Genomic DNA, 230,686 nt, shown 5'->3' with positions numbered 1-230,686 from the left:
GATACCTACTACTTCAGGTACCGGTTCTGAGGTAACATCATTTTCAGTGGTTACCGACAAGGAAAAGGGAAATATTAAATACCCGTTGGCAGACTACGAACTTACTCCGGATGTTGCCATAATAGACCCGCAGTTTGTAATGACAATGCCAAAAAACATAACTGCAGATACAGGTATGGACGTACTAACCCATGCAATTGAAGCATATGTTTCAATACTTGCCTCAGATTATACAAATGCATTGGCTATGAAGGCAATTGAACTTGTATTTAAATATTTGCCCCGCTCCTATAATGACCCTTCAGACAGGGTTGCCAGGGAGAAAATGCATAATGCTTCCTGTATAGCAGGTATGGCTTTTACAAATGCTTTTCTTGGCATAAATCACTCATTGGCTCACAAGCTGGGAGGAGAGTTTAACATTCCTCACGGAAGGGCAAATGCAGTACTTTTACCCCATGTAATCAGGTACAATGCCCAAAAGCCTACTAAGTTTGCAATATTCCCTAAGTATGAAAAATACGTAGCGGATTACCGTTATGCCCAGATTTCCCGCTTCTTGAATTTTGGCGGGGAAACCCAGGAAGAGCAAATAGAAAACTTAATTAAAGCAATAAAGGAACTTATGAGAAAGCTTAATATGCCTATGACCATTGCAGAATGCGGGGTAAATGAAGCTGAGTTCTTATCAAAACTCCAGGATTTGGCAGAAAGGGCTTTTGAAGACCAGTGTACAACTACAAACCCAAGATATCCTCTTGTAGAGGAGTTAGTAGAAATATACAAAAAAGCATATTATGGGGAATAATTAAATTCTATACATTCTACCGAAATCCGGCTCCGTCTTTTAATAAAGGCGGGGCTGTTTTTTTATGTTTATTAAAAAAATTTATATAAATTACATAATTTTAGAGGATTTTTTACTATTGATGTAGAATTATTTTTTTAATACATTATCTGATAATATTTAATATAATGTCATCATTACTTTTTCTATCAACACAATGCTTTTTAAATCATTAACACCATAATGCTTACAAGCCCAATGAATGAGCACTTCTGTATACAATAAAGGAGGAAATATGCAGACATGAAAAAAATAACCCCTAAATTGCCGGAACTTTTCAAACAAATTAAGAAAAAAGCAGAGGCTACAGTAAAGAGGACAGTAAAAAGAATAGCAAAGAAAGCAGCTAAGACAACAGCAAAGACAACAGCAAAGACAACAGCAAAGACAAAAGACTTAAAAAGCCTGTCTACAACACTCTCAATTGCTTTTATAACGGTAAGTGGTATTATTCTTCTGGGTAATACAGCAATTAACACTTATATTAACTATAGCGGCAATTGCAAGCTTGTAGAAAATCAGCAGCATATCATTGCAGATGAAGCTGTAAAGCAAGTAAAAAACTACATTCATAAAAAAATGGACATGATGTCATCAATGGTGCTTGTTAGTGATTTGACAGAAGTAGAGACAGAAGAACAAAAGCGGATAATGAGCAGGCTCCTCAATGTGGATAGTTCCTTTAGACAGTTAGCACTTCTAAACAGCAGCGGAGAAGAACTGAGCAGGATTTCCCGCCTGGCTTCATCTCTAGATGGCCAGCTTACAGAAGAAAATATAAAAGATTTGTTTTCTAACATGGGCTATAAAGATTTTTATATAAGCTCTGTATTTATAGATGAAATGTCTTTTGAGCCCATTATTCTTTTGGCAACGCCTATAAAAGATGTCTTTGGGGATTTAAAGGGTGCATTGATTGCAGAAATAAATTTAAAGTTTATGTGGGATGTAGTATCTTCAATGGAAATAGGCAAAGAAGGGACAGCATATGTGGTGGACAGAAAGGGCAATCTTATTGCTTTTCACGATATTAGCCGGGTAATAAGAGGAGAAAACCTTTTAAATATAAATTTAATTTCAAAGTTTGCAAATGGTGAAAATGCTGAAAACGATGGTGAAAACAATGTAATAAACAGCGAAAGATCAAAGGGTATCTTAGGTAAAAAATCGGTAATTACATATGTACCTTTAGGAGAGCCGGACTGGGCAATTGTGGTTGAAATACCTGTTTCAGAAGCAGATGCAACTATAATAAGAAGCATTTGGATATCAATATTTATAATATTTTTTGGGTTTGTATTTGCGGTATTTACAGGAATTTTTATATCAAAGCGGATTACCAGACCGGTTATAAAGCTTAGAAACGCAACAAGGATAATTAGTGAAGGTGACTTGGATGCACAAATTGATGTAGATTGTAATAATGAAATAGGGGAACTGGCTTTAAACTTTAATTACATGGTTTCAAACATCAATAATATTATAATAGAAATAAAAGATGCTTTAAAAATAATAATGGACAAAAGTTTAGAATTAAAAAAGAGTTCAAATGAGTCAGCAGAAGCTGCAAAGTCAGTTACAATTGCCATGGAACAGATTAGTGCAGGTACAGAAGAACAAGCTCACGAGGCAGAGAAGACGTCAGAACAAATATACAATCTTGGAAGCCAGATAGACTATGCTGTATCTAAGGCAATGGAAGTAGAAGAAATTACAGAGTCTACAAAAAAGCTAAGTATTAAATCTAAAGATACAATTAAATTGTTAACTGAAAAGTCCAAAGAAACAGACAGAATAACAAAAGAATTTACAGAAGACACGAGAAAACTTAATGAAAGTATGGAAAAGATACAAAAAATTACAGATGCTATAAGTGCAATCACTAAAAAAACCAGTTTGTTATCATTAAATGCAACCATTGAAGCAGCTAAAGCAGGTGATGCAGGTCAGGGGTTTTCTGTAATAGCAAAAGAAATAAACAGTCTTTCAACTCAATCTAAAGAGTCAGCAAAAATGATAAAACCTCTTTTAAAAGAAATAAAACTTCAAACAGAAGCCTCCATAAATACCTCCAAAAGGGTTCATAAAATTATGGAAGAGCAAATGCAGGCAGTGGTTTCAACACAATATGCATTTGATGAAATAATTACTTCTATGGACAATGTGATAGAAAAAATTATAGAATTAAATAATGTAATAGGCAAAATAGAGGATGTTAAAACAAGTACAATTAACTCAGTGGTAGCCATTAGAAGTATTCTAGAAGAAACTGCTGCATCCACTGAGAAAGTTACCGCTGCTTCTGAAAATCAAAGTTTAATTGCAGAGCAGGTAAATAAATTTGCCCAAAGCCTGTATCATATGGGAGAAAGGCTTGTAGCAACTACCAACATATTTAAGACAAAAAAGAGTAATTAAGTTAAGTAAATTAAGAAGTGAAAAATTAGTATAAAAAATTGAGAAAATATAAAAAACACCGTAAAACTATAAAGAAAGTAAAGTATAAAAAGTATAAAAAAGAGAGCTGGTTATAAAACAAGTTACCAGCTCTTTTAAATTATATGGAGGTTTTTTAAGGTACAATTTACCCTGAAATGTCACCTGTAAATTAAATTTATCTTATAATTTCATCAGCTTGGTTTAACACCGATTCAGGTATGTCAAATCCCTGTTTTTTAAGTTCCCTGTAGTTAATCTGAATAAAGTCCTCATCTGTTACAACAGGTATTTTGGATACATCTTCGCCTTTTAAAATTTTATCTGCCAATCCTGCAGCTAATTGACCTGTAACATATTCATTGATATTAATACCAAAAAGTGATGAATATCCGTCATATTGCATAAGAGCGCCGCCCATAGGAATATTATGTTTATTTGCAAATTTAATCATGGTAAGGAAAGTGACAGGTTCTACCGCAAAGGCTTCAGCTATTGATACTATTGCATCAAATCCAATTTCCTCCTGGCTGTCGTATTCATTAAATATTGCTTCCAGTTCTTCGGGGGTTTTTGCACCTGCATATATCAGTTCCACACCAAGTCTTTCTGCAGCTTCAGGAAGTACTTCCAATTGGGGACCGCAAACAGGAAGTTCTGAGCTGTACGGCAATAATATCCGTTTTGCATCAGGTACAATTTCAAGCATAAATTCCAGACGTTTAATTGCCAGGTCAGGACCGGGATAGCGTACACCGGTTATATTGCCTCCAGGTTCACGAACACTTTTTACAAGGTCAGTACCTTCAATATTTGTTACACCAAATACAACAGGTATATCAGTACCTTCAGTGGCTTCTTTTAATGCTAGGGCAGCTTCTGTCGGATAACAAAAAACCAAATCAACCCCGTCTTCTACAAACTTTTTTGAAAAAATTTTATACTCTTCTAAATCAGATTCTGTACTAAGAATAGTGTAGCGAATGTTTTCTCCCTCGATATATCCGCGCTTTGTCATTTCTTCCTTAAAACCGTCTATTGCTGCAGCAAGATAGCTAATTCCTGACAAAATGCCAACATGATATTCTTTAACTTTTGCTTTCCCGCTGCCGCATCCTGTGAACGATAAAAGAACTATGAGAGCCATAAATAGTGCTAAGAATTGTTTTGTGAGTTTGGAAAATTTTTTAAAACACATAGGATAACCATCCTTTCACTGATTTTAATATTGTTGAATTGTTTTTTTAAAATGCCAAAGTCAGGTAGTTTATATTTTATATATCGGAAATGAAAAAATAAAAATTATACAAATCATAAGAATATTTTTTATACCTTTTTTTTTATTGAAAACTATTATATAATATTGATTAGATTACATAATTTTGTGGCAGTATAATAATAAAAAAAGGAGGATGTTTTAAAGATGAGGCAATTGCAAGATTTGTTAAACTACTTCGAAGATCTGCTTCCTTCTCTGGTGACAGCAATTATTTTACTGGTGGTAGCTTACTTAGCAGCATTGATTGCAAAGGCAATAGTGGTAAAAGGTTTAAAACTGCTTAAATTGGAAAAGTACACTGACAAATTAGGTGTAGTGGACGAAGTAACAGGAAGTTCTCTAGAATTTATAGGAAAGTTAGTATTTTTGATTGTCTTTTTAATGTTCCTGCCTGCAGTTTTAGACAGACTTGGTATGCAAAACGTTTCAAACACCATTTCGGGATTGGTTTCCCAGTTTATAAATTTCATACCTAATATTATAGCTGCCATACTTATATTAGTGTTTGGAGTGTTTATAGCCAGGATAATCCGTCAGCTTATTACACCTATGTTAAAGAGACTTAATATTGACAAACTCCAGGAAAAAGCAGGTGTTGGAGGAGACGAGAGTGTTACACTTTCTTCAATGATTTCCTATGTTATTTATGTAATAATTTTAATTCCCATAATCATTGCAGCATTGCAAACATTAAATATAACCGCTATATCGCAACCGGCTACAGTGGTGCTGGATCAGATATTTACCATAATTCCTCAGATTATAGTTGCTATCATATTAATTGTAATAGGAACATATGTGGCGAGAATAACAGGAAAACTTCTGACAAATCTCCTTTCCGGTATCGGAGCAGATGCAGTTACTAAAAAAATCATCAGCACAGACAGCTCAAAAATGAAGGATTTTTCCCTTTCTAAAGTAATAGGTGAAGTTGTAAAGTACATTATAATACTGCTGTTTGTTGTACAGGCCCTTAATGTCATTAAACTGGATGTACTCCAGTCAGTGGGAGAAGCAATAATAGCATACCTTCCATTCGTTATCAGTGCTATTATTATAATGGGTGTGGCTCTTTTCTTTGCTACATGGCTTGAAAGTATCATGAGGAAAAAATATCCTAATGCTACTTTGACAACTTTAATTGTGAAGTATGCTATTATCATTATTGCAGTATTTATGACACTTATACAGCTTGACATTGCATCATCCATTGTAAACGCTGCATTTATAATTATACTAGGAGCTATAGCTATAGCCTTTGCCATTGCCTTTGGAATGGGAGGACGTGAATTTGCAGCTAAGACAATGGAAAAATTAAGTCAGCAAAATAATTCTAATGAAAAATAATATTTATTAAGAAAGTATATTTAAGAAAGTAATAGTTTATTGAGAAAGTAAGAGACAGGAAAGAAAAATACGTTTGAAAAGTGGCTGTCTGATTTAAAAATTAGCGGACAGCCACTTTTTCTACTTTTCTGACATGCTTTCACTTAGAATATAATCTAAAACTATATGGGCGTTTTTTACCCTCAATACATCATCTTTATCTTTTTCATTTGGAAGTCTTATGGCAAGGTAAAAATCCTCAGGCAGTCCCATATCCAAAAGAAGCTGCATGTCTTTTACAGGCAAAGCATAAACCTTAGGCTCATTTGTACCTAAAGGGTCAGCTATTACCTCCGGATAATTGCTGATGTCAATATTATATTTTTCAGCATAGCTGTCAAGAGGTTCAAAAAAATAATTGTTAATAAATGTGGTAAGAGTCTGTTTGTCCAGTAAAAGAATATGGCAAATACCTAGTCCAAACTCCAATTCAATACGCTGGCCTATCAGCGGTACAAATAAAACATCTTTTTCTTCCTTCTCGGTTTTCTCCCCGTCCACATCATGAATTATAGATTCAAAAGCGGCTTTTACTTCTTCAACCTTTTTCCCTTCTAAAATGAAATTATGATTTTCTATGACATATCCGATTTCTAAATCAGACAAGCCGCCTTTATCAAATTTCCACCCTAAAAATATAAATACTACTGCGAATATACCGACAATGACTTTTACTTTGTGGTAGTACCAAAAGTTCTCTATTTTTTTCTTAAGCATAATGTTAACTACTTCCTCCTGTTTTAGTATAAAAATTATGTCTATTATTTATTCTACATTAATTTATTTAAAATTCCTATAGGTATTTTTAAATTTTAATCATTGATTTTAAGAAATTATTAATTTTCAACTTGACATGCGGAAATAAAGTGTTATAATTAAATTACACCCCACCCTAGGAGGGGGGGTATAAATACTATATATGTTACAGGGCATTATATATAGGGTATTTTATATAAAAAATATACAAAAATTAAATGAAGGTTAAATAAAAATTAAATAGAGATAAATACAGAAAGGAGTATTAATATGGCTGTGTCTGAAAATATTAAAAAAGCTTCTTTGATAGATAAAGAGAAGAATTTAGAAAAAGTTACATTGAAAGTTAAAGGAATGCACTGTGTTTCTTGTGCCAACAACATAGAAAGAACTTTAAAGAAAACCGGCGGGGTTGAATCAGCAAGTGTAAACTTTGCTGTAGAAAAGGTAACAATTGAGTATGACCCTGAAAAGACAGGGCTTAAAGATATACAGAAAAAAGTTTCTGATATAGGTTTTGAGTTGGTCATAGAAGAAGATAAAGATGTGGAAAGAGATGAAAAAATAGATGAAGATGAAATTGAAGTTAATAAAGCAAAGAAAAAAATGCTTGCATCTCTTGCTATATCAGCTGCCATGATGACAATTATGATGATAAATATGTTTGTTGCACCTGTCCCGGGGTATCTTTTAATTGCGGCACTCCTTGGTTTTCCCGTTGTATTTTTAGCCGGGTGGCATGTTCATGTGGGAAGCTTTAAAGCCCTTAAAAACAAAAGTCCCAATATGGATGTTTTGGTGTCCCTTGGTTCTTTACCCCCTTACTTAATTGGATTACTGGGATTTTTTATTCCTATACAGACTTTTGTTGAGATGGCTACATCTATTATGACTTTTCATTTACTTGGAAAGTACTTAGAAGTGCGTGCAAAGGGAAAAGCCTCACAGGCAATTAAAAAGCTCCTCGAAATGGGGGCAAAAAGTGCAAGGATTATAGTTGACGGAAGGGAAACGGAGGTACCGATAAATGATTTACAGATAGGGGATATTATGTTGGTGCGTCCCGGGGAGAAAATCCCTACAGACGGTGTTGTAGTTGAAGGAAGCAGTCTGGTGGATGAATCCATGGCTACCGGGGAATCCATGCCTGTAAAAAGGGAAAAGGGGGATGAAGTCATTGGTGCAACCATTAATAAGCATGGCCTTTTAAAAGTAAAAGTCACCAAAGTAGGAAAGGACACATTTTTATCACAGGTTATAAAAATGGTTGAAGAATGCCAGGGTTCTAAAGTGCCAATCCAGGAATTTGCCGACAGGGTCACAGGATACTTTGTTCCTGCAATAATAATTATTACAATAGCCACATTTATATCATACAATGTGTTTTCTGAATTTCATTTGGGCATTATAAAGTGGGCTTCTGCTTTTCTTCCATGGGTAAATCCTGATACACCCCCCCTTATACTGGCCTTTATCACAGCAACTGCCGTCCTTGTAATCTCCTGTCCTTGTGCACTTGGGCTGGGGACACCTACAGCTTTAATGGTGGGCAGCGGCATGGGAGCAGAACGGGGAATTCTTATAAGAAATGGTGAAGCCATACAAACCCTAAAGGATGTAAATGCAATTGCCTTTGACAAAACCGGAACCATTACTAAGGGTAAGCCGGAAGTTACTGATGTAATCCCGCTAAACGGTGCAAATGAAAAAGATGTTTTTTACTATGCAGCTACAATAGAAAATGCATCTGAGCATCCTTTAGCCCATGCCATCCTGGAAAAAGCAAATGATGAGAAAATTAATTTAGGGGAAGTTTCGGGATTTAATGCAATTGTTGGCATGGGAGTAGAAGGATATACAGACGGAGAAAGGGTGCTTGTGGGAAATAGAAAATTAATGAGGGAAAACAAAATTTCCTATGAACACCATGAAAAAGAATTGATTAAATTAGAAGAAGAGGCAAAGACCGCTATGCTGATTTCTAAAGGAGACAAACTTATAGGAATTATAGCGGTGGCAGACCCTGTAAAAGAGGATGCTAAAAAGGCAATAGAAGAATTGGAAAGAATGGGAATTAAGACAGCCATGATTACAGGGGATAATAAAAGAACTGCTGATGCTATAGGAAAAAAAGTAGGAATCAGCCATGTTATTTCAGAAGTTTTGCCGGATGGTAAAGTGGAAGAGATAAAAAATTTACAGAGAGAATATGATGTAGTAGCCATGGTGGGGGACGGCATCAATGACGCACCTGCCCTGAAACAGTCCAATGTTGGTATTGCAATAGGCACAGGTACCGATATTGCTATAGAAGCTGCAGACATTACCCTGGTAAGAGGGGATCTAGGCGACGTTATATCTTCCATAAAGCTTTCTAAAGCCACTTTTAGAAAGATTAAAGAAAATTATTTCTGGGCATGGTTTTACAACGCTGTGGCAATACCTGTGGCAGTTTTAGGATTGCTGCACCCCATGATTGGTGCCGGGGCTATGGCTATGAGTTCACTGAATGTGGTTTACAACTCACTAAGGCTTAAAAAAGCAAATATTGAACCAGGCTTTAAAGGAGTTTTTAAGGAAACACCGCAAAAAATTTTAAAAAACCCTGATATTATATAAGAATATTGGTTAAACTACAAATGAAATACCTGATTATATAATACATTGATTGCACAAGGCGGGATTATCATGAGCAAAAAGAAAAAAACAGACGAAAATTTGCCTAAAAACAAAGAATATATTGAAAAATTCTACAAAAAATCCGAAGCTGAAATAAAAAAGCAGCGTGGTGAAGGCAAGGTAAAGTAAAACAGCTTATAAATAATAATGAACGAAATATTGAAATTGAACGTAATATTGAACGCACAATAAATGAAATTGTGCGTTCAATATTTAAAAAGGGGAAGATGATAAAATGTTGTCAGAAAACCTGGAAGAAAATATAAAATTTTTAAAACTTAAGTTTATGGATTGTTTTGATGTGATATTTAGAGAGTTTACACTAGGAAAAAATGAGACTAAGTGTCTTTTGGTATATATCCAGGAAATTGTTAATACAGAGACTATAAATAAAAACTTTTTTCATTCCCTTATGGAGGACTTCAACGTCTATAATGTTAATTTGGATAAAAAAGAGGCTTTGGAAGCAATTAAAAATAAATTTATTGAAATAGGCAACGTAGAAAAAATTACTTTGTTAGAGGAAGCTGTAGAAGATATATTAGACGGGAAATGTGTTTTTTTAATTTCAGGGATTTCTGCCGGGCTTTCTTTAAATACATCAAAATGGCAGCACCGGTCAATTGGAGAACCCATTAGTGAAGCGGTAGTAAGGGGACCATCAGAAAGTTTTACAGAAGCTATATCTATAAACATTTCTCTGATTAGAAAGAGGCTTAAGACACATAATCTTAAGATGGAAAAACTTGAAATAGGGCATCTTAGCAGGACAAGGGTGGTAATGTCATACATAAAGGGGGTTGCCTGTGAAAAAGTAGTAAATGAAGCGAGAAAAAGGCTTGAGAAAATAGATATTGATTCTATTAATGACAGTGGGGAAATTGAACAGTTTATTGAAGACAACCCCTACTCTCCTTTTCCTCAGATTTCTTATACTGAAAGACCGGATATTGTATCCGCATGTCTGTCTGATGGGAAGGTGGCGGTTTTAGTGGACGGTTCACCCTTAGTACTTGTATTCCCTGCAGTTTTTGTGGATTTTTTAAGTTCCCCTGAAGACTATTATGTAAGGTTTTATTTTGGCACTTTCATAAGAATGCTCCGCTATATTGCCTTTGTTATAGCCCTTTTTTTGCCTTCTATATATGTTGCTATGACAACTTACCACCAGGAAATGATCCCAATGTCCCTTCTTACAACACTTATTGCCGTAAGGGCTGCTGTACCTTTTCCTGCTGTGATAGAAGCCCTTTTAATGGAGTTTACTTTTGAAGTACTAAAGAAAGCGGGAATAAGGCTACCAAAGCCTATAGGCGAAGCTGTAAGTATAGTTGGAGCCCTTATATTAGGAGAATTAGCGGTAAGTATAGGAATTGTATCAAATGTAATGGTTATAATTGTTGCCTTTACTGGAATTGCCTCCTTTGTAATTCCAAAATACAACCAATCCATATCCATAAGGCTTTTGAGATTTCCGCTAATGATTTTAGCAGGGTCTACCGGGCTTTTTGGGATAATTACAGGTTTTTTATTTCTTCTTATACATTTGGTGTCTTTAAGATCATTTGGAGTTCCTTATTTTTCTCCGTTTTCTCCCCTTTCCCTGCCTGATTGGAAAGACAGCATGGTAAGATTTCCAATCTGGACTTTAAGAAAAAAGCCTGAATTTATGAAAAAGAGAAGTTCCAAAATTAGATAACGGACAGAAAACAACTATATACGTCAAATAATCAAAAAAATAGCAGATAACCGGCAGGTGGTTGGATATGAGAAAAAAATATTTTATGCTGTTAATAATAATTATACTAATTTAATTATAAATACAGGGTGCTGGGGAAGAACAGAGCTTAGCGATTTAGGCTTGGTAACTGCAACAGGCATCGATTTAGAGCCAGACGGGAACATCAGGATAACAGTTATATCAATTACGCCAACAGGATTTGGGGCAAAGGGGGAACCTGAAAAGTCAAACTCCTGGATTGGTACTGCAACCGGCAAAACCCTTGCAGATGCTAAAAATAATTTAAATGAAACAGCCACAAAAAATCTGGCATGGTTTCATAACAGATTTATAATAATAGGTGAAAACTTTGCAAAGCACGGCATTGGGGATATAATAGACCATTTATCCAGAGGAAGGCAATTCAGATATGAAAATAAAGTGCTTATAACACCCACCACTGCTTATGATATGCTTACAATTCCAGCCGATGTGGAAAAAAACCTGGTTCTTGAAATAGAAGGGATTGTTAACAGCATGAAAGAAGAATGGTCTAAAGTTTATGTAGAAAATTTTAAAAATATTTTGGTAAATTATTGTGAAAAAAAGAGTGGATTTATTACAGGGAGGATTCACTATTTTAAAAATGAAAACACCACTATATCCACCAGTAGAGGGGATTTTAATGAGGCAGGATCCGGAGAAAGGCAGCAGTACGTAGCTGCTATCAAAGGAAGCGGTGTTTTTATGGATGAAAAACTTATTGGATGGATAGACGGTGATGAAACTCAGGCATATATGCTTATAAAGGGTAAAGCCCGGAACGGGGTTATCACTTCCAGGTATAATGATGGAAAAGATAGTTTGTCCTATGTATTTAAAAGAAGCAAAAGCAAGATGAAAGCTGAATTTGATGGGAATAAGATATCATTTAATATTGATATTAAAATGACGGGAAGGATAGAAGTCCTGTACACAGAACAAAATATACTAAAAGAGGAAGAAATAAATAAGATGGAAGAGGCTGTTTCTGAAACTGTAAAACACAATCTTGAAAAACTTATAAAAAAAGCTCAGGAAGAGTTTGAGGTGGATTTTTTAGGTTTTGGAGAATATATATTCAGGAGGCATCCAAAGCGTTGGAAAGAAATAGGTGACAGGTGGGATGAAATATTTCCATATATTGAAGTAAAATACAATGCACAGGCAAAAATAGATAATTCAGGGATAATTTCTAAACTAGTTATTAATTAGGAGGAAGGACTGATGGTGTTTATTGTAATTCTAATACATGTATTAATTTCTGTATTTTTACTGTGGAAAGATGTGAATAAAAAAGATAAAAAGCTTATACTGGTATCCCAGTTTATAATAATTATATCTCTCTTTTATGCATTAAACTATGTATTAGAATGGGATTTAATAAATCCAAAAAAAATTCTAACTTTCATATATGAGCCTTTAGCCAAACTTGTTTTTAACGTTGAATACTCATACAGGTAAAAAATACTTATAAAAAAAGGTACTTATGAAAAAAACCTTTCTTAAGGGGAGGATTTAACGGTTCTTTATGCTATTGTACATTCTGGCTATAAAACTAAAATTTTTTCCCTTTATAAGGGGATTGTTGTATATAAGCTGTTTTACAACAGGCAGCCCCAAAAAAGTAATAAGCCTGTTAAGGTCTTTATTATCAAAGCTGTTTAATGCCTTGCGGAATTCATGGAGTTTGGTTACATGTTTTTTCATAGGCTTTATAAGCTCATTGTAGTCAAGTCCTTTTACAATTGACTTAGCTGCCAAAATCCCGCTTTCAATGGCATTGACAGCGCCAAAACCCAAAAAGTCATCAATAAGCCCTGCACAGTTTCCTACAAGGTATATATTGCCTGCTTTAGCAGAGGAGGTGGTACCTATGCTGTACTCAATGTCTTTGGTTTCAATTATATCATATGATAAATTTTCTTCATTGAAAAATTTGTCCCAATAATAATCCATCTCATAGGGAGTTATATTGTCCACTGTCAAAAGCAGTCTTGCTTCCTTTGTGCTGTATGGTGAAATATATCCGTAGCAGGATTTGGAATAATCAGTATTTACCCACATTTTTACACAATCAGTTTTAAAATCCCCCAATACCACAGCAGCCCTTAAACATACATTAAATGTCGGAGTCCATACCCCCAGGGTTTTTGGTATAGCTTCATTCCCGGTGGCAGCTATTATATAATCAAAATGATTTTTTACATCATTTATATCTACAAAATTATCAAACAGTATATTTGCATTTAAACCTCGTGCAATCTGGTTTTCTAGAGAATTTTCCTCCTCCCCCCGCATGTATATATATCCTAATTTTCCCCTTACAACTGTCTGTCTTTGCGGGGCAATCATTGTAATTTCCCTTAAAGGTGAAAAGGGCTTTAATTTTAAATTATACCTTTGATTCAAATATTTTACAGATGTTCTGTAACTTCTGTCTAAAATCCTTAAAGTTGTTGTGGAAAGCAAATAGTCTTTACCTATACATGATTTTTTTTCAAATATAGTCGGATAAATCCCGTTTTTAATAAGCTCTCTAGCACAAGCCAGACCTGCCAGACCAGCCCCTATTATAGCAATTTTCACGTTGATTCCCCTTTTCCTTCAGAATTTAATATTTGTAAGAATAATATTTGCAATTTGAACAGAAAATATTTTATGTAGTTTAAATTTTTCGGTGTTGGGAGGTAGTACATGGATAAGCTATCGCAGGAGTACATGCTTAATATTATGTTTAATGAATCCATAGACAGGGAGCAACTTCTTCTTAAAAAATATGATGATATATTTGACAAAATAAAGGATAAAGAGATAAAGAATATGCTTAAGGAGTTTAGTAAAAACTCCAGGGAACATATAGATATTTTAAAAGATAAAATGATTGCCCTTAATATAAAAAAGACTTAAAGAAAAAACATAAAGTAAAAACTTAAAGGAAATTTTAGGCAAACACAGATAAAAGTACTTTTCACACGCAAAAGTAACATAAAAATTTGCATAAAAATGCTTGTAAAAAAATATAGCAGAATTATTAATAAATATAACAAATGAATATAGCAGAATTTTAATAACAGAAATATACAAATACTATAGTAGGTGGTTTAAATTGGAAGTAGTAGATATTTTAAAGGATATTTTGCAAAGCAGGATTTCCAATCAGATTTTCTATAACAGCAATTTAATAACGATAAGAAACCCTGAAGTAAGGCAGATATTAACACAGCTTAGGGACAACGAAATGAGAGCAATTGTAAAGCTACAGCAAAAAATAGACCGGCTTCAGGATTCATCAGGAATTATATCCAAAATATTTCCGGCAAAATCCAGGCGTTAATTTCATGCTTTAAGCAGGGAAGGGGGAAGTTTTAAAAATGAATTTAATTGTATATACTATTTTATCACTGTTAGATGGTGTACTTGTATTTCTTTGGATAAAAGTATTAAAAAAATACGGAGGCTAAAAATGAAGGTTGCTATAATAGGGGGGGGACTATCAGGTCTTTCCTGCGCCCACCAGCTTGAAAAACACGGTATACAGCCGGTTATTTTTGAGAGGAACAGCTTTATAGGGGATCAATATGGGCATATCAGTGCCCTTTTAGGAATCCAGCATCGTCCCATAAAAGATGCAATAGAATATTTTAAAAAAAATTTTGATATAAATATTACCCCTGTAAATACAATAAATAATCTTACTCACTATTCTCCAAACAAAAAAAAAGTACTGAAAGGCAATTTCGGATATTTTCTAAAAAGGGGCAGGGAAAAAGATTCGCTTTTTTCCCAGATTTATTCCCAATTAAAAAATCCTGTGGTAAAATTTAACACATTAGCGGATTATGAACCCCTTTCAAAGGAGTTTAACTTTGTTGTTGTGGCAAATGGTACTGCAGCTTTAACAAAAGAACTTGGGTGCTGGCATGAAACCATACAAACCTATATAAAAGGGGCTACTGTATTGGGAAATTTTGATACAAATACATTGATAATGTGGATAAATAAAAAATACTGCAAAAACGGATACGCATACCTTACTCCTTACAATGAAAAGAAAGCATCCCTTATACTGGTTGTAAACGATGTAAATTCCAATGAAATAGACCACTTTTGGGAGCTTTTCTGGTATTATGAAAACTTAAACTACACCATAGTGGAGGAATTTAAACAAAAGCATGAAACAGGATATGCATATCCCCTTAAAGTGGGCAATATATACTTGACAGGCAATGCCGGGGGTTCAATAGACCCTTTTTTTGGATTTGGTCAGTTAAGTTCCATCACAATGGGGGTTATGGCTGCAAGATCTATGGTATTTGGGAAGGATTATGAGAAGCTGATAGAGAAAGTTGTTTTAAGACATAACAGATGGATCCGTGAAATGAGAAAAGCATACAACAAAGCGGATAACAAAATGTATGATATGATTGTGACAGGAATAGGGCTTCCCGGCATAAAGCATCTTTTATACCATACAAATTTTAATGTAATAAGGTTTGGTTACTACTATCTGAGACTAATGTCAATATTAAGAAAGGGAAGGTAGTCTAATATGATTCCTGAAAATACTTTTTTCTTTCCATAAACTTATACAAAGTGTAAACCCATAAATAAGTACCTATATAAGTGATTAAAGACCAAGGCATAGGTTTCCAACCTGTAAAAACAATTGTTTTAGTCAAAAGGCTTACATATTCAAAAATAATCATTGTTGCCATCCAAAAAACTGTATAAACAAAGGCTTTTTTTATTTCCTTAGGTAGGAAAAGTACATATATGACATTTAATGCAGGGTACAGGAGTATACCTGATAAAACAATATATATAATGGAGTCTTTTTCATTAATATAATAATATAGTCCGTAATATTCACCTAAAATTGTTTCATAAACCAATGAACAGGCTGTTGTGGTAATAGCTATTACAAAGCATCTAAAGTCAAGAGGTTTGTAAATGGAAACTATTCCAAGCACAATAAGTATTGCTGCTATTGATAAATAGAAAAATACAAATTGCATTTTCATCACCTGTTTACATTAATTTTTTCTTTAGAGTTGATATAAAAAGAAGCAAAAGTGGCATCAAAAAAACCACACATAAGGAATAAAAGGGCTTTATAAAACTTATAAAATACATTTCTTCCATAATATTTCTCGAAAATACCATTGAATAAGTGATAAGCAAAACTCCACCGGGTATTATCAGATCTTTATATGATTTTATGTTTAAAAACCTGGCTAAACCCAATATAAATATAAAGAAAAAAACTGAAATTTTTACAAAAGCACCGCCTATCCATACACTCATTATAGTTATGTCAATTCCTCTAAAATTTTCCCCAAAGTTTGCATATCTTACAAACTCAAGGGCAGGGAGTATAAAAGATTTGGTTGCTGAACCAAATAAGGCAATTATAAGTACACCCATTTGTAGACCTGCTCCAATTATTACAAGTGAAGCTGTTACAGAACTTCTTATTTTTTTCTTATCATTTACAAAGGGTATCAGTTGAAGTATCACTATAGTTTCAATTATCCATGCCTGTATTAAAATACTTCCTCTTAAAGGCGGTACAATCCCGTCATATAGTATGGGAAGGAAGTAATTAAAATTCAATTCTTTAAAATTTAATACCGTTATGCTAATTAAAATTAAAAGCCCCAAGGGCAGAAGTATTTCATTCATCCTGGAGATGGTCTCCACTCCCTTTCCAACTGCATAGGCAACCAGTAATATAACGGTTACTATAAATATTGCTATGGGGGTTTTAGGATTGAATGCAATAAGAAAAATTTCACCTAAGCTCCTTGTTGCAATACAGGTTATTATAAATATGTAGTACAAAAAAACACCTCCTGCAAGTTTCCCCAGAGGTTTTCCTAAAATATCGCAGGAATAGTCTACAAACATTTTATCAGGGTATTTTAATGCCAGGTTTAAAAAAACATTGACAATAATTATGGATATAATGGTTCCTATTATTACTGAAATCCATGAATCCCTCCCTGCCTCCCGGGTAACAAAAGCAGGCAAAAACACATCGGCAGTTGCCAAAACTATTGTCATGAGCAAAAAGGAAAACTGCAGGACGGATATCTTTTCCCCGCCTACAGGTGTAATTTTATTTTTGGTCAAAAATACACCTCCTAAAATTTTTACTAATATGACTTATTGACTTCTATTTTCTCCAAAAAATTCTCCTTAAAATAAGTTAGGGAACTAAAGGTCAGTATATTAATAAGCAAGCTTGCAAGTATATGCCAGCTAAAGTATTCTGCCACACCGGTGCTTATTATAAGGGCTTCTAAAAACAAATACAGCAGGGAAAAAATCAGGATATTTAAAGCCTGTATCCAGGGTTTTTTAGGAACGCTTTGGAAAAACAAAGTTCCCATGACAAAAATAGGTCCAAATTTATAAAAGGCAGAGCATCCTGCCCAAGGGATTATAACATCATAAAAGTGATAAATACCCAGCTTCTGTCCGCCCCAGTCCACTATACTGCCAAGTATTAAGGCTGCTATTCCGCCAAAAATATTTCTTTTTAGTTGTTTATAGTCAATTAAAGTAAAAAACAAAATCCAGGATATAATAAATGAAATTACCCAAGGCATAGTTTTTCCTCTCAATTAATTATTTTTAGTTAGTATTAAACTATTTAAAATGAAATATACAAAAATTTTTGTTACATTAGCTAAAATAGAATATAAATATTATAGAGGTGGTCAAAATGAAGAGTTTTGAAGAACTCTGCAAGGAAAATTACGGAAGAATTTTTAAATATATATTTTCAATAACAAAAAATAAAGAAGCCACAGAGGATCTGATACAGGAAGTTTTCACAATTGCATATGAAAAAGGCAGGATTTTTTTTAAATCATGAAAAACCCGCTGGATTTTTGTATAAAACAGCCAGGAATATAACCCTTACATATATAAAGGGTTTAAAGCGCCAGGAGACTTTGGCAAAGGAATACTTGTATGAAAATGCCACTAAAGAAGGGGAGCCGTATCAAAAACTTTTAAGGGAGCAGGATCAGAAAATTGATGAGACCAGGTATACCGGACAAGTTATAGAAAGTTTAAACCCAAAGGAATACCACCTGTACAAACAGTGCTATGTAGAGGGCAAGTCCATTAAAGAAATTGCATCGGAAAAAGGTATAAGTGAAGCTGCAGTACGTATGCGTCTGGTAAGGCTTAGAAGGGAAGTACAAAATATCGTTAAGAAATTAAAATTTGATGAAAAGTAAGTTACACCAAAGAAAGTTACATTAATGTAATTTAGATATATATTAGTAAAGGCCTTTACAAGAAAGATGGAGGTGGTTTTATATGGATTATATTTCTAAATTAAAAAAAGAACTGGAAAGGGCCATCCTTATTGGTGATATTGAAAAGGCAGATGAAATATCAGACAAATTATTTAAAACACAGGGAGGCAGGGATGCTGACACTGTAATGCCCCATCAGTTTATTGAAAAAATCAAAGAAAGAATCAAAGAAAGAAGCAAAGAAAAAACAGGAGGTCAAAAAACCATGAATGTCAAGAAAATTGTAAGTATAGCTGCTGCTGCAGCTGTTGTAGCCACTATTGGCATTAGTACGTTAGCTGTCCGCTGGAATGGTGTGAAGGATTTGGTTTTCAAAAATTCTGGCATAAAAACTGCTTATACAGAAGATGATTTTGAAAGCCAGGAAGATTCAGAAAATAAAGATGTGCTGGAATCAACTGTTGAGGGGGAAGCTGACTTTATTGCACTGCAGGGGTACCCTGACAGCAATGAGTATAAAGCCAGTGTGGAATGGAATTTATTTTGCAGTGAGTACGATGCTGACGGCAGTATTTTAGCTAAAATAGGCAACAGCTCCAATGAATTTATAGAAAAATACCCTATGTATTTAGTTTACACGCAGGAAATGGCGGATAAACTGGAGGAAATTATTAACAAATACGAACTTAAACTCCATGAATCCAGGACATTTATTAGCAGCGGGGAGGAATTAATAAAAGAAGCAGGTACTGGCGACTTTATCAAGAATAACAACATAGTTCTAGGCGGCTATGTTTACAACGACAGCACTTTTCACTTTGACGGGGAAGCGGTGTTAAAAGATGGTACACAAATGGGCTATCAGTTTGGAAACTATGTAAAGGGCACTTTTTCAGACACTTATCTTAATATAGGCGATGCAAATTCGTACAGGGAGTGGGAGTATACAACAAAAAGCGGTGTAAAAGTTTCACTGGCACTTAGTGAAAATAAAGCATTGGTTATTGCGGATTTGCCGGATTCATATGTTACCATAAACCTTCTTTCAGGAACACAAAAGGGCATTACGGATAAGATGTTGGAGGAATTTGCGGATTTATTTGATTTTTCAAAAATATAATTATAGAATTTTAAACCCTATGTGCTGATATTTTCTAAAACCCCTTTTTAGGGGTTTTTGCTTTTTGTGATTAAGGGGCATATTTTTTGGGTAATTATACTTTGGATTTAACAGAAATATAAAAAGGGGTTATGAATATGGGAAAAAAGGTATTGATAGTAGGCGGGGTTGCAGGAGGAGCTAGCACCGCAGCAAGACTCAGAAGAATGGATGAAGATGCGGAGATTATTATATTTGAACGGGGAGAGTACATTTCATTTGCCAATTGCGGTCTCCCTTATTATATAGGCGGTACAATTACCGAAAGAAGAATGCTTCTTGTGCAAACTCCTGAAAGAATGAAATCCATGTTTAATATTGATGTTAGGACGCAAAATGAAGTTATAAAAATAAAAAGAGAAGAAAAACGCATTGTTGTAAAGGATTTAAAAAGTGGCAAAATATACGAAGAAAATTATGATGTTTTGGTTTTATCCCCGGGGGCAGAACCTATAAAGCCAGATATTAAAGGCATTGATGCCAAAAACATTTTTACACTCCGGAATATGAACAATGTGGATGCCATAAAAGAGTATATAGAAAACAACTCACCTAAAAGAGCCGCCGTGGTGGGGGCAGGTTATATAGGACTTGAGATGGTAGAAAATCTCTATAATTTAGGGATGGAAGTATCAATTATTGAAAAATCAAATCAGGTTTTAAACACAATTGATTATGATATGGCAGCAATAGTCCATGAATATTTAATTTCTAAAAAAATTCCTCTGTATTTAGGAGACGGGGTAAAAGAATTTAACCACAGTGAAAATGAAACGGAAATTTTACTTGAAAGCGGCAGGAAGCTCAAAGCGGATATTGTTATTATAGCTATTGGTGTAAGGCCTGATATTGCTTTTATCAAAGACAGCGGAATTGAGCTTGGCAGCAGGGGCGGCATAAAGGTTGATTCATACTTAAGGACCTCAGATCCTGATATTTATGCCGTTGGGGATGCAATAGAAGTGGAAGATTTCATAACAAAAGATGCAGCCATTATACCCCTTGCAGGTCCAGCCAACAAGCAGGGCAGGATTGCTGCAGATAATATTGTTGGGAAGAAAGTAAAATATAAAGGTACCCAAGGGACAGCAATAGCCAAAATATTTGATTTGACGGTTGGTTGCACGGGAAATAATGAGAAAGTTTTAGAAGCTAAAGGTATAAAGCACCTTTCCACTGTAACCATAACAAACTCCCATGCAGGATATTATCCGGGGGCTTTGCCTATGACTGTAAAACTTATATACTCTCCGGAAGGGGATATTTACGGCTGTCAGATTGTAGGCTTTAAAGGGGTTGACAAGCGCATAGATGTTGTAGCAGCATCCATCAGGTTTAATAAAAAGGTGTTTGATTTGACAGAACTGGAACTGGCATATGCCCCGCCTTATTCTTCTGCAAAAGATCCTGTGAACATGGCAGGTTATGTGGCAAGCAATGTATTAGAGGGGAATATGGATGTTGCCCATTGGTATGATATTGAACAGGCAGACTTGGATAAAACCATAATTTTAGACGTAACGGAGCCTTATGAAAGAAGCTTTGGGTTTATTCAAGGTTCTGTAAATATACCCTTGGGTGAAATAAGGGAAAGATTTGAGGAGCTTCCACGTGATAAGGAAATTATAATTAGCTGTCAGGTTGGGCTCAGGGCTTATATTGCATCAAAAATATTAAAGCAGAAAGGTTTTAAAAATGTCAGGGTGCTGACAGGAGGCTTCAGGCATTACAGAACGGTTATGAAATCTAAAAATACTTTGCCTATTTGGTATTCATAAAAGATATCTTATAAAGATATATCTATTTGCTGATATATAATGAATCTTTTATATATCATACCTAAAAAGGTGTATTTATAAATAAAATACCCACAATCAATTTACCCATAAATAATATACCCATCAAAAATAGCGTTGCACCCGAATGTATATATAAACATAAAGCAAACACATAACAACAAGTAAAAAAAGATTATTAAAAAATGTAGGGGGTTGTTTTTGATGGGTATTAAAAAAATCAAAATTTTTCTCTTGTTAATTGTTTTTGCAAGCATTTCCCTTTTTACACCTGCTTATCCTGTGGAAGGAGTCAGCAGTGTGCCGTACAAGTGGGATAATGTTGTAATTGGCGGCGGTGGAGGATTTGTTTGCGGTATTATTTACAATCCTACAGAAGAAGGTCTTGTGTATGCCCGTACCGACATAGGCGGTGCGTATATAAGGAACAAAGAGACGTTAGAATGGGAGCCTCTTATGGACTGGGTACATCCGGATGAGTGGAATTTATTGGGTGTTGAAAGTTTGGCTACAGACCCTGTTGAGCCAAACAGGGTTTATGTTGCAGCCGGTACATATACAAATGAGTGGACAAACATGAACGGGTATATACTCCGCTCAGAGGACTACGGTAAGACATGGGAAAGGACAGAACTGCCCTTTAAATTCGGAGGCAATATGCCGGGGCGTTCAGTTGGCGAGCGTTTAGCCATTGACCCTAATTGCAATAATATATTGTACTTTGCGGCAAGAAGCGGCAACGGTTTGTGGAAAAGTGAAGACTATGGGAAAACATGGTCAAAGGTTGAGAACTTTCCAAATGTGGGGAACTACGTAGAAGACCCCAATTATTCATATACATCTGACAATTTAGGGCTATGCTTTGTGGTTTTTGACGGATGGAAAGGTACTAAAGGAAAGCCAACCCAGGATATTTATGTGGGTGTTGCTGACAAGGAAAACCCGCTATATGTGAGCCGTGACGGAGGCAAGACGTGGAAGCCTGTAGAAGGCCAGCCTACGGAAGATACTTTTACAAGGCATAATCCGGATGCACTGACAATCGGAATACCTCATCATGCAGTTATAAACAGCAAGGGGATTTTATACATTACATATGGTGACAGGGGTGGTCCTTATCAATGTGAAGACGGTGCAGTTTATAAATATGACACAAATACAGGGGAGTGGACGGACATAACACCTCCTTCAGGTTATAATTGGGATGGTTCGCCAAAGTATGAAAACTGGTATGGGTTTGCAGGTTTAAGTGTGGATGCCCAAAATCCTGATACCATTGTGGTATCAACCCTTGAATCCTGGTGGCCTGACGATAACATTTACCGCTCCACCGACGGAGGTGAAACCTGGGATTCAATTTGGGAGTTTGGCGAATCATGGCCGTCCAGAAATTTAAAATACACTATGGACATTTCAAAGGCACCCTGGCTGTCATGGGGAAAGGAGATAAATGCTGCCAAAGGCGGTCTTATAACAGGAATGGATATAATGGACAATCCTTCACCAAAACTGGGCTGGATGATAGGGGACATTGAGATAAATCCTTTCAATTCCGATGAAATGATGTATGTAACAGGTGCTACCATTTACGGTACACGGAATTTGACTGACTGGGACAAAGGTAAATTTGTAAATATTGAAGTTATGGGAACGGGAATTGAGGAGACAGCGGTACTGAGCCTCATTTGCCCGCCTGTTGACGGCGTGGAACTTATAAGCGGCGTAGGTGACATCTGTGGTTTTGTACACAAGGACATAACAAAACTTCCGGGTATTATGATGACAAATCCTACTTTTATAAACACCACTGGTTTGGACTATGCGGAGCTTAACCCTGAAATTATCGTAAGGGTGGGTACTGCCGATAAAGAACGGTATGAAGATATTAAAAAGACTGTGGGTATTTCTAAAGACGGAGGCAAAACATGGTCGGAAGTACAGCCAAATGTCAGTTATACATTCCCTGCAAACAATCCTGATGATATTGTTCAGGGAGGAGTTGTGGCAGTATCGGCAGACGGTTCCACATTTGTATGGTCACCGGATACCAGCCAGGGGGTTATATGCTATGTAAACGGTGGCTGGAAAGCCGTTGATACACTTCCAAAAGGTGCATATGTTGCTTCAGACAGGGTTAACCCAAAAGTGTTTTATGCATATGCGGAGCATACTTTCTATGTAAGTAAAGACGGAGGTCAGACTTTTGAAGTTGTCAGTGAAAATTTAGAAGCTTATTCTGCAAAAATAAAAGCAGTTCCCGGAAAAGAAGGGCATGTGTGGATTCCCGGACCTTATACAGGACTTTCATACACAACAGACGGCGGTAAAACAATAAAGAAAGTAGATGGTGTTACAAGATGTGATGTGGTGGGCTTTGGTAAAGCTAAAGACGGGGAAGATTACCTGGCTGTTTATATTACCGGTGAAGTGGACGGGTTTTATGCAGTTTACCGTTCAGACAACATGGGCAAGAACTGGGTGAGAATTAATGACGACCAGCACCAGTATGGTTCAATAAACTATGCCATCACAGGAGACTTAAGGGTTTATGGCAGGGTTTTTGTGGCGACCAACGGAAGGGGAATTGTATACGGTGAACCTTCTTCTGACTCTCCGGTGCCGACACCGACCCAGCCTCCGAAAGATGTGGGGGATGTTAATAAGGATGGGGAAATTAATACCCTTGACTATTCATTACTAGGAAGGCATATACTTGAAATTGAAAAACTTACCGGTGAAAAGAAGGAAAGGGCAGATGTTAACTTTGACGGGGTAATTGATACAATGGACTGTGTAATTTTACAAAGGTATATACTAGAGATTATTGATTCATTTTAAATTATAAAGGGCAGTAAATTCCCCCCTGTCTCTAATTTTAAAAAACTACTTAGTCACACAAAGGCTAAGTAGTTTTTTAGTAATTTAAAAGCATTTTTTAGAAAGTTTAAAAGCATTCAAAAGGGAATTTTTATGTTATAATAACCTTGTATAAAAGGATGGTTTTTATGTAAATTATGCGGTACGGGAGGCAGAATAAAGCATGTTTAATAAGTACATGGAGAAGTTTGCAAATAAGTTTACAGGCAAAGGGAGACATATTCTAAATAAGGGAAAAAATACAATAAACAAAAGAAAAGATGTTATTACCATAGCCGGGTTTTTAATATTTTTTGTTATTATAGCCTCTGCTCTGAGAGCATGGGAAAATTCCTCTGCAAATAAAACGGAAAAAGAGACAGCGGGCTATAATAAAACCGGGACTTCAATTTTAGGAGATAATGGCAGAAAGGCTGCAGACTCAGGGGATGCAAAGGCAGGAAGCGGTTTTGCATACCTTCCCCAGGAAGAAATCCCAAAACAGCCGCCTGCAACGGGGAATTTTAATTACGGGGAAGCACTGCAGAAAGCTATTTTCTTTTATGAAGCCCAAAGGTCCGGGAAGCTCGATCCATCCACACTCCGCTTAAACTGGAGGGGGGATTCGGGACTTGATGACGGAAAGGATGCAGGACTGGATTTAACCGGTGGCTGGTACGATGCCGGCGACCATGTAAAATTCAACCTGCCCATGTCCTATACAGCAGCTATGCTTGGCTGGGCGGTTTATGAATATGAAGATGCATTCAAACAGAGCGGTCAGTACAACCATATATTAAACAACATCAGGTGGGCTACAGATTATTTTATTAAATGCCATCCGGAACCTGATGTATATTACTACCAGGTAGGAGACGGTCATTTGGATCATGCATGGTGGGGACCTGCTGAAGCTATGACAATGGAAAGGCCTTCCTATAAAGTTGATAAAAATAATCCGGGTTCCACTGTTGCAGCTGAAACTTCAGCGGCATTGGCGGTGGCGTCAATAGTGTTTAAAGATGTGGACAGCAGCTATTCCAGGGAGTGCCTGAAGCATGCAAAGGAATTATTTGAATTTGCAGATTCTACAAAAAGCGATGAAGGATATACAAAAGCCAACGGGTTTTATGACTCCTGGAGCGGTTTTTATGATGAGCTTTCCTGGGCTGCTACATGGCTGTACCTTGCCACCAATGATTCTTCGTACCTTGCCAAAGCAGAAAGTTATTCTAAAGAATGGGGGTACGAGCCCCAGACTACAACCCCAAAATATAAGTGGGCACATTGCTGGGATGATGTAACATATGGGACATACCTTCTTTTAGCCAGAATTAAGGGAGGGGAATCAGAATACAAGGAGTCCATTGAACGGCATTTGGACTGGTGGACAACAGGATATAATGGTGAAAGAATTACATACACCCCAAAAGGTCTTGCATGGCTTGACCAGTGGGGAGCATTAAGGTATTCAACTACAACGGCATTTTTGGCGTGTGTATACTCAGACTGGGAAGGCTGTGATAAGGAAAAAGCAAAAACTTATTTGGAGTTTGCCCAAAGCCAGGCAGATTATGCCCTTGGAAGCACGGGAAGAAGTTTTGTTGTGGGATTTGGTGAAAACCCGCCCCAGAGCCCTCACCACAGGACGGCGCACGGTTCCTGGGCGGACAGTCAAAGCATACCGGAAAAGCACAGGCATGTCCTTTACGGAGCACTTGTGGGAGGACCTGATTCATCGGACAACTACACAGATGATATCAGCGACTATGTATGCAATGAGGTGGCTTGTGACTACAATGCAGGCTTTGTAGGGCTTATGGCCAAGATGTACAAGATGTACGGGGGAAGTCCTGATCCAAATTTTAGTGGTATAGAGGAAGTTACAGAGGACGAGATATATGTGGAAGCAGGTATAAATGCTTCAGGGGATAATTTTATAGAAATAAAGGCAATATTGAATAACAAAACCGGCTGGCCGGCAAGGATATGTGAAAACTTATCTTTTAAATACTTTATGGATTTAGGGGATTTTATAAAAGCAGGTGGCAGCGCCGGGGACTTAACTGTAAGTTCAAGCTACAATCAGGGGGCAAAAGTTTCAGAAGTTAAGCACTACAGCGGGGATATCTACTATGTGGTTGTAGACTTTACGGGAACAAAAATTTACCCTGGCGGGCAGTCAGCCTATAAAAAAGAAGTACAGTTTAGAATTGCGGCTCCGGACGGTGTAGAGAGAAGCCCTGAGAAGGACTACTCCTATAATGGGATTACTCCAGGTTCGGTTGTAAAAACCCGGTACATGCCTGTGTATGACAATGGAGTGCTTGTATTTGGAAGTGAACCAGGGGGAGCAAGTGCCAATGCTTCGTCAAAGGCATCTACTTCCCAAAGTACTGAGCATTCAACCACTCCAAAATCTACAGCTGCACCTAAAGCTACGGTAAGTCCAAAGGCTGCTTCAACAACAACTGCAACAGCGGCTGCAACTACCCCGGCAGCTACTTCAAAAGGAGGTTCAACAGCAGCTCCGGCAGCCACCCCAAAAGGGACATCATCAACTGGTCCAAAAGGGGATTCAACAGCAACACCAAAGGCGGTTTCAACACCGGGGGGGCAAAGTGGCAGTGCCGCAGCTAGTAGGGGTGTTGTAATGGTGGAATATTCAAATTTAAACAGGGAGTCTGCATCAAATAGCATAATCCCAAGGTTCAGGATAACAAATAAAGATAACAAGGCGCTAAATCTTTCAGATGTAAAGATCAGGTATTACTATATAAATGACGGAGGGAAGTCCCAAAACTTCTGGTGCGACTGGAGCAGTGCGGGGAGTTCAAATGTTATAGGGAATTTTGTCAAACTACCTTCAGCTAAAAACGGTGCGGACACTTATCTTGAAATATCATTTGCCAGCGGGGCAGGAACACTTGCACCAAATGAAAGTGTGGAGGTGCAGGTAAGATTTGCAAAGGAGGACTGGTCAAATTACAACCAGTCAAACCATTATTCCTTTAATGCAAATGCATCAGATTATACAGATTGGAACAAAATAACGGTGTATGTTTCAGGGAAGCTTGTTTATGGTGTGGAACCCTGATTGGATGTAGGAAAAAAATACATTAATAATAAAAATACATTAAATATAAGTGGGAAAAGGTGAAGAGAACTTTGATACCGATAAAGAAAAATGAAATTCATACTGTAAAAATAAACGGGATAACTCATGACGGTCTGGGTGTTGGGAGAATATATAATTTTACTGTATTTGTAGACGGGGCAATTGAGAATGAAGAAGTGGAAATTAAAATTATAAAGCTGTATAAAAGTTATGGGATAGGGAAGCTGATGAAAATAATAACCCCTTCACCTGACAGGGTTGTGCCTTTTTGTGAAGTGTATAAAAGATGCGGCGGATGCGGTCTACAGCACATGAGTAGTGAAGCAGGACTAAGATTTAAGGAAAATCTTGTAAGGGAAAATTTAAAGAGGATAGGGAAGCTTGAAGACGTAGAAGTATACGATATAATTTCTATGGAGGAGCCTTTTAGATATAGAAACAAAGCCCAGTACCCGGTGGGAATGAAAAAGGGTGAAGTACAGATAGGCTTTTATGCCAAGAGGTCCCATGATATCATTGAGGGGCAGGCATGTGGAATCCAGCATAAGTTAGCAGATAAAGTAAAGACAATTGTTAAAAAGTATATTATAGAAAATAATGTGAGTGTGTATGATGAAACCACGGGTAAAGGCCTGGTACGCCACGTTATGACCAGGGTAGGATTTAAAACCGGGGAAGTGATGGTGGTTTTGGTTTTAAACGGGGAGAACTTGCCTAAAAAAGACGTACTGATTGATGCTTTAATAAGTGAAGTTCCAGAAATAAAGAGCATTGTTGTAAATGTAAACAGGGAAAAGACAAATGTTATTTTAGGGAATAAAAATATTGTTATTTACGGGAAAGGCAGCATTACAGATTATATAGGAAAGTATAAATTTAATATATCCCCCAACTCTTTTTTCCAGGTAAACCCTGTTCAAACGGAAGTTTTGTACAATAAAGTCCTTGAATATGCAGGGCTGACCCAAAATGAAGTTGTTTTTGACCTTTACTGCGGCATTGGCACGATATCACTGTTTTTATCCCGAAAGGCAAAGAAGGTTTACGGGATTGAAGTTGTGGAAGAGGCAATAGAGGATGCAAAGGAAAATGCCCGTATCAACGGCATTGGCAATGTGGAATTTATTTTAGGTGAGGTGGAGAAGGTTTTGCCGGGGATGGGTATAAAGGCAGATGTGGTTGTAGTGGACCCTCCAAGAAAGGGATGTGATGAAAATCTTCTTGAGACGCTGGTAAAAATGAAGCCCTCTAGGATTGTATATGTGTCGTGCAATCCGTCAACCCTTGCAAGGGATTTGAGATACTTAAGTGAAGGGGGATTTAAGGTAGAAAAAGTGCAGCCGGTGGACATGTTTCCCTGGACACAGCATGTGGAGTGTGTAGTATTGATGTCAAGGCTGTAAGCCTTTATTTTACTAGCTTTCCGGAATTACATCCAAGTTGTCTACTCGACCTAAAGGGCAAAAATGCGTACACGGGAATATATCGAGAGAGTATTTTTGAGGTGAATTTTGAGCTCAAAAATTGGTAGGGTTGAGTTGACAGGATAGATAAATCACAATTTCTGTAAGAGTTGAGGAGACAGGATTTATTTATACAAAAATAAAGATCGAATAATAGGAATAGATTACAAAGTTACACACAACTGGAATGAGAGAGGGTTTATCATACTAGAAAAATATGGTTTTATTGAATCGTTTTGTATGGTACTATATATATAAGACCCAGTATGGTAAGCAAGATAAATTCTATTTTGCCAAATATTTGTGAAGAGGTATTAAAGTACATTAAAATTACTATTTGTGTTATTGGAAATAAAAATTTTCATAAAAAGGTGATATATATGCAAATTATACAGATTTCTGACATGCATATAACTGAAGACTCAAATTTAGATTTAATAAAAGATAAAATTAGGAAATTATATATTGCTTTAAAAGAAACACTTACCAACGTTGATCAAACTGTTTTATGTATTCTTGGTGATATTGTAGATAAAGGCAATGCGAAACTATACAAGAAAGCTTCTGATATACTTTATTACATGAAAGAAATTTTCGAAGAGTTTAACCCTACTTTTGAGTTTACTCCTGGCAATCATGATTTATGTAATTGTCCATACTCACATCCTATTCCAGAGAAATGCCCAGACACAAAATGCACTTTAGAGCACTATAATAACTTTGTTAAAAATTTTGATAGTAGCTATGATCACACCTATACCTTATTACGAAAAGAATATGACGATGTCGATTTGCTTTTGGCAAATTCTGTACATCACGGAAATTGTAAATACGGTTTACTAGATTTTGAGGCGCTCAGGATGATAGAACTTCAAAAACCCACACTGCTTGTTACTCATCATACTTTTCTAAGTGAAAGTGATACGGATATAGCACCCATAAGAAATGCATACAAACTGTTTGATGAAATAGAAAAAAAAGAGATAATTGGTGTGTTACATGGGCATACACATGGCTATAAAGATATAACAATTGGTAATAAATGCCGTGTAATTGGGGTAGGCCCCTTTTTAAAAGATATACCTAATATAAATAATCAAGCTAATTTAGTTACTGTTACTCCTTCAGGAATACAAAAAGTATTAAATTATTTCTATAGAAGTGATCTGGATCAATATGTCTCACGTAGTGTGTATACTCGGGATAATTCCTTATATAAAGGTTCAAACATAGAAAAACTATATTATGAAATTGTATCAGATGCTAAAAACACTGGGGTTATTCCTAATTTTCACCTAAATATAAATATGTCGTTTAAGGAATTTAATGATGAAATAGAACGGATTTTTCATGAGGATATTAATACAGCAAAGATGTGGCAAGATACAGAGCAAGTTCCAGAAAGTCTCTATTACAATCATGGGCAATATATGAAATATAATAATATAACTGCAATAGATTTTATAATTAAAGAACTTAAAAGCAAAGCTACAAGCAGCAGAGCAATTATTCCATTAATCAATTTTGAGATGGTTGTAAAAAGTGGAGATGGATTCTTACCATCTTTCGATTTGGTTCAGTTTGGTTTTTTAGCTGAAGATAGAACCCATCTTTTAGCCACTCTATACTTAAGAGCTCTGGAGGTCAGACATTTTTTAAAAATTAACTTATGTGAAATATATCTTATGTGCAAGCAAATTGCGGATGAGATTCGTTCTATTGAAAGGATTAATATAAATATATTTGCTTTTAAAGCACAGTATAAAGAAACTTTTGGTTGCTTTAAACGTGCCGAAATTGATAGAATTGATGAGTCTGAAATAGTATTACTCTTAAAGGAAGATCTCAAGAGTATAGTACATTTACTTGAGGAGAAAAGGGATCTTAATGAGACTGTTATAGAAAACAAAGGAATGACCAGCTTTTTTAAAGCATTACAAGCGATAAATAAGCGACGCACTATTAAGACAGAAATACTTCAGCAAGCTAAGTCAATTCTTGACATAATGGAAAAGTTGAAGTCAGAACGAGAAAAAACCTCGAACTATACTTTAATACATCAAATAGAAAGTCAAGTAAATGAGCAATTTAATAAAATAATTGAAATGTTAAGAGAAGGTGATATTTATGAATATTAATCAGTTAATTGATATACAAAAGCAGTTTGATTCTAAGCATAGAGGAAAGTTTGATTGGGCACAAAAAATAGATGATGAGAATATAGCAACTCTAGAGTATTTACTTCTTTGCCTTGTAGGAGAGTTTGGTGAAGCTACTAACCTAGTTAAAAAAGTTCTAAGGGGTGATTACAGTCTTAATGATATAAAGCCTCAGCTAAGTGAAGAGATAGCAGATATATTTATTTATGTATTAAAACTTGCTTATCAACTTGATATAGACATTGAAAAGCAATTCCTTGAAAAGGTAGATAAAAACAAACGTAGATTTTTAAACTTCGAGATGAAAGAAAAGGATATGTAACATGGAAAAAGAATATGAAATTCAAATCGAAATAGAGAACAAGTGTTATTTAGATTGCCTTCATTGCTCCTCACTATCAATGCGTCATTCAGCATCAAATCCGTTTTCGGAAGAAGAATTGATGAACTTCTTTCAGCTATTTAATGTCCCTTTACATATATACTTCACTGGTGGTGAGCCGTTAGCAAACCCTAATCTTACAACATTAATAAAACTTGTAAAGAGTATTTCTACCGATGTTAATGTGGGAGTTTATACCTGTGGAATTCTAAAAGACACGACATCAATTGATGAAGAGTTCGCAGAAAAGCTAAAAATGGTGGGGCTTGATGATTGTTATGTTTCCTTATACCATTGTGACTCTGAGAAGCACGATCTGATAACAAATAGGAGTGGTTCCTATTGGGCTACTATACAGTCCATTCATAATCTTATTGATAAAAAAATAGATGTTAAAGTACATTTAGTTATAAATCGTTACAACTATCTAGAATTGGATAAAATAATAACAAATACTCTTAATCTAGGAGTAAAACAAGTGCGCTTATTGCGTATAGTTAAGGCTGGCGCTGCAGTAATAAATTGGGAAACAGTTGGCTTGCCCTTTGATGAGCAAAATGCTGTTATCAAAAGGATAATTGACAACATTGATAAATACTCTGGTTGTGTTACGATCTCTGGATTTCCAGAGGAAATTGCTTGCCGCCCGGCACCACAAGCGATAAAATGTCAAGCGGGGACGCATCTATTATATGTAACTAATACTAAAAAGATATACCCATGTGCGTGTACTAAGAGTGACTTAACTTTTTTAATAGGTTCCATAAACGATTTGGATAAGATAAAGCAATATCTTGAGATACAACAGGACTGTTTATATAACGAATATTGTCTTCATCCGCTACTCTGAACTGGACTATAAACGACTAGCTTTATATGTGTTATGGTAACTACAGGTTTGATGAACTTAATTCTGTTTTAACAAACTGGAAATTCTAGCAAGATTAATTGTTATGCAATAAACGTTGACATGTTCCCGCGAACGGTGGTTTTTCAAAAATGTACCGAAAACTCATTGACATGTTCCCACGTACAAATGCTATAAAAAATGGCCCGCAGACATCAATTCCATCAACTCGACCCATGTGGAGTGCGTAGTATTGATGTCGCGGCTGTAAGCCTTGATTTTACTGGGTTTTCGGAAGCACATCCAAGTTGTCTACTCAACCTAAAGGTTCAAAATACGTACATGGGAACATATCGACGATTATTTTTGAGGTAAAATTTGAACTCCAAAATTAGCAGGGTTGAGTTGACAGAATAGATAACGGCCTTTTTTCATAGGGGTTGAGGAGACAGGATGGATGTACATTTAATGCAGGTATACTCATTTTCTGAAAAGACTTTATTTATTATGTATATAGTTGTAATATGTTGAAATTGTTCGTTTTTTCGCATATAATAAAAATTGGAATTTTGTGTTCTGCGAGGTATTCATAATGGATTACTTAACGACAAAACAAGCAGCTGAAAAATGGAATATATCCCCACGCAGAGTTCAAGTTTTATGCGAACAGGGGCGTATTAAGGGCGCTGTTCGTTTGGGTTGGGCGTGGGCTATACCAAAGGATGCGGAAAAGCCTGAAGATGCGAGGCGTAGAAGGAAATTAAAGGAAAAACTGAGGTGAGAAAACGATAATGTTTTATAAGATGATTCAGAGAAAAAGAGATATGTGGTACTCTTCTTCAGAGTGTACCATTGATGAATTGATATCCTACATAGTTAATAAAGGTGAAATGCGCGACGTACAAATTGATGCAATTAAAACTTATTTGTATTTAAAGATAGCTTGCGAAAATAAACCACTGTGGGAATTATTCTCCAGAGGCTATTTTAACAATTTAAATGTTGATGATTTAGAAGTTAAAGCTTCATTAAGAGAGAAATTGCAAAACAATCCGGCAGCGCTAGCTTTGTATGAGTATTCTACCTTGAAAAATGAGAAAGATGAACAAGTTTCAGAAAAGTTGGAAAAGGCAATAATAAATGAAATTGATAATATAGATTTTGTGGATATATTTAAAAAAATCTTTTACAATGTGTCATACACAGATTACCTTTTTAGTCTGCCTATGGGAGCTGGCAAAACTTATTTAATGGCAGCTTTTATATATTTGGATTTGTATTTTGCTGTAAACGAGCCCGATAATAATGCATTTGCTCACAATTTTATTATATTTGCACCATCAGGCCTAAAAAGTTCTGTAGTGCCCAGCTTAAAAACTATTAAAAAATTCGATCCTCTATGGATTCTTCCCGATCCTGCTGCCAGTGACATTAAGAGAATCATTAAATTTGAGATTCTTGATCAAAATAAAGCGGAAAAAAGAAGTAATAAAACAAGAAATCCAAATGTACAGAAAATTGCCGCCTATCAGCCTTTTGATCAATTAATAGGTTTGGTTGCCATAACCAACGCTGAGAAAGTAATCTTAGACCGCGTTGAAGTCAGGGATGGACAATTAAGTTTATTTGAGGATAGCGAGGATGAAAAGGACAGGCAGGCTAATGAACTTAGAAATCTGATTGGGAAAATTCCAAATATGGCGATTTTTATTGATGAGGTGCATCACGCTTCAACAGATGAGATTAAGTTGAGAGCAGTAGTAAACGATTGGATGGAAAAGAACAATACGATCAATTCTGTTATTGGATTTTCGGGTACACCGTATTTAGATAAGGCATATCCTGTTGAAATAACGAAAACTTTGAATATAAAAAGTATAGAAATTGCCAATACGGTATATTATTACCCGCTAATTCAAGGGATTGATAATTTCTTAAAGCGTCCTGTGGTTAAAATTTCAAATCAAGAAGATAGTCTTCAAATTATTGAAGATGGAGTAAGGGATTTTTTGAACACTTATAAGGATAAGACTTACGCGGGAGATTTGACATCCAAATTAGCGATATACTGCGGTAAAGGAAAGCACAAAAGTGCAATTGATTATCTGGAAGAAGAAGTTTACCCTTGTGTAGCAAAGATTGTGGAAGAATACGGGATGGATCCCAAAGAGACTATATTAAAGTATCATAAGGGGAATAAGAAGCATCCCATATCTGCCGAAAGCAAGCTTGAATTTGAAGCGTTGGATATGCCATTTTCAAAAAAACGCATAATACTTCTTGTGCACATAGGAAAGGAAGGCTGGGACTGCCGTAGCTTAACTGGGGTTATCTTGTCGCAAAAAGGCGATTGTCCCACTAACATGGTGTTGCAGACTTCCTGCAGATGTTTGCGTCAGGTTGAAAAAGGCAAACATGAATCGGCACTGATTTGGCTTAATCAATACAATGCCGAAAAACTTAACATGCAGCTTGAGAAGAAGCATAATATCTCGATTAGAGAATTTGAAAAAGGTGCAAATAAAGCTGATAAAGAGATTAAGCGTTACAGCCGGATGGATTATTTAAAACTCCCGAAAATAGACTATTATCAGCTCAGAGTACATTATGATTGCATTATTAAGGGAAAACCCCAAATTTTGAACCCGAAATTATCGGATGTTATTACTCCAGAAAGTAAACAAGCCTCCATAGTAAAAATTCAGGATTTTGAACAAAGACTTCTGGGAATGGATGTAAAAAAAGCAATGGAGACTGAACCTGTAAATTATAACCGATGGTTATATGATATTAGCAAGGAAAGTTTTGGTATGCTGCCAGTTTCGATATTGAGGCAACATGATGAGTTTTTGCGCCAGATTTTTAATGAGATCACATTGTTGAAAAATGGTGTTAGATATTTCAGTTCAGTTTTTAACATTAAGATAATTAATCAAAATATACGCAAGCTATTTTATGAAAAGCGTGATTTGCGAACCACAGAGGAGGTTATCCCACAGGATGCCCGCCTTCTAAAAATTGAAAGCCTGACATCACCAGTGAATAATTCTGAACCGGAAAGCTATTATCCACCGCAGGATATAACGGAGAAAATTATTCTAGAAGACAAAGGGCAGCTAAAACCTGATAAAAAGGCTATGGAAATGATGAAGCTTGCTGAGGAAACCGAAAATTGGGATATTCTTAAACAACTAAAATCGAAATATATGTCTCACCCTGAAAAAGACCGCTCTTTCCACTATCTTCCTTATAGGCTGGATAGTAATTTTGAAAGGCTTTTATTAAAGCAGGTACTTGCATTAGCTGCAGCAAAAAAACGAAATCTCGAAATATATTATAACGGGGACAACTCGCTGACTGAATTCAAAATTCGCTGTTATAAAGGAAGCAGTGGGCGTAAACGATATATTGGTACGTATACACCTGATTTTCTAATTATCAAACGTAAGAATGGGAAAATTTATAAAGCAATAATTGTTGAAACCAAAGGAAGTTTATATGCTAAAGACGAGATCTTTCAGTTAAAGAGAACCTTTGTTGAAAAAGAGTTTATAGAAATCAATCAAAATAAAGCCGGGTATCCGAAGTTTAAGTACCTGTATTTAGAAGATAGTTTGACTGAATCCGAGCTCATAATAAAAACAGTAAGCGCAATTGAAGATTTTTTCGAGGAGGAAATGTAAATGGCAATTAAATATGTTCCATATTATCCTGATCCTGTCGAAGGACAAGCTATATTGGATAATTTTAAAAGAATGCTAAAATATAAAGGCGCAGGAGATGTTAAGAGAAGACTTGAACGAGGAATGCCTTTGTATGAACTGAAAAAAGTTGAAACTGTCGGTAAAAACCCGAACGGTAATATGTTAATTCGCGGGGAATGTATATCAGCTTGTGCATATCTGAAGGAACAAGGAATTGAAGTAGACCTTATATACATAGACCCTCCTTTTGCAAGTGGAGCTGATTATGCTAAAAAGGTATATATACGTCGTAATCCTAAAGTTGCGGAAGTGATAGCCCAAGCAGGAAAGGAACTGGACATAGAAGAGCTTAAAACTTTTGAAGAAAAAATGTACGGTGATATATGGCGTAAAGAAGATTATCTCAATTGGATGTATGAAAACCTCATGGCAATTAAAAGCGTTATGAGCGAAACGGCATCAATATTTGTACATTTAGATTGGCATATAGGGCATTATGTGAAAATATTGATGGATGAGATTTTTGGAGAAGATAAGCTGATTAACGAAATAATATGGTATTATCCGGATAATTTCCAAGGTAATGTAAAAGGTTTTGCAACAAACCATAATAACATATTTTGGTATAGTAAAAACGAAACATATATTTCTAATAAAGTTATAATTCCACTTGATAAGCCAGTTAAGAGAGATAAACGAATATGGTCAAAAGAGTTGGGAAAATTGGTTTCTGCACGTAACGATGATGGGACTTTGATATATGAAGAGTTTACAGAAAAAAAGGCAGATGATGTTTGGACTATAGGACAAACATCAGTAACTAAGTCTACTAGTAATGAATATATGGATTATCCGACTCAGAAACCAGAAGAATTATTAAGAAGAATAATAGAAGCTTCTACTAATGAAGGTATGCTTGTTGCTGACTTTTTTGGTGGCAGCGGAGTTACTGCAGCGGTTGCAAATAAGCTTGGTCGTCGCTTTATTCATTGCGATATCGGCATTAATTCTATCCAGACAACCCGTGACAGGCTTATAGCAGACAAAGCTGAGTTTGATATTTATGAAATTAAGGACGGAGTATCTTTATATAGAAACCCAACCCAAACAATGGAGAAGATAAAAAAATTAATACCCGGACTTAAGAATGAAAAAAGTCTAGGTGACTTCTGGGCAGGAGCTATATCTGACAGTAAGCTGGGTCTGGTACCCGTATATATACCAAACTTAATGGACAGCAGTTCTAAATTGCTTGACAAAGCAATGATGTTCCGCATTATGCATGAGGCTATTCCTGACCTTCCATCTAATGTAAAGAAAGCAATTATTTATTATGTTGATGTCGATAATTTAGAGGAAATTCAAAAATTTATTGATGATGAAGAAGATGTCATTATTGAAATTGAATTGCGAGATTTGAAGGACATACTTGACGATGCGGTATTTGAAGATTATGCTGAGTTTAAAGTTTCAAAAGTACAGGAGTCGCTCATTCCGGAGTATATAGTTGAAATTACTAATTTTCAAAGTGACAGGGTTAGCCGAAAAATCGATGAGTATAACCAGAAAGGATATGCAAATACATTAATTACATCCGATGATGAAGACATAGAAGATGATGATTACGAAGATTACAATGAAGACGGTGAAAATGTTGTGCCTAGCAAGAAAAAGTTTACCCCTATTTTGATTAGCGAAACTGGACTTGAATTAATTGAGTATATTTCTCTTGACTGTACTAATCAGGACGGAGTTTGGCACAGTGACAGCGAGATTAAAATTGACAAGCTTGGATATGTTATTGTAAATGGAACCAAGACTAAAAATTTTTGGGATGGGACCATCAAATGTGAGAAAAAACCTTTGAGGCTAAAGATCCGTAATATTTGTGGCGACGAAACGATATGGAATTTATCAGTTTAACCTAGCAAATCTGTGGAAGACATATTGTATTTTATGAAATTACAATAATGAAGAATATAATTTGCCTTTTTCTAAAAACACCCATACGGGTGTTTTTATATATGGTAAATTTGATTTATCAATCCGGAAAAGGAGTTGATGCCTATGATTGCACTGCTAAAGGCATAGATTTTATAACAAAACCAAAGGAGGAAATCAAAATGATCGGCATTGAACAATACCGAAAAATCCAGGAGTACAAAGCACTTGGACTTGCTCAGACAAAAACCGCAAAAGCACTGGGGATAACCTATTCTTCTGTCAGTAAATACTGGATTATGAGCGAAGAAGATTATGTAAGGGAAGCTGAAAATGAAAGGTACCACATGGATAACTATCGTCAGTACATACTGGAACATTTGAAAATTTGTCCACAAATGAGGGATACAAACATCTATCTCAAATTGGTGGAGGCCTTCCCTGATCTACAAGTTAAACGAGCTACATTCTACCGCTATATGAAAGCCTTAAGGGAACAGCACGGTTATCCGCATGCCAGTAAACGTAAAACCTCACCCCGTGAAATTTCTCCACCGGGATATGAAGCGCAGGCGGATTTTGGTCAATACAAACTTAAGGACATGTACGGGCGAATTGTACGAATATATTTCTTTTGCATGGTTCTGAGTTATAGCAGAATGAAATTTGTTTATTTTTCACCGGATCCCTTTACAACCAAAACTGCCATTAAAGCTCATAACTATGCATTCCAATATTTTGGAGGAAGTACACAGACTATTCTTTATGACCTTGACCGTGTCTATGTAGTCAGTGAAAATCTGGGGAATATCATATTCGTACCCACATTTGAAGAATATGTTAGGCGTATAGGTTACAGTGTTTCGCTATGTAGACCAAGAGATCCTCAAAGTAAAGGCAAGGTTGAAGAGGTGATTGGATACATAAAGCAAAGTTTTCTTGAGGGCAGGATATACACCGGAATTGATAGCCTTAACAGTGCTGCCCTTGCATGGTTAGATAGGGAAGGCAACGGGCGAATACATACTGTGACCAGAAAAGTGCCGCGTGAAATGTTCATGGAAGAGCAAAAATACCTGCTCCATGTCAAACCTTATTCCGAAGTATCAAGCACTGTTGCCTCCTTTGATAAGGATGGAGTTGTAAATTATAAAGGCAACCGTTATCTGATTAATACAGGTATGATGGATGCTCATAAACGCATTCGCATTGAAGATGATGGTGAAATGCTTTTGTTCTATGACGCTGAAACAAATGATTTATTGGCTAAATATCCAGTCACAGAAGATACCGGGCAATTGTTCAAACCAGAAGAAAATTACAGCAGAGACAGGGTTTCTTTAACCATCATAAAACAATATTTTGCAGAATACGAAATAGCTCAGGAATTCATTCGGCTTATGGAGTTACAGCAACCAAAATATTTTAATTCCCATTGTATTCGAATAAACCGGATGACGAAGTTTTATACAATTGGACAATTGCTTGATGGAATAGAATACTGCATTGATACTGAACGCTGCAGTGCCTATGAGCTTTTGGCTTATCTCATGTATCAGTACGGAGAGCATATAGCTAAGAAGTTTTTGCCGAATCAGCAGTATTTTAATCATTTGGCGAGGAGTAAAGAAATAAGGAGGGAAATCGATGGCTGATATAACAGAAATCCGTGAATTGGCCCAAAAGCTCAACCTTTGGAATATCGCAAGGGGATACATTGATTTGAATGATGAGAAACTATCAAACCTTGACTATCTTAAGATGGTGTTAGAAAAAGAATTGGAGATTAGGGCCAGACAAAAACACACCAAGCTGAGGAAGGCAAGTAAGCTTCCAAACAAAGCATTTGACGCATCGAATTCAAACAAGGGCTTAAAATGGCAGATTAAACAGTTATCCAACCTGACATGGCTTAAGGAAGAGCAAAACTTAATCCTGCTGGGAAAATGCGGGACGGGTAAGAGTGGTCTTGCAGCGCAGCTTGGAGAAACTGCAATCAGCAATGGATATAAAACCTATTATGCGCCTTTTGATAATTTTATCGCAGTGGCAGAAAAGAAAGCCACAAATCCAAAAGCAGAAGCGATCTTTTCTTATATGCAGGAATGTGACTTAATTATTATTGATGATGTCTTTTATGTGGAACCAACCAGGGCAGAACTGCAGGTTTTCTACCGGGCAGTTACCTTTCTTAATGAAACCAGAAGCATTATTTTTATAACCAATCGTGAACTGTCAGCATGGATAGATGCAGTTGAAGACAAGCACCTTTGCCAGACTTTATTGGACAGAATGACGGTCAATTGTCAGATTGTTCGCTTGACTGACAAGTAAATAAAAACACTCACTTCTTTTTTAATAGGGGCAAATACCTCGTTTGAAAACAATGCCGAAAAACGGCTTAAAATAGATGCAAAAAATCTCATAAAATTCAAAGAACTGCTTAACTTTTGAGATTTTCTGCAGTTTATAGGGTAGGGGGGTCTAAATCTCTACCGCTTTTTACCCCGGAAACGGGCGGGGGGTCACGCGCGAAAAATCGCAGTTTCAAACGGTGTCATGAGATATTCCGCAGGGTTCATTGGAATAACCGAGGAAAGAAATCAATCGTATGGAGATGCGTCAGCAGATTGGAAAACACCGGTTTGTTTTGTACCGCTTCCACTATACTTGAAGATACGCTTAAAGAGAAAATTGTAGAGGCCATCAATGTAGCGGTCAGCGGAAAAAACTCTTTTCTGGCTATACTGAAAAAGAATATTGAAACCGTATTAAGCGAGGATTTGGATGAGAGCACAGCAGATATTGATAAAAGGCTGGAAGAACTCCAAACCGAGTTGATCCAAAAGGCAAATTTAAAGGAAGAATACAATAATATTGTCAATGAGATTTACCGACTACGGGATTTAAAGCAAGAAACCCTTTCAAGAAACGCTCTCCGTCAAGATAAGCGGGATCGGATAGCTGAGATGACGGACTTTCTTAACACGCAAAACGGTGATATTACGGAGTTCGATGATAAACTGGTTAGAAAACTAGTTGAAAAAGCAACGGTATATGATGACAGGTTAGTGGTGGAGTTCAAGTCTGGGTTAGAAATTAATGTGCATCCATAGTTGTAAACTATGACTAAGAATAAATATTAGATATTACTTATGACTACGATTTTTGTGATAGTATTTTTTAAGTAGACTAAGATGAAAGGAAGAGAGTTATGAAAACATCTGTTATAGGTTACCCAAGAATTGGAACTTTAAGAGAGTTAAAATTTGCGGTAGAGAAATATTTAAAAAAAGAACTGACGAAAGAAGAACTGCAGGCTATAGCCTCTAAGTTGAGAGAAGAAAATTGGAAAGTTCAAAAAAACAACGGAATTGATTTTATAACTTCAAATGATTTCTCATTTTATGATAATCTATTGGATACTGCTGTTTTATTGAATATCGTCCCAAATCGATACAGACAACTCAAATTGGATGCCTTAGACGAGTATTTTGCTATGGCGAGAGGCTATCAGGGAGATAAGGGTGATGTAAAGGCTTTGCCCATGAAAAAATGGTTTAATACAAATTACCATTATATAGTGCCTGAAATTGATGACGATACCGAAGTTTTACTTGTAGGGTCAAAGCCATTTGATGAGTATGTGGAAGCAAAAAATTGCGGAATTGAAACAAAGAGTGCTATTATTGGAGCTTTCACCTTTTTAAAGCTTGTTAAATTTACAGGTAAAAGAACGGTTGAGGATTCTATAGCTGATATTGCTCGTGCATATTCAGATATTCTGAATAAATTTAGTGTTTTGGGTGCCGGGTGGGTTCAGTTTGACGAGCCAGCTCTTTGTATGGATTTATCTGAAGAGGATATAGTTCTTTTTAGCAAAATTTACGAGAGAATTCTTTCAGAAAAGAAAAATACGAAGGTGCTTTTGCAAACTTATTTTGGTGATATAAGAGATTGTTATAATAAAGTTGTTACTATGCCGTTTGACGGAATCGGTCTTGATTTTGTCGAAGGAAAAAAGACATTGGAACTTGTGAAGAGTTTCGGATTTTCGGAGAATAAAACGCTTTTTGCAGGCGTTGTCAATGGAAAGAACATTTGGAGAAACAACTATTCTAATACTGTGAATTTGATCAGAGAATTGGGTGAATACTGCAATGAGATTGTATTAAGTACATCTTGTTCTCTTATTCATGTCCCATATACTCTAAAAAATGAGAGCAGCCTTTTTCAGGAGTATAAAAAACATCTTGCTTTTGCTGAGGAAAAGTTAACGGAATTGTCAGAACTGAAAAAAATACTATCATGCAGCGATCCTGCTTCAACGGAGGAATATGTTGATAATCAAAAGCTTTTTAATTTACCAAGGAATTGTGAAGAAAATACAGCTGTTCAGTCAGCTGTTTCCGGGCTATCAAAAGATGATTTTATCCGGTATCCTGATTCTGGAGAACGCGAAAAAATCCAAAAAGCAGTATTCAGTTTACCACTACTTCCCACAACTACAATTGGTTCGCTTCCACAGACAGCAGAAGTGAAAGAGAACCGTTCCAATTATAAAAAAGGGAAGATTACATTTGAACAATATGTAACGTTTATCAAAGGAAAAATTGCTGAATGGATTGCCTTGCAAGAAAAAATAGGTCTTGACGTGCTGGTTCATGGGGAATTTGAACGAAACGACATGGTTGAGTATTTTGGTGAAAACCTTGATGGGTTTTTGATCACGGAAAAGGGGTGGGTACAGTCTTATGGTACAAGATGTGTGAAACCTCCCATAATATGGGGCGATATTTCCCGCTCAAAACCAATAACTGTTGATTATTCTTTGTATGCACAGTCACTTACATCAAAATGCGTAAAAGGGATGCTAACCGGTCCGGTAACAATTTTAAACTGGTCCTTTCCCCGGGAAGACATTTCATTGAAGGATTGTGCATTCCAGATTGCTCTTGCTATTAAGGATGAAGTTCTTGAGCTTGAAGCAAACGGGATAAAAATTATTCAAATTGACGAAGCTGCTCTTAGGGAAAAACTGCCTCTGAGAAAAAGCGATTGGCACAGCGAATATCTTGATTGGGCAATCCCTGCTTTCAGGCTTGTTCATAGCGGCGTAAAACCTGAAACACAAATACACACTCATATGTGTTACAGTGAATTCGCGGATATTATAAAGGATATCGAGAATATGGACGCAGATGTAATTACTTTTGAAGCAGCACGTTCAGATTTGAGTATCGTTGACACACTAAGTGAATGTGGATTTAAGACGCAAGTAGGACCTGGTGTTTATGATATCCATTCACCAAGAATTCCTGGCATTCAGGAAATTAAGAAAGCACTGATTAAAATGCTTGAAAAAATACCTAAGGAGAAGCTGTGGGTTAATCCTGACTGCGGGCTTAAAACAAGGGGAAAAACAGAAACTGTTGCCAGTCTTGAAAATTTGGTTATTGCAGCAAAAGAAATTAGAAGGAGTTTGTCAGTATGAAAATATGTGAATTATTTCGAATGAAAAAGGTTTTTTCATTTGAAGTATTTCCTCCTAGAAGAATAGACTCTGTCAGTATAATTTATGATACGATTGAAAAGTTGAAAGGCCTTAACCCAGATTTTATTAGCGTGACATATAGTGCAGGAGGAAGCGAGAGCAACACCGATACATTTAAAATAGCCTCTGCCATTAAAAATAATTATGGTATCGAAAGTGTTGCCCATCTTCCTTCCATAAACCATACAAAAGGTGAAGTGCTAAAAATGCTGGAAGACTTAAGAACTGCTGGAATTGAAAATATTCTCGCACTGAGAGGGGATGTTAATCCTAGTTTTAGTCCGAAGAATGATTTTAAATTTGCTAGCGACTTGATTTCATTTATAAAAGAACATGGAGATTTTAATATAATAGCAGCTTGTTATCCGGAAGGCCATTTTGAAAGTCCTTCAATAATTGATGATATCCGCAATCTAAAACGCAAAGTGGATGCAGGCGCAAATCAACTGATAACACAGTTGTTCTTTGATAATAATTATTTCTATTCATTCATGGAACGGGCTGCTATTGCAGGTATCAACATTCCTATTGAGGCGGGTATTATGCCCGTTGTGAACAAGAAGCAGATTGAAAGAATAGTTGCCCTTTGCAGAGTAAACCTCCCTAAAAAATTCCTCGCTATTATGAATAGATATGAGAACAATCCGGAAGCCTTAAGAGATGCTGGAATTGCCTATGCTGTTGACCAGATAATTGATTTGATAGCACAGGGAGTCGATGGAATACACCTATACACAATGAACAATCCATACATTGCTCATAGAATATATGAAGCAATAAATACGTTGCTTGTTGCATGAATGATGCCTCTGCTTAATTGGAAGCAGAGGCATTTATATTGACTCTATACTATATCCATATTCGCAAATCCACTTTTTTAATTTTGAAATATACTCAATGGCCAATGGACTGAGATGAGTCTTTTCGTTTGCAATCCAGCCAATACGCATTCGTTCATCTGTTATAAGTGGCACGGAAATAATATTATTCCCGTTGAGATCCCTGCTCAAAACACCTGAGCAGATGGTGTATCCGTTTAACCCTATCAGTAAGTTGAAAAGAGTGGCACGGTCGCTGACATAAATTGTTTTCTTTCTGGGAATAGTACTAAGGAGTTCTTCTGAAAAATAAAAAGAATTATAGGTTCCTTGTTCGAAAGCAAGAAACGGGTAATTATTTAAGTCTTCCAGAGTAACTGTTTCATTCTTGGCGAGAGGATGCTTCGAGCTGATAAAAACGTGAGGATCAGCTTCAAAAAGAAGATTAAATACCAAATGGTTCTCCTTTAGTATTTTATTAAGGACTTTCTCATTAAAATTACTTAAATATATAATTCCGAGCTCACTTCGTAGATTTTTCACATCTTCAATAATTTCGTACGTTCTTGTCTCACGAAGGGTAAATTCATATTCATCAATATCCAATTCCAAAAGCAATTCAACAAATGCGTTGACAGCAAAAGCATAATGTTGGGTAGATATTGAGCAAAGTTTTTTCGAAGGTTTTTTTCCCATATATCGCTGTTCCATAAGTTCCGTTTGTTCTATGATCTGTCGTGCATAAGAGAGAAATTCAGCGCCATCATCTGACAAAGAAATCCCTTTTACTGTGCGGTAAAATATTTCTATCCCAAGTTCTTTTTCAAGATCTTTAACAGCCGCTGAAAGACTAGGCTGTGTAATAAATAGTTGTTTGGCGGCTTCGGTAATTGAACCACATTCGACGATTTTAATAATATATTTTAGTTGTTGGAGTGTCATAGCATCACCTTGCCATAGTTTTTTTCTATAATTATATGCTATAATTGTATTATAGTCAATGGCACTTGATAGTTTAGTATCTTTGGATAAGATATGCCTAATGGTAAAACAGAGCATAATTTGCAGTGTTATAGTACGGGAGGGGAAAAGGATTATCTATGAATAAAACTGTTTTAATTACAGGAGCTTCAAGAGGAATTGGAAGGGAAATAGCAAAGCTCTTTGCCGCTAATGATTATAATGTTGCAATTAATTATTTCAAAAGTGAAGAAGAGGCAGAAAAATTGTATCTTCATCTGCGTGATGAAGGATATAGTGTTATTAAAGTACAGGGGGATGTAAGTAACAGAATTCAGGTCGATAGTATGATGAATATAATATATAATCGTTTCGGCGATATTGATGTTCTAGTAAATAATGCCGGAGTTGCACAACAAAAACTATTTACTGATATATCTGAGGATGATTGGGATTGGATGTTTAATGTTAATATTAAAGGGATGTTTAATTGCTGCCAAGCTGTATTACCAAAGATGATAAATAATAAGCGGGGAAAAATAATAAATATTTCGTCAATATGGGGATTAACAGGTTCCTCGTGTGAAGTACACTATTCTGCGTCCAAGGCCGTTGTTATCGAATTTACCAAAGCATTAGCAAAAGAAGTGGGTCCCTCAAATATTCAGGTAAATTGTGTTGCTCCAGGTATTATTAAAACGGATATGATTACACATTTAAACACATCGATAATAGAAAAATTAAAAAGCGACACACCATTAGGGATATTAGGTACACCTAGAGATATAGCCGAAGTGGTTTTGTTTCTTGCATCAAGCAAGGCAGATTTTATTACGGGACAAATAATTAGCCCTAATGGTGGATTTGTGATTTAGATATTTTATCTGATTCACATTTTAATTATTGATATGTTCCCACGAACAGTGCTTTCTCAAAAATGACCGAAAAACCATTGACATGTTCCCACGTACAGATGCTATAAAAAATGCCCCACAGACATCAATTCCATCAACTCGAGCCACGTTGAGTGCGTGGTATTGATGACGCGGCTGTAAGCCTTGATTTTACTGGATTTTCGGAAGCACATCCAAGTTGTCTACTCGACCTAAAGGTCCAAAATTCGTACGCGGAAACATATCGACGGGTGATTTTACAGGCAAAAATTTAGCTTAAAATTGGTAGGGTTGAGTTGACAGATTAGATAAAGGGCATTTTTCATAAGGTTGAGGAGACAGGATGGATGTACATTTAGTTATAGTCTCAAGTAGTGGTGTAAATTTCGTGGAGGCTAATTGACAAAAGTAACCACGATATGATTTCTACTTTATTAGGGAAACAAAACAAAACAAATAAAGTAGAGGAGGTCATACCGTGGCTACTAATAATAGAATGGCACTTTTAGAACAACTTAGCAAGTATGTTGTTGAAAAAGATAAAGATTTTTTAAAAGAAGCATTAACATTACTCATTAATGCCCTAATGGATGCGGAAGTTACATCAATAATAGGTGCTGAAAAGTATGAAAGAAATAATAATAGAAACAACTATCGCAATGGATATCGTCTAAGAGAATGGGATACTCGAGTAGGAACATTACAGTTAAGCATTCCCAAGTTACGTCACGGAAGTTATTTTCCAAGTCTTTTAGAACCGAGGAAAATGTCAGAGAAAGCATTATTGAATGTAGTTCAGGAAGCCTATGTTCATGGAGTAAGTACCAGGAAGGTGGATGAACTTGTAGAAGCTCTTGGAATGAAAGGGATTGATAAAAGCGAAGTATCAAGAATCAGTAAGCAACTGGATGAATTTGTAGAAGAATTTAAAAACCGTAGACTGGAAGGAGAATATCCTTACCTTTGGCTTGATGCCACTTTCCCCAAGGTTCGGGAAGGAGGCAGGGTATGCAGTATGGCACTAGTTATAGCAGTAGGAGTTAATCAACAAGGTGAACGGGAAATATTAGGTTTTGATGTAGGGATGAGTGAAGACGGGGCTTTTTGGGAGGAGTTTTTAAGAAGGCTGGTAGCAAGGGGTCTAAAAGGTGTAAGGCTTGTAATCAGTGATGCACATGAAGGGCTGAAGGCTGCAATAAAGAAGATTTTAACGGGAAGTGCATGGCAAAGATGCCGTGTACATTTTATGAGAAACGTATTAAGCCAGGTACCAAAGCATTATCAGGGAATGGTATCATCGATAATACGGACAATATTTGCCCAGAATGATCAGGAATCTGCGAGGGAACAGTTAAGGCATGTAGTAGATGAGCTTAAAAATCGTTTTCCAAAAGCAATGAAAATTCTTGAAGAAGCAGAAGAAGAAATCCTGGCATATATGGCTTTTCCCCGTGAGCATTGGGCACAGATACACTCCACCAATCCTCTTGAGAGACTTAACCGGGAAATTCGCCGTCGAACGGATGTTGTTTGCATATTTCCAAATCGTGAGGCGGTAACCCGATTGGTAGGAGCAATGCTCATGGAACAAAATGATGAATGGAAAGTAGGGCGGCGCTATTTCAGTCTGGAATCAATGTCAAAGATTACATCGATAAATGAATTTACATTGACACCAGTAGCTTTATTACATAAATGAGGTGAAAAAATGATAAAGTAGAAATCATTTTACACCACTTGACAAGACACTATCAAAATTGGTATTATTTTATTTAAATAAATAATATATAAAAGGAGAGAAATGAGATGAGTTTTTTTAGGGGGAGGCTAATATCTTTAGCGCTTGTACTTGCAATTATAATGCAATTATTTGCAAACTTTGCTTTTGCAGAGCCGACCGAAAAGAACACTATATTTTTCAGAGACATATCAGGACACTGGGCGGAAGAATCAATCAAGTACCTGGCAGAACGTGGCTTGGTAAAAGGCTATTTGACTGACAACGGATACATAATTAAACCTGATACGTACATAACAAGAGCTGAATATCTTACCGTTCTTTTAAATACAAAACCGAATCTCAAGGTTGTAAGTGATAAAGTAAAATTATTTGTTGACGTAAAAGATAATGATTGGTACAAAGAAGTGGTTGATAAAGCATCAAGTAATGGAATTCTCGAAGGATATCCCGATGGAAGTTTCAAGCCTAATAATCCGATTACCAGGGCAGAAATTTCTGCGTTAATGGTAAAAATCAACAATTGGAACGAAAAGGATATTACTGAGGATGCTGATGTGTTTTCTGATGTTCAAAAGAATTCATGGTACTATGCAGCTGTTTTAACGTGTAAGTTAAAGAAGATAATAAATGGATATCCGGATGGCACTTTCAAACCGGGAAACTATGCATCAAGAGCGGAAGCTTTTGCTTTGCTTGCAAATTATGTCAGGAATTTTATTGACAAGGATTTGGATGAAGAGCCTGAAAAAACTCCCGGTACAACTCATGACGTGGTTTCACCGACTCCAAACCCTGGCACACCGTCTTTACCATCTTCCGGTTCCGGTTCAACAATTGAAAAAGGGCCGTTTAAAGGTAAAACAGTTGATGACTTTTTATACGTATCCGGCGGAGACTTTAAAATTTTGAATGAAGAACAGAAAAAGATCACCTTTGAAGGTTTGGTTGACAAGGAAAATGTAAAAAAGATGTACTACAATGTGGAATACTATGGATTCGACACGGATACGCCCAAAATGGAAAAAAACAATATTACAGACGGATTAATTATAGCAGGGCCTGATGAAGAAAACAAAGGAACATTTAATGAAAATCAAATCCCGTACAGTTGGGTACTTAAAGATTTTGAAGTTAATAAGAGCTATTTTAAGATTTACATTAAACTGGTGATAGAAGACGAATACGGAAATAAACTTACTAAAATTTTGGCAATTATAAATGATAAGGATTCTGACGGGGATGGATTGTCAGACTATGAAGAGGTGTACATATATAATACAAATCCGTTGAATTACGATACAGATGGGGATAAACTTTCAGACTATGAAGAAATTAATATTTATGGAACAGATCCGTTAAATTCAGATACAGATGAAGATGGTTTGACGGATTATGAGGAAATGAAAGCATGGGTTATTTTAGAATTAGGTACAATAGTATCAATTTTTTATAATGCTCCCGAATACGAAGATATGGGAACTGAAGGCGTGGAGCTGGCAGCTGAAAAATTCGGCTATAAAGAAGAGCAGATAATTTTGGGATTGGATCCATTAAATCCTGATACGGACGGAGACGGACTTCCTGATGGCTATGAATTCAGGATATTGGGAACTGATCCGACACGCAAAGTAACTTATGGTGCGAATGTGCCGGATGTTGATCTTGACATGGATAAAGACGGGCTTTCAAACTGGGATGAATTTTTATATGGAACGGATCCATGGTTAAAAGATACAGATGGGGACGGCATTAGTGATTACGATGAGATTCGTACTTATAAAACAGATCCATTAAATCCTGATACAGACGGAGACGGGCTTGAAGATGGATTGGAACTGGAGCAGGGTTTTGATCCTCTAAAGTCTGATACCGGTAACAGTGGTGTTTTGGATTCAGAAAAATTTGTCAGCATGAATTTGTCCGAAGAAACTCTAAGTGACGTTTTGACTCCTGAAAACAGAGCAATTTCTTCAATAAAAAGTGTTCGGCGTACCTGATTTTGATATTAATACTACTGTGGAAAATGCGTCTGAGCATGAGAGTGTTAAAAACATTGTTGGCGTGGTGGGATTTCCTATAGACATAAAAACTGATGAGGATTTTGAAAGTGCGCAGATAAGTTTTAAAATAAGTGAAGAAGTTTTAAAAACTACTACATAGTTTACAAGGCGTTCTACTTTTCCCTTCGTCTGAGGCTTCCTCACCCGGCATACCTTCGGTACAAACCCCATTTCTGATGCAAAGTCCTCAAACCTGCTGTTCCATATCGGCTTTCCGGCTTCGCTGCCTGTTATTACGGTCTTCATCCTGTCAGTAAGAACTGTCTCCGGAACACCGCCATAATACTCGAATGCATTTGTCATGCACCTTAAGAGACTGTAGATATCACATCGCTTTGTAAATTCTACATACTTGCACCTTGAATTGCCCAGTATCATTACGAAAACGGGCGTTTTATGTATTTCCCCTTTCTCATCTATGTAATGGGTAATACCCCAATCCATTTGCGCCTGTTTGCCAGGCAATGTTTCGTATCTTCGTACTGCCGGAGCGCTTCTGGCAGGCCTGAACGGCTTCACATAGTCTTTGATAATAGTGATACCTCCGGTATATCCCATATCTTGCAGCCGTTCTAAAATTACAACACAGTTGAATATCCCGTTCTCCATCATTTCATTTATTTGAGGCTTGAAAGGATCAAGTTTTGTTGGCCTTGTCCTTCCCTTTAGCCCATGTTCTGTTTTTGGCTGATGCATATACTTCTTTGCTGTGTTCTTTGATATGCCCAATTCCTTGCCTACGGCATATGCACTCTTTCCTTTTCGCACATTTTCGCGTATCATGTTAATTAGCCCACTCCTTATCATACGGTCATCTCCCATAAAAGTATTTGTCACACTTTATGGTAAACCGTTGGTTTGGTGTGGGTCAATTCTTGTCCGGCGCTATGGGTCAATTATATCCCGGCGGTGACACTGGGATCCTGGGCTGGGGAAAGGCAACAATAACAAGATATGAAAACCACCAGGTTCAAACTCGCGCACATGATAACATTTTAAGAAAAATAGACTCAGATCCCCAGTGGTTCCTGGAAATGCTCAACAGGGTCAAAGGAAAGATATCTGAAAAATTATTTATAAGATATTTTAAGGCTGCATACGAGCAATACAGAAATAGTTTAAATAAATCAATAAATAGTTTATATAAATCAATCGAAATAAACACTGTTGTGGACATTTTGGAAATTTTGCCAGGAGACACTTACACTGAAATTTGCAGCAGAAATTCCTTTAAGAACAGATGCCGTATTTCTTCTTTATGGGAATACCCGGCAGACAAAAGCTATAAAGCAGAACCATTATTATCTGAATAGTCTCGAAAAGTAACTGGAAAACCTGCTGAATGTTAATTAATGGGATAAAGTAACATTGAGAGACTGACAAAAGTAAATGCATATTGACGAAATGAACCTTGATAAACGAATATGCTGTATAACTTTCTGAAAATGGGCATAGCAAAGCAAAGCCTATGAGAAGGCCATTGGTTCATCACAATAAAGACTCGGTAGCTATCAGGCTGCTTTGCCAGAAAGTTCTTCAAGCAAAGGAATTATACTAAAGCCTGTATGCTTGACCCAAGCGTCCAAGTGGACATTCACTGCAGCAAAAGTAGCCAATGCAAACCGCTGCCTGGAGCTTCTGGCCTTGTACTCTTCAATGTCGTAATCTTCAAAGAGCCTTTTGTGGCTTCTTTCGACAGAGGTGCGTGTTTTAAATTTTTCATTAAAAGCTTCAGAGCCGCGGGGTACGGGAGTAATCAGCCGGAAATCGTCTTTGGGCTTTAAATAGACAGTCCTTCCATAAGGTGAATCGGTACATTGACAAGGTTTTTCAATGTCATGGCAGTCGAAATAGCACCTGTACTTGATACCTTTGGGGTAGGAGTAGCCGCAGTCTTCGTAAGGGATACCGCCTTTGCAGATAGGCCTGCCTTGATCATCAAGGCAGATAATTCCCGGAGGCAGCTTGGTAAGAGTTTGTTTGGTTTTTGCATCAAGGGGGATGAATGGGATGATGTTCCAATGATACATGAGTTCATAGGTGGGATAGTTGTCCATGGCCCCATCGGCAATAAAATTACGGATGCAAAGGTCAGGATAAAGTTTTCTTACCTCAGACATGGCAAAAACGGCAAGGATGCTGTCATGTCTTGAAGCCTGTGCTTTACGCAGGTAAATGGGAAGGTCATAGGGACTGTCGGAAGCAGTGATGTTAAAGAGGGTATCGCCATAGAACCACTGTTCCCTGTAGCTGTCCCAACCCCATCTTGCATCAGGGTCGGAATAACGTCTGGGGCACTTGCAATCGTAGACACCGTGTTTTTTACAATCACAGACCTTTGTACCGTAATGGGAAGCACCGGAATAGAATGGGGTGCCATCACCGGCGACAGAAAGTTTTTGCACATCGCCCAAGATACCCATTTTGGCGGAAACATCAACGACACAGCGGGCAAGGAATTCCTGGAAGATCTGTTCGGGACGATACTCAGGGAGTGCGTCTCTCATGGCGATTCTGGCAAACTTTTTAACGATGCCGTTGTGCTTGGGTTTCAGTTTCTGGCCGGCCTTGAGTTTCTTACGGGGTTTAGGCTTGAAAGGCCTCAGTTTCTTTTTCCTGGCGACATGGATTTTATGAGAAGCTTTCCATAGACGTTTAATGAAGTCATAGTAGGAACCGACGGAAGGGGCTTTTCCATATTGGAATCCGCAAATAGCACAAAGGAGGGGGTCGTTGGCCACTTTTTTGGCCTAGTTTGTAATGCCGTGGTGTTTTTGGTCGAGCATAAGGATAAGAGAGCGAATAATACCCAGCTGGTTCTTGGCGGGACAGCCGGTATTAGAATAAAGGGGTTTAATGATAGGGAGCAGGGGATCCAAATTGAGAAGGTATAGCTTGGATATGGATTTTTCCATATCCGTGACCCTGCCCCTATCGGTCTCCCAAAAAAGCAGGAGATGAAGCTTCAGGTTTTCCTGATAAGAAGTGTGAGACTCAAAGTTACGCAGCATAAATAAAACCTCCACAATCAAAGTAATGGTAAATATTACCACCCACTTCGATTTTGGGGGCGCTGTGAAAAAGTCAAGGTAGATTGGTGCCATATATGGCTAAAATTAGGATAATTTTATTGGAAAATTTTAAGGAAAATATTGGTGGATTTTAGGGGTGAGCTAAATTAGCTTGCTCCTGAAATAGAGACCTCGAAAGCAATACGAGTTTTCGAGAGCATTATTATCTGTGTAGAGAGGAATATAACCATGAGGGAGAGCAACTTTCAGTTAATTGGAAAACCCCAGGTTACAAGTATACGATTTGATGTTAATAAAGACTATATTTTTGATAAAGAAGTAACACTTGAGATCAATAGCAATATTCGCGTACTTCGGAACAGCAGGGAGCAAAAAAAAGAAGCCATAGTTATTTTAAGTATTGGCATATTCTCTTCAAAAGAACTGCCTGATGTACCGTTTAAACTGGATATCGAAATACAGGGCTGTTTTGCCTGGGATGGGGTTCTGGATAACGATACAGCACAACTGGAATCCATGTTGAGGCAAAATGCCCCGGCTGCACTGTTCAGTTACCTGCGACCCATTGTTACACTAATTACTGTTGAGGCGAATATGCCTCCACTTGTTCTGCCGCTTATGAATTTTATTGAAAAAGAGTAAACGGTAAATTCGCTATCCCGTCACCATCCGGCTTTCCAGCCTGATTGCCGGTCTCACCTAAAAATCAAATAACCGTAGTTGTCGGGCCATTTCTTCATTTACTTCAAATAACCGGTTTCGCTGGACAGGATATATCTCGGCTTGTTCCCACATGTCCTTTTTTACGCTTGTGGCTATTCCAATGCCGACTCCTCTTGCAGCAAGCTCGTTTACCAATTCAGCGGCATCAAACAGGTAAACATGCTTTATGCACCATGGCAGCGTCTTGCCTTTTGATGATACTGCCGATCCCTTTCCGCCGGTCATAACCAGGAAATAGTCAGGCAGGCAGTCCGGATTTATATCCAGCAAACCCGTCTTTTTCGTATACCACTTGATGTTGACAGATCTGCCCTGCAAAGAGCCATCAGTGAAATAGCCGTCGATACCTTTATGGCTTGCCGATTCCGCGAGTCTTATGCCAAAAATCCTTGATGCGATGTACTCACCGGTATGGCCTATGATTGCAGGCCGGTTTATAATGACGGATATCAGGCTGTCGATCTGGTTCCTTTGCTTGATTAATGAAGCAAGTTCCTGTAATTCATTCATATTATTCTCCTTTATAGAATTTAATTAGTAAACATTTAACTGAGTAATCAGTTTTGTGAATGATAAAATATAATTGACAGTTTTCGGTCAATTATATTTTACGGTTTCTACAAGTATCTGTCAATAACAACGTTGGGAGGATTGATTTAAAAGCATCTGTTCGCGGGAATATGCGATAGAATCTTAGATCCTATACCCTTATTCTGATAATCTGATGAAACACATTATCTATGAATTATATGACATATTTTGGCATAAGATAAAAGATAAGGATTTACAGCCTTTTTAAATCCTACTATTTCTTAACCCTTGATAGAGTAGAGCAGTAGAGTTGCCACCGCTCCTTTGTCATATAGTTTGTATGGCCTATTCTGGTCTCTCCCATAAGTGGTATCGGTACTTCTTTGCATGTATGATGGTAAACAAATCCGACTTTCTCTTGTACTCTTTTTTATCTTGTATTGCCTTCATAATATCCACACCATATTACATTCATGTTTAAATCTTCAAACCCATGACGAATGAGCTCTCTTGCTGCTTCAGGAATAAGTCCCTGTCCCCAAAACTCTTTTCCTATCCAGTAACCCAATTCACATTCATCATCTCTTTTGGTCATATCTGTACTTCCATTAAGTTTCAGTTCAATACAGCCAATCGCTATATTATCAGTTTTTAAACATACAGCATAGCACTCTGGCCCACAAAAAACGTTTTTTATAACATCACGGCTTTCATCAATACTCTTATGAGGAGGACAGCCAGCAATAGGTCCAACATCAGGGTCTTTTGCATATTTAAATAAACTCTCTGCATCCGTTTCTTTCCACGGACGTAATATTAGTCTTTCAGTTATGAATTCCATAATCACAATGCCTCCTGTCATATTCTAATAAAATTACAATTTATATTTTCTTCTTTGAACTATATTTCCTACTGCTGCGATGCTTACCTTCATCATGTGAATGATAAACCACCGGCAACCAGTGCTTTAGTATATCATTTATTTGTAGTCTAAGTAAATCCTGCTAATCCTTTTTCTTTTATGTAGCTTTCAACTGTATTCAAAAGAGCAGTTCCACATCCATACCCTTGTTGTTCAGGTGATACAAACAATTCTTCAACTTTAATAAATTGATATCTGCGAGCAAATTTTCAACATCTGTACATGGGAATAAGCATTAAAGCCACGCTCCTTGATTTTTTCAGCAAGATAATTGCTAGTCTCCCTAAGCCTTTTACTTACTGCATTGTACTCGTCATAATACTCTTTTGATGGATCACTTGTTGTGCTGGGAAACACCTGTAAGGCAATAGCATTTCCATATATTATAAAATCCTGTTTCAATATAATTTATACTCCTTCTTTCGACATTAATACCACTGTTTCCACATGCAACGAGCGGGGTGGATTGATGTCTTTTACACTATCGGTAGGCGGAAACATATCGACATATATAATTATAACACCAACTGCTAGATTTGTAATTGGCGTTATAATTATTATGACTTTAGTTTTGCTTTTAACTCTTTTATTTTTGTTTCTGTTGTTGATATTACTTTTTTAAATTCCTCATCACTTTTACCTGGCTGTCTTTACTAATATCAACATATTTTCAAAGTAATCGAGTCCTCGCTTTTTTGTGATGTAATTACGGGTAATTATACCACCAGCCAGCGGGATAACAACAAACAATACTACTGATAAGACAAGAGTGTCCCAGGGTATGGTTACACCACTTTCTTGTCACTTTTTAAGATTTTACCTGTATTGTATATGAAAAGGATACTTAACTAGGAAGTTCCCTCAATCAAAAATATTTCTGTAATTAATAGTCTTTTTTCTTTACCGGAATCCAGATTTCGCTTCGATACTTTGGATTTCCAGTATCAGGACTCTCGTTCCACAAAATTTCAGGACCTGGGGCTGCCTCATACCCTGAAGACGGAAACCACTCTGAGTATATTCTTCCCCACACATTTTGAAGTGTTTCCGGAAATGGTCCAATCGATTCAAATATAGCCCAGGTACTACCATCAATTTCTAATACGTCAAAATCTGCAGTTTCATTACTTGTTGTTGCTACCCCGATGTAATGGTCTAATTCTCCTTTCTCTTCCATTCTACCTTCCGGAAAATTAGCTGAAGCACTAATAATACCTGTTGGTTCTACATTTGAAATTGCTTTTAACTGTTTAATAACCTCTGGTGTTAAAAGTTCGGTCATTTTTGCAATCTCCGGATTTACACCATTAAAAATAATTGGAACTCTCTTCTTAAATCCTACGATCTTAAAATGTCCTTTCTCAACAATACGATAGTTCATTTCGCATCCTCCTTTAATTGATAATTGAAAGGTCATTCGAGGATAGGCTTTTAACTGTGTGTTCTCACTTCTTGCTTCAGAAGGAAGAATGCCATGCAGGGAATGAAAAGCACGAGAGAATGCATCAGCTGAATCATAACCATATTTAACAGCAACATCGATTATTCTCAAATTTGTACCTTTCAAATCAAGGGCAGCCAGCGTTAATTTCCTTCTTCGAATATATTCTGACAAACCAATTCCTGATAAGAAAGAAAACATCCTTTTAAAATGATACTCTGAGCAGCAAGCAATTTTTGATACTTCACTATAATCAATATCATCAGTTAAGTGCTCCTCAATGTATGCCATTGCATTATTCATTCTAGTTAACGAATCCATCAAACAACCTCCTTTCATCATCAATATTATCAAAGGATGCGCTTACCCATCCGACAATCTGTGCACAGTATAGTCGACTATTTACTATGTTTAAGTTTTCAATTACCTTCTTTCTCTCGATATAATTAGATCTATTTTCTATTTTGTGCCGTGACAGAAATGCCTCATATAGTAATCATATAGTATTGCCTTTATCTACCAGATTTAGCTCATTCGTATAATTCCAGTTCCTATAGAATGTTTTTTGATTAATTTGTTGAAATCTAATTTTGCATCTTTAATGCTTTTAATATCGCCTTCTTCTTTATCTGAGAATATAGGTCCAAGAATAATGAAATCTATCAGTTCCTCACTAATTTTAATTTCGATATAATCCTCAACAGGCTTTTTCGATTTATGTAAGCTAAATGCAGCCCTATATTCATTTTCTTCTTCCCAAAACCGATGTTTCAAAAATGGCGCTAATTTCTCAACAGATTCAATATATGGAAGTGCGGTTATTACTAAAGATTTTTTTAATTTCAACTCAAAAAAATGTGGTATTCCAATGTAGTCCCCAATTTGAATTGCATAAGCTGTTCGTATTGGAGGAATTATTTCTTGTGTCTGATCCTTGTCATCTTTCACCTTCTCGAAAGCATCTAATGCATTACTACACAGAAAATTAAGTGCAGTCACCTGTTGGTTAGGAGTATAATAAACTGGTGCCAAAAAACCTGTATCGCAGAAATCAGGTTTCTCTGTTTGCAATAACTCAATTAATTTGTCTCTATTCACACCTATACATACACCATTATAATTACTTTCTTCCTTTTCGCTTATAGCAGGTCTATTTATTGTATAAGCATCCCAAAGCAATCTGGAATCCGCTTTACCTGTAAAAGAACTTATCGCCCTATCGGGCGGACTTTTTTAATCCACACATTCATATGTTAAGCATGAACAAATGGGACATTCAAGTACGGGCATTAACCCCCTTGAACATTTTGTCCTTTTCTTAGTCCAACCGAAAGCCACATCTACATTGGCCTCATTCATTGTGTTCTCAAAGTGACAATGAGAACATCGATATTTGTAATATTCTGGTGCACCCCCGAAGGGTACATCCTCCTCTATCTCTTGGTTTAGAATATTTTTCATACTTTCCCTGTCTGATATTTTTCTCTTCGTCATATATTACTCCATATATCGGATGCCATATTTTCCATACTTTCATTTCACTCCCGCAAAAAGGACACTTTAACGGGTCCTTCCCACTACTTTCTTTATATCTTTGTCTATAATTCCTAGATTCAATTACTTCATAAACTCCTTGTACTGCTTTACAAAAGTTCTTAAGACCTTCTTTTATCACTTGACTCCATTTTTCATATGTTTTTGTTGCCTGCAAACCATAATATCTTATACGTTGAAATCCCTTCGGAAGTATATGCTGTACCATCCGACCTATAAAGGTCAACACATCCAAACTCTCTTCTTTTCTAGCTTTTGTTTCATGATCATTATACCAATATGTTACTGTTTCACCGTCATATCTGATGATTCTCCTTACACTGATTGGTGGTGATGCCATGTACTTTGCCAAATATTTTGCAAGACCTTTTGCTTTCTCAGGTGCTTCCCCCTTACTTACATTTGCAACAAATCCCTTTGTATATAACTTATACAAATTGTCTACCATTTTATTCATCTCTTTGGTGGGTACTTGTTCTCTTATCATGTTCAATAAATGATACTGCCATTTCGTATGGATAATCTCAAAAGGCAGGTACCCCAATTCCTTCCACTCTTTCCTCTCTTCATTTATTCCTCCACTTGTCAAAAGTATATGCAAGTGGGGATTATAGTGTCCTGATCTTCCATGGGTTTGCAGCACCATTATCATGCCTATTTTCACTTTCCTTTTTACTGCTGTTCCTACTACTTCTTCCACACATCTGTAGCCTGTACGCATTAATTCAGACAATATTTTCCCGTTATGTCTATACTTATAAAATACTTCTCTTAATTGCTCTGGAATTGTCAGCACCACATGTCGGTACTTCATTCCAGACCTTAGCATCTTACTAACTTGGCTTACTACTTCATCTGTATAAACTTTTGAACACGAAAGACAAAAACAACTTTTACAGGTAAATGGTATACGCCTCATCCCCTGTCCGCATTCCATACATCTATACTCCGTATATCCTCCCTGCTCTGACCCACATAGCAATGTCTTTTTTATAACTTCTTCATAATACGGTTTGTTATACGATGGGTACTTCTTTTTGAAGTCTTCCCAGTTCTCTTCTATTATCTGCTTAAATATATTCTTGTCTTTCTTTTCTTCTTCTGTTATCACTTTTATTCTTAAAAACTATAACCCACCTTTTATACATATATTCCACTTTATTTTATACAAATTTTGCAATCCAATCAACAATTTTATTTCTCTGACATGTATTTTTTACCTACTAAGACCAAAGGCTAAAATGCAAATTCCTATACTATCCAGTTATCCGGATGGACTCAACATTAACTCAAACGATGTTCATGCGTGGGGAAGTTCAACTCGGTAAGGGCTTGCAGCTGCTTTGCAGGAAGGTGATTTCAATTCCCGTACTGCGTGGGGAAGTTCAACCATAAGGGAAATAGTAATTCCCCATTGGCAGAAGATTTCAATTCCCGTACTGCGTGGGGAAGTTCAACCATAAGGGAAATAGTAATTCCCCATTGGCAGAAGATTTCAATTCCCGTACTGCGTGGGGAAGTTCAACCTCGGGTATTGCAGCGGGCTAATGGAGGTATGCAATTTCAATTCCCGTACTGCGTGGGGAAGTTCAACTTGTCCAATTCCTGCCATCCCAGTAGTCCAAGCAGATTTCAATTCCCGTACTGCGTGGGGAAGTTCAACAGCATCCATATGTAATGCCCGATTCATCTATCTTTCAGAACACGTTTTCGCGGATCGACTATAATCCGATTATGCACTCCGTCCATTTTCTATATAAAATTTCAAAAACACTGATTTTATGCCTGGTGCGGGTCTCCCATACTTTTCATGTTTGCTTGTAATCCGCACTCATTATTTGATTATCAAGGTTCATAGTTTAGTTAATCCATAACATGAGTATTATAACATATTCTGACCGATTTTTTCTATCGTATATTAGCATATCTTGTAATATTGAACAAATATTGAAGATAACATAAAATAAATGTAGTTGATCATAGATCGAAAGGGCTGATTTTATATGAAAAATTTGTTCATATTCAACATCGGCAACAGCGATGTTCAGGAAAAGTTAAGTCGTATACCAGACAGTATGCAAAAACGCGGTGTGAAAGAACACCCTGCTGCCAGAACTAAAGGAAGAGAATTGTGGGAAACAGAATATAACCAGTTTAGGGACGACGCATCAATAAAGAAGGCATCCGACAAACTAGAGCTTTCTATTATTTCAAAAATTTTAAAATTTAAGGAGTTTTCCTCCTCAGATAGCAAGGTTATCCTTTTTGTCACTGATCAAGAACCAGAACATCCACAAGATACTATATATTATGGAAAGATAGTCGAAAAACTTCTTGTGTTTAATTGCAATATTCCTGCATCCAGTATAGAAATTAAGAAAATTAATCAAAATCCATCAAATATTGATTCAATGATGAGTTATTATAGTAATGCCCTCAGAAAAATAGCTGTAGAAAACAAATCAGTTGATGTTGTCTTTGCCTCCCTGACAGGAGGAACTCCGGCACAGAACACTGCGCTGCTTCTTTGCGGACTTGATATTTTTACAGACAAGTTCCGTACAGTATATAGCCCTGAAAATGCCTCTAAAGTACAAGAGTTGACTATCACAAAAAATCTTATTAAGAGTGAAGTTAAAAAGCAAATTGCATTGTTAGTCAGACAAGGTGATTATCACGCCGCTTTAGAAATTTTATATCAGAATAGCCAGTTGTTTGAAACCAGTTCACAAGACACGGAAAAAAGAACATTACCCGAATCCTACCAGGTATTACAGCATACCTTCATATACGCGCACAGCAGACAAGTGTTCGACTTTAAAAAAGCGTTGAAGAGTATCGATCTATGCTTAAAATACTCTATTGCCGATAAAGACTATTTCAATGAACTGAAGGATCAAGTGCAGAAACTTAGGGGTAATGACTTACTGTGCATTGCAGAACTAAAAGAAAATGCGAAGTATTTATATAATGCAGGACATTATGTGGATTTCTTAGGAAGAGTCTTCAGATTTTTTGAAGCTGTCTGTGATTATGTATTGCTAAAATCAGATTATAGTTGTAAAGAATTTATTAGTGATAAAAACGGTCAAGTCACAGTCAATATAAGATATACAGATAAAGGCAAAGGTATCATAGATTTCATAAAGAATAACTTTGAAAACACAGATAGCGTAATCAATGAAAAAAATGAAATTGATAATAAGATCCTGAATAATGTTTTGAGGCTATATCTTATAACATATATCGACAATTCCACGGCAAAAATCCGATTAAGCGATTATCTGTCTGTTTTGACTGTTCTGAGCAGCCTCCGGAACAGAACTATTATGTCTCATGGGTTTAAAGGAGTATCCTCTGAAGAAATCGAAAAGCAAATCAAGCGTAGTTATGAAAAAATAAAAAAAGATTTGCAGAGTTGTTCTAATAATACAGACTTGCTGAAAAAAAGATACGAGGTTTTTGAAAAAGCACTCATGAAAGATGTTTCCGGGGTAAAAGAGCCGGATATTTGCAGATTCCTTGATATAGTATGGGACAAATTCATTGAGTATATCGACATTAAGGAAAAACCGGATTTTATGCCGGAATTGTTCTATCGTGACCTTCCCGCCAAACTTGACGAAATATTGAAAAGTCTATGACACACTCAATAATCAGGCTGATCAATATTTGAGTAGAAATAAAAAGCTTATCAATATCAGAGAGCCAAAACGGCTCTTTTTTTCTGCAATTCCCGTGGTGCGTGGGGGAGTTCAACCTTCTTAAATACATGGATAGATACTTACTGTACCATTTCAATTCCCGTGGTGCGTGGGGGAGTTCAACGGCAAGCATTTATATTACCTGATTTATCTGGCTTCCAGAGTTTGATTTCGCGGATCGCCAACAAACCTAAAACAAATACAACCCAATAAATATAAAAAACCCGCAAAATCACCGATCTATGCGGAGTGCGGATACCACACACTTACCATGTTTACTTATAATCCGCACTAGACATCATATATTAAATTATCAAAGATCACAGATTCCATTCATCAATAAACTAATTTCATCAATACTATAATACCTTTACTGTTATAGATCCTGTTTTGCCTTGTTACCCTAATCCTTTTCCTCAATTATTGTACATTTCGCCTGCCCCATCCCCATTGTAGTCTTGTAACCGAGTCCTGCATATCGGACCATACCTAACAGGCTCAGCAATACTGATTTTTCTTTGTGACCCAGGCATTTATCCGCTTCATATATGCAGTAGCCAGTAAACCCGCTTAAGAGGTATTTCCCCATATCAAGCATTCCCGTATGCATATCATACCTCGCGGGAAAAACATTTTCCACGATCTTCCTAAGTGTCTCACTTGAAACATTATATCCACCGGCAGCTTCCCAGGAACGGTACAGGCTTGATATGACAAGGCGGGGCTCCGGGAAAAGCAGGCTTCTCCCTTCTGACCGGAAGCATGTAAGTGTCTGAAAATCGATCCTGAAAGTGCGCAACCTGTCTGCCGATTTGGCAGCTCTTTGCTCCAGATCCGCTATATCTTCAGTGTCAAGCAGCTTTATTGCTTTTATGCTCATCGATATATCAGCAATAGATATAGGTCTAGTAATCATCGCCTTATTCATGGCAAGTGATACGGCTGAGATAAGTTCATCATTGAACAACCCTGTGCGGAAACAGACCCGTTTTCCTTTCTCGACCGCGGATGTCATGATCCCTGGATGAGCTCCGCACTTATACAATGTTGACAGTGTGAATGGCAAAGTACAGTTCATGCTGTGTAGAACCTTGCAAAGTTCAGGATTTGTTTGCTTAAGTATGTTAAAAAACAAACCATGGACCATATGCCCGTGAGTTTGTGGTATTCCTCCGTCATTCAATACCTCAAGCTCTATTTCAAATAATGCAAGCAATTATCATGCACCCCATTCCGGCGGTTCAATTTTGCAGGGCAGGATGATTGACAATCCACACTGTAAAGCATCGCTGTACTCATCAGATAGTTCCCCTGCCATCGTGCCGCACCAGCCACATTCAGGCGGCTTCCCCCAGAATATAGCTCCCGGCTCCAGCATAAGCACCGGTTTTTTTAACGGGTAACCGACCCTTCCGCGATCCTGTCCGAAACGGCCATATTTCACATCTAGCCTGTATTGGCAGGGCACAGGCATTTCCGGTGTTGGAATGCATCTGGAAAGAGTCATATAAGCATTCGGATCTTCAGGTGTTTTAAACCCGGCCTCACATATCTCCTCTATTTCAAAAGCCCCTCTTCCGCGGGATGCTCCCCCGCCGTATCCCCAAAAGCTTATAAGCTCAAGGCAACGCACTAGCAAAGGCTGCCACTCCTCTTCCGCCATAACATATACATCCAGATCCCCATCCCAACGGTACAATTCCCGAAACAGGCCACCTTCCAGGGATGTCCCTGTTTTTCTGTCAATAGTATTGTGGGTTGTCCAGTGAATACTGGCTTCTTCCGGCTGTTCGCAACTATACAGGGGAATCTTCTCCCCGAGTATGATCTTCTGTATATCATCCAATGGAATATAGCTTATCTTCTTTATTTTCTTTGCTGTTTTCATGTAATCCATTATTTCTGATTTTGAACTGGTTTCAGAAAATCCTGTGGTGTAATTCCCGCCGGCAGGACGCGGAAGAAATCCTCGTGGAAAGCCGTTCGAAAATATAAACGCAGGCTTATTCTCTTTGCAATTCTGCAACAGGAGTTTGAGCCTGTCCTCTCCCTCCAGGTAAAGAACAGCCCAGCAGATGCTCCCGAACAATGTATCAGAATGCATCGGCGTTCTGCTGCCGGACAGCATCTTGATTCCGATACGATATAGTTTCATTGTTCCCCTCCAGGCTTCAGAAGCTGACCGATTCAAGTCCAAACGGCTCATCATTCAGCTTAAGATTACGCAATCTGATCTGGCCGTACCCGCGGCTGCCCATCCCGCCAATATAGGTTTCTTCCAGGCTTTTCAGCGCTCTTTTCACAAAATTGAGCATTTCGTTCTCATTATCTTCGTCATATATTTGCAAGTTCATCTCCAGTTTGAAAACTGTATCTGCAGGCACAAATTCGATCGGCCTCAATGAACCCCCGAGTGCTGCGCCTGTTTTTCTGTCTATCGCGGTTTCATGCTTTACGCCATAAATGCTTTTGCCTTCCTCATCCATAAATCTCCTGCCTTTTTCCTTTGATTCTTCCGTCATTGGAGAATCCCTTACAATAAGCCTTGTAGGACCTATCCCGGAATTTCTCAGTGTCCCGAAAACCTTGCAAACAATGCATTTTCCACAATTGCACGGCTCTGCTTTTCCTTCTCTTGAGGTTCCATATCTCCCAAGACGTCTTTCCATATTGCAGCGCATCCTCCCCTTCAGGGATGAACCCGGAATGTAGGGATCGGATGTAATAGGGTGCTTGATTACCGGATTGTCCATTGTGCCGATGCCAATGCTGTCTTTGCTGCCGCCAATATGCAAATTACTTATACACACGATCTCTCCGGTGATTTTATAAACTTTCGATAATTGCATTTATTGATCCCCCCTGTTTTATTTGCTTTTTGGATTCCTGTATTTGAAATAACCCACTATCGCCTCGAAATGAGGCAGAAAACCATTCACCACATCTTCAATAGTGTTACACACTTCGACGTTGGCTAAAATAAACCGCCGGAATTCTTCTGTAACCGATGGATTGTCACGTGCCAATGCATAAGTGATCATCCCGTCCAGCCTTTTGATTTTGAGAAGTAACTTTTCTTTGGTTTCGTCCGAGTCGTCTCCCGCATCTTTTGCATATCTGTAAGTGTTTGCAGCAATAAGCACATAATCATAAAAATTTCTGATCTGTGTATAGGTCATCCGGCCACTCGAAAGGTTGTCGGCAATGATATCAGGATACAATATGATAAAATCCTTCTTAAGCACTCCGTTGGGCGTAAAGTATCCTTTCTTAAGCTCATTGTAGTAGTTCTCGACATACTGTTTGTTCATATCGCCAAGCAAGTTTTTAAGCCCGGACAGATCCTTAAAGGAACTGCCCTTTCCATGCTGGCCGCCATATGATACTTTGCCATGGTTGAAATTGTCCCGCATCAGCTCACTCCCCCTTCTTCCTGTTCATTAGCAGAGCAAAATCGCAAACCACACCCAGATGATGGATAAGGCCTTCCTGCGATATATCACGTAATGATTCCATAAATTTCTTGACCTGTATATCCAATCTTTTTCTATTTTCACTCATTTTGCGTCCTATATCATAAGACAGGTGACCTGCATATCTGAGTCCTTTCGTGTCCTGACCACCGGAAGCTGTATACTGCTCAAACATCTCTGCATATTTCCTCATGCGCCTTACATCCCCAGTAGTCAATTTACCGTCACGCACCCATCCAACAACATTGTCTGCCGCCTTCATTACCTTGTGCACATATTTCCACTTCATTACATGATCGAACATACATACCTGGTCACGTCCCGTTGGATGCAGGAATGAATGCTCTTCCTTTGCACGGTCCAGAGCACGCTCCGCACTGCGGGCAGCATATGCTACCGGTAATCTGACCGGGCTGAAAGAAATGCCGCAGGAAAGCGTGGTGTTGGGATTGCCGCCTGTGAAATCGGAGAAAGACCGGCGAATCTGAATAGCCAGTGATATGATCTGGTTCCACGGTCCTATGATAAAAAGGTCATCTCCGCCTGAAAAAACTATGTAACACTCAGGAAACTTCCTTTCAACAAACCTATCCAGCCATTCAGAGAAGAAAATCTCCATCATGCGGCTCAGCGATGCGATCCTGGCAATATTTCCGAAATTTTCTCCGGTTTCTTTCCTGAAACCAACGGTAAAAAGCATTCCCAGCCTGTCTACATCAGCTTTCAGGTATCCCAGCCAGTTCACACCTTCCGATTTGTCTGATATTTCTTCAAACGTAAGAATCCTTTTTGAATTAGCAGGCACATGATTGGCCTGGCGCCACAGCGGAGCCAGTAAATAATCCGAATCATCACTTTTGAGTGCATATATCTCACCTTCAGCCCCATATGGAAGCACAGACCAATCGCCAAGCGATAACAGGCCCATATCAGACCGGATAAGAGTGATGACCTTTGTCTTGACCAAATGGCGGCCAATCTCTGTTTCCTGTTTGCAGCGCCGACCTATAGGGCCATCCTCTGTTTCAAACTCGGCAAATTCATTTCCGCATCCTTTGCAGATCCCCAGTTTCTTTTCATAAGCGTCAGTGCTGAAAGGCTGTGCTTCGGTCCAACGCCCGTCATTATGCAAAAGGCTGGCATATGGCTGTCTTTTCCTGATGGCAAGTTGCTCCTTTGTTTCTCGTATCTTATCGCCGAAAGATCCAAAGTCATTCCCGCACATGCAGGTATAGGCTATATGAAGGGCCACACCGCCCTGGAACGTGTCAAACAGTTTTTTGTCGATTTCATTCTGGAAGTCCGTCAGTTTTGTTTTGACCGATTCGGTATTAGGCAACAGAATGAAAAAGTTACCGCCCGAATTCATCAAAATGCAGGAAGCCGGCACATCACAACGGTCGATCAGCGCCCTTGCCGCCAGGTTGACGAGTGAAGCAATAACAAAGGAGCGCGCCCTGAGTTTCTTGGCCATGCCGCCCTGTTTTTCCGATATCCCGCCGAAAATATATTTCTGTATCCCTGAGAAATCTCCCTCCGCGAGTATAAAACTGTCATGGGAATCATCTTCCATCAGCCTCTCATCGAACTGCGGATCTTCACTGTGTTTTTTGCAGAGACATGCCGCGATTGCGGAAGTAAGCCGGAGATGATCATACAGTGAGATGTCGGCGATTTCTGACTGTCCATCCAGGGGAATACACCATGTATACCGCTCCAGTATCCTGAGCAGCATCTGATAAAGCATTTCAACTGTTTTAGCTTCTGCCAGTGCTTTATTCCAATATGTACAGAATTCACGCTGTAATATTGTTTCATCATCGCTTTTACGTGTATCGCCAGAATTCGGATCGAAAGGAAATATCGCATCCGGCTCCAGGGGTACATGCCTATACGCTGAAGCCCTGGGTAACCCGTTCCCTATGTCAAGCCTGGAGAAAATGCAGTTCAGATATTCATGCTCGGCATTTGATTTGATGTCTTCATTGGCATCTTTATTTGATAACCTGCCAGCTATGTCGATTATCCTGATACACTTCTTTGATACACTGTTTTGCATGTTGTATCCGGGCACAGAATAATGGAACAATATATCTTTCAGAAGGTCAGCATCCAGAAACTTGCTTAGTTTTCTGCAATTCTCATCGTTAAGCAGCTCATAGATATAGAACGATTTGTCTGCAGATATTGTCAAATCTCGTGTGAAGAATTCCCCGATACCATGCAGGAGAGAGGCAAAGCAAACAGTCCTGTAACTAATCTTATTCATCAATCATCAACCTTATAGCTCAAAATATAAATGTTTAAATAATTTACTAAACTTATTGCAATCATATATAAATATTACACAATTCTACATAAAATAGCAACATAATTTTAGTTTTCATAGTCTTGGTATTGAAACCTGTTTCAAAAAAACAAACTGAACATAACTGGTTAAAATTTACAATTATATTTGGTATTGCTAAAATTCTGTATAAAGAAACAAAGTTTAGCCTGGATAAGGGGGTTCTTTTCATGGAAACAGAAAACCATACAAAAACTATAAGGACGAAATCAATGATGACAGCACTCCGGGCAACAATGGTCCGGACAACATCTGTCAGGCTTCTCCTCTAGGCTTCCCGGCCGATCCCGACCCTGAAGGTTGCCCCGAACCCGAGCAGCCCGAAATCTATTACTACCAAAAGCTTAAAGAAATTCTGGGTAAATGGTCAAAATCATGGAGGAACTTGGCAGCTTTACATAAAAGTGGGACGTTTACAAGGATGCTTTGCCTGCGGATGAGAAATTCATAAACGATTTACATAGTTCAAAAATGGAAAAAAGAAGATAAAAGTGTTTCGGGCATAGCGATGGATTGAGGTTTTAACAGTATCAGAACCTTTAACCGCATCTTCAGGAAACAACGTTACGCCAAGAGAATATATGGCCAGGTTTGTAAAAGCTTCCGGTGAACAGATCGGTTGCGGTTTTATCATATATGGGATTTTTGCTTATTTACTCTGCAAAAAAATTGTCATCCTGTCTCTCTGAATTTCGTATACCTTATTGTAAGTCTGTCCCCCGACAAAGGGAAATCAAACAATTTTCTATTGACAATAATGAATATTTTTTTATTTTATGAAGGATTATGGTAATTTATGTAGAATATTGTGTGTGCGTAGATATTATTTTTGTCAACGCCGGAATATTTTTGACCCAATCGCCGGTTAAAAATTGACCCAAACGCCGGTGATCAATCGCCGGCTTCAGTAGCCGGTCACGCATTTTTCGAGTTACCCTTCACCGATATATCGGCCGGAGGCACGACCCTGACCCCGCCTTTTAGTCTGTCTTTTAGTCTGTAGCTCTCACCCCTTATGTTTATGATGTGCGAATGGTGCAGTAATCTGTCCAGTATAGCTGTAGCTATTACTGTATCATTCATAAGCTCGCCCCAGTCGCCAAAGTATTTGTTGCTGGTAAGTATTATACTGCCATTTTCGTACCTTGAGCATATGACCCTGAAAAGCAATTCCGCTGATGTACGCTCCAACTGCATATATCCTACTTCATCAATGATCAGTATATCTGGCCGGGTATATACTTGCCACCTGCGGCTAAGCCTGTCTTGTTGTGCTGCTTTTTTCAAGTCTGCTATGAGATGTGCCAGGCTGGTATAGTATACCGTCATACCAGACCTTAGGGCTTGCATCGCCAGACCTACTGCAAGATGAGTCTTCCCAACACCCGGAGGACCTGGAAATATCACATTCTCATCTCTTGCGACGAAAGCGAGCGTTGATAACTCTTTATGCATTGCATCTTCAATCTTTGCATCCAGGAGTTCTGAGGCTGTTGCGAGCCCAAGCTCGGAAAGGATGCTTCGGGCATGTTCCAGTTCAACCATTGGATATCACCCCCGCCAGTGCGTCATACACACTTAATGGGCGTATCTCTACTGATTCTGTTCCTTCCTTCCTGGCAAAGGGAAGTGGTACCGCTATCCCACCTTTTTCAGCAAGACCCTGATACTGTCCCTTAAACCATACGATCCTCCCTGATGCATACTCTGTTCTGTGGCGTGCTATTCTTACCTCGCCATAGTAAACTTCGAAGAATCCTCCGAATATCCTGACCCTTACTTCCCTGCCGCTGTACTGCCACGGTATACCGTATTTTGCACCATCATAGCTTACGACACCGTCTCTTGTCACTTTCCTGGTCTCCCACCTGTATTTATCACGAACTGCTTTATCCGGCAGCGGCAGCAGGGGTTCTTTACTTAAAGCTTCAAGTGGTATTTCTCCTGTAGTCCCATGAACTTTGCTGTCCACCTTCCTGCACCACATAAGTGCCTGGGAGTTTAAATCATACAGATCCTTGAACTTCCTCCCCGGAAGGAAATTGTCCTTTACATAGTTTACAAGGCGTTCTACTTTTCCCTTCGTCTGAGGCTTCCTCACCCGGCATACCTTCGGTACAAACCCCATTTCTGATGCAAAGTCCTCAAACCTGCTGTTCCATATCGGCTTTCCGGCTTCGCTGCCTGTTATTACGGTCTTCATCCTGTCAGTAAGAACTGTCTCCGGAACACCGCCATAATACTCGAATGCATTTGTCATGCACCTTAAGAGACTGTAGATATCACATCGCTTTGTAAATTCTACATACTTGCACCTTGAATTGCCCAGTATCATTACGAAAACGGGCGTTTTATGTATTTCCCCTTTCTCATCTATGTAATGGGTAATACCCCAATCCATTTGCGCCTGTTTGCCAGGCAATGTTTCGTATCTTCGTACTGCCGGAGCGCTTCTGGCAGGCCTGAACGGCTTCACATAGTCTTTGATAATAGTGATACCTCCGGTATATCCCATATCTTGCAGCCGTTCTAAAATTACAACACAGTTGAATATCCCGTTCTCCATCATTTCATTTATTTGAGGCTTGAAAGGATCAAGTTTTGTTGGTCTTGTCCTTCCCTTTAGCCCATGTTCTGTTTTTGGCTGATGCATATACTTCTTTGCTGTGTTCTTTGATATGCCAATTCCTTGCCTACGGCATATGCACTCTTTCCTTTTCGCACATTTTCGCGTATCATGTTAATTAGCCCACTCCTTATCATACGGTCATCTCCCATAAAAGTATTTGTCACACTTTATGGTAAACCGTTGGTTTGGTGTGGGTCAATTCTTGTCCGGCGCTATGGGTCAATTATATCCCGGCGGTGACATATATATGCTTGATGTTAGTAATAACATAAATTGTTTTAGGTTTACAATTATTATATAATATTTGTATAGTCTAAGAGGAAGAAGAAATAAGTGAGGAAGATTTATATGAATTGGTATCTTGTTACCGGGGTAGTTCTAGTAATATTCGGTTTGTATATTTTATTAAAAAAAAGAAAAAAGAACAAAGAATACGACGTTGTTTTTTGGGTAACTGAAAATGAAAAATTGCATGTTGATTCAAATATAGAGTATGAGCAACAGTATATACATGCAGCAGTAGCATTTATTATTAAAATAGCTTGGGTATTTTCAAGTTCAAATGCATTTGTTGCAGATCAAATATATAGAAGGCTTTATTACATGAGTGAAAGCACTATTCAAATGATATCTCTATCGGAAGTTCCAAAAAATCAAAAATTTAAAATCTCTCTTATAGGAACTTCATTTACAACAAAACTCCCACTAATAGGAGATTTGTATATTATGGAAGGTGTTTTTTGCTTTCTAGCTTTTGTTTACGATATTATAAACCCTGAAAACAAGGAAAAGTTATTATTAATACTGAAAAAGTTAGTGCCTTATGTCGAAAACGTTGATTCAAGTATACGTGGACTATTAAATCTTAATTCAATTATGCTGGGAATCTTGAACGATATATTTAGTAAATAAAACATGCATTAAATCGAGGTTTATGAGTGGAAAAGGGGAATCAAATACCTAATAATATATCTAATTAAAAGCAAATAGTTTTGGAGCCGGGGCAGTCAAGTTGAATTTTACCTTTAGGGCAAAGACCCAGTTTAGGAGCATGATTGACGTTCCACCTTTAGGATAAGCAGGACGAAGGAATTAGGCACAATTGATGCCGGAAGACATGGGAGGTTTGCTACCTGGAGTTGATGTGGAATCCCGACGGCCGAGATAGAAAAACACATGCGGTTTATTTTCTCTGCCTGAAACCACAGAGCTACCAGATTTATGCAACATCTAGGGGGAAAGCTTAAGCAAATCGAAGTGAAATTCTGCGAAAAACGAAGATAAGTGAAGAAAACGAGAGTATATTAAGGGAGGGACTTATTGAGCCAAAAAGAGGAGAGAATGGATATCGTGATTATTCACAAATGGATATTATACGATTAAAGAAGATTGTTATTCTTCGCAAGATAGGTCTATCCGTTAATGATATATTGGATATTTTTGATGGAGCAAAAACAATGGCAGAGGTACTTGGAGAGAATATTGTTAACCTTCAAAAACAAATCAACGAGTTGAATGGTGCAAAGAACCTGACTTGCAAGATGTTAGAAGATAAGGTTGAAATAGCTTCCTTTGATGCTGATTTGTATTGGAATATCATTGTTGAAGAAGAGAAGAAAGGAAACACTTTTATTGATATTGCAAAGGATATTTTTCACATAGAGAAGAAAATTGTAACAAGTTATTTTAGCTGGACATCTGTTGACGGTGAAATTTATGACTCTTTTCTAAAGATTATTTTAAATGTAGTGGTTGTTGCGGTTATTGCAGGATGTATTCTATGTATGTCAAGAGGGAATTGGAATATTAAAAATTTCTTAGGTGGTATCATTGGAATCATAACTATTTTGTTGGTGGAAGCTATTCTTAGTGTTTCTTTTTATTTTCTTGGAAAGAAATACGTATGGATTCGGGAGAATAGAAAAAAGGCTTTGGTTATAACATGTCTAATCATATGTGTTGTGCTTCTAATTATTAGTAATATTCCAGTGTAGTGTAACTATTTTACGTATAGTTTATGTATACAGTGACAAAGTCCCTGAACTGTCTGCGAATATTAATTCAAACAGTATAAAAGTGTACGTCCAGCGAAGCTGGCAAGTACTGACAGCAGTATTTTACCGAATATCTGGTGTTTTTTAGCTTTTTTATTTTACCCTTGCTACAGGCATGCACAGGTAATTTATTATGTCGGAGGTGCCGTTGTTTGAAAGCAACTTTTGAAGTATTGGAAAAGCTTTTATCTGCTTATTGTATTGAAAGCTTTGGAAATTCAGAGGAGGAAATTGCAGAAAAGGAAGCTGAATCAGGGATTAAATTTCCTAAATCGCTTAGAGATTATTATAAAAAATTTGGAAAGTGTAATTATATAACTAAAAGTTGCAACAATCAATATGAACCGTTGCTACGATAGCGTCAAGAATTTGTAGGAATAAATATCAAACTCCTACTCAATACATCAAGTTCCCGCGTTGAATACCTCTAATTACCAAATAAGCTCTGCTCGTCCTGCCTGCCATCTGCAGAACAGGTATATTGCCTATGTTTTCAAAGCTCTTCATAACTCGTCTGCGAATGCTATTTACTGTTTTCCTGGGTATTCTTGGTTCATTATCATGTGTTTTCTTTGATCCATCCAGCTCCATCACCGGCTATATAAATCCTCTCTATCTGATCCAACTCATAAGTCTGGTCTATGTATTCCAAAACTTCTGTCCACAAGGATTCAGTATCTGTGCTTGTGCTCGCAAAATAGTGAACATTCTGAAGCTCACACCGCTTTCCATTTCGCTTGGCTCCTTCATGTACGTACACTAACTTTGCTTGTCTGTTCTGACCGTCCTGATGGGCCACATGGTCTTCATCTGCTTCAACATATAAGACCGGTACCGACTTTTTCTTGCTGCATTCAGGAACATGTACCAGCGTTCCTGCCTCTCTTATGCACCTCATAACTGTCTGTCGGCTCACCTCGGCATAACTGTTCGATCTTCCGGCTTTGCTGTAGGACATACCCGATGCCTTTAATATCAGATCAGCTTTCAGTCCCTCATCTGTTCGGTCATAGGCTGGAAGCTTCAATACTTCATCCACCAGGTGTGAATATTCTCCGGTCTTTTTATGACGGTAATAATTCCTTGTGATATTCACTTGCCCCATGGCTGTCAGTATCCCGCGTGTATCTTTCCGGACAATTTGCCAATGTCGTTTCCTTTCTGCTGAGTCCTTGAACGCTTTATCTGCATCTTCTGCTATCTGTTCAAGGATTCGGACCCCCAGTTTGTTTACCCATTCATGTACTATGGCTGCCAGTTCTGAAAATCCTGACCCGTTTGACAATCCCTCCGCCACTTTTTTCTCAATTTCGGGGATGATTTTTTCGTAAATTTCACGTACAATCATAATAGCAGGTTTCTGTTGGTTATGTTTGATTGTTGACTTGATAATACCACATTGAGTAGGTAACTTGCTTTTTTATGCCTACAAAAACTTTACACTATGGGACAAATGAATGTTTGATTTTAGACCGGATTGTTATATAATGGCATCAACAGCTATGTTTAAGGGTGTTATGGCAATGCAGTCTATCGTCAGCAGATATGTCCAAGAACAATGTCAAATGGATATGTTTAATATGAGAGGTGGTTATAGTGCAGACACAAAAATATTCAGTAAATCAATACTTAATAGAAACTGTTTTAGCCTGGGTTAAGTCAGGGGAAATTGCAATTCCTGAGATACAACGGCCTTTTGTATGGGATGCTTCAAAAGTGAGGGATTTAATGGATTCATTGTATCAGGGCTACCCTATAGGCTATATAATTATATGGAAAAATCCGAATATCAGGCTTAAAGATGGTACAATATCCGAAGGAAAGAAAATTTTAATAGATGGTCAGCAAAGGGTAACAGCACTTACAGCGGCTATCCTGGGAGAATATGTTATAAATAATAAATATAAAAAAGTAAGAATAAAAATCTCTTTCCATCCGATTGAGCAAAGATTTGAAGTCTTTAATACGGCAATAGAGAAGGACAATAAGTGGATACCCGATATATCTCAAATCTTTTCACAAGATATAAATATAATTAAGTTTATAAATCAATACTGCAGGAATAATCCGGATTTTGATCCCGAGTTGATATATGAAAGGATAGAAAGTCTTAGAAAAATAATGCATAAACAAATCGGCCTTATAGAATTGTCATCAGATCTTGATATTGAAACTGTAACCGAAATTTTTATAAGAATTAATTCTAAAGGTGTGGTTCTAAGCCAAGCTGATTTTGCAATGTCAAAAATAGCCGCAAATGAATCTTATGGAGGTTCAACACTGAGAAAATGCATAGATTATTTTTGCCATCTGACAGTATCTCCTGAGTTTTATTACCATATCACTGATTATGATAAAGATTTTGCGGAAACAGAATATTTTAAGAAAATGTCATGGTTAAAAAATGAGCATGATGATATATATGATCCTTATTATACAGATCTTTTACGAGTGGCTTTTACTTATAAATTCAGTAGGGGCAAGCTTGCAGATCTTGTTAGTTTATTATCCGGACGAAATTTTGAAACAAGGACCTATGAAGAGGATATTGCAAGGGAATCCTTTGAAAAACTCAGTAAAGGAATTATAGATTTTATTAATGAGAATAATTTTAAGAAATTTATAATGATAATAAAATCAGCTGGTTTTATTACATCACACATGATACGTTCCAAAAATGCTTTAAATTTCGCATACATCTTATACCTTACTTTGCGTTCAAATGGATATAATCCGGCTGAAATAGAGTCATATGTTCGCAAATGGTTTGTATTGTCCATGTTAACGGGGAGGTATTCCGGATCACCGGAATCAATGTTCGACTATGATATTAGAAATATTGCTTCCCGTGGCTTTAATGAGTATCTTAAAAGTATTGAAAGCGCAGAACTATCAGAAGCATTTTGGAATGTTGCACTGATTCAGGAACTTGACACTTCATCATCCGCCAGTCCCATATTCAATGTATTCCTTGCAGCACAGGTTAAAAATAATGAGAAAGGGTTCCTTTCAAAGGATATTACTGTCAGTGAGCTTATATTTAACTTGGGAGACATACATCATATTTTTCCCAAAGATTATCTTAGAAAGAATGGAATGAAGAAAAGTCAGTATAACCAAATTGCAAATTATGTTTATATGCAATCTGAAATTAATATAAAAATTGGGAACAAGGCTCCGAAAGAATACTTTGCCGATTTAATTCAACAGTGCAGTGGCGGTGGACTGAAGTATGGCGGTATAAATAGTCTGGAAGAGTTAAAAGAAAACCTTGGAATGAATTGTATACCAGAATCAATTTTTACAATGACTTTTGAAAATTATGAAGAATTTCTGGAACAGCGAAGATTGCTTATGGCAAAGAAAATAAGAGATTATTATTATACTCTATAGGAGAACAAGAACTTGTATATCCAAAGCAGAACGTTATGTGAAGAGTACAACCTTACCCGGAAACGTAAGGATAATGCTTACCGGGAGGTTGTTTTTTTATAGAGAATTATGAAGTTAAATGAATACTTTTGGAGGATAAGCGGTTATGTCCGAAAAAAGTATTGTGACTAAAATCCTCCGGTACTTAAAGACAGTACCGGGGTGCTTTTGCTGGAAGGAACATGGTGGTATGTACGGGACAGCGGGGATACCGGACATTATTGCCTGTGTAAACGGACGGTTTGTAGCTTTTGAAGTAAAAACCCCATCGGGAAAGGCAACAAAACTGCAGGAAGCTACTATAAGGAAAATCCTCAATGCCGGAGGCGTGGCAGCGGTTGTCCATTCGGTAGATGAGGTGAAGGTTATTCTGGAAAAGCATGGCCTTCTATAAAGAACGAAGACATAACGAACAAGGAAACAAGCACTGCAAAGCAACGCAAAAAAGCACACTGCTTCAAAGATCAAGGTTTTTATCTTGATTTTTTGGAGGTGCGATATGCTGATTGCATGGCAGTATTTAGATAAAAAAGCGGCTGCTGTTGAAGCTTTGAAAGATTACAGCAGCATGCAGTACATTATCGAACACAGTGATGAGGATATATATGAAATTGAAACCTGTATGACAAGCCCTCATAGTGCAAAGAATACCGGAGTTCCGGGCAAACACAATCCCAAAAGCGGCGAAGAACGCCTTGCTGCTTGCCTTGACGAGATTGATGTGTTGAAAGAACGTTACAGACGGGCATTAGAATATATGGAGTGGTTCAAGCCTGCTTGAGAAGCCCTGTCGGAGGAAGAACAGTTTATACTGACAGAATTTTTTGTTAATGATGTGAGCAAGACAGAAGCTGTAGCAAACATCGGAGAGAAGCTGTTTCTTGAAAGAGCACAGGTGTACCGTAGGAAGGATAAGGCACTTAATCATCTGGCACTGCTTTTATACGGGAAGTAGTAATGAGATTTTTATGAGATGTAAGACACAGGTATCCAATATATAATGATATCGTGAAAAAATGACATTTAAAACGCATAAGCCCTTCGGGGCTTTTTTTATGCCATAAAACAGGAGTGAGGAAAGATGTATGATAATTGTTTTGGCGGTAACGGAAGGAATGGCTGCAATATCCTGACTGTACTCAAGTGCTTGCAAGATAAATGTTCCTTCTATAAAAGCCCCCAGGAGTTAGAGGAAGATAGGAAAAAGGCTTATCTTTTGCTTGCAGCTTTACCACCCGATATGCAGCGGTATATTTCGGATAAATATTATAATGGTAGGATGCCATGGGTAAATAACAAATATGCTATTCAGTGTTCAAGATGAGATTTTTATGAGATGAAATTCATTATAAATCCAAATATAATGGTATTGTGAAAAGTTATGGATAAGCCTTCATGGGATGAACCTGTGAGGGCTTTTTTATACGCGTAAAGGAGGTGGCCAGATGCCAAGAAAACCAAAAAGGCCTTGCTCCTTTCCCGGCTGTCCTGAACTGACTGGCAGAGGCGACACTTTATGCCGATGACGGGGCGGCAGAAGTGGTCAAGGAATTTCAAAGCGGCACACTGACTCTTGGTGTTGCAGATATCGGAGTAGACGCTGCTGAGGTTTTGACGGGAGCCACTCTTGATGACAATAAGGTGCTGATTTCCACCAGCGAGGATGGAGGTGCGCCTGTGGCAATCGGCTTTAGAGCCAAGAAAGCTAACGGCAAGTACAGGTATTTTTGGCTTTACAGGGTGAAATTCGGAATCACGGCTACAAATCTGCAAACGAAAGGTGACAGCATTACCTTTTCGACACCCACCATTGAAGGGACAGTCATGAGACGTAACAAACCAGATGGCCAGGGAAAGCACCCTTGGAAGGCGGAGGTCAGCGAAGACGATCCCGGTGTATCGCCTGAAACTATTACCGGCTGGTATACGGAAGTTTATGAGCCGGTATTTGCTGTGGGAGGAGGCAGCGAATAATGCAGGATAATGACAGAAGCGCAATTATCAAAATCGGCGATGAAGAATATCAGCTTATTCTAACCACTAAAGCGACAAAGGAGATTGCAAAAAGGTACGGCGGTCTTGAAAACCTCGGCACGAAACTGATGAAAACCGAGAACTTCGAGATGGCTCTTGACGAAGTGGTATGGCTGATTACACTGCTGGCTAACCAGAGCATTTTGATACACAACCTCAAAAATCAGGATAAACGTGAACTCCTGACTGAAGAGACAGTGGAACTTCTCACGTCTCCTTTGGAACTGGCAGCATATAAAGACGCTATCATGGAAGCAATGTTCAAGGGTACCAAAAGAAACGTTGAAAGTGAGGATGACTTAAAAAACACACCGGCCGAGTGAGCGATGAGGAATTGTTCACTCGGCTTCTATATTACGGTACTGTTCAGCTTAACCGTTCAGAGGATGAAGTATGGCTAATGCCTATTGGGTACCTGCTTGATTTATGGGAGTGCCATAAGCAGTTTTTAGGGCTGGCCAAACCAAAGCGGATGCTGACCATTGATGATGTGATACCTTATGGAATATAAGCAGCAAAAAGCAGGGTGGCTGTAATCCCTGCTTTAAAAAGCTGCTTTTATTCCATTTGCAGAAACTCTGCCGCTGTTACGATCTTTGGGTTTGTTACGCCGGATTCAAGGAAATCCCTATCTCCGGTTACAAGCACGTCAGCTTTTGCCGCAATAGCCGCCCTGAGTATTGGCCTGTCGGATGCGTCCCGGACAAGCGCCTCATCCGACACGTCAACTGCGGGAGTTGGAACAACTTCAAGAACGGTAAGCGCAATCGCCAAAAAGCGTTCAAGCGCCTGGATCTTATGGGGGAATTTCCGGTTGTATACCCGGCGAAGCTCATCGATGTTTTGATCGCAAACCATACCGTGGTTAGGGTGTGTTACAGCTTTAATGTACGCTTGATAAGGCGTTCCTTCGCAGCTCAAGGAAGCGGAGATCAGGATGTTGGTGTCAATTAACACTCTCATAGCCCTTCAATCTCCGCGCGGACGTCCTTCACCAGATCCATAACATCGTCATCATTGCGGATCCCGGCTTTTTCCGCTTCGCCCTCCATTTCTTTCTGCAGCATTTTCATGGCGTAGACAGCGGAGTTCATAAGGATAACCCGGTCTTCCTCGCAAATGAGGGTGACGCGGTCTCCGGTGGAAAGGCGAAGTTTGGAGCGGATATCTTTTGGCAGCGTGATCTGGCCTTTGGCCATTACCTTTGCATTATCAACTATGGGAACGTTCATGCTAAGTCCTCCTTTTTAGGATTTGAAAAGCAGGAAATTCCCTACTTTCCCTACTATTAGTATATGCCAAACCGCATTGAAATACAATAGCCTTTTATAATTTTTTAATTTTTACTCGAAAGGAGGCGGTTATGTGGCAGACAATTTTGGCTTGAAGATCGGGATTGAAGGCGAAAAGGAATTTAAAAACGCCATTCGTGAGATCAACCAAAGTTTTAAGGTACTGGGTAGCGAAATGAACCTGGTTGCATCTCAGTTCGACAGCAGGATAAGTCAGTTGAAGCTGTTACTGCAAGAAACAAGGTGCTTAACAAAGAGATCGAATTGCAGAAAGAAAAAATAGCTACTTTGGAGAAAGCGCTTGCCAATGCCGCCTCATCTTTCGGAGAAACCGACAGACGTACTCAGTCGTGGCAAATACAGCTTAATAATGCAAAAGCCGAACTGAACAAAATGGAGCGCGAGCTCGAACAGTCTGCTGAAAGTGCAGACGAGCTTGGGGACGAATTGAAGGAAAGTGGAGACAATGCCGAAAAATCCAGCTCGAAATTTGAGAAGCTGGGCAGCGTTCTTAAAGGTGTTGGCGCGGCTATGGGTGCTGCAGCGGCCGCAGCGGGCGCGGCTGCCATCAAGCTGGGAAAAGAGGTCGTGGAGCAGTTTGGTGAGCTTGAGCAGAACCTTGGCGGTTCTGAAGCTGTGTTTGGCGAATATGCTGCACGTATCCAAAAAACGGGAGAAGAAGCCTACAAGAATCTGGGCTTGTCTCAATCCGAGTATCTTGCCACCGCCAACAAAATGGGCGCATTGTTTCAGGGTGCTGGTGTCGATCAGCAAAAAAGTCTGGAGCTTACTGAGAAGGCCATGCAGCGGGCGGCAGACATGGCTTCGGTTATGGGTATTGATATGCAGACTGCCATGGAATCTATCGCCGGCGCAGCCAAGGGTAACTTCACCATGATGGATAATCTGGGTGTCGCCATGAACGCCACTACCATCGAAGCTTATGCTCTTGCAAAAGGGCTGGATTTTGCCTGGAATAGCGCAACCAATGCCGAAAAGGCCGAGATCGCCATGCAGATGTTTTTTGAAAAAACCGAACAGTATGCTGGCAACTTCGCAAGAGAGTCTACCCAGACCATCAGCGGTTCCATTGGTCTTTTACAAGCCTCTCTAAGTTCGTTTATAGCAGGACTTGGCAATGCGAACGCTGATATGACGAACCTAACACAAAATCTTGTGGATGCCTTTCAGGCTGTAGTTAAAAATATCGTACCGGTTTTGGAAAATATAGTGGCTGCTCTGCCGGAGGCAACCGGTGCGATTATCTCAGCAGTCAAAGATCTGCTTCCCGTGCTGTTGCAAACTGTAACTGAATTGTTCTCTCAGGTGCTTCAAACTCTCTTGAGCCTGCTGCCGGAGCTGATTCCAGCAGCAGTAGATGCGGTCATGACCATTGTCGGAGCGCTTATTGATAACCTGCCTTTACTCATTGATGCAGCGGTGCAGCTAATCACAGCGTTGGTAATGGGGCTTGGAGAAGCATTACCGGAGCTAATTCCAGCAGCGGTTCAAGCAGTGATCACCATTGTGCAAGGGCTGCTGGATAATATGGACAAAATCCTTGAAGCTGCTTTTACATTGATTCAGGGACTGGCGCAGGGACTTTTAAATGCATTGCCAGAACTAATTGAAGCACTGCCGAGGATAATTACAACAATCATTGACTTTGTGACGAACAATATGCCGAAAATCATAGAATTGGGAATTACGCTTATCGTATGATGGGAGTTTCTTTAGCAATCTGGGCGAAAAGATTGTTGTAGGCGGTTGGATTAATCCTACCACCTATTCGGTCGGCCAGACATATATACCCATATTCAATACCCGCCAAGGACCCGGTCAGCCAATTTTTTATGTTTCACTTTATCAAGGGAGACTTAGGCTTATGTTGTATAACTCCTCCGGCACACTAATCTACGACCAGAGTGAAACAGCTACCATTACCTTGAAAAACGGCGGCTGGTATTTTATCGCCTCCATCATTGAAGTAAGCAACAAAAAGGTACAGAACATCATATGCGATCGCAGCGACGGGGCAACCTGGGTGTCGCCTGTGCGTTCCTTTTCGGGAGAGCTGAATCGGGAATGTATAGCAGACATTATTATGGGGATGCATGCAAATACCTACTACTATGCCGGAGGCTTCGACGACTGGTTTCTGGAAACGGACTCACAGCTTACAGCTGATGATTTGCTGTTATATTTTAAGTCGTCTTTACATGCAAACGGTGGGGATGCGGCTTCGGATGTAGATGCTTTGGCAGAGCCTGGCGCAGTCTCCCTCAAAGCAACAGATGGCGAGTATCCTGCAAGTGGCGTACTTTATACAAGGGCGGTTCCATGTGCATTATCGGGCAGCGGACGTGTAGCTGTCGCAAGCGAATATACTGCAGGTGTTACTTCAGTGTCTTTAGTAGAGACCAGCACAAGCGATGATCTTGAAGAATGGTCTGCATGGCAGGCTGTGGGAACCAGCGGTGAACTTCAATCGCCAAATCGGCAATATATAAGGTTCCGTGTTACCCTTACCAGCAGCGATCCGTTGAGGACGCCAAAACTTCTGGAAATACAGCTTCATGATATACCGAAAGCTCCCTATGAGAAATTAGGCTTTGCCCGTCCTGTGGTTTTGGATAAAAACGGAGCATGGGAAGCTGTTCTTGAAAATGCCTTTGATATCATTGTCACTGGTGAAGTGAACGGTGCGGATACGCTGGAATTCAAGCTTCCGTTCCATGATCCAAAAAGAAGCACACTGGAAAATGAAAAACAAGTGCAAATCGTAAATGACATTTACCGGATCCGAACCTTAACGGACAATAAAAGCGAAGATGGGCGTGTTATTACGCAAGTATATGCTGAAGCGGTATTTTACGATCTGTCTTTCAGTGCGGAAAAAGAACCTAGGGAATTCAATGCAGATACTGCAGATGTTCCGATGCAATATGCACTTTTGGGTACAGGTTGGACAGTAGGAAATGTTACTGTCACTACGAAACGGACATGGCAGTGTACAGAAAAAAATGCCTTATTCATCCTTCGCACCGTACAGAATATTTATGGCGGCGATCTGGTGTTTGACAGCGCCAACCGCCAGGTACACCTTTTGACTTTTAGTGGTACTGATAGCGGAGCGCTTTTTTCATATAGAAAGAATTTGAAAAGTATTCAGCGGGTAGTCGATACACGCGAATTAGTGACAAGGCTCTATGCTTATGGAAAGGACGGATTGACCTTCGCTTCAATTAATGGAGGTAAGGAATACGTGGAAGATTACACTTTTTCCAGTGAAGTGAGGGTGTCGACGCTTGATTGTTCGTCGTTTACAAATCCGTATCAGATGCTGGAATATGCAAAAATGCGGCTTGCAGAATATTCGAAGCCTCGCGTTTCTTATGTACTGTCTGCAATGGATTTATCTGCGCTAACCGGTTATGAGCACGAAGCATGGAAACTGGGTGATATTGTTACAGTGGACGATAAAGAACTAGGCCTTTTGGTAAAGACACGTGTTGTGCGTAGGCAGTATAACTTGCAGGAGCCTTGGAAAACAGTGATCGAGCTTTCAACTAAACTGCGGGAACTCGGCGATTCTTCAGCACAGTGGGACAAGGCCGCAGATGCGCTGTCCTCAGCAGAGTTGATAAACCGTCAGGAAATTAAAGATATGGTACCATTCAACCATCTGCGCAATTCCAGGGCGGATGATGGTTTTGCCTACTGGGTAAATTCCGGTTTTGAAGTAGATACTGAGAATGGTGTTTCGGGAACTGCTTCCTTCAAGGCTGTTGGTGTACCTGGTATGACAAAGAGTCTGTCACAGACGGTATATCCAGCAACGCGTAAAAGTTATACATTTTCAGCGCAGATTGCTTCCGAAAACCTTGAAAAGGGCGAAAACGGCCAAGTTGGTGTTGAGATAGTCATTGAATACGAGGACGGTACAACAGAAACAAGATTTATAGACCTAATTTGAGGGTGATGATATGGCATATTTCAATCAGATTGCACACAGTATTTCTCCCAAAAGTATCAGCAGAGTCAAATCTATCACCATCAGGCTGTGCGTCACTGACTGCATCGGCACAGTGTACTTTACAGACTTATTGCTTCAGGGCGGTTCGGTTTCCACTGGATGGATCGGGCATGTATGCGAAATCCGGTGGACATTGGACGGGTAATGAGCCGCTAAAATTATTTTCTGCCTAACACATGCTCCCAGTAGCATCGGAAAAGGCAGAGCCACTGAACATAAAGAATCTCTGTAGGAGTAATATTTTTATTTTGCACACCAGCCTGACGGAATGCCCTAGATAACTGCTTGCTTGTAAAAAGACTGCGGAATCCATATTTTAGTGCCTTTGAAACAAATTGTTCATAGGCAAACCACTGGTTTGCGGGTATGTCCGGTTGGCTCTTTTTCTTAAGGTGAAGAAGTACTGCATCAACGCTTGGTTTGGGATGGAAATCCTCCCTGCTGAAATAGTAAGCAATATCTAAATCGAACTTGGGCTTTATAAGCAGAGAACGCAATGATTCTGAAGGCTCACCCATAAAACGTTTGGCTGCGCCTTTTTCCATGGTAAGCCATGCTTCAGAAGGTGCGTTTTTGCATTCCGTCAATTTTCGCATAATATCCGTAGTGAAGCAAAAAGGGATATTTGAAAAAACTTTATAATCTTCATAATTAGGAAGTTTCCATTTCAAAAAGTCCTGATGATATATACGGATATTTTTGACGTCCTTGAATTTTGCTGTCAATTTATTATATAAACGGCCGTCAATTTCAATTGCCGAAACTTTCCGGCATCTTTTTATCAAGAAACCTGTTATATGACCCTTTCCCGGACCAATTTCAATAACATGATCTTTTTTGTTAAGGGTTGTTCTGCGAATAATTCTGTTGATAATTTTGTAACTTGTTAAAAAGTTTTGAGATACCCAAATGGGCGGAGTTGTCCCTTTTTTTCTATTTTGGGGCATAAAAAATACACCTCTTTCGTTTTTTCGTAATCGAAAAAGGTGCACAAAAACAAAGATGCTGCTATGAGCTATCTTTCTTTCTGTGCACTTTTATTTACGAATACGAAAAATACCATACATAGGTGTATACTAGCCTCCAAATATAAAATCAAATTATAGTTTAGCATTAATGCCTATGTTTGTCAAATGGTTTTGGAGGAAAAAACTATGAAGTTTTCAAGGTTTGCAGAAACCATACAATTAAAAAACAATAATCATGTGGTGAGCGTAACTGTGACACTCAAGATTTCCGACTGTACCGGAATAATCTATTTCACCGACCTGCAGCTTGAGGATGGTGATCAGTTAACAGGCTATACCGTCCACACGAGCAAAATGTTAACGAAAATGCAGGAAAACGGGCAGCCAGTTCCGCCCCGGCATTATAACGGTGTGGTGCGAACAGCGGAGACTGTAATTTTATTCAACCTTGGCAAAACTTCTGCTGGCCTTGACTGCTATATCTATCCTATACAGGATATGGCCGCAGGAAGTATTGAAATATCCCAAGGTATAGGCGCGCATAAGGTAAAGTTTCTTGACCCGGTTAATGCAGGCGATGAGCTGGCGCTCAAGGCTTCCACCCGCCAATGCCTTAAAAACGGAAGCCCTACTCGTAAGGATGGATTTTATCAATACTCTGCGGCATGGGATAGCAAACATATGGTGAAGCTGGAAGAGAGAAAGTCGGCGCGGGTACTCTTTGAATTTCAGGAGATGCAAGAGGGCGGTGATCGGTTGTGAGGGATTTCTTAAAAGGCAAACGGTGCATGGTGTGGAGTTTTATGGGAAATGCCCGAATGTATGAAGCACTTAGAGACTATGGTGACCGCCTTGATACGGTAGGCATTTTTACTTTTGAGGTTGACGCAACAGGCACAATTACTGAAACCGGTACCAGCATCAGCAGCATGCTTCCGTATATTCAGAAATGGTCTCATATTAAGTGGCTGCTCACTATTATGAATCATGGAATAGCCAATATTTTTACTGCACTTCGCAACAACGAAAACGGTGCAAAAGATAAGTTTCTCACTGAAATCATCCGAATAATGAACAAGCATCCATGGTGCGCTGGGGTAGATATTGACCTGGAGCGCGGTGGCGGTTATGAAAACAAGGATGCGGCGAATGCACTATTTAGGGATATATACAATACAGTTAAGTCTTATGATGCAACAAAGCTTGTCAACATCTGCCTGCCGGGTATGACCGGTGTTCAAGGCTCGGTGGGAGGCGAAAACTGGTGTGTGTATGCCGATCTTAACAACTATTGCGATACCGCCGCCATCATGAGCTACGGCATGGCATGGGCGGGTTCTGCTCCCGGTCCGGTATCTCCCCGTGACTGGCTTGAGAGCATATATGATTATGCTGTTTCCGTTATGTCGCCGGACAAGATATTCATGGGTCTGCCTGCTTATGGCTGGAACTGGAGGATCCATGATACGCCTGAAAACCTCGGAATAACCTATCGAGGAGTGTCTAATACATACTATGCGGCTAAATACAGGATGACTGGGGTTTACAATTTCACAGGTGATGCACCGCCCCAGCCGTTTATTCCAATTGTGACTTACTGGGATGACTATAACAAAGTACCTTGGGCTCTTCCTCATGTATATGATTATATGGAAGGATGGGATGCTGTATCCTGGGAATATCCGCTGCTAAAAGGGGTTTATAACAGGCGAAGATATTTGACAAGCTATGGCAAGGAGCAGAAAGCGGAGTTCGGAACCATTTATATTGACAGGAACGGAGTTCCGGATGAATACGAAGGAAATGTCATTATTACTGATGAGATGGCCTCACTTGGAGATGACCAGGCGTCAGCAGAGTACCGTTTTGAGATAAGAGAAGCGGGATATTACGATATTGCAGTACAGCTTTGCTTTCCTTACTGGGACAAAAATGCGATTATCGTTTCCCTTGATGGTGAATCAAAGACTTTCAGCGAGAACCGTTTATGGTGGCCATACTGGAGAAGAGTTTGCTGGTTGACACTTGCAAAAGGTGTATTTCTCCAAGAGGGAACGCATGCTGTCAGCATAAGCGGTGGTGTGCCGGGAGTCCAGTTTTACGGTTTTAGGGTTTGCAGTGGATTTTCGGAGTATCCCTTTGCCGGTGAAGCCAGCTTTATGCTCTCTCCCCGGCGGTTCAAGGATGTAAATGGTGTGATGGTTGAGCCGGATCGAGGGTTTAAACTGACCTTTGAAATGTTGCGAAGAAAACCCGACTCGGCGCTTATTTGGTATGAGGATTTTCGAGACAGGAACATCCTGCCTGAAAACTACTGGACTGTGCTGGATGGCGAATGGGATGTTTGGCAAGACCCAGACAGCACAGAAAGTCGCCCATATTCCCAGCTTGAGGGATATGGCAAACTTGCATGGAAATACGACGGGTTTTCCGATATTCATATCCGGGCAAGGCTGGCTTTCCCTCAAAATAGCAGTGGACGGGCTGGGGTGTTCCTTGGAGATATTTTCTGCTGCTTAAATTATGACACGCAAAGAGTCGAGCTTTATCAAGGTAATTCCTTGCTTGGTAGCTATTCCACCAGTTTCTCAAAAACTGCAGATGCCGATCTTCGTGCTAATCCGAATATGTATACTATAGAAATGCGAAAACGCGGCAATAAGGTAAGAGTATATTCAGGTGCAGCTTCAACCCTGCGCTTCACAGTGAATGTAATCGGTGGTAGTGGTTATGCAGGGTACTGCTCGGACAACCGGACGGTATGCGAGCTGCTGCGGCTGGGCGATGCATGGGTATATGAACCATACGAGCGTTTTGATGTGGAACTCCCGGATGGAACTATAACCAGCTTTGGCAGGCTTGCTCGCACTGGTGTCACGTGGGATGATGAATTTCAGGTGTTTTCAGTAAATAGCGATGTGGAGGAATCGATAACTCGCAGTGAGGACATTTCGATGGACTATGACTTCTTCCACTCACAACTTTTGGTTCTTTCTTGCGGTAATGACTATGAAGTAAAGATTATACCGAAAGACATCAATATCTGGATATCCCGTCTCTTCCTCGGAGATGCAGATGGTTTTTCTATTCTGTATTATCAGGATGTGGACAGCCTTGTTTACTGGGCAAACGAAGCGGCTTATCGATGGAAACTGCGAGGTATAGCCATCTGGTCGCTTGGGCAGGAGGATATGCGGCTGTGGGAGGCGCTTCCGAAGCAAATATAGGTTAAAAGTTTTATATATTCAGCGCTTTGCTTTAAGGCAGGGCGCTTTTTTATATGCAAAATTCAAGTTGAACGGAGGGTTAAGACAATGAAAACGGTATGGAACTGGGTACAGGCGGTTTTTACTGCTATTGGCGGATTTCTTGGCTGGTTTCTTGGAGGGCTGGATGGATTTTTATATGCGCTCATCGCTTTTGTGGCCATTGACTATGTGACCGGCGTGATGTGTGCCATTGTAGACAAAAAGCTTTCGAGTGAAGTCGGGGCCAAGGGCATCTTTAAGAAAGTGCTTATTTTTGTACTTGTAGGTGTAGGACACATCATCGACAGCCAGGTGCTCGGCAATGGCGGGGCAATCCGGACAGCAGTGATTTTCTTTTACCTGAGTAACGAGGGAGTTTCAATTCTTGAGAATGCAGCACATATAGGACTGCCCATTCCTGAAAAGCTGAAAAACGCATTGGAACAACTGCATGGTCGCTCAAATGAGGAGGATGAAAAGAAATGAAGCTTTTTACTAAATACATGACGCGAAACGATTGCTATACAGCAGGCCGCAAAATCACGCCTAAAGGAATCATGGTACATTCGACGGCTGTGCCGGGTGTAATGGCGGTTGAGTGGTTTTCCCGTTGGAACAAGTCTTACAAGGCCGGTGAAATAAACAGGCAGGTATGTGTACACGCTTTTGTAGACGATAAAGAGGTTTGGCAATACTTGCCTTGGGATCATCGCGGGTGGCATGCAGGAGGAGCAGCCAACAATACCCATATTGGCTTTGAAATTTGTGAGCCTGCTGGGTTTTCGTATAAATCTGGGTCGGTAATGGTGGGTTATGATGCAGCAAAGCAGGAAGATTATTTCCGTAAAGCGTGGCAGAATGCGGTTGAACTCTGCGTTATGCTCTGCAAGAAGTACAGCCTTAATGAAAATGACATCATCTGCCACTCCGAGGGATATAAGCTCGGTATTGCCAGCAACCATGCTGATGTGATGCACTGGTTCCCCAAGCATGGGGAGAATATGGACACTTTCCGTAAAGCAGTAAAAAAAGCGCTGGAGAACAGTACAGATACCAATACTGATATTGGAATTGGCGATATGGTGGAGTTTAAGGACAGTGTAAAGAACTACTATCCCGGCAGTGTGGAAGTTCCAACGTGGGTCAAAAATGACTATTACCACAGGGTCACACAGACTTTATACAAAGGCAAGCCGGTCATAAAAGGCGGCAAAGAATGTGTATTGCTTGGCAAAAAGGTTAAGAAATCCGGCGGTCAAGAAATCGCAGGCATAAACACTTGGGTAGCAAAAGAAAACCTTGTAATTGTAAACAGCCTTCCTGATAACAAGGGCAATAGAACCTATACAGTGCAAAAAGGCGACACTTTATGGAGAATAGCGGAAAAAGAACTCGGTAGAGGAACAAGATTTCCGGAGATTAAGAAACTCAATGGCCTGACTTCAGATACTATTTACCCCGGACAAGTTCTCAAATTGCCGGAATAACGATAAAGGACAGCCAATCGCGGCTGTCCTAAGTCTTTATAGGAGGTGCTTGAATGATAGAGGCGGCTAATCATTTGCCATATAACCCGCAGGAAACGAACTATACAAAGATAACACAGGAGGAAATTCAAAGAGAGGTTGATTACTGGCGGGCGTACAAAATTCTGCAGAGGATGCTTAAGGCGGGACTGATTTCAGAAGAAGAATTCAACAAAATCGACAAGTTGAACCGCAAAACTTTCTCGCCGATGTATGCACAGCTTATGGCCTAATTGGCTTGCTATTAGCGGCACACAGAGGTAACATGTCACATACCCAAAGGAGGTGAAAACAGTGAGAAAGGTAACAAGGATTGATGGAAATAATGCTCTCCAAGCTTTCAAGCCAAAGGTGAGGGTAGCGGCTTATTGCAGGGTTTCAACAGACAGTGATGAACAAATGGCAAGCCTGGAAGCACAAAAAGACCATTATGAATCCTATATAAGAGCAAATCCTGATTGGGAGTTTGCAGGGATCTACTATGATGAAGGCATATCAGGCACAAAAAAGGAAAACCGAACTGGACTTTTGAGACTGCTTGCAGATTGCGAAAACAAGAAAATTGACTTTATTATAACCAAGTCAGTCAGCAGATTTGCCAGAAACACAACCGACTGCATTGAAATGGTGCGAAAACTTAGCGATCTCGGTGTTTTCATCTATTTCGAGAAAGAGAATATAAACACGCAGCGCATGGAAGGCGAATTGGTGCTGACAATTTTGAGCAGCCTTGCAGAAAACGAGTCATTATCCATTGCAGAAAATAGTAAGTGGTCTATCAGGCGTAGGTTCCAAAACGGAACATACAAAATTTCGTACCCTCCCTATGGTTACGATTATGTGGATGGAAAGCTATTTATCAATAAAGAACAGGCTGAAATCGTAAAGCGGATTTTTTCTGAAGCTTTGGCAGGTAAAGGTACACAGAAAATTGCAGATGGGCTAAATTCGGATAAAATCCCAACAAAGAGAGGTTCATACTGGACAGCGACAACTATCCGCAGCATTTTAAGCAATGAAAAATATACTGGGGATGTCCTTCTGCAAAAAACCTATACAGATGAGAATTTTAAGCGGCATTATAATCGTGGGGAAAAAGATCAATACATGATAAAAGATCATCATGAAGCCATTATATCCCATGAGGAATTTGAAGCCGCCCAAGAGATATTAAAGCAAAGAGGAAAAGAAAAAGGTGTAATTAAGGGAAGCAGCAAGTATCAAAAACGCTACCCTTTCTCTGGGAAAATCAAATGCGCAGAATGTGGCAGCAATTTTAAGCGTCGAATTCATGGCAGCGGTGACCGTAAATATATTGCCTGGTGCTGCACAAAGCACATAAAGGACGCTTCGGCTTGTACAATGAAGTTTGTCAGAGAGGACGAGATCCATCAGGCCTTCGTTGTTATGATTAATAAGCTTATTTTCGGTCATAAGTTCATTCTAAGGCCATTGTTGCAAAGCTTAAAGAAAACAAATTACTCAGATAATCTAGCGAAGATTCAAGAATTGGAAACAAAAATCAAAGAAAATACAGAGCGAGTTCAGGTGATTATGGGACTTATGGCTAGGGGATACCTGGAACCCGCTCTTTTTAATACACAGAAAAATGAGCTGCTCAAAGAAGCGGTTTTATTAAAAGAACAAAAAGAAGCCATAAAACGCGCAATCGATGGGAGTCAGACTATCCTTGTTGAGGTTGAGAAGCTTCTTAAATTTGCAACGAAAGCTGAAAAGCAGATTGATGCATTTGATAGTGAAATATTTGAGGATTTTACCCGCGAAATCATTGTGTTTTCACAAGAAGAAATAGGTTTCAAAATGAAATGCGGGTTGAACTTAAGGGAAAGGTTGGTGAAATGATGAGCCATATACCTTTTGGATATACCATTCAAAACGGCAGGGCTGTCGTTAATGAAGAGGAAGCAGTTAAAATTAAGAAGCTATTTAAGGTTTATCTTTCAGGGCTTTCTTTAAGCGAAGCGGCACAAAAAGCAGGTATTAAGCGCTACCACACATCTGTTGCAAGAATGCTTTCAGATAAACGGTATGTTGAGGACAAATTTTATCCGCCAATTATCAGCAAGGACACATTCGAAAAAGTACAACTGGAAAGACACAGGCGAGCTGAGGCGCTTGGCAGGATTTATGAACATAAAGGAAATGAAAAGAAAATCTTAAATTTTAAGTTTCATGCTTCAATGCCGGATAATCTATACGATGATCCGTTTCAGCAGGCAGAGTATGCTTATAGTCTTATTAAGAGCGAGGTGATTTTAGATGACAACCAGGAATGTTACGGTAATTCCTGCCCGTAAGCGAATCGGGAATAGTGCAAAGGCCGAGGAATTGCCTAAGCTTCGGGTAGCAGCTTACTGTCGTGTTTCTACGGACAGCGAGGAGCAGGCAACCAGTTATGAAGCGCAAATTGAGCACTACACAAACTACATCAAAAGCAATCCCGAATGGGAGTTAGCAGGCATATTTGCAGATGAAGGTATTACCGGAACCAACACAAAAAAGCGTGAAGAATTTAACCGGATGATAGAAGAATGCATGCAGGGTAAAATCGATATGATAATTACGAAATCTATCAGCCGGTTTGCAAGAAATACGCTGGACTGCCTGAAGTACATAAGGCAGCTTAAAGAAAAAAATATTCCGGTTTACTTTGAAAAGGAAAATATAAACACATTGGATTCCAAAGGAGAAATCCTGTTGACCATTATGGCATCTTTGGCACAGCAAGAAAGCCAATCGTTAAGCCAGAATGTAAAACTGGGTATTCAGTACCGATATCAGCAAGGAAAAATCCATATCAATCACAACCGGTTTCTTGGCTATACAAAGGATAAGGATGGCAACTTAGTTATCGTACCTGAAGAAGCTGAAATTGTTAAGCGTATCTACCGAGAATACCTTGAAGGTTCCAGTATGTTGCAGATAGCAAGAGGTTTGGAAGCTGACGGAATTCTGACGGGTGCAGGCAATCCCAGATGGCATACCAGTACCATCAATAAGATTTTGAGAAATGAAAAATATATCGGTGATGCGCTGCTGCAGAAAACCTATACGGTAGATTTTTTATCAAAGAAAAGGGTACCCAATAATGGTATTGTTCCACAATACTATGTAGAAAACAGCCATGAGCCTATAATCCCGCGTGAAATCTTTATGCAGGTTCAGGAACAGCTTGTCAAAAGAAGATGTGTGCATATAAGTAAGAACGGAAAGAAGAGAAATTACAGCAATAATCATCCTTTATCACAGATGGTCTTTTGCGGCAAGTGTCATGAAATATTCCGCAGGGTTCATTGGAATAACCGAGGAAAGAAATCAATTGTATGGAGATGTGTTAGCCGATTAGAAAATACCGGTTTGTTTTGTACCGCTTCCACTATACTTGAAGATACGCTTAAAGAGAAAATTTTAGAAGCCATCAATGTAGCAGTCAGCGGAAAAAACTCTTTTCTGGCCATACTGAAGAAGAATATTGAAACCGTATTAAGCGAGGATTTGGATGAGAGTACGGCAGATATTGATAAAAGGCTGGAAGAACTCCAAACCGATTTGATCCAAAAGGCAAATTCAAAGGAAGCATACGATAATATTGTTAACGAGATTTACCGTTTGCGGGACTTAAGGCAAGAAACACTTTCGAGAAACGCTCTCCGTCAAGATAAAAGGGATCGGATTGCTGAGATGACGGACTTTCTTAATATGCAAACCGGTGATATTACGGAGTTTGATGATAAACTGGTCAGAAAACTGATTGAAAAAGTGATTGTATATGATGATAGGTTAGTGGTTGAGTTTAAGTCTGGGTTAGAAATAGAAGTGAATCTATAGGATTAAAATAAGATTGCCGCCAGTTGAGGAGGAAACCTTCTTAATTGGCGGCGTTTTTATTTTTATACAAATATATAAACAAATATATAGACAAAAAGGCCAATTCGATGTATAATCATGGTAACATACCTAGACGGTAGAGGTGAAAAATATGGACGTAAAAATAGATAGCTTAATTCCTTTTGATTCATTACGAACAGATCTGGAGCATGTTTTTTCAGTTGTAGAAAAGAACGGAAAAGTTGTTCTTCTTAAAGATAATAAGCCTGCTTATATTGTGCTGAAATACGATGAAAAGGGCATAGTTGATGAAAATATCGCAGACAAGCATGCTAACTATACACTTCAGGAAGCTATGAAAATAGTTTTATCAGAGGCTGATAACAAAACTATGCACGCATCCGAACTTGCAGATGAAATATATAAACGTAAGTTGTATTTGCAGAAAAACGGGAAGAAAGCACAGTATACTCAGATTAGGGCAAGGTGTGGGCATTACCCGGATATGTTTGAAGCACTACCAGGAAATTTTATTAAATTGAAAGGGGAGTAAGCATGGCTACGTACAAAGAGATACAAGAATATGTACAGTTGAATTTTGGATATAAACCCAAAACATGTTGGATTGCACATGCCAAAGAAATTAACGGTCTGTCACCAATGACTGCAACCAATAGAAAAGATTTGAACAAACGAGAACATCCATGTCCTAAAGAAAAACAAGAGGATATAAAGAAGGCATTTCAACACTTTGGTATGATATAGTTCTTGGTATACTATTATGAAGGGGGAGAAAATGTATGTATAGGCATCAAGAAGAGAGGTCAGTGGAAGCGGTTTGTTATGAACATAAACACATAGAGAAAGTACTTGAGGTTATTAAACTTAAATTTAATGAATACTTTAATGACTTTATAACGCTCGAAGCTGGCTATGGAGTATCAGAGCAAGATATACAAAAACTTGCTGAGAAGTTAGGGATAGAAAGGGTTAAATCAAAAAAGAATTCTGATATTGCGAAAAAGTTTAAGAATATCATAGTAGAAGCTTCAGATGACTTTCAAAAGGACAGAGAAAAATATATTGCAATCTTTGACAAGGAAGCACTTGAAGAGTATGAGGATGATCCACAGTATTTCAAATCCACAGTCCTTAAAAAGGAATGTCCTATAATACATCATACCCTTTTTAGTTCGGCTAAAGAGTTAGAGAAATATAAGAGGGATTTTAATATTTCCGATGCAAACGAACTGCTTACAGTTGTAAGCAATCTGTGCTACTTTTCTGAGGATTATTACAATAACTTTTATGACGAGAATACCTATGACAAAATTAATTGCTATGAAGATTTACGAGTGAGCGATTTGGATACAGAAGATTATACTGTTTACGGGGTTATAGGTGGTGGCATAAAAAGCCATATGCTTTATAAAGTTTATCCAGCTGTTTTTCCAAATAGGAGCAGAGAGGCTATATGGGCCCTATGGTATTTAACAGACAAGAAAACTTTTGATTGCAAGCAAGACTCAGAATTTCTAATGATTGATGTGGATAAAAGCATTACACAGCAAAATTACTTTTATCCATATGAATTGTTTACATTTTATGCTCATCAGATTTATCAAATGTTAAAACAAAAAGCGGATGAAAATAATGTTTATCTCGATCCGGAAAACCGCTACATAATTGTAGATGCTTTTCTTTCTTTTGTAGCAAAACAGCATGAAGAAGAAATATCTTTCTTAAAACAACAGATAAGGGATGGGGGTCTTGGATATGCTTAATATAGATGAAGCTTTTAGCAGCAATTTTCCTAAATTAGCAAGCAAATTTTCTTTAAAAGATTTCCAAAAACGTGTTATATCAAATGTTGTTGAAAAAGATAATACACTTTGTATAATGCCAACAGGCGGAGGAAAGTCTTTAATATATTGGATAGCTGGTATACTCTCCGGTGGTATAACAATTGTTATCTCTCCATTAATTGCACTTATTGATGAGCAATCTGAAAAGATAGCGGAACAAGGTATTGAAGTGCTTACAATTCATGGTGGCATGGATTCAGCAAAACAAGCAAATGTTTTAAAAGATTTTGCAAATAAAGTTATTAACCCTAAATTCATTTTCGTAAGTCCAGAAAAGATTGCAACAGATGGACTGTTTGAATATTGCATTAGAGAACGTAAAAATGAAATAACAATGCTTGTGATTGATGAGGTGCATTGTGTTAGCCAATGGGGTACCAGCTTCAGGCCTTTCTATAAGCGTATACCGGATTTCTTGGATTGTATATATAATGAAGGTAGAGATAAACAACCTAGAATCCTTGCATTGACAGCAACCTTAAATCCAAAGGAAGTTGTAGACATATGTAGGGAGTTTAATATTGATAAATCCAATATAATAAAAGACAATCTTCTAATGAGGTCGGAAATATCACTGAAAGTTCTTCAATTCAACAACGAGAATGAAAAGGAAGATAAACTCTGGGATATTATCAAAATCCACAAAAATGAAAAGATACTGATCTATGTTTATAGAATCGGCAGTGAACGTGGTGTAGAAAAGCTTGCAGATAAAGCTAATGAAAAAGGTTACAAGTCTGTTTACTTTCATGGTGAGATGACAGCCAAGGAAAGGAAAGAGATTATTGATAGGTATAAGAATAATGAAATCAATGTAATATTTGCTACAAACGCATTTGGCATGGGAATTGACATACCTGATATTAGAGTTGTTATACATTTTATGATACCAGAATCTGTGGAGCAATATTATCAGGAAGTCGGAAGAGCTGCACGCGACGGAAATGTTGCTAATGCTTATTTGCTGTATACAAATAAAAATATAGATGTAAAGCGTAAGTATTTTATTGATGGTTCGTTCCCATCAGCTGAAAAGCTTGTAAATACATACAAGAAAATTGCTGAACAGGGTGAGGGGCTTCATACATTGCCTTATTTTGAAGATGAAGAGATACAGCAATGCTTACCATATTATTTAGATAGTGGAGTACTGAGAATAGAGTGTAAAGGATTTTCGGATTTAAAGAGTCTTAAAAATGTAGAAGATAAAGCTCTTACAGATATTATAAATAGTACAAAAACCAAAAATTTAATTACCACTGTTAAAAAGTCTAAGGTTAATGTTAAGACGATTGTCAATAAGGTTTATGAAAGCGTAGTCAAGGGCTTGGCTACCACTACAAAGCCCTTAGATAGACGGCTAATTGTAGAGGTTATAGAACGAGAAATTAGTGAAGTAAAAATGCAAGCCATCCAAAGTGCTATTGATGAGAAGAGAGAATATAAACATGGGTTACTTGATTACTTGATATTTTTAATATCTGACAATACTTCTTCAAATGAGCTTCATCAAGAAATAGGTAGATATCTTGGCGTTGAAAAGCACATGCTTAACAGGATATACTCCACTGTGAAAGGTGATCGTGTGAGGAGTAAATCGGAGGTTATTATTGCTAACCTTCTTGCTCAGAATGGTATCTCTTACGAGTATGAAAAGAAGCTTGAGTATGAGAAAGGTAAATGGATTGAACCAGATTTTACAATTACATTGCCAGATGGAAGAGAATTGTATTGGGAGCACTTAGGTATGCTGGGGGTAGAAAGCTACGACAAGCGATGGCTTGAAAAGCAGGACATATATGATAATTATTTCAGTGGAAAGCTTATTGTGACCTATGAAGGAGCAACAATTACAGACAGCGCTCTTGATATTATTAATAAGATTTCTTCCGGTTATTATTGATTTTAATAGATTGGATACCAATAAATAGGAGCGATAAGATGGATGGGAAAATAAACATTGATTTATCGGAATTAAAATCTATGATGTTCCCTGGTGAACAGAGCACTCGGAATAATGTAACGAGCAAAGATGTTTTAAAGAACTTTGCTAAACGAGTTGATGGTGTTACTTTGGAAGATGATGCAATTGAAGATTATTTTATATCAAACTATAATTTTGTCCGAGGGGAAAATATAGATGTTCAGACTAATAGACTTATAAACAATTATGTAACAGTTATAAATGATATTCTTTCAGATTTGGCTATTATCAATAAGAACATTACAAATATTAAAAATATGATAGCAACTGATAAGGAAAGTTATTTATATAAAAAACAACAGTATTTTTTAAAAATCAACTATGAGGCAAAAAGTCACAAGGAAGCTTTGCTGTTTGGAGAATTGCAAGAAAAGATTAAAAATAGGATGGGTCAGTTTCACAATGGTGATAAGGATGTTGAGAGTTTAAGTAAACTTGATGACTACACCATGTTTAATTATCTATATGATATATCCTTGGATTTCGGAGTGTTCACTAAATTCTTTGATGTTATAAAATTTAATAAGGAAGAAGTATTTAAATTAATCGATAAAAAGAAAACAGATCCCGAAGCATATTATGAATATGCAAAGAAATTCATTGATGAAAACAGGGTACTGGATTATATCTATATAAAAGTTAAAGAGCACTACCTTCTATCTGAAAAGGAAGAAGTGTTTAATATTCTATATAATTTATTTAAGCATGGTGCATATCAGACATTTGTGAGCTTAGGAGCAATTCAGGTTGAAGGGTTATTCTATGATTTTTGCTCAGCAATCAATGGAGGGGTAAGAAAACAGGGAGAAGGCACACTAGTAAATAAAGTTGACAAAGTATTTAAAAATAATCGAGCACAAGCTTTGATATATTATCCATATTTTGCATTTGATGTGCCTATTTATAGAAATGAAGTAGCTCATAATGGAACAATCGTTTCACTGGATGCTGAACATATTGCCATTGACATCTTGCTTGATATGTATACGGTTATCAAGTTAATGCAACAAGACTGGCTACCCTTTAATAATTTAAAGAGTCTAATCTGGCAGTTAAAAATATATAAGCAAATACCATCTTTAACTAACGAATACATTGATAGAATATTTATTGAACTTTACAGTTTCTTTATGATGCGAAAAGAAGAAGGGGATTTCGGTGTATTTAGGATATTGAAAAATAGGGATAAGTACAAACATATCCTTGAACATTACATAATGCATTATGAGGATAAGGATGATACAAAGTTGTACGACGAAGCAGCAGAATTGTTACAAGTATTGGTGCAGGAACCATTTTGGCAGTATACTTTAAATATAATTAGAGACATGGGTTTGAGCGGTACAAACTTTGCTCAATTTGTTACGATTTTAGTAAATGAGTTTATTGGGTATTTACCTAAAGGTAGTTCGTCACATAGATTGTGTATTGAAGTAAAAAAAGAGTTGGATGCATACAATTTGAACATACAAAATGGTTGACAGATGATAATTTTAATTTCAACTCGAGCTTTTGCGAAGAAACCAGCCCTATACCTATTGATATGTTCCCGCGAACGTCGGTTTCTGGGAAAACAGCCAAAAACCCATTGATATGTTCCCACGTACAGATGGTGCCAAAAATCGCCCTCAGACATCAATTCAATCAACTCAAGCCATGTTGAGTGCGTAGTATTGATGTCAAGGGTTGATAAATAGAAAGCTGAAAAAGGCTATAAACAAAGGGTTTCCAGATATTGAGTTTTTCTCTTGGCTGCTCAGCCGGAGATACTCATATCAGGAAACCCTTATGGTTGCTGTTTGTGGTAACATAGCAACTGCCATGAAAATAATAGGGTTGAGTTGACAAGATTACTTTTGGATAGGTTGTGGAGATAGGATTGATATTTAGGGATAGTGTGATAAGATGGATATAGGCTAATTAACATAGGATAAAAGTATTAAAAGGTAATTAGCCTATGTGAATTTACTAAATGTTTAAGCTAATCTAAAAAGTCCTAAAGCTGACGGTATTGCCTGCCCGATAGTTGACAGATATAATAACCGTAGAATCTTGAGAAAGGAAAAGACGCCCCCGTTTTATGAAGTGTACTTACCGCTCCAACAGTAGCACACAAGGGGCGCCCCAACTCTATGGTCATTTTAACAGATTATGAGCTGGTTGAAAACCCCGAAACAGGTGTTTTTCGTAAAGAGCGATGAACAGAATCCATGCCCAATTTGTGGCAGCCTGCTTAAAGTAATTGGTAGCCGGCGTAGATGTTACTTCCAAGACAACGGGGAACGCCGAGTTTTGATGATTCGGAGGCTTCGTTGTTCATCCTGCAACCGAATTCATCATGAGCTCCCGGACTTATTGGTTCCTTACAAGCGTTACGAAAGCCAAAGCATTGAAGCAGCAGTGACTGGAAGCGCCGCATTAACAGTGGCAGCAGATGAGGCTACAATTAGCCGCTGGAAACAATGGTTTTCAGACATGGCAGGATATTTCGCCGGTGTACTGATATCCATTGCAACCCGTTACAACAAATCTGTGGAAGGAGTATCCGCCCTTCCTCAGTCATCGCTCCAAAGGATCTGGCATTTTGTCGGCGACGCGCCTCGTTGGCTGGCCAGAGTTGTCCGGCCTGTGGCGAATGCAAATTATTGGGTACAGACCCGTTCTGCATTCATGTCCGGGTAGAAACGCAGTAAACTCAAGTTAAAACCTTTTAAGGAGGGATTAGCTTGAGAGATCATAAGAAAGCTGAGGCCATTGCAGCAGAACGCATGCAGCTTTTGTCGCCATTACTGGCTGAAGGAATTGATTCTGCCAAGGCTTCGCAGATAAAAGCCCAGATCTGTGCCCAAACCGGCTTATCTGAACGCACCATACGCCGGTATTTAAATCAGTACAGAGCGGAGGGCTTTAATGGGTTGAAACCAAAAGGGAAAGGTCGCTGCCACGCTGGAGAAGCTGTTCCGGCCCACATCCTTGAGCAAGCAATTTTGCTAAGGCGTGAGGTGCCTAAACGTAGTGTGGCTCAAATCATTCAGATTCTTGAATGGGAAGGGTTAGTTCAACCGGGTCAAATTAAGCGAAGTACCCTGCAGGATAAGCTGGCTCAGCGTGGATACAGCGCTCGCCATATGCAGCTGTATGCTGTCTCAGGTGTGGCTGCACGACGCTTCCAACAAAGATCCCGTAACCGTCTTTGGCATTCGGGCATTATGTATGGTCCTTACTTGCCAATCGGACCAGAAGGTCAGAAAAAACAAGTTTACATGGTCAGCTTTTTAGATGATGCAACACGCTTTGTTGTACATGCTGAATTCTATTCTACTCTTGATCAAGTCATAGTAGAATCATGTTTTCGTCAGGCAATTCAAAAGTACGGTGTGCCCGAGTCCGTTTACTTTGATAACGGCAGCCAGTACAGGAACAAGTGGATGAATCGTGCCTGCGCTAAAATGGGCATTCGGCTGCTGTTTGCCAAGCCCTATTCGCCAGAATCTACGGGGAAAGTTGAAGCATTTAACCGTACAGTAAAAGCATTTTTGGATGAGGCTGCTCTAGAAAACCCGCAAACATTAGAGCAGTTTAACAAGCTGTTCTGGGTCTGGCTAGAGGAGTGTTACCAGACAAAGCCTCACCTTGGTCTAAAGAACAAAACCAGTATGGTACTCTACAAATGGCTTAAAATAGCCAAATAAAATTGGCAAGAGAGGCGAAAAACTCAATTTTGACACACAATTGACACACCAATGACACAACGAAAAATTAATATATATTTAGATACATAACCCGCTTTTTATAGGCGGGATTTTTGTCGAAATAACCATTTACAAAACGAATAATATATGTTAGACTATAATCATTCAGACAATGAACGGAAAAGAGGAGAATAGATGAAATTTTTTAGTCCTACATCAGAATTAAAAGAGTTATTACTATTACAACATATAGAAAAGAATCCAGATACAACACAAAAGGAAATAGCAAAGGTAATCAATGGTGCTAAATCCATGGTTAATGTTAATATTGATAATCTAGAGGAAAATGGATATATGGTTAGAGATTATCAATCAGCAAAGATAGTTTATTACAATATTACTCCTGAAGGTGTTAAGAGGAAGAATTACTTATTAATAAATTATATGAGGGAGCTTTTAGATTTATATAGACTAGCAAAAGAAAATGTTGAAAAATTTCTATTGGAGATTGAAGAACGAGGATACAGTAAATTATTAATATATGGAGCAGGAGAAGTAGCAGAAACAATTTTAGGAGTTATTAGGGATAGAAATAAAGATACATTAAAAGTATTAGCAGTAATAGATGATAATGATGAGATACAAGGTAAAGAATTATTAGGATATAAAATTATATCTAGAGCTGATATTAATCACTATGAACATGACGCAGTAATAATAACAAGCTATGCTTATGAAGATGAAATAAGGGGAAAATTAAAAGAACTTAATTATTCAGAGAATAAGATAATAAGATTTTTTAGTTAATTGATTGAGGTGAAAAGATGAAACTAAAAGAGTTAATTGAGAAATTAGATGATACTGAGGTTCTTTTTATAAATGGTAAACATTATGATGGTAATATACCAGAAAAGATGATTAAAATGGAGATAACCAAAATAAATATTGAAACTAAGAATATATCAGGTGATGATTTAGATAGCTTAGGATATAGTTTTGAGGTTGGAGTGTGATTTAAATGTATTTGAAATTTAAAAGGTTAATAGATATTATTCTTTCGTTATTAGGATTAATAGTATTATCACCAGTATTTTTAATTTTAATTGTGGCTATTAAATTAGACTCAAAAGGACCAGTTTTATTTAAGCAGAAGAGAGTAGGAATACATAAGACACATTTTAATATATTAAAATTTAGAACTATGAGAATTGACACTCCGAAGGACACTCCAACACATTTATTAGAAAATCCAGAACAATGGATTACAAAGGTAGGTAAATTTTTGAGGAAGACAAGCCTCGATGAACTACCACAGATAATTAACATACTAAAGGGTGAGATGAGTATTATAGGACCTAGACCAGCACTTTGGAACCAATATGATTTGATTGCTGAAAGAGATAAATATGGAGCTAATGATATACCACCAGGACTTACAGGCTGGGCACAGATAAATGGTAGAGATACAGTAACTATTGAAGATAAAGCTAGGTATGATGGATATTATACTGAAAATATAGGACTAATGTTTGATATTAAATGTTTCTTTGGAACTATTGTAAGTGTTTTGAAAAGAGATGGAGTCGTTGAAGGTGGAACTGGAAATAAGAAGAATGAACCTAATGAATCATTGGAAAAATCGAGGTGAAAAATGTTATTAGTTACAGGAATTACAGGACATAGTGGTAAATATTTTTTACAAGAATTGATAAAGAATAAATATGAAGGTCCTATTCGATGTATTGTTAGAGAAAGCTCTGATACATCTTTGATTGATAACAGTGGATTAAATGTAGAGAAAATTGTAGGAGATTTAAACAGTCAGGAATTTATTAACAAAGCAATGGTAGGGGTTAATACTGTGATGCATATTTATAATATACATCATTCACCTATGATAATTAAGGCAGCTATCAATAATAATGTAAAAAGAGCAATTTTAGTACATACTACAGGAATTTATTCTAATTTTAAGAATGCCTCTGAGGAATATAAAAATATAGAAAAGGAAGTATTAGATTTAACAAAAGTTCCTAATTGTCCAACAAAGATTACAATTCTAAGACCTACTATGATATATGGAGATCTTTGTGATAGAAATATGAGTAAATTTATAAAAATGATAGATAAGCTTAGGATTATGCCAATAATTAGCAAAGGCAATAGTTTATTACAGCCTGTAAATGCCAGGGATTTAGGTAAAGCATTTTATACTGTGCTTATGCTTCCTAAAGAAACTCAGGGTAAAGCATATAATCTTTCAGGAAATAGCCCTATTAAAATGATAGATGTATTTAAGTTAATTAGTAAGGAATTGAATAAGAAAACTATTTTTATAAGTGTTCCTTTGGGCTTAGGAGTGTTTATGGCTAGGGTCCTTAAGATTATTTCTATTGGTAAAATTGATTACGTTGAAAAAGTTCAACGTATGGGTGAAGATAGGAATTATTCTCATGAAGAAGCAACTAAAGATTTTGGATATAAGCCAATGACTTTTGAAGAAGGAATTAGTATAGAAGTGAGACAGTACTTGAAAGCGAGAGGTATAAAATGAAGAAGATACTAATATTAGCAAATCACTTTATTACAATTTATGCATTTAGAAAAGAGTTAGTTGAAGAACTAATTAAAGATGGTAATGAGGTATTTTTAGCTTTACCTGAATCTAAAGATAATACTTTTTTTTCTGAAATGGGTTGTAAATTAATTAATACGCCTCTTGATAGAAGAGGAACAAATCCTATATCAGATATGAAATTATTATTACAGTATATTAGAATTATAAAGAAATCAAAACCTGATATAATTTTAACATATACAATTAAACCAAATATCTATGGAGGAATTGCTTCTAGGATTTGTAAATCCAAAGTAATACATACTGTAACTGGATTAGGTTCTGTATACATTCAAGATATGTGGCAGAAAGAAATAGTAGTTTTATTAAATAGATTAGCTTTTAAAAAAGCTTCAAAAATATATTTTTTAAATGAAGATAATGAAAAATTTTATAAAAAATTAAAAATTATTTCTTCAAATAATGATACAGCCATTGTACCAGGTTCTGGAGTTAATTTAGAGAAGTTTAAATATATGGAATTATTGCCAACGTCTAAAATAACTTTTACTTTTATTGGAAGAATATTGAAAGACAAAGGTATTGAAGAATTTTTATTTGCAGCAAAAATCCTTATTAATAAATATAATAATGTCAAATTCCAAGTAGTTGGTTTTGTAGATGAAAAAAAATATATAGAATTACTTGATAGATATCAAAAAAAAGGAATTATTGAATACTTAGGAAAAAGAGATGATATTCCGAAGATAATGGCTGAATCAACCTGTATTGTGTTACCTTCTTATGGTGAGGGTAGGGGAACTGTACTTCAAGAAGGAGCAGCTATTGGAAGGGCACTGATAACATGTGATACATATGGATGTAAAGAAAATGTTGAGGAAGGATACAATGGATTTTTATGTAAGGTAGCTGATCCAGAGTCTTTAACATGTGCTATGGAAAAATTTATTAAGTTATCTCATGAAGAAAAAGTTTTAATGGGAATGAGAAGTAGAAAAAAAGCAGAAATAGAGTTTGATAGAAATATTATCGTAAATGAGTACATGCAAGGGATTAAAAAAATACTAAAAGTAGGTGTTACAAATGAATCTATATGAAAAAATAATAAATAAGAAAGAAAAAATTGCGGTTATAGGATTAGGATATGTTGGATTACCATTAGCAGTATCTTTTGCAAAAGTTACAGATGTAATAGGATTTGATATATCAAAAGATAAGGTCAAAAATTATCTTAACGGTATAGATGTAACAAAAGAAGTAGGAAATGAAGCTTTAAAAGAAACTACTGCTTTATTTACTTCTAACGAAGAAGATTTAAGAAAAGCAAAGTTTCATATCGTCGCAGTACCTACTCCAATAAATAAGGATAAAACACCAAATTTAAATCCAGTAATAGGTGCTAGTAAAACATTAGGTAAAAATCTTGCAAAGGGTTCAATAGTAGTATATGAATCTACAGTATATCCCGGAGTAACAGAAGAAGTATGTGTACCAATATTGGAGCGAGAATCAGGTCTAAAATGTGGATTAGATTTTAAAGTAGGGTATTCTCCAGAGAGGATAAATCCAGGTGATAAAGTACATAGATTAGAGAACATTGTAAAAGTAGTATCAGGAATGGATGAAGAATCTTTAGATATTATTGCTAAAGTATATGAACTTGTTGTACAAGCTGGAGTTCATAGGGCAGAAAGTATTAAGGTAGCAGAAGCTGCAAAAGTAATAGAAAATTCTCAAAGAGATATAAACATAGCTTTTATGAATGAGCTTTCTATTATATTCAATAAATTAGGAATTGATACTAAGTCAGTACTAAAAGCAGCAGGTACAAAGTGGAACTTCTTAAATTTTACTCCAGGATTAGTAGGAGGACACTGTATAGGTGTAGATCCATATTATTTAACATATAAAGCAGAAGAAATAGGCTATCATTCTCAGATAATATTAGCAGGTAGAAAGATAAATGATAATATGGGAAAATATGTAGCTGAAAACACAGTAAAGTTAATGATAAAAGCTAATAAACAAATAAAAGGTGCAAAAGTGGCAGTATTAGGACTTACATTTAAAGAGAACTGTCCAGATGTTAGAAATACTAAAGTAATAGATATAATAAATGAACTGAAAGAATATGGAATAAACACATTAGTACATGATCCACAAGCAGATAAAAATGAAGTATTTGATGTATATGGTATAGATATAAAAGAAGCTGAAGATATAAAAGATGTAGATGCAGTAATATTAGCAGTACCACATGAAGAATATAAGGAGCTTACTTTAGAAGATATTAGCTCTCTATATAATAATAACTATGCTCATATAAACGGTAATAAAGATATAGATGACAAAAAGGTATTTATTGATGTAAAAGGCATATTTAATAGAAATAAAGCAGAAAAAATGGGCTACCTATATTGGAGGTTATAGGATGAGAAGTGATTATAAAGAATTAGATAATGAAAAAATATATTTAGTAACAGGAGCAGCAGGATTTATAGGGTTTCATCTTTCTAAAAGATTATTAGATGAAGGATGTCATGTAATTGGAATAGATAATCTTAATGATTATTATGATGTAAATTTAAAGAAAGCAAGATTAGAAATAATTAATAAATACGATAAATTTAAGTTTTTTAAAATAGATTTACAAGACAAAGAGTTCTTAGAAGAAATTTTTAAAGAACACAAAATAGATATAGTAGTTAATTTAGCAGCACAAGCTGGAGTAAGATATAGTATTACAAATCCAGATGTATACATTCAGTCTAATATAGTTGGATTTTTAAATATATTAGAAGTTTGCAGACATTATAAAGTAGAACATTTAGTATATGCATCATCCAGTTCAGTATATGGAATGAACGAAGTTATGCCATTTTCAGTCCATCATAATGTAGATCACCCTATTAGCTTATATGCAGCAACTAAGAAGTCCAATGAATTAATGGCTCATACTTATAGTCATTTATATAATTTGCCTACAACAGGATTAAGATTTTTCACAGTATATGGACCGTGGGGTAGGCCAGACATGGCATTATTCTTATTTACAGATGCTATTATGAATGATAAACCTATAAAAGTATTTAATCATGGGAAGATGAAAAGAGATTTTACTTATATAGACGATATAGTAGAGGGTATAGTTAGATTATTAAACAATCCACCAAAAGAAAATAAAGAATGGGATAAGATAAAAGCAGATCCAGGGACAAGTTCAGCACCATATAAGATTTATAATATAGGAAATAATAAGCCAGTTGAACTAATGGAATATATACAAACTATAGAAAAACATTTAGGAAAAGAAGCTAAAAAAGAATATTTACCACTACAAGATGGAGATGTGCCTATGACCTATGCAGATGTAGATGACTTAATAGATGATGTAGGTTTTAAGCCAGATACATCTATAAATGAGGGTATAAGTAAGTTTGTTGAATGGTATAAGGAATATTATGAGGTGTAGATTATGAAATATCAAAATATATATGATAGATCACCAATTTTTTTTCAAAATTTTATGGCTACAATATATGGATATAAAGTAAAGAGAAATCGCTATGGGAAGACATATTATGATTATTTGAAATATCTAGATAAAATACATAAATATTCTAGAGAAGAGTTAGAAACTCTACAGTTTAATGAGCTAATGAAACTATTGAATAATACAGTGGAAAAAAGTAAATTTTATAGAGAACTATATGAAGGCATAGATATTAATTCATTTAAGTCTATTGATGATCTAAAGAAATTACCTATGGTAACAAAAGAAATGATAAGGCAGAATATTGATGATGTAATAACTATACCAAAATCAGGAGCATCTGTAGGTAATACAGGAGGTACAACTGGTAAATCCCTTACTGTTTATAACCGACCTGAAGATAGTCAAAAAAGAATGGCTACACTAGATTATTTTAAAATGAAGCACGGATTTAGAAATATGGAAATGAAAAAGGCAACTTTTATGGGAAAACATATTGTACCACCAACACAAAAAAAGAAAGTTTTTTGGAGATATAATGCAGCAATCAAACAGATGGTTTACTCATCATTTCATATCACTGAAGAAAATATACCTTATTATATAGAAAGCTTAAATAAGCTTAAGCCGGTTGCGATAGATGGTTTTCCATCATCTATGTATGATATTGCATCATATATGATAAGAAATAATATAATATTTGAGTTTAAACCTTTAGCGATTTTTCCGACATCTGAAACTGTTACAACAGAATATAGAGAAGTGATTGAAAAAGCTTTTGGTGCAAAAGTTAGAGATCAATATGCTTCATCAGAAGGGGCTCCATTTGTATGGGAATGTGAATGTGGAAATTATCATTATGATATTACTACAGGTGTAATAGAGAGTATGGATGATTCAAATGAGGTTTTAGTAACAAGTTTTACAACATATGGTACACCATTAATTAGGTACAGGATTGGAGATAGTATGGTATTTGAAGATCCTAGTAAAGTTTGTGGTTGTGGATTCAATACACCTTTAGTTAAGTCTATAGAAGGAAGAGCAATTGATTTCTTGTATTCTACAAAAGGTGGGAAAATAAGTCTTGTAAATGTATCAAACATATTTAAATATATGCCTAACACAATTACAAAAGCACAATTAATACAAGATTCATTAACTCATATGTTAGTTAAAATTGTAGTTGATGGAGATTTTACCAATAGAGATAAGAAGATATTGACAGACGAGATAAAGCATAAATTTGGTAATGATATGAAAGTTGATTTTGAAGTTGTAGACGATATACCTAGAGAAATGAGTGGGAAATATAAGTTGATTGTTAATAAGGTAAAGCTATAGTGATATAGAACTTTAAATGGAGGTAGAATAATGAAGGTAGCTTTTTTTCATGATGCTCCATTAGTATATGGAAAAGATGGACAAGTTTATTCAGTAGGATTTGGATACAACATTTGGGAAAGGTATTTGGCAGTTTTTGATTCGATCGTAGTTTCTACTAGAATGAGAATAGATGATCCTATTGATGACTCTATGACAAAAAATATGAAATTATCTAGTGGACCTAGGGTAAAATTTAAACCCATAAGTGAATATAGAAAAAGTGTAGACATGATATTTAATAGGAAAAAAATATCCAATCAAGTTAGAGAAATATTAGAGCAGTGTGATTGTACAATAATAAGACTACCAAGTTTCATAGGGGGAATAGCATGTAAAGAAGCTGAAAAAATGGGTAAACCATATTTAGTGGAAGTAGTAGGTTGTGCATGGGATGCTTTGTGGAATCATAGTGTAATGGGAAAAATAGTTGCTCCTTTTATGTATTCTAGAACAAAACACTCTGTATTATATGCTTCTCATGTTATTTATGTTACTAATCAATTTCTACAAAAGAGGTACCCAACGCATGGGGAAAGTATAAGTTGCTCTAATGTAGCTTTACAAGAATTTGATGATAAAATTCTTATAAATAGGTTAAATAAAATTAGAAATAGAGGTAAAAATGATAATATAATTATTGGGACTACTGCTGCGGTAGATGTGCGTTATAAAGGTCAACAATATGTAATTCATGTATTAGGTAAACTAAAAAAGAGAGGAATTACTAATTTTAAATATCAACTTGTAGGTGGAGGAGATCAATCTTACTTAAAATCTATCGCTAAGAAATATGGCGTGATTGATCAGATTGAATTTTTAGGGGCTATGCCACATGGGAAAGTTATTAATTGGTTAGATAATATTGATATATATATACAACCTAGTTTAACAGAAGGTTTACCAAGAGCATTGATAGAAGCAATGAGCAGGGGTGTCCTAGCAATTGGGTCAGATGCTGGTGGAATCCCAGAATTATTGGATGATAAATACATAGTTAGGAATATAAGCAAAAATGTAGATAATATAAGCGATATTCTGGAATCAATTAATAAAAAAAGCATGGAAACACAAGCAAAAAGAAATTTTGAAGAATCTAAAAAATATGATAGAGAAAGAATAGAAAAAAATAGAAAAGATTTTTTTGAAAAGTTTAGAAAGTTTGTGGAAGATAACAAAAAAGAATAAGAACATTTATCGATATTATTAAAGTACAAACTATTTAAACGATCTGGAAGTAGAGGGGTATATATGATAAAGATTTTACATATTGTTTCATCACTTGAATATGGTGGTGGAGTACAGACGATGCTATATAATTACTACACAAACATGAACAATAAAGATATCTGTTTTGACTTTATTGTACATGGAAATAAAAAGGGAGAGTATGAAGAATTGTTCGGAGAAATGGGTTCTACAATTATACATGTTACTCCTAAGAAAAAATCTTTACTAAAGAATCTAAAAGAAATTAATCATGTAATGTTAATGAAAGACTATGATATTGTGCATGTCCATCAGAATCTTTCATCAGGTTTGTCTTTACTGCTAGCTAAAATACATAATATACCAATTAGAATATCCCATTCACATAGCTATAAGAAGAATAATAGCTTACTACAAACTTTTAAAGAATTTCCTCTTAGATTCTTAAACAATAATTTTTCAAATTATAAATTTGCATGTGAGAGAAATGCGGGTAAGTGGTTATTCGGAAATACATGGGAAGAAAATGAATATAACTTAATTATGTACAATGCGATTGACTTGAATAAGTTTTCTTATAATCCTAAGATAAGAAATAATTATAGGGAAGAGCTAGGTCTAAATAATAAGTTTATAATGCTTCATATTGGTAGATTATCAAATGAAAAAAATCAAGAATTTTCAATAGAAATATTAAAAGAGTTATTATCTATAGAACCGAATGCAGTTTTATTATTAGTTGGTTCAGGGAATAATGAAGAAAAATTAAAAAACATTGTTCAAGGAAAAGGATTGAACAATTATGTTAAATTTTTAGGGGTTAGAAAAGATGTTTCTGAGTTGATGAATGCAGCTGATATATTATTGTTACCTTCTAAGAATGAAGGATTAGGGATGGTAGCAATAGAAGCTCAATCATGTGGCCTAAAGGTTTTAGCATCCGATAATGTTCCTAGAGCAACAAATTTGACTGAACTAATAGAGTATTTACCTCTTGATTCTAGTATTAATATTTGGATAGAAAAAATAATAAGCTCCAAATCTTATAAAAGAAAGGTGTTAATAGAAAATACCAAATTTCATAACTACTCTATTCAAATGCAAGCAAAAAAATATGAAGAGTGGATAAGAAACAGAATTTTAAACAAATAGAAGGAGTTAATATGAGTATTTATATTATTAATATGCTAATGATAGGTGTATATTCACTGTTTTATAAATTGCTAAGTAATAGAAGGAGAAATAATAAAACAATAAAAAAGTTGTTAATATCTATTGTAACTTTACAACTATTTATTATTTTGGCATTGAGAAAAAATACTGTGGGTGTAGACATAAATGGTTATATAAGACAATTTCATTATATCAGTTATTCTACTTTTAACGATATTTTATTACTTAGACATGAAATAGGTTATAAATTATTAGTGAAGTTTATAAGTTACATTACAAATAATGAGCAGGTATTTCTAGCTATTATTGCAGGGATTTCTATTTTCCCTATAGGGAGATTTATATATAAATATTCTAAAATGCCATTTATAAGCTTTGCATTATATATTTCCTTTAATTTTTATGCTTTTGTTTTTTCAGGGTTAAGGCAAGCTATAGCATTTTCGATAGTTTTTATTAGTTATGATTATATTAGGGAACAAAAACTATTTAAGTTTTTAGTAACAGTTATTTTAGCAGCTTTATTTCATAAGTCGGCTATATTTTTTATTCCAGCATATGCGATTTCGAAAATTAAATTAAATAAAAAAAGTATGTCAGCATTTTTATTAGGGAGCTTGTTAATATTTGTTTTCAGAAGAAGTATTATGGAGTTGGTAACTAAATATATCTTTGATTCCTACAATATTGTTGAATCACGGTCATTTACATGGTTTTTATTAAGTTTATTTATTTATATTATATGTCTATTGTTTAATAAGGGAACCATAGAAAGAAATTATAGAAGTAATGAATTATATATGTTAGTTGCAACAGGAATTTCTATCATGCTCTTTGCTACTGTTGCTACAAATGCTATGAGAATGGCTAATTACTATTATATTTTTTCGATTTTATTGGTTCCAGAAGTTATATATTCAATAAAGGATAGTAAACTGGCCTTATTATGTGCATACTTATTGATTATAGGCATTGTGATACTTAGTTTTTGGTTTTTATATAATGATGGATACGGTATTGTTCCATACCAATTTTTTTGGCAATAAATTACCATATTGATGTAAAATTTAATATATAAGAAGTCTATGAAGGATATGTAACCTAGTTTTACTTTTCAAATTTTATTTATAATAAGATTAATCATATATTAAAGTTATATTAAATTATATTAAAAGATAGGGATGTGAAGATGATGAGAAAAATTGGAATAATGACATTAAATGGGTATTATAATTATGGTAATAGATTGCAAAATTATGCATTACAAGAGAGTTTAAAATTTTTAGGATTTGTAGTGGAAACAATTATTAATCGTAGAACACCAAAAAAGACAAAGTTTATCAAAAGAATTCATAATTTAGGAACTAATTCTTATAAAGAAATATATATAAAAGCTTATAACAAGACTTGGAGAAAGATAAGAAAGAAAAGTATAGTTAAAAGAACTGAAAATTTTAAAGAATTTACATTAAACTATATTAATGAAACTAACTACTTTATTTCAGAAAATAATATCCCTAAAAATTTATCGGATAGATATGATTATTTTGTTACTGGAAGTGATCAAGTATGGAATCCTGTGAATACTTTAGGTTCTTCAATTTTTTTTCTAACATTTGCAGAAAAACATAAAAGAATTGCCTATGCGCCAAGTTTTGGGGTTTCTGAAATAAAACCTGAATACAAAGAAAAATATAAAGAATGGATTTCTGAAATTCCATGGCTATCAGTTAGGGAAGATGATGGAGCTAGAATAATTAAAGAATTAACAGGAAGGGATGCACCTGTTTTAGTAGACCCTACATTACTTCTTACAAAAGAAAAATGGTTATCTATAGCTAAGGAAGCCCAAAATAAACCTAAGGGTAATTATCTATTGACATATTTTTTAGGAGGAATACCGCCTAAATATAAAAAGCAGATTAAGAAAATAGCTAAAGTAAACAATTTAGAGGTTATAAATTTAGCTGATATAAGAGATAAGGAAACTTATAGGACAGGCCCTAGTGAATTTATAGATTATATAAATTCATGTAGTGTATTTTGTACTGATTCATTCCATGGGGCAGTTTTTTCTATATTATTTGAAAAACCTTTTATTGTTTATGAAAGAATGGGTTCTACTTTATCTATGTTTTCAAGAATAGAAACTTTACTAAAGAAGTTTAAATTGGAATCCAGAAAAGCTGAAAATATTAAATCAAATGAAGATGTATTCAATATAGATTTTTCACATGTGCCAGCTATTTTAGAGGCAGAGAGAAAAAAATCTTATGATTTCTTAAAAGAAGCACTAAATGTAAAAGATGGGGATTAAATATGAAAATTAATCAATTAAAAGCTGGAGCTCTTTTATCTTATGTATCTATGGGATTGGGGTATATTATTTCAATATTATATACCCCAATAATGTTAAGACTACTAGGACAAAGTGAATATGGACTATATAATTTAGTTTCTTCAGTTGTAAGTTATTTAGGTCTACTTAACTTTGGATTTGGAAGCGCATATATGAGATATTACTCTAGGTACAGAGTTGAAAATGACGAAGAGAATATAGCAAAGTTAAATGGAATGTTTTTGACAGTTTTTACAATTATCGGTTTAGTTGCAATGTTAGCAGGAATGGTTCTTGTATTGAATACAGAGCTTATTTTTGGTGACAAGCTTACAGCAAATGAATTATCTAAAGCAAAAATATTAATGGCCATAATGGTATTTAATTTATCAACTTCCTTTCCAGCAAGTGTATTCAACTCATATATTACAGCTAATGAACAATATGTATTTCAGAAAATAGTCCAGATGATAAAGACAGTTTTGAGTCCATTTATAATGTTACCAGTATTATTAATGGGATATAAATCTATTGGGATGGTAGTAGTTACAACAATATTAACCATTACAGTTGAAATAGTTAACATAATTTTTTGTTTAAAAAAATTAAAGATAAAATTTTCATTTAGTGAATTTAACTTTGGTTTAATGAAAGAAATGACTATTTTTTCATCATATATTTTTATAAATATGATTGTAGATCAAATTAATTGGAACTTAGATAAATTTATATTAGGAAGATATAGAGGAACGGTTTCTGTAGCTATATATGGATTAGCAGCCCAGTTAAATAACTACTATACATCTTTATCAAGTGCCATCTCTAGTGTTTTTATACCAAGAGTTAATCGAATGGTAGCTGCTAATAACGACAATCGAGAATTAACAATTCTGTTTACTAAAGTAGGGCGTATTCAATTTATTTTATTAGCTCTAATATGTACTGGTTTTATTTTTTTTGGACAACCATTTATAAATATGTGGGCTGGAACTAATTATAGTGAAGCATATCCAATAACACTGCTATTAATTGTTCCAGTTACAATTGCATTAATTCAAAATTTAGGCATTGAAATACAAAGGGCAAAAAACATGCATCAATTTAGATCGTGGTTATACTTTTTTGTAGCTGTTGGTAACCTTATTTTAAGTGTTCCTTTGGCTAAAGTTTATGGTGGCATAGGAGCAGCAACTGGTACTGCTATATCTTTAATTGTAGGAAATATATTGATAATGAATTTGTATTATCATAATAGAGTTGGGTTAAACATGAAATACTTTTGGAGAGAAATATTTAAATTAATCAAGGCACTTTTCCCACCAATTTTTGTTGGTATATTGATGTATATATTTATAGATTTATATAATGTTCTTAAATTCTTAACATATGGTTTAATTTATGTAGTGGTATATATACTTTCTATATGGTTTTTAGGTATGAACAATTATGAAAAAAACCTGATACGTAAACCGCTAATTAAAATAATTAAAAAGTTAGCTTTGTCTATCAAATAAAATTTTATATAAAAAGGATGAGTAATATGATTGACCTAGAAATAAAACAAAAAATAGATTGTACGGGCTGTTATGCTTGTTTTAATATTTGTCCAAAAAATTGCATAGAAATGGAAAACGACTATGAGGGTTTTTGGTATCCAAAAGTTGATTCTAATGAATGTATAAAGTGTGAACAGTGTATAAGGGTTTGTCCAATTTTAAATAAAACTATTGTTGAAAATGAACCAATGGCATATGCATGCTATAATAAAGATGAAAATATAAGAATTAATAGTTCTTCTGGTGGTATTTTTACCCTAGTAGCAGAAGAAATTATTAATAGAGGCGGTGTTGTTTTTGGTGTAGGATTTGATGAAGATTTCAATGTAGCACATAGTTATGTAGAATCCTACGGCGAACTAGATCGGTTTAGAGGATCAAAATATGTTCAAAGTAAGATAGGAGATACTTTTAAACAAGCAAAAGATTTTTTAGACCAAGGAAGAGAGGTACTATTTACAGGTACGCCTTGCCAAATAGCAGGGTTAAAATCATATATAGGAAAAGACTATAATAATCTTTTTTGTATGGACAACATTTGTCATGGAGTGCCATCCCCTAAAGTATGGAGAAAATATGTTGATTTCAGAGAAAGAAAATCTGGTTCTAAGGTCCAGAGAATCTCTTTCAGACTTAAGGATGAAGGCTGGAAGAGATACTCTGTATCATTCTTATTTGAGAACAATACAGAGTATCGTGACAATCTTAGAAACGATTTTTACATGAGAGCATTTTTAAAAGATGTATGCCTAAGGCCTTCATGCTATGCTTGCGAATTTAAGACATTGAATAGAGAAAGTGATATTACAATGGCAGATTTCTGGGGTATTCAAAGGATATTACCAGAAATGGATGATGACAAGGGTACATCTTTAATATTTGTAAATAGCCCAAAAGGACAAGCCATGATAGAAAAGGTTAAAGATAAAATGATATATAAATTAGTAGATATTCATCAAGCTGTATCTTTTAACTCAGCAGCTATTAAATCTGTAAAGCTTAATCCAAATAGGGAGAATTTCTTTGAAGAATTAGATGAGTTGGATTTTGATAAGTTAGTAAAAAAATATTGTGCTGATAAATTATCAATTAGAGTTAAGAGAAAGATCATTACAATAGGTATTTTTATATTAAAGAAAACAGGGACTCTTAATTTAGTTAAATCTATTTTAAGGAAAAATTAATCTTAATAAGAAATTCAAATGCAAAAAGGGGAAGCAAATGGAAACACTATTACAACAACTACTAAATTTTTTATCAATAGAGTTTACAGTAATGCTAACAGCAGCATTACCTATCATAGAGCTTAGAGGAGCAATCCCAGTAGGCATATCTTTAGGATTATCTCCTATTCATGCTACTATTATAGCTTTTATAGGTAGTATGATACCTGTACCTTTTATTTTATTTACCATTAGGCCTATTTTTAATTATTTAAAGGCTACAAGAACTTTTAAAAAATTAGTAAATAAATTAACTGATAGATCTATGAATAATAATAGTGGAAAGATACAGAAATATGGTGTATGGGGACTTATACTTATAGTAGCTATACCTCTTCCAGGAACAGGAGTATGGAGCGGAAGCTTAATTGCAGCATTGATGGATATGAGATTTAAATGGGCTTTTCCTGCAATACTTATGGGTAATGCAATAGCTGGTATTATAATAATGTTATTAAGTCATGGAGTAGTTAGTGTAATTTCTTAAGTGAAAATTGAGTTAATAAACCAATTTAAAATGGGGGATTTATGCATATGTCTATATTAATTACAGGAGGTGCAGGTTATATTGGAAGTCATACCTGTGTAGAGTTGTTAAATACAGGTTATGATGTTGTTGTAGTGGACAACCTTTCTAATAGTAAACCTGAATCTCTAAAACGTATACAAGAAATAACGGGAAAGTCATTGAAATTCTATAATGTCGACATATTAAATAAAGAAAAACTTGAAGAAGTATTTAATGAAAATGAAATAGAAGCTGTAATTCATTTTGCTGGTCTTAAGGCTGTAGGAGAGTCAGTTGAACTTCCTATTAGCTATTATCATAACAATATTACCGGAACTCTTATACTTTGTGAAGTAATGAAAAAACACAATGTAAAAAAGATAGTATTTAGTTCTTCAGCTACTGTATATGGAATGAATAATAAATCTCCATTAACGGAAGATTTACCTCTTAGTGCAACTAATCCCTATGGCTGGACTAAACTAATGATAGAACAGATTTTAAGAGATATATATATTTCTGATAAAGAATGGAGTGTATCTATACTAAGGTATTTTAATCCTATCGGTGCTCATGAAAGTGGGAAAATAGGCGAGGACCCAAATGGTATACCTAATAATTTAATGCCCTATATTACTCAAGTTGCTATTGGTAAAATGGACAAACTTAATATCTTTGGTAATGATTATGATACTCATGATGGAACTGGAGTAAGAGACTATATTCATGTAGTAGATTTAGCTAAAGGGCATTTAAAGGCTCTTAATAAGATCTTAGATACTACAGGTATAGATACATATAACTTAGGAACAGGTATTGGTTATAGTGTTCTCGACGTAGTTAAGAGCTTTGAAAAGGCTACAGGTATTAAGATACCTTATAAAATAACAAATAGAAGACCTGGTGATATTGCTATATGTTATGCTGATCCTACTAAAGCTTATAATGAGTTAGGCTGGAAAGTAGAAAAAAACCTAGAAGATATGTGTAGGGATGCATGGAGATGGCAGAAGTTAAATCCTCAGGGATATTAAAATTTGTTAAAAGTCAATAGGATAGTTAGAATAGCAGTAAATAAGCCAGTAAAAAATGGTATGGTTGGTAAATTGATTGGTGGTTATTAAATATATGAAAAGAAAAATACTTTCTTGGGTATTAGTGGTACTTTGGATGGCTTTGATATTTTATCTATCACATCAACCAGCTATTGAATCTAATAGATTGAGTACAGGAATAACTGAAAAAATAGTGGTAATGGTAGAAAAAGTTGCTCCTGATATTAAGTTTAACATGGGAAGATTCAATCATATAATACGAAAGAGTGCACATTTTTTCGCCTATTTAGTTCTTGGGATTCTAATGATAAATGGGTTAAGCAGTAGTGATATATATGGATTTAAAGGTATTGGCTTAGCGATACTAATATGCATACTATATGCTATTAGTGATGAGGTGCATCAGTTATTTGTCACTGGAAGAGGTGGACAGGTTAAGGATGTAATGATTGATAGTGCTGGGGCTGTTATTGGGATATTAGGGTATAAATGGCTCAGTAGTATTGGAAGAATTTATTACAGAAAAGTTGAATAATTAGATAAAAAAGAAAAACATTGAATTTATGTTTTTGGATGATAGGTCAATATTAACATGGACAGCTTGGATAACATAAATAAGCTGTCTTTTTTATATCTAATCTTATACAACTTAGGTGTTAAAGTATGTGGTTTAAGGGGGAGGGAGGGTTAGTGTCAAGTAATGTTCGCAAAAACCATCTAAAAAAAATCCGTAATGGTAAGTGACTAATTGTGATTGTGAATCAAGGGCGAACGAGGCGAATTCATCTTGTCCCTTGAGTCCCGCAGAACTCAAAATCACCCTTTTTGAGTGATTAGATACAAACCACCTGCCTTCCGGCGAGGATGGGGCTTGGGGCAGCGCCCCAAAATCAGGCAGCCATTCGGTCCTCTTGTGTTAACTGGATAGTTTCTGGCTTTATATAGCAGCGGCCTGATGACCAGTCTTCAGCATATTCTATTAAGTACGTGGTAACCAGCCTGATGTACGAGTCCATGCTAGGAAAAATGCCTACAACATTAGTCCGTCTACGTATCTCGCGATTCAAATATTTATTGCATAATAAAAACGGACGAAGTTGCAAAAAAATTTCCCCAGTTTTGCAACGATGATTTCCTCATAATTGCAAAAGGCCATTGAAGGCACCACACCAACATAATATCCTTGTGATTGATCGACCAAATCAGTTACAAGGAGGATTGGAGGATGCTATCAATGACCCAAATCAAGGATATCAGAAAAATGTATTTTGAGGAAGGGAAAAATATCAGCCAGATAGCCAGAGAAACCGGCCATGATCGCAAAACGGTGAGAGCATATCTTGACAAAGTGGACTGGAACCAGAAGCCACCGAAAGTGAAGAAGGAAACAGCCTTTCCGAAACTTAATCCATACAAGGATGACATTGACACATGGCTAAACGAGGATAAAAAGGCCAGGCGCAAGCAAAGACACACAGCAAAACGAATATACGACCGGCTGGTGGAAAAGTACGGAGAAGGCTTCAACTGTTCCTACAGGACTGTAGCGGGATATGTAGCTGTAAAGAAAAAAGAGATATTCAGCGCAAAAGAAGGATTTCTGCCATTAAAGCATACACCTGGTGAGGCTCAGGCAGACTTTGGCGATGCTGACTTTTATGAAAATGGCAGGCACTACAGAGGGAAAAGTCTGACTTTATCATTTCCACACAGCAACAAGGGATATACTCAGCTATTCAAAGGAGAGAACCAAGAATGCCTGTTCGAGGGTTTGAAGGCAATATTTGAGCACATAGGAGGAGTGCCGCCAAGGATATGGTTTGATAATGCCAGCACCATAGTAGCTAAGGTAATAAAAGGCGGAGGCAGGAATCTGACAGATGACTTCATGCGTTTCATGGAACATTACCGTTTCGAAGCGGCCTTCTGTAATGTAGATGCCGGACATGAAAAAGGCAATGTGGAGAACAAGGTTGGCTATCATAGGAGAAACATGCTGGTACCGGTACCACGTTTTGAAGACATCAGTGAATTCAATGAAGAACTCCTGAGAAGGTGTGAAGAAGATGCCAAAAGGACGCATTACCGAAAGAACGGGACGATCGAAGAGCTATACAGAGACGATAAAACAGCCCTTCTGGAACTGCCCAAAACAGCTTTTGATACAAGCAAATACATAACAGTGAAGACAAACGGATATGGCAAATTTTTGCTCAACAAAGGCCTGCACGAATATTCCTCAGCGCCTAAATTCGCAAACAAATATGTACTGGTCAGGCTGACTGCCTTTCATGTAACAGTGCTTGATGAAAGCTATCGGGAGATAGTGCGTCATGAAAGGCTCTACGGTAACTATAAGCAACAAAGCATGCAGTGGTTGCCGTATCTTAATCTGTTGGCACGAAGGCCGGGCGCGTTGAAATACACAGGTGTTTATCATATGTTGCCGCAGCCCATAAAAGAGTATATGGAGGATTTAAGCAAGCAAGAAAAAGGGAAAGTGTTAAGAACAATTGCCGACCTGACACAAAGGAGCAGCTTTGAAAAAGCGGTTGAGACCATTCGTGCTGCACTATCCTATGGAGTTACTGATGTAGATAGTTTAATAAATCTACACAGCCGGCTGCATGAAAAAGCACTGCAGCTTGAACCAGTGCGTCTGCCTGAACATATACCAAATCTAAAAAGGTACGAGCCTAACTTTATAGCCTATGACAAATGTCTTGGGAAGGCAGGTGTAAAGGGATGTTAGAGTATGATATTGCTTCTTGCTGTAAGAGGCTTCGTTTAAGCAAAAACATCGTGGAAATGTCGGTGAAGATCCAGGCAGACAGCCATCAGGAGTATCTGCTTAAACTTCTTCAAGCGGAGATAACACACCGTGAAAAAGCAAGGAGGGATAAGTTGCTAAAAAAGGCTGGTTTTTATACCATAAAGACCTTTGAAAGCTTTAGGTTTGATGAAGTAACTCTTCCCAGCGGTGTTACTCCGGAATACCTTAAAGAATGTGAATTTATCGCAAACAAGACCAACATTGTCATGTATGGCAACGTTGGAACCGGGAAGACGCATCTTTCCATAGCCTTAGGAGTGGAAGCGTGTAAGAAGGGTTTAGAGGTTAGGTTTTTCAGGACATCAGCCCTTGTGAACAAGTTGGCGGAGCAAAAGAAAGCCGGGAGTTTATCTGCTTTTCTAAAAACACTTAATAAGGCCGATCTATTGATCTGTGATGAGTGGGGTTATGTCCCTCTTGACCGTGTAGGTGCGCAGCTTTTGTTTGAAGTAATATCAGAGTGTTATGAGCGTAAATCGGTAATTATCAATACCAATATAGAGTTTTCAAGATGGGTAAATGTGTTCTATGACGAGCAGATGACTGGAGCTATCATCGACCGGCTACTCCACCACTGCCACCTGCTGCTGTTTCCCGGTCAAAGCAACAGGCTACGGGAATCAGCACTAAACATATGAGATTTTGCTGCCAAAGTTGCTGGGGTTGACATAAAATTTCCCCACCGGTGCCTGGGGAAAAATTTTTGCAAAAGTGAGGAAATTTCTGGTTCTTTCCATAGTTAGTTGAATAACCTCATTTTTTCAAGCTGGAGAATTTTGGTTTTTAATGTTTCAAAACTACAACGGCCATACATAATTCGTTTTATTACCTTTAGTTTATTAATACACCCTTCTACAAGCCCATTACTATATTCATATTTTATCGCATTCCTTACAGCCTCCATATCTCGTTCAACTCCATTTATAAAACTGTTTATTTCCGGTATGTTTAGATTTTTAGCCCGCTCTATCCATTTATCGAAGGCTTCAATATTTTTATTAGTTAGCATATCCTTAAATTCCCATGTTATTTTATATATTTTTTCAAAAAACGGATATTCTTTGCATATCATTTCAAATTGTTTCTCACTGATTATTTTTACTTTTTCTATTGGGTGGTACAATAGCTTAAATATATTTTCTCTTTTTATTATTTCTGTTTTTGTCCCATCTTCTCTACTTCTATCGTAATATTTTTTTCTCCGTTTCTTCCAGTCTGTCATATAATGCCGCACAGTTGATGACGAACCATCATATCCCATTTCATGTATCTTTTCCACAATATATGAACCCATCATTCCTCTCTCAAGGTATTCGTCAATCGTTTTTATATATGGTGTCAGTTTCCCATTTCTCTTTTTGCCATAGGAAGCATGAACCGGATTAAAGTTTTCATCAAGATATCTTCTAACTGTTTTTCTATCAAGTCCGGTACGTCTGGATATCTCTATATTACTCAAACCTATTCTCTTTAACTCCCGCACCTCATTTATACGTTCCATTTTTTGCTTTACTTTTTCTTCATGTATGATCATATTTTTTGTCTGGAACAACTTTTCCCTTTCTTCAGGGGTCATTGCTATTAATTTATCATAAGCTCGTATATCCATATTTAAGCTTCGGCAAATTTCTGTCTTACATCTTCCTTCTAATGAAAGTTGTTTTATCTTTTCATATTTTTCTTTCAATGTGAGTTTTCTGTTCTCATTCGCCTGTTTTATTGTTTCTACCTCTTTAATTTCCTGACTGACAGATTGTATTGAAACTTGCGGTTTTAATCTCTTTTTTAGATACTCTGTTACATAGGAAGTCAAATTCTTTAGCAAATGAAAACGGTCACTTATTTGTAAAGCTTCCGGGTGTGCACCTGTAATTGCATTATTATAGGTGACAGACCCATCTCTTGATATTATACGAAGATTTGGATATGATTTTAACCACTCACAAACAGTCTCATAATCCCTTGAGTCAATCATATCAAGTATTTGATGCGTAAAAATGTCTACCATAATTGTTCCATAGCTTCTACGCTTTTTAATAGCAAAATCATCAATACAAACAGCTGTTATAGTCTTTTTATCAATTACCGGTGTTTCTTTTTTTTTAAAAGATTACAAACTGTACTTTTACCAATATCCACAACATTTTCCTTTAGTATTTTTGATGCTGTAATGGAACTGCAATTTATTGATAGTCGCACAATTTCATCCTCAAGACGGCGGGTTTTCTTCGCTTTATAGGAGATAAAATCAAACCTTTCTGCAAAGGTAGTATGATTACAATCAGAATTATCACAAAAAAATTTTCTGTTACGTATAATAATAAATACCTTATTACCTTGTACTGGAAGGTCCTGAAAGGTTCTGTTATATGTGGAATGTATTCTGGATGATGGCCAGCCACAAAATGGGCATGTTACTTCTTTTCGATTGGAAGTTACTGTTATATAGCATTTGCCATCTTTTATTTCATGACTAATATAGTCTAAGTTTGGGTCTAATTGTTTAATAAATTCATCCATGGAATATAATCCTCTTTTCTTTTGTTTAATTTTCATTTATTTTATCATATATTGTCATTTAATTCAATTAACCCTGGAAAGAACCAATTATTATTGACAACAACAAGCAGCAAGAAATCGCCAGACTTTGCAATCTAATCAATAATCCGGCCTATGTGTATATTGAAGATCAAAGTTTTGAATCAACCATCCCAATATTGAATCAAGATTAGAAAGGGGAAATGAGAATTGAAAAGACAAATGAATCAAGAAGAGATAACCATTAATCCAACCTTACTGAATCTTCTAGCTCCAATGGGACTCGAAATTAGAAGAAATAGCTTAGTGATTGGAGAAAATACTGGAAAAATCTATGGCATTGTCAAGTATCCGCAAAAAGTAGACTATGGATGGTTATCGAAAATCACTAATATCCCAGGCACTATTGTCAGTGTAACTTTTAAACCGATTGATCATGGTACTTTTATTGAAAGTCTTTCAAGAAGTGTGATTCAAAATAGAGGTGCTGCTGAAAGTGCTAAAGATCCTTTGATACAAAAAAGAGCAGAAAGAGCTGCTATTGATGGCGAAAGAATCATGGTTCAAATCGATCAGCAAGGAGAAACGGTTGGTCTAATGAGTATTAATATTATGCCAATCGCTAGGGATGAAGAGACGTTACAAAAAGTCAGTAGAAAAACTGAAAGTACATGTGCCATGGCCAAATGTAAACCAAGGGTATTAGCGAATCTTCAAAAAGAAGCTTTTAAAATGCTATCGCCTTTTTATACAAGGGAAGAAAGTATTGAGCAGATTTGTGAAAGAATAATTCCTTTATCAACGTTTGTTGGTGGATTTCCTTTTTCAAGTTCCGGTTATAACGATGGTACCGGTTATTTCTTTGGTCGAGATGCCAGTGGAGGCTTAGTAGTATTAGATACATGGAAGAGAGGTAACGATAGAACAAATACCAACATGGTTATAATGGGAGTTGCTGGTGTTGGTAAATCGACAGCAGTGAAGCATATCGCTTTATCGGAATATATGAAAGGGACCAAACTTATTTTCATAGATCCTGAAAGGGAGTATAAAGAACTTTGTGAGGCCTTAAATGGTGATTGGATCAACGCTGGTGGTGGATCAAATGGTAGAATCAATCCTTTACAGATACGCCCAACTCCTGTTGATGATAATGATGATGTTTACAAAGACGAAGGACACGGTATGGGAGATATGGCTCTTTATATCAAGAACTTAGAGATTTTCTTTAGTCTGTATTTGCCATCATTAAATGATATGCAAAAGGCAATCTTAAAAGATACACTCATTGAGCTTTATCACAATTTCAATATTACTTGGAATACGGATGTATCAAAGCTCAAAAATGAGGATTTTCCAATATTCAAGGATTTATACGATCTCATTACGAAGAAAGCTGAAGAAAAAGAGATAGAGCAAAATGTATATGCAGATTTGGCATTATTACTTAAAGATATTGCTCTTGGTTCAGATAGTTTTCTATGGAATGGGCATAGTACTATCCATACAAATACAAGATGCGTTTGCCTAGATACCTATGATCTTCAAAATACTTCGGACAGCATTAAAAGAACACAATATTTCAATCTGCTAACTTGGTGTTGGCAGCAGATGAGTAAAGATCGAAATGAAAGAGTTTTATTGATCTGTGATGAGGCTTATCTCATGATTGATCCAAATGTGCCTCAAAGTCTTGTATTTCTAAGAAATGTTGAAAAGCGATCAAGAAAGTATGAAGCTGGTATAGCTATCATTTCTCATAGTGTTGTAGACTTTTTAGATCCACAGATTAAAATGTATGGCCAAGCTCTTTTAGATATTCCATGTTTCAAAATTCTGATGGGATGTGATGGTAAAAATCTTATTGAAACCAAGGAGCTTTATAACCTTACGGATGCTGAAGAAGAATTGTTAGCTAGTAAAAAAAGAGGAAATGCTCTTGTGGTGATTGGATCTAAAAGACTACATGTGATTTTTGAAATTTCGGAATATAAGTTTGAGTATATGGGTACTGCTGGGGGAAGATGATAATTTTAGATAAACCAATTTATCTAAAATTATCATTGACCTATCAAATTATATCAACTATAATTAAAATAAATCAATAAAGAAGTTGATATAATGAATTATGATAAAATTATATTGGAACTTTTAAGTAGAGTGCAGGAACTTGAAGAACAAATGGAAATAGTAAATGACAAATTGTTAAAGCTAAAAACTCTAAATAATAATGGTGAAGATATTGATCAAGGAGATACTCAAGGAGATATTACTAGAACAAAAGCTAGAGAAGAAGCAATGAAAATAATAAGGACAAAATTCCCTGAATACATTGTTGAAAAAGCTTCATTCCCTGAATACATTGTTGAAAAAGCTTCAAGAAATGAAGGCAGTGGCATAAAAATTATTAAACCAGGGATAGAAGAAGAAAGAGTAATAATTATTAAGTTTTTTTACAGTAAAACATATGATAAAAATTCAGATGGCATAGAGCACGCTTGGCATACTGTAAATTTGGATGATATTATTGGCAGCTTTATAGATTTTGTTATGTTTTCAGTTGTAGATAAAAATGGTAATTCAAACTTCTTAATATATAAACCAAGTGAACTTGGCTTATATAGCGAAAAATATAGAAGTAAACCAAGTGAACAGCTTCATTTGTATTTTTATATTGAGAATGATAAAGCTTTTGAAATAAGAGAAAATAAAGTTGATGTATCAGATCATTTGAATAATTGGTCAGTACTAGAATAGAATGGAGGACGTGGTTTTGAGAGAAATTGAAAAAAGGTTCAATAATGATATGGTAAATATATACAATACTGCAAAAAGAGAATTAGGATATAATGCAAATCGTTTTATTAAATTAGTTTCTGAAAAGGGTGGAGTTGAAGCAGCTAAACAGCTTATATCAAAAGAGGGTGGCACTTATGGTTTTGAAGTTTTATGGGAGAATAATCGTTTAGATTTATCAGTTGAGGCACATGTAATAAAAGAAGAATATAAAAATTTATTTACTGAAGAAGAAAGGCAATTGTGTATTGATAGACTTAAAAAGTTTGGTTTCAATATATAAAGATTGGAGGGGGCTTATGAATGAAATCGATTTTGCTAAATGGATGAAATCTAATGGCTACGATGAAAGTACAATTAGGTCACGCATATCAAATTGTCAAAGAGTTAGTGAGTATGAAGGTGATTTAGATGTACATTACGAAAAAGATGAATGTAAAAGTCTTCTTAAACGGCTTAAATATTCTACCAATGATAAAAGAGAGGGAATATCTCCTAGACACTCAATACCCATAAATGGTGATATATATAATGGAACTGCAACATTAAGACAAGCGGTTAATTTATATATAAAATTTAGAAATAATAGTCATTTTGATCACACTAAAAATATTGATAATGATAATAAAGAAATTGTAATTAATAAAAAGAAAGTTGACATAGACAAAGGTTTGATTAAACCTAAATTGGATTCGTATGAAAGATTTTTAAAAACATTTAATATAAGTAAGTTTGACCTATATATGTTTGGTCTAAATGAGACTATTTTTCCTTCGATTGAGCTTGTAGAAAAACAATGGGAGAATCTTAAAGAAAGAATTTATAATAATCAAGAAGTTAGTATAAGAGGTGCCGGTCGCGATGCTAAAGGAACTAAATACTATATTGACTTTTATAAGTTTCTGTTTGGGAATGAAAATGTAAGAAAAGATCCTACTAATAATTTAGCTCCTCAGAAAATAATTGAAGAGCTAACTGGTTATAAGCGTAATGTAAATATTTATAACTATCAAGTCTCTCATATTTTTGGTAGAACAAAGAATGTTTTTATGTTTGAAGCAGCTTGGAATATTGTTTTAGTACCAAAAATTATTGATCCTTTTACAGGTCATGAAACAAAAGGGATATGGCCCAAAGAATACCAACAATTGTTCAGAAACGAAGTTTTCAAAAAGTATTCAAAATATATCAATGAATATAATAAAATACTGGATGAAATAGATTTTCATAAGAAGCTATCTATGTACATATCAAATATTGATAAAGAAAATGCTAGAAGTAATGAAGTTATTCAATTTGAAAAGTCCGTTAAAAGAGAATTTTCAGAAATAGTCAAATAAGTGATAAACATTGTATGGAAAGAGGTGAATATTTGGCAATAGATCTTAAAACAGCAGCTACCATAGCTAAGGTAGCTATTAATACTTTAAGAGACGAAGAGGCAAGAAGAAAAATAATAATTATACTTATGGCACCGCTAATCACGGTGCTTTTAATTTTGTCAGTTTTAGTGTATATCCTATCTAGTCCTGTATCATTCATATTACAATTTTTTATGGATGATACAACTAAAGCAGCAGTTGAAGAGTTTAAAGCAGCTAATGATGCAGTAGTTGAACTGCAGATTGGAGAATTGGAATTTAATGGCGACTATCCTATGCCGGTGACAGGTGAGATAACGAGTCCCTATGGCTATAGGATTCATCCTGTGACCGGTGAATACAAAATGCACACAGGTATTGATATCAGATCTGAATGGCATGCTCCAGTAAAATCGATAGCATATGGTAGAGTAGTTAAGATTGGTATTGATGATGGTTATGGACAGTTTGTCATCATATTCCATGATGCTGAAAAAGAACCATTTTACTCAGTATACACTCATCTCTCTAAAGTGTACGCTTTGCAAGATCAAGAGGTTATGCAAGGCAGCATTATTGGATTAGAAGGTGGAGATCCTGATTTAGATCCATTACCAGGTCGATCCACAGGTCATCATTTGCATTTTGAAATTAGAAAAAGTATGAGTGCTTATAGTCATGTAGATCCAGTAACATATTTATTTGAGACAACGGAAGAAGAGGATGAATCATCAGGAGACGAAACAGTTAATTTTAAAATAGATGAAAGTAGAGGTCAAATGGAATGAAGAAAAAACTATTAATTGAATTATTTGTTTATGCGGTAATATTAGCAATCGGAATTATTCTTTTATTTACCTACAAAGTTAAAAAGAGATATTTTATAATTCCTTCAGAATTCAATTACCAGGAGGTACAAGATGATGCTTTTATACCTATCAAGTAATCAAAACATCGGTATATTTGATTCAGTAGCAAAAGAACAAGAGATATTGGTCAAAAAATTATCTGGGGAATTTCATTTTAAGAGTTTTGTCATCAAAGACATGAGAAGTTTGAATCATTATGAGTATGTAGCAATAGATTTAAAGGCAATAAAAGATACAGAAGAAGAATTTATTGAAACATTAATAGCTTTTAAGTCCATGTATGATTCAAGAATTATAATTTATGGCGAAGGGTTAAAGCAAGGAAATGTGTTGTTAAATAAGCTAGTTGATATTGAAGTCTATAATTTAATAACAAGTACAAAAATAGAAACAATCAATCAAGAAATTAAAAAGACATTAAGCCCAGAAGGCATGAGTTATAAAGATGTGTTTAAATTTAGAAACGAAACATTTTGTGGAGATAATAAAAAGCAATATTCATTTATATGTGAAAATGTTCAGATAGCAGTTGCTGGCGTTTCTTCAAAAGTAGGAACGACAACAACTGCTTTTAATATGGCCAATTTTCTATCAGCTATGGGAGCCAAAGCTTATTATGTGGAATTTAATAAAAGTAAACATTTAGATGTGATTGGTTTATATTATCGAGAAATGATCAAAACAGAGAATGGTTATGAATGTAAAGGTGTTAAATATATTGATACATCAGCTGTTTTTAACTGGGATTGCAATTTCATTATTTTTGATCTTGGCGAAATTAATAAAGAGAAAAAAAGAGTTATTGAATCATGTAAAATAAACGTTTTATGTAGCACATCTAAACCCTATGAGTTATCAGCTGCTAAGGATTCTATTGAAATTTATGATAACCAAAGTACCCATTTGATTGCATATTTCGGGCACATCCGGACACTGATTCCGACAACATGCGGACAGCATTTCGGAATTATCCGGACAGCGTAACGGCACATCCGGACACCTTGTCGATTTACTAAAATATAGGTACTCTTTAATCAGAATGATTAAAGGGGGCCAATCGATGAGGAGGCTAGATATGATAAAAGCAAGAGAAATTTTAAGGCTTAAATACGAAATAGGATTATCCCTAAGAGAAATTGGCCAAGCTTGCAATTGTGGCAAAACAACAGTATCAGAGGTGCTTAAAAGAGCAGAAAAGGCAAATATAACATGGCCAATCGAACTTAGTGATAAACAGTTAATGTCCATGCTATACCCACCTACGAACACTAGAAAATCCGTTCCAGAGCCTGATATGGAATATGTTTTCTATGAAATGAAGAAAAAGAATGTGACTTTGATGCTTTTGTGGGAAGAATATAAGGAAAAGCATCCGGATGGAATCATGTATACTCAATTCTGTGAGAGGTATAGGAATTTCAAGAAGCTGAATAAAATATCCCTACACAAACACCACAAAGCCGGTGAAGAAATGGAGGTTGACTGGGCTGGTGATACCCTGTCCTATGTAGATATTAATACAGGTGAATTAAAGCCTGCATACATTTTTGTTTCTGTACTTCCTGCAAGTCACTATCCCTTTGTTTATGCTTACAGTGATACCAAAATTGAAAGTTGGATTGATGCTCATGTAAGGGCATATGAGTACTATGGTGGGGTTCCTAAAATAACAATACCGGATAATACAAAGACTGCAGTTATCAAACCAGACCGTGTAGAACCTTTAATAAACAGAAACTACAAAGAAATGGCCTTACACTATAGAACGACCATTGTACCTGCCAGAGCAGGTAAACCAAAAGATAAAGCTTCAGATGAAAACATGGTAGGTAATGTTTCGAGAAGAATAATGGCAGCACTTAGAAATAGACAGTTTTTTAGCATATATGAAATAAATCAAGCAATTTCAGAAGAGCTAGAAAAGTTTATCAACAGACCATTTCAGAAAATGGAGGGCAACAGGAAGACGGCTTTTGAAAAAATAGATAAACCTTGTCTGCAGCCATTGCCGGCAACAAAATATGAGTATTGCGACTGGGTGGAAACAAGAGTTGCATTTAATTATCATGTTGAATATAAAGGGTTTTTCTACAGTGTTCATTACTCCTATGCAAATCACAAATGTTGGGTTAGGGCATCTTCAAAAACTATAGAAGTATATATAGGAAACGAGAGGATAGCGGTACACACCAGGAATTATGACAAATTTAATCGGTACAGAACATTAGAGGAACATATGCCCGAAGAGCATAAAGCAATTTATGCATGGAATTCTGAACGTTTTCTATCGTGGGCAGAAAAAACCGGTCCTAATACCCGGGAATTAATCAAAAAGATTCTTGAAAACAGTGATTATCCTGTTCAGGGTTATCGCGCTTGTATGGGTATTATGAGGCTTGCTAAAAGTCATTCAGCCGAAATAATGGAAACTGCCAGTAAAGAGGCTATAGATAAAAATGTTTTCTCATTCAAATATTTTAATATTATCCTTAAGCAAGTTATTAACAATTCCTCAAAGAAGCAGGCTGATACAATTATTCATCATGAAAATGTAAGAGGAAGCAGTGCTTACTCAGGAGGTGGTATATATGTTAATTAACCCAACTATAGAAAAATTAAGAGATATGAAACTTAAAGTTATGGCTCAACTACTGAGTGATTCAGATCCGGCTTTAAGAGAGTTGTCTTTCGAGGAGAGGCTCGGTATTATGGTTGAAAAAGAATGGGAGTCAAGAAAAAACTCAAGAATCAAAAGATATATACATAAAGCATCTTTTAGTATTAATGCATGCATTGAGGATATAGACTATACTTCGGACCGGAAGATTGATAAAAAGACTCTGCAAACTCTTTCTACCTGTACCTACATTATTCAGAAATTAAATATAGTGATTACAGGAAAAACCGGAAGCGGAAAAACATTTTTAGCATGTGCATTGGGTAACAGTGCTTGCCGTCATGGTTATACCGTTAAATACTACCGTATTCCGGAACTCTTACTTGAAATACAAGATGCGAAAAATGAAAATATATATAGCAAGTTTATGAACCAGCTTCAAAATGTAAAGCTTTTGATTTTAGATGATATAGGATTAAAATCATACACATTAGAAGAAAGCAGGGATATACTTGAAGTTGCAGAAAGCAGATACAATAAAGCTTCTACGATTCTTTCCGGACAGATTCCTCATACTCATTGGTATGATTTGTTTCCTGACCCTACAATAGCAGATGCAATTATGGACAGGATAGTTCATAATGCATATATCCTTGCTCTGGACTCAAAGAAGTCTATGCGGGAGGTAATGGCTGAAAAGATGATTAGAGAAGCAGAACATAGTGATTAATAATAAAAGATATTGCAAACAGGAAGAATTTGAGGTACAATTACGGTACAAAAATGGGTGCAAAAATACGAAAATCGTACGGAAAGTAGGTGCAAAATGGCGTTTCTATTGTATCCAACTACAGTTAAAATGCTTGCTGGAGAAATAAAATCTGCTTGTGATGCTTACCTATCTAGGAAAATAGGGCTTGAAGAACTGAAAAAGCTAGTTTTACACTACGCAAATAGCTACCCGGAAATGCTTTTTAATGCTCAGGAGTTGAACCCTACCGTGTTAAACCGTATAGGTAAAAAGAGGGCTAATCTTTTAAATAAAATACTTGAGGGGTATCAGTATAAACTTTAACAAAATGCGAAAAGAATTGCATTAAGTACAGCTTTTTTATAAAATCAAATTAAATGACAAGGTGTCCGGATAGTCCGGTTTAATGTCCGGATGTTTCCGGAACTGCCGTCCGGATAATCCGGAATACGCACCTTGATAATACCACATTGAGTAGGTAACTTGCTTTTTTATGCCTACAAAAACTTTACACTATGGGACAAATGAATGTTTGATTTTAGACCGGATTGTTATATAATGGCATCAACAGCTATGTTTAAGGGTGTTATGGCAATGCAGTCTATCGTCAGCAGATATGTCCAAGAACAATGTCAAATGGATATGTTTAATACGAGAGGTGGTTATAGTGCAGACACAAAAATATTCAGTAAATCAATACTTAATAGAAACTGTTTTAGCCTGGGTTAAGTCAGGGGAAATTGCAATTCCTGAGATACAACGGCCTTTTGTATGGGATGCTTCAAAAGTGAGGGATTTAATGGATTCATTGTATCAGGGCTACCCTATAGGCTATATAATTACATGGAAAAATCCGAATATCAGGCTTAAAGATGGTACAATATCCGAAGGAAAGAAAATTTTAATAGATGGTCAGCAAAGGGTGACAGCACTTACAGCGGCTATCCTGGGAGAATATGTTATAAATAATAAATATAAAAAAGTAAGAATAAAAATCTCTTTCCATCCGATTGAGCAAAGATTTGAAGTCTTTAATACGGCAATAGAGAAGGACAATAAGTGGATACCCGATATATCTCAAATCTTTTCACAAGATATAAATATAATTAAGTTTATAAATCAATACTGCAGGAATAATCCGGATGTTGATCCCGAGTTGATATATGAAAGGATAGAAAGTCTTAGAAAAATAATGCATAAACAAATCGGCCTTATAGAATTGTCATCAGATCTTGATATTGAAACTGTAACCGAAATTTTTATAAGAATTAATTCTAAAGGTGTGGTTCTAAGCCAAGCTGATTTTGCAATGTCAAAAATAGCCGCAAATGAATCTTATGGAGGTTCAACACTGAGAAAATGCATAGATTATTTTTGCCATCTGACAGTATCTCCTGAGTTTTATTACCATATCACTGATTATGATAAAGATTTTGCGGAAACAGAATATTTTAAGAAAATGTCATGGTTAAAAAATGAGCATGATGATATATATGATCCTTATTATACAGATCTTTTACGAGTGGCTTTTACTTATAAATTCAGTAGGGGCAAGCTTGCAGATCTTGTTAGTTTATTATCCGGACGAAATTTTGAAACAAGGACCTATGAAGAGGATATTGCAAGGGAATCCTTTGAAAAACTCAGTAAAGGAATTATAGATTTTATTAATGAGAATAATTTTAAGAAATTTATAATGATAATAAAATCAGCTGGTTTTATTACATCACACATGATACGTTCCAAAAATGCTTTAAATTTCGCATACATCTTATACCTTACTTTGCGTTCAAATGGATATAATCCGGCTGAAATAGAGTCATATGTTCGCAAATGGTTTGTATTGTCCATATTAACGGGGAGGTATTCCGGATCACCGGAATCAATGTTCGACTATGATATTAGAAATATTGCTTCCCGTGGCTTTAATGAGTATCTTAAAAGTATTGAAAGCGCAGAACTATCAGAAGCATTTTGGAATGTTGCACTGATTCAGGAACTTGACACTTCATCATCCGCCAGTCCCATATTCAATGTATTCCTTGCAGCACAGGTTAAAAATAATGAGAAAGGGTTCCTTTCAAAGGATATTACTGTCAGTGAGCTTATATTTAACTTGGGAGACATACATCATATTTTTCCCAAAGATTATCTTAGAAAGAATGGAATGAAGAGAAGTCAGTATAACCAAATTGCAAATTATGTTTATATGCAATCTGAAATTAATATAAAAATTGGGAACAAGGCTCCGAAAGAATACTTTGCCGATTTAATTCAACAGTGCAGTGGCGGTGGACTGAAGTATGGCGGTATAAATAGTCTGGAAGAGTTAAAAGAAAACCTTGGAATGAATTGTATACCAGAATCAATTTTTACAATGACTTTTGAAAATTATGAAGAATTTCTGGAACAGCGAAGATTGCTTATGGCAAAGAAAATAAGAGATTATTATTATACTCTATAGGAGAACAAGAACTTGTATATCCAAAGCAGAACGTTATGTGAAGAGTACAACCTTACCCGGAAACGTAAGGATAATGCTTACCGGGAGGTTGTTTTTTTATAGAGAATTATGAAGTTAAATGAATACTGTCAGGAATGATTTGTGTCAAAAAACCATTGACATGTTTCATCCAACAGATACTATAAAAAATAGCAATCGGAAATCAATTGCCGGTTCGGGACAAGTCACAGCCCGGCTGCTGATTCCGAAACACGATGGAATGGCAGTTGGATGATTATTTCAATAGTGTAATATGTTTACATAAATGAACTTGTTATTTAAACATAAAAACGGGAGCTGATAGAATGAAATTACTGATTATACGGCATGCTGATCCGGATTATGAAAAAGATACACTGACCGAAAAAGGGTGGAGGGAAGCCGAGCTTTTATCCAACAGACTGATAACTTTGGATATTAAGGAATTTTATGTTTCACCGCTTGGAAGGGCGCGTGACACAGCAAATGTCACATTAAAAAAAATGAATCGTACTGCAGAAGTATTACCCTGGCTTAGAGAATTTAATGTATATGATGAGAAATCAGGCAAGAAGAGAATTTGCTGGGATTTGCTTCCTCAGGACTGGACGGTTATTAATGAGTATTATAATAAAGACCTCTGGCATACAGTACCGGCTATGAAAGCGTGCAATGTGATATCGGAGGCCAATAAGGTATTTGAAGGAATTGACAGGATCCTGGAAAAGAACGGATATGTACGCGAAGGCAATTTGTACCGGGCGGTAAATACCATAGTTTTGTTCTGCCATTTTGGTGTTGAATGTGTAATCTTAAGCCACCTTCTGGGAATTTCACCTGTGGTCTTATGGCATGGCTGTTGTGCTTTACCGACTTCTGTAACAACCCTTGTGACGGAAGAGCGCAGGAAAGGAATTGCCTGTTTCAGAATGCTTGCATTCGGGGATATCTCACATCTGTACGCAGTTGATGGATGAGTTCAAGCCTTCAAAGATAGATAAGTTAAGGCTAAATGCCTTATACAACCATCTTCGAGATGCATATGACGGCCATGAAGGTGTCCGCGGTAGGGCGGATCAAAGTGCTGTTACTTATGAACTGTTGGCACCTATTATTGTAGCTGGTGAGGAATCGCCGGATGAAGCGGCCATCAGAGAACGGAGCATAGAATTGCTATTCAGCAAGAAGGACTTAAAACCAGCCAGCCATAGACAAGCATTTTATAAGCTGTGTGCAAAAGCGGATCTGCTTGGCAGCTTGTATTCGATATCTTCAAAACGGTGTGCAGGAGTACTTGCTGGATGGCGGCAGCAATAACAAGACCATTGTAGAACAGACCCTGGAAATCATGGCCCGGATGAAACTGGCTCCGAATCAAGACTACACTTTTGATAAAGATGGCAAGGTTATCGGGATTCGTTTCTGTGATGTATATGACCGCTATACCAAGTACAGACGCGATTATGCAATCACAGGTGAATGTCTTCCGTATAACCAGTTTCTGAAGCAATTGAGGCAAAGTGACTTTTTTATAGAGAGTAATAAAACGATGCGTTTCGGGAATGAAACAAAAAAAGCGTGGGCTCTTGATTTTTCGATATTGAAAGAGCGATGCGATGTGAGCGGCTTTGAGATCACAGATATTGAGCCTCTTTAACCTCAAAAAAGGTAACAAGGTAACAAAAAGGTAACACCCGAAACGCTGATGAATAGCCACTTGTTACCTATGTTACCTTTGTTACCTCAACTTTATATATACGCGCGAGAGATGAAATTATTTTTTGAAAAATAAAAAATAAAAAAATATAAATATTTGTGTCTATACCTACCCCAAAAAAGAGGTAACAAGGTAACAAAATCCGCAAATGCGCTTGTAAAGCGGGTTTGAGAAGTTACCTTTTTAGAAATACCGGGGTAACAAGAGGGGAAAAGGTAACATTTTTGGAGGATAAGCGGTTATGTCTGAAAAAAGTATTGTGACTAAAATCCTCCGGTACTTAAAGACAGTACCGGGGTGTTTCTGCTGGAAGGAACATGGCGGTATGTACGGGACAGCGGGGATACCAGACATTATTGCCTGTGTAAATGGGCGGTTTATAGCTTTTGAAGTAAAAACCCCATCGGGAAAGACAACAAAACTGCAGGAAGCAACTATAAGGAAAATCCTCAATGCAGGAGGCTTGGCAGCGGTTGTCCATTCGGTAGATGAGGTGAAGGTTATTCTGGAAAAGCATGGCCTTCTATAAAGAACGAAGACATAACGAACAAGGAAACAAGCACTGCAAAGCAACGCAAAAAAGCACACTGCTTCAAAGATCAAGGTTTTTATCTTGATTTTTTGGAGGTGCGATATGCTGATTGCATGGCAGTATTTAGATAAAAAAGCGGCTGCTGTTGAAGCTTTGAAAGATTACAGCAGCATGCAGTACATTATCGAACACAGTGATGAGGATATATATGAAATTGAAACCTGTATGACAAGCCCTCATAGTGCAAAGAATACCGGAGTTCCGGGCAAACACAATCCCAAAAGCGGCGAAGAACGCCTTGCTGCTTGCCTTGACGAGATTGATGTGTTGAAAGAACGTTACAGACGGGCATTAGAATATATGGAGTGGTTCAAGCCTGCTTGGGAAGCCCTGTCGGAGGAAGAACAGTTTATACTGACAGAATTTTTTGTTAATGATGTAAGCAAGACAGAAGCTGTAGCAAACATCGGAGAGAAGCTGTTTCTTGAAAGAGCACAGGTGTACCGCAGGAAGGACAAGGCACTTAATCATCTGGCACTGCTTTTATACGGGAAGTAGTTTAAGATAACATTAGCAGCATGTTAAATAGGAAACCCACTTAGATAGAACGAACTACCTAAGTGGGTATTTTTAATGGCCTACTGTATTGCGCTTAATGTAAGCTTGTAGGAGCTGTTATCTTTAGTATACATATTTTAATGTAAAAATCAACAAAATAAAAAATGCACTAATTGATGCATAAATCTTGACAAAAGGCATATAATATAGTATCATTGTATCACAAAAGAGGTGATGCAATGAATCAGCACTATAATCAGAATTATACCTGGGAACAGATTGATGAGATTTTGGCAATGATACATGACTGTATTAGAGAGGGCAGATTCATTATATCAAAAAATGAGAATAGACAAGAAAACATAGATTTTATAAATGAATATAATCTAAACAGCAGAAGGCAAAAGGAGATTTTACTGAAAATAAAAACAGAAGATTTTTGCCATTCATTGCAAAATACGAAAGTAGGATTTGAACATGAGGTTTTATATGTATTTTGTCCCCAGGTTACGTTATTTAACTTTGATGGCATCGAGGAGTTAGTTGATATATATACGAAATTTAATCTAATTGATAGTGAAAGTGGAAAAAGAGTGGTTGTTATATCGTTTCATAAGCGAAACAAGCCGATTGATTATCTTTTTCGATGATCAATCAGAAAGTTTGAGAGTTTGAAAGGAGGCCGCCTTATGAATAGGAATAAGACATTTTGCGAGGAATGCAGAAGAGATGTCGAATATATAGTAGAAACAGCAACAATTAAGGGTAAACTTAAAGGCGAAGAATATGAGTATACTGGAAAGAAGGCTGTTTGTACGGAATGTGGGAGCGAAGTCTATGTAGCGGATATAGAGGACGAAAATCTAAAGGCTTTGTATGACACGTACCGTCAAAAAAACGGCATTATTTCGCTGGAGAAGATATTAGAAATACCTCAGAAATACAATATTGGCAAACGTCCGCTATCATTGCTTTTGGGTTGGGGAGAAATGACTTTTTCGAGATATTGTGAAGGTGATATGCCTACAAAACAGTATTCAGATATTCTTCAAAAGATTTATGATGATCCAGCGTATTATAAAGAATTACTGGAGAAAAATAAGGACAATTTAAAATCTCTGCAGGCATATGAAAAAAGTAAGCGGAAGGTACAGGAACTGCTTGGGGAAGAAAACAAAACGGGTTCAAAGCTGGACTCAATTATCCAATATCTGCTTTATAAATGCGAGGACATAACTCCTTTAGCTTTACAAAAGGCGCTATATTATGTCCAGGGTTTTTATTATGCTTTTGAAGGACGGTTTCTTTTTGAAGAAGACTGTGAGGCATGGGTTCATGGACCAGTTTACAGAGATATATATAACAGGTATTCATCTTATCAGTTTGACCCCATTGAGAGTGTTGAAGCTTTCGATGAATCAGTTTTTACAACTGCTGAAAAAGCGATATTGGATAGCGTTATTAAGAACTTCTGCTGCTATAGTGGAAAAATACTAGAAAAGTTTACGCATCTGGAGAAACCATGGCGGCATACCAGAGACGGTTTGCCGGTGGATGCGCATTCTAATCGTGTAATACCCAAAGAATTGATCGGGAAATATTTTGTAGCTGTAAAAGAAAAATTCAACATGCTTACTCCTGGAGATATAGAAGTATATTCGAAAGCTATCTTTGAACAAATAAACTAATATTTTTAGCTTCCTTTAAGGTGAGATTTTCATGAGATGAAAAACACAGATATCCAATATATAATGATATCGTGAAAAAATGACATTTAAAACGCATAAGCCCTTCGGGGCTTTTTTTATGCCATAAAACAGGAGTGAGGAAAGATGTACGATAATTGTTTTGGCAGTAACGGAAGGAATGGCTGCAATATCCTGACTGTACACAAGTGCTTGCAAGATAAATGTTCCTTCTATAAAAGCCCCCAGGAGTTAGAGGAAGATAGGAAAAAGGCTTATCTTTTGCTTGCAGCTTTACCACCCGATATGCAGCGGTATATTTCGGATAAATATTATAATGGTAGGATGCCATGGGTAAATAACAAATATGCTATTCAGTGTTCAAGATGAGATTTTTATGAGATGAAATTCATTATAAATCCAAATATAATGGTATTGTGAAAAGTTATGAATAAGCCTTCATGGGATGAACCTGTGAGGGCTTTTTTATACGCGTAAAGGAGGTGGCCAGATGCCAAGAAAACCAAAAAGGCCTTGCTCCTTTCCTGGCTGTTCTGAACTGACGGACGGAAGGTACTGTGACATGCATCAAAGGCAAATGGATGCTTATTACAACAAATACGAACGAGATCCCCAAACAAGAAAACGCTATGGCCGGAGATGGAAACGCATCAGGAACAGATATATCTCAGAGCATCCGCTTTGTGAGGAGTGCCAAAAGTACGGAAGGCTTACACCAGCCGAAGAGGTACATCATATTATCCCTTTATCCAAAGGCGGAACCAATGCAGACAATAACCTTATGAGTCTGTGCAAACAATGTCACTCATCGATCACTGCCCGCGAAGGAGAACGATGGGCAAGAAAATAATGGGGTCCCCGAAAAGTCGTTTGACTTTTTGGGGAGAGGAGCAGCCCTGAAGCGGTAAGCCTTTCGCGCTTGCGTGAAAGCGATGAGCGGAGGGCGCTGCGACGAAGGGGGGTCAAAATCTCTGGTGAAGCAGTTTTGTGCAACGGGCGGGGGGTCACGCGCGAAAAATCGCAGTTTCAAACGGGGTATATCCCTCGTCGTCGCAAACTGCGCTTTGCTCGTTTTGACGCCAGCGTCAAAAGCTCGCCTGCTCCGTTGCTCCTCCTCTCCCCGCAAAGCCTGCGGCTTTGCGGGGGCCCCAATTAATTACATGAATCGAGGTGATGTGTATGGCAAAGGACGGTACCAACCGCGGCGGGGCACGTATCGGTGCAGGACAGAAGAAAAAGCCTCTGGCAGATAAGATTTTGGAAGGAAACCCCGGCAGACGAAAGCTCATGGTAATGGAGTTTACGGATGCTGCGGAACTGGAAGGAGAGAGCATGCCGCCACCGAGGGATTATCTTGCTGCAAAGCAGAAGAACGGAAAAACAACACTGGCGGTGGAAATATACGAAAAAACATGGCAGTGGCTTAAGGAACGCAGGTGTGTTCACCTTATCCCTGCGCAGCTTATAGAGCAATATGCCCAGAGTGTGGCGCGGTGGATCCAGTGCGAGGAATGTATCACTGAATTTGGCTTTCTTGCTAAGCATCCGACAACTGGCAATGCCATCCCGTCACCTTATGTGGCTATGAGTCAAAGCTTTATGAAACAGGCCAATAACCTGTGGTATCAAATTTATCAAGTCGTGCGGGAAAACTGTGCTACCGAATACAAAGGGGCTACTCCTCACGATGATGTTATGGAAAAACTACTGACAGCCAGGAGGGGTGGCTGATGCATAAAACAAATTCAATCTTTCTTAGGGAACTAAGAAAATATAAAGACCATTTAACGAAGCAGCAGTTTAAGACTCTGCGGGGACAAGTAATAAACGGAGATTGTGAGGGCGCAAAAAAGGGTCTTAAGAAAATATTGAACAGGAGAATGCAGCATGAACATACAAAAAATATCTGTTGAAAAACTTAATCCAGCAGTATACAACCCGCGCAAGGATTTAAAACCCGGCGATAAGGAATATGAAAAGCTAAAACGGTCAATAGAGGAATTTGGCTATGTGGAGCCTGTTATCTGGAACCAAAAAACAGGTAATGTGGTAGGCGGGCATCAACGCTTAAAGGTTTTGCTGGACTTGGGACAGACAGAGATAGATTGCGTCGTTGTAGATCTTGACCTGCAGAGAGAAAAAGCGCTTAATCTTGCTCTTAATAAGATTCAGGGAGAGTGGGACGAGAATAAACTGGCTGAACTGATGGCTGAGTTGGACGCAGGTGCCTTTGATGTGTCGCTCACAGGGTTTGACGCTTCTGAAATAGACGAACTGCTTAACCGATGGTACTCCAAAGAGGCGATACAAGACAGCTTTGACATAGATAAAGCGCATGAGGAAATTGTGCAGTGCGAGCCTGTAACGAAGCGGGGCGATATCTGGCTTCTCGGGAATCATCGCTTGATGTGCGGTGACTCTACTAAGGATGAGGATTTTGAGAAGTTGATGGAAGGGTGTCACGCACAGATGGCAGTGACTTCCCCTCCATATGGGGTAGGCAAAGAATATGAAAAAGCCGGGATTGAGCCATGGTTCGAGACAGTACGCCCAGTGATTAGAAACCTGTGCAGGTATGCAGATATTGTCTGCTGGAACTTAGGTGATCTCTATGCCACCGGCTCTCAGTTTATTGAACCCACCAGTGTTTACAGTGTGAATATGTTCTTGGACAACGGTTACCGCCCTATCTGGATCCGCATTTGGAAGAAGCAAGGGCAAAATTTCGGCGTAGGACCCTATCATCTTGTTTCAAACAAGCCGGTTCAGCAGTATGAGTATATTTCAGCCTTCAGCAATAAAGGAGAGACTGAGGAATATAACGATCAGGAATATGTATGGCTTTCAGCCTTTGCGGGACACAGTTATAAATTTGTGAAACGGCTTACAAAGGAAGAACGCAAGAAATGGGGCTATGCTGGGATATGGGAGATGACCACTGTCCGGGCAAACAAGGAGCATCCTGCAATGTTCCCTGTAGAGCTTCCATGGCGGTGCATCAAAATGCACAGCGACAAAGGCGGCATTGTGCTTGAGCCGTTTTCAGGCAGCGGCACCACTATAATTGCGGCTGAACAGACCGAGCGCAAATGCTACGCAATGGAGTTATCCCCTGTTTACTGTGATTTAGCTGTTAAGCGCTGGGAGGAATTCACCGGTGAAAAAGCCATCAAACTGGAGGGTTAAGATTTATGGATATACTGAAAATACCAACAGAAAAACTAAAACCATCTAAATATAATCCGCGGAAAGATTTAAAGCCTGGTGACCCTGAATATGAAAAATTACGTCGGTCTATTGAAGAGTTTGGATATGTAGAGCCGGTCATATGGAATAAACGCACCGGGAATATTGTCGGCGGACATCAGCGTTATAAAGTACTTACAGCTTTGGGGTATAAGGAGATCGACTGTGTTGTAGTTGATTTGGATGAACAGCGGGAAAAGGCGCTCAATGTCGCGCTGAATAAAATCAGTGGTGAGTTTGATATTCCGCTTTTGACCGATCTGCTTATGGATTTAAATGAAGATGGTTTTGACGTTTCTCTTACCGGGTTTGATGCTACGGAAATTGATGAGTTGTTCCGTGATAAAACAGCCGCTAATGTCAAAGAGGATAATTTCGATACAGAAAAGGCAATTGCAGAGATTAAAATTCCGGTTACCAAAAAGGGCGACATATGGGTACTTGGCAGCCACCGTCTGATGTGCGGTGATAGCACCATGCTTTCAGATGTGCAAAAGCTGATGAACGGACAAAAGGCGAGATTTGTTTTCACCGACCCACCCTGGAATGTTGATTACGGTTCAGATACCAGGCATCCAAGCTGGAAGCCAAGACAAATTCTAAATGACAATATGAGCACCGAAGAATTCGGTGCTTTTTTATTGCGCGCTTTTAAATGCATGAAAGAGGTTTCTGAAGCCGGATGCATGACCTATGTGGTAATGAGTGCTCAGGAATGGGGCAGTTTGATGAACGTCATGCGTGAGGTAGGGTATCACTGGTCGAGCACAATTATATGGAAAAAAGACAGCTTGGTACTATCAAGAAAGGACTATCATACCCAGTACGAGCCGATCTGGTATGGTTGGCTTGAAGGAACACGCCTTTGCCCGCTTAAAGACCGTAAACAGTCAGATGTTTGGGAGATACCCCGTCCTAAAGTATCGGAGGAGCACCCTACCATGAAGCCGGTTTCGCTTGTAGCAAAGGCAATGCTCAACAGTTCCCATACTGGAGATTTAGCCCTTGACCTGTTCGGTGGTTCTGGTACGACAATGATTGCGGCGCAGCAGACCGGGCGGGTTTGTTTTATGATGGAGCTTGACCCGAAATACTGCGATGTGATTGTAAAGCGCTATGTTTCACAATTTGGCACAGATTCAGTATTCTTGGTAACAGGTAGTGAAAAAATACCTTACGCGGAAACACAGATTGATTAAAAATGTCCTTGCTTTCCCCTCAAAACAGAGCGTTAATGTACCCCACCAAAAAGGAAAGGTGGGATTTTTTATGGGAATCAAAAATGTTTTAGCTTATTTGAGGGGAGGTGTATGGCATGAGCAATAACAGCATTCGCTTTTCACAGAAGATTGTCGGTCAGGAGAGAAAAGCCATTGCCTCGGTCATAGCTGAAGCCCTTGAAGGCCAGGTGCGCTATGCCGGAGCACCGGAGTTTTTGTATGAGATTAAAGACGAAAAATCTGCTGGCAGTTGGACGATTGACAGGGACAGTGTGGTTCACTCACCGAAAATCAGTCTCAATGAAATAAAAACCATCCGTTCAGTTATTGACGAGTTGAATGTGGAGGGCTTTTCAGCAGAGGGAACCATGACAATTACTCTTTCGTTGGAGGGCTTTAGCGCGATTAGCCTTGAAAACCTAAATAATATGCTGGCCAGCAAAGAGACGTTAATTAAGAAAGCACTGTCGCTTGACCGGGAACTTGAAGTATTAGCTGAAAATGACGAGATTGCCTTCCCTTTCTGGAACGCGACTCTAAATGCTGATGAAGTGCAGACCTATATAACGCTGGCAAAGCAGATGGCAGAACAGGCAAAATTACAGAAGCGAGTACTACGAAAAGAAAAACCAACAGATAATGAAAAATATGCTTTTCGCTGTTTCCTGCTTAGGTTGGGGTTTATAGGTGATAACTTCAAAACTGAACGCAAGGTGTTACTTTCAAGGCTGTCCGGCAACGGGGCGTATCGGAAAGGCAGAGCAAAGGCGGTGGACGAAAATGAATAATTTATTCTGGAGAGGAGGACGAACTATGAGTGCAATAGGCTTCCCTTCAAAAGAAACAGTCCTTCGCATTAAAGAGCAGTATCCGCCGGGAACACGTGTTGAGCTTATCTGCATGGATGATCCGTATTCTAAGCTGAAACCGGGAGACCAAGGAACAGTATCTTTCGTGGATGATATCGGAACTGTTCATATCAACTGGGACTGCGGTTCTTCTTTGGGTGTAGCCTATGGTATAGATGTGATCAGAAAGCTGTAAATGTACACAATTCAAGATGTGTAAAATTGTTCAAAATCCAGTGGAAACTCACGCAGAATTGCCTTGCTATCCTGTGTTTTCAATGGCCTAATGTACACTGCCAAAGGGCAAAAAACACAGAGAAAGCGAGGAGAAAGCGCAATGCTTACAACGAGATTTGGAATCGAGGTAGAATTGACGGGGATGACAAGAAAACAAGCGGCAAAAACTGCAGCAGCTTTTCTTGGAGGGAGGGTTGAATCCAGCGGAGATTATTACGATACCCAAAAGGTTATTGCACCGGATGGACGGATATGGAAATTCATGAGCGACGGGAGCATCCGGACTCAGAAAAAGGAAAACGGCAGGATTGTGGCGGCTGGCCGGGAATATAGCGTCGAGTTGGTAAGCCCGATACTGACATACCGCGAAGACATTGAAACCCTGCAGGAATTGATAAGGAGGCTTCGCAAGGCTGGAGGTTTTGCAAACACAAGCTGTGGAATTCATATCCATATAGACGGTGCAGACCACTCACCGCGAAGCATCCGTAATTTTATCAACATTATCGCCAGCAAGAATGACCTTTTCTATAAAGCATTGCAGATTGAGCCGGACAGGATGCGGTTTTGTAAAAAGATGGATGCGGCACTGGTTGAGAAGATGAATCGGCGTAAGCCCAAAACCATGGCGGCGATTGAGAGCATCTGGTACGAAGGTTACAGCGAAAGCCGAAGCACCCATTACCATAATAGCAGATACCACTTTTTGAACCTGCACAGCTTTTTTAATGGCAATGGGACAATTGAGCTTCGAGGCTTTAACAGCGAACTTCATGCGGGAAAAATTAGAAGCTACATAGTGCTTGCCCTTGCGTTAAACCATCAGGCGTTAACGCAAAAATGCGCTTCCAGCAAGAAACCACAGGTTGAAAATGAGAAGTTTGCCATGCGGACATATCTCAACCGCATAGGACTTATTGGTGATGAGTTCAAAAACTGCCGGGAGCATCTTTGCAAACACCTTGATGGTAACGCTGCATGGCGGTTTCGGGCAGCATAGATAGACAAGCGCAGGGGTGGCTCTCCGCCTCTGCCTTGGTAAATACAAGGAGGATGATACGATGAGCAAAGAAAAAGGAACCATATATTTAGCATACGGAAGCAATCTGAACTTAAGGCAGATGGCATACCGCTGCCCAACGGCAAAAGTGCTGGGGAGTGCAAAACTCACAGGATACCGGCTGTTATTCAGAGGAGGGAATGGCGGCGCAGTAGCGACAATAGAAAAACAAAAAGGTGAAAGTGTACCAGTAATGCTTTGGAGAATCATGCCTAATGATGAGAAAGCGCTGGACAGATATGAAGGTTATCCGCATCTATACCGGAAAGAAACGGTTAAGGTACGTTTCAAAGGGCAGTGGGTACCCGCAATGGTGTATATCATGAATGAAGGTAGACCTTTGGGAGCACCGGGTCGTTACTATTACGAGGTGATTCGGCAGGGCTATTTAGATGCGGGTTTTGATATTTCATTTCTCAATAAAGCGGTAAGAGATTCAATTTCAGCGGCAGAGAAGTCAGAGGTGTAGGACATGGGTACAGATTATGGCCATACGGGACAGCGGTGCCTGTAATATGTTTGACTTGCCAAGAGTACAGGAAGAGGCATATAAAATGGGGTTTTATGAATTAGTAGTATTTCTTAATGGACACAAGAAAGAATATGCCGAGTTTATCCTAACAGGCAAACGATAACGGTTATAACGTAACAAGTTTCATAGAAATCCACTTTAGAGAGGAACTTCATCCATGAGGTTCCTTTTTTCTTGCTCAATTTTAGGAAAGGAGGCGGCAAAGCTGCGGAAGTTAAAACGATATAAACCAACCAAGTTTATGGCGGAAGGTTCTCGATATGACAAGGAAGCGGCGGATGCCGCTGTTACTTTTATAAACTGCCTGAAGCATACCAAGGGTGAATGGTATGGAATGCCTTTTGAATTAATTGACTGGCAGGAACAGATTGTCCGGGACATATTCGGAATCTTGAAACCTAATGGATACAGGCAGTTTAACACTGCCTATATAGAAATTCCAAAAAAGCAGGGTAAGAGCGAACTTGCAGCGGCAATTGCTTTATATCTTACCTGCGGTGATTTCGAGCATGGCGGCGAGGTTTACGGATGTGCGTCTGATCGTCAGCAGGCATCCATTGTTTTCGACGTTGCAGTAGATATGGTGGAACAGTGTCCGGCATTAAAATCTCGAATTAAACCAATGTTGTCACAGAAGCGGCTGGTATATAAACCGTTAGGCAGTTTTTATCAGGTGCTTTCAGCGGAGGCATATACGAAACATGGCCTAAACGTCCATGGTGTGGTATTTGATGAACTTCATGCTCAGCCGAACAGGGATCTTTATGATGTAATGCTTCACGGATCTGGCGATGCAAGAAAACAACCGCTGTTTTTCCTGATCACAACTGCTGGCACAGACCGCAATTCCATCTGCTGGGAAGTGCACCAAAAGGCTGAGGATATTCTTCAAGGGCGTAAGATAGATCCGACTTTCTACCCTGTTATCTACAGCGCAGCCGATACCGATGACTGGACAAGTGAAAAGGTATGGAGAAAGGTTAATCCGTCACTAGGCATTACAGTTGACATCGAAAAACTGAGGGTGGCTTTTGAAAATGCCAAGCAAAATCCTGCAGAGGAAAATTTATTCCGTCAGCTCCGCTTAAATCAGTGGGTGAAACAATCGGTGCGCTGGATGCCAATGGATAAATGGGATAAGTGTGCGTTTCCTGTTGATGCAGAAAAATTGCGCGGCAGAACCTGTTACGGAGGACTTGACCTGTCATCTACTACCGATATTACCGCCTTTGTGCTGGTGTTTCCACCGCTTGATGAATCTGCCAAATATCAGATTCTACCTTTTTTCTGGATACCGGAGGAGAATATTGATCAGCGTGTGCGGAGAGATCATGTACCTTATGATGTCTGGGAGAGGCAGGGCTTTTTATTTACCACCGAGGGTAACGTGGTACATTACGGTTTTATCGAGACCTTTATTGAGGAACTCGGAATGAAATATAACATTAAGGAAATAGCCTTTGACCGCTGGGGCGCAATTCAGATGACGCAAAACCTCGAGGCTTTGGGGTTTACGGTTGTTCCATTCGGTCAGGGTTTCAAGGATATGTCGCCGCCTACAAAAGAGTTGATGAAGCTGACATTGGAAGAACGCATCGCCCATGGTGGTAATCCAGTACTGCGGTGGATGATGGACAATATCTATGTCAAAACCGATCCCGCCGGAAACATTAAGCCGGATAAAGAAAAATCCACCGAGAGAATAGATGGTGCGGTAGCGTTAATTATGGCGCTTGACCGCGCGTTAAGGCATGACGGGGATGAACGCAACGGATCAATTTATGATGAAAGGGGGCTGTTGATTATATGAGTGTATTTTCCCGTTTGTTCAAAGCAAGGGACAAGCCGAAAAACAGCCTGTTCGGTAATGCATATAGCTTTTTCTTCGGCGGCACATCCAGCGGAAAGGCTGTCAATGAGCGGACTGCTATGCAGACAACTGCAGTGTATGCCTGTGTAAGGATACTTGCAGAAGCCATCGCCGGGCTTCCGCTTCATGTGTACCGCTATAAAGAAGACGGTGGCAAAGAAAAAGCGTTGACCCACCCGCTCTATTATTTACTCCATGACGAACCAAACCCTGAGATGACTTCATTCGTGTTCCGAGAAACACTGATGAGTCATCTTCTTTTATGGGGAAATGCTTACGCTCAAATTATTAGGGACGGTTCCGGACGAGTGCTGGCGCTTTATCCACTTTTGCCAAACAAAATGACGGTAGACAGGGCTCCAAACGGAGAACTGTTTTACACTTATCGGCGCGACAGCGATGAGAGCAGGGTTAATCCAAAAGCAGGCCTTATATACCTGCGAAGTGACGAGGTGCTTCATATCCCGGGGCTCGGTTTTGACGGACTGATCGGATACTCCCCTATTGCTATGGCCAAGAACGCCATAGGCATGGCTATTGCCTGTGAGGAGTATGGTGCATCCTTTTTTGCCAACGGAGCAAATCCGGGTGGCGTTCTGGAACATCCCGGCGTATTAAAGGATCCGGCAAAGGTGCGAGAAAGCTGGAACGCTGTTTATCAAGGAAGTGCCAATGCTCATCGCATTGCAGTCCTGGAAGAGGGAATGAAGTTTCAACCAATCGGCATTCCACCCGAACAGGCACAGTTTTTAGAGACAAGAAAGTTTCAGATAAATGAAATTGCTCGGATATTCCGAGTACCTCCCCATATGGTTGGAGATCTTGAAAAGTCAAGCTTTTCAAACATCGAACAGCAATCTCTGGAATTTGTTAAATACACGCTTGACCCGTGGGTGGTGCGTTGGGAACAGGCTCTCCAAAAAGCGCTGCTTTTACCATCAGAGAAGCGGGCATACTTTGTCAAATTCAATGTAGATGGCCTTCTGCGCGGTGATTATGCAAGCCGCATGAATGGTTATGCTGTAGCTCGACAGAACGGCTGGATGTCTGCTAACGATATCCGCGAGCTTGAGGACATGAACCGGATTCCGGCGGAGTTGGGCGGAGATCTGTATCTTGTTAACGGTAACATGACCAGGCTTGCCGATGCAGGTGCATTTGCAGGCAAAAACAATGCTGAAACGGAGGGATCAAAAGTTGAACAAATCACAAAAACCAAAACCGGTTTGCCGCTTCTGGAACTGGATACAAAACGATGATGGCAGCCGGACATTATATATTGACGGCCCAATAGCTGAAGAAAGCTGGCTGGGAGACGAAGTAACTCCCAAACAGTTCAAATCAGAGCTGTTGTCCGGAGAGGGTGATTTAACAATCTGGATTAACAGCCCGGGCGGCGATATATTTGCAGCTAATCAAATTTACAACATGCTTATGGATTACAAAGGCAAAGTGACGGTAAAGATTGACGGTATTGCAGCCAGCGCCGCTTCGGTCATAGCTATGGCCGGGGGTGACGTCTTTATGTCACCTGTCAGCATGATGATGATTCACAACCCTATGACAATAGCTATCGGTGATACAGAGGAAATGGAGAAAGCTATCGCAATGCTGGAAGAAATAAAGGAATCCATCATCAACGCTTATGAGCTGAAAACCGGACTTTCCAGGGTAAAAATATCGCACCTAATGGATGCAGAAAGCTGGTTTAACGCAAGAAAAGCGGTGGAACTTGGCTTTGCCGATGGAATCTTGTTTATGGAGGATGAATCATTCCCATCCGAATTTGAAGTATCAGGAGGAATGATCTTCAGCAGGCAGGCAGTAACAAATTCCATCCTGCAAAAGCTTAAACCAAAAGAAAAACCAAAAGGAACACCAATTGAGTCGCTTGAAAAGCGGCTTTTTTTATTAAAACCTTAAGGAGGATTTGATTATGAGTAAAATACTGGAACTGTGTGAAAAACGCGCTAAAGTATGGGAAGCTGCTAAAGCTTTCCTCGACAGCAAACGCGGGAACGACGGACTGCTTTCACCGGAGGATACCGCGACTTATGAAAAAATGGAAGCCGACGTTATTGCGCTGGGCAAAGAAATAGAGCGTCTTGAGCGTCAGGCTGCCATAGATTTGGAACTGTCAAAACCGTTGAATATTCCTATTACAGACAAACCCACTTCCATATCTGGCAACAATGAAAAAACCGGACGTGCCAGCGATGAGTACAGGCAGTCTTTCTGGAACATGATGCGCGGCAGGCGCAAATATGACGTACACAACGCGCTGCAGATTGGAGAGGACACCGAAGGTGGATATCTTGTTCCCGACGACTTTGAGCGTACTCTTGTGGAAGCACTGGAGGAGGAGAATATCTTTAGGCAGATTGCCAATGTTATTACCACGTCCAGCGGCGACAAGAAAATTCCTGTGGTGGCAAGCAAGGGTACTGCATCTTGGGTGGATGAGGAAGGCCAGATTCCCGAAAGCGATGACTCCTTTGCACAGGTATCCATCGGCGCATATAAGCTGGCTACTATGATCAAGGTGTCAGAGGAGTTGTTAAACGATAGTGTATTCAACCTTGAACAGTATATAGCCAAAGAATTCGCCCGCCGAATCGGAGCAAAAGAGGAGGAAGCATTTTTTATCGGCGACGGATCTGGCAAGCCAACCGGTATCTTGGCGGATAACGGCGGTGGCGAGATAGGAGTAACTGCGGCGAGCGCAACAGCCATTACCCTTGACGAGATCATGGACTTGTTCTACAGCCTAAAGTCTCCGTACCGCAGGAACGCTGTATTCATTATGAATGATTCGACAATTAAAGCTATAAGGAAGCTCAAAGACAACAACGGTCAGTATCTCTGGCAGCCTTCTGTAACTGCTGGAACACCGGATACTATCCTCAATCGTCCAGTTAAAACTTCTGCATTTATGCCAGCCATTGCCGCCGGAGCAAAAACGATTGTATTCGGTGATTTTTCTTATTACTGGGTGGCAGACCGTCAGGGCAGGGTTTTTAAGCGGCTTAATGAGTTGTATGCTGCGACCGGACAGGTAGGATTCATGGCAACCCAGCGTGTAGATGGCAAGCTGGTGCTGGCAGAAGCAGTCAAGATACTGCAGCAGAAATCAGCTTAATTAAAACGGAGGTGCTGCGGCATGGAACTTTTGGAGAAGGTTAAAGCAAACCTCATATTGCAGCACAGCGAAGATGACGCACTTTTACAAGAGTATATCAAAGCCGCAGTGGCCTATGCGGAAAGTTACCAGAAAAAGCCGGAAGGATATTATGCCGAAAACCCTATGCCGCCTACTACTGAGCAGGCTGTCATTATGCTGTCGAGCCATTTTTATGAAAGCAGGGATGGCTCGACGGCTGGCTTTTTTGGGGATAGTGTGCAGGCAGGACAGCAGGTATGGAATACAGTTAATCTATTGCTGCGGCTTGACAGAGAATGGCGTGTTTAACGCCTTGGGCCCCCGCGAAGTCTTATGACTTCGTGGGGAGAGGAGGAGCAACGGAGCGGGCGAGCTTTTGCCACTAGTGGCAAAACGAGCAAAGCGGAGTTTGCGACGACGAGGAAGGTGTAAATATGGGCCTTGGGAAAATGAAAACTTTCGTGGACATTATCTCAGACAAGCCGGTTAAGGATAGTGAGGGTTTTACTGAAAAAGGTGATGTCATTCTCGCTTCGGTAAGGGCATACAAGGAAGATAGGCATGGCAGTGAAAAATGGGCAAACAGGGCGGCGTTTTCGCAGGCGTCTGCCCTGTTCCGCTTCCGTAAGATACCTAACCTGGAAGTTACCACAGATCTTGTACTCGTTTGCAGCGATGGCAGGTACAACATTATCAGTGTAGAGGATGTGAAGGGACGCGGAATGTATATTGAGGTGCTTGCGGAAAAAGTGAAATCAAGCAAAGCATAAAAGGAGGGGCTGCAACGTGGCTAAGGTGGAAGTTAAAATGCCGGAAGAGTTCTTGCTCAAGTTATCCAGACTTGGAGAAAGAACAGACGAAATCATACCTAAGGTGCTGGAAGCAGGCGGGGAAGTGGTTCTTTCAAAAGTGAAGTCCAATCTTCAGTCAGTTATCGGGAGCGGCACTAAATATCCGTCCAGAGCAACCGGTGAATTGGTAAATGCTTTGGGACTCTCTCCTGCCAAACAGGACAGGGATGGAAACCACAACATAAAAATCGGCTTTACTGAACCAAGGAAGGATGGGGAAAGCAATGCGAAGATTGCTAATATTATTGAGTATGGTAAGTCCGGGCAGCCTCCAAGGCCCTTTTTGAAACCGGCAAAATCAGCTACAAGGAAGTCCTGCATCGAAGTAATGAAGTCAAGACTGGAACAGGAGCTGGGTCGTATATGAGCATATTGTCAGAATTAAACTCGTTATTGGATGGTTTGGGTATCCCCATTGAAACCGGGGTATTTAGCGGTGTACCGCCAGATGAGTACCTTGTCATTACTCCGATGACAGATACATTTGAAGTTTTTGCAGACAACCGGCCTCAGGTAGAAACCCAGGAGGTAAGGTTGTCTTTATTTATAAAGGGAAACTACACTGCCCGTAAAAACGAAATAGTGAACACATTGCTTCAAGCAGGCTTTACCATTACCGACAGGCGGTATATAGGCCATGAGGACGATACCGGCTATCACCACTATGCCATTGATGTGGCAAAAGAGTATGAAGTAAAGGAGGAATGAAAAACATGGCCACAATCGGACTGGACAGGTTATATTATGCCAAAATAACTGAGAATGAAAACGGAGAAGAGACATACGCCACGCCTGTTCCGCTGGCTAAGGCTATTACGGCAGAGCTTTCTGTAGAACTGGCAGAGGCGACGCTTTATGCCGATGACGGGGCGGCAGAAGTGGTCAAGGAATTTCAAAGCGGCACCCTGACTCTTGGCGTTGCAGACATCGGAGTAGCCGCTGCAGAGGTTTTGACGGGAGCCACTCTTGATGACAATAATGTGCTGATTTCTGCCAGTGAGGATGGTGGCGCTCCTGTGGCAATCGGCTTTAGAGCCAAGAAAGCTAACGGCAAGTACAGGTATTTTTGGCTTTACAGGGTTAAATTCGGAATTCCGGCTACAAATCTCCAAACGAAAGGTGATAGCATTACCTTTTCGACACCCACCATTGAAGGGACAGTCATGAGACGTAACAAACCAGATGGCCAGGGAAAGCACCCTTGGAAGGCAGAAGTCAGCGAAGACGATCCCGGTGTATCGCCTGAAACTATTACCGGCTGGTATACGGAAGTTTATGAGCCGGTATTTGCTGTGGGAGGAGGCAGCGAATAATGCAGGATAATGACAGAAGCGCAATTATCAAAATCGGCGATGAAGAATATCAGCTTATTCTAACCACTAAAGCGACAAAGGAGATTGCAAAAAGGTACGGCGGTCTTGAAAACCTCGGCACGAAACTGATGAAAACCGAGAACTTCGAGATGGCTCTTGACGAAGTGGTATGGCTGATTACTCTGCTGGCTAACCAGAGCATTTTGATACACAACCTCAAAAATCAGGATAAGCGTGAACTCCTGACTGAAGAGACAGTGGAACTTCTCACATCTCCTTTGGAACTGGCAGCATATAAAGACGCTATCATGGAAGCAATGTTCAAGGGTACCAAAAGAAACGTTGAAAGTGAGGATGACTTAAAAAACACACCGGCCGAGTGAGCGATGAGGAATTGTTCACTCGGCTTCTATATTACGGTACTGTTCAGCTCAACCGTTCAGAGGATGAAGTATGGCTAATGCCTATTGGGTACCTGCTTGATTTATGGGAGTGCCATAGACAGTTTTTAGGGCTGGCGAAACAAAAGCGTATGCTTACCATTGATGATGTGATACCTTACGGAATATAAGCAGCAAAAAAGCAGGGTGGCTGTAATCCCTGCTTTAAAAAGCTGCTTTTATTCCATTTGCAAAAACTCTGCCGCTGTTACGATCTTTGGGTTTGTTACGCCGGATTCAAGGAAATCCCTATCTCCGGTTACAAGCACGTCAGCTTTTGCCGCAATGGCCGCCCTGAGTATTGGCCTGTCGGATGCGTCCCGGACAAGCGCCTCATCCGACACGCCAACTGCGGGAGTTGGAACAACTTCAAGAACGGTAAGCGCAATCGCCAAAAAGCGTTCAAGCGCCTGGATCTTATGGGGGAATTTCCGGTTGTATACCCGGCGAAGCTCATCGATGTTTTGATCGCAAACCATACCGTGGTTGGGGTGTGTTACAGCTTTAATGTACGCCTGATAAGGCGTTCCTTCGCAGCTCAAGGAAGCGGAGATCAGGATGTTGGTGTCAATTAACACTCTCATAGACCTTCAATCTCCGCGCGGACGTCCTTCACCAGATCCATAACATCGTCATCATTGCGGATCCCGGCTTTTTCCGCTTCGCCCTCCATTTCTTTCTGTAGCATTTTCATGGCGTAGACAGCGGAGTTCATAAGAATAACCCGGTCTTCCTCGCAAATGAGGGTGACGCGGTCTCCGGTGGAAAGGCGAAGTTTGGAGCGGATATCTTTTGGCAGCGTGATCTGGCCTTTTGCCATTACCTTTGCATTATCAACTATGGGAACGTTCATGCTAAGTCCTCCTTTTTAGGATTTGAAAAGCAGGAAATTCCCTACTTTCCCTACTATTAGTATATGCCAAACCGCATTGAAATACAATAGCCTTTTAAAATTTTTTAATTTTTACTCGAAAGGAGGCGGTTATGTGGCAGACAATTTTGGCTTGAAGATTGGGATTGAAGGCGAAAAGGAATTTAAGAACGCCATTCGTGAGATCAACCAAAGTTTTAAGGTACTGGGCAGCGAGATGAACCTGGTTGCATCTCAGTTTGATAAGCAAGATAAATCAGTTGAAGCTGTTACTGCAAGAAACAAGGTGCTGAATAAAGAAATCGAATTGCAGAAAGAAAAAATTGCTACTTTGGAGAAAGCGCTTGCCAACGCCGCCTCCTCTTTCGGGGAGACCGACAGACGTACTCAGTCGTGGCAAATACAGCTTAATAATGCAAAAGCCGAACTGAACAAAATGGAGCGCGAGCTCGAACAGTCTGCTGAAAGTGCAGACGAGCTTGGGGACGAATTGAAGGAAAGTGGAGACAATGCCGAAAAATCCGGCTCGAAATTTGAGAAACTGGGCAGTGTCCTTAAAGGTGTTGGCGCGGCTATGGGTGCTGCAGCAGCCGCAGCGGGCGCGGCTGCCATCAAGCTGGGAAAAGAGGTCGTGGAGCAGTTTGGTGAGCTTGAGCAGAACCTTGGCGGTTCTGAAGCTGTGTTTGGCGAATATGCTGCACGTATCCAGAAAACAGGAGAAGAAGCTTACAAGAACCTGGGCTTGTCCCAATCCGAGTACCTTGCCACCGCCAACAAAATGGGCGCACTGTTTCAGGGTGCTGGTGTCGATCAGCAAAAAAGTCTGGAGCTTACTGAGAAGGCCATGCAACGGGCGGCAGATATGGCTTCGGTTATGGGCATTGACATGCAGACTGCCATGGAATCCATCGCTGGCGCAGCCAAGGGTAACTTCACCATGATGGATAATCTAGGTGTCGCCATGAACGCCACTACCATCGAAGCTTATGCTCTTGCAAAAGGGCTGGATTTTGCCTGGAATAGCGCAACCAATGCCGAAAAGGCCGAGATCGCCATGCAGATGTTTTTTGAAAAAACCGAACAGTATGCTGGCAACTTCGCAAGAGAGTCTACCCAGACCATCAGCGGTTCCATTGGTCTTTTACAAGCCTCTCTAAGTTCGTTTATAGCAGGACTTGGCAATGCGAACGCTGATATGACGAACCTAACACAAAATCTTGTGGATGCCTTTCAGGCTGTAGTTAAAAATATTGTACCGGTTTTGGAAAATATAGTGGCTGCTCTGCCGGAGGCAACCGGTGCGATTATCTCAGCAGTCAAAGATCTGCTTCCCGTGCTGTTGCAAACTGTAACTGAATTGTTCTCTCAGGTGCTTCAAACTCTCTTGAGCCTGCTGCCGGAGCTGATCCCGGCGGCAGTAGATGCAGTCATGACCATTGCAGGTACACTCATTGATAACCTGCCTTTACTCATTGATGCAGCGGTGCAGCTAATCACAGCGTTGGTAATGGGGCTTGGAGAAGCATTACCGGAGCTAATTCCAGCAGCGGTTCAAGCAGTGATCACCATTGTGCAAGGGCTGCTGGATAATATGGACAAAATCCTTGAAGCTGCTTTTACATTGATTCAAGGACTGGCGCAGGGACTTTTAAATGCATTGCCAGAACTAATTGAAGCACTGCCGAGGATAATTACAACAATCATTGACTTTGTGACGAACAATATGCCGAAGATCATAGAATTGGGAATTACGCTTATCGTACAGCTTGCTGCCGGGCTTGTGAAAGCCATTCCAGAACTAGTAAAGTCTTTACCTCAGATTGTTGCGGCTATTATAGAAGGCTTGGGCAAGGCGGTTGTTTCAGTGGTTGAGATTGGTAAGAACATTGTAAAAGGCATCTGGGAAGGTATTAAAAGCCTTGGTAGCTGGATTAAGGATAAGGTTTCCGGTTTCTTTTCCGGTATTGTTGATGGAGTAAAGAATTTTCTTGGAATCAGATCTCCGTCCACTGTTTTTGAAGGTATTGGCGGCAATATGGCACTGGGTATTGGTGAGGGATTTGACAAGACTATGGCCAGAGTGGCAGACGATATGCAAAATGCAGTGCCGACAGATTTTAATATATCTCCTGATATTAGTGTAAGTGGAAGAGGTGGATTTAGCGATTTAGCTTCTGGGCCGCTTGTTGTGGTGCAGCAGATGATTGTTCGTGGTGAAGAAGACATACGTAGGATTTCACAGGAGTTATATAACCTGATGCAGACAGGTTCAAGGGCGCAGGGACGTTTTATAACAGCGTAATGGAGGGAAGCATATGGGATTTATCTACAATGGAATATCGTCGCAAAGTATGAAAATACGAGCAAGACTTACCAAATGGCAGGTCTCCCCTGCCCTGCGCAATTCCTTTGAAACTGTGCCGGGCAAAGCAGGTATTGCAGATTTTGGCTGCGACATATCAGAACGAAACATAATAATTAGCTGTAGTGTGCTTCCCCAGCGCAGTTTTGCTGAGCTTGTATCGGTTCTTGATAATGTTGCAGAATGGTTAAATCCGGAAAACGGGCTTAAGCAACTTGTTATAGATGATTTGCCCGACCGATATTTCATGGCTCGCTTATCAGAAGCGGTTGACTGTGAGCGGATATTGCGGACAGCGGGCAGCTTTGAACTTCGGTTTGTTTGTCCCGACCCGTATGTTTACGCGTTGGAAGATGAGATATTTGTTCTTTCTGAAACAGGTCTGCATGAGTTGGAGAGGGTTAAAGGAAATACGGATTCCAATCCGGTTTATCTCTTGAAGGGTTTGATATCAACGTCCTCATCAAGCTATATTTCGCTTATTACAAACGGCGAGGAATTGCTAATTGTTGGCTCATTATCTGAAGGTGAAACTCTGATTGTCGACTCCGGCATGGTAACAGCTAAGGTTATTGATGAAACAGGCCGAACCTTGAGAAATGGTCTTCCCAGCCTGCAGGATCTGAATTTTCCAATTCTCAGGAAAGGTGTTAATCATATTGAGATTGCCGCAGAAAACGCGACCTTTACTGAGTTAAAAATACAGGCAAAAAGCAGATGGAGGTGATAACATGGCGATAAAATCAATCCTGACAAACCAAGAGGATTTTACCGGTGAGTTTCCTGTAACATCAAGGACGTCTGCTTTATGGCGATTTAATGAAAAAACACCAGACGAAAATCTTCAGCTTATAGACTCATCGGGACATGGCAGACATTTTACCATCTCCGGCTGGTCAGGGACATCGGCAAACCTTATTGCTGGAAGATTCGGAAGATACTTCAGGCAAAATATTGTTAATCCGACTTCTGAAAAGACCCATCTTATAGCAGAAAATGATGGGAGTTTCTTTAGCAATCTGGGCGAAAAGATTGTTGTAGGCGGTTGGATTAATCCTACCACCTATTCGGTCGGCCAGACATATATACCCATATTCAATACCCGCCAAGGACCCGGTCAGCCAATTTTTTATGTTTCACTTTATCAAGGGAGACTTAGGCTTATGTTGTATCTATTTAGCCCCCTAGAACCTTTGGAGAAAATGCACGAATATGTTAGTATTGAAGTAGGGGGTAATGAGAGTGACAAAAAATCAGTACAGTGATGAATTTAAAGAACAAATTATAAAAGAATGTCAGGAGACAGGCAACGTAGCTCTAGTAGCCCGGAGGCATGAGATAGCAACAACTACTATCCATACCTGGCTGAAAAAACAACGCCAAAGAGGTTCCGTAAAACCTCTGCCCAAAGCAAAAGAAGAACGGTACAAAGCCATGGAAAAACAGCTTAAAGAAGTAAGTACAGAAAATGACAGATTAAAACGTCTTCTTGCCGAGAAAGAACTACAATTGGCAATTCTAAAGGACTTGATGAATTGTAAAAACCCTCGGTAACCGGCAGAGTTGCCATTGCTAAGAGGTGGATAGAAAAGGGATACAACGCAACTACTGTTCTCAACTCTGTCGGTCTAGCTGCATCCACCTATTACTACAACATCACTAAAGAAAGCAAAGGGGAACAAACATCAACAAAAAAGCAGACGGGACGTAAAATACCAGGCTATTCACTGAACAAAAAGGGAGAAAAGATACCGGATGAACTTATCAAAGAATACCTTTGTGAGCTTATAGCCGGTGATGGTTTTCCCTATGGATATAAAAAACTTAAGTATTGCTTAAAAAAGGATTATAAACTAGTAATCAATCACAAAAAAGTCTACCGGCTTTGCAAAGAACTTGATATTTTACGTCCCCAGCGAAAAATATATCCCAAACGTCCTAAGAAGCTCGCTAAACGAGAGAAAATAACTGGCCCTAATCAGCTTTGGCAAATGGATTTAAAGTATGGCTACATTGCCGGAACCAGTCAATTTTTCTTCCAACTATCAGCCATAGATGTATTTGATAGATCGATAGTAGGTTACCATGTAGGATTAAGCGCCACGGCAAAGGATGCCTGCAGGGTACTTATAAATGCCCTTAAAAAACGTAACTTAACTCCCGGTATGAAAATGCCGGTGATAAGAACAGACAATGGGCCCCAATTTATTGCTAAACTGTTTAAAGAAACTTGTGATAGATGGAATATAAAGCATGAAAGAATTCCTGTAAAAACACCTAATATGAATGCCTATATAGAGTCATTCCACTCTATTCTAGAAGATGAATGCTACAGCCGCCATGAATTTGACAGCTTTATGGAAGTATATGGGGCTATTAGTGAATACATTGATTACTACAACAATAGGCGTAGACATAGCAGTATAAAGTATATGGCTCCTAATGAGTTTTACAAAGCCTTTACAAAAGGGCAATTAGCTAACTCAGTCCAACCTCTTATCGCCTAATACTGTAATCCTACTAGCCAACCTCAGCTACAAATAAGCAGGCTTCCGCAATTGGTGTCAAGGGTGCGAAGCAGGCTTTAGCCCTTGCCCTTGACAGCATAAGGAAGGCAGCTAAAATTGGAGGAGGTTGGATAGGCAATCGTCTTAAAACTATTGGATGGTATTATTTACCATTAGGTAGAAAATTATAGCTTCACTATTACTGAGAAAGAATCAAGTGGATATTCTCCAATTTTAGGGGGTCAGCCCGATGAATATGAGTTTGAGATAATTGAATCAAATAACGATTATATCCTGGAATACAAAAGTAAAACCGGTAATCTTAATTATTCTTACTACAAAGATAAGAAATTAGTTGACGAAATGATAGCCCAAATACAAAAAGAAAAGGAACTTATCGAAATCGAAGAATCAGAGAAAGAACAATCCAAAAAACAAGAAATAGCTGAAATATTAGTTGGTATTTGGGAATGTTCAAGTATCAACCATACTGTAGAATTTACAGTTGATGGCAAACACATACATAACATTTCAGATGATATATATACATGGGAATATGAAATAATTGATTCCAATACTCTTAAAATTACAACAGATGACGGTAAGGTTTTAACTAAAGTGTTTGAAGTTAGAGAAACAGATGTAAATTTTCAAATTAAATTAGATAATATTTTCAAATTATTTTAGGTCAATTTTACCACAAATTAGTGAATATTTTCAAATTAAAATAGGAACGCGATAATCAAATTTTCAAATTCCAGTAGGATTCAAAATAAAATTTGGAAAAATAAGTATTGCATAACACTTTCAAATTTGTATAATAAAAATGAGCAGATTAACTGCTCTTAAAATTTTAATCAAAATATTGATAATAGAAAACTTTTAAGTATAAATTCAATAAGTTCACAACATTTATTACTTAAACGGTTTATAACCGTTGTACTAAGGCTGCCGGTTAAAGATAAAAGTATTTTAGATATCAAAATCTTTTTGTCCTTGGTATACGATTTCTTCATCTACATGCTTTTGCTTTATTGAACAAGCATACATAAGGCTTGAGGTTGCAAGACTGTTAACAAGGCGGGGTACGCCTTTTGATGCAGAATAAATAGCTTCAATTGCAGCCTGGGTAAATATATTTTCATGTAAACCGGCAGACTTTAGCCTTGTAAAAATATAGTCTGAAAGTTCCTCAGGCTTTAACCCCTGCATTACGTATTTTACGGCTATACGCTGCTTTAAAGGTGCATTTACCGCTAACTGTAATTTGTTCCTGATTTGCGATTGCCCCGACAATATTAATATAAAAGGATTTTCAGAGTCCATTTTAAAGTTAAATAAAAGCCTTAATTCTTCAAGTATGCTGTTTGACAGCATCTGTACCTCGTCAAGGATAATAACCGGAGTAATTTTTTGATTATAGTACAAAGACATTATTGCTTGTTGTATCTGATGAAACATTGTAACCTTCTTATGTGAAGGCACTTCTCCTAAAGATATTAAAAGACCCCGGTAAAAATCCATAACGGTAACTGTTGAGAGAGAAAAATAGCAGGGTTTGTAAAGTCCCGGATTTAACCCGGCTGAAAATTTTCTTAAGGCGGTGGATTTTCCCATTCCCGGTTCACCGACTAAAAGAAACATTCCCCGGATGTTTTGAATATATTTAAATCTTGAATTTAATTCCTTAATATCTTCACTTTCATAAACATCAGAAATATCAATTTCTTTTCCAAAAGGATTGTATTTTAGTCCAAAAAACTGTCTGAACATAATTATTTCTCTCCTTCCATAATTGTTTTAAATGAAATTGTTTGTTTTGATTTAGGCATGTCAGCATGTGTTACAGATACTTCGTTATTTTGTAAATCCACTATTAACTCAGAATTTTTAGGTCTGCCCCTTCGTTTCATATGGGCATTGTCATGAAAATTAACCTGCAAGGCTTCACCGATTTTCTTGCCTTCATAGTATATGAATACCGGCCAAAAAGGTATGTCAAGCCGTTGAGGGTCATATCTGACTTCAACTCTTAAACCTGCAAACTTAATGTCAGTTTCATACAGTATATTGTTTATGGAAAATGTGCCGTCATGGTTAATTTTGCGTTTTACACGTAAAAGAAGCTTTTCTTCTAACTGTGCAGGGTCAGTACATTGTTTTATTCTTGAAGCCTGTGACATAAAAAAGTCTAACGGTGTTACCCCTTTAAGTGATGAATGAGGCTTCTTATGGTAATCCTCATCAAGCCATTTCCAAAACTCAAAATTCAGGTCTTCTAAACTCTTAATTTTATTCATATTAAGTTGGGATAAAAATCTTTTTCTAACTGTTAAAAAGAACCTTTCTATTTTTCCCCGGCTATGTGCAACAAAGGGTTTCGAATGTATAAGAGCGCATCCTACGTCCGCGCACATAAATTCAAACTGCTGTGAACGGTAAATCTTCCCATTGTCCGTATAGAGCAAGGAAGGTATGCCTCTTTTTAACACCGCTTCTTTAAATGAATGCCTTAACGATTCTAAATTTTGTGTATAGTAAAATTCTCCGTGAGGTACAAGTCTTGATGCATCATCTATATATGCTAATAAGTATGTGGCTCTTTTCTTCCTGCCTTCCTGTATGTAAGGTCCATACATTAAATCCCCATACCACAACTCATTTATATATTGATGTGCAAATCTTTTAATTTCTTTTTTCTCTTCAGTTTCATAAATGCTTTCATGATTTGAAAATTTTAAAAACCTGTATAGTGTGGTAAGTGATATTTGCCCTTCTTTTAATATGCCTTTTTTTATTAGTTTATCATAGATGATTGTAGTAGGCGCTTTAGGATATTTTCTTTTCGTCTCAAGGATTTTTTCAGCAAGTTCTGTATCTATTTTTCTACAATTACCCCTGTCTTTCCGGTATCCGGGTTTTAATGCATCCAATCCTCCACGCATGTAATCACAGTACCAGGACTCTATTGTTTTAGGTGAATATTTTCTTATGCCATAGTGTGGCATTTCTACGGGTTTTGATGAAATTTGAGCATAATAGTCCTTACGATTATTCACTTGTCCATTTAGGATCGGACTTATCAGTGAAAATCTTTTTAACGCAATGGCATTTCTTACCTCTTCACTTAACATATTCCTGACCTCCTGTTGCATTTTTAGGAAGCCATGACCGGTCAGGCTGTTCTTTACCACGGATGTTACCATAGTTATTTGCTCAAGTAAAGGAAAATATGGTGTTGCGGTTGATTTCATTAAAAATTTTTCATAAGACGCTTTTTAAAATCCTATTTTAATGTTATAATCATGCTGCAAGAAATGTTTTAGCGGTAGCTTGATAGTATTTTTGAGAGAATAGTTGAATGTTGGGGAATTCTCTTACTACTATTGCTAAAACGTTTCTTGCTTTTTCTGTGTTTCCAAGTGTTTCATCCGGTAATTTCACTTTGTGTATTATTTGTCTTAATCCATTTTGTATTGTATTGAGATTTTTAATGAATTTTTTTCTGTAATAGTATAGAATTTGCCTTGAAAACTGTACGTTGTTTTTTAGATTTAGTTGTTTTATAACTGAATTAATACTACCTTTACGATAAAATAAATTATATATGTATTCAAAAATATGATTTATTGCATTAATAAATCCGGGTAAACAAAAGTTAGGAATATATGATATGGTGCATCCACATAGAGGACATATATAGCGTCTGATTACTATTTTCCCTTTATATTCTTTTGAGTAATAATATCTTTCATAGAAGCCATGTTTGCGGAAACTAACTAATTTATTGCATTTTGGATTGTGACATCTTTTAGTTGGTGGCGGTGGAAAAGGATAATTTCTCCCAAGTTTAATATATTCATGAATTCCTTCATGAACATTGAAGATATATTGCATTTTTACATCACCCTCCGCAATATATTATAAAAAATAATCCTACTGTAAAGTGAAAATATTTTTTCAAATTGCGGTAGGGTTAAAAATTTTTTTCACCTATTTTAATGTGATAAAATAAGGGTAGATTTACCTAAATTAAAATGAAAATCTACAACTCAAAAACCGTCCAGTCTTCAGAAGTAACTTCCCTGTTTCCTACTATCCAGATATAATTCTCTTCCTCTTCTGAAGCCACTTTAGCAGTAATGTGGTATTCACCTGTTCCTTCTTCCAGTCTCAATTTCATCGACATGTTGTATTTCTTGCCTGATTTCATAAGATTTGTTATGTTTAAGAATGGCTGGCTCTCACTTGAGCTTCTGTCTGAAAGTACTAAAGATTTATTGTCACCCCAGTCATAAATACCAATTTCCCCGCCGTCTCCCCACGGCTTCGCTGTCCAGTTTCCTGTGTCTCCATCTTCAAAGTCTTGGAATAAAATCTTTTCCCCTAAAGGTAAAAACTCTTCCCCGTATACAGTTAGAACGTTTGCCGGCAGTAACCAACTAATTAAAAGTACCATCATTACTAAAAAGCTACTCTTTCTTTTCATTTAAATAGACCTCCCAATTTTAACTATAATTTTAATGAGTTTGAAAGAATTAATAAGTTTAGCTTATAGAATGCTTTCTTTTTTCTTTTTCTCTTTTTTCTTTGTGAACTATTTACCCTCCCTTCTAAACTTATATTGAAAAACATATACACTACACCCCTTGAAATTATATTATATCTCTATATTTATTATATCTTTTTATTTGTTATCTTTATTGGTTATCTTTTTTTCTCTAACTTTTTAATATTGTATTTTTGAGAATTAGACCTATGCAGACAAACCTACGCAGACAAGAAAAATTAGTTTTAGTTTAAATAAAAAATTAAAATAAAAACTTATACTACATGTATATTTTAACACACACCCTGGTCTATGTAAATAAATTGTTGCAATAAATTGTTTCTGTGTGAATATCATTTAGTCACTTTATAGCTTATTATTGGTTTTATTTAATTACAATTTTTTGATATTATGTCTTATTATCATATTGATATTATCATTATTTTATTATATATAGCCAATTTCTTATTATGTTTATAAAAAAGTATCCACAAAAATAATTTTTCGTAGCATACTTAATATAAGGGAGTGTATTATTTTTGCACTTGTACTGCATCCCACCTTTCAGAAGTAAAAAATTAACTCTCCGTCATATGAAAATTATAAATAAAATGTTTTTTTTAAAATTATGATTATTATAAGTCAATTACTGCGAAATATATAAATGCGCAGTATTGTGAATAAATTGTATAAAAACAGGAGGGGTATAAGATGAAACAAAAGGCAACAGTACTTTTGGCAATCATAATGTGTATGACAATTTTAGTTATGCCAAATGTACAAGCACGTACTGTAACATCAAATGAAATAGGCACACACGGGGGATATGACTTTGAATTTTGGGTAGATTCCGGTTCAGGGTCTATGACTTTAAAAGACGGCGGGGCTTTTAGCTGTCAGTGGAGTAATATAAACAATATATTATTCCGTAAAGGCCGCAAATTTGACCAAACCAAGACACATCAACAACTTGGTAATATTGTGGTGGAATACGCAGCTGACTACCGTCCAAATGGAAACTCATACCTATGTATCTACGGTTGGACAGTTGATCCCCTGGTAGAGTACTATATCATTGAAAGCTGGGGCAACTGGCGTCCTCCGGGAGCACAGTCAAAGGGTATGATTACAGTGGACGGCGGTACATACGACATTTATGAGACTACAAGGGTTAACCAGCCTTCCATTATAGGTACTGCAACTTTCCAACAGTATTGGAGTGTTAGAACATCTAAAAAAACAAGCGGTACTGTATCTGTAAGCCAGCACTTCAGAGCTTGGGAAAGCATGGGCATGAAAATGGGTAAAATGTATGAAGTTGCTACTACAGTAGAGGGATACCAGAGCAGCGGTTCTGCAGACGTTTATAAAAACGTAATTACCATTGGCGGAAGTATACCTAACGACCCAATAGACCCAGTGGAACCAGGAGGTCCAGGTGGTTCTACAATGCCGGAGAATAACGGTCCTAACTCAAGAGACGCTTTCTCAATAATTGAAGCAGAAGAATACAACGCTTACAGTTCTTCAAGCATGGAAATTATAGGAACTGGCAGCGGAGAAGGTATAGGCTATATAGAAAGCGGAAACACACTTACATTTAAAAATATAAATTTTGGCAGCGGAGCAAGTAAGTTTACTGCAAATGTTGCATCTGATGTGGATAATCCTACAACAATTGATATAAGAATAGGAAGTTCAACAGGAACACGCATAGGTTCTTTACAAGTGGGTTCAACAGGAGGTTGGAATGACTATACAGAGCTTTCCACAAACATAACTTCTGTTACAGGGGTAAATGATATTGTATTGGTATTTTCAGGTCCTGTAAATATTGACTGGTTTACTTTTACAAAGGGAAGCGGAAGTGATCCGGTACCTACCGTGGGGCCAGGTCCTGTAATTAAATTTGGTGATTTAAACGGTGATGGTATAATTGACTCTATGGATGCAGCGTTGCTTAACAGATACGTTATGGAGATTTCAACTTCCATACCCAAAATTGATGCTGCTGACTTAAACGGGGACGGCCTAATTAACTCTATGGACGCAACATTACTTAGCAGATACATATTGGAAGTAATTGACAAATTCCCTGCAGAAGATAAGGCACCGGTGCCAACGCCAACACCAACATCAGAACCCAGGGAAGTAAAAATAATGCCTTTGGGAGATTCAATAACTGACGGCTTTAATGTTCCGGGCGGATACCGTATCAAACTGTGGGATCTTATTGTAAGCAACGGATATAAAGTGGATTTTGTAGGTTCTCAATCCAATGGACCTGCACAGCTTCCGGATAAAGACCATGAAGGTTATTCCGGCTGGAGAACAGGACAGATTTCCGAAAGAATTAACGGATGGATGGATGCAGCAAAACCTGATATAGTACTTTTACATATCGGCACCAATGATGTTACTGCCGGTAATACAAGCCCCAATGAATTAGGTGCATTAATTGATAAAATATGTGCAAAATTACCACCGGGAGGAAAACTTTATGTTGCTCAGATAATTCCATTATCTTTTAGAGATGTGCGACCTCTTAACCAGTATCTTGTCAGTGTTGTAAACAGCAAAGCAAGTGCAGGGTTGCCGGTGTATTTAGTTGACATGTACAGTGCTCTTACACTTAATGACTTGGCAGACGGTATTCATCCTAGCAGAACCGGTTACGATAAAATGGCAGAAGTTTGGTTTGAAGCTATCCGCAATGATTTATCCAGATAGTTTAAATGATTTATCCGGATAATTTTTAATAGGGTTGTGGCACAGGCGGTAGATAAACTGCTTGTGCCATATTTTTATATGTTAATCCCCCCAAAAAATTCAGTTCTAAACAATATAATCTGATGAATATAAAACACCATAATTATAATAAACTTTTTCCGTTTGTAGAAAATTTTCTTACTTAGTTAATATATTTTTTTCAATGTCGATATTATTACTAGCCTTAAACAATGTTATTAATTACAAATTAATAAGGGAGGAGTTTTTGTTATGTTCAAAAAAATGAGTATACGCAATAAAATATGGGTTGCAATTGCTATACCGGTATGTGTAATAATTATATCCCTAATTATATTTACAATAAGTATGAATTCTATAGTCGGGGGGATACAAACCAATGTCCACCAGCAAGGGATGGAAAGCCTTAATTTAATTTTAAATGCGGACAGGGATATGTATCAGGCATTAAATATAATCCAGGAAATGAGCAATGAAAATCCAAATAGTGCAAAATATAGAGAAAAGACAAATGAGTACAGGGAAGAGATTAACCAGACCCGGAACAGAATTTTAGAAGCAGAAAGCATATTACTGCAAAATCAAAAGCTATGGGATGGATATACCCACCAAGGCACAGGAAGGAAAATTTTTTATAATTTTAATATGCTGAAAGAAAAGTTTTCATTGTGGGTGGATGAGTTGGAGTCATTAATAAATTCAGGTAGCCTTGATGATATGTATGAGACCAACCTCTTCCAAAATTTCAATTCCGCAAGGGGACATATGGATGAAATAGGAGAAATAATTAATTATGCAATAGAAAGCGAAATACATGCATATGTGGCATCAAAAAATACGGCATTATCAATTATAATATTCCTTACTATAATTGGCTTGGCAATTGTTGTTTTTGTATCCTTAAAAATAGTTTCAAACATCACCGGACCGCTGAAGGAAGCTGAAAAAATGCTTTCAGAGTTAAGCAAGGGGCATTTAGGATACAGGATAGAATCAGAATCAGAAGATGAAATAGGTAATATGATAAGAATAATGAATAATTTTGCAGATAATCTTAAAAAAGAACTTGTAGATGTTATGAAACAAATTTCTGAAGGAAATTTAAGTGTATCTGCTATGATAGTTGATGAAGGTGATGAAATAGGACCGGCAATTAAAAATATAATAGATTCTTTAAAAGAACTTATAAATGAGACAAACAGGCTGACAGAGGCGGCAAAAGAAGGTAACTTAACCGTCCGGGGCAATTATGACAACTTAAAAGGTGCATATGCTGATATTGTAAAAGGAATAAACAATACCCTTGATGAAGTTATTGAGCCTATAGAGGAGGCAAAACATGTTCTTGGCAAAATGGCTTTAAATGATTATACAACCGGAATGAGTGACAAATACAAAGGAACCATGAAAGAATTTGCCGATGATTTAAATAAGCTGAGAAATACTTTATTGTACGTGCAGCAAGACCTTATAAGCCTTTCTCAGGGAGACATGAGCAGATTAAATGAAATTAAAAAATATGGGCAACTTTCTGAAAATGACAAGCTGTTGCCGTCAGTTTTAGCAGTTTATCAGTCAATTGAAGATATAATAAATGAAATAAATTTCTTGACAAAATCTGCTTTAGAAGGAGAGCTTTCTGTACGTGGAGATGTGGATAAATTTAAAGGTGGCTACAGGGATATAGTTGATGGTTTTAACAAAACAATTGATGCTATAGTGGCGCCAATTGAAGAGGCGGCATGTGTTTTACAGGAATTGGCGTCAGGTAACCTTACAGAAACCATGAAAGGTGAATATAAAGGTGACCATGCAATTATTAAAAATTCTATGAATATGGCAATAGAATCATTTAGCAAACTGTTAGGAGAAATTAGAAATTCATCTGAACAAGTGGCATTAAGTGCACAGCAGCTTTCCAGTTCAAGCCAGACTCTTTCCCAAGGTTCTACAGAGCAGGCAAGCTCGATTGAAGAAATAACATCATCCATGGAGCAGATTTCAGCACAGACAAATAATAATGCAAGCAATGCAAACGAAGCAAATAAATTGGCAGAACAAGCCAAAGAGTATGCAAAGATAGGAAATGAGAAGATGAAGGAAATGATTAATTCAATGGCAGAGATTAACGAATCTTCCGCTAATATTTCAAAGATTATAAAGGTTATTGATGAAATAGCTTTCCAGACTAATATACTGGCATTAAACGCAGCTGTAGAGGCAGCAAGGGCCGGACAGTATGGAAAAGGATTTGCAGTGGTTGCTGATGAAGTCAGGAATCTTGCTGCAAGAAGTGCAGATGCTGCAAAGGAAACAACTGCAATGATTGAAAATTCCATTGAAAGAGTTGAATATGGAACAAAAATTACAAATGATACAGCAGAAGCACTAAAAAGCATTGTAGAAAGTGTTGAAAACGCAGCATGTTTGGTTAGCGAAATAGCCGCAGCTTCAAATGAACAGGCATCAGGAATAGCTCAAATAAATCAGGCAATTATGCAGGTGTCCCAGGTGATACAAACTAATTCAGCAACGGCAGAGGAAGGTGCATCTGCAAGTGAAGAATTGTCAGGACAAGCAGAACTTTTAAACGAAATGGTTAGAAAATTCAAAATAAAGACAGTTGGCAGAAAGATGGATGAACTTGACTCAGAGACATTAAACCTCATCAATTCGCTAAAAAATAACACTGAATACGATGAAAAGAACAAGAACAAGAAGATTAATTTAAAAGATGAGGATTATGGGAAATATTAAAAAGTACATAGAGGTTGTATTTGTTTTTAATAGAATTAAAATGAGACTAAAAAAAGACTAAGGTCAGCGACTTTAGTCTTTTTTTAAGGTGATATCGCTGATTAAAATCACATCTCTTTTGAACATGTATTTCATCCAATAAATTTTACACTTTTTCATTTATACTTTACAAACTTCAAAATAAATATTTGTATTATTTTAAGGGGAAATATTGCATTTTAATATAAAATGATGTATACTATATTTGGAAAATATTATTAGCACTTCTCCCCGGGGGTATTAAATCGACAACTTCTACCATAGTTGACTCACCATACTAACAGCGTGGATAAAAAGTAAAAAGGAGGATATATTAATGAAAAAAAATTTAAAAGTATTATTAGTACTTAGTATTGTTTTTTGCATGGCATTATCAAATTTAGCAATGCCGGTTATTGCAAGCTCATATCCTGCACGCGGATATGAAATGACATCGGATCAAAAGGCTATTGTTGACAGAGCCTTTGATATGTACAATACAACCTGGACTCCTAAAAAAGATGTTTATGGCTGGAACAATTACCTTTTTAAAAAAGGTAGTACTTACCGTATTCCATATGGACAACCTGTAGACCGAGGCCAGTATATTGGTTTTGCTTGCAGTATAAGTAATTTTGTTAGTTATGCCAATAATGTTAACAGCAAAATGTACACATCAAGCAGTGCATATGGAAGTAAAACCAGTACATATTACGCTAATGACTGCAGTGCATTTGTTTCATATGCATGGGGAATAGCAAGACACACAACTGCTACAATACCAAATGTATCCACTTCTTTAGGAACTGATACTACAAAATTACGAATTGGTGATTGCTTAAATAAACCTAACGATCATGTTATATTGGTGACAAATATTATTAAAAAAAGTACTAATGCCAGTGATATTGTAGAAGTTATAGAACAAACTCCTCCACAAATGAAGAAATTTACATATACAAAAGCAGAACTAAAAACAAAATATTTAGATAAAGGTTATACCATACGAAGAAAAAAGGGAATCAGTGTCAGCGAAAAGGTAATTGGCGGCGATAACAGTACTCCTCAGCCTAGCGGCAAGTATTTCCCTAAATATACCGGTTCCAGCTCATCTTTAGTAGATGCGTTAAATGCAGTAGGAGCAAACTCTTCATTTGATTACAGGAAAAAAATAGCTGCTAAAAACGGAATATCAAATTATACCGGAACCAGTGCCCAAAATACTCAACTTTTAAATTTACTAAAGCAAGGTAAATTATTAAAACCTGATGATACTCAAAACAGTGTAACTTATTTTCCTAAATATACCGGTTCCAGCTCATCTTTAGTAGATGCATTAAAAGCAGTAGGTGCAGACTCTTCATTTGATTACAGGAAAAAAATAGCCGCTAAAAACGGAATATCAAATTATACCGGAACCAGTGCTCAAAATACGCAACTTTTAAATCTACTAAAGCAAGGTAAATTAATAAAACCTTGATGAGTGTTTAGTGTTTTTTATTACTAAGTTTTGTTACATATATTAAATTTGTATATGAAATATTAAAGACCTCCTTCTTGGCACAAATGGCTGCTAAGAAGGAGGCTTTATTTAATCTGTTAATGTTTTGTAACTATTTAATTTTGTCTGTATTCTATAATAAAAGTGAGCATGATAATAATGATAAATAGCAAGGTGGGATAAAAAATGAGAAAAATATTAATTTTGATGATTGTAATTGGAGTGATTTTTACCGGCTGTGGTTTTGACGGTGATGTTAGCGGAAAGTTGAAGAGCCCTGATTATGGTGAGAATGATGTAAAACCTTTAAGTAACGGCGAGGGAGGAAATACAGAAGGGGCTTTGGAAGATGAGTTATATGATGCATTTTTAGAGCTTATTAATAACGGACAAAAACCTTCTGAAATTATAAAGTTTATAGACAGGGAAATTAAAAATGTTACAGATACTACAGCAGATAATATGGTACTTGCCCTTGAAGAGGTACAAAATATTTATGAGGGCTATTACCAGCAAAAGATTTTTGACTCTGAATTCATAGAAAAAATAGGATGGGATTTCACAAATAACCAAGAAATAGTTGACAAAGCAAAAGGTACCGGGCTTGAAGAATTGGTTAGAGAAATTGCCAATGGCGGTTATAAATTTATAAGCCGGGAAGGTACTGTTTATCCTGTAGTGGACTATTCATTTTTGAAAAAATACAGTGATTTTGTATCTGATAAAGTGGCAGGATATATAAGTATCAAATCACAGCAATCAGACAATCCTGTGGCAATTGACGGGGCATTGGCGGTATCATGGGCTGATTTGGAAGAGCGATTGTTGGAACTTGAAGATTATATGGAAAAGCACAGTGATTTTCCGCTCATTGAACAATTAGACAGCATTTATTATAATTACATGGTTTTATATCTCGCAGGTGCTGATAACACGCCGGCATATAGTTATGACACAAAAAAATATAAAGACGAGGTGCTTAAAAAAATTAGAGAAATGACTAAAGCTCATGAAGACACAAAAACAGCTGATATTGCAAATGACTTCCTTGATATAATTAAAAAAGACAATTATACATTTACCAATAATGCAGAAGAATTTATTAATAATTTAAGGGAAAAATCCTTTAATAATAAAATGAAAAACATATACACAAAGGACATTTTTACTAAACTATTGCCGGAAAAACCGGGATACAGGTGGCTTTATCACGGATTTGCGGAATATAGTCATGAAATGAAACTTAATGATATAGTTACAGACAAAGGTGTGGTAAAATATTTCATTACAGGGGATGTTGGTGACCCGTCAGACGGAGAAAGCAGACTTAGTCCTGAACACTTTAATATTGACATTGTGTATTCAATTGAAGACGGGGCGCTTATTCAAAGGAAAAATGAAAAAAGGATGATGGATTCTGAGTTTGACAATTTAGAACTTATTAGAGCTCCTTTAACAAAAGGAAATAAATGGGGACAAGGAGTTATAGATAAATTAGGTGAATACAGATATATTAATTGTGAAATTACAGATATAAATGAAGTGGCAGGAGCTAAAGTATATACTGTAGAATACAGAGAAGACAGTGGATATTATGAAATAAGAATGATTGAAGAAGGAGTAGGCGTGGTATCATTTACAAAGCTTTGGCAGTCAGGTGAAGGGGACTTTGAAATAGGATATAGCTTAGGCAAAGAATTTTCAGGATATAAAGAGGGATTATAATGGCAGCTAAAATTTTAATATTAGAAGATGATGAATCAATAAGAAGCATGCTGGTGGTAAATTTCAAAAAACATAATTTTTCAGTTTATGAATGTGCAACGGGGGAGGAAGCCCTTTCCGTTGCACAAACCCATCCGGACATTGATATAGCTGTTTTGGATATAATGCTTCCTGGGATAGACGGTGTTGAAGTGTGCAAAGTCTTAAGGGAAAAGTACCCTTTCATGGGCATTATAATGCTTACTGCAAAGACCCAGGAGAGGGATAAAGTTTATGCATTGGAAAGCGGGGCTGATGACTATGTTACAAAGCCCTTTGGTATTTCAGAATTAATGGCCCGGGTCAATTCCCTTCTAAGGAGGGTTAAAATAAATACGGAAATTGATAAAAGAAAAATAACCCAGGGAAAGTTTGAAATTGATGATTCTTCGAAAAATTTTTGCAAAGAAGGCCAAAAGATAGATCTTACACCAACGGAGTTTTCCATCATGAAGCTGTTTATGGAAAATCCCGGCAGGGCATTTGACAGAGATGAGATTTTAACAAAAGTCTGGGGAGAATACTATTTTGGTGAACTGAAAATAGTGGATGTGAATATAAGAAGGCTTAGAAAGAAAATAGAAGAAGACCCTTCAAACCCAAAGTACATTGAAACCGTCTGGGGTGTGGGATACAGGTGGAAGGAGGAGGGGACTTCTTGAGAAACAGCATTGGGACAAGAATAACATTAAGCATTTTTATTGTTGTATTTATAATCCTTTTAATATTTGAAGCGGTTTTCATTATAGGTGTGAGGCAGTTTTATTACGGAAGGGCTTTGGGGATTCTTTCTGATAAAGCGGTATCCATTGCAAACTTTTATAATATGTACTTAAGGTACGAGGATCTTTACAGTAAGGGAACTAAAATATTGGATAATTATGAAGAAGAAGACCGTGCAGAGCTTCAAATTGTAGATATAGAGGGGAACGTTTTAATATCTTCGGCAGCTTTTTTACATACTGAAAAAGTAGATGTTAAAAGTATAAGAACATTAAAGGCCGGTGAATTTCATTCATGGAGAGGCCGGTGGGATTTATCCGGCCAGGAGCTGTTAGCAGTATCAACTCCATTAATTGTAGGTAACAGTGATACCATTGTAGGTTATCTAAGGCTTGTAAGTTCTATAGATGAAATTACAGCCATCGTAAAGGATTTAATTTTAAAATCTGTTTTTTTAAGCATTTTAATTTTAGTTCTGTCACTTATCCTGGCGGCATTACTGTCTGGAAGTATTGTAAAGCCCATAAAGCACCTCACTTATGTTTCAAGAAACATTGCAGACGGAAACTTTGATATAGCTGCAGAGAAAAAATACAATGATGAAATAGGGGAATTGGCAGATACAATCAATTTTATGACAAATGAAATTAAAAAGAGCAACAGCCTAAAGAATGATTTTATTTCTTCCATATCCCATGAAATACGCACGCCCCTTACATCCATAAGAGGATGGGCTGAAACATTAAGTCAGGGCTTAATAAGTGAAGAGGAGACCAGACAAGGCATTGATATAATTCAAAAAGAGTCAAAAAGGCTTACAAAGCTTGTTGAGGAGCTTTTGGATTTTTCAAGATTTGAGTCAGGACGCATAAATATGAATTTTGAAAAAGTGGATTTAAATTTATTGATAAAAGATGTTTTAAAGCAGTATAAAATAAAATTTGAAAATAAAAATTTAGAAATACACTATTATTTAGACGAAAAAATAACTTTTGTTTACGGGGATTCAGACAGGTTAAAACAGGTTTTTATAAACATAATTGACAATGCATACAAGTTTACAAATGAAGGGGGAAAAATTTCAGTATCTTCAGAGCATATGCCAAATGGCGTTAAAGTAACCATTGAGGATACCGGAATAGGAATACCTTCTGAAGAAATGGTTCATGTTACTGAAAAATTCTATAAAGGGAGCAGTAAATTTTCCGGAAACGGTTTAGGTCTTTCTATAAGTAAGGAAATTATAATCCTCCACAAAGGAAAAATTCATATTTACAGTAAAGAAGGAAAAGGTACCAAAGTGATTGTTGAATTTCCTGCCAATTTTTAAGATTGACGTCAAAAAGTCTTTCCATAAGTCCTTGTCTGTATCTTTAATTATATACGTTCTATTAGCTTATTTAGAATCATATTCTTAAAGTATAATGAACAATAACACATTGTAAGGTGCAAAAGAAGGAGTGATTCTAAATGGCTATTCCAGGGCTAGCTCTAAAAAAGGAAAACGGTATTAGGGAAAAATGGCAGGGATTAAGTGAAAAAGAAGCACAAAAAAGGTATGAAAAATATGGACCCAATATATTGCAGGAGAAAAAGAAAATTTCCGCCCTGAAAATTTTTATGGAGCAGTTTAGCGATTTTATGGTGCTAATACTCCTTGCGGCAACGGCGGTTTCTATTTTTATGGGGGAAATGACGGAGGCCGTTACAATTATAGTAATTGTTGTTATAAATGCAGTATTAGGATTTGTACAGGAATATAGAACCGAGAAAACCATGGAGGCACTAAAAGAGCTTGCGGCACCTACCGCTAAGGTGATGCGTGACGGAAAGCCGGTTGAAATTGCCGCAGAAGAAATTGTGCCCGGGGATTTAATAATTCTTGAGACAGGAGATCGCATTCCGGCAGATGCTGTTTTGGTAGAAAGCAATAATCTTTTTGTGGATGAATCTTTGTTAACAGGAGAGTCGGTGCCTGTAGAGAAATTTTCTGACAGGGATACCACCGGCAGCGAAAAAAGCTCGGTATATATGGGGACAAATGTTACCAGGGGAAGGGGAAAAGCAGTGGTTTGTTCCACAGGTATGATGACAGAAATGGGTAAAATTGCTGGAATGATACAGGATATTGAAGAGGAAGAAACCCCACTGCAAAAAAGACTTGACCATTTAGGAAAATACATTGTATTTGGCTGTCTTATAATTTGTGCCATTGTGTCTCTGACGGGAATAATTAGGGGGGAAAATCTTTTTACAATGCTTTTGGCCGGGATAAGTCTTGCAGTAGCAGCTGTACCGGAGGGCTTGCCGGCTATAGTTACAATAGCCCTAGCTTTGGGTGTACAGAGAATGCTTAAGAAAAAAGCCCTTGTAAGAAAGCTTCCGGCAGTTGAAACTTTAGGATGTGCAACTGTAATTTGCTCTGATAAAACTGGTACATTAACTGAAAACAAAATGACTGTAAGAAAAATGTATACAGAGGATTATGTAGAAGTAAGGGGAGGTTCTTTAAGCAGTAAAGGTGAATTTATTTCAGGGTTTGGGATAATAGATGTTAAAAAGAAGGAAAACCTAAGACTGGCATTGGAGATAGGAGTATTGTGCAATAATGCAGTTATGAGAAAAGTTAAGTCTTCTAAACAAGAAAAATGGGAACTTAGCGGAGACCCTACAGAAGCAGCTTTATTGGTGTCCGGGGCAAAAGGTGGGATTTTTCAGGAAGAGATAAATAAAGAGTATAAAAGAATAGATGAAATTCCCTTTGATTCTGAAAGAAAATGCATGTCTGTTATATGTAGAAACAGAAAAGGTGAAAGCTTTGTTTTTACAAAGGGTGCAGCAGATGTAATCATAGAAAAATGTACAAAGATATATACATCAGGGGGAATTGTACCTTTAGATGAGGTAAAGAAAAAAAGAATACTTAAAATAAATGATGATATGGCAAAAGAGGCATTGAGGGTCTTAGGTCTGGCGTATAAAAGAATAAACAGGTATTCTAATTTTAAGGAAGCTGAGTCGGAACTTGTATTTGTAGGTCTTACAGGTATGATTGATCCTCCCAGGAAGGAAGCTTTAAATGCAGTAAAAAAGTGCAACCTTGCCGGAATAAAGCCAATAATGATTACAGGGGATCACAAAATTACTGCATATGCAATAGCCAGAGAGCTTAATATATGCCAGGAAGGGGACAGGGTGCTTACCGGAAAAGAATTAGAAGAGATGAGTGATAGTAAACTTCAGGCATTGGTGGATGAAGTAGCGGTATATGCAAGGGTTTCTCCAAAGCATAAATTGAGAATTGTAAAAGCGCTGAAAAAGAAAGGACACATTGTTGCCATGACAGGGGACGGGGTAAATGACGCCCCTGCCGTAAAAGAAGCTGATATAGGCGTTTCCATGGGTATAACAGGTACAGATGTGACAAAAGAAGCATCATCCATGGTATTAATGGACGATAATTTTGCATCAATTGTATCTGCGATAGAAGAGGGAAGAATAATATACAGCAATATAAGAAAGTTCATCCGCTACATGCTTTCCTGCAATATAGGGGAGGTACTTACCATGTTTTTAGGGATGCTTATGGGGCTTCCCCTTCCGCTACTGCCTATACAAATTCTCTGGGTAAATTTGGTTACCGATGGACTTCCTGCAATAGCATTAGGGCTTGAGCCTGCTGAAAAAGATATAATGATGAGACCGCCGAGGGGGGCAAAAGAAAGCGTTTTCTCCAGGGGGCTTTTAAATCTTATACTTTTTAGAGGTGTTATAATAGGGCTTAGTACCTTAGTGGTATTTATAAGTATACTTAAGTTTTCAGGTGATGTTAGCACTGCAAGGACGGCAGCCTTTGTTACATTGGTAATAACCCAGCTGATACACGTTTTTGAGTGTAAATCAGAAAGAAAAAACATATTTGAAGTGCCTCTTTTTAACAACATACCTTTGGTTTTAGCCGTAATATGCTCTTTGATTATGATAATAGGTGTGGTTTATCATCCGTTTTTCCAAAAGATATTCAGAACGGTGGCACTAGGGCATAATGAATGGGTGTTGATAGGGGGATTTTCCGCCCTAGGACCGGTAATTGCCAGTTTTTTCAAAGTAAATGCAAAGTATATCAGGAGAAGGTAAATGTTCCTGTTATGTAAATGACATATTATCTCCCATCCTGTTAATATAAATTTAATCAGTATAATTTTTAATTGACTCAATTATTGAGTCAATTTTTTCTTTATACTCAGGATTAACTTCAATGGCTTTTTCTAATTCAGCTATTCCTTCCTGGTATTTACCAAGGTCAAGATACATAAGACCAACAAGGAAATGATCGTATCCTGGTTTAAAGTCCTTGGCATATTCAACTATTTCATCAATTTTATCATAGTCCTCCAATTCCACATAAGACTGAAAAATTATAGTGATAACTAATTGATGAATTTTTTCATTAGCAGGGTTCATTTCAAGAATTTCATTGCCTAAGGATGCTGCTTCTTCCCATTTTTTTTCTTTTGCCAGTTTATCCAGTATCTTTGTTTTTTGAAAAATTAAATCTTGACGGTTAGCATCGCTGTTAAACCCGTAATACAGCCCCCCTAAAAGGGCAATAATAGTAACAGCAATGAAGACAGGTTTTGCAAGAAATTTTTTAGGTACATGGCTGATTTTGACTATTCCTGAAGCTAAAAAGCCTCCTATAAGACCGCCTAAATGACCAAAATTATCTATATTACTTACTGTAAACATGATAAATGCATTTAAAATCAATGTAGTAATAATGCTTTTTTTGAAATATTTTTTAAATACAGTGGGGTTTTCAACTCCAAAATAAAGGAGTGCCCCCATAAGCCCGAATATTGAACCTGATGCCCCTACAGATGGATAAATGGAAAACATAAAACTCATAATACTGCCAAAAATACCTGCTACCATGTAGATAAAAATAAATTTTTTATGACCATATATTCTTTCAATGAGTGTACCTAATATAAAAAGAGAATAGCAATTTACCACTAAATGAGAAATTCCTGCATGTACGAAAACAGGTGTTAGAAGTCTCCAATACTCACCTGAAATTATTTTTGAATTTACCTTTGCACCATACTCTACTATCACATCTCCGTAATCTGTGTTAGTTAAAATGGAAATAAAATTAAGTATGATAAAAACAGCAATGTTTATGGCAATAAGCCCATATGTTAAATAAGGTTTTTTAGCTACAAATTTAATTTTTAGTTTTTCCAGTTTTTCTTTTGCTAACTGGTTAATATCTATAAAATCCATTTCATAATAGTTTTCATTTAAAATGCCCTGAAGGATGGTAGAAGGATTATTTTTAGGCATTTTAAACTTACTATAACTGGTGATTGTTTTATCTTGCAAATTAACGATGGAATAAAAAATAAACTTACCGTTATAAGAGTATTCTTCACTTGCATCTTGTATTATTTTTAATATTTCCTGACTTGGATATGAGTCAAATACGAACACTTGGAAATAAGACAGAGAGTTCACTTCAACTAATTCATTCATTCTCTCTCGGGTAAACTCAATACCGTTTTTTATCTCCTCTTCACTTAACGTATCAGCATCAATTAGTTCAGCTATAAAAAGTTCACTGCCTGTGTAATTTTGAAGAGTTATAATGTTTTCACGTTGAATAATTGTACCTTCTTCATCAGTAGCAGGCAGGTAGTCCATTTCCTGTATTAACTTTGCACATGCTAAATTCATATATTTTCTCTTCATTGAAAAAGTACCTCGTAAATTAATTTATTTTAAAATTTATATAAATACATTATTACATAATTTAGTCACATTAATCAAGGGGATGGAAATAACAAGTATGCAACCGGTAGTTGACAAAAGTCAACTTGTGCTTGGTTTATTTCAGTTAATTTCTCCAGTATAATTAAAATAACATAGCATTAATGGAGGTTTTATAAATGATTTTTTCTGAGAAGCTGTCCCTTATCCGCAAAAGTAAAGGGTATACACAAGAGCAGCTGGCTGAAATACTGGGAGTATCCAGACAAGCTGTTGCAAAATGGGAGTCCGGACAATCATATCCTGACATAAGTAATTTAATTCAAATAAGCGAAGAGTTTCATGTTACGGTGGATTATCTGGTGAGAGACAGTGTTTGTCAAAAAAAGCCTACATATTTACATAGAGGGCAAATTGAAATTGTGGATTTTCTCATTAAAGCAAAAAAGGAAACCTATGCAGGCAATGGACCAGAGTCAAAAAGCATATACCCTGGCTCCTATATTCTGGAGTATAGGGAAGGCGACTTTCTTTACATCGACACTTATTATGGCGGGGAAGCATTTATAGGGGAAGAAGTGGTTTGGATGAAAGATACACCGGTGTATGGTATGAATTATTGCGGCAGGGTAATTGGCGATAATTTTAGCGGTGACTTTTTAAAAGCGGCATTGTTAGCTGTTCCGCAGGATATGCCCTATCGCGGGCCAAGTTTTTTTGAGGAGCAGGGCTATATTTACCGGTGTAGTACCAAAGGTGATATGAATTGGTTTCAAGGTTATGAAAATATTTATTATGATAATGAAAAAATTTATGAATGTTATTTTCATGGGGGTGGAATAAGATAACACTAATCTCCATTACTGGATGCAAAAAGCAAAGTGGAAAACAAAAAGTGAAGAAGTTATTTCTACATAAAACAGCCGATCCATGGTAAATTTTAATGGACCGGCTGCTATATATAGCTATGAAACTTAAATATCATATGCAGCAGCATAGCCGGAACGTGTTGCCATTCCTATATTTTTTACTTCCTTGGCATCGCCGATAGTCAATACTTTTGGAGCAATACCATTAAAACTTTCAATTAAGCTTTTATCCGGTTCATATCCTACTGACATAACAACTGCATCAACGTGCCGAGTTACAGTTTCTCCGGTTTTTGTATTCTTCATCTTGATTTCATTGTCCAGTATCTCAATCAATTGGTGAGATGTCATGTACTCAGTATTATCTTTAGCCAGACGACTCTGTATATCTATAAGGTTTTGAATATAGGAACCCGGAGCAATGGTGTCCTGCATTTCTACAATTATGGTTTTGTTACCTCCCTGCTGCAATAATTCCGCAGTCTCAAGACCGGTAAGCCCTGAACCAATAACGGCAACAGTTTTTTCTTTCAGATCCGTTTCTCCTTTAAGAACCTGTTCTACTGAATACACATGATTACTATTGATTCCAGGTATATCGGGCACTATTGGTTTAGCACCGCATGCAATGAATACTACATCGGGATTGAGTGACTTTACAGTTTCAGCATCTGCCTTTTGTCCTAGCCTTAATTCAATACCCAAGTCCTTAATCTTTTTCTCATAATATTCAATCATCCAATTAAGCTGATCTTTTTTTGGTGGGTTTTTGCCAATTCGCACCTGACCACCTATACCATTTTCTGCTTCAAAAACCATAACATTATGGCCGTGTTTTTTGAGGATTACGGCAGCTGCAAGTCCTGCAGGACCTGCTCCGACAACAACCACTGTCTTAGGCTCTGGAGTTTTTTCCCTAGGAGGGTATTTAGTTTCAAAACCGGTACGAGGATTAACTGCACATACCACATGGCTGCCTTTATTTAATTCCTCGAAGCAGAAAAGACATGATATACATTTGCAAATATCATCGTCTCTCCCTTCAATTGCTTTAATAGGAAAATCAGGGTCAGCAAGCAATGGACGACCAAATGCAGCAAAGTCCATTACCCCTTGTTGTAACAATTCCTCAGCCACTTGAGGTTCTCGCAGCTTGGCAACTGCTATTACCGGCACGCTTACTTCATCTTTTACTGCCTTGATGAAATCTTTACGCCAACCTTGGGGATATGAAATGGGCTCAATTGCCTTATTCATTGATTCATATGTTCCACAGGATACATTTATGGCTTCTACTCCTTCCGCCTCGATAGCCTTGGCAATTTTAATTCCTTCGGATATATCAATATATGGCATTGGAATACCTGCATCTGACAGGAATTCATCGGCTGAAATACGTACCGTAATGGGAATTTTGTTCTGGGTTTTAGCTCTTACATCCCGCATGATTTCAAGTAAAAAACGCATACGGTTTTCAAATGATCCACCATATTCATCAGTCCGTTTATTTGAAAATGGGCTGAGGAACTGGTTAATCAAATATCCGTGGGCAGCATGAATTTCAACACCGTCAGCACCGGCTTCCATGGCTCGTCGAGCGGCATCTCCGAACTGACCAACCAATTGGTGTATCTGTTCTATAGTTAATGCGCGTGTTGGTTGTTTTGTAATAGCACTGGGAATTGCTGAGGGGGCTAAGACATAGTCGTTTCCTGTAAACATTGCTATTCCCTGCCGCCCTGAATGTTGAATTTGTGGGAAAATCTTAGCACCGTATTTATGCACCTCATCTACCAGCAGTTTAAAACGTGGAATATATTTGTCATCTGCCAGGCTTAACTGATTTGGACCGGCGGCACCATCTGTGTCGTTAATTCGTACAATTCCTGTTATAATAAGTCCGATTCCACCCTTGGATCGAGCTCCATAATAAGCTATTGCTGCATCAGAAACTGTACCATCAGGATTGGCAATTAGGTCACCCATAGCTGCCATTACCATTCTGTTTTTAATCTCAACATTACCAATTTTACCTTTTTGTGCCAATAATCTACTCATAATACATTCCTTTCTCTTATCCTATTATATGGTTAAGGAAATATAGTAAGTGATTTAACAGTACTATATATAATTTAACCTGATAATTTGAAAAATATAAACATATTTTAAAGGATTATTTATTATTAAAGAATTATTTACTTTTGGCTTAACAGAAGCTCTTTTTGCTCCCAAGATTTTATTGAATCATATATTTCACTGTCAATAATCATATTTTGAACAATTGTAGTCTTGTATATTTTGAAAGTTTCATCGGATTTTCTTATTATTTTAACAGTATTGACTGTTAGTAAATATAATTCATTACAATTTGAACATTTAGATAATTCCACTGTTGTGTAAGCATCCCCAGGGGGATTTTGAATTTTTAAATCAGACAAAGCTGAAAACTGACCTTGATGTAATAAATTTTTCAATTTAGTAGAATTACATACATAATTTAAATTAAAAAGCTTATACTTGTCATTTACCCAGGCATTGCATTTTTCGCAGAAGGCATCATTTTTAATATAGGTTGAAGAGGCATATATACAACCTCCGACAATTATTGCAGCTTCAACAAACCATATAATATACAAAAGAAAACCAGTGGGTGTAAAAGAACCGGAACTCCATACACCTTCTATTGAAAGAAACTGCATGATATGAAGAATAGTTACAGGATTAAAAACCCACTCTTGACGTTGGAATAATTCAAATAACCATATAACCCAAGAAGAATAAACAGCAAAAAGTCCAAAGATTATACCGAAGATTGTTAAAATAGTTGAGTTTCTTATCTTTGCAATTTTTCCACTGATTCCAACAATTACACCTGTAAGATAACCAAAAAATATTGTGCATATAACATTCAAAACCACTATGGGTATATAGTGTATGGCGTAACTATAGATTGCACTTAAAATAAGTGTTCCTATTGTGCCCAGTGCCAAAAGAATAAAGATACTTGATGGGTTGGTATAATTAGAATGTTTGTAACATTCATAGGGAGTATCCTTATTTATTTTATTAATGATGCCAAATTGAGTATCCAATTTTGTCAACTCCTTTAAAATATATTTAATTTTTCATGACTGCATTTAAAAAATCTTGAAGTTCAGTCCCGTTTACCAGCAGATCAGGCTGTACACCCTTTCCTAAAATGTTTGTCTCTTTTACATTCCAAAAAGAGTCTGTAAGAAATATTATATATCTATTCTCTTTATTTTCAAATACAGTCTGACCTACCCCTTTTCCGAAGGTATTCCTGCCGACAATAGTTACATTAGGCAGGTATGTTTTTAAGCTCAGTGCCACTAATTCAGAGGCACTGGCAGATTCCTCATTTACAAGCAGATATATGTGTTTAAAGGGAAAATAATCATATGTAGTTTGATAGGTATCTATATACCCGTTTCTGTCAATGGTATAGCTGCTTATGCATTCAGGAAGCAAAGTGTCCAAAATATTTGTTGCTGTAAATAAAAGACCTCCGGGATTATCTCTTAAATCCAAAATTAAATTGCTGCTTTCAGTAGAAGAAATATTTTTTATGGTGTTGGTGAATTTACCTGAGATTCCCCGGGTAAAGGAATCAAATCTCAGGTAGTGGTAATTTTCACCTAACATTTTGTATTCGATATCATCTTTTTCAATTTCATCTATGTACTCATCGTAGTATTCTCCCCATATGAAAAAAGTAAATAAATCATCTTCTATTCTTATGGATTCTATGAATTCATAAATATCCTGGTATTCAACTTTATCTTTGGACATAAATTTTTCAGCCTTAGTATCAAAGTCTTCAACTTTATCTAAGTAAAGATAATTTTCTTTAACAAAATTTACAATCCTTTCAGCTTCAGGAAGGTCAGTTTCTTCAAGTTTTTTTAAAAGTTCCCGGGCTAACAAGTTTTCAGGATCTTTATCAATTGTTCTTTGAGCGTAAATCTTAGAAGCCGTATACTCTTGTAAATAGTAAAGCTGCATGGCAATTTCAGCAACAAGCCAACTGTTCTCTGGATCTGCTCTGCTGGCTTTTGCATAGCATTTAATGGCCTTCTGGTATTCTCCCATAAGAGAATAACAATCCCCCATATAATAAAGAATATCTGTATTATGTGGAAATTCCTCTTGTATACTTTCACAAAACTCGATACATCCTTTTAAGTCCTTTTGTGAAAAAAGAGTATATATCTTATTTAGATGAGCATCTTCATATACACTATACGTTTCATAATCTGCTTTTATAGCTTTATCAAAACTTTCAATAGCAGCTTTGTATTTATTTTGATTAAAAAACAGCAGACCTTTTAAGTTGTAGACTTCTGTATGGTTGTAGCCAAGTCTGAGAAGGGAATCTACAGATTCTAAAGCTTCGTCATATTCAAATAACTCTAATAGTGTATGTCCCTTCCAGTATAAAGCTTCTACATTTTTTGCATCAAATTTGAGTACCTGGTTGTAATATTCCAGTGCCTTGTAATGGTAGCCTAAACTGTAATTACAATAAGCTAGTTCATTTAAAATATCTATGTTATCAGGATAAAATTCAATGGCAGTTTGAAAAACTTCCAGAGATTTTTGAAAATTTCCTAAAAGGCGGTAAGAAACACCCTTATATGCCAGTGCATCATAGTGGGCCGGATTATTTTTAAGAAGTTTTTCGGAATATTTAATGGTATCTTCATAGTTTTCATTCTGAAAAGAGGAGTACATTTTATCTGTATAATCAACAAATAGCGATGATATGCAGTATATTACAAAAACAACCATGAGCAATATAAGTCCGTATGAAATAAAATTTTTTAATTTTTTGGCAAAGGATGCATCATTTTGATAGTAGAAATTGTCATCAGAAAAAGGATATGGAGAATAACCTATTTCTTTTTCTTTCTTTTTTAGAATTTTTCTCATTTCTTTTTTAAATTTTTTTTGAGCTTTATTTTTACTTAACACAAACAACCTCACAAAAATATTAACTATAATATTATTATAAATAAATTATACCATCTTTTTTCAAACTCTGCCACATGCATCTTACTCTTCTATGTAGCCGACATCTATAAGAATTTTGTGCATATCTATATTGTCAAATATTGTTGATGAATTCCTGTAATCCTTTAAATGTATGATATATGTATTAGAAGTTTGCGGATATTTACCTCTTTCATCTACTTAATATTTAAGTATAAATTAAACATTAAGAAATTTATTCTAAAATAAACTAATATCAAAAATATCATGTTTTTTCTCAAAATTCAATATAATTCATGAAATTATGATTTTTGCTATATTCAACTTTTTGGTAAAGGTGCCATCACAATTAAAGAATCCGGCAATGTTATCTTTTAATTGGGAGTCAGCTGTTTATGGCACTTGAAAAACATCACATAACACTATATAATAAGCTGGTAACTTAAAAAAACAAAATATACGGCAGGCGATGTTAACATTTATAATTTTCAATTCTTTATTTACAACTTCAAGCAACAACATGATATGTTACAAATTGTTCATACTTTATTAATTTTAATTTATGATAATATAATTTGTATATGGAATTTAAATGAAAAGAAATGGGAGGGAAAACCAGGATGATTGAAATACAAAATTTGACCAAGCACTTTGGTCCTATAAAAGCAGTGAATAACATTAATTTCACTGTTGAAAAAGGAGAAATCCTTGGATTTTTAGGGCCTAATGGTGCTGGTAAGACAACCACAATGAATATGATAACAGGGTATCTTCCTTCAACTAGTGGTACAGTCAAGGTTGCCGGTTATGACATTGGGGAACAGCCGGCAGAAGTAAAGAAACGCATAGGCTATTTGCCTGAAATTCCCCCGGTGTACACTGACATGACTGTGAAGGAATATCTGTATTTTGTCAGTGATTTAAAGAAAGTCCCCAGATCAAAAAGAGCCGGCCAGATATCAGATATTATGGAAAAAATACAGATTGACCATGTTAAAAACAGGCTGGTGGGAAACCTGTCAAAGGGTTACAGGCAAAGAGTTGGGTTGGCCCAGGCTTTAGTTGGAAGTCCGGAAGTTCTCATACTTGATGAGCCTACCGTTGGTCTTGACCCCAACCAGATTATTGAAATCAGAAGGTTAATAAAAGAATTAGGAAAAGAACACACTATAATATTTAGTTCCCATATACTTCAAGAAGTAAGTGCTGTCTGTGAAAGGGTTGTAATAATAAATAAAGGTGAAATAGTTGCAATAGACACACCGGACAACCTTTCACGCAATTTAGGAAATGTAAGCAGATTTTTGATGAAAGTAGAAGGACCGCAAGCTGAAGTAACAAATGCATTGAGTGAAATTAAAGGAATTTTAAATATAGAATGTGATTCAAATGGTGAGGAAAATGTATTTAAATATACAGTTGACTCTGAAAAAGATATAGATGTAAGAAGACCTATATTCTTCAAGATGGCAGAACTTGGATATCCTATATTGGAGCTTCAATCTGTAGGAATGGATCTTGAAGAGATATTCAGAAAGCTTACAGCAGGTGAAGAAGGAAATACAGAAGTCCAGGATGAAGAAAAAGCCTTGGACGGCGGTGCTGAAAATGATGTAGAAAAAAATGAAGGGAAAAGTCAAGAAGAACAAGGTGAACAGGAGAATATACAGCAAGATGATAAAGAGAAAAAATCAAAGCTTAAAAAGAAGAATAAAAAAGAGAAGGAGGTAGAGTAATATGTTTGCCATTTATAAGAAGGAACTTAAAGCCTATTTTTACTCCCCATTGGCATATGTATTAATTGGTATATATATGTTGATTTTTTCACTGTTTTTACGCGGGGTGTTTACATCAGGACGTCCCTTTATGTATGGTGCATACCTTTACCAATACAGTTTTTTGCTTATATTTATATTACCAACATTGACAATGAGGGCTTTTGCAGAAGAGAAAAAAAGTGGTACAGACGTATTACTTATGACATCTCCTGTTAGTGTGCCGGGTATTGTATTAGGAAAATATCTTGCTTCACTAACTGTGTTTTTACTTATGACAATTTTAACTCTTATATATCCTGCATTGATAATAATATATGGAAATCTCAATATAATGCCGGCGATTTCCTGTTATATAGGGCATATTCTTTTAGGGGCATTTTTTGTGGCTTTTGGTATTTTCACATCTTCCCTTACCAAGAGCCAGGTAATAGCTGCGGTAACGGGAATTGGTGGTTTGATTCTTATTTGGTTTATAAATCAGATAAGTTTCTTGTTTAAAGGAGCTCTTTTGAGCTTTGCAAATTGGATTTCTTTCTTTTTCAGATTCAGGGAATTTGTTCAGGGGCTATTTAGCACAAGAGACTTGGTTTTCTTTTTAAGTTTAATAGGATTATTCTTATTATTAACAATGATCGTAATTGAAAAAAGGCGTTGGAGTCAGGGGTGATTAAAAATGAAAAAGATATTCAAATTTTTTGGGTCAAAGAATTTTAAATTTAGTACCGTAGCATTACTTATGATGTTATGTGCTGTGATAATTACCGTTTTTATAAATATGATAGGTGAAAGAACCAACCATACCTGGGATATGACTGAAAACAAAATGTATTCCATAGGTGAACAGACAAAAACCATAGCTGAAAGATTGGACAAAGAGGTTGAAATTATCTTTTTAGCTGACGGGGAAAAGATAAGGGGAGGAACAGAGATAGCCTCTTGGGTGTGGCATTTTTTGCAAAACTATGATAAATTCCCAAAGGTATCTGTTAAATTTATCGATCCGGATACAAATCCTGAAATAGTTGCAGAATTAAAGTTAACTGACACAATTGACATAAACAAATATGACATTATTGTAAAGAGTGGGGAAAAGTTTAAAAAATTCTCTGCCAACAGCCTTTTTACAGAAACTTTTACAGGCTTATCTTTTTCAGGAGAACAGGAGGTAACAAGTGCCATACTATATGTTACCAGTGAAATAACGCCAACTGTATATTTTCTGGAAGGGCACAAGCAGAGGGATTTAAACAGTGAGTATAGATTATTAAGAGCACTTTTAGAGATTAATAATTTTGATGTTAAAAGACTGGATTTAAACCATGTAGCTGAAGTACCTGAAGATGCAAAGATATTATTCTGTGCTTCACCAAAGGTTGATTTGTCCATAGACGAAAGGGACAAATTGGAAAAATACCTTGAAAACGGAGGTAACATTATATTCTTATTTGATCCGGTAGCATCCAATTCAAGGTTTACAAATTTTGAACACATTTTAGAAAAGTATGATTTGTCCCTATACTATGACAAAGTAAAAGAAGGCAATGAAATGAGACATTTAGTAGATATGCCTTATCACATTCTGCCAATTTTATCAGGGACACGGCTGTTTTCAGATCCGGCTTTTGCTAATTTCCAAGTATTAATGCCGGAGAGCCGGAGTATCAACCTGTTGAGAAATGACCCGGAAGGGGTAGTAGTCACACCTCTTTTAACAGCAAGCGGCAGTGCAGAAAGAGAGCCATTTGGCAATGTTGAAACTGAAGAAGATCTTCAGGGTGGACCTATAGATGTGGCAGTATTGTCAGAATACAACGGGGAAAATGAGTCAAAGGTTTTAGTAATTGGAAATGCTTATTTTATTACTGACGATGCTTTAGAACGCTATGCCCGCTATTATCAAAACAATTTGCTGTTTATAACCCAATGCATTGCCACTGTGTATGAGAATACAAGTGACGTATATATAATGCCAAAAACATCTTTCTTAGATACAATTACAGTTAATAGTTCAAATGCCCAAAAAATAACCGGAATAATTATATTTGGTTTACCACTGCTTGTAATTGTTTCCGGAATAGCAATCTGGTTAAGGAGGAGGCGTCTATGAGGTTTTACAAGTATGCAATTATTCTTGTAGTCATTGTGGCGCTTTTGACAGGAGTATATCTTATAGTTGATAAAAAAACCGGCTCAAAAGATGATACAGGAAGAATTGAGCTTTTGGATTTTGACAGTGAAAATGTGAAAAGTATGACCATTAAAAACAAAGATGGAGAATTTGTTCTGGAAAAAGAAGAGGACTCATGGAAGCTTGTTTCAGGAGGAGATTTTAAAGTTGATTCTTTAAAACTTAACAGTATAGCCTCAACTATATCCAGGCTTTATGCAGAAAGGATAATTGAAGAGGAAGCAAAGGATTTTGAAAAATACGGGCTGTCAGATCCTGTAGTCCTTACTTTAAAAACTACAGATGACCAAACCTTCGTTGTAGAAATAGGAAATCCTACTGTAACAAATGAAAGCTACTATATGAGGCTGAATGGTGAAAATACAGTTTATACAATACCCCGTTACGAAGGTACTGTATTAAATGCAAGCAAAACAGACATCAGGAACAAAAACATAATTGACAAGCCCAGATCTGAAATAAAGAGATTTGGTTTTGAAAAAGACGGGGAATTGGTGTTTATGGCAGAAAGTGAGGATGAAAAGGACTGGAAGGTGACAGACCCCCTTGAGATTGAGGCTAATATAGCAAATGTGACAAGTGCCATAGATGCTTTTATAAGGACAATAGTACAAGACTTTGTTGAAGAAGATGCTAAGGATTTAAGCATTTACGGATTAGACAACCCACTGTACGCTATTGAAGCTGAAACCATTGACGGTGAAAGAGTTAAACTCCTTGTAGGTGAAGAAAAGGGAATGAACCTAGATACTTATATCAACGAAATATACGCAATGCTAGAGGGAACCACCGAAGTGTTTTTAGTTGACATTGCACCTTTGAATTTCTTAGATGAATCTTTAAATTATTTTGTAAACATATATGTGTATGAAGAAGATTTAGAATATATGGAAGGGGCATATGCTAAAGCCGGAGGTAAGGAGTTTGAAGTTGAAATAAAAAGAATTAGTGATGATGAAAATGAAGACAAAGTAAAAGAAGAATACTATGTTGATGGAAAGAAAGTTTCAGAAGACGGGGATTGGGAATTTAAAGAACTATTTAAAAATCTCATGTCTTTAGAAGTAAAAGAAATAGATATTGATGCTGAAGTGCCGGAAGAAGAACCGGAGGCTTTAGTTACCTTCCGTCTCAACAAAGAACCAAAGGAAATTACAATTGAGCTTATTCCAAGAGACGATGAAACCTATTATGCTATGAAGAACGGCAACTACACAGGACTGATTACCGATAAGGAAAGCATTGATGATATATTAAAAGCTTATGATGCAGTGCAAGAGTTTCTAGACTAGAGTTAAGCTGTAATTGTAAAAAAATCAACTGTAATTGTAAAGACAACTCCTGCATAGAATTATACAGCAGTATAATTCTATGTGAGGGGTTGTTATTTTTGTTTGATGAGACAAAAAATATTTTTAAAGTGGCAAGTATATATATAGCCACAATTGTTGGTGCAGGGTTTGCATCGGGAAGGGAAATTACAGAATTCTTCACTTCATATTACAGCGGTGGTTTTTATGGGATTTTACTGACAGGGGTTTTATTTTCTTTCATAGGATATACCGTACTAAATAAAGTTTATTCAGAACGAATTCAAAACTACGAAGAGTTTTTATTTCCCACGGTAGGGTGGGGTTTAGGATGGGTTATGGAAATAATCGTAACCCTTTTTATGGCATCTGTTTTTTGCATTATGGTATCAGGTGTTGCAAGTATAATAGCAGACACAATAAATATCCCTTTTTATTTTGCAATACTATTAGTGACCTTTATATGTATGATATTTTTTTTAACAGGGGTAAAGGGCATAGTATCACTAAGTACAATTATTACACCTATTCTTATAATCGGAATTATCACAATCGGGATTTATATAATATTAAGCAGGGACTCTTCTGTATTTAATATTTCAGGAGGATTTAAAAAAATGACCCACAATTGGGTTGTATCATCTCTTCTATACACTAGTTACAACAGCATTATTTCAGTTGTTGTAATGTGCAGTCTCCTTCCATATCTGAAAAGCAAAAAAACAGCATCCATAGGGGGGATATTAGGAGGGGGAATCCTCTGTATAATAGCATTGGTTTTAAACTACGCCCTTTATATATTTTATCCTTATGTTATGTCTGCTGAATTCCCTGTTATAGGGATAGTGGATATGTGCAGTAGATTTATGGGAAGCATTTATAGAATTGTACTTCTTCTTGCAATGTTTATTTCTGCAATAACTTCAGGTTATGGTTTTATAGAGCGGGTAAGGGGCAAAACAAAATTAAGCAGGGGAATACTAATACCTGTAATATGCTGCCTTATAATCCCTTTGTCAGCCATAGGATTTTCAAATCTTATTTCAAATATATATCCTGTCTTTGGATATGCAGGAATGTTTATGGTTTTTGTGATACTCATACATGGCTTTAAATTAATCAGAAAAAGCAGATTAATCAGGAAAAACGGGAGGTTTAGATAATAGATTTTTGAAATATTGTTAGCGTAAAGTTATTGTAGGGAATGAGACATAAAATACCATATATAATTGAAAAGAAGATGACATCCTGTTAAGATATTAATTAAGCAAAAATAATAAATAGAAAGGATGACATCTTCTATGTATAATAGTATACAACATTTTAATGAATTTGGGGTAAAAAGAATTGAAAAAAAGATAAAAAATTTTATTGAAGAAGGAAAAGACTTAGCTGATCTTGTTCTTGGTCTAAAAGAAGATTTATTTAAACTTGGACGCGATATACTTAAAGAAGTGCTTGAAGATATGGATGAATATTTCCGTAACTGTGAAATAAGGAAACAGTATTGGGAAATTATAAGAAAAGATAAAACAGCTATTTTAACGACATTTGGAACACTAAGTTATAACAGGACATATTTTAAGCATAAGGAAAATGGTAATAGACAACACCTAGTCGACAGGATTGTAGGTGTAGAACCACATGACAGAGTAAGTGCCGATGTTGTAATTAATGCAATAGATGAAGCAGCTGACAGCAGCTACAGAAAGGCAGGAGAAAAGGCGACATATATTGATGAAATCAGCAAACAAGCAGTGATGAATAAAATACATAATATTGAAATAGTTGAGCCTGAAATAAAAGTAGATAAAAAGAGAGAAGTAAAAATATTGTATGTTGAGGCCGATGAGGACCATGTAGCATTACAACAAAAAAGTATATTGAGACAGAATGAGAAGGGCAAGAGAAATACAATTATGCCAAAACTTGTATATGTGCATGAGGGAATTGACTTTGAAAAAAGTAATAAGAAGAGAAAAGTATTAAAGAATGTTCGATATTTTGGGGGAGTGTATAAGAATTCAGAAGATTTGTGGCTTGAAGTATCGGAATACATATATAAACAATATGACGTTGATTTTTTAGAGACGGTGTATATATCAGGAGATGGGGCGTCATGGATAAGGCAAGGAGTTAACTGTCTTTCAAAAAGTAAATTTGTACTTGATAGATACCATCTTCAAAAATACGTAAGAGTTGCGACCACACATTTAAATGATGAAGCAATAAGCCAAGATTTACAGGAGGCTTTGAATTTATCTGATAAAAAAATGCTAACAAAGGTTTTTAAAAAGATAATTGAAAAGACAGGCGATAATGAAAATAAAATAAAGGCTATAAAAAATGCAAAGCGATATATTTTAAATAATTGGGATGGTATAGAAATAAGGTCAAACAGAGGAATAGTGGGTTGTAGTGCTGAAGGTCATGTGAGTCATGTATTTTCATCCCGTTTAAGTTCAAGACCTAAAGGCTGGTCGAGAAAAGGTGTAGAAAAGATGTCAAAGCTAATAATATACAAGAAGAATGGCGGTAAGGTATATGACATAGTTATGGCACAAAAACAAAAAAAGTTAGCATCTAGTAGGCAAGAAATTCAGGAAAAATTAATTAAGGAATTAAAGAAGTCATCAAACAGGTATGAGAGTGTATGGAATAGTAATTTAACTGTTATTCATAAGGGGTGTAAAACTGGTTTATATAAAGAATTAAGGCGTATTATAGGTATATGCGGATAGGGATGAGGTAATAATAAAGCAAAAATTACGGGAAAGTTTACAAGTAAGCCTATCCAATAGGAATTATACATATCTGGAAAAAAGACAAAGAAAAAGAAAAAACATAAAAAAAGAAAAAGAAAAGAAAAAAGCAAAACTTTAGTACCATGACCCGCGGAGCCCTACTACTTGTCAAGGCCGGGCTTTGCCCGCTTGTTTTAGCCTTGACAAAATGGAAAATGGTACAATAGAAATACTTTTTTCTTTTAAAAGTAGCGTTAAAATGTGAAGGAACATAGATAACAAAACGTACTAATTTGTCACAAGTATTGAGTAAAATGAATTCTTTATAGAAAGAAAGAGTTATATGGTATAATAGACAATAAGTTAGAGGAATTATAAAAGAAAATAAGGCTCAAAATGATGTAAAACACTTTCGTTACTAAGAGACCGTTATTTGAAATAGTTGCACAAATAAAAAATGGGATGCCATCTACTTTTCTTTTTCCTACAATAAATTGACGCTATCGAAATATTTACAGAGATTGCGGCTGATTATTTCATGTGGTACAATAACTAATATCTAATGAAAACTAAAAAAGAAATGCACCAAAAAAAGACACAAAAGATAAACAGGGGTGAATTATTTTGGATATCCCTAGAAGAGATATTAGTTCTAAAAAAAAGCACGGTAAATTTAATATATTGTTATTTATTGTACTTGTGTTTATAATTATTAGTACATCGGTGGCGGCATATTTAAATTTAAATGAAATAGATATAAGAGAAGTATCTGTTAAAGAACTGTTTAAAAATGAACTTATAAAAGATAAAAAAGTTTCTCTTGAAATAGCTTATGATGGTAGCACTAATGCGAAATTTGCAATATGCGGTGGCTACATTGTAAAATGCACACAGGACAAAATAGATTTTATAGACAAAAAAGGTGAGGTAAAAAAGACTTTACGTGGTTCTTTTAAAAATCCTTTAATTAAGACTTCAGGGGAATACCTTTTGATAGCTGATGTAAAGGGTAAGGATATTTTTGTTTTTAAGGGGATAAATGAGCTTTGGAAAAAAGAACTAGATGGCAGCATAATAAATGCAGATATTAACGAAAAAGGACATGTAGCTGTTGTTCACGAAGAAAATAGAAGCAGAAATGCAGCCAGTGTGTTTAATGAGGAAGGGATAAGGTATTTTATTGATAATTCCGGGGATGATTTTATTTTATCAGCAAATGTGTCCCCAAGTGGGGAAGATGTTATGCTAAATTATGCCATTACATCAGGGGTGAATGCAGCTACCCACTTAAAAAAATATAATATAAAAAGCAAAAAGGACACCGTAAAGGATTTTGAGGAGGGATTTTTTCCTCTTGCAAAATATATTGAAGATGACCTTATTATGGCTGTGGGGGATTCTTATATCACCTTTTTAGGTAATGACTTAAAAGAAAAGTGGAACATACCTGTAAATGGAAGTATTTATGATTTTGATTTAATTAAAGGCAAGTATATAATAGTAGCTATAGGAAAAGAAAGCAAAGGCTTTTTTAATAATAAATCAGATATATTTATTTATGATATGGATGGAGGGGAATTTGCAAATTTTATTATAGAAGACAGTTTAAAAGCCCTGGCGGCAGATGAAGATGTTATTGCCATAAATTCAGGGAAAAAGCTTTATATTGTAAATACACAGGGAAAAGTCATAAATGAATATAATTTTAAAACTGATATTGAGTATATTGGTTTTTTAAACAAAAGAGAAATATTGGTGGTAGCAGAAAATAAAATTGTTATTATAAATATATCATAGGGTAGTTATATTTAAATGCAAATTTAATGTGGGTTAATTTGATAATTTAAAAATGTGGGTTAATTTAATAATTTAAATATGTATTTTGTGATTATGGGGTGAAAATATGAACTGGACTGATATTTTTGTATTGGCAATTATTTTGGGGTTTGGCTATTTTGGGTTTAGAAAAGGTCTTATGCTTTCTTTATTAAAGCTGGCATCCTTTTTTATAGCAGTTTTAGTAGCCGTTAAATTTTCCCCGTTTGTGGCTAAAATTTTGGCAGGGACTTTTATTTTTACAAAAATCAAATCCGGTATTTATGGTAAATTAATGCTTCAGCAGGATGCCCAGATGTCTGCAGTAAATGAAGGGGCTGCAGAGGCGGCAGAATCCATGGTAGACGGGCTCAAACTTCCGGGATTTTTGAAAAACCTTATTAGTGATAAAGTGGCTGAAAAAATGCCAAATGTAGGGGAATTAATTGACTATGCATCAATAGCTGATAAAATCAGTGACGTTTTGGCAAATTTTGTTACAACCGTTATCAGTGTGATTTTATTATATATTGTTGCAAGAATAGCTCTTATATTTGCCAGATCTATTCTAAAAAAAGTGTCAAGGTTACCTGTTTTAAAACAGGCAGACAAATTAGGGGGTTTTGCATTGGGGGCTATAGAGGGGCTTTTAACAATCTATATTATATTTGCAATTTTAATGTTATTTCACGCAACACCGTTGTTTAAAGGATTCTTTGAATCTATAGAAACATCTGCTGTGGCTAAATATTTTTACGAAAATAATTTTATAGTCAGCTGGATATTTCCCAAAGGATAGATAGTTTATTAATATAAAACAATTTTAAAATATAAAACATTTTTAAAATTTAATATATTTGAATTTGATATAAAAGCAAATATTTTTAATTTTAATACAAAAGCACAAATTTTTTGCAGAAAGAGAGGAATGAATTATGAAAAGTGATGCTGTTAAAAAAGGTATAGAAAGAGCACCCCACAGGTCTTTATTTAAAGCAATGGGATATACTGACGAAGAAATCTCAAGACCATTAATAGGTATAGCAAATTCTAAAAGCGAGATAATTCCTGGACATACTCATTTAGATAAAATTACAGAAGCAGTGAAAGCAGGAATAAGAATGGCAGGCGGAACACCTGTTGAATTTGGTGCTATAGGTGTTTGTGACGGCATAGCCATGGGACATGTAGGTATGAAATATTCCCTTGCTACAAGGGAGCTTATTGCCGATTCATGCGAAGCCATGGGACTTGCCCATAGTTTTGACGGTATGGTTTTTATACCTAACTGCGATAAAATAGTTCCCGGTATGCTGATGGCCGCTGCCAGAATTAATGTGCCATCTGTTGTAATAAGCGGCGGACCAATGCTATCCATTAAGCGGGGAGGAAAATTTTTGGATTTAAACAGCGTTTTTGAGGCGGTGGGAGCGTACAAGGCCGGCAAGATGAGTGAAGAAGATGTTTTAGACTGTGAAAATTATGCATGTCCAAGCTGCGGTTCATGTTCCGGAATGTTTACAGCCAACTCAATGAATTGCCTCACGGAAGTATTAGGACTTGGGCTTCCAGGTAACGGGACAATACCGGCTGTGTATGCAGAAAGACTCCGTCTTGCAAAATATGCAGGCATGAAAGTTATGGAAATGGTAGAAAAGAATATAAGGCCATCAGATATTTTAACTGAAAAAGCCTTTGAAAATGCACTGACCGTTGACATGGCCTTAGGCTGTTCAACAAATTCAATACTGCATTTACCCGCCATTGCAAATGAGGCAGGAGTGGAAATTAATTTAGATATAGTAAATGAAATAAGCAGTAAGGTTCCTAACCTGTGCAAATTAGCACCGGCAGGACATCACCATATTCAAGACCTTTATGCAGCAGGAGGGGTTCAGGCTGTTATGAAAGAACTCTCCAAAAAGAATTTGCTGCATTTAGACCTTATGACGGTTACAGGAAAGACCATTAGAGAAAACATTGAAAAGGCAGAGGTTTTAGATTATGATGTTATAAGAAGTGTGGACAACCCATACAGTGAAACTGGTGGAATAGCCGTTTTAAGAGGTAATCTGGCACCTGACGGTGCAGTTGTAAAAAGGGCTGCAGTTGCAGAGGAGATGCTTGTTCACAAAGGACCGGCAAGGGTCTTTGATTCAGAAGATGATGCTATAAAAGCCATATATGAAGGTAAAATTAATAAAGGGGATGTAGTTATCATAAGATATGAAGGACCTAAGGGCGGCCCCGGAATGAGAGAGATGTTAGGACCTACTTCTGCTATTGCCGGAATGGGTCTTGATAAAGATGTTGCACTAATTACTGACGGGCGTTTTTCAGGAGCAACAAGAGGTGCTTCCATTGGTCACGTTTCACCGGAGGCAATGGAAGGAGGGCCAATTGCAGTTGTCAGGGAAGGGGATATTATTCACATTGACATAAATGAAGGAAAGCTTAATGTTGAAATATCTGATGCTGAACTACAGGAGAGAATGAAGGAGTGGAAAGCCCCTGAACCTAAGATAACAAAAGGTTACCTGGGAAGGTACGCAAGACTTGTTACATCTGCAAGTACAGGAGCTGTATTAAAATAACTACAGGATAAAGGTCTGTAACGGAAAAAAGGCATATATAAGGCTGAAAGGCATATATAATGACTGTATTTGAGAAGAGAAAAGAATTATGGAGGTAAGGGTATGAAATTAACAGGTGCAGAAATATTAATAGAGTGTTTAAAGGAACAGGGTGTGGATACAATTTTTGGTTTCCCGGGAGGTGCAGTGCTGAATATTTATGATGCACTGTATAAAGCCAAAGATTCCATAAGGCATATATTGGTTTCCCACGAGCAAGGGGCTTCCCACGCAGCGGACGGCTATGCAAGAGCCACAGGCAAGGTGGGAGTTTGTCTAGCTACATCAGGCCCCGGGGCTACCAATTTGGTTACAGGTATTGCAACTGCATACATGGATTCAGTGCCTGTAGTGGCTATAACAGGACAAGTTGCAACAAGCCTCCTTGGCAAAGATTCCTTCCAGGAAGTGGATATAACAGGCATTACAATGCCCATTACAAAGCATAATTATATCGTAAAGGACGTTAACAAACTTGCTGATATAGTAAGAGATGCTTTTAGAATTGCAAAGGAAGGAAGACCTGGACCTGTACTAATTGACATATGTAAGGATGTAACTGCGGCGGTGGCTGAGTACACACCTAAAGAGCCGGAACCGGTAAAAGAAATTCCTATAAAGGTAAAGGAAGACAAAATAGACGAGGCTGTAAAGGTAATAAATGAGTCCCAAAAGCCTATTATACTTTCAGGTGGCGGGGTTTCCATAGCAGGAGCCAATGAAGAATTAATTAAGTTTGCTGAGAAAACCAAAATACCTGTTACAACAACATTAATGGGTATGGGGTCTTTTCCGGGAACCAATGATTTATACATGGGTATGATAGGTATGCATGGAACCAAGACTACCAACCTTGCAGTATCTGAATCAGATCTATTTATTGCAATAGGTGCAAGGTTTAGCGACAGGGTAATCAGCAATGTTGAAAGATTTGCGCCAAAAGCTAAAATAATGCATATAGATGTGGATCCGGCTGAGATTGGGAAAAATATAGTTGTGCATTATCCTCTTATAGGAAATATCAAAAAGATACTTGAAAAAATAACTGAAAAAGTTGATGAAAAGGAATATAGTGAATGGAATAAAAAAATTGACGAGTGGAAAAAAGCTTATCCATTAAAATCCCGGACAAAGGGTGAACTAAAACCAAGCTATATCCTAGAGAGAATGTATGAGCTTACAGGGGGGAAAGCTGTAATAACTACAGAAGTAGGCCAGCATCAGATTTGGGCGGCACAGTTTTATAAATACAGCTCCCCAAGACAGTTCCTCTCATCCGGAGGGCTGGGCACTATGGGATATGGTCTTGGTGCATGCATAGGAGCTCAAATAGGGCTTCCTGATAAAAAAGTAATAAATGTTGCAGGGGACGGAAGCTTTAGAATGAATTGTAACGAGCTTGCCACAGCAGTTGAATACAAACTTCCTATAGTGGTGGCAATATTCAACAACCGTGCTTTGGGAATGGTGAGGCAGTGGCAAAATCTCTTTTATGACAGCAGGTATTCAGCTACATCCATAGACAGGGGAACGGATTTTGTAGCCTTGGCCAAAGCTTACGGGGCAATAGGAATGAATGTTACAAAGCCTGAGGAAGTGGATGATGCCCTAAAAGAAGCCCTTGCTTCAAAGGACACACCTGTGGTGATAAACTTTGAAATTGACAAAGACGAAAAAGTTTTCCCTATAGTACCACCTGGTGCGGCAATTGATGAATTAATAGAAGAGTAATTCTTTTAAAAAGCGTGGGTTTATCCCATGCTTTTTAAAAGATTTTAAAAAATACAATAAAAAATTTGATTTTTTATAAAAAATTCTAAAAGTCAGCTTGACTTTTAAAAGCATACGTGATAAACTATTTGTTGTTTCAGGTAGTACGTCTTTTTTTTTTTGGCTAAAGATATTGATAGGCATTTATATAAATTTAGCTATAGACAGGTTTGTTGGAGGTGTGGAAGATATGAGAGTTAAAATTACATTAGCGTGTGGGGAATGCAAGCGGAGAAATTACAATACCATGAAGAACAGAAAAAACGATCCTGACAGACTTGAAATGAGAAAGTATTGCAAATTTTGCCGTAAACACACAAGCCATAAAGAAACAAGATAGTAATTGGACTATTATTGGGTAATATAGTTTAATTATGAAATAAAAAGTAATGGAGATGTTTAAAATGGCTCAAAAAACAAAAAATCCAAAGACTAGTAGTGCAAAGGGACGTTTTTCAAAATTTTTTAAAGATGTTAAAAACGAATTAAAAAAAGTTATATGGCCCACAAAAACCCAACTTATAAACAATACTCTTACAGTGTTGATTATGTGTTTGATACTGGGTATCTTCATTTGGTTGTTTGATTATGGTTTAAACCTGCTAAGGGCCCTAATTTACGTATAAAAGTTAAATTTGCTTTTAATACGCAATTTAGAACATGCACTATTATGTGAATATGTATTAATATTTGTTGCCACCTGGATTTATAGTTGACAAAGGAGGATTCAGGGCTTATGCAGAATAACGAAGCACCTGATAATGGAAAGTGGTACGTTGTACATACCTATTCCGGGTATGAAAACAAGGTAAAGGCTAACCTTGAAAAAATAGTTGAAAACAGAAATATGCAGGATTACATTTTAGATATTGTCGTACCTATGGAAGAACAGATTGAAATTAAAGATGGCAAGAAAAAGACAACTTTAAAAAAGGTCTTCCCCGGGTATGTTTTGGTAAAAATGGTAATGACTGATGAGTCCTGGTATGTTGTTAGAAATACCCGAGGAGTTACTGGTTTTGTAGGTCCGGGTTCTAAACCTGTGCCGTTATCCGATGAGGAAATTAAGGCAATGGGAGTTGAAGAATTTGCTCCTGTGCTGGACTATGAAATAGGAGACAATGTCAGGGTAATTTCTGGTCCGTTAGAAAACTTTATCGGAACAGTTGAAGAAATAAATTTGGAAAAGAAGAAAGTACGTGTTTCTGTATCTATGTTTGGAAGAGAAACTCCTGTAGAAATGGAACTCTTTCAAATTCAGAAAATATAAACAAAATATAAACAAGGTGTAATTTAATTGGGAGGTGGAAAATGTGGCTAAAAAAGTTATCGGCTATATAAAACTTCAAATTCCTGCGGGAAAAGCAACTCCGGCTCCACCGGTTGGACCAGCATTAGGTCAGCATAGTGTTAACATAATGGGCTTTTGTAAAGAGTTCAATGAAAGAACTGCAAGCCAGGCAGGAATGATTATTCCTGTAATTATAACAGTCTATGCTGACAGATCATTCACATTTGTTACAAAAACACCACCAGCGTCTGTGCTGATTAAGAAAGCTTGCAAAATAGAAAAAGCTTCTGGTGTTCCAAATAAGGAGAAAGTTGCAACCCTGCCAAAGGCGGAATTGAGAAAGATAGCTGAGCTCAAAATGCCTGACTTAAATGCAGCAAGCATTGAAGCGGCGGAGAGAATGATTGCAGGAACTGCCAGAAGTATGGGAATAGAAATCGAAGCTTAATTTCCTTGTATTTTAAGGAAATTAGCAGTGGGAGGAACATAAGTTTCCGGATATAATTACCACAAAGGAGTGTGAAAAAATGAAAAGAGGAAAGAAATATCTTGAAAGCGCAAAGCTTGTAGATAGATTAAAGTTATATGATCCAACTGAGGCTATTGAGTTAGTTCAAAAGACAGCCAGAGCAAAGTTTGATGAAACTGTAGAAGCCCATATAAGACTGGGTGTTGACTCAAGACATGCAGATCAGCAGGTTAGAGGAGCAGTTGTGCTGCCTCATGGAACAGGTAAAGATGTAAGAGTGCTTGTTTTTGCAAAAGGTGACAAGGCAAGAGAGGCAGAACAAGCAGGTGCAGATTTTGTAGGAGCAGAAGAACTTGTAACTAAAATCCAAAAAGATAATTGGTTTGAATTTGATGTTGTGGTAGCTACTCCTGATATGATGGGGGTTGTAGGTAGACTAGGTAGGGTTTTAGGACCTAAAGGATTAATGCCAAACCCTAAAGCAGGAACTGTAACAATGGAAGTAGAAAAGGCAGTTAAAGAAATAAAATCAGGTAAAATTGAGTATAGACTTGACAAAACTAATATTATACACTGCCCTATCGGAAAAGTATCCTTTGGAACAGAGAAACTTTTAGATAATTTCCGTGTTTTAATGGGAGCTATTATAAAAGCAAAGCCTGCAGCGGCAAAGGGGCAGTACCTAAAAAGTGTTGTTCTTGCTTCCACTATGGGACCCGGCATTAAGGTAAATGCTCAAAGGATAAATGACTAAAGGGATAAAACCGATAATTAAAAGAAATTGGTGAGTCCTTATAAATAAAATGAAATATAATCAAAAAACTGCATAGTTATGCCACAGACAGCAGGTTGTATTAAGATACGTAAAGGCAAAGTTTGTCTTCCTGCCGAGGTATAGGTTTGATACGATGGATTATTACTAATCCCCTCTATGTCTGTGTGCATACAGGGGATTTTTAATTTTTGTTGTTTTATGTGTTTTTAAAATGAGGAGGTGAAAAATTAGTGCCAAGTGAAAGAATACTTCAGAAAAAAATAGAAGCGGTAAATCAATTAGCTGAAAAAATCAAAGAAGCAAAAACCGTAGTAATAGCTGACTACAAAGGGGTTACAGTTGAAGAGGATACTGAAATGAGAACCGCCATGAGAAAGTCAGGGGTGGAGTACAGGGTAGTAAAGAACAATTTGATAAAGCTTGCATTAGAGAAAAATGACATAACTGAATTGGAGGAATACCTGAAAGGCCCCACAGCTATAGCTATGAGTACTGAAGATGTTATTGCGCCGGCTAAAATACTCACTGAGTATTCAAAAAAACATAAAAAAATACAGCTTAAAGCCGGTATAGTTGAAGGCAAAGTATTCAGTGCTGAGGAATTAAATGCAATAGCAGAACTGCCTTCAAAGGAAGAACTAATTGCAAAGGTAGTAGGCGGAATGAAGTCACCTTTGTATGGTTTGGTAAATGTTCTAAATGGAAATATAAGAGGATTGGTTGTTGCTTTAAATGCAATTGCAGAACAAAAGAAAGAGGCATCAGCTTAGTGGCTGCATAAAAAGATTTCTGAACATTAAGTTAATGACTTAATAAATTTATTCACAAAGAAATTAATGACCTAAAGAACTTATTAAAAAAACAGAAAATCAAGACAAAAAAATTAAGTAAAAAATAAAAATTAAGTAAAAAAAAGAATTTTGGAGGTATATAAAATGGCTAGTGAAAAAGTTACAAAATTAATAGAAGAAGTTAAAAATTTGACAGTTTTAGAACTATCAGAATTAGTTAAGGAATTAGAAGAAGAATTTGGTGTATCAGCAGCAGCACCTGTAGCAGTAGCGGCAGCGCCAGCAGCAGGTGGCGGTGGAGCAGCTGCAGCAGAAGAAAAGTCAGAATTTGATGTTGTATTAAAAGATGTAGGTTCAGAGAAAATTAAAGTAATTAAAGTTGTAAGGGAAATAACAGGTCTTGGACTAAAAGAAGCTAAAGACATGGTTGACGGAGCACCAAAGACACTTAAAGAAGGCGTTTCTAAAGAAGAAGCTACTGAAATTGAGGCTAAATTAAAAGAAGTTGGAGCAACTGTAGAAATTAAGTAATTTATTACTCCGGCTATTTACATTGGTCTTTGGCAGAATTGTCATTAAAACAGGTATTAAAAAAGAACAACAGGCATTTTAAAATGTCAGTTGTTCTTTTTTTAGAAAAGTCCATTGTCAAGGATACAAAACTTTAAATTACATAATTTGAATTTTAAAAAAGTTAACATTAAAAAGGACAAAAAATATTGACAACTTTAATGACATATGCTAAAATCATATACTGCGTGTAATTTCAGTATTTGATTCTTTTTCTTTCAATACTAAAAATTATACAAACACAAAATGTATTTTAAAACATTATATTTGATTTGGCAAGTACTTATTGATAAATATGTGATTTAAGCGGGATTAAAGAGCCTTTTAGATAAATTTTTTTAATAGTTTATAGAAGTTGGGGAATAAATAAGACAATATTTGTTAACAATGTTCTTATGTAGAAAAGGATTACTATTTTATAACATTACAAAAAAATAAGCGCTATTTTTTTTACAATACTACGAAGCTCTGCAGTAATAAAAAAATTCTAATTACTGTCAAGGGGCTTTGTATTAATTTATATATTTAAAATTTATGTTTTGTATAAGCAGTTAAAAGACAAAAGTCTGATATATGAGGTGATATTAATGGTTCATGTGCATCCGGTGAAATATGGTAAAAATGTCAGAATGAGCTACTCAAGAATTAAAGAAGTCATTGATATGCCAAATCTGATTGAAATTCAGAAAAACTCCTATAATCAGTTTTTAGAGGAAGGGTTAAGGGAAGTTTTTAGAGATGTATCTCCCATTACCGATTATACAGGGAATTTGATTTTGGAGTTTGTTGACTACTCATTAAATGAAAAACCTAAGTATTCTGTAGAGGAATGTAAAGAAAGAGATGCTACTTATTCTGCTCCTTTAAAGGTGAAAGTGCGTTTAATTAATAAGGAGACAGGGGAAGTAAAAGAGCAGGAAATTTTCATGGGTGATTTTCCTTTAATGACTGAGAACGGTACGTTTGTTATAAACGGGGCAGAAAGAGCTATAGTGAGTCAGCTGGTAAGATCACCGGGTATTTATTATTCAATGAAGTACGACAAAACCGGTAAGGAACTTTATTCAAATACTGTTATTCCAAACAGGGGTGCATGGCTTGAATATGAAACGGACGCTAATGATGTAATATGGGTTAGGATAGACAGGACGAGAAAATTACCTATAACTGTTTTAGTTAGGGCACTAGGATACGGAACGGATATAGAAATTACAGATCTTTTAGGGGAAGATGAAAAAGTTATTGCAACAATACAAAAGGATAGCGCAAAAACTGAAGATGAGGGTCTTATAGAAATATATAAGAGGTTAAGACCGGGTGAGCCGCCTACAGTTGAAAGTGCCAGAACACTTTTAAACAATTTATTTTTTGACCCTAGAAGGTATGATTTAGCTAAGTTCGGAAGATTTAAATTTAATAAAAAGCTTTCTCTTGCAAGCAGGATAAATAATTTTATATCAGACGAAGATATTGTAAACCCCCAGACCGGTGAAATAATTGTTTCTAAAGGGGAAAAGATTGAGAGAGAAACTGCAGAAGCAGTTCAAAATGCAGGTATTAATGAAGTTTATCTCAATGTAGACGGTAAAAGGGTTAAAGTAATTGGAAACGGTATGGTGGAAATTAAAGACTATATTGACTTTGACCCTAAGGAAATTGGTATTACGGAAAAGGTTAAATACAGCGTATTAAAATCATTACTAGAAGAAAATGAAGGTGTAAGCAAAGAAAAGCTTAAGGCTGTGCTAAAGGGTAGAATTGATGATCTTGTTCCAAAATACCTGACTGTAGAGGATATAATTGCTTCTATAAGCTATATTATTAATCTTAATTACAGGATTGGACATATAGATGATATAGACCACTTAGGCAACAGAAGGCTCCGTTCAGTGGGAGAGCTTTTGCAAAACCAGTTCCGCATAGGCTTGTCCAGAATGGAGAGAGTGGTAAGGGAGAGAATGACCATACAGGATATGGACATTGTTACCCCTCAGGCCCTGATAAACATAAGACCTGTTGCAGCGGCAATTAAAGAGTTTTTTGGAAGCAGCCAGCTGTCCCAGTTTATGGATCAGACAAACCCGTTAGCTGAGCTGACCCATAAAAGAAGGCTTAGTGCATTAGGACCAGGGGGACTTAGCAGGGAAAGAGCAGGCTTTGAAGTACGTGACGTTCACCATTCCCACTATGGAAGAATATGTCCTATAGAAACTCCTGAAGGACCTAACATTGGTCTTATAGGTTCTCTCAGTACTTATGCAAGGGTAAACGAATACGGCTTTATAGAAGCTCCTTATAGAAAAGTTGATAAAGAAAATATGATTGTTACAGATGAGATACATTACCTCACTGCTGATGAGGAAGATGAGTACTTAATAGCACAGGCAAACGAGCCTTTGGATGAAGAGGGCAGGTTTGTTGACAGGAGAGTTATATGCAGGTATAAGGATGAGTTTTTGGAAATAGAGAAAAATAAAGTTGACTTTATGGACGTTTCGCCAAAACAATTGGTTTCTGTGGCTACTTCACTAATACCGTTCCTTGAGAATGACGACGCTAACCGTGCCCTTATGGGGGCGAACATGCAGCGTCAGGCGGTACCTCTCATAAAGACAGAATCGCCTATCATAGGAACAGGTATTGAATACAAGGCAGCAAGGGATTCAGGGGTAGTTGTTTTAGCAAAGAATCCTGGTGTAGTTGAAAAGGTAACTGCTAACAAAATAATTATTAAAAAAGATGAAGGTACAAAAGATGAATACAGGCTTTTAAAATATCTACGCTCTAACCAGGGAACATGTATAAATCAGAGACCTATTGTTAAAAAAGGGGAAAGAGTTGAAAAAGACGATGTTATAGCTGACGGTCCTTCAACACATAATGGAGAACTGGCACTGGGTAAAAACGTCCTGGTAGGCTTTATGGCATGGGAAGGCTACAACTACGAGGATGCTATATTGATAAGCGAAAAACTGGTTAAAGAAGATGTATTTACATCTATCCACATTGAAGAGTATGAGGCGGAAGCAAGGGATACAAAGTTAGGACCAGAGGAAATAACCAGGGATATACCGAATGTCAGCGAAGATTCTTTGAAGGATTTAGATGAAAGAGGAATAATCAGAATCGGGGCTGAGGTAAGGTCAGGGGACATTCTGGTTGGAAAGGTTACTCCAAAAGGAGAAACGGAGCTTACAGCAGAGGAAAGACTTTTAAGGGCTATTTTTGGAGAAAAGGCCAGGGAAGTCCGTGATACATCCTTGCGTGTACCTCATGGTGAGTCAGGTATAGTTGTGGATGTAAAGGTATTTACAAGAGAAAGCGGCGACGAATTAACACCGGGAGTGAATCAGCTTGTCAGGGTTTATGTTGCCCAAAAGAGAAAAATATCTGTCGGGGACAAAATGGCAGGAAGGCATGGAAACAAAGGTGTTATTTCAAGGATTCTTCCGGAAGAGGATATGCCCTTTTTACCGGACGGCACACCCTTAGAAATAGTATTAAACCCCTTGGGCGTTCCTTCCCGTATGAATATAGGGCAGGTATTGGAAGTTCACTTAGGATATGCTGCTAAAGCTTTAGGGTGGAAAATAGCAACTCCTGTATTTGACGGGGCTACAGAAGAGGATATAGTTGAGACACTGAAAAAAGCAGGTCTTAGTGAAGACGGAAAGACAATCCTTTACGATGGAAGAACCGGTGAGCCTTTTGAAAACAGGGTAACTGTTGGATATATGTACATGTTAAAACTTGCTCACCTTGTTGATGATAAAATACATGCCCGCTCAACGGGACCATACTCCCTTGTAACCCAGCAGCCTCTGGGCGGTAAGGCACAATTTGGAGGTCAGAGGTTTGGGGAGATGGAAGTGTGGGCTCTTGAAGCTTACGGTGCTGCATATACACTGCAGGAAATACTTACAGTTAAATCAGACGATGTTACCGGAAGGGTTAAGACATACGAAGCAATAGTAAAAGGAGAAAACGTTCCAGAGCCTGGAATTCCGGAATCCTTTAAAGTTTTAATTAAAGAGCTTCAGAGTCTTGCTTTGGATGTAAAAGTTTACTCAGAAGAAAAAGAAGAAATAGCGATAAAAGAATCTGTGGATGATGACTTTGAAGAGCTGAATGTGAGCTTGGAGGGAAGAGAAGACGGAGGCATTTTAGGCGGGATTGACGGTGTTGATGACCCGGATTTAGATGATAATTCAGACGGTAGCTTAGACAGTGACTTAGACAGCGGTTTGGATGTTGACTTAGGTGATGATTTAGGTGACGGCTTAGATGTTGATGATTTGGATTTTTCAGACATAACTAATGTTATTAATGACAGTGATTTAGAGGATAATCTTGATGAAGATTTGTTTGCTGATGATTTAGATGACAGTCTGGATAGTGAAGAAATATAAAGAAAGGAGAATTGGCCGTGTTTGAACTAAATAATTTTGATTCAATAAGAATAGGTTTGGCTTCTCCGGAAAAGATAAGAGAATGGTCCCGGGGAGAAGTAAAAAAACCTGAGACCATAAACTATAGAACGTTAAAGCCTGAAAGAGATGGTCTGTTTTGCGAAAGAATATTTGGACCCCAGAAGGACTGGGAGTGCCACTGTGGTAAATATAAGAGAATAAGATACAGAGGCATTATCTGTGATAGATGCGGAGTTGAAGTAACCCGTTCAAAGGTAAGAAGGGAAAGGATGGGGCATATTGAGCTGGCTGCACCTGTTTCTCACATATGGTACTTTAAGGGCATTCCTAGCAGAATGGGACTATTACTGGATATGTCTCCCAGGGCGTTGGAAAAAATACTGTACTTTGCAGCATATGTAGTTATCGACCCGGGCCAGACTCCTTTATCCAAAAAGCAAATTCTTACTGAGAAGGAATATAGAGACAGTATAGAAAAATTTGGAATGAAATTTACTGCATCAATGGGTGCGGAAGCTGTTAAGCAGCTTTTAGAGGAAATAGATTTAGATAAGCTTTCCCAGGAACTTAGAGCAGAGCTGGAAGAAACCACAGGTCAAAAGAGGGTAAGGACAATTAAGCGCCTTGAAGTGGTTGAAGCATTCAGGCAGTCAGGAAACAGACCTGAGTGGATGATTTTAGATGTAATTCCGGTAATACCACCGGAATTAAGACCTATGGTTCAGCTGGATGGTGGAAGGTTTGCTACTTCAGATCTAAATGACCTTTACAGAAGGGTTATAAACAGAAATAACAGGTTAAAGAGACTTTTAGATTTAGGAGCACCGGACATAATTGTCAGGAACGAAAAGAGAATGCTCCAGGAAGCTGTAGACGCTTTAATAGACAACGGAAGAAGGGGAAGACCGGTAACAGGCCCCGGAAACAGACCTTTAAAGTCTTTGTCAGACATGTTGAAGGGTAAGCAGGGGCGTTTCCGTCAAAACCTATTGGGAAAACGTGTTGACTATTCAGGGCGTTCCGTTATAGTGGTAGGTCCTGAGCTTAAAATATACCAGTGCGGTCTTCCAAAGGAAATGGCTTTAGAGTTATTTAAGCCTTTTGTGATGAAAAAGCTGGTTAATGATGAACTTGCCCATAATATAAAAAGTGCAAAGAGAATGGTAGAGAGGGTAAAGGAAGAAGTATGGGACGTATTGGAGGAAGTAATTAAAGAACACCCGGTACTTCTAAACCGTGCACCAACCCTTCACAGGCTTGGAATTCAGGCTTTTGAACCTGTTCTTGTGGAAGGTAGGGCATTAAAACTTCATCCTTTGGTTTGTACTGCTTATAACGCAGACTTTGACGGTGACCAGATGGCTGTTCACGTACCTCTTTCTGCTGAAGCACAAGCAGAAGCAAGGTTTTTAATGCTATCTGCCAACAACCTGTTAAAGCCCCAGGATGGAAAACCTGTTGCTGTGCCTACCCAGGACATGGTTTTGGGATGTTATTATATGACCATTGAAAAAGAAGGAGAAAAAGGGGAAGGAAGAGTATTTGTATCTCCGGAAGAAGCAATAATGGCATATGACAACGGTGATATAACCCTTCATTCAAAAATTAAAGTAAGAAGGGAAAGGGTATTTGACGGTGTTCTCAAAACTAAATTAGTTGAGACTACAGTTGGAAGAGTACTGTTTAATGAAGCAATTCCCCAGGATTTAGGATTTGTTGACAGAAAAAATCCTGAAACAGCTTTTGATTTTGAAGTAAATTTCCTTGTTGGGAAAAATGAGCTTAGAAAAATAATTGACAGGTGCATAAAAGTACATGGAACAACCAAGACAGCTGTTCTTTTGGACCATATTAAAGCATTAGGATTTAAATATTCCACAAAAGGTGCTATTACCATAAGTGTATCTGATATGGTAATACCTGAAGTTAAAGCAAAATATATAAAAGAAACAGAAGAAAAGATAGAAAAGATAATTAAGCAGTATAAGAGAGGACTTATTTCAAATGAAGAGAGATATAATTCAGTTATAGCAGCTTGGACTGAAGCATCTGAAAAAATAACCCAGGCTCTCATAGATAATCTGGACAGATTTAACCCTGTTTACATGATGTCACAGTCCGGAGCGAGAGGTAATATAAACCAAATTAAGCAGCTTGCCGGAATGAGGGGACTTATGGCAGATACACAGGGTAAGACAATAGAGGTTCCAATAAAGGCAAACTTCCGTGAGGGACTAAACGTTATGGAATTCTTTATATCAACTCACGGAGCCAGAAAGGGATTGGCAGACACAGCATTAAGAACTGCTGACTCAGGTTACCTCACAAGACGTCTTGTTGACGTGAGCCAGGATGTTATAGTAAGAGAAGTAGACTGTGGAACAAGAAAAGGAATAGAGGTTTCAGATATCAGGGATGATGCAGGGGAAGTAATAGAACCACTACATGAAAGACTGGTGGGAAGATACCCTGCTGTACCTGTTGTTCATCCTGAAACAGGGGAAATAATTGTTGAAACTGACAGGCTTATAACCGATGAAGATGCTGACAGGATAATAGAAGCAGGCATTAAAAAAGTCAGAATCAGATCGGTGCTCACTTGTCATGCAGAATATGGTGTTTGTGCAAAATGTTATGGTGCAAACCTTGCAACAGGTGAAGAATGTAATGTAGGTGAAGCAGTAGGAATTATTGCTGCACAGTCTATAGGTGAACCTGGAACACAGCTTACCATGAGAACATTCCACACAGGTGGGGTTGCAGGAGATGACATTACACAAGGTCTTCCACGTGTTGAGGAATTGTTTGAAGCCAGAAAGCCAAAAGGACTTGCAATTATATCAGAGATACCGGGAACTGTTAAGATTGTTGAGACAAAGAAGAAAAGAGAAGCCGTTGTTACTTCAGAAGATGGAGAGACAAAGACTTATTTGATTCCATATGGTTCCAGGCTGAAGGTTTCTGACGGGGACATGGTTGAAGCCGGTGACGAACTTACAGAAGGTTCCGTTAACCCTCATGATATACTAAAAATAAAGGGTCTTGAGGGCGTTGAGGCATACCTTCTTCATGAAGTTCAAAGGGTTTACAGGCTTCAGGGTGTTGAAATAAATGACAAGCATATTGAAGTAATTGTAAGACAGATGCTCAGAAAGATGAAAGTTGATGATGCGGGAGATACAAATTTATTACCGGGAAGCCTGGTAGATGTATTTGACTTTGAAGAAGAAAATGCAAGAATAATAGCAGAAGGCTTAAGACCAGCAACCGGAAAGAGAGTTTTATTAGGAATTACAAAAGCATCACTGGCTACCGAATCCTTCTTATCTGCTGCATCATTCCAGGAGACAACAAGAGTATTAACTGAGGCAGCAATAAAAGGAAAAGTAGATCCATTAGTGGGATTAAAAGAAAATGTTATTATAGGTAAATTAATACCTGCAGGAACAGGTATGAGCAGGTACAAGGATATAAGTATAAGTACGGTAATTGAGTAGTGCAATTTAAATAAAAACAAATTAATATCTTGACAAATAAAGTTTATGGATGATACAATATTTCAGTATGTATTTTCATTATAATTAATTAGCTTTATCATCCTGTAGCATTGGCAGGGAGGTTAAGTTAAGTTGGATGATTTTAAAAATATTAATAAAATGGTTGGGTTAAAACAATCATTAAAAGCTGTGCAAAAGGGAATAGTGGAGAAAGTGTATATAGCAAAAGATGCGGAAGAACGGGTTGTATCAAAGATAATTGACTTATGTGAGGAAAAAGATATACCAATAGTGTATACAGACAGTATGAAGCAATTAGGTAGAGCTTGTGGGATTGATGTTGGTGCAGCTGTAGTAAGTGTTCTAAAATAGATTATAACTTAACCTATATAAAAGCTTATTCGCGCAATTGTGTCAGAATAATGAATAAAAAGGAAAGGAGGTAGAAAGATGCCAACCTTTAACCAGTTAGTTAGAAAAGGCAGAAAGTCCATTGGGAAGCAATCAGACGCACCTGCTCTTCAAAAGGGATATAATTCTCTTAAGAAGAAGATGACAAATGTAAGCAGTCCTCAAAAGAGGGGTGTTTGTACCGTTGTTAAAACGAGTACTCCTAAAAAGCCAAACTCTGCTTTGAGAAAAGTGGCGAGAGTCCGTCTAACTAATGGTATAGAAGTGTCTGCTTATATACCAGGAATAGGACATAATTTACAGGAACACAGTGTTGTTCTTATAAGGGGAGGAAGGGTTAAAGACCTTCCAGGTGTTAGATACCACATTATACGTGGGACTCTTGATGCTGCTGGTGTAGCTAACAGAATGCAGGCGCGCTCAAAGTATGGTGCAAAAAGACCGAAGGGCGGGGCTAAATAATAACATTCATACAAGGTGCATGACCCATGTATGAAAAAATATTATAATCAAATACTAATAAGTGCTTTGTACGCTGTTTAATATATATTGCATGTACGTTGCACTTGACGACGGTGAAAAACCGCCGAGTACCGATGATATTATATCATAACCATATTAAAGGAGGGAAGAAAAGTGCCAAGAAAAGGATATGTACCAAAGAGGGATGTTTTGCCTGATCCAGTGTATAATGATAAAGTTGTTACAAAACTTATTAACAACATTATGCTTGATGGAAAAAAGGGAGTAGCTCAAAAGATTTGCTACGGTGCTTTTGACATCATAAAGGAAAAAACAGGTAAAGATCCCCTTGAGGTTTTTGAACAAGCATTAAATAATGTAATGCCTGTACTTGAGGTAAAAGCCCGCAGGGTGGGTGGAGCCACATACCAGGTTCCTGTAGAAGTAAGGCCTGAAAGAAGGCAGACTCTTGGTCTTAGATGGTTGGTTAACTATGCAAGGCTAAGAGGGGAAAGAACCATGAAAGAAAGATTGGCAGCTGAAATATTAGATGCCACAAATGGTATGGGTGGAGCATTTAAAAAGAAAGAAGATACCCATAAGATGGCGGAAGCAAACAAAGCTTTTGCTCACTACAGATGGTAATACAAATTTATTATATAAAAATTTATAATATAATAAATAATTATTATAATTTTGTATAATTTATATAGAATAAAATTTATATAATTATAATTATACAATTAATATAATTTTAATGATTGAGATGACAAAATTAATTTAAACAATGAGCAGTGTATGTGCTAATTTTGAAAGGAAGGTTATAATGCCCAGGCAATTTAGTTTAGAGAGAACAAGAAATATAGGGATAATGGCCCATATAGATGCAGGTAAAACCACTACAACTGAACGTATACTTTTTTATACAGGCAGAGTCCATAAACTTGGTGAGACACATGACGGGTCAGCAACTATGGACTGGATGGAGCAAGAACAGGAGAGAGGTATTACCATAACATCTGCTGCAACTACTGCCCAGTGGAAAGATACAAGAATAAACATTATTGATACGCCGGGGCACGTTGATTTTACCGTTGAGGTTGAGAGGTCATTAAGAGTTTTAGACGGCTCAGTAACTGTTTTCTGTGCTAAGGGAGGAGTTGAACCTCAATCGGAGACTGTATGGAGACAAGCTGACAGATATAATGTACCACGTCTTGCATATATTAATAAAATGGATATTGTGGGGGCAGATTTTTACAATTGTTTAGACATGATGAAGGAAAGACTGCAGGCTAATGCTGTTCCTATACAATTACCTATTGGTAAAGAAGATACTTTTGAAGGTATAATTGACCTTGTTAAAATGAAAGCATATTATTTTGTAGATGAGCTTGGAAGGAATGTAGAGGAAAAAGAAATTCCTGATGATATGAAGGAATTAGCTGAAGAATACAGGACCAAGCTTATCGAAACCATTTCAGAGCAAGACGAAGAGTTAATGATGAAATACCTTGAAGGTGAAGAATTAACTGAAGAAGAAATAAAAGCAGGAATTAGAAGTGCTACTATAAAAGTTGACATGATACCTGTTACATGTGGTTCTTCATACAAAAATAAAGGAGTGCCTCAGCTACTGGATGCAATTGTAGACTATATGCCTTCACCTGTGGATATACCATCAATTAAAGGTGTATCTTTAGACGGTGAAACGGAAATAGAAAGGCATGCAGATGATGATGAACCTTTCTCTGCATTGGCATTTAAGATTATGACTGACCCATATGTTGGTAAGCTCTGCTTCTTCAGGGTTTACTCCGGAAAGATTAATTCAGGTTCATATGTTTATAATGCATCAAAAGGCAAAAAGGAAAGACTAGGAAGAATATTATTGATGCATGCAAACCATAGGGAGGAAGTTGACGCAGTTTATTCCGGGGATATAGCTGCAGCTGTTGGGCTTAAAGATACAGGAACAGGAGATACATTATGTGATGAGAACAATCCTGTTATCCTAGAGTCAATGGAGTTTCCGGAACCCGTTATATCTGTGGCAATAGAGCCAAAGACAAAGGCGGGACAGGATAAAATGTCCATTGCTCTCCAAAAGTTATCAGAGGAAGACCCAACATTCAGGGCTCACACAGATAAGGATACAGGTCAGACAATAATTGAAGGAATGGGAGAACTCCATCTAGAAATTATTGTAGACCGTATGCTTAGAGAATTTAAAGTTGAAGCAAATGTAGGCAGCCCACAGGTTGCATACAAAGAAACAATTAAGAATGCAGTTAAAGCAGAAGGTAAATTTGTTAGACAGTCAGGTGGTAGAGGTCAGTACGGCCACTGTATGATTGAAGTTGAGCCCAAAGAACCAGGTACCGGCTATGAATTTGTCAACAAGATAGTTGGAGGGGCTATTCCTAAGGAATACATTCCAGCTGTTGATGCCGGGATCCAGGAGGCTATGAATAATGGTATTTTAGGTGGTTATCCTGTTGTAGATATAAAAGTTACCCTTTATGATGGTTCATACCACGAGGTAGACTCATCAGAGATGGCATTTAAAATTGCAGGTTCCATGGCTCTGAAAGAAGCTTTGAAAAAAGCAAAATGCGTACTTTTAGAACCTGTGATGAAAGTAGATGTTGTAACTCCTGAAGATTATATGGGAGATGTTATGGGTGACTTAAACTCAAGAAGAGGAAAAATTGAAGGTATGGAAGCCAAAAATGGCTCACAGGTTATAACGGCTAATGTTCCATTGGCTGAAATGTTTGGTTACGCAACGGCGTTGCGTTCTAAAACACAAGGTAGAGGTACCTTCTCAATGCAGATAAGCCATTTTGAGGAAGTGCCTAAAAACATACAAGATGAAATTGTTGGAGAAAGAAACAACAGCTAAACATTAATTTAAGGTAATGAATCAGTTAAAAATGCAGGAAATATAGCTATATTTCCTGCAGATAAATAATTAAACCAATAATTAAAATTCAGTACGTTACTGAAAAAAGGAGGAGAATATCAATGGCAAAAGAAAAATTTGAAAGAAGTAAACCCCACGTTAATATCGGTACAATAGGTCACGTTGACCATGGTAAAACAACTTTGACAGCAGCTATAACAAAAGTTCTGTCACTAGCAGGCGGAGCAAAATACGAATCTTACGAAAACATTGACAAAGCTCCGGAAGAAAGGGAAAGAGGAATTACAATTTCCACTTCTCACGTTGAGTATGAAACAGAAAATAGACACTATGCACACGTTGACTGCCCAGGTCACGCTGACTATGTTAAAAACATGATTACCGGTGCTGCTCAGATGGACGGTGCTATATTAGTTGTATCAGCTGCAGACGGTCCAATGCCTCAGACAAGAGAGCACATAATACTGGCAGAGCAGGTTGGGGTTCCTTACATCGTTGTTTTCTTGAACAAATGTGACCAAGTTGACGACGAAGAGCTTATTGAATTAGTTGAAATGGAAGTAAGAGAACTTCTAAGTGAATATGATTTCCCAGGAGACGAAATTCCTATAGTTAGAGGTTCTGCTCTTAAAGCTATTGAATCAACTGCAACTACACAGGATGCAGAAGAGTACAAACCTATATTAGAACTAATGGAGCAGGTTGACAAATACATACCTACTCCGGAAAGAGCAATTGATAAGCCATTCATCATGCCTGTTGAGGACGTATTTACAATCACAGGTCGTGGAACAGTTGCAACTGGTAGGGTTGAAAGAGGACAGCTTAAAGTTGGTGAAGAAATAGAAATAGTTGGATTAATGGATGAGCCTAGAAAGACAGTTGTAACAGGTATAGAAATGTTTAGAAAGCTTCTTGATACAGCTGTTGCAGGTGACAATATAGGAGCACTTTTAAGAGGTATTCAAAGAGACGAAGTAGAAAGAGGTCAGGTTTTAGCTAAACCAGGTTCAATTAAGCCTTATAAAGAATTTGAAGCTCAGGTTTACGTATTGACAAAAGAAGAAGGTGGAAGACATACTCCATTCTTCAACAACTACAGACCACAGTTCTATTTCAGAACTACTGACGTTACAGGTACAGTTGAGCTTCAACAAGGTACTGAAATGGTAATGCCTGGTGACCACACTACACTAAAAGTTAAACTTATCACTCCGATAGCTATGGAAGAAGGATTAAAGTTTGCTATCCGTGAAGGTGGAAGAACTGTAGGAGCAGGAAACGTTTCAAAAATAATTTCCTAATAAAATTACAGGGCTGTGACAAAGGGGCAAAATCTCTTTGCACAGCCCTTTTTATACTTTATTATACAAATATACAAAAAATAAACCCCAGGTCTTTAAGCCAGGGATTTATTTTTTATATATTTGCCCACGGATTTACAGGGGGGAAACTTTTGGATATATCAGATGCTCTTTTAGTCAAAAGATGCTTAGAAGGGGATACACAGGCATTTTCCGGTCTGGTTAAAAGATATAAGAAATTGATATATAACATAATATACAATATAATATATAATAAGGACGAGGTTAATGATATTGCACAAGAGGTGTTTATCAGGATATATAAATCCCTTGATAAATACAATCCTCAATATAAGTTTTCAACATGGTGCGCTAAAATAGCAACTAATTATTGCTACGATGTATTAAAAAAGAAGAGGGTTGAGTGTGTACCTATAGAGGATGCATATGGACTGCACAGTGAAGCAGACACCCCGGAAGACAGCTATATAAAAAGAGAGCAGCGTGACAGGATTAATAATGAGATTATGAATTTACCTGAAAAATATAGAATTCTTTTGATACTTTACCACAAAAATGGTCTTTCATATGAGGAAATGTCCCAAGTACTAGATGAGCCTATGTCAATAATCAAAAACAGGATTTACAGAGCCAGGAAAATGTTAAAGGATAAACTGGCTTCCGGGAGAAAGGAAGGGATTACGTGATTAGTTGTAATTCATGTAATGTTTTAATTACAAAATACTTAGACGGTAATATAAGTGAAAAAGAGCAAAACCAATTGATGGAGCATGTAAGCATATGTGACCTTTGCAAAGAAGAATACACAAAATACAGCCTTATACTGGATGTATTAAATGAAAAAAGGGAAATAGAGCCCCCTGAGACATTTGAATCAGAAGTAATGGCAAAAATACAGCGCATCAATTTATATGCGAAAAAGTCAAGGGACAAAAAGTTTCTTAAACTATATTTTGCATCCAGCATACTGTTTACATTGGCGCTTATCATAGCCGGTGCGGCTTTTAGAGAACAGCTGTTGGCTATTTTCCTTTATATAAATTTTCCTACAAAATATGCTTATGGTATATACCATTTTCTAGAAGTATCTGCAGTGTTTTTTACCATGGTTAAAAATGTTTTAATTTATTTATGCGTATATATTTCTGAGGTATATATTATTTTAATCGGACTGGCAGTATTAGCCTTTCTGTCAAAAGCCTATAAACCCAAAAATAAAAAGGACAAAACAGTAGAACTTTTTCAAAAATAGTGGTATAAATAAAATGTTGGATAAAAGAATTAGGAGGATATTACACATATGATTAAAGAGACAATTAAAGTTAACAAAGAAAACGGGTTAGAACCTAAACAGGCTGCATTATTTATTCAAAAAGCATCCAATTACAAATCAAATGTATGGATAGAAAAAGGTGAAAGAAAGGCTAACGGAAAGAGTTTATTGGGGATTTTGTCACTAGAAGTTGCAAAGGACAGTGATGTTACCATTATAGCAGAAGGAGAAGACGAAGAAGAGGTATTAAAGGTTTTAAAAGATTTTCTTACTTCAGATTTAGAAGAAAGTGTGTAAAAGCATGATAGAAGAGATTTTTAAAGGAAATGCCGTTTCATCAGGTACAGCTATAGGGAAATTATTTATTATAAAAGATACAGAATTTAAAATAGATGAAGGGAATATAGAAGATATAGAAATTGACAATCAAATCACTTTATTGGAAGTTGCTATTTGTAAAACCTTTATAGAAATTTATGATTTAAAGGACGGATTCAGAGGAATACTTAGTGAAGAGGAAAACCGGATATTTGATTTTTATAGGGAAGTGTTAGATGATAAAAGAGCTTTTTTGAAGAGATAAAAAATACAATTAAAACAAAAAAGGTATATGCTTCAAAGGCTATTCATTTATGTATTCAGAAATACATAGATGAAATTTTGCAAAGCAATAATGAATATATGAAGCAAAGGATATACGATTTAAATGATATTAGAAAGAGAATTATTAAAAATATACATGGTGAGGACAGCACTGATTTTGATAAAATCAATAATAAGAATATTGCCGCAGTGAAAGAACTTACCCCTACAATTGCTACAATGTTGTGTAAAAAATCCGTTAAAGGAGTTTTGGCTAATGAGGGGGCAGGTTTTTTTTCTCACAGCGCAATTATTTTAAGAAGCGGCGGAATTCCCGTTTTAGGAGAAATTGAATTTGAAAAAATTGCAAAATACCACGGTAGTGCTACCATAATTGATTGTCAGTCAGATTTGGCAATTGTTAATCCATCACATTCAACGGTGGAGAGCTATAGAAAACAAATTGACGATTATAAAATTATTTATAACAAAAAACAAAATCAAATGCCTGTTGTAACTACTGACGGACATTTAGTGACAATTTTAGCAAACATCAGCAATGTAAAGGATTTTAATACTGCTAAAGCTTTAAATATGGCGGGAATCGGTCTTCTTAGGACAGAATCTCTTTACCTTAATTACAAAAAACCACCTAATGAGAGAAGACAATATCTAATATACTCAAAAATAGCAAAGGAAATGTCAGGAAAACCGGTTGTAATAAGGACTGCTGACATTGGAGGGGATAAATTACCGGATTCTTTAGGAATAAATACAGAGTCATTAGAAAGAAGCTCTCGGGGGATTAAGAGGTCCCTTGAGCGGAAAGAAGAATTTATGACTCAGATAAAATGCATTTTAAAGGCGGCAGAAAAGGGGAATATAAAAATATCCTTTCCTATGGTAAGCACGGCTAAAGAGCTTAGGGAAGCCAAAAAAATAATAGAAGAGGCTGCTGAAAGACTATAAAAAGAGTACTCATATAGAGCCAAAAAAATAAGTGTGGGCACCATGGTAGAGACTGCCCTTGCGGTGGAGAATTTAGATGAAATATTAAAAGAAGTGGATTTTATCAGTATAGGCACCAATGATTTACTGCATCAAATTTGTAAATTCAACAGAAAGTGCTCCCCATTAGAGAGAAGATCCTATTTAGAGCCGGAATTTCTTAAAACCTTGCAGTACTGCATAGATAAAGCTGTAATAAATAACAAAAGGGTAAGTGTCTGCGGGGAAATGGCAAGTGATATTGAAGCTGTTGCTATACTTATAGGAATGGGGGTACATGAACTCAGTATGAACCCTGTTTTTTCATTAAATGTAAGCAGCTTTATAAGAAACATAAGCTTTAAGGAAGTACAGGAAATAGCACGGAAAGCTGTCATGGAAAAATCCATTGAATCTGTTAAAAGTATACTGTCAAAATGAGCTGAAGGATTTAAAACATAAATAAATTTTAACATAAGTAGATTTTAAACATATATAAACACAAATATTACAAGCTTTGTAGTACGGGATGTGAAAGAGATGTTTAATATAGCTGAGGAATTAAAGAAATTGCCGGAAAAACCCGGCGTATACATTATGAAAAATAAACCCGGCGAAATTATTTATGTTGGAAAGGCGGTTGTTTTAAAAAACAGAGTTCGCCAGTATTTTAATTCCCACTCCAACCAAAATCCAAAAGTCCAGGCAATGATTTCTCAAATTCACGAGTTTGAATATATAGTAACTGATACAGAAATTGAAGCACTGATACTTGAGTGCAACCTTATAAAAAAGCATAAGCCTAAATACAATATTATGCTAAAGGATGACAAAAATTATCCTTTTATAAAGGTAACTATGAAGGAAGATTATCCCAGGGTTGTTATAACCAGAAAAATAGAAAAGGACGGGGCTAAGTATTTCGGACCTTTTACAAGTGCCGGGGCTGTAAAGGAAACCGTTGATATTATTAAAAAGATTTTCCCAATAAAATCTTGCAATAAAGTATTTAAAGATAATAAAGGTAAAGACAGGCCTTGTTTAAACTATCATATTCATCAGTGTTTAGGACCTTGTCAGGGAAATGTAAGCAGGGAAGAGTACAGGGAAATTATATCCGATGTTGTAAAATTCCTTGATGGAAACCAGCAGGATTTAATTGAAAAGCTGGAAAAAGAAATGGATGAAGCTTCTCAAAATATGGAGTTTGAGAAAGCTGCAAGAATTAGGGATAAGATAATAAGCCTAAGGCATATAACACAAAAGCAAAAGATTGTAAGTGCTGATATGGAGGACCAGGATGTAATTGCTTTTGCAAGGGATCAAATTGATTCCTGCATACAGATTTTTTTCATAAGAAAAGGAAAGATAATAGGGAGAAAGCATTTTATTTTTGAAGGTGTCGGCCATTTAACTGATGGTGAGCTGATGACTTCATTTATAGAACAGTTTTACAGCAGTACAGAGTACGTCCCAAAAGAAATTGTAATACAGGTGGACATTGAAGAGAGGGATATTATAGAAAAGTGGCTTTTAGAAAAGAGGACATCTAAAGTTTATATAAAGGTGCCAAAAAGAGGGGAAAAGCTAAGGCTTATTGAAATGGTAGCGGAAAATGCAGGGATTTGCCTTGAGAATTTTAAAGAACGGGTAAAAAATGAAAGGAAAATTGCAAAAGAAGGGCTTGAAAAAATAACGGCTGTTTTAGGTTTAAAAAAACATCCGGAAAGAATAGAAGCCTATGATATATCTAACCTTGGATCATCTGAAATTGTGGCGTCCATGGTGGTTTTTGAAAAGGGACTTCCCTCTAAAAGTGAATACAGAAGGTTTAAGATAAAGTCAGTTGACGTGCAGAATGACTATGGTAGTATGCAGGAAGCAATATTTAGAAGATTTATGCGTGCTAAAAAACACAAAGACGGGGAAAAAGAAGATAAGGGTTTTGGAAAGCTTCCGGATATAATAATGGTAGACGGAGGCATAGGACATGTAAATTCAGTGTATGATGTTTTAAAAGAGCTTCAATTTGAAAATATACCTGTAATAGGGATGGTAAAAGATAAAAAACACAGGACAAGGGGATTGGTTGGGAAAGATTTTGAATTTGAACTTTCCCGGGATCTCTTGCTTTTAAGATTTATAACATCCATACAGGACGAAGCCCACAGATTTGCCTTAGAATACAGTAAAAGGCTTAGAAAAAAGAGATATTCAGGTTCTGTATTGGACAATATAGAAGGGATAGGGCAGAAAAGAAAGCAGGCCTTAATAAGGCATTTTGGCTCTATAAAGAAAATAAGGTCTGCAAGTGTAAGCCAGCTTTCTGAAGTTAAAGGCATAAGCAAAGAACTGGCCAACAATATATATGAATATTTCAGGCAATAGGAGTTAATTTAAAATGGCTGTATACGGGATTTCTGATTTACACCTTTCATATGGTATAGATAAACCCATGGATATTTTTGGGGGCGCATGGGTAAATTATATGGATAAACTTAAAGAAAACTGGGAAAAAATCGTTAAAGAGGAGGATTATGTCCTTATTCCGGGTGATATTTCCTGGGCTACTTATTTGGAACAGGCAATAAATGATTTTCAGTTTATTGAAAATCTCCCCGGAAGGAAAGTTATTTCAAAAGGCAATCATGACTACTGGTGGACTACCATGAGCAAGCTAAATAAATTTTTAGAAGAAAATAACTTTAAAACCATTGAATTTATACATAATAACAGTTATAATATACAAGGCTTTATTGTATGCGGCACAAGAGGATGGAAATGTCCCGGAGATGACGGCTTTAGTGAGGAGGACAAAAAAATATACGAAAGGGAATTAAACAGGTTGAAGTTATCCCTAAGTATGGCAAAGCCCTGCAGCGGAAAAGAAGAAATTGTAGTTATGATGCATTACCCCCCCTTTAATTCCTCAAAGGAGCCATCAGGTTTTGTGGAAATAATGGGGGAATACGGGGTAAAAAAATGTTTATACGGTCATCTTCATGGAAATAGTTTTAATAGTGCAGTTGAAGGTATAGTTGAAGGAATTGATTTTAAACTTGTGTCTTCTGACTATTTAAATTTTACGCCTTATAATATATCTGATTATTAATTTAGACTTCGTACTATTGTATTTTTAAAACATATTATGTTATAATGTAATGGTTAATTTTAATGTCCATTTTTAAATATATACTGGATTTATGCCTTATGCAACAGGATTAATGCCTTATACACAAAATTTATATCATAAATTACACAGGTTTATATTTTAAATTTCAAATAAATGGTTTATCGTGTATTAATAAAAGCAAATAAATTGCATATTAATAAAAGCAAATAATGGGAGGAAAAATTATAAATGAATGTTAAGTTGGAAAAAAAGGAAAAAAATATTGTTGAGTTGGAAATTGAAGTTGATGCAGGTGTATTTGAGGAAGGATTAGAAAAGGCGTTTAGAAAGAATGCTAAAAGATTTAATGTACCTGGATTCAGGAAGGGGAAAGCACCTAGAAATATTGTGGAAAGATACTATGGACCGGAAGTGTTTTACGAAGATGCTTTAAATGAAATTTTCCCCAAAGCCTATGAAGAGGCTGTAAAGGAAACTAATATATTTCCTGTTGACAGACCGGAATTGGATATAAAGCAGATAGGAAAAGGCCAAAATTTAATTTTTACAGCAAGTGTGACAGTTAAACCTGAAGTTGAACTGGGAGAATATAAAGGTATTGAAATAGAGAAAATAGAAGTAAATATCACCGATGAAGATGTGGAAAAGGAAATCCAAAAGGTAGCTGAAAAAAATGCCAGAATAATAACTGTGGAAGACAGGGGCATACAAGAAGGGGATATTGCAGAGATAGACTTTGAAGGCTTTATAGACGGCGAACCTTTTGAAGGAGGAAAGGGATCTGATTTTCCTTTGGAAATTGGTTCCGGTAAGTTTATAAAAGGCTTTGAAGAGCAGCTTATAGGTGGAAGACCGGGGGATGATATTGAAGTTAAAGTTACCTTCCCAGAAGATTATGGCAGCGAAGAACTGGCAGGAAAGGATGCTGTATTTAAAGTAATAGTAAACGATGTTAAGAAAAAAGAGTTACCGGTAATAGATGACGAATTTGCAAAGGATGTAAGTGAATTTGACACTTTAGAAGAATATAAAGAAGATTTAAGAAAAAAGCTTACTGATGCTGCGGAACACAGGGCAAAGCATGAACTTGAAAATAAGCTTATAGAAAAAATAGTTGACAATGCCAAAGTTGAAATACCAAAGGTTATGGTTGATAAGCAGCTGGATGCTAATATGCGTGAATTTGATGCAAGTTTAAGATATCAAGGTTTCAGCCTTGAGCAGTATTTACAAATGGCACAGATGGACATTGACACATTTAGGGAGCAAGGCAGGGAAATGGCAGAAAAAGAAGTTAAAACCCAGCTTGTATTAGAAAAAATAAGCCAGGTAGAAAACATCCAGGCATCTGACGAAGAGTTTGAAGAGGAAGTGAAGAAACTTTCAGAAAAATATCAGAAAGATAAAGAAGAATTTATGAAACTTTTGAGAGATGACGATATAGAATATATAAAGAGTACAATAATTGCTAGAAAAACAATTGATTTTTTAGTGGAGAATGCAAAAATAGAATAAATAACGTTTAAGTACGGTGTATTTGGGAAAGAAATATATAACATTGATTGAAAACCAAGGAGGTATGATAATGAGTTTAGTACCGATAGTTGTGGAACAAACCAACCGTGGAGAACGTTCGTATGATATTTTCTCAAGACTATTAAAGGACAGGATAATAGTTTTGAGTGAAGAGATAAATGATGTGACAGCCAGTTTAGTAGTGGCACAAATGCTTTTTTTAGAGGCTGAAGACCCTGATAAGGATATACAATTATATATAAACAGCCCGGGTGGTTCAGTTACTGCAGGATTTGCAATATATGACACAATGCAGTATGTAAAACCTGATGTATCAACTATTTGTGTGGGGCTTGCAGCAAGTATGGGTGCTTTTCTGCTTGCAGCCGGGGCAAAAGGCAAAAGGTACGCATTGCCTAACAGTGAAATAATGATTCACCAGCCATTAGGTGGTGCAAGAGGTCAGGCAACAGACATTAAAATTCACGCAGAGTGGATACTCAGGATTAAAGACAAGCTTAACAGGATTTTAAGTGAAAAGACAGGTCAGCCTATTGAGAGAATTGAAAAGGATGTTGAAAGGGATTTCTTTATGACAGCAGAAGAGGCAAAAATTTACGGTATAGTGGATGAAGTTATGGAAAGAAGAAAATGAATGAGGTGGTAACGTGTCAAGATATGATGAAAAGAAACAGCTAAAATGCTCCTTCTGCGGTAAGACTCAGGAACAAGTAAAGAGACTGGTAGCAGGTCCGGGGGTATATATCTGTGACGAGTGTATAGAGCTTTGTTCAGAAATAATTGAAGAAGAGTTTGAAGATTCAAGGATTGATGCAGAGCTTAATGATATACCAAAGCCGGCTGAGATAAAGGAAATATTAGACCAGTATGTAATAGGTCAGGAAGCGGCAAAGAAGTCTCTAGCTGTTGCTGTTTACAATCATTATAAGAGAATTAATTTAGAAGTAAAAGCCTCTGATGTGGAGATTCAAAAAAGTAATATCGTTATGTTAGGACCTACAGGTTCAGGGAAGACGCTTTTAGCACAGACGTTGGCAAGAATTTTAAATGTTCCCTTTGCTATTGCTGATGCAACATCACTTACCGAAGCAGGTTATGTTGGTGAGGACGTTGAAAATATCCTTTTAAAGATTATACAGGCAGCAGATTATGATATAGAAAGGGCAGAAAAGGGAATTATATATATTGATGAAATTGATAAAATTGCAAGAAAGTCAGAGAATCCTTCTATTACAAGGGATGTAAGTGGGGAAGGAGTCCAGCAGGCACTGCTTAAAATTCTTGAAGGAACCATTGCTTCAGTTCCCCCACAGGGCGGAAGAAAGCATCCACATCAGGAATTTATACAAATAGATACCACAAATATACTGTTTATTTGTGGAGGTGCCTTTGACGGAATTGAAAAGATAATAGAAAACAGAATAGGTCAAAAGTCCATGGGCTTCGGGGCTAAAATTGAAAGCCGCAAAAAGGCCGATGTGGGCGAGATATTAAAAGAAATACTTCCACAGGACCTTTTAAAGTACGGGCTCATTCCTGAGTTTGTGGGGAGACTTCCGGTACTTGTTTCACTGCATTCCCTTGACAGGGATGCTCTTGTCAGAATACTAAAAGAGCCTAAAAATGCACTTATTAAGCAGTATCAGAAGCTTTTTGAAATGGACGATGTGGAGCTGGAGTTTGAAGATGATGCCCTAGAGGCTATTGCAGATAAGGCTATTGCTAGAAATACGGGTGCAAGAGGACTAAGGGCTATTTTAGAAGAAATTATGTTAGAGGTAATGTACGATATACCTTCAAGGGAAGATGTGGAAAAATGCATCATTACCAAGGAGTGTGTAGAAAAGAAAGAATCGCCTCAATTAATAATAAATGAAAACAAGAAAAAACGTCAAACAAATAAAAAGTCCAGAGTTAAAAAAGAATCAGCTTCTTAGAAAACTGAAAATTATAGATTTTTATAATACCGTTGCTTTTAAAAGTAGCGGTATTATTTTTTACTAAAAACGTTACTTTTAAATAATTTATGAGGTACTATATAGTGAAGAGATATTTTAAGGCAGGCAGGAGGTGGGTTGTTGGTTAAAGATGAAGTTTTGGTGAGAAAAGTGCTGGAGGGTGATATATCCAGTTTTACAGTTCTGGTAAAAAGATATCAGGACCGGCTTTATAGTTTCCTTCCAAAAATTACATATTCCAAAGAAGATGCAGAGGAAATACTTCAGGATGTATTTTTAAGGGCATACAAATATCTCTATAGATACAATGAAAAATGGAGTTTTTCCACATGGATATATAAAATTGCGGCCAACACATACAAATCCGGCTACAAAAAAAGAAAAAATACTATGAAAAAATTACTTTTGAGAAAATACCTGAGGAATTATACAATTTACAGGATTGTCCGGAAATTGTATACGAAAATAAAGAAATGTACACAGAATTTATTAAGATGATGGGGAGTTTAAGTGAAAAACAGAAAATAGCAGTTTTATTAAGGCATACAAAGGAATTTAGCTATAAAGAAATTGGAGAAATCCTGGGTATATCTGAATATGCTGCAAAAATGAGAGTCAAAAGGGGAAGGGAAATCCTTCGACAAAAATACAATAAAAAGAGAGGTGATATTATAAGATGAGGTGTAATTATAAAAAAGAGGACATAGAAAAGTACAGTGAAGGTACCCTTTCTGCTAATAGTGCAGAAAAGATAAAGAAGCATATAAAGTCATGTAAAGAATGTGCTTCATATTATGAGACTTTATCTTTTATTGATGCAGTTTCTAAAAATAAAATAGGGCTTAAAAAAGATTTATCAGAAAAGATAGCTGAAAAAATAGATAAAGAAAGATATGCCAAAAGCAAATTTGGTTTTGATTTTGCAAAAATTTTATATGTTTTTGGGTCTTTTAAAAGAATTAAAGAGGTTTACAGAAAACGGAGGTAATAGATTTTTGGGTCATCGTGTACCTGAATTTACAGCTGGTTTATGAACAAAATAAAACATAGATTAGAGAAAATAAGTACTGACTGATGTTAATCTTAAAAAGATACTAAATGCCTTTGGTACCTTAATAACTATACTGGCGTCATGTGAAATTAAAATTAGTAAAGGATCGTCAACCATTCTTGCTATCTCCAGTCAATCTTAGTTTTTTAATTTTTGCATAAAAATCTAAGTAAAAGAAATACTATTTTAAGCAGTATAATTATGTTATAACTTAGGGAGGGCAAAAAATGGTGACAACAATTCTTTTTATTATACAGTTTTTTTTCTCCATTATAATAGGACTATATTTTTTAAATTTATTTAAAACACAGCAGGGGAACAAAATTGCAATTGAAAAAGAATCAAAAAAAGAATTGGAAAAACTAAAAAGAATGCGGGATATAAAGCTTACCGAACCTTTAGCGGAAAAAACAAGACCTGCTGCGCTAAAAGATATAATAGGACAGAGCCAGGGAATTAAGGCACTAAGGGCGGCTTTGTGCGGGCCAAACCCACAGCATGTGATAATATACGGTCCGCCCGGGGTAGGGAAAACTGCAGCGGCAAGAGTTATTTTAGAAGAGGCAAAAAAAAATAAAATATCCCCTTTCAGAAGGGATGCTAAATTTGTAGAAATAGACGCTACCACAGTGAGGTTTGATGAAAGGGGGATTGCAGACCCGTTGATAGGTTCTGTACACGACCCTATTTACCAGGGAGCGGGAGCCTACGGTGTGGCGGGAATTCCCCAGCCAAAGCCCGGTGCAGTTACCAAAGCCCACGGCGGGATTTTGTTTATAGATGAAATAGGGGAGCTTCATCCCATACAGATGAATAAGCTTTTGAAAGTGCTTGAAGACAGAAAGGTGTTTTTAGAGAGTGCTTATTATAGTTCAGAGGATAAAAACATTCCCTCCCACATACATGAAATTTTTCAAAGAGGGCTTCCGGCAGATTTTAGACTGGTTGGGGCCACTACCAGGACTGCAGATGAAATACCCCCTGCCATAAGGTCCAGGTGTGTTGAGATATATTTCAGACCTCTCACACAAAGTGAAATAATGGAAATTGCCAGAAATGCTGCAAAAAAAGGTGATTTTGAATTGGAGGAAGGGGGAGATGCACTGATTGCAAAGTATGCCCAAAATGGCAGGGAAGCTGTCAATATAGTGCAGATTGCCGGAGGAGTATGCCTTGTTGAAGGCAGAAATACAATAAGGAAGAAAGATATTGAGTGGGTAATAGAGTTTGGACACTATAGCCCTCGTGTTGAAAAAAAGGTACCGGAGGAAGAACAGATAGGGGGCATAAACGGTCTTGCAGTGTTTGGAAACTCCGTTGGTATGGTTGTTGACATTGAAGTATCTGTAATGAAAGCATTAAACGGAAAAGGTGAAGTAAAAATAACAGGTATAATTGAAGAGGAAGAAATGAACGGAAAAGGGCAAAAACTTAGAAGAACCAGCTCTGCCAAAGCATCTGTTGAAAATGTATTGACAGTTTTGAAAAGGATTCTTCATATTGACCTTAGGGAATATGACATACATTTGAATTTCCCTGGAGGAATACCTATTGATGGTCCTTCAGCAGGAATCGCCATTGCAACTGCAATTTATTCGGCAATAAAAGAAATTCCTATAAGCAGCCAGATTGCCATGACAGGTGAAATATCAATCAGGGGTAAGGTAAAACCTGTAGGTGGTGTGGTAGCTAAAGTGGAAGCGGCCAAAAATGCAGGAATAAAAAAAGTATTAATTTCGAAAGAAAACTGGCAGGAAATGTTTGAGGATTATGATATAGAAGTGATACCGGTGGAAGATATATTTGAAGTTTTTGACCTGGTATTTAAAGGTGAGGACAAAAAGGAAGAAAATATACAACTGCCAAGGGATTCTGTAAATGTCCTGAGTGCCTCCCCTGCCAAATAAATACCTTTATGAAAAACAATTTATATGACAAATAGAAAATGCTCAAAAAAGAAAATACTCATATTAATATTTACAAAAGAGTATTTTAATTATAAGATATTTATTGTATGTATTTAATTTAAAGGGGCGAAAAAAAACAAATGGGAATAATTGAAGTAATAGTGTTGGGAATTATCCAGGGACTTACAGAGTTTTTACCAATAAGCAGTTCAGGACATCTTGTGCTTTTTAACAAACTTTTTGGAATTACTGAAGGTACTGTAACATTTAGTATAGCTGTTCATATAGCTACCCTTGTAGCGGTAGTATCAGTTTTGTGGAAAGATGTTTTGGAAATGATAAAAAAGCCTACAGGCAAATTAACTTTATTGGTAATTGTGGCAACCATACCCATGGGGATTGTGGGATTTATATTTAAAGATTTGTTAAAAAGCTTTTTGGAAACAGGAGTAACTGTCGGATTTGGTTTTTTAATAACCGGGACTGTTCTTTGGTTGGCAGAGTATATGAGTAAAAAGGAAAATAAGAATAAAAGGCTTGAAGAAACAAGTTTTTTGGATGCATTGTTTGTGGGGTGTGCACAGGTAATTGCCATGCTTCCTGCAGTGTCAAGATCCGGCTCAACCACCGGAGGGGCATTATTCAGAGGCTTAAACAGGGAATTTGCTTTAAAATTTTCATTCCTTATGTCAATTCCGGCAATTTTAGGACCTGCAGCTATAGAAGCTATAGATGTAATAAAAGACGGAAGCGGCTTGGGAGTGGAATTTTTTCCGCTTATAGCCGGAATGCTGGCAGCGGGTATATCAGGCTACCTGGCAATTAAATTCATGCTTAAAATATTTACAAAGGCCAGTTTAAAGGTATTTTCCTACTATGTTTATACTTTAGGAGTTTTGGTATTAATAGATCAGTTTATTACAAAAATATTTTTTAAATAGTTATTGAGGTGTAATATTAAAAAATAATCAAGTATATTTAGGCATATTATTAAAGATAAGCTGGTATAATATTTTAGTTATATTATTTAAGTATATTATCCAGGAATATTATTTAAGTAAAGCATATTATTTAAGTGATAAGCAGGTGTTATAATGAAGGATATTTTTATTCTGGGGATAGAAACAAGCTGTGATGAGACATCCGCTTCCATTGTGAAAAACGGTCGTGAGGTTGTCAGTAACGTCATTTCATCCCAGGTGGACTTACATATAAAGTATGGGGGTGTGGTTCCGGAGATTGCTTCAAGAAAGCATGTGGAACTTATTATACCTGTTATTGACCAGGCGGTGGAAGAAGCAGGGATGAGATTGGAGGAGCTGGACGCAATAGCCGTAACATACGGTCCTGGTCTTGTGGGGGCACTTTTAGTAGGTGTTTCTGCTGCAAAGGCTCTTGCCTTTACAATTGACAAGCCTCTCATTGCAGTGAACCATATTGAAGGGCATATTGCAGCCAATTACATCCAGCATAAAGATTTGGAGCCTCCCTTTGTCTGCCTTGTTGTTTCAGGAGGACACAGCCACATTGTATATGTTAAAGACTATGGAGAATATGAAATTTTAGGAAGGACAAGGGACGATGCGGCAGGGGAAGCTTTTGACAAAGTGGCAAGGGCTCTTGGTATGGGATATCCCGGAGGTCCCTTAATAGACAAAGCTGCAAAGGACGGTAATGCTGAAGCAATAAATTTTCCAAGGGTGTATTTTGAAAAGGGATGTTTGGATTTTAGTTTCAGCGGGATAAAAACTGCAGTGTTAAACTATATAAATGTGCAGACCCAAAAGGGTGAGGGCTATAAAGTTGAGGATGTGTGTGCAAGTTTTCAATGGGCAGTAGTGGAAGTTCTTATTAATAATCTTATTACTGCTGCAAAGTTAAAGGGTGTATCTAAAGTGGCACTTGCAGGAGGGGTTGCAGCTAATTCCTGTTTAAGGAGTGAATTTATAAGGGCGTCTTTAAACAATGATTTTAAAGCTTATTACCCAAGCCCTATACTTTGCACAGACAATGCGGCAATGATAGCTTCTTCTGCTTATTACCGTATGATAAAAGGCAAAGTATCAGATTTGTACCTAAATGCCGTTCCCGCATTGAAACTTGGGGAAAAATAAAAGTCCTGTGGATAACTTTTTAAATTATCCATGGGAAATATTTAGTTATTCACATATTAAATAATTATTTTTTTTATATGGATAAAAAATATGTGGAGAAATATCAGAAAATAAAACTGGTACTTTTGTATTATATCTAAAACATACTAACTTTCCTTTTAAATACATGTAAATAAAAGAAATATAGCCAAAGCCTTTAATACCAAGGCTTTTTTTTATACATTTTATCAGGTAAACAGAAAAAATAATGTTGTTTACGTAAAAAAACATAAAGAAAAATAATACAAAAGTCCTATTAATAAATTTTGTTAATATGACGAATGCTGTTGAAATTTAATATGTGAATATTGTGGAAATAATACTGGAATGCCGTTGTTTTAAGTGGTTTTAGATGTGGATAACTATGTGGATATTGTGGATTAATCAGTGGATATTTTGTAAACGGCATATAAAAACCATAGACAAATACCATAAAAAACCACACGCAAAAACAAAAAATACCAGGTATAAGTGGGATAAAAATCAACTTAACCTGGTATTTTTATATAATACCTAAAATTAAAATTTTAAAATGAAAGTTTACTGCCCTAAGTTAGAATACATTGTGTAATACTCTAAAACCTTTACTACATAGTTTTGTGTTTCACTAAAAGGAGGAATACCATTGTATTTTATAACATTGCCTGGACCTGCGTTATACGCAGCAAGGGCAAGTTTTATATCCCCTTCAAAATTATTTAGCTGATCCCTAAGATATTTTACTCCTCCTTCTATATTTTGGGCAATATCGAAAGGATCCGTTACCCCTAACCAATCTGCCGTGCCAGGCATTAACTGCATCAGCCCCTGGGCACCTGAACGTGAAATTACAGTGGGGTTAAAGTTTGATTCCTGTTTCATAACTGCTCTTATAAGATTAGGATCCACCCCGAATTTTTGTGAAGCAATTTCTATATTTCTATTAATCATTTCCATAAGTTCATTTCTGTCAGTTGGAATATAAGCCCTGCTATTTGCAAGGGCTGCTCTTGCACGCTTGACATCATGGGTCCTGTCATTGCCCTCTTTATCTACAGCGCCTAAAATAGTGTTATTTGGGTTTAATGTATCTATACTGATGTAAGTATCACTATCATTAATATTCTTATTTAAAGCAGAATTTAGGACGTCCTGAAAGGTATTTTCACGTGTATGTGTGCCGGCTATTTTTATTGGTACCCTGCTTTGAATTTCATTTAGTTTTTGGTAAAATA

The 230,686-nt window shown here is 37.1% G+C and carries 203 protein-coding genes, 12 pseudogenes, 1 CRISPR repeat array and 1 other annotated feature (1 of these 217 cut by a window edge); of the genes and pseudogenes, 173 read left to right on the top strand and 42 right to left on the bottom strand.

All coding sequences use genetic code 11. The features are described 5' to 3' along the window. Both adhE and HVS_RS13900 read left to right on the top strand, forming a co-directional pair. On the top strand, positions 1-808 hold the final stretch of the coding sequence (adhE, locus tag HVS_RS13905; protein WP_101303293.1) for a bifunctional acetaldehyde-CoA/alcohol dehydrogenase. Its footprint begins 1,790 nt before the window's first position; 808 of the gene's 2,598 nt are visible here — the last part of the coding sequence; its start codon lies beyond the left edge, outside the window; it ends in the stop codon at positions 806-808. Positions 809-1,090: 282 nt separating this feature from the next. After that, entirely contained in the window at positions 1,091-3,265 is a 2,175-nt protein-coding gene (locus HVS_RS13900) for a methyl-accepting chemotaxis protein (RefSeq protein ID WP_101303291.1), read from the top strand. A gap of 196 nt (positions 3,266-3,461) precedes the next feature. Here HVS_RS13900 and HVS_RS13895 read toward each other — a convergent pair whose 3' ends face one another. Beyond that, positions 3,462-4,481 (bottom strand): ABC transporter substrate-binding protein, encoded by a 1,020-nt coding sequence (locus HVS_RS13895; RefSeq protein WP_101303289.1) that lies wholly within the window; start codon positions 4,479-4,481, stop codon positions 3,462-3,464. A gap of 225 nt (positions 4,482-4,706) precedes the next feature. On the opposite strand from HVS_RS13895, the gene HVS_RS13890 reads away from it, so the two are divergent. Beyond that, positions 4,707-5,909: a mechanosensitive ion channel gene (locus HVS_RS13890; RefSeq protein WP_101303287.1), complete on the top strand. Its 1,203-nt coding sequence runs from the start codon at positions 4,707-4,709 to the stop codon at positions 5,907-5,909. A 120-nt stretch (positions 5,910-6,029) separates the two neighbouring features. On the opposite strand, the gene HVS_RS13885 is transcribed toward HVS_RS13890, so the two are convergent. Next, positions 6,030-6,665 (bottom strand): hypothetical protein, encoded by a 636-nt coding sequence (locus tag HVS_RS13885; RefSeq protein WP_101303285.1) that lies wholly within the window; start codon positions 6,663-6,665, stop codon positions 6,030-6,032. Between the two features lie 309 nt (positions 6,666-6,974). Here HVS_RS13885 and HVS_RS13880 point away from each other — a divergent pair, with 309 nt between their 5' ends. The 4 genes from HVS_RS13880 (at position 6,975) to HVS_RS13865 (ending at position 12,606) form a co-directional block, all read left to right on the top strand. Further along, positions 6,975-9,323, top strand: a complete 2,349-nt coding sequence (locus tag HVS_RS13880; RefSeq protein ID WP_101303283.1) for a heavy metal translocating P-type ATPase — start codon at positions 6,975-6,977, stop codon at positions 9,321-9,323. A 295-nt stretch (positions 9,324-9,618) separates the two neighbouring features. Further along, positions 9,619-11,082, top strand: coding sequence for a spore germination protein (locus HVS_RS13875; protein ID WP_101303281.1), 1,464 nt, complete (start codon positions 9,619-9,621; stop codon positions 11,080-11,082). Between the two features lie 57 nt (positions 11,083-11,139). Continuing rightward, positions 11,140-12,357, top strand: coding sequence for a Ger(x)C family spore germination protein (locus HVS_RS13870; protein WP_159063463.1), 1,218 nt, complete (start codon positions 11,140-11,142; stop codon positions 12,355-12,357). Between the two features lie 12 nt (positions 12,358-12,369). Continuing rightward, positions 12,370-12,606 carry a hypothetical protein gene (locus HVS_RS13865; RefSeq protein WP_101303277.1) on the top strand — a complete coding sequence of 79 codons (237 nt, stop codon included), beginning with the start codon at positions 12,370-12,372 and terminating at the stop codon, positions 12,604-12,606. 54 nt (positions 12,607-12,660) lie between these two features. On the opposite strand, the gene HVS_RS13860 is transcribed toward HVS_RS13865, so the two are convergent. Beyond that, entirely contained in the window at positions 12,661-13,731 is a 1,071-nt protein-coding gene (locus tag HVS_RS13860; RefSeq protein ID WP_101303275.1) for an NAD(P)/FAD-dependent oxidoreductase, read from the bottom strand. Positions 13,732-13,839: 108 nt separating this feature from the next. On the opposite strand from HVS_RS13860, the gene HVS_RS13855 reads away from it, so the two are divergent. The 3 genes from HVS_RS13855 to HVS_RS13845 all read left to right on the top strand — a co-directional run bounded on the left by HVS_RS13855 (position 13,840) and on the right by HVS_RS13845 (position 15,688). Then, on the top strand, positions 13,840-14,052 hold the full coding sequence (locus HVS_RS13855; protein WP_101303273.1) for a hypothetical protein: 213 nt from the start codon (positions 13,840-13,842) through the stop codon (positions 14,050-14,052). A 199-nt stretch (positions 14,053-14,251) separates the two neighbouring features. Continuing rightward, positions 14,252-14,479, top strand: a complete 228-nt coding sequence (locus tag HVS_RS13850; protein ID WP_101303271.1) for a hypothetical protein — start codon at positions 14,252-14,254, stop codon at positions 14,477-14,479. A 129-nt stretch (positions 14,480-14,608) separates the two neighbouring features. Continuing rightward, positions 14,609-15,688, top strand: coding sequence for an NAD(P)/FAD-dependent oxidoreductase (locus tag HVS_RS13845; protein WP_101303268.1), 1,080 nt, complete (start codon positions 14,609-14,611; stop codon positions 15,686-15,688). Position 15,689: 1 nt separating this feature from the next. Here the strand turns inward: HVS_RS13845 and HVS_RS13840 are convergent, their stop codons facing one another. From HVS_RS13840 to HVS_RS13830, 3 genes are read right to left on the bottom strand one after another with little or no spacing between them, the layout of a single operon-like run. Then, on the bottom strand, positions 15,690-16,160 hold the full coding sequence (locus HVS_RS13840; RefSeq protein WP_101303266.1) for a hypothetical protein: 471 nt from the start codon (positions 16,158-16,160) through the stop codon (positions 15,690-15,692). A gap of 13 nt (positions 16,161-16,173) precedes the next feature. Next, complete coding sequence (locus HVS_RS13835) at positions 16,174-17,277, bottom strand: GerAB/ArcD/ProY family transporter (RefSeq protein WP_101303264.1); 1,104 nt, start codon at positions 17,275-17,277, stop codon at positions 16,174-16,176. A 23-nt stretch (positions 17,278-17,300) separates the two neighbouring features. Further along, complete coding sequence (locus HVS_RS13830) at positions 17,301-17,756, bottom strand: hypothetical protein (protein WP_101303262.1); 456 nt, start codon at positions 17,754-17,756, stop codon at positions 17,301-17,303. A 116-nt stretch (positions 17,757-17,872) separates the two neighbouring features. Between HVS_RS13830 and HVS_RS17345 the strand changes: the two genes are divergently transcribed. The 18 genes and pseudogenes from HVS_RS17345 (at position 17,873) to metF (ending at position 44,195) form a co-directional block, all read left to right on the top strand. Beyond that, entirely contained in the window at positions 17,873-18,025 is a 153-nt protein-coding gene (locus HVS_RS17345; RefSeq protein ID WP_242971588.1) for an RNA polymerase sigma factor, read from the top strand. 16 nt (positions 18,026-18,041) lie between these two features. Continuing rightward, positions 18,042-18,395 (top strand): RNA polymerase sigma factor, encoded by a 354-nt coding sequence (locus tag HVS_RS13825; RefSeq protein WP_242971587.1) that lies wholly within the window; start codon positions 18,042-18,044, stop codon positions 18,393-18,395. Positions 18,396-18,477: 82 nt separating this feature from the next. Continuing rightward, positions 18,478-19,536: a hypothetical protein gene (locus HVS_RS13820; RefSeq protein WP_101303259.1), complete on the top strand. Its 1,059-nt coding sequence runs from the start codon at positions 18,478-18,480 to the stop codon at positions 19,534-19,536. Between the two features lie 137 nt (positions 19,537-19,673). Beyond that, complete coding sequence (locus HVS_RS13815) at positions 19,674-21,353, top strand: FAD-dependent oxidoreductase (protein WP_101303257.1); 1,680 nt, start codon at positions 19,674-19,676, stop codon at positions 21,351-21,353. A 222-nt stretch (positions 21,354-21,575) separates the two neighbouring features. Further along, positions 21,576-24,209, top strand: a complete 2,634-nt coding sequence (locus HVS_RS13810) for a dockerin type I domain-containing protein (RefSeq protein WP_101303255.1) — start codon at positions 21,576-21,578, stop codon at positions 24,207-24,209. Between the two features lie 217 nt (positions 24,210-24,426). Further along, complete coding sequence (locus HVS_RS13805) at positions 24,427-27,324, top strand: glycoside hydrolase family 9 protein (protein ID WP_423230884.1); 2,898 nt, start codon at positions 24,427-24,429, stop codon at positions 27,322-27,324. 59 nt (positions 27,325-27,383) lie between these two features. Continuing rightward, positions 27,384-28,748, top strand: a complete 1,365-nt coding sequence (gene rlmD, locus HVS_RS13800) for a 23S rRNA (uracil(1939)-C(5))-methyltransferase RlmD (RefSeq protein WP_423230870.1) — start codon at positions 27,384-27,386, stop codon at positions 28,746-28,748. 326 nt (positions 28,749-29,074) lie between these two features. Continuing rightward, a complete protein-coding gene (locus tag HVS_RS13795; protein ID WP_101303253.1) occupies positions 29,075-30,946 on the top strand; it encodes a metallophosphoesterase family protein in 1,872 nt (623 codons plus the stop codon). Continuing rightward, positions 30,936-31,289 carry a MazG nucleotide pyrophosphohydrolase domain-containing protein gene (locus tag HVS_RS13790; protein WP_101303251.1) on the top strand — a complete coding sequence of 118 codons (354 nt, stop codon included), beginning with the start codon at positions 30,936-30,938 and terminating at the stop codon, positions 31,287-31,289. Before HVS_RS13795 ends, HVS_RS13790 begins: the two co-directional genes overlap by 11 nt. Before the next feature lies 1 nt (position 31,290). After that, positions 31,291-32,199 (top strand): radical SAM protein, encoded by a 909-nt coding sequence (locus HVS_RS13785; RefSeq protein WP_101303249.1) that lies wholly within the window; start codon positions 31,291-31,293, stop codon positions 32,197-32,199. A gap of 589 nt (positions 32,200-32,788) precedes the next feature. Then, entirely contained in the window at positions 32,789-32,977 is a 189-nt protein-coding gene (locus HVS_RS13780; RefSeq protein WP_023062560.1) for a helix-turn-helix domain-containing protein, read from the top strand. A gap of 10 nt (positions 32,978-32,987) precedes the next feature. Further along, positions 32,988-35,879, top strand: a complete 2,892-nt coding sequence (locus HVS_RS13775) for a DEAD/DEAH box helicase family protein (RefSeq protein ID WP_101303247.1) — start codon at positions 32,988-32,990, stop codon at positions 35,877-35,879. Next, positions 35,880-37,823 carry a DNA-methyltransferase gene (locus tag HVS_RS13770; RefSeq protein ID WP_101303245.1) on the top strand — a complete coding sequence of 648 codons (1,944 nt, stop codon included), beginning with the start codon at positions 35,880-35,882 and terminating at the stop codon, positions 37,821-37,823. 47 nt (positions 37,824-37,870) lie between these two features. Next, positions 37,871-39,496: an IS21 family transposase gene (gene istA, locus HVS_RS13765; protein WP_242971585.1), complete on the top strand. Its 1,626-nt coding sequence runs from the start codon at positions 37,871-37,873 to the stop codon at positions 39,494-39,496. After that, the gene (locus HVS_RS13760) at positions 39,489-40,175 is read left to right on the top strand and encodes an ATP-binding protein (RefSeq protein ID WP_101303243.1); all 687 of its coding nucleotides are present in this window, start codon (positions 39,489-39,491) and stop codon (positions 40,173-40,175) included. Before istA (HVS_RS13765) ends, HVS_RS13760 begins: the two co-directional genes overlap by 8 nt. Positions 40,176-40,393: 218 nt before the next feature. Next, positions 40,394-40,957: pseudogene (locus HVS_RS13755) on the top strand (recombinase family protein); the annotation flags it as partial. 98 nt (positions 40,958-41,055) lie between these two features. After that, the gene (gene metE / locus HVS_RS13750; RefSeq protein WP_101303239.1) at positions 41,056-43,335 is read left to right on the top strand and encodes a 5-methyltetrahydropteroyltriglutamate--homocysteine S-methyltransferase; all 2,280 of its coding nucleotides are present in this window, start codon (positions 41,056-41,058) and stop codon (positions 43,333-43,335) included. After that, complete coding sequence (metF, locus tag HVS_RS13745; protein WP_101303237.1) at positions 43,332-44,195, top strand: methylenetetrahydrofolate reductase [NAD(P)H]; 864 nt, start codon at positions 43,332-43,334, stop codon at positions 44,193-44,195. Before metE ends, metF begins: the two co-directional genes overlap by 4 nt. A gap of 33 nt (positions 44,196-44,228) precedes the next feature. On the opposite strand, the gene HVS_RS13740 is transcribed toward metF, so the two are convergent. Further along, complete coding sequence (locus tag HVS_RS13740; protein WP_101303234.1) at positions 44,229-45,155, bottom strand: LysR family transcriptional regulator; 927 nt, start codon at positions 45,153-45,155, stop codon at positions 44,229-44,231. A 158-nt stretch (positions 45,156-45,313) separates the two neighbouring features. Here HVS_RS13740 and ymfI point away from each other — a divergent pair, with 158 nt between their 5' ends. The 3 genes from ymfI (at position 45,314) to HVS_RS13725 (ending at position 49,804) form a co-directional block, all read left to right on the top strand. Continuing rightward, on the top strand, positions 45,314-46,048 hold the full coding sequence (ymfI, locus tag HVS_RS13735) for an elongation factor P 5-aminopentanone reductase (protein ID WP_101303232.1): 735 nt from the start codon (positions 45,314-45,316) through the stop codon (positions 46,046-46,048). Between the two features lie 496 nt (positions 46,049-46,544). Then, positions 46,545-47,765, top strand: a complete 1,221-nt coding sequence (locus HVS_RS13730; protein ID WP_101303230.1) for an IS256-like element ISCth5 family transposase — start codon at positions 46,545-46,547, stop codon at positions 47,763-47,765. Between the two features lie 107 nt (positions 47,766-47,872). Next, on the top strand, positions 47,873-49,804 hold the full coding sequence (locus tag HVS_RS13725; protein WP_242971584.1) for an S-layer homology domain-containing protein: 1,932 nt from the start codon (positions 47,873-47,875) through the stop codon (positions 49,802-49,804). Here HVS_RS13725 and istA (HVS_RS13720) read toward each other — a convergent pair. Then, entirely contained in the window at positions 49,778-50,674 is an 897-nt protein-coding gene (gene istA, locus HVS_RS13720) for an IS21 family transposase (RefSeq protein WP_242971583.1), read from the bottom strand. The two genes, HVS_RS13725 and istA (HVS_RS13720), sit on opposite strands and share 27 nt — an antisense overlap. Positions 50,675-50,730: 56 nt before the next feature. Here istA (HVS_RS13720) and HVS_RS16790 point away from each other — a divergent pair, with 56 nt between their 5' ends. Then, on the top strand, positions 50,731-51,180 hold the full coding sequence (locus tag HVS_RS16790) for a hypothetical protein (RefSeq protein ID WP_207654777.1): 450 nt from the start codon (positions 50,731-50,733) through the stop codon (positions 51,178-51,180). Positions 51,181-51,378: 198 nt separating this feature from the next. On the opposite strand, the gene HVS_RS13710 is transcribed toward HVS_RS16790, so the two are convergent. Further along, positions 51,379-52,608 carry a hypothetical protein gene (locus HVS_RS13710; RefSeq protein WP_242971582.1) on the bottom strand — a complete coding sequence of 410 codons (1,230 nt, stop codon included), beginning with the start codon at positions 52,606-52,608 and terminating at the stop codon, positions 51,379-51,381. Between the two features lie 24 nt (positions 52,609-52,632). Between HVS_RS13710 and HVS_RS17565 the strand changes: the two genes are divergently transcribed. Together HVS_RS17565 and HVS_RS13705 are read left to right on the top strand one after the other, a co-directional pair. Further along, the gene (locus HVS_RS17565) at positions 52,633-52,761 is read left to right on the top strand and encodes a hypothetical protein (protein ID WP_278278663.1); all 129 of its coding nucleotides are present in this window, start codon (positions 52,633-52,635) and stop codon (positions 52,759-52,761) included. Positions 52,762-53,127: 366 nt separating this feature from the next. After that, the gene (locus tag HVS_RS13705) at positions 53,128-53,541 is read left to right on the top strand and encodes a protein-export chaperone SecB (protein ID WP_101303228.1); all 414 of its coding nucleotides are present in this window, start codon (positions 53,128-53,130) and stop codon (positions 53,539-53,541) included. Between the two features lie 57 nt (positions 53,542-53,598). Here HVS_RS13705 and HVS_RS13700 read toward each other — a convergent pair whose 3' ends face one another. The 8 genes and pseudogenes from HVS_RS13700 to HVS_RS13660 all read right to left on the bottom strand — a co-directional run bounded on the left by HVS_RS13700 (position 53,599) and on the right by HVS_RS13660 (position 59,181). Continuing rightward, positions 53,599-54,132, bottom strand: a complete 534-nt coding sequence (locus HVS_RS13700; RefSeq protein WP_101303226.1) for a hypothetical protein — start codon at positions 54,130-54,132, stop codon at positions 53,599-53,601. Positions 54,133-54,427: 295 nt separating this feature from the next. Continuing rightward, a pseudogene (locus tag HVS_RS13695) lies at positions 54,428-54,994 on the bottom strand (GNAT family N-acetyltransferase). A gap of 149 nt (positions 54,995-55,143) precedes the next feature. After that, positions 55,144-55,245 (bottom strand): GNAT family N-acetyltransferase, encoded by a 102-nt coding sequence (locus HVS_RS17775; protein ID WP_157942965.1) that lies wholly within the window; start codon positions 55,243-55,245, stop codon positions 55,144-55,146. Positions 55,246-55,255: 10 nt separating this feature from the next. Beyond that, positions 55,256-55,477 carry a hypothetical protein gene (locus HVS_RS13685; RefSeq protein ID WP_101299100.1) on the bottom strand — a complete coding sequence of 74 codons (222 nt, stop codon included), beginning with the start codon at positions 55,475-55,477 and terminating at the stop codon, positions 55,256-55,258. Positions 55,478-55,732: 255 nt separating this feature from the next. After that, a pseudogene (locus HVS_RS13675) lies at positions 55,733-55,867 on the bottom strand (arsenical-resistance protein); the annotation flags it as partial. Positions 55,868-55,958: 91 nt separating this feature from the next. Next, positions 55,959-56,837, bottom strand: coding sequence for an AraC family transcriptional regulator (locus HVS_RS13670; protein WP_101303224.1), 879 nt, complete (start codon positions 56,835-56,837; stop codon positions 55,959-55,961). A gap of 204 nt (positions 56,838-57,041) precedes the next feature. After that, a complete protein-coding gene (locus HVS_RS13665) occupies positions 57,042-57,695 on the bottom strand; it encodes a DUF2971 domain-containing protein (protein ID WP_242971581.1) in 654 nt (217 codons plus the stop codon). 187 nt (positions 57,696-57,882) lie between these two features. Next, the gene (locus HVS_RS13660) at positions 57,883-59,181 is read right to left on the bottom strand and encodes an IS91 family transposase (RefSeq protein ID WP_101303222.1); all 1,299 of its coding nucleotides are present in this window, start codon (positions 59,179-59,181) and stop codon (positions 57,883-57,885) included. A 245-nt stretch (positions 59,182-59,426) separates the two neighbouring features. Continuing rightward, positions 59,427-59,733: direct repeats of the CRISPR family, unit length 34 nt; unit sequence ATTTCAATTCCCGTACTGCGTGGGGAAGTTCAAC. A 412-nt stretch (positions 59,734-60,145) separates the two neighbouring features. Between HVS_RS13660 and HVS_RS13655 the strand changes: the two genes are divergently transcribed. Further along, positions 60,146-61,714 carry a hypothetical protein gene (locus HVS_RS13655; RefSeq protein ID WP_207654776.1) on the top strand — a complete coding sequence of 523 codons (1,569 nt, stop codon included), beginning with the start codon at positions 60,146-60,148 and terminating at the stop codon, positions 61,712-61,714. A gap of 463 nt (positions 61,715-62,177) precedes the next feature. Here the strand turns inward: HVS_RS13655 and cas6 are convergent, their stop codons facing one another. The 7 genes and pseudogenes from cas6 to istA (HVS_RS13620) form a co-directional block, all read right to left on the bottom strand. Further along, positions 62,178-62,990 carry a CRISPR system precrRNA processing endoribonuclease RAMP protein Cas6 gene (cas6, locus tag HVS_RS13650; RefSeq protein WP_101303218.1) on the bottom strand — a complete coding sequence of 271 codons (813 nt, stop codon included), beginning with the start codon at positions 62,988-62,990 and terminating at the stop codon, positions 62,178-62,180. Between the two features lie 3 nt (positions 62,991-62,993). Continuing rightward, positions 62,994-63,878, bottom strand: coding sequence for a type III-A CRISPR-associated RAMP protein Csm4 (gene csm4, locus HVS_RS13645; protein WP_341456973.1), 885 nt, complete (start codon positions 63,876-63,878; stop codon positions 62,994-62,996). 67 nt (positions 63,879-63,945) lie between these two features. Further along, positions 63,946-64,623 carry a type III-A CRISPR-associated RAMP protein Csm3 gene (csm3, locus tag HVS_RS13640; RefSeq protein ID WP_101303214.1) on the bottom strand — a complete coding sequence of 226 codons (678 nt, stop codon included), beginning with the start codon at positions 64,621-64,623 and terminating at the stop codon, positions 63,946-63,948. A gap of 18 nt (positions 64,624-64,641) precedes the next feature. Beyond that, the gene (gene csm2, locus HVS_RS13635) at positions 64,642-65,187 is read right to left on the bottom strand and encodes a type III-A CRISPR-associated protein Csm2 (protein ID WP_101303212.1); all 546 of its coding nucleotides are present in this window, start codon (positions 65,185-65,187) and stop codon (positions 64,642-64,644) included. A gap of 4 nt (positions 65,188-65,191) precedes the next feature. Next, positions 65,192-67,516 (bottom strand): type III-A CRISPR-associated protein Cas10/Csm1, encoded by a 2,325-nt coding sequence (cas10, locus tag HVS_RS13630; protein ID WP_101303210.1) that lies wholly within the window; start codon positions 67,514-67,516, stop codon positions 65,192-65,194. Between the two features lie 993 nt (positions 67,517-68,509). Next, positions 68,510-69,139 carry an IS21-like element helper ATPase IstB gene (gene istB, locus HVS_RS13625; RefSeq protein WP_101303208.1) on the bottom strand — a complete coding sequence of 210 codons (630 nt, stop codon included), beginning with the start codon at positions 69,137-69,139 and terminating at the stop codon, positions 68,510-68,512. Then, positions 69,132-70,357: pseudogene (istA, locus tag HVS_RS13620) on the bottom strand (IS21 family transposase). The gene istB (HVS_RS13625) and the pseudogene istA (HVS_RS13620) overlap by 8 nt, the downstream one beginning before the upstream one ends. A gap of 199 nt (positions 70,358-70,556) precedes the next feature. On the opposite strand from istA (HVS_RS13620), the gene HVS_RS13615 reads away from it, so the two are divergent. From HVS_RS13615 to HVS_RS13605, 3 genes are all read left to right on the top strand, one after another. Continuing rightward, entirely contained in the window at positions 70,557-71,135 is a 579-nt protein-coding gene (locus HVS_RS13615) for an LPXTG cell wall anchor domain-containing protein (protein WP_159063461.1), read from the top strand. Positions 71,136-71,587: 452 nt separating this feature from the next. Beyond that, positions 71,588-72,217, top strand: a complete 630-nt coding sequence (locus tag HVS_RS13610; protein ID WP_242971580.1) for a MerR family transcriptional regulator — start codon at positions 71,588-71,590, stop codon at positions 72,215-72,217. A gap of 212 nt (positions 72,218-72,429) precedes the next feature. Continuing rightward, a complete protein-coding gene (locus HVS_RS13605) occupies positions 72,430-72,636 on the top strand; it encodes an SMI1/KNR4 family protein (protein ID WP_101303202.1) in 207 nt (68 codons plus the stop codon). A 200-nt stretch (positions 72,637-72,836) separates the two neighbouring features. Here HVS_RS13605 and HVS_RS13600 read toward each other — a convergent pair whose 3' ends face one another. Beyond that, entirely contained in the window at positions 72,837-73,625 is a 789-nt protein-coding gene (locus tag HVS_RS13600) for a UPF0236 family transposase-like protein (RefSeq protein ID WP_101303200.1), read from the bottom strand. Positions 73,626-73,873: 248 nt separating this feature from the next. On the opposite strand from HVS_RS13600, the gene HVS_RS13595 reads away from it, so the two are divergent. The 7 genes and pseudogenes from HVS_RS13595 (at position 73,874) to HVS_RS13565 (ending at position 78,254) form a co-directional block, all read left to right on the top strand. Continuing rightward, complete coding sequence (locus HVS_RS13595) at positions 73,874-75,670, top strand: GmrSD restriction endonuclease domain-containing protein (protein ID WP_101303198.1); 1,797 nt, start codon at positions 73,874-73,876, stop codon at positions 75,668-75,670. Between the two features lie 145 nt (positions 75,671-75,815). Continuing rightward, on the top strand, positions 75,816-76,103 hold the full coding sequence (locus HVS_RS13590; protein ID WP_101303196.1) for a VRR-NUC domain-containing protein: 288 nt from the start codon (positions 75,816-75,818) through the stop codon (positions 76,101-76,103). Positions 76,104-76,208: 105 nt separating this feature from the next. Next, entirely contained in the window at positions 76,209-76,490 is a 282-nt protein-coding gene (locus HVS_RS17340; protein WP_242971579.1) for a hypothetical protein, read from the top strand. Between the two features lie 300 nt (positions 76,491-76,790). Next, a complete protein-coding gene (locus HVS_RS13580; protein ID WP_101303194.1) occupies positions 76,791-77,033 on the top strand; it encodes a hypothetical protein in 243 nt (80 codons plus the stop codon). 173 nt (positions 77,034-77,206) lie between these two features. Then, positions 77,207-77,683, top strand: a pseudogene (locus HVS_RS13575) (major tail protein); the annotation flags it as partial. Then, positions 77,683-78,066, top strand: coding sequence for a hypothetical protein (locus tag HVS_RS13570; protein ID WP_003516030.1), 384 nt, complete (start codon positions 77,683-77,685; stop codon positions 78,064-78,066). The pseudogene HVS_RS13575 and the gene HVS_RS13570, both read left to right, overlap by 1 nt. Further along, on the top strand, positions 78,063-78,254 hold the full coding sequence (locus HVS_RS13565; RefSeq protein ID WP_003520671.1) for a hypothetical protein: 192 nt from the start codon (positions 78,063-78,065) through the stop codon (positions 78,252-78,254). Before HVS_RS13570 ends, HVS_RS13565 begins: the two co-directional genes overlap by 4 nt. 47 nt (positions 78,255-78,301) lie before the next feature. On the opposite strand, the gene HVS_RS13560 is transcribed toward HVS_RS13565, so the two are convergent. Both HVS_RS13560 and HVS_RS13555 read right to left on the bottom strand, forming a co-directional pair. Further along, on the bottom strand, positions 78,302-78,706 hold the full coding sequence (locus tag HVS_RS13560) for a putative toxin-antitoxin system toxin component, PIN family (protein WP_013810281.1): 405 nt from the start codon (positions 78,704-78,706) through the stop codon (positions 78,302-78,304). Next, entirely contained in the window at positions 78,703-78,975 is a 273-nt protein-coding gene (locus HVS_RS13555; protein WP_004463997.1) for an AbrB/MazE/SpoVT family DNA-binding domain-containing protein, read from the bottom strand. The genes HVS_RS13560 and HVS_RS13555 overlap by 4 nt, the downstream gene beginning before the upstream one ends. Before the next feature lie 133 nt (positions 78,976-79,108). On the opposite strand from HVS_RS13555, the pseudogene HVS_RS13550 reads away from it, so the two are divergent. From HVS_RS13550 to HVS_RS17330, 3 genes and pseudogenes are all read left to right on the top strand, one after another. Next, positions 79,109-80,754 (top strand): annotated as a pseudogene (locus HVS_RS13550) (phage tail protein); the annotation flags it as partial. A 1-nt stretch (position 80,755) separates the two neighbouring features. Continuing rightward, positions 80,756-83,011 (top strand): annotated as a pseudogene (locus HVS_RS13545) (phage tail spike protein); the annotation flags it as partial. Between the two features lie 10 nt (positions 83,012-83,021). Continuing rightward, positions 83,022-83,216: a hypothetical protein gene (locus tag HVS_RS17330; protein ID WP_076982650.1), complete on the top strand. Its 195-nt coding sequence runs from the start codon at positions 83,022-83,024 to the stop codon at positions 83,214-83,216. Positions 83,217-83,229: 13 nt separating this feature from the next. On the opposite strand, the gene erm is transcribed toward HVS_RS17330, so the two are convergent. Continuing rightward, the gene (gene erm / locus HVS_RS13535; RefSeq protein ID WP_058258360.1) at positions 83,230-84,018 is read right to left on the bottom strand and encodes a 23S ribosomal RNA methyltransferase Erm; all 789 of its coding nucleotides are present in this window, start codon (positions 84,016-84,018) and stop codon (positions 83,230-83,232) included. A 207-nt stretch (positions 84,019-84,225) separates the two neighbouring features. Between erm and HVS_RS13530 the strand changes: the two genes are divergently transcribed. From HVS_RS13530 to HVS_RS13375, 32 genes and pseudogenes are all read left to right on the top strand, one after another. Beyond that, on the top strand, positions 84,226-84,801 hold the full coding sequence (locus tag HVS_RS13530) for a hypothetical protein (RefSeq protein WP_101303192.1): 576 nt from the start codon (positions 84,226-84,228) through the stop codon (positions 84,799-84,801). Further along, on the top strand, positions 84,798-87,266 hold the full coding sequence (locus HVS_RS13525) for a glycosyl hydrolase family 18 protein (RefSeq protein ID WP_101303190.1): 2,469 nt from the start codon (positions 84,798-84,800) through the stop codon (positions 87,264-87,266). Before HVS_RS13530 ends, HVS_RS13525 begins: the two co-directional genes overlap by 4 nt. 87 nt (positions 87,267-87,353) lie before the next feature. Next, positions 87,354-87,773, top strand: a complete 420-nt coding sequence (locus HVS_RS13520; RefSeq protein WP_094045273.1) for a phage holin family protein — start codon at positions 87,354-87,356, stop codon at positions 87,771-87,773. Next, positions 87,770-88,774, top strand: coding sequence for an N-acetylmuramoyl-L-alanine amidase (locus HVS_RS13515; RefSeq protein ID WP_101303188.1), 1,005 nt, complete (start codon positions 87,770-87,772; stop codon positions 88,772-88,774). The genes HVS_RS13520 and HVS_RS13515 overlap by 4 nt, the downstream gene beginning before the upstream one ends. Before the next feature lie 53 nt (positions 88,775-88,827). Then, positions 88,828-89,046, top strand: a complete 219-nt coding sequence (locus tag HVS_RS13510) for an SHOCT domain-containing protein (RefSeq protein ID WP_012208274.1) — start codon at positions 88,828-88,830, stop codon at positions 89,044-89,046. Between the two features lie 61 nt (positions 89,047-89,107). Continuing rightward, entirely contained in the window at positions 89,108-90,676 is a 1,569-nt protein-coding gene (locus HVS_RS13505) for a recombinase family protein (protein ID WP_101303186.1), read from the top strand. Next, the gene (locus tag HVS_RS13500; protein ID WP_101303184.1) at positions 90,640-91,131 is read left to right on the top strand and encodes a recombinase family protein; all 492 of its coding nucleotides are present in this window, start codon (positions 90,640-90,642) and stop codon (positions 91,129-91,131) included. Before HVS_RS13505 ends, HVS_RS13500 begins: the two co-directional genes overlap by 37 nt. Then, positions 91,094-92,662: a recombinase family protein gene (locus tag HVS_RS13495; RefSeq protein WP_101303182.1), complete on the top strand. Its 1,569-nt coding sequence runs from the start codon at positions 91,094-91,096 to the stop codon at positions 92,660-92,662. Before HVS_RS13500 ends, HVS_RS13495 begins: the two co-directional genes overlap by 38 nt. Before the next feature lie 151 nt (positions 92,663-92,813). After that, positions 92,814-93,215 carry a hypothetical protein gene (locus HVS_RS13490; protein WP_101303180.1) on the top strand — a complete coding sequence of 134 codons (402 nt, stop codon included), beginning with the start codon at positions 92,814-92,816 and terminating at the stop codon, positions 93,213-93,215. A gap of 2 nt (positions 93,216-93,217) precedes the next feature. Beyond that, positions 93,218-93,427: a hypothetical protein gene (locus HVS_RS13485; protein WP_101303178.1), complete on the top strand. Its 210-nt coding sequence runs from the start codon at positions 93,218-93,220 to the stop codon at positions 93,425-93,427. Between the two features lie 35 nt (positions 93,428-93,462). Then, a complete protein-coding gene (locus HVS_RS13480) occupies positions 93,463-94,446 on the top strand; it encodes a hypothetical protein (protein ID WP_101303176.1) in 984 nt (327 codons plus the stop codon). Continuing rightward, on the top strand, positions 94,439-96,430 hold the full coding sequence (locus HVS_RS13475) for a RecQ family ATP-dependent DNA helicase (RefSeq protein ID WP_242971575.1): 1,992 nt from the start codon (positions 94,439-94,441) through the stop codon (positions 96,428-96,430). The genes HVS_RS13480 and HVS_RS13475 overlap by 8 nt, the downstream gene beginning before the upstream one ends. Positions 96,431-96,468: 38 nt before the next feature. Then, entirely contained in the window at positions 96,469-97,992 is a 1,524-nt protein-coding gene (locus tag HVS_RS13470) for a hypothetical protein (protein ID WP_101303172.1), read from the top strand. Between the two features lie 670 nt (positions 97,993-98,662). Continuing rightward, on the top strand, positions 98,663-99,193 hold the full coding sequence (locus HVS_RS17325; RefSeq protein WP_101303169.1) for a DUF6431 domain-containing protein: 531 nt from the start codon (positions 98,663-98,665) through the stop codon (positions 99,191-99,193). A 44-nt stretch (positions 99,194-99,237) separates the two neighbouring features. After that, positions 99,238-100,167 (top strand): annotated as a pseudogene (locus tag HVS_RS13460) (DDE-type integrase/transposase/recombinase); the annotation flags it as partial. Positions 100,168-100,398: 231 nt separating this feature from the next. Then, a complete protein-coding gene (locus HVS_RS13455; protein ID WP_101303167.1) occupies positions 100,399-101,010 on the top strand; it encodes a winged helix-turn-helix transcriptional regulator in 612 nt (203 codons plus the stop codon). A gap of 17 nt (positions 101,011-101,027) precedes the next feature. Next, on the top strand, positions 101,028-101,216 hold the full coding sequence (locus tag HVS_RS13450; protein ID WP_101303165.1) for a hypothetical protein: 189 nt from the start codon (positions 101,028-101,030) through the stop codon (positions 101,214-101,216). Between the two features lie 5 nt (positions 101,217-101,221). Next, positions 101,222-101,851, top strand: a complete 630-nt coding sequence (locus tag HVS_RS13445) for a sugar transferase (RefSeq protein WP_101303163.1) — start codon at positions 101,222-101,224, stop codon at positions 101,849-101,851. A gap of 3 nt (positions 101,852-101,854) precedes the next feature. Beyond that, the gene (locus tag HVS_RS13440; RefSeq protein WP_101303161.1) at positions 101,855-102,757 is read left to right on the top strand and encodes an SDR family oxidoreductase; all 903 of its coding nucleotides are present in this window, start codon (positions 101,855-101,857) and stop codon (positions 102,755-102,757) included. After that, positions 102,754-103,878, top strand: coding sequence for a glycosyltransferase family 4 protein (locus HVS_RS13435; protein ID WP_101303158.1), 1,125 nt, complete (start codon positions 102,754-102,756; stop codon positions 103,876-103,878). The genes HVS_RS13440 and HVS_RS13435 overlap by 4 nt, the downstream gene beginning before the upstream one ends. Continuing rightward, positions 103,865-105,211 carry a nucleotide sugar dehydrogenase gene (locus tag HVS_RS13430; RefSeq protein ID WP_101303156.1) on the top strand — a complete coding sequence of 449 codons (1,347 nt, stop codon included), beginning with the start codon at positions 103,865-103,867 and terminating at the stop codon, positions 105,209-105,211. Before HVS_RS13435 ends, HVS_RS13430 begins: the two co-directional genes overlap by 14 nt. A gap of 1 nt (position 105,212) precedes the next feature. Next, the gene (locus tag HVS_RS13425; protein WP_101303154.1) at positions 105,213-106,253 is read left to right on the top strand and encodes an NAD-dependent epimerase; all 1,041 of its coding nucleotides are present in this window, start codon (positions 105,213-105,215) and stop codon (positions 106,251-106,253) included. A gap of 3 nt (positions 106,254-106,256) precedes the next feature. Then, the gene (locus HVS_RS13420; protein ID WP_101303152.1) at positions 106,257-107,618 is read left to right on the top strand and encodes a phenylacetate--CoA ligase family protein; all 1,362 of its coding nucleotides are present in this window, start codon (positions 106,257-106,259) and stop codon (positions 107,616-107,618) included. 30 nt (positions 107,619-107,648) lie between these two features. After that, positions 107,649-108,845 carry a glycosyltransferase family 4 protein gene (locus HVS_RS13415; RefSeq protein ID WP_101303150.1) on the top strand — a complete coding sequence of 399 codons (1,197 nt, stop codon included), beginning with the start codon at positions 107,649-107,651 and terminating at the stop codon, positions 108,843-108,845. 63 nt (positions 108,846-108,908) lie between these two features. Beyond that, complete coding sequence (locus tag HVS_RS13410; RefSeq protein WP_101303147.1) at positions 108,909-110,018, top strand: glycosyltransferase; 1,110 nt, start codon at positions 108,909-108,911, stop codon at positions 110,016-110,018. An 11-nt stretch (positions 110,019-110,029) separates the two neighbouring features. Then, positions 110,030-111,085 (top strand): EpsG family protein, encoded by a 1,056-nt coding sequence (locus tag HVS_RS13405; protein WP_101303145.1) that lies wholly within the window; start codon positions 110,030-110,032, stop codon positions 111,083-111,085. Between the two features lie 146 nt (positions 111,086-111,231). Next, a complete protein-coding gene (locus tag HVS_RS13400; RefSeq protein ID WP_101303143.1) occupies positions 111,232-112,356 on the top strand; it encodes a polysaccharide pyruvyl transferase family protein in 1,125 nt (374 codons plus the stop codon). 2 nt (positions 112,357-112,358) lie between these two features. Next, the gene (locus HVS_RS13395; protein ID WP_101303141.1) at positions 112,359-113,891 is read left to right on the top strand and encodes an oligosaccharide flippase family protein; all 1,533 of its coding nucleotides are present in this window, start codon (positions 112,359-112,361) and stop codon (positions 113,889-113,891) included. Between the two features lie 26 nt (positions 113,892-113,917). Continuing rightward, complete coding sequence (locus HVS_RS13390) at positions 113,918-115,117, top strand: Coenzyme F420 hydrogenase/dehydrogenase, beta subunit C-terminal domain (protein WP_101303139.1); 1,200 nt, start codon at positions 113,918-113,920, stop codon at positions 115,115-115,117. A gap of 37 nt (positions 115,118-115,154) precedes the next feature. Beyond that, positions 115,155-115,643, top strand: a complete 489-nt coding sequence (locus tag HVS_RS13385; RefSeq protein ID WP_101303137.1) for a COG2426 family protein — start codon at positions 115,155-115,157, stop codon at positions 115,641-115,643. 47 nt (positions 115,644-115,690) lie between these two features. After that, positions 115,691-116,698: a UDP-glucose 4-epimerase GalE gene (gene galE, locus HVS_RS13380; protein WP_101303135.1), complete on the top strand. Its 1,008-nt coding sequence runs from the start codon at positions 115,691-115,693 to the stop codon at positions 116,696-116,698. Between the two features lie 94 nt (positions 116,699-116,792). Next, positions 116,793-117,254: a VanZ family protein gene (locus HVS_RS13375; RefSeq protein WP_101303133.1), complete on the top strand. Its 462-nt coding sequence runs from the start codon at positions 116,793-116,795 to the stop codon at positions 117,252-117,254. A 355-nt stretch (positions 117,255-117,609) separates the two neighbouring features. Here the strand turns inward: HVS_RS13375 and HVS_RS13370 are convergent. Beyond that, positions 117,610-117,786, bottom strand: a pseudogene (locus tag HVS_RS13370) (transposase); the annotation flags it as partial. 167 nt (positions 117,787-117,953) lie between these two features. Between HVS_RS13370 and istA (HVS_RS13365) the strand changes: the two are divergent. Together istA (HVS_RS13365) and istB (HVS_RS13360) are read left to right on the top strand one after the other, a co-directional pair. Then, positions 117,954-119,471 (top strand): IS21 family transposase, encoded by a 1,518-nt coding sequence (gene istA / locus HVS_RS13365; protein WP_101304298.1) that lies wholly within the window; start codon positions 117,954-117,956, stop codon positions 119,469-119,471. After that, on the top strand, positions 119,465-120,190 hold the full coding sequence (gene istB / locus HVS_RS13360; protein WP_101303131.1) for an IS21-like element helper ATPase IstB: 726 nt from the start codon (positions 119,465-119,467) through the stop codon (positions 120,188-120,190). Before istA (HVS_RS13365) ends, istB (HVS_RS13360) begins: the two co-directional genes overlap by 7 nt. Positions 120,191-120,291: 101 nt before the next feature. Here istB (HVS_RS13360) and HVS_RS13355 read toward each other — a convergent pair whose 3' ends face one another. Next, entirely contained in the window at positions 120,292-121,590 is a 1,299-nt protein-coding gene (locus HVS_RS13355; protein WP_235827746.1) for a transposase, read from the bottom strand. Between the two features lie 44 nt (positions 121,591-121,634). Further along, positions 121,635-122,072 carry a transposase family protein gene (locus HVS_RS13350; RefSeq protein WP_157942905.1) on the bottom strand — a complete coding sequence of 146 codons (438 nt, stop codon included), beginning with the start codon at positions 122,070-122,072 and terminating at the stop codon, positions 121,635-121,637. Between the two features lie 240 nt (positions 122,073-122,312). On the opposite strand from HVS_RS13350, the gene HVS_RS13345 reads away from it, so the two are divergent. The 39 genes from HVS_RS13345 (at position 122,313) to HVS_RS13160 (ending at position 152,387) form a co-directional block, all read left to right on the top strand. Beyond that, a complete protein-coding gene (locus tag HVS_RS13345; protein ID WP_101304296.1) occupies positions 122,313-124,118 on the top strand; it encodes a VirB4 family type IV secretion system protein in 1,806 nt (601 codons plus the stop codon). Positions 124,119-124,211: 93 nt separating this feature from the next. Next, positions 124,212-124,847, top strand: a complete 636-nt coding sequence (locus HVS_RS13340; RefSeq protein WP_101303125.1) for a hypothetical protein — start codon at positions 124,212-124,214, stop codon at positions 124,845-124,847. 10 nt (positions 124,848-124,857) lie between these two features. After that, positions 124,858-125,169, top strand: coding sequence for a hypothetical protein (locus tag HVS_RS13335; RefSeq protein WP_242971573.1), 312 nt, complete (start codon positions 124,858-124,860; stop codon positions 125,167-125,169). A gap of 16 nt (positions 125,170-125,185) precedes the next feature. Beyond that, positions 125,186-126,226 (top strand): hypothetical protein, encoded by a 1,041-nt coding sequence (locus HVS_RS13330; RefSeq protein WP_101303121.1) that lies wholly within the window; start codon positions 125,186-125,188, stop codon positions 126,224-126,226. 32 nt (positions 126,227-126,258) lie between these two features. Beyond that, positions 126,259-127,035 carry a M23 family metallopeptidase gene (locus HVS_RS13325; RefSeq protein WP_242971572.1) on the top strand — a complete coding sequence of 259 codons (777 nt, stop codon included), beginning with the start codon at positions 126,259-126,261 and terminating at the stop codon, positions 127,033-127,035. A gap of 132 nt (positions 127,036-127,167) precedes the next feature. After that, complete coding sequence (locus HVS_RS13320; protein WP_159063459.1) at positions 127,168-128,100, top strand: hypothetical protein; 933 nt, start codon at positions 127,168-127,170, stop codon at positions 128,098-128,100. A gap of 76 nt (positions 128,101-128,176) precedes the next feature. Continuing rightward, positions 128,177-129,715: an IS21 family transposase gene (gene istA, locus HVS_RS13315; protein ID WP_157834867.1), complete on the top strand. Its 1,539-nt coding sequence runs from the start codon at positions 128,177-128,179 to the stop codon at positions 129,713-129,715. Beyond that, the gene (istB, locus tag HVS_RS13310; protein ID WP_027621357.1) at positions 129,705-130,463 is read left to right on the top strand and encodes an IS21-like element helper ATPase IstB; all 759 of its coding nucleotides are present in this window, start codon (positions 129,705-129,707) and stop codon (positions 130,461-130,463) included. The genes istA (HVS_RS13315) and istB (HVS_RS13310) overlap by 11 nt, the downstream gene beginning before the upstream one ends. Before the next feature lie 57 nt (positions 130,464-130,520). Further along, positions 130,521-130,808: a TIGR04540 family protein gene (locus tag HVS_RS13305; RefSeq protein ID WP_101299011.1), complete on the top strand. Its 288-nt coding sequence runs from the start codon at positions 130,521-130,523 to the stop codon at positions 130,806-130,808. A gap of 343 nt (positions 130,809-131,151) precedes the next feature. Continuing rightward, positions 131,152-132,948: a GmrSD restriction endonuclease domain-containing protein gene (locus HVS_RS13300; protein ID WP_101303115.1), complete on the top strand. Its 1,797-nt coding sequence runs from the start codon at positions 131,152-131,154 to the stop codon at positions 132,946-132,948. Positions 132,949-133,066: 118 nt separating this feature from the next. Further along, positions 133,067-133,222 (top strand): hypothetical protein, encoded by a 156-nt coding sequence (locus HVS_RS16605; protein WP_159063458.1) that lies wholly within the window; start codon positions 133,067-133,069, stop codon positions 133,220-133,222. A gap of 70 nt (positions 133,223-133,292) precedes the next feature. Further along, on the top strand, positions 133,293-133,943 hold the full coding sequence (locus HVS_RS13295) for a histidine phosphatase family protein (protein ID WP_101303113.1): 651 nt from the start codon (positions 133,293-133,295) through the stop codon (positions 133,941-133,943). Then, a complete protein-coding gene (locus HVS_RS17320; protein ID WP_242971571.1) occupies positions 133,933-134,283 on the top strand; it encodes a hypothetical protein in 351 nt (116 codons plus the stop codon). The genes HVS_RS13295 and HVS_RS17320 overlap by 11 nt, the downstream gene beginning before the upstream one ends. Continuing rightward, the gene (locus HVS_RS17315; protein ID WP_242971570.1) at positions 134,261-134,623 is read left to right on the top strand and encodes a hypothetical protein; all 363 of its coding nucleotides are present in this window, start codon (positions 134,261-134,263) and stop codon (positions 134,621-134,623) included. The genes HVS_RS17320 and HVS_RS17315 overlap by 23 nt, the downstream gene beginning before the upstream one ends. Before the next feature lie 301 nt (positions 134,624-134,924). Continuing rightward, positions 134,925-135,212, top strand: coding sequence for a VRR-NUC domain-containing protein (locus HVS_RS13285; RefSeq protein WP_101303111.1), 288 nt, complete (start codon positions 134,925-134,927; stop codon positions 135,210-135,212). Positions 135,213-135,317: 105 nt separating this feature from the next. Beyond that, entirely contained in the window at positions 135,318-135,773 is a 456-nt protein-coding gene (locus HVS_RS13280; protein ID WP_101303108.1) for a hypothetical protein, read from the top strand. A 239-nt stretch (positions 135,774-136,012) separates the two neighbouring features. Next, entirely contained in the window at positions 136,013-136,423 is a 411-nt protein-coding gene (locus tag HVS_RS13275; protein WP_034844757.1) for a hypothetical protein, read from the top strand. Between the two features lie 39 nt (positions 136,424-136,462). Further along, on the top strand, positions 136,463-137,461 hold the full coding sequence (locus tag HVS_RS13270) for a type II TA system antitoxin MqsA family protein (RefSeq protein WP_101303106.1): 999 nt from the start codon (positions 136,463-136,465) through the stop codon (positions 137,459-137,461). Between the two features lie 144 nt (positions 137,462-137,605). Then, on the top strand, positions 137,606-137,848 hold the full coding sequence (locus HVS_RS13265) for a hypothetical protein (RefSeq protein WP_101303104.1): 243 nt from the start codon (positions 137,606-137,608) through the stop codon (positions 137,846-137,848). A 121-nt stretch (positions 137,849-137,969) separates the two neighbouring features. Next, a complete protein-coding gene (locus tag HVS_RS13260) occupies positions 137,970-138,329 on the top strand; it encodes an HNH endonuclease (RefSeq protein WP_101303102.1) in 360 nt (119 codons plus the stop codon). Between the two features lie 329 nt (positions 138,330-138,658). Continuing rightward, the gene (locus tag HVS_RS13255) at positions 138,659-139,210 is read left to right on the top strand and encodes a P27 family phage terminase small subunit (protein ID WP_003515999.1); all 552 of its coding nucleotides are present in this window, start codon (positions 138,659-138,661) and stop codon (positions 139,208-139,210) included. 156 nt (positions 139,211-139,366) lie between these two features. After that, positions 139,367-140,665 (top strand): site-specific DNA-methyltransferase, encoded by a 1,299-nt coding sequence (locus HVS_RS13245; RefSeq protein ID WP_101303100.1) that lies wholly within the window; start codon positions 139,367-139,369, stop codon positions 140,663-140,665. A gap of 5 nt (positions 140,666-140,670) precedes the next feature. Continuing rightward, a complete protein-coding gene (locus tag HVS_RS13240; protein ID WP_101303098.1) occupies positions 140,671-141,924 on the top strand; it encodes a site-specific DNA-methyltransferase in 1,254 nt (417 codons plus the stop codon). 116 nt (positions 141,925-142,040) lie between these two features. Further along, on the top strand, positions 142,041-142,733 hold the full coding sequence (locus tag HVS_RS13235) for a virulence factor (RefSeq protein ID WP_101303096.1): 693 nt from the start codon (positions 142,041-142,043) through the stop codon (positions 142,731-142,733). A 25-nt stretch (positions 142,734-142,758) separates the two neighbouring features. Then, positions 142,759-142,989, top strand: coding sequence for a DUF4314 domain-containing protein (locus tag HVS_RS13230; RefSeq protein ID WP_101303094.1), 231 nt, complete (start codon positions 142,759-142,761; stop codon positions 142,987-142,989). A 141-nt stretch (positions 142,990-143,130) separates the two neighbouring features. Beyond that, on the top strand, positions 143,131-144,030 hold the full coding sequence (locus HVS_RS13225) for an amidoligase family protein (protein WP_101303092.1): 900 nt from the start codon (positions 143,131-143,133) through the stop codon (positions 144,028-144,030). A 61-nt stretch (positions 144,031-144,091) separates the two neighbouring features. Beyond that, the gene (locus HVS_RS13220) at positions 144,092-144,559 is read left to right on the top strand and encodes a gamma-glutamylcyclotransferase family protein (protein WP_023062547.1); all 468 of its coding nucleotides are present in this window, start codon (positions 144,092-144,094) and stop codon (positions 144,557-144,559) included. Positions 144,560-144,575: 16 nt separating this feature from the next. Further along, on the top strand, positions 144,576-144,725 hold the full coding sequence (locus HVS_RS13215; RefSeq protein WP_093751262.1) for a DUF5049 domain-containing protein: 150 nt from the start codon (positions 144,576-144,578) through the stop codon (positions 144,723-144,725). Between the two features lie 54 nt (positions 144,726-144,779). Then, entirely contained in the window at positions 144,780-146,432 is a 1,653-nt protein-coding gene (locus HVS_RS13210; RefSeq protein WP_101303090.1) for a terminase large subunit, read from the top strand. Continuing rightward, complete coding sequence (locus tag HVS_RS13205) at positions 146,429-147,751, top strand: phage portal protein (RefSeq protein WP_101303087.1); 1,323 nt, start codon at positions 146,429-146,431, stop codon at positions 147,749-147,751. Before HVS_RS13210 ends, HVS_RS13205 begins: the two co-directional genes overlap by 4 nt. Further along, entirely contained in the window at positions 147,690-148,415 is a 726-nt protein-coding gene (locus HVS_RS13200) for a head maturation protease, ClpP-related (protein WP_101303085.1), read from the top strand. The genes HVS_RS13205 and HVS_RS13200 overlap by 62 nt, the downstream gene beginning before the upstream one ends. Positions 148,416-148,428: 13 nt before the next feature. Beyond that, the gene (locus tag HVS_RS13195; protein ID WP_101303083.1) at positions 148,429-149,631 is read left to right on the top strand and encodes a phage major capsid protein; all 1,203 of its coding nucleotides are present in this window, start codon (positions 148,429-148,431) and stop codon (positions 149,629-149,631) included. 21 nt (positions 149,632-149,652) lie between these two features. Continuing rightward, positions 149,653-149,961, top strand: a complete 309-nt coding sequence (locus tag HVS_RS13190) for a head-tail connector protein (protein WP_101303081.1) — start codon at positions 149,653-149,655, stop codon at positions 149,959-149,961. Positions 149,962-150,086: 125 nt separating this feature from the next. Then, positions 150,087-150,422 carry a head-tail adaptor protein gene (locus HVS_RS13185; protein ID WP_101303079.1) on the top strand — a complete coding sequence of 112 codons (336 nt, stop codon included), beginning with the start codon at positions 150,087-150,089 and terminating at the stop codon, positions 150,420-150,422. 16 nt (positions 150,423-150,438) lie between these two features. Then, positions 150,439-150,870 (top strand): HK97-gp10 family putative phage morphogenesis protein, encoded by a 432-nt coding sequence (locus tag HVS_RS13180; RefSeq protein WP_003516027.1) that lies wholly within the window; start codon positions 150,439-150,441, stop codon positions 150,868-150,870. Further along, positions 150,867-151,211, top strand: coding sequence for a hypothetical protein (locus tag HVS_RS13175; RefSeq protein ID WP_003516028.1), 345 nt, complete (start codon positions 150,867-150,869; stop codon positions 151,209-151,211). Before HVS_RS13180 ends, HVS_RS13175 begins: the two co-directional genes overlap by 4 nt. A 5-nt stretch (positions 151,212-151,216) precedes the next feature. Then, complete coding sequence (locus HVS_RS13170; RefSeq protein WP_101304294.1) at positions 151,217-151,816, top strand: major tail protein; 600 nt, start codon at positions 151,217-151,219, stop codon at positions 151,814-151,816. After that, on the top strand, positions 151,816-152,199 hold the full coding sequence (locus HVS_RS13165) for a hypothetical protein (protein WP_003516030.1): 384 nt from the start codon (positions 151,816-151,818) through the stop codon (positions 152,197-152,199). Before HVS_RS13170 ends, HVS_RS13165 begins: the two co-directional genes overlap by 1 nt. Next, on the top strand, positions 152,196-152,387 hold the full coding sequence (locus tag HVS_RS13160; RefSeq protein ID WP_101303077.1) for a hypothetical protein: 192 nt from the start codon (positions 152,196-152,198) through the stop codon (positions 152,385-152,387). Before HVS_RS13165 ends, HVS_RS13160 begins: the two co-directional genes overlap by 4 nt. 48 nt (positions 152,388-152,435) lie before the next feature. On the opposite strand, the gene HVS_RS13155 is transcribed toward HVS_RS13160, so the two are convergent. Both HVS_RS13155 and HVS_RS13150 read right to left on the bottom strand, forming a co-directional pair. Then, a complete protein-coding gene (locus tag HVS_RS13155) occupies positions 152,436-152,840 on the bottom strand; it encodes a putative toxin-antitoxin system toxin component, PIN family (RefSeq protein ID WP_101303075.1) in 405 nt (134 codons plus the stop codon). After that, positions 152,837-153,109, bottom strand: a complete 273-nt coding sequence (locus HVS_RS13150) for an AbrB/MazE/SpoVT family DNA-binding domain-containing protein (protein ID WP_004463997.1) — start codon at positions 153,107-153,109, stop codon at positions 152,837-152,839. Before HVS_RS13150 ends, HVS_RS13155 begins: the two co-directional genes overlap by 4 nt. Before the next feature lie 133 nt (positions 153,110-153,242). Between HVS_RS13150 and HVS_RS13145 the strand changes: the two genes are divergently transcribed. From HVS_RS13145 to HVS_RS13125, 5 genes and pseudogenes are all read left to right on the top strand, one after another. Beyond that, positions 153,243-155,429, top strand: a complete 2,187-nt coding sequence (locus tag HVS_RS13145) for a phage tail protein (RefSeq protein ID WP_101303073.1) — start codon at positions 153,243-153,245, stop codon at positions 155,427-155,429. A 13-nt stretch (positions 155,430-155,442) separates the two neighbouring features. After that, on the top strand, positions 155,443-156,216 hold the full coding sequence (locus tag HVS_RS13140) for a distal tail protein Dit (protein WP_045087894.1): 774 nt from the start codon (positions 155,443-155,445) through the stop codon (positions 156,214-156,216). 4 nt (positions 156,217-156,220) lie between these two features. Next, positions 156,221-156,661 (top strand): annotated as a pseudogene (locus HVS_RS13135) (phage tail spike protein); the annotation flags it as partial. A gap of 70 nt (positions 156,662-156,731) precedes the next feature. Continuing rightward, positions 156,732-157,996 (top strand): IS3 family transposase gene (locus HVS_RS13130; protein ID WP_101303071.1). Its coding sequence is split into 2 segments (ribosomal slippage): positions 156,732-157,038 and positions 157,038-157,996, totalling 1,266 coding nucleotides; the frame shifts between segments, so codons are not numbered across the junction. 363 nt (positions 157,997-158,359) lie between these two features. After that, entirely contained in the window at positions 158,360-158,683 is a 324-nt protein-coding gene (locus tag HVS_RS13125) for a hypothetical protein (protein ID WP_101303069.1), read from the top strand. 285 nt (positions 158,684-158,968) lie between these two features. Here the strand turns inward: HVS_RS13125 and HVS_RS13120 are convergent, their stop codons facing one another. From HVS_RS13120 to HVS_RS13105, 4 genes are all read right to left on the bottom strand, one after another. After that, the gene (locus tag HVS_RS13120; protein ID WP_101299048.1) at positions 158,969-159,769 is read right to left on the bottom strand and encodes an ExeA family protein; all 801 of its coding nucleotides are present in this window, start codon (positions 159,767-159,769) and stop codon (positions 158,969-158,971) included. A gap of 2 nt (positions 159,770-159,771) precedes the next feature. Then, a complete protein-coding gene (locus HVS_RS13115) occupies positions 159,772-161,130 on the bottom strand; it encodes a DDE-type integrase/transposase/recombinase (RefSeq protein ID WP_101299562.1) in 1,359 nt (452 codons plus the stop codon). 169 nt (positions 161,131-161,299) lie between these two features. Continuing rightward, entirely contained in the window at positions 161,300-161,893 is a 594-nt protein-coding gene (locus HVS_RS13110) for a hypothetical protein (RefSeq protein WP_101298571.1), read from the bottom strand. Positions 161,894-162,041: 148 nt separating this feature from the next. Then, positions 162,042-162,485 (bottom strand): carbohydrate binding domain-containing protein, encoded by a 444-nt coding sequence (locus HVS_RS13105; RefSeq protein ID WP_101303067.1) that lies wholly within the window; start codon positions 162,483-162,485, stop codon positions 162,042-162,044. Between the two features lie 771 nt (positions 162,486-163,256). Here HVS_RS13105 and HVS_RS13100 point away from each other — a divergent pair. The 7 genes from HVS_RS13100 to HVS_RS13070 all read left to right on the top strand — a co-directional run bounded on the left by HVS_RS13100 (position 163,257) and on the right by HVS_RS13070 (position 176,193). Beyond that, a complete protein-coding gene (locus HVS_RS13100) occupies positions 163,257-165,275 on the top strand; it encodes a glycoside hydrolase family 11 protein (RefSeq protein ID WP_101303065.1) in 2,019 nt (672 codons plus the stop codon). 270 nt (positions 165,276-165,545) lie between these two features. Further along, complete coding sequence (locus HVS_RS13095) at positions 165,546-168,050, top strand: methyl-accepting chemotaxis protein (protein ID WP_242971568.1); 2,505 nt, start codon at positions 165,546-165,548, stop codon at positions 168,048-168,050. A 355-nt stretch (positions 168,051-168,405) separates the two neighbouring features. Further along, positions 168,406-169,548, top strand: coding sequence for a hypothetical protein (locus HVS_RS13090; protein ID WP_101303063.1), 1,143 nt, complete (start codon positions 168,406-168,408; stop codon positions 169,546-169,548). A 207-nt stretch (positions 169,549-169,755) separates the two neighbouring features. After that, on the top strand, positions 169,756-171,294 hold the full coding sequence (locus HVS_RS13085) for a hypothetical protein (RefSeq protein WP_101303061.1): 1,539 nt from the start codon (positions 169,756-169,758) through the stop codon (positions 171,292-171,294). Beyond that, on the top strand, positions 171,294-171,995 hold the full coding sequence (locus tag HVS_RS13080) for a response regulator transcription factor (protein ID WP_101303059.1): 702 nt from the start codon (positions 171,294-171,296) through the stop codon (positions 171,993-171,995). The genes HVS_RS13085 and HVS_RS13080 overlap by 1 nt, the downstream gene beginning before the upstream one ends. After that, on the top strand, positions 171,992-173,386 hold the full coding sequence (locus tag HVS_RS13075; RefSeq protein ID WP_101303057.1) for a sensor histidine kinase: 1,395 nt from the start codon (positions 171,992-171,994) through the stop codon (positions 173,384-173,386). The genes HVS_RS13080 and HVS_RS13075 overlap by 4 nt, the downstream gene beginning before the upstream one ends. Positions 173,387-173,526: 140 nt before the next feature. Continuing rightward, positions 173,527-176,193: a calcium-transporting P-type ATPase, PMR1-type gene (locus HVS_RS13070; protein ID WP_101303055.1), complete on the top strand. Its 2,667-nt coding sequence runs from the start codon at positions 173,527-173,529 to the stop codon at positions 176,191-176,193. Positions 176,194-176,244: 51 nt separating this feature from the next. On the opposite strand, the gene HVS_RS13065 is transcribed toward HVS_RS13070, so the two are convergent. After that, positions 176,245-177,807, bottom strand: coding sequence for a rhomboid family protein (locus tag HVS_RS13065; RefSeq protein ID WP_101303053.1), 1,563 nt, complete (start codon positions 177,805-177,807; stop codon positions 176,245-176,247). Positions 177,808-178,004: 197 nt separating this feature from the next. Between HVS_RS13065 and HVS_RS13060 the strand changes: the two genes are divergently transcribed. Beyond that, positions 178,005-178,673 carry a DUF5680 domain-containing protein gene (locus tag HVS_RS13060; RefSeq protein WP_101303051.1) on the top strand — a complete coding sequence of 223 codons (669 nt, stop codon included), beginning with the start codon at positions 178,005-178,007 and terminating at the stop codon, positions 178,671-178,673. Between the two features lie 126 nt (positions 178,674-178,799). Here the strand turns inward: HVS_RS13060 and HVS_RS13055 are convergent, their stop codons facing one another. The 3 genes from HVS_RS13055 to HVS_RS13045 all read right to left on the bottom strand — a co-directional run bounded on the left by HVS_RS13055 (position 178,800) and on the right by HVS_RS13045 (position 183,689). After that, a complete protein-coding gene (locus HVS_RS13055) occupies positions 178,800-180,752 on the bottom strand; it encodes an oxidoreductase (protein ID WP_101303049.1) in 1,953 nt (650 codons plus the stop codon). A gap of 137 nt (positions 180,753-180,889) precedes the next feature. Next, complete coding sequence (locus HVS_RS13050) at positions 180,890-181,786, bottom strand: hypothetical protein (RefSeq protein ID WP_101303047.1); 897 nt, start codon at positions 181,784-181,786, stop codon at positions 180,890-180,892. Between the two features lie 25 nt (positions 181,787-181,811). After that, a complete protein-coding gene (locus HVS_RS13045) occupies positions 181,812-183,689 on the bottom strand; it encodes a S41 family peptidase (RefSeq protein ID WP_101303045.1) in 1,878 nt (625 codons plus the stop codon). Between the two features lie 638 nt (positions 183,690-184,327). Here HVS_RS13045 and HVS_RS13040 point away from each other — a divergent pair. From HVS_RS13040 to tsaD, 39 genes and pseudogenes are all read left to right on the top strand, one after another. After that, positions 184,328-185,443, top strand: a complete 1,116-nt coding sequence (locus HVS_RS13040; protein WP_101303043.1) for an ABC transporter ATP-binding protein — start codon at positions 184,328-184,330, stop codon at positions 185,441-185,443. Position 185,444: 1 nt separating this feature from the next. Then, on the top strand, positions 185,445-186,152 hold the full coding sequence (locus HVS_RS13035; RefSeq protein ID WP_101303041.1) for an ABC transporter permease: 708 nt from the start codon (positions 185,445-185,447) through the stop codon (positions 186,150-186,152). A 6-nt stretch (positions 186,153-186,158) separates the two neighbouring features. After that, positions 186,159-187,592 (top strand): GldG family protein, encoded by a 1,434-nt coding sequence (locus HVS_RS13030; RefSeq protein WP_101303039.1) that lies wholly within the window; start codon positions 186,159-186,161, stop codon positions 187,590-187,592. Then, the gene (locus tag HVS_RS13025) at positions 187,589-188,965 is read left to right on the top strand and encodes a DUF4340 domain-containing protein (RefSeq protein WP_101303037.1); all 1,377 of its coding nucleotides are present in this window, start codon (positions 187,589-187,591) and stop codon (positions 188,963-188,965) included. Before HVS_RS13030 ends, HVS_RS13025 begins: the two co-directional genes overlap by 4 nt. 98 nt (positions 188,966-189,063) lie before the next feature. Continuing rightward, complete coding sequence (locus tag HVS_RS13020) at positions 189,064-190,146, top strand: YkvI family membrane protein (RefSeq protein ID WP_101303035.1); 1,083 nt, start codon at positions 189,064-189,066, stop codon at positions 190,144-190,146. 138 nt (positions 190,147-190,284) lie between these two features. Further along, positions 190,285-191,724 (top strand): ISLre2 family transposase, encoded by a 1,440-nt coding sequence (locus HVS_RS13015; RefSeq protein ID WP_235827484.1) that lies wholly within the window; start codon positions 190,285-190,287, stop codon positions 191,722-191,724. A gap of 627 nt (positions 191,725-192,351) precedes the next feature. Then, positions 192,352-193,524, top strand: coding sequence for a DUF5711 family protein (locus tag HVS_RS13010; protein WP_101303033.1), 1,173 nt, complete (start codon positions 192,352-192,354; stop codon positions 193,522-193,524). A 106-nt stretch (positions 193,525-193,630) separates the two neighbouring features. Beyond that, on the top strand, positions 193,631-194,341 hold the full coding sequence (locus HVS_RS13005; RefSeq protein ID WP_101303031.1) for a CvpA family protein: 711 nt from the start codon (positions 193,631-193,633) through the stop codon (positions 194,339-194,341). Between the two features lie 136 nt (positions 194,342-194,477). Next, entirely contained in the window at positions 194,478-196,136 is a 1,659-nt protein-coding gene (gene ilvD, locus HVS_RS13000; protein WP_101303028.1) for a dihydroxy-acid dehydratase, read from the top strand. 102 nt (positions 196,137-196,238) lie between these two features. Beyond that, the gene (ilvB, locus tag HVS_RS12995) at positions 196,239-197,906 is read left to right on the top strand and encodes a biosynthetic-type acetolactate synthase large subunit (protein WP_101303026.1); all 1,668 of its coding nucleotides are present in this window, start codon (positions 196,239-196,241) and stop codon (positions 197,904-197,906) included. 229 nt (positions 197,907-198,135) lie between these two features. Further along, the gene (rpmG, locus tag HVS_RS12990) at positions 198,136-198,285 is read left to right on the top strand and encodes a 50S ribosomal protein L33 (RefSeq protein ID WP_101303024.1); all 150 of its coding nucleotides are present in this window, start codon (positions 198,136-198,138) and stop codon (positions 198,283-198,285) included. Positions 198,286-198,349: 64 nt separating this feature from the next. Further along, positions 198,350-198,571 carry a preprotein translocase subunit SecE gene (gene secE, locus HVS_RS12985; RefSeq protein ID WP_101303022.1) on the top strand — a complete coding sequence of 74 codons (222 nt, stop codon included), beginning with the start codon at positions 198,350-198,352 and terminating at the stop codon, positions 198,569-198,571. Positions 198,572-198,681: 110 nt separating this feature from the next. Beyond that, a complete protein-coding gene (gene nusG, locus HVS_RS12980; RefSeq protein WP_101303020.1) occupies positions 198,682-199,215 on the top strand; it encodes a transcription termination/antitermination protein NusG in 534 nt (177 codons plus the stop codon). A 43-nt stretch (positions 199,216-199,258) separates the two neighbouring features. Then, on the top strand, positions 199,259-199,684 hold the full coding sequence (rplK, locus tag HVS_RS12975) for a 50S ribosomal protein L11 (RefSeq protein WP_101303018.1): 426 nt from the start codon (positions 199,259-199,261) through the stop codon (positions 199,682-199,684). A gap of 79 nt (positions 199,685-199,763) precedes the next feature. Beyond that, positions 199,764-200,459, top strand: coding sequence for a 50S ribosomal protein L1 (gene rplA, locus HVS_RS12970; protein ID WP_101303016.1), 696 nt, complete (start codon positions 199,764-199,766; stop codon positions 200,457-200,459). A 63-nt stretch (positions 200,460-200,522) separates the two neighbouring features. Continuing rightward, positions 200,523-200,672: a sequence feature (ribosomal protein L10 leader region), on the top strand. A 38-nt stretch (positions 200,673-200,710) separates the two neighbouring features. After that, positions 200,711-201,250: a 50S ribosomal protein L10 gene (gene rplJ, locus HVS_RS12965; protein WP_101303014.1), complete on the top strand. Its 540-nt coding sequence runs from the start codon at positions 200,711-200,713 to the stop codon at positions 201,248-201,250. A gap of 165 nt (positions 201,251-201,415) precedes the next feature. Next, positions 201,416-201,802: a 50S ribosomal protein L7/L12 gene (gene rplL / locus HVS_RS12960; protein WP_101303010.1), complete on the top strand. Its 387-nt coding sequence runs from the start codon at positions 201,416-201,418 to the stop codon at positions 201,800-201,802. Between the two features lie 626 nt (positions 201,803-202,428). After that, positions 202,429-206,250 (top strand): DNA-directed RNA polymerase subunit beta, encoded by a 3,822-nt coding sequence (gene rpoB, locus HVS_RS12955; protein WP_101303008.1) that lies wholly within the window; start codon positions 202,429-202,431, stop codon positions 206,248-206,250. Positions 206,251-206,267: 17 nt separating this feature from the next. Beyond that, positions 206,268-209,768, top strand: coding sequence for a DNA-directed RNA polymerase subunit beta' (gene rpoC / locus HVS_RS12950; protein ID WP_101303007.1), 3,501 nt, complete (start codon positions 206,268-206,270; stop codon positions 209,766-209,768). A gap of 159 nt (positions 209,769-209,927) precedes the next feature. Then, on the top strand, positions 209,928-210,140 hold the full coding sequence (locus HVS_RS12945) for a ribosomal L7Ae/L30e/S12e/Gadd45 family protein (RefSeq protein WP_101304290.1): 213 nt from the start codon (positions 209,928-209,930) through the stop codon (positions 210,138-210,140). Between the two features lie 78 nt (positions 210,141-210,218). Continuing rightward, positions 210,219-210,641 carry a 30S ribosomal protein S12 gene (rpsL, locus tag HVS_RS12940; RefSeq protein ID WP_101303006.1) on the top strand — a complete coding sequence of 141 codons (423 nt, stop codon included), beginning with the start codon at positions 210,219-210,221 and terminating at the stop codon, positions 210,639-210,641. A gap of 174 nt (positions 210,642-210,815) precedes the next feature. After that, positions 210,816-211,286 carry a 30S ribosomal protein S7 gene (gene rpsG / locus HVS_RS12935; RefSeq protein ID WP_101303005.1) on the top strand — a complete coding sequence of 157 codons (471 nt, stop codon included), beginning with the start codon at positions 210,816-210,818 and terminating at the stop codon, positions 211,284-211,286. A gap of 181 nt (positions 211,287-211,467) precedes the next feature. Beyond that, positions 211,468-213,546, top strand: a complete 2,079-nt coding sequence (gene fusA, locus HVS_RS12930) for an elongation factor G (protein WP_101303004.1) — start codon at positions 211,468-211,470, stop codon at positions 213,544-213,546. A 122-nt stretch (positions 213,547-213,668) separates the two neighbouring features. After that, positions 213,669-214,871, top strand: coding sequence for an elongation factor Tu (gene tuf / locus HVS_RS12925; protein WP_101303003.1), 1,203 nt, complete (start codon positions 213,669-213,671; stop codon positions 214,869-214,871). Between the two features lie 152 nt (positions 214,872-215,023). Next, positions 215,024-215,578 carry a sigma-70 family RNA polymerase sigma factor gene (locus tag HVS_RS12920; RefSeq protein WP_101303002.1) on the top strand — a complete coding sequence of 185 codons (555 nt, stop codon included), beginning with the start codon at positions 215,024-215,026 and terminating at the stop codon, positions 215,576-215,578. Then, on the top strand, positions 215,575-216,144 hold the full coding sequence (locus tag HVS_RS12915) for an anti-sigma factor (protein ID WP_101303001.1): 570 nt from the start codon (positions 215,575-215,577) through the stop codon (positions 216,142-216,144). The genes HVS_RS12920 and HVS_RS12915 overlap by 4 nt, the downstream gene beginning before the upstream one ends. Before the next feature lie 48 nt (positions 216,145-216,192). Next, positions 216,193-216,462 carry an HPr family phosphocarrier protein gene (locus HVS_RS12910; protein WP_101303000.1) on the top strand — a complete coding sequence of 90 codons (270 nt, stop codon included), beginning with the start codon at positions 216,193-216,195 and terminating at the stop codon, positions 216,460-216,462. After that, positions 216,455-216,748 carry a phosphoenolpyruvate-utilizing N-terminal domain-containing protein gene (locus tag HVS_RS17310; RefSeq protein ID WP_242971567.1) on the top strand — a complete coding sequence of 98 codons (294 nt, stop codon included), beginning with the start codon at positions 216,455-216,457 and terminating at the stop codon, positions 216,746-216,748. Before HVS_RS12910 ends, HVS_RS17310 begins: the two co-directional genes overlap by 8 nt. A 98-nt stretch (positions 216,749-216,846) precedes the next feature. Next, positions 216,847-218,175: pseudogene (locus HVS_RS12905) on the top strand (aldolase/citrate lyase family protein). Between the two features lie 99 nt (positions 218,176-218,274). Further along, a complete protein-coding gene (gene uvrC / locus HVS_RS12900) occupies positions 218,275-220,122 on the top strand; it encodes an excinuclease ABC subunit UvrC (protein WP_101302999.1) in 1,848 nt (615 codons plus the stop codon). A gap of 13 nt (positions 220,123-220,135) precedes the next feature. Then, positions 220,136-220,846 (top strand): metallophosphoesterase, encoded by a 711-nt coding sequence (locus tag HVS_RS12895; RefSeq protein ID WP_101302998.1) that lies wholly within the window; start codon positions 220,136-220,138, stop codon positions 220,844-220,846. Positions 220,847-221,095: 249 nt separating this feature from the next. Then, positions 221,096-222,382, top strand: coding sequence for a trigger factor (tig, locus tag HVS_RS12890; protein WP_101302997.1), 1,287 nt, complete (start codon positions 221,096-221,098; stop codon positions 222,380-222,382). Positions 222,383-222,452: 70 nt separating this feature from the next. Next, positions 222,453-223,037, top strand: coding sequence for an ATP-dependent Clp endopeptidase proteolytic subunit ClpP (gene clpP, locus HVS_RS12885; RefSeq protein WP_101302996.1), 585 nt, complete (start codon positions 222,453-222,455; stop codon positions 223,035-223,037). A 13-nt stretch (positions 223,038-223,050) separates the two neighbouring features. Continuing rightward, entirely contained in the window at positions 223,051-224,340 is a 1,290-nt protein-coding gene (gene clpX / locus HVS_RS12880) for an ATP-dependent Clp protease ATP-binding subunit ClpX (RefSeq protein WP_101302995.1), read from the top strand. A 162-nt stretch (positions 224,341-224,502) separates the two neighbouring features. Next, positions 224,503-225,041, top strand: a pseudogene (locus HVS_RS12875) (RNA polymerase sigma factor). After that, the gene (locus HVS_RS12870; protein WP_101302994.1) at positions 225,038-225,349 is read left to right on the top strand and encodes an anti-sigma factor family protein; all 312 of its coding nucleotides are present in this window, start codon (positions 225,038-225,040) and stop codon (positions 225,347-225,349) included. Before HVS_RS12875 ends, HVS_RS12870 begins: the two are co-directional and overlap by 4 nt. 290 nt (positions 225,350-225,639) lie before the next feature. Then, positions 225,640-227,319: an ATP-dependent protease LonB gene (lonB, locus tag HVS_RS12865; RefSeq protein WP_101302993.1), complete on the top strand. Its 1,680-nt coding sequence runs from the start codon at positions 225,640-225,642 to the stop codon at positions 227,317-227,319. A gap of 140 nt (positions 227,320-227,459) precedes the next feature. Further along, entirely contained in the window at positions 227,460-228,260 is an 801-nt protein-coding gene (locus HVS_RS12860) for an undecaprenyl-diphosphate phosphatase (RefSeq protein WP_101302992.1), read from the top strand. Positions 228,261-228,413: 153 nt separating this feature from the next. Beyond that, positions 228,414-229,433, top strand: a complete 1,020-nt coding sequence (gene tsaD / locus HVS_RS12855; protein WP_101302991.1) for a tRNA (adenosine(37)-N6)-threonylcarbamoyltransferase complex transferase subunit TsaD — start codon at positions 228,414-228,416, stop codon at positions 229,431-229,433. Positions 229,434-230,012: 579 nt separating this feature from the next. Here tsaD and HVS_RS17305 read toward each other — a convergent pair. Beyond that, positions 230,013-230,573 (bottom strand): lytic transglycosylase domain-containing protein, encoded by a 561-nt coding sequence (locus tag HVS_RS17305; protein WP_412779141.1) that lies wholly within the window; start codon positions 230,571-230,573, stop codon positions 230,013-230,015. Positions 230,574-230,686 lie beyond the last annotated feature (113 nt).

It is taken from the genome of Acetivibrio saccincola (genome assembly GCF_002844395.1).
In the GTDB taxonomy this organism is placed as follows: domain Bacteria; phylum Bacillota; class Clostridia; order Acetivibrionales; family Acetivibrionaceae; genus Herbivorax; species Herbivorax saccincola.
This window is presented reverse-complemented; position numbering and strand designations above follow the sequence as displayed.

Excerpts from the sequence above, each read along its gene's own strand:
- HVS_RS13900 (WP_101303291.1), top strand. The coding sequence starts at position 1,091 with ATGAAAAAAATAACCCCTAAATTGCCGGAACTTTTCAAACAAATTAAG.
- HVS_RS13895 (WP_101303289.1), bottom strand. The coding sequence starts at position 4,481 with ATGTGTTTTAAAAAATTTTCCAAACTCACAAAACAATTCTTAGCACTA.
- HVS_RS13890 (WP_101303287.1), top strand. The coding sequence starts at position 4,707 with ATGAGGCAATTGCAAGATTTGTTAAACTACTTCGAAGATCTGCTTCCT.
- HVS_RS13885 (WP_101303285.1), bottom strand. The coding sequence starts at position 6,665 with ATGCTTAAGAAAAAAATAGAGAACTTTTGGTACTACCACAAAGTAAAA.
- HVS_RS13880 (WP_101303283.1), top strand. The coding sequence starts at position 6,975 with ATGGCTGTGTCTGAAAATATTAAAAAAGCTTCTTTGATAGATAAAGAG.
- HVS_RS13875 (WP_101303281.1), top strand. The coding sequence starts at position 9,619 with ATGTTGTCAGAAAACCTGGAAGAAAATATAAAATTTTTAAAACTTAAG.
- HVS_RS13865 (WP_101303277.1), top strand. The coding sequence starts at position 12,370 with ATGGTGTTTATTGTAATTCTAATACATGTATTAATTTCTGTATTTTTA.
- HVS_RS13855 (WP_101303273.1), top strand. The coding sequence starts at position 13,840 with ATGGATAAGCTATCGCAGGAGTACATGCTTAATATTATGTTTAATGAA.
- HVS_RS13845 (WP_101303268.1), top strand. The coding sequence starts at position 14,609 with ATGAAGGTTGCTATAATAGGGGGGGGACTATCAGGTCTTTCCTGCGCC.
- HVS_RS13840 (WP_101303266.1), bottom strand. The coding sequence starts at position 16,160 with ATGCAATTTGTATTTTTCTATTTATCAATAGCAGCAATACTTATTGTG.
- HVS_RS13830 (WP_101303262.1), bottom strand. The coding sequence starts at position 17,756 with ATGCCTTGGGTAATTTCATTTATTATATCCTGGATTTTGTTTTTTACT.
- HVS_RS17345 (WP_242971588.1), top strand. The coding sequence starts at position 17,873 with ATGAAGAGTTTTGAAGAACTCTGCAAGGAAAATTACGGAAGAATTTTT.
- HVS_RS13820 (WP_101303259.1), top strand. The coding sequence starts at position 18,478 with ATGGATTATATTTCTAAATTAAAAAAAGAACTGGAAAGGGCCATCCTT.
- HVS_RS13815 (WP_101303257.1), top strand. The coding sequence starts at position 19,674 with ATGGGAAAAAAGGTATTGATAGTAGGCGGGGTTGCAGGAGGAGCTAGC.
- HVS_RS13810 (WP_101303255.1), top strand. The coding sequence starts at position 21,576 with ATGGGTATTAAAAAAATCAAAATTTTTCTCTTGTTAATTGTTTTTGCA.
- HVS_RS13805 (WP_423230884.1), top strand. The coding sequence starts at position 24,427 with ATGGAGAAGTTTGCAAATAAGTTTACAGGCAAAGGGAGACATATTCTA.
- HVS_RS13795 (WP_101303253.1), top strand. The coding sequence starts at position 29,075 with ATGGTAAGCAAGATAAATTCTATTTTGCCAAATATTTGTGAAGAGGTA.
- HVS_RS13790 (WP_101303251.1), top strand. The coding sequence starts at position 30,936 with ATGAATATTAATCAGTTAATTGATATACAAAAGCAGTTTGATTCTAAG.
- HVS_RS13785 (WP_101303249.1), top strand. The coding sequence starts at position 31,291 with ATGGAAAAAGAATATGAAATTCAAATCGAAATAGAGAACAAGTGTTAT.
- HVS_RS13780 (WP_023062560.1), top strand. The coding sequence starts at position 32,789 with ATGGATTACTTAACGACAAAACAAGCAGCTGAAAAATGGAATATATCC.
- HVS_RS13775 (WP_101303247.1), top strand. The coding sequence starts at position 32,988 with ATGTTTTATAAGATGATTCAGAGAAAAAGAGATATGTGGTACTCTTCT.
- HVS_RS13770 (WP_101303245.1), top strand. The coding sequence starts at position 35,880 with ATGGCAATTAAATATGTTCCATATTATCCTGATCCTGTCGAAGGACAA.
- istA (WP_242971585.1), top strand. The coding sequence starts at position 37,871 with ATGAAGAATATAATTTGCCTTTTTCTAAAAACACCCATACGGGTGTTT.
- HVS_RS13760 (WP_101303243.1), top strand. The coding sequence starts at position 39,489 with ATGGCTGATATAACAGAAATCCGTGAATTGGCCCAAAAGCTCAACCTT.
- metE (WP_101303239.1), top strand. The coding sequence starts at position 41,056 with ATGAAAACATCTGTTATAGGTTACCCAAGAATTGGAACTTTAAGAGAG.
- metF (WP_101303237.1), top strand. The coding sequence starts at position 43,332 with ATGAAAATATGTGAATTATTTCGAATGAAAAAGGTTTTTTCATTTGAA.
- HVS_RS13740 (WP_101303234.1), bottom strand. The coding sequence starts at position 45,155 with ATGACACTCCAACAACTAAAATATATTATTAAAATCGTCGAATGTGGT.
- ymfI (WP_101303232.1), top strand. The coding sequence starts at position 45,314 with ATGAATAAAACTGTTTTAATTACAGGAGCTTCAAGAGGAATTGGAAGG.
- HVS_RS13725 (WP_242971584.1), top strand. The coding sequence starts at position 47,873 with ATGAGTTTTTTTAGGGGGAGGCTAATATCTTTAGCGCTTGTACTTGCA.
- istA (WP_242971583.1), bottom strand. The coding sequence starts at position 50,674 with ATGATAAGGAGTGGGCTAATTAACATGATACGCGAAAATGTGCGAAAA.
- HVS_RS13705 (WP_101303228.1), top strand. The coding sequence starts at position 53,128 with ATGAGGGAGAGCAACTTTCAGTTAATTGGAAAACCCCAGGTTACAAGT.
- HVS_RS13700 (WP_101303226.1), bottom strand. The coding sequence starts at position 54,132 with ATGAATGAATTACAGGAACTTGCTTCATTAATCAAGCAAAGGAACCAG.
- HVS_RS13670 (WP_101303224.1), bottom strand. The coding sequence starts at position 56,837 with ATGGATTCGTTAACTAGAATGAATAATGCAATGGCATACATTGAGGAG.
- HVS_RS13655 (WP_207654776.1), top strand. The coding sequence starts at position 60,146 with ATGCAAAAACGCGGTGTGAAAGAACACCCTGCTGCCAGAACTAAAGGA.
- csm4 (WP_341456973.1), bottom strand. The coding sequence starts at position 63,878 with ATGCATTCTGATACATTGTTCGGGAGCATCTGCTGGGCTGTTCTTTAC.
- csm3 (WP_101303214.1), bottom strand. The coding sequence starts at position 64,623 with ATGCAATTATCGAAAGTTTATAAAATCACCGGAGAGATCGTGTGTATA.
- csm2 (WP_101303212.1), bottom strand. The coding sequence starts at position 65,187 with ATGCGGGACAATTTCAACCATGGCAAAGTATCATATGGCGGCCAGCAT.
- cas10 (WP_101303210.1), bottom strand. The coding sequence starts at position 67,516 with ATGAATAAGATTAGTTACAGGACTGTTTGCTTTGCCTCTCTCCTGCAT.
- istB (WP_101303208.1), bottom strand. The coding sequence starts at position 69,139 with ATGGTTGAACTGGAACATGCCCGAAGCATCCTTTCCGAGCTTGGGCTC.
- HVS_RS13610 (WP_242971580.1), top strand. The coding sequence starts at position 71,588 with ATGGATATTATACGATTAAAGAAGATTGTTATTCTTCGCAAGATAGGT.
- HVS_RS13600 (WP_101303200.1), bottom strand. The coding sequence starts at position 73,625 with ATGATTGTACGTGAAATTTACGAAAAAATCATCCCCGAAATTGAGAAA.
- HVS_RS13590 (WP_101303196.1), top strand. The coding sequence starts at position 75,816 with ATGTCCGAAAAAAGTATTGTGACTAAAATCCTCCGGTACTTAAAGACA.
- HVS_RS17340 (WP_242971579.1), top strand. The coding sequence starts at position 76,209 with ATGCTGATTGCATGGCAGTATTTAGATAAAAAAGCGGCTGCTGTTGAA.
- HVS_RS13580 (WP_101303194.1), top strand. The coding sequence starts at position 76,791 with ATGTATGATAATTGTTTTGGCGGTAACGGAAGGAATGGCTGCAATATC.
- HVS_RS13570 (WP_003516030.1), top strand. The coding sequence starts at position 77,683 with ATGCAGGATAATGACAGAAGCGCAATTATCAAAATCGGCGATGAAGAA.
- HVS_RS13560 (WP_013810281.1), bottom strand. The coding sequence starts at position 78,706 with ATGAGAGTGTTAATTGACACCAACATCCTGATCTCCGCTTCCTTGAGC.
- HVS_RS13555 (WP_004463997.1), bottom strand. The coding sequence starts at position 78,975 with ATGAACGTTCCCATAGTTGATAATGCAAAGGTAATGGCCAAAGGCCAG.
- HVS_RS17330 (WP_076982650.1), top strand. The coding sequence starts at position 83,022 with ATGGCATATTTCAATCAGATTGCACACAGTATTTCTCCCAAAAGTATC.
- erm (WP_058258360.1), bottom strand. The coding sequence starts at position 84,018 with ATGCCCCAAAATAGAAAAAAAGGGACAACTCCGCCCATTTGGGTATCT.
- HVS_RS13530 (WP_101303192.1), top strand. The coding sequence starts at position 84,226 with ATGAAGTTTTCAAGGTTTGCAGAAACCATACAATTAAAAAACAATAAT.
- HVS_RS13520 (WP_094045273.1), top strand. The coding sequence starts at position 87,354 with ATGAAAACGGTATGGAACTGGGTACAGGCGGTTTTTACTGCTATTGGC.
- HVS_RS13515 (WP_101303188.1), top strand. The coding sequence starts at position 87,770 with ATGAAGCTTTTTACTAAATACATGACGCGAAACGATTGCTATACAGCA.
- HVS_RS13510 (WP_012208274.1), top strand. The coding sequence starts at position 88,828 with ATGATAGAGGCGGCTAATCATTTGCCATATAACCCGCAGGAAACGAAC.
- HVS_RS13500 (WP_101303184.1), top strand. The coding sequence starts at position 90,640 with ATGCGGGTTGAACTTAAGGGAAAGGTTGGTGAAATGATGAGCCATATA.
- HVS_RS13495 (WP_101303182.1), top strand. The coding sequence starts at position 91,094 with ATGACAACCAGGAATGTTACGGTAATTCCTGCCCGTAAGCGAATCGGG.
- HVS_RS13490 (WP_101303180.1), top strand. The coding sequence starts at position 92,814 with ATGGACGTAAAAATAGATAGCTTAATTCCTTTTGATTCATTACGAACA.
- HVS_RS13485 (WP_101303178.1), top strand. The coding sequence starts at position 93,218 with ATGGCTACGTACAAAGAGATACAAGAATATGTACAGTTGAATTTTGGA.
- HVS_RS13480 (WP_101303176.1), top strand. The coding sequence starts at position 93,463 with ATGTATAGGCATCAAGAAGAGAGGTCAGTGGAAGCGGTTTGTTATGAA.
- HVS_RS13475 (WP_242971575.1), top strand. The coding sequence starts at position 94,439 with ATGCTTAATATAGATGAAGCTTTTAGCAGCAATTTTCCTAAATTAGCA.
- HVS_RS13470 (WP_101303172.1), top strand. The coding sequence starts at position 96,469 with ATGGATGGGAAAATAAACATTGATTTATCGGAATTAAAATCTATGATG.
- HVS_RS17325 (WP_101303169.1), top strand. The coding sequence starts at position 98,663 with ATGAGCTGGTTGAAAACCCCGAAACAGGTGTTTTTCGTAAAGAGCGAT.
- HVS_RS13455 (WP_101303167.1), top strand. The coding sequence starts at position 100,399 with ATGAAATTTTTTAGTCCTACATCAGAATTAAAAGAGTTATTACTATTA.
- HVS_RS13450 (WP_101303165.1), top strand. The coding sequence starts at position 101,028 with ATGAAACTAAAAGAGTTAATTGAGAAATTAGATGATACTGAGGTTCTT.
- HVS_RS13445 (WP_101303163.1), top strand. The coding sequence starts at position 101,222 with ATGTATTTGAAATTTAAAAGGTTAATAGATATTATTCTTTCGTTATTA.
- HVS_RS13440 (WP_101303161.1), top strand. The coding sequence starts at position 101,855 with ATGTTATTAGTTACAGGAATTACAGGACATAGTGGTAAATATTTTTTA.
- HVS_RS13435 (WP_101303158.1), top strand. The coding sequence starts at position 102,754 with ATGAAGAAGATACTAATATTAGCAAATCACTTTATTACAATTTATGCA.
- HVS_RS13430 (WP_101303156.1), top strand. The coding sequence starts at position 103,865 with ATGAATCTATATGAAAAAATAATAAATAAGAAAGAAAAAATTGCGGTT.
- HVS_RS13425 (WP_101303154.1), top strand. The coding sequence starts at position 105,213 with ATGAGAAGTGATTATAAAGAATTAGATAATGAAAAAATATATTTAGTA.
- HVS_RS13420 (WP_101303152.1), top strand. The coding sequence starts at position 106,257 with ATGAAATATCAAAATATATATGATAGATCACCAATTTTTTTTCAAAAT.
- HVS_RS13415 (WP_101303150.1), top strand. The coding sequence starts at position 107,649 with ATGAAGGTAGCTTTTTTTCATGATGCTCCATTAGTATATGGAAAAGAT.
- HVS_RS13410 (WP_101303147.1), top strand. The coding sequence starts at position 108,909 with ATGATAAAGATTTTACATATTGTTTCATCACTTGAATATGGTGGTGGA.
- HVS_RS13405 (WP_101303145.1), top strand. The coding sequence starts at position 110,030 with ATGAGTATTTATATTATTAATATGCTAATGATAGGTGTATATTCACTG.
- HVS_RS13400 (WP_101303143.1), top strand. The coding sequence starts at position 111,232 with ATGAGAAAAATTGGAATAATGACATTAAATGGGTATTATAATTATGGT.
- HVS_RS13395 (WP_101303141.1), top strand. The coding sequence starts at position 112,359 with ATGAAAATTAATCAATTAAAAGCTGGAGCTCTTTTATCTTATGTATCT.
- HVS_RS13390 (WP_101303139.1), top strand. The coding sequence starts at position 113,918 with ATGATTGACCTAGAAATAAAACAAAAAATAGATTGTACGGGCTGTTAT.
- HVS_RS13385 (WP_101303137.1), top strand. The coding sequence starts at position 115,155 with ATGGAAACACTATTACAACAACTACTAAATTTTTTATCAATAGAGTTT.
- galE (WP_101303135.1), top strand. The coding sequence starts at position 115,691 with ATGTCTATATTAATTACAGGAGGTGCAGGTTATATTGGAAGTCATACC.
- HVS_RS13375 (WP_101303133.1), top strand. The coding sequence starts at position 116,793 with ATGAAAAGAAAAATACTTTCTTGGGTATTAGTGGTACTTTGGATGGCT.
- istA (WP_101304298.1), top strand. The coding sequence starts at position 117,954 with ATGACCCAAATCAAGGATATCAGAAAAATGTATTTTGAGGAAGGGAAA.
- istB (WP_101303131.1), top strand. The coding sequence starts at position 119,465 with ATGTTAGAGTATGATATTGCTTCTTGCTGTAAGAGGCTTCGTTTAAGC.
- HVS_RS13350 (WP_157942905.1), bottom strand. The coding sequence starts at position 122,072 with ATGGATGAATTTATTAAACAATTAGACCCAAACTTAGACTATATTAGT.
- HVS_RS13345 (WP_101304296.1), top strand. The coding sequence starts at position 122,313 with ATGAATCAAGAAGAGATAACCATTAATCCAACCTTACTGAATCTTCTA.
- HVS_RS13340 (WP_101303125.1), top strand. The coding sequence starts at position 124,212 with ATGAATTATGATAAAATTATATTGGAACTTTTAAGTAGAGTGCAGGAA.
- HVS_RS13330 (WP_101303121.1), top strand. The coding sequence starts at position 125,186 with ATGAATGAAATCGATTTTGCTAAATGGATGAAATCTAATGGCTACGAT.
- HVS_RS13320 (WP_159063459.1), top strand. The coding sequence starts at position 127,168 with ATGATGCTTTTATACCTATCAAGTAATCAAAACATCGGTATATTTGAT.
- istA (WP_157834867.1), top strand. The coding sequence starts at position 128,177 with ATGAGGAGGCTAGATATGATAAAAGCAAGAGAAATTTTAAGGCTTAAA.
- istB (WP_027621357.1), top strand. The coding sequence starts at position 129,705 with ATGTTAATTAACCCAACTATAGAAAAATTAAGAGATATGAAACTTAAA.
- HVS_RS16605 (WP_159063458.1), top strand. The coding sequence starts at position 133,067 with ATGAATACTGTCAGGAATGATTTGTGTCAAAAAACCATTGACATGTTT.
- HVS_RS13295 (WP_101303113.1), top strand. The coding sequence starts at position 133,293 with ATGAAATTACTGATTATACGGCATGCTGATCCGGATTATGAAAAAGAT.
- HVS_RS13285 (WP_101303111.1), top strand. The coding sequence starts at position 134,925 with ATGTCTGAAAAAAGTATTGTGACTAAAATCCTCCGGTACTTAAAGACA.
- HVS_RS13280 (WP_101303108.1), top strand. The coding sequence starts at position 135,318 with ATGCTGATTGCATGGCAGTATTTAGATAAAAAAGCGGCTGCTGTTGAA.
- HVS_RS13275 (WP_034844757.1), top strand. The coding sequence starts at position 136,013 with ATGAATCAGCACTATAATCAGAATTATACCTGGGAACAGATTGATGAG.
- HVS_RS13270 (WP_101303106.1), top strand. The coding sequence starts at position 136,463 with ATGAATAGGAATAAGACATTTTGCGAGGAATGCAGAAGAGATGTCGAA.
- HVS_RS13265 (WP_101303104.1), top strand. The coding sequence starts at position 137,606 with ATGTACGATAATTGTTTTGGCAGTAACGGAAGGAATGGCTGCAATATC.
- HVS_RS13260 (WP_101303102.1), top strand. The coding sequence starts at position 137,970 with ATGCCAAGAAAACCAAAAAGGCCTTGCTCCTTTCCTGGCTGTTCTGAA.
- HVS_RS13255 (WP_003515999.1), top strand. The coding sequence starts at position 138,659 with ATGGCAAAGGACGGTACCAACCGCGGCGGGGCACGTATCGGTGCAGGA.
- HVS_RS13245 (WP_101303100.1), top strand. The coding sequence starts at position 139,367 with ATGAACATACAAAAAATATCTGTTGAAAAACTTAATCCAGCAGTATAC.
- HVS_RS13240 (WP_101303098.1), top strand. The coding sequence starts at position 140,671 with ATGGATATACTGAAAATACCAACAGAAAAACTAAAACCATCTAAATAT.
- HVS_RS13235 (WP_101303096.1), top strand. The coding sequence starts at position 142,041 with ATGAGCAATAACAGCATTCGCTTTTCACAGAAGATTGTCGGTCAGGAG.
- HVS_RS13230 (WP_101303094.1), top strand. The coding sequence starts at position 142,759 with ATGAGTGCAATAGGCTTCCCTTCAAAAGAAACAGTCCTTCGCATTAAA.
- HVS_RS13225 (WP_101303092.1), top strand. The coding sequence starts at position 143,131 with ATGCTTACAACGAGATTTGGAATCGAGGTAGAATTGACGGGGATGACA.
- HVS_RS13220 (WP_023062547.1), top strand. The coding sequence starts at position 144,092 with ATGAGCAAAGAAAAAGGAACCATATATTTAGCATACGGAAGCAATCTG.
- HVS_RS13215 (WP_093751262.1), top strand. The coding sequence starts at position 144,576 with ATGGCCATACGGGACAGCGGTGCCTGTAATATGTTTGACTTGCCAAGA.
- HVS_RS13210 (WP_101303090.1), top strand. The coding sequence starts at position 144,780 with ATGAGGTTCCTTTTTTCTTGCTCAATTTTAGGAAAGGAGGCGGCAAAG.
- HVS_RS13205 (WP_101303087.1), top strand. The coding sequence starts at position 146,429 with ATGAGTGTATTTTCCCGTTTGTTCAAAGCAAGGGACAAGCCGAAAAAC.
- HVS_RS13195 (WP_101303083.1), top strand. The coding sequence starts at position 148,429 with ATGAGTAAAATACTGGAACTGTGTGAAAAACGCGCTAAAGTATGGGAA.
- HVS_RS13190 (WP_101303081.1), top strand. The coding sequence starts at position 149,653 with ATGGAACTTTTGGAGAAGGTTAAAGCAAACCTCATATTGCAGCACAGC.
- HVS_RS13185 (WP_101303079.1), top strand. The coding sequence starts at position 150,087 with ATGGGCCTTGGGAAAATGAAAACTTTCGTGGACATTATCTCAGACAAG.
- HVS_RS13175 (WP_003516028.1), top strand. The coding sequence starts at position 150,867 with ATGAGCATATTGTCAGAATTAAACTCGTTATTGGATGGTTTGGGTATC.
- HVS_RS13170 (WP_101304294.1), top strand. The coding sequence starts at position 151,217 with ATGGCCACAATCGGACTGGACAGGTTATATTATGCCAAAATAACTGAG.
- HVS_RS13165 (WP_003516030.1), top strand. The coding sequence starts at position 151,816 with ATGCAGGATAATGACAGAAGCGCAATTATCAAAATCGGCGATGAAGAA.
- HVS_RS13155 (WP_101303075.1), bottom strand. The coding sequence starts at position 152,840 with ATGAGAGTGTTAATTGACACCAACATCCTGATCTCCGCTTCCTTGAGC.
- HVS_RS13150 (WP_004463997.1), bottom strand. The coding sequence starts at position 153,109 with ATGAACGTTCCCATAGTTGATAATGCAAAGGTAATGGCAAAAGGCCAG.
- HVS_RS13140 (WP_045087894.1), top strand. The coding sequence starts at position 155,443 with ATGGGATTTATCTACAATGGAATATCGTCGCAAAGTATGAAAATACGA.
- HVS_RS13125 (WP_101303069.1), top strand. The coding sequence starts at position 158,360 with ATGATAGCCCAAATACAAAAAGAAAAGGAACTTATCGAAATCGAAGAA.
- HVS_RS13120 (WP_101299048.1), bottom strand. The coding sequence starts at position 159,769 with ATGTTCAGACAGTTTTTTGGACTAAAATACAATCCTTTTGGAAAAGAA.
- HVS_RS13115 (WP_101299562.1), bottom strand. The coding sequence starts at position 161,130 with ATGTTAAGTGAAGAGGTAAGAAATGCCATTGCGTTAAAAAGATTTTCA.
- HVS_RS13110 (WP_101298571.1), bottom strand. The coding sequence starts at position 161,893 with ATGCAATATATCTTCAATGTTCATGAAGGAATTCATGAATATATTAAA.
- HVS_RS13105 (WP_101303067.1), bottom strand. The coding sequence starts at position 162,485 with ATGAAAAGAAAGAGTAGCTTTTTAGTAATGATGGTACTTTTAATTAGT.
- HVS_RS13100 (WP_101303065.1), top strand. The coding sequence starts at position 163,257 with ATGAAACAAAAGGCAACAGTACTTTTGGCAATCATAATGTGTATGACA.
- HVS_RS13095 (WP_242971568.1), top strand. The coding sequence starts at position 165,546 with ATGTTCAAAAAAATGAGTATACGCAATAAAATATGGGTTGCAATTGCT.
- HVS_RS13090 (WP_101303063.1), top strand. The coding sequence starts at position 168,406 with ATGAAAAAAAATTTAAAAGTATTATTAGTACTTAGTATTGTTTTTTGC.
- HVS_RS13085 (WP_101303061.1), top strand. The coding sequence starts at position 169,756 with ATGAGAAAAATATTAATTTTGATGATTGTAATTGGAGTGATTTTTACC.
- HVS_RS13080 (WP_101303059.1), top strand. The coding sequence starts at position 171,294 with ATGGCAGCTAAAATTTTAATATTAGAAGATGATGAATCAATAAGAAGC.
- HVS_RS13070 (WP_101303055.1), top strand. The coding sequence starts at position 173,527 with ATGGCTATTCCAGGGCTAGCTCTAAAAAAGGAAAACGGTATTAGGGAA.
- HVS_RS13065 (WP_101303053.1), bottom strand. The coding sequence starts at position 177,807 with ATGAAGAGAAAATATATGAATTTAGCATGTGCAAAGTTAATACAGGAA.
- HVS_RS13060 (WP_101303051.1), top strand. The coding sequence starts at position 178,005 with ATGATTTTTTCTGAGAAGCTGTCCCTTATCCGCAAAAGTAAAGGGTAT.
- HVS_RS13055 (WP_101303049.1), bottom strand. The coding sequence starts at position 180,752 with ATGAGTAGATTATTGGCACAAAAAGGTAAAATTGGTAATGTTGAGATT.
- HVS_RS13040 (WP_101303043.1), top strand. The coding sequence starts at position 184,328 with ATGATTGAAATACAAAATTTGACCAAGCACTTTGGTCCTATAAAAGCA.
- HVS_RS13035 (WP_101303041.1), top strand. The coding sequence starts at position 185,445 with ATGTTTGCCATTTATAAGAAGGAACTTAAAGCCTATTTTTACTCCCCA.
- HVS_RS13030 (WP_101303039.1), top strand. The coding sequence starts at position 186,159 with ATGAAAAAGATATTCAAATTTTTTGGGTCAAAGAATTTTAAATTTAGT.
- HVS_RS13025 (WP_101303037.1), top strand. The coding sequence starts at position 187,589 with ATGAGGTTTTACAAGTATGCAATTATTCTTGTAGTCATTGTGGCGCTT.
- HVS_RS13015 (WP_235827484.1), top strand. The coding sequence starts at position 190,285 with ATGTATAATAGTATACAACATTTTAATGAATTTGGGGTAAAAAGAATT.
- HVS_RS13005 (WP_101303031.1), top strand. The coding sequence starts at position 193,631 with ATGAACTGGACTGATATTTTTGTATTGGCAATTATTTTGGGGTTTGGC.
- ilvD (WP_101303028.1), top strand. The coding sequence starts at position 194,478 with ATGAAAAGTGATGCTGTTAAAAAAGGTATAGAAAGAGCACCCCACAGG.
- ilvB (WP_101303026.1), top strand. The coding sequence starts at position 196,239 with ATGAAATTAACAGGTGCAGAAATATTAATAGAGTGTTTAAAGGAACAG.
- rpmG (WP_101303024.1), top strand. The coding sequence starts at position 198,136 with ATGAGAGTTAAAATTACATTAGCGTGTGGGGAATGCAAGCGGAGAAAT.
- secE (WP_101303022.1), top strand. The coding sequence starts at position 198,350 with ATGGCTCAAAAAACAAAAAATCCAAAGACTAGTAGTGCAAAGGGACGT.
- nusG (WP_101303020.1), top strand. The coding sequence starts at position 198,682 with ATGCAGAATAACGAAGCACCTGATAATGGAAAGTGGTACGTTGTACAT.
- rplA (WP_101303016.1), top strand. The coding sequence starts at position 199,764 with ATGAAAAGAGGAAAGAAATATCTTGAAAGCGCAAAGCTTGTAGATAGA.
- rplL (WP_101303010.1), top strand. The coding sequence starts at position 201,416 with ATGGCTAGTGAAAAAGTTACAAAATTAATAGAAGAAGTTAAAAATTTG.
- rpoB (WP_101303008.1), top strand. The coding sequence starts at position 202,429 with ATGGTTCATGTGCATCCGGTGAAATATGGTAAAAATGTCAGAATGAGC.
- HVS_RS12945 (WP_101304290.1), top strand. The coding sequence starts at position 209,928 with ATGGTTGGGTTAAAACAATCATTAAAAGCTGTGCAAAAGGGAATAGTG.
- rpsL (WP_101303006.1), top strand. The coding sequence starts at position 210,219 with ATGCCAACCTTTAACCAGTTAGTTAGAAAAGGCAGAAAGTCCATTGGG.
- fusA (WP_101303004.1), top strand. The coding sequence starts at position 211,468 with ATGCCCAGGCAATTTAGTTTAGAGAGAACAAGAAATATAGGGATAATG.
- tuf (WP_101303003.1), top strand. The coding sequence starts at position 213,669 with ATGGCAAAAGAAAAATTTGAAAGAAGTAAACCCCACGTTAATATCGGT.
- HVS_RS12910 (WP_101303000.1), top strand. The coding sequence starts at position 216,193 with ATGATTAAAGAGACAATTAAAGTTAACAAAGAAAACGGGTTAGAACCT.
- uvrC (WP_101302999.1), top strand. The coding sequence starts at position 218,275 with ATGTTTAATATAGCTGAGGAATTAAAGAAATTGCCGGAAAAACCCGGC.
- HVS_RS12895 (WP_101302998.1), top strand. The coding sequence starts at position 220,136 with ATGGCTGTATACGGGATTTCTGATTTACACCTTTCATATGGTATAGAT.
- tig (WP_101302997.1), top strand. The coding sequence starts at position 221,096 with ATGAATGTTAAGTTGGAAAAAAAGGAAAAAAATATTGTTGAGTTGGAA.
- clpP (WP_101302996.1), top strand. The coding sequence starts at position 222,453 with ATGAGTTTAGTACCGATAGTTGTGGAACAAACCAACCGTGGAGAACGT.
- HVS_RS12870 (WP_101302994.1), top strand. The coding sequence starts at position 225,038 with ATGAGGTGTAATTATAAAAAAGAGGACATAGAAAAGTACAGTGAAGGT.
- lonB (WP_101302993.1), top strand. The coding sequence starts at position 225,640 with ATGGTGACAACAATTCTTTTTATTATACAGTTTTTTTTCTCCATTATA.
- HVS_RS12860 (WP_101302992.1), top strand. The coding sequence starts at position 227,460 with ATGGGAATAATTGAAGTAATAGTGTTGGGAATTATCCAGGGACTTACA.
- tsaD (WP_101302991.1), top strand. The coding sequence starts at position 228,414 with ATGAAGGATATTTTTATTCTGGGGATAGAAACAAGCTGTGATGAGACA.